The organism is Streptomyces sp. NPDC036822 (genome assembly GCF_055609145.1).
In genome coordinates, this window is sequence record NZ_JBVJPY010000005.1 from 1 (window position 1) to 230686 (window position 230686).

Here is a 230686-nt window from a genome sequence, read left to right on the forward strand (position 1 = left end):
GCTCACATGCACAACCTCGCCATGGCCGCATGAACCGACCGGCCTCGAACCCGGCTCTGACCTGCCCGAATACGACCTTCTGCAACACGCTTTAGAGACGCGTCGAGACCAGGACGGTCGCGTACCGCTCCTCGCACGAGACCACCCGCGGCGTCAGGCCGTGCCCCGAGACCGCATCGACGGCCCGGGCGGCCTGGCGCTCGCTCGTCTCGACCAGCAGCGTCCCGCCCGGCGCCAGCCAGTCGGCGGCCTCCGCCGCCACCCGGCGCAGCACCTCCAGCCCGTCCGCGCCCCCGTCGAGCGCCACCAGCGGCTCGTGGTCACGCGCCTCGGGCGGCAGCAGGCCGACCTCCTCGGTCGGCACGTACGGCACGTTGGCGACCAGGACCTCGACCCGGCCCCGCAGCGCGCCCGGCAACGCGGCGAACAGATCGCCCTCGTGGACGCGGCCGCCGAGGTGTTCGAGATTGCGCCTCGCGCAGCGCACGGCCGCCGGATCGATGTCGGAGGCGTACACCTCCACGTCCTCCACGGCGGAGAGCAGCACCGCCCCCGCCGCGCCGGAACCGCAGCACAGATCGACGCACACGGAACCGGGCGCGGCCAAGCCCACGGCCTGCTCGACCAGGAACTCCGTACGCCGCCGGGGCACGAACACCCCCGGGTCGACGGCGATCCGGAGACCGGAGAACTCGGCCCAGCCCACGACGTGCTCCAAGGGCAGACCGGCGGCGCGCCGGCCGACCATCGCGTCGAGTTCGTCGGCGTCGCGGGCCGCGGAGAGGAGGAGTTCCGCCTCGTCCTCGGCGAACACGCAGCCCGCTGCGCGAAGACGGGAGACGGTGGTGGAACGAAGGGAGAAAGAGGGATCGAGCGACATGAAACCTTCCGGGAAGCCGTGGGGCGCTCCCGTGGTCACCCGTGTCGGGCCGACCGTCCGGTCATCGAGGGGGAGCACCCTGCCTGCGTGGCGTGAATGGGTCCCACCTCCTCGTTCGTCCGCTGCTGGGGCCGCTCACATTACATGATCGACGTCATCGGGACGGTCGGCCTTCTCCCTCCCCGGCTCAGACGGAGACGTGCGCCTCGATCGCCGCGAGGACCTCGGGCGCGTCCGGCTCGGTGCGCGGACGGAACCGGGTCACCTCGCCGTCGCGGCCGATCAGGAACTTCTCGAAGTTCCACTGGACGTCCCCGGCCTGGCCCTCGGCGTCCGCGACCCGCGTCAGCTCGGTGTAAAGGGGGTGGCGGCCCTCGCCGTTCACGTCCGTCTTCTCCAGCAGCGGGAACGTCACGCCGTACGTCGCCGAGCAGAAGGTCTGGATCTCGTCCGCGCTCCCCGGCTCCTGGCCCGCGAACTGGTTGCACGGCACGCCGAGCACCGTGAAGCCGCGCTCCCCGTACTCCTTCTGCAGGCGCTCCAGACCGGCGTACTGCGGCGTCAGACCGCACTTGGAGGCCACGTTCACCACGAGAACCGCCTGGTCGCGGTAGTCCGCCAGCGAGATCGGCTCGCCGGTCAGGGTGCGCAGCGGAATGTCGTACAGGCTCATCAAGGTCTCCTCATCGAAACGGCAAGGCTTCCACCGTACCCAGCCCCCCCCGACATGCCCCAGGGAGCGTCCCCTAGAGCTTCCGGAACAGGCCCTCCTGCACCACCGAGACGAGAAGCCGGCCCTCACGGTCGTAGATCCGGCCACGCGCCAGGCCGCGGCCGCCCGTGGCGATCGGGGACTCCTGGTCGTAGAGGAACCACTCGTCCGCCCGGAAGGGACGGTGGAACCACATCGCGTGGTCCAGCGACGCCATGTCGAAGCCGCGCGGACCCCACAACGGCTCCACCGGGATGCGCACCGCGTCCAGGAGCGTCATGTCCGAGGCGTAGGTCAGCGCGCACGTGTGGACCAGAGGGTCGTCGCCCAGCGGGCCCACCGCCCGCATCCACACCGCGCTGCGCGGGTCCGCGCCCTCGACCTCGTCCTTCGTCCAGCGCAACCGGTCCACGTAGCGGATGTCGAACGGCTGGCGCCGGGCCATCCGCTCGAGCGCCTCCGGCAGCGCGCCCAGGTGGTCGCGGATCTCGTCCGCCAGCTTCGGCAGGGTGTCCGGGTCCGTCATGTGCCGCGGCGGCAGCTGGTGCTCGAACCCGGCCTCCTCCGGCAGGTGGAAGGAGGCCGTCAGGTTGAAGATCGTGCGGCCCTGCTGGATCGCCGTCACCCGGCGGGTGGTGAACGACCGGCCGTCCCGCACCCGCTCCACCTGGTAGACGATCGGGACCCCGGGGCGCCCCGGGCGCAGGAAGTACGCGTGCAGCGAATGGACCGGACGGTCGCCCTCCGTGGTGCGGCCCGCCGCGACCAGGGCCTGACCGGCGACCTGGCCGCCGAAGACCCGCTGCAACGACTCCTGCGGGCTGCGGCCACGGAAGATGTCGACCTCGATCCGCTCCAGGTCGAGCAGATCGACGAGGCTCTCGGCGGGATTGGTCACGACTGCGCTCCTCTACAGCTGTCCGACGGACGTCACGCGGACGATCGCCCGGCCCTCCTCGTCGGAGGCCGCGAGATCCACCTCCGCGCTGATGCCCCAGTCATGGTCGCCGTTCGGGTCGGCGAAGGTCTGACGGACGCGCCACAGACCGTGCGCCGCGTCCTCCTCGATCGACAGCAGCTTCGGACCGCGGGCGTCCGGACCCGTGCCCAGATCGTCGTACTCGTCCCAGTACGCGTCCATGGCCTCGCCCCACGCGTCCGCGTCCCAGCCGGCGTCCCCGTCCATCTCACCCAGCGCGGAGACGTTGTCGAGCGCCGCGAGCTCCACCCGGCGGAACATCGCGTTGCGCACCAGGACCCGGAAGGCGCGGGCGTTCGCCGTGACCGGCTTGACCTGGTCGGCCTTCTCCTGGGCCTCCTCGGCGGTCTCCACCTCCGGATTGGCCAGCTGCTCCCACTCGTCCAGCAGCGAGGAGTCGACCTGGCGCACCATCTCGCCCAGCCACTCGATCAGATCGGTGAGGTCCTCGGTCTTCAGGTCGTCAGGGATGGTGTGGTCCAGCGCCTTGTACGCGCTCGCGAGATAGCGCAGCACGATGCCCTCGGTCCGCGCCAGCTCGTACCAGGAGGTGAACTCCGTGAACGTCAGCGCCCGCTCGTACATGTCCCGGATGACGGACTTCGGCGAGACCGGGTGGTCGCCGACCCACGGGTGGGACTTGCGGTAGACGTCGTACGCGTGCCAGAGCAGCTCGCCCAGCGGCTTCGGGTACGAGATGTCCTGGAGCCGCTCCATCCGCTCCTCGTACTCGACGCCGTCCGCCTTCATCTGCCCGACCGCCTCGCCGCGCGCCTTGTTCTGCATGGCGGCGAGGATCTGGCGCGGGTCGTCGAGCGTCGACTCGACCACCGAGACCATGTCCAGGGCGTAGGACGGCGACTCGCGGTCGAGCAGGTCGAACGCGGCGAGCGCGAACGTCGACAGCGGCTGGTTGAGCGCGAAGTCCTGCTGCAGGTCGACCGTGAGCCGGATCGTGCGTCCCTCGGCGTCCGGCGTGTCCAGCCGCTCCACCACGCCGCCGTCGAGCAGGGATCGGTAGATGGCGATGGCCCGGCGGATGTGCCGCAGCTGCGCCTTGCGCGGCTCGTGGTTGTCCTCCAGGAGCTTGCGCATCGCCTGGAAGGCGTCGCCCGGACGGGCGATCACCGAGAGCAGCATGATGTTGGTGACCTTGAAGCGGGAGGTCAGCGGCTCCGGCTCGGCGGCGATGAGCTTCTCGAAGGTGGTGTCGCTCCATGCGACGAAGCCCTCCGGGGCCTTCTTGCGGACCACCTTGCGGCGCTTCTTCGGGTCGTCGCCCGCCTTGGCGAGCGCCTTCTCGTTCTCGATCACGTGCTCGGGCGCCTGAGCCACCACGAAGCCGGCGGTGTCGAAGCCCGCGCGGCCGGCCCGCCCCGCGATCTGGTGGAACTCCCGGGCCCGCAGCGTCCGCACCCGGTTGCCGTCGTACTTCGTCAGCGCCGTGAACAGCACCGTGCGAATGGGCACGTTGACCCCGACCCCGAGCGTGTCCGTACCGCAGATGACCTTCAGCAGACCCGCCTGGGCCAGCTTCTCGACGAGGCGGCGGTACTTGGGCAGCATGCCCGCGTGGTGGACGCCGATGCCGTGGCGGACGTACCGCGAGAGGTTCTGGCCGAACTTGGTGGTGAAGCGGAAGTTGCCGATCAGCTCGGCGATCCTGTCCTTCTCCTCGCGCGTGCACATGTTGATGCTCATCAGCGACTGCGCCCGTTCCACGGCCTGCGCCTGGGTGAAGTGCACGATGTAGACCGGCGCCTGCTTCGTCTCGAGCAGCTCCGTCAGGGTGTCCGTGATGGGCGTGAGCCGGTACTCGTACGAGAGCGGCACCGGGCGGGTCGCCGAGCGGACCACGGAGGTCGGGCGGCCCGTGCGCCGGGTCAGGTCCTTCTCGAACATCGACATGTCACCGAGCGTGGCCGACATGAGGACGAACTGTGCCTGGGGGAGTTCCAGGAGCGGGATCTGCCAGGCCCATCCCCGGTCCGGCTCGGCGTAGAAGTGGAACTCGTCCATGACGACCTGGCCGATGTCGGCGTACTTGCCGTCCCTCAGCGCGATGGACGCCAGCACCTCGGCCGTACAGCAGATGACGGGCGCGTCGGCGTTCACCGACGCGTCGCCGGTCAGCATGCCCACGTTCTCGGTGCCGAAGAGCTTGCACAGGTCGAAGAACTTCTCCGACACCAGCGCCTTGATCGGCGCGGTGTAGAACGTCACCTGGTCATTGGCCAGCGCCGTGAAGTGCGCACCCGCCGCGACCAGCGACTTTCCGGAACCGGTGGGCGTGGACAGGATCACGTTGGCGCCGGAGACCACCTCGATCAGCGCCTCCTCCTGGGCCGGGTAGAGCGTGATGCCCCGGTCCTCCGCCCATGAGGAGAAAGCCTCGAAGAGGGCGTCGGGGTCGGCGTTCGGCGGCAGCTGATCGATAAGGGTCACGCCCCCATCTTGCCTGGGATCGGTCCGGATGAGGGAACCGGCCGCCGGGGACAAGATCACGGACGATACGCTGGCCCGTCGACCGGCCGTCAACTCGGCGCCGGCGCCGGAGGAACGGGGCGGGAACAAGCATGATGGGACCGGCGCACTCGCTGTCCGGAGCGGCGGCCTGGCTGGGCGTCGGAGCCGCGGCGGCCGCCGCGGACCACCCGATGCCGTGGCCCGTCCTCGTCGTCGGAGCGCTCATCTGCGCCGGCGCGGCCCTCGCGCCGGACCTCGACCACAAGTCCGCGACCATCTCGCGGGCCTTCGGGCCGATCTCCCGGGGCGTGTGCGAGATCGTCGACAAGCTCTCGTACGCCGTCTACAAGGCCACCCGCTCCTCCGCGGACCCTCGCAGGTCAGGCGGGCACCGCACCCTCACCCACACCTGGCTCTGGGCGGTCCTCATCGGCGTGGGCGCCTCGGCCCTGGCGATCACCGGCGGGCGCTGGGCCGTCCTCGCCCTCCTCTTCGTCCACCTCGTCCTCGCCGTCGAGGGACTGCTGTGGCGTGCCGCCCGCATGTCCAGCGACGTCCTGGTCTGGCTGCTGGGCGCCACCAGCGCCTGGATCCTGGCGGGCGTCCTGGACCAGCCGGGCAACGGCTCCCACTGGCTGTTCACCGGCCCCGGCCAGGAGTACATGTGGCTGGGCCTGCCGATCGTCCTCGGCGCCCTCGTCCACGACATCGGCGACGCGCTGACGGTCTCCGGCTGCCCGATCCTGTGGCCCGTCCCGGTCGGGCGCAAGCGGTGGTACCCGGTGGGCCCGCCGAAGTTCCTGCGCTTCCGCGCCGGCAGCTGGGTGGAGCTGAAGGTCCTCATGCCCGCGTTCATGCTCCTCGGCGGCGTCGGCGGGGCGGCGGCGCTCGGCTTCATCTGAGGACCGCTCGGCGCTCCCCTGGGTTTCGTGTGTCCCGGGGGTGCCGTGGGGGTCCGCGCCTCTCTCCGCCGTGCCGTGCGCCGTCTGGCGTACCGCGCCGGGGCCGTCCATGATGTGGTGCGCCGACGGGCCGTCAGGTGTTCGTCGGCACCGCGCTGTTGGACTGGGGGGTCCGCATGGAGAGACAGCACGTAGGACGCGTACGCGGGGCACGACGGGGGACGACGGCGGCGGTGACGGCCCTGGCCGGCCTCGCCCTGGCCCTCGCCGTACCGGGGCACCCATCCGCGCAGGCCGCCGGTCCCCGGCCCTGCGTACCGAAGATCACGGTGCTCACCACCGTGTCCCCCGGAGGCGGGGGAACGGTCACCGACCTCGGCAGGGGGAGGACGGCCGTCGGCAGGTCCGACGGCAAACCGGTGTACTGGCGCGGGACCGGCGTCCACGCCGTGCCGCTGCCGGCCGGCTACACCGGGGGCACCGCGGAGGCGGTCAACCGTCACGGCCTCATGGTCGGCACCCTGACGGGCCCCGGCCGCGGGCCCACCCCCTTCAGCTACCGCCTGGGGGCGCGCGCCGTCACCGTCCTGCCGGGCGGCGGATACGCCAAGGACGTCGACGACCGCGGCCGGATCGTCGGCTACCGTCACCGCGCCGACGGCTGGGCCACGGGCGTCGAGTGGTCCGGCCGTACCGTCCGCCGCGAGCTGGCCGTGCCCGCGCACGTCCGGGTCATGGAGGTCACCGGGATCAACAACGCGGGCCGGATCGTCGGCAGCGGTTACGGCGAGGGCGAGGAGTACGCCGGCTACCACGTCGCCCTGCTGTGGTCAGGCGCCGCCTCCGCGCCGGCGCGGGAACTGCCGCCGGTCCACCCCGGCGACACCTACTCCTCCTACGAGCCGCGTGACATCGACGACCGGGGCCGGATGGCGGGCACGTTCAGCTACAGCAGGGCCATGGAGTCGGCCGGCCTGCGCTGGTCGCCGCCCTACACCGAGGAGCCGGTGGGGATCGCCCCGGCCGGAGGCCGGACCTCCGCGACCCTGGAGGACATCAGCGCGACCAGCGGCGTCTCCGTCGGTGTCGTCGGCGACTCGCCGATCACCGGTCCCTGGCCGCCGGACACCGCCCCGCCGGAGCAGGCCCAGTACCACCCCGGTCACGGCCCCGCGCTCGTCCTGCCGCGCCTGGCCGCAGGCGGCGCCTCCGCCGCCTACGCGGTCACCGACGACGACCGCGTCGGAGGCCAGGCGGTGGACGCCTCCGGCCGCCTCCGACCGGTGATCTGGACCTGCGCCTCGAAGCAGGCGTACCTGCCGTAGCCGGCGACCGGCCGGGCACGGGCGACACGGCGGCCCGGATCGGACGACCCGGCCCGGCTCGGGCGACCGGGCACGCAGCGGTGCCGTGGCGGCCGAGGACGCCGCACCGGCCCCGTCGGGGAAGCGACGGGGCCGGTGTGGTGAGGCGGTTCGCCGGGGCTGGTGCGGCCTGCTCGGGCCGCCCGGGCCTGCTCGGGCTGGTGGGGCCGCCCGGGCCGGAGGGCTCACCCGGCCCGCCGGGCCGGTGGCGCCGGTGGCGCGACGGGGAGGAACGACCGGCCGCCTCCGCCCGCTCCGGGCGGCGGCGTCAGCCGTGCCAGGACCTCCACAGCGCCGCGTACGCCCCGTCCGCCGCCACCAGTTCCGCATGGCTGCCCAGTTCGCTGATGCGGCCCTCCTCGACCACCGCGATGACGTCCGCGTCGTGCGCGGTGTGCAGCCGGTGGGCGATCGCGACGACCGTGCGCCCCTCGAGGACCCGGGCCAGCGAGCGCTCCAGATGGCGGGCCGCCCGCGGGTCCAGGAGCGAGGTCGCCTCGTCAAGGACCAGCGTGTGCGGGTCCGCCAGCACCAGCCGGGCCAGGGCGATCTGCTGGGCCTGGGCCGGGGTGAGCGCGAGCCCACCCGAGCCGACCTCGGTATCCAGCCCCTCGTCGAGCCCCCGCGCCCAGCCGTCCGCGTCGACGGCCCCGAGCGCCGCCCACAGCTCGGCGTCCGCGGCGCCCGCCCTGGCCAGCCGCAGGTTGTCGCGCAACGAGCCCACGAAGACGTGGTGCTCCTGGTTGACCAGGGCCACGTGCCGGCGGACCCGCTCGGCGGGCATCCTCGCCAGCTCCGCCGAGCCGAGCGTGACCGTGCCGGAACGCGGGGCGTAGATGCCCGCGAGCAGCCGGCCGAGCGTCGACTTGCCAGCGCCGGACGGCCCGACGAGCGCCAGCCGCGTGCCCGGCGGGACGTCCATCGACACCTGGTGCAGGACGTCCACGCCCTCGCGGTAGCCGAAGCGCACCTCGTCCGCCCGGACCGTACGCCCCTCGGGCCGCACCGCGTCGTCCCCGGCGGCGGGCTCGATGTCGCGGACGCCGACGAGTCGCGCCAAGGACACCTGGGCCACCTGCAGTTCGTCGTACCAGCGCAGGATGATGCCGATGGGCTCCACCAGCATCTGGGCGAGCAGCGCGCCCGTCGTCAGCTGACCGACGTCGATCCAGCCCCGCAGCACGAACATCCCGCCGAGCAGCAGCACGGAGGCCAGCACGATCGTGTGCGTGAGGTTGATGACCGGGAACAGGACCGAGCGCAGGAAGAGGGTGTACCGCTCCCACGCCGTCCATTCGGCGATCCGCCGGTCGGAGAGGGCGATCCGGCGGGCGCCGAGACGGTGGGCCTCGACCGTGCGGCCGGCGTCGACGGTCTCGGCGAGCGCGCCCGCCACGGCGGCGTACCCCGCGGCCTCCGACCGGTAGGCCGACGGTGCCCGCCGGAAGTACCAGCGGCAGCCCACGATCAGCAGCGGCGCGGCGATCAGGACCGCGAGCGCCAGCGGCGGGGCGGTCACGGCGAGACCGCCGATCAGCAGCCCCGCCCAGACCACCCCGACGGCGAGCTGCGGCACGGCCTCGCGCATGGCGTTGGCCAGCCGGTCGATGTCGGTGGTGATACGGGAGAGCAGGTCGCCGGTCCCGGCCCGCTCCAGGACGCCCGGCGGCAGGCCCACGGACCGCACGAGGAAGTCCTCGCGCAGATCGGCGAGCATCTCCTCACCGAGCGTCGCCCCCCGCAGGCGCACCAGCCGTACGAAGAGGGTCTGGACGACCAGCGCGGCCGCGAACAGGGCGACCGTCGGCCCGAGACGCAGCTCGCGCGCGCCGTCGGCGAGCCGCTCGACCACCGAGCCGAGGAGGTAGGGGCCGACCATCGAGGCGATCACGGCGATCGCGTTCACGCCGATGAGCAGCGCGAACGCCCGGCGGTGGCGGCTCAGCAGCTCGCGGACGTAAGCGCGGACGGTCGCGGCGGTGCCCACGGGCAGCGTCGTGGCCGACTGCGGGGCGGCCGGGTCGTACTCCGGGGGCGCGAGGCCGATCATGCCGACTCTCCTTCCAGCTCGTCGAGCTGGTCCAGCTCGCGGAGTTCTTCCAGACCTCCGAGGGACCCGGTCTCCCGCTCGCCCCGGGGCCGGGGCCCGGCGGCGACCTCCTCGTCCGTCTCGCGTGTGACGACGGCCCGGTACAGCGGCTCGTCGCGCAGCAGAGCGCGGTGGCTTCCCACGGACACCACCTGGTCCTCGTGGAGGAGGACGACCCGGTCGGCCAGGTCGAGCAGCAGCGGCGACGAGGCCAGGACCACGGTCGTGGCGCCGTCCCGCAGGCGCTTGACGCCTGCCGCCACACGGGACTCGGTGTGCGAGTCGACCGCCGAGGTCGGCTCGTCGAGGACCAGCACCTCCGGGTCGGTGACCAGCGAGCGGGCCAGGGCCAGACGCTGGCGCTGGCCTCCGGAGAGCGACCGGCCGCGCTCGGTGATCCGGGTTCTCATCGGGTCGCCGTCGCTGTCCGCCGATGCCTGCGCGAGTGCGTCGAGGACGTCCCCGCACTGCGCCGCGGACAGGGCGTCGGCCGGCCGGACCGCGCCCGACGAGGGCACGTCGAGCAGCTCGTGCAGGGTGCCGGAGAGCAGGACCGGATCCTTGTCCTGGACGAGGACGGCGGACCGGGCGGCGTCGAGCGTCAGCTCGTCGAGCGGGACGCCGCCGAGGAGGACGGAGGTGTGGCCCTCGCCCGGGTCGGTGGGGTGCCCCCCGAGCCGGTCCGCGAGGCGTCCGGCCGCGTCCGGGTCGCCACAGACGACCGCGGTGAAGAGGCCGGCGGGCGCGAGCAGCCCCGTGACCGGGTCGTACAGCTCACCGGACGCCCCGGCCCCGTCGTGACCCGCCTTCCGGGCCCGGCCCTCGTCCGTCGTCGTGGACGTACGCGACAGCGACAGCACGCGCGCGGCCCGCTTGGCGGAAGGCCGGGAGAAGGAGAAGGCCATCGCGATCTCCTCGAAGTTGCGCAGCGGATGCTGCGTCAGCATCACGGCGCCGTAGACCGTGACCAGCTCGCCGACGGCGATCCGCCCGTCGAGCGCGAGCCGTGCCCCGTACACCACCACGGCGATGAGCAGGAGCCCCGGCAGCAGGACCTGGATCGCCGCGATGAGCGCCCACATGCGGGCGCTGCGCACGGCGGCCCGGCGCACCTCCTGGGAGGCCGCGCGATAGCGGCCGAGGAAAAGCTCCTCGCCGCCGATGCCGCGCAGCACGCGCAGGCCGGCCACGGTGTCGGAGGCGAGTTCGGTGGCCTTGCCGGCCTTCTCGCGCTGTTCGTCGGCCCGGCGGGTGGCGCGGGGCAGCAGTGGCAGGGCGGCCACGGCGAGGACCGGCACGCCGACCGCGACGAGGACGCCGAGGGCGGGCTGGTAGATGACCAGCCCCACGCAGACGGCCATCAGGGTGACGGCCGCCGCCGCGAAGCGCGAGAGCGCCTCGACGAACCAGCCGATCTTCTCGACGTCGCCGGTGGAGACGGCGACCACCTCGCCCGCGGCGACGCGGCGGGTCAGGATCGATCCCAGCTCGGCGGTCTTGCGGGAGAGGAGCTGCTGCACGCGCGCGGCAGCGGTGATCCAGTTGGTGACGGCGGTGCGGTGCAGCATCGTGTCGCCGACCGCGATCGCCGCGCCCAGCCCGGCGAGCACACCGCCGGCGAGCGCGAGCCGGCCGCCGTCGCGGTCCACGACCGCCTGGACGGCGAGTCCGACCGCGAGCGGCAGACCTGCGATGCCGAAGTGGAGCAGCATCCCCCACAGCAGGCATCTGACCTGTCCGCCGAGCTGGTTGCGGCCGAGCCAGAGGAGGAACCGGGTGCCCGAACGGACATCGGGGACTCCTGGATCGGCATAGGGTAGTTCGCGAATCTGCATGGCGTTCCAGGGTCTTCCGGTGGTTCCCGCAGGCTGGTGGGCCCGATGACTCGTTCTGCTCGTGAGCCGCTTCCGGGCGGCGCGTGAGCGGCTCGGCGGCTGGTGGCCGGTGTTTCGAGCCGTGCAAGGTTCGCGCCCGGGGCACCCGGGCGGCAATCGATTTTCTCGTGCACGCGCACGGAACCCGCCATGATCGGCCGAGGGCCCGCTGGACGCCCCGCCCTTCACTCGGGTGCCAGGAGAACGCGGCGGATCATGAGCATGATCGGCGGGCCTGGTGCCGGCGGCCGGGGACGCCCCCGTGCGGGACACCTCGGACGAGGCCCTCCGCGCGGCGGATCGGGCGCGTGACGGGCGCGGGCAGCGGGGCCCGGCCGCATCCGGCCGGGCCCCGCGCACCACCGGGTCCGCTACTCCGGCTTGGCCGAGTCCATGCCGGACCTCGCCTTGCGCCACTCGCCCCGGGTGAAGTCCGGGATCGCCTGGGGCGCGCCCTTCGCCCTGATGGACGCGTCACTGAGCGGCACCGGAGCCGTCCAGGTCGCCGCGTCGTACACGTCGAAGTCCGGCACGAGCCCCAGCCGCATGCACTGCATCAGCCGGAAGACCATGAGGTAGTCCATCCCGCCGTGACCCCCCGGCGGGTTGGCGTGCTCCTTCCACAGCCAGTGGTCGAACTCCGCCGCGTACGCCGCGAAGTCGCCCCACTGGTGGCCCTTGTGGTCCGGCTCCAGATAGATCCGCGCCGGATAGTCCTCGAAGACACCGCGCGTACCGCCGAGGCTGTTGATACGGCTGTACGGGTGCGGGGTAGACACGTCGTGCTCCAGCCGGATCACCCGGCCCTTCGCCGTCTGCACCACGCTGATCGTCCGGTCGCTCCCGACGTACGTCTCCTTCCAGCTCGGGTCGCCCGGCGGCATCTTCTCGGCCCGGTACTCGGCGAGACCGAGCGCGGGAGTGCCGAAGCTGCTGATGCTGACCACCCGGTCGCCCCGGTTGACGTCCAGGTAGCCGGCGACCGGGCCGAAGCCGTGGTTGGGATAGAGGTCGCCGCGCAGACGGGTGTGCCACAGCCGGCGCCACGGGCCCTCGTAGTACGTCGGCGAGAACATCAGCTCCCGCAGATCGTGGTTGTACGCGCCCGCCGCGTGCAGCAGGTCGCCGAACCTGCCGGCGTGCGCCATGCGGAGCACCCGCATCTCGTTGCGGCCGTAACAGCAGTTCTCCAGCTGCATGCAGTGGCGGCGGGTCCGCTCCGACAGGTCGACCAGCTGCCACAGCTCGTCGAGGCGCATCGCCACCGGACACTCGACTCCCACGTGCTTGCCGTGCAGCATCGCCGCCCGCGCCATGGGGAAGTGGAGGTCCCAGGGAGTGGCCACGTAGACGAAGTCGAGGTCGGAGCGGGCGCAGAGGTTCTCGTAGTCGTCCTCCCCGTGGGTGTACACGGCCGGGGAGGGCTGACCGGCGGCGACGACCTTGGCGGCGGCCTGCTCCGTCTTCGCCTTCACCGGGTCGCAGAGGGCGACCACGCGGACCCCGGGCAGGGCGAGGAACAGGTCGATCATGCTCCCGCCCCGGTTGCCGAGGCCGATGATGCCGACCCGGACGGTGGAGCGGCGCTCGAAGGGAACGCCGGCCATGGTGGCGCCCTTGCGGGGTGGCGTCACCGCCTCCCCCGGGAGGGGCGGGGCGGAGGCGTCGGCTGGGGTGGTGGCGTGGGCGGCCGGCCCGCCGAGGGCGCCCAGGCCGATTCCGGCTCCCGCCGCGCCGGCCGTGGTCCGGAGTACGGAACGGCGGCTCGGGGGCTGCGGTGCGTTGTCGTTCATCGAACCTCCGGGTGCTGTGTGCATGGCTGGTTCATGAATCCCGCACAGGACCCTGTCCGCTGAGGCCGAAGGTGCGCAAGGGCACGGTTTGGACTCTCGCGACGGGTGGTTGGACTCTTCGCTTCCGCTTGGCCGCGGGCGGGGACGGCGAAGGTCCCCCACCGCGTCGGTGGGGGACCTCGTCATGGCGCCCGTCGGCTTCCGGGCCGGTTCGTGGAGCGTTCAGGGGCGGGTGGCGTGTTCCAGGGCGAGCAACGCCGACCTGTAACTCCGTCCGGTCGCCCGCTCCATGCCGATCTCGCACATCCGGTTCGCCGACAGATGCGCGTCGAAGGGGCGGCTCGTCACCTCCGCCGCCTCGCGCGCGGTGGCGGCGGCCGTCAGCTCCGGGTGCAGCATGCCGCGATCACCCGCGAAGGCACAGCAGCCCGCGTCGTCCGGGACGACGACGTCGTCCGCGCAGGCCCTGGCGACGGCCGTCAGCCGGTCCTCGTGGCCCAGATGCCGCATGGAGCACGTCGGATGGACCACCGCCGAGCCGATGCGGCGCCGTACCTCCAGGCGGGGGAGCAGCTCGTCCGCCGCCCACTCCAGGGAGTCGAGCACGGTCAGCTCCGCGTGCAACTCCCGCTTCTCCGGCGTGAGGTGGGGTACCACGTCGTGGGCGAGCCCGAGCGTGCAGGAGGACGCGTCGACGATCAGCGGCAGCCGCCCGCCGGCCGTCCAGCCCCAGGCCGCCTCCACGATCCGGTCGGCCATGAGCGCGCTGCCCCGTGCGTACCCCTTGGAGTGCCAGATCGTGGCACAGCACGTACCGGCCACGTCGTCCGGGATCCACACCGGCATCCCGGCGCGGGCCGAGAGCGCCACCACCGCCTCGGGGAGCGACGGTCCGCCCCGGGTCCCGTCCTCGGGGCCGCCGAAGATCCGGTTCACACAGGCCGGGTAGTAGACGGCGACCGCCGTGAGCCGGTCCGTGCGGGGCAGACGCCGGGCCGCCGCTCCGGGGATCTCGGGCAGCCACTCCGGTACGAGCTCGGGCCGCACCGCCCTGCGCAGCAGACCGGTGAGCGAGCCCAGGAAGCGGTCGTCGATCCGCTCGGCCGCGCCGACCGCGAGACGTGCCGAGGCCTCCACGGCCGCGAAGCCCCGCGCGGCGAGCGCGGCGATCCGCTCCTCCCGGGGGGAGTGCCGGGCGTGCCGGAAGTCCCGCATCAGCGCCCCGGTGTCGATCCCCACCGGGCAGGCCAGCTTGCACGTCGAATCACCCGCGCACGTGTCCACGGCGTCGTAGCCGTACGTGTCGAGGAGCCCGGTCTCGACCGGGGAGCCGTCGCTCTGCCGCATCATCTCCCGGCGCAGCGCGATGCGTTGGCGGGGAGTGGTCGTCAGGTCGTTGCTGGGACACGTCGGTTCGCAGAAGCCGCACTCGATACAGGCGTCCACGATCGCCTCGACCCTCGGGAGGGTCTTCAGATTGCGCAGGTGGGCCTGGGGGTCGCGGTCGAGGACGACCCGGGGGGCGAGCAGTCCGTCCGGGTCGAGGAGCTCCTTGGTCCGCCACATCAGCTCGGTGGCCTTCGGCCCCCACTCCAGCTCCAGGAACGGGGCCAGGTTGCGCCCGGTGGCGTGCTCGGCCTTGAGGGATCCGTCGAACCGCTCCACGGTCAGCTTGCAGAACGCGTCCATGAACGCCGCGTACCGCTCGACGTCGGTGGGGTCGGCCGCGTCGAAGGCGAGCAGGAAGTGCAGGTTGCCGTGGAGGGCGTGCCCTGCCACGGCGGCGTCGAAGCCGTGCCGCGCCTGGAGGTCGAGCAGCTCGGCGCAGGCCTCCGCGAGCCGGTCCGGCGGCACCGCGAAGTCCTCGGTGACGAGCGTCGTACCGGAGGGGCGTGATCCGCCCACGGCGGTCACGAAGGCCTTCCGGGCCTTCCAGTACCCGGCGATCGTCTTCGGGTCGCGGGTGAAGGCGTCGCCGGCGACGGAGGCGACCGGAGCGATCAGCTCCAGCTCCCCCAGGAGCCGGGCCGCCGCTCTCTCGTACGCCTCCAGCGAGGCCGGGTCCGGTGCGCGGAACTCAACCAGCAGCGCCGCCGTCTCCCGGGGCAGCTCCGCCCAGTCGGCCGGGACCCCCGCGACGCTCACCGAGGCGCGCAGGGTGTTGCCGTCCATCAGCTCGACGGCGACGGCACCGGCGTCCCCGAAGCGGGGCGCGGCGGCGGCCGCCGCCGTCAGCGAGGGGAAGAAGAGCAGGGCGGTGGAGACCGCGCGGTCCAGCGGCAGGGTGTCGAAGACGACCTCGGCGATGAAGCCGAGCGTGCCCTGCGATCCGACCATCAGGCCGCGCAGGATCTCCACGGGGGTCGCGCCGTCGAGGAAGGCGTCCAGGCGGTAGCCGTGGGTGTTCTTCAGGGCGTGCTTGGCGCGGATGCGGGCGGTCAGTTCCAGGTCGGCCTCGATCTCGGCCTTGACGGCCAGGAGGCCTGCGCACAGGTGCGGTTCGGCGCGGGCGAGTTCCTCGTCGGCGGCCGGGTCGGCGGTGTCCACGACGGTGCCGCTCGGCAGGACGCAGGTGAGCGAGGAGACGGTCCGGTAGGAGTTGCGGGTCGTCCCGGCCGTCATGCCCGAGGCGTTGTTGGCGACGACCCCGCCGATGGTGCAGGCGACGGCGCTGGCCGGGTCGGGGCCGAGGACCCGGCCGTACCGCGCGAGGGCGGCGTTGGCCCGCACCACGGTGGTGCCGGGCCTGATCCGGGCGCGGGCGCCGTCGTCCAGGACCTCCACGCCCGCCCAGTGCCTGCGCACGTCGACCAGGATGTCCTCGCCCTGCGCCTGGCCGTTGAGGCTGGTCCCGGCCGCGCGGAAGACCACCTCACGGCCCCGGCCGTGGGCGTACGACAGGATCGCGGAGATGTCGTCGACGTCCTCGGCGACCAGCACCACCTGGGGCACGAAGCGGTAGGGGCTGGCGTCGGAGGCGTACCGCACCAGGTCGGCGACGGTCGAGAGCACCTTCTCGGGGCCGATGAGCGCGGCGAGCTCCTCCCGCAGCCGCCGAGGCGTGCCGCGGGCCTGGAGATCGGGCACCCGGTCGGGGGCCGGAGTGCGCTTCCGGCCGGGACGCAGGGCCTGCGGCTTCGGCTCCAGCAGTGGCATGGCGCGGCTCCCCTCGGCGGGACGCCCGGTGCTGCCCCCGCCCCGGGCCGCGGCCGGTCGCGGTCAGCAGCGGCGCTCCGGCACGTGGTCGACCAGGGCGGACAGCAGACCTCCGAGCACCTCGCGCTGATCGACGGTCAATGGGGCCAGGATGTCCTCTGCGGCGGCCCGACGCGCGCTGCGCAACGCCCGTAGCGTCGCGCGTCCCGCGTCCGTGAGTTCGATACGGACCACCCGGCGGTTGGTCGGATCGGCGACGCGGCGGACCCGGCCGTTCGCCTCCAGGCCGTCGACCAGACTGGTCACGGCGCGGGGCACGACCTCCAGGCGCTCGGCGAGATCGGCCATCCGCGGCGGGTGGTCGTCATGCGCGACGCTCCGCAGCAGGCGAGACTGCGCGGGAGTGATACCGACCGGCTCCAGGTGCAGCTTCTGGACGCGGTGCAGACGGCGGGTGAGGCGCAGCAGCTGCTCGGCGAGGAGCCCGTCGGCGTCCGGCGTGCGCACGCCCGGCGTGCTCGTGGCGTCGGGTGTGTTCATGGCGGGAACAATATCAGGACCTTGTTCATTGTGAGTATAGGTAACAATGAGCTACGCTCTGAAGGCCAGTGCCGTCACCCCCTCGTAGGAGCCCATGCACCCCGACGAACCGTCCTCCTGGACACCTCCCGCGCGCGATCCCGCGAAGCCGAAGGAGCCCGCTCAGGTGCGGCGCATCCTGCGGCTCTTCCGGCCCTACCGCGGCCGTCTGGCCGTCGTCGGCCTCCTCGTCTGCGCCTCTTCGCTGGTGTCGGTGGCCTCGCCGTTCATGCTCCGGGAGATCCTCGACACCGCCATCCCGCAGGGCCGCACGGGACTGCTCAGCCTGCTCGCCCTCGGCATGATCGTCACCGCCGTGATGAACAGCGTCTTCGGCGTGCTCCAGACCCTGATCTCCACCACCGTCGGCCAGCGCGTCATGCACGACCTGCGCACGGCTGTGTTCGGCCGGCTGCAGCGGATGCCGCTCGCCTTCTTCACGCGCACCCGCACCGGCGAGATCCAGTCCCGCATCGCCAACGACATCGGCGGCATGCAGGCGACGGTCACCTCGACCGCCACCTCCCTGGTCTCCAACCTCACCGCGGTCATCGCCACCATCGTCGCCATGCTCGCCCTCGACTGGCGGCTGACCGTCGTCTCGCTGCTCCTGCTGCCGGTCTTCGTCTGGATCAGCCGCCGCGTCGGGCGGGAGCGCAAGAAGATCACCACCCAGCGCCAGAAGCAGATGGCCTCCATGGCGGCGACCGTCACCGAGTCGCTCTCCGTCAGCGGGATCCTGCTCGGCCGGACCATGGGCCGCGCCGACTCGCTCACCGCGTCCTTCGCCCGGGAGTCCGAGCGCCTCGTCGGCCTCGAAGTGCGCTCCTCCATGGCCGGACGCTGGCGCATGTCCACCATCGGCATCGTGATGGCCGCCATGCCGGCGCTGATCTACTGGTCCGCCGGCCTGGCCCTCCAGTCGGGTGGCCCCGCCATCTCGCTGGGCACGCTGGTCGCCTTCGTCTCGCTCCAGCAGGGCCTCTTCCGGCCGACCGTGAGCCTGCTCTCCACCGGCGTGCAGATGCAGACCTCCCTCGCCCTCTTCCAGCGGATCTTCGAGTATCTCGACCTGCCCGTCGACATCACCGAGTCCCCGGACCCCGTCCGGCTGGAGAAGGTCGCCGGCGAGGTGACCTTCGAGAAGGTCGAGTTCCGGTACGAGCGTGACGCGCCGGGCCGCCCCACCCTCGCCGCCGTCGACGTGACCGTCCCGGCCGGCGGCAGCCTCGCTGTGGTCGGGCCCACCGGCTCCGGCAAGTCCACGCTCAGCTATCTCGTCCCCCGGCTGTACGACGTGACCGGCGGCCGGGTCCTGATCGACGGCGTCGACGTGCGCGACCTGTCCTTCGACACCCTCGCCCGGGCCGTCGGCGTCGTCTCCCAGGAGACCTACCTCTTCCACGCCTCCGTCGCCGACAACCTGCGCTTCGCCAAGCCGGACGCCACTGACGAGGAGATCGAGGCGGCCGCCCGGGCCGCGCAGATCCACGACCACATCGCCGCCCTGCCGGACGGCTACGACACCCTCGTCGGCGAGCGCGGATACCGCTTCTCCGGCGGTGAGAAGCAGCGCCTGGCGATCGCCCGCACCATCCTGCGCGACCCGCCCGTGCTCATCCTCGACGAGGCGACGAGCGCGCTGGACACCCGGACCGAACACGCCGTCCAGCAGGCCATCGACGCGCTCTCCGCCGGACGCACCACCCTCACCATCGCCCACCGGCTCTCCACCGTCCGCGACGCGGACCAGATCGTCGTCCTCGACGACGGCCGGATCGCCGAGCGCGGCACCCACGACGAACTGGTGGCGATGGACGGCCGGTACGCCGCCCTGGTGCGCAGGGACGCCGACGCGAAACCCGCCGTCTCCGCCCCGGACTCCGCCGCCCCGGGGCCGGACGGCGAACACGCGAACGCGGGATCGGGTGTTCCCCAGAACGTGTGATCGTCCCGGCTTTCGTTGCCGCGTACCCCTGTGACGCGTGAGGATGACGGTGCGCGGTCAACGGGCTGCAGACCGTGACCGCGCAGTCCCACACCTGTACACGCACGAGGAGAAGCACCCCGATGAACGTGATCACCAACCTGCTCGCCGGTGTCGTCCACTTCCTGGGCTGGCTCGTCTGACGATCGCAGTGACACGGCGCCGCCGGTACCCCGTCCCAGGGACCGGCGGCGCCGCCGCGTGTACGCTCCCCGGTTTCGCGGGGGAGCCGGGTTAGCGTGCGGCCATGACGCACCGGCACTGGCAGCCCGACCGCCGCCGCCGCGCCCGGCTGACCCGGCGCGGCCGCATCGTCCTGCTCCTCGGCGCCGCCCTCGTCGTCGCCACGGCGGTCACCGTCCCCCTGCTCCTCTCGCGGGACGAGCTGCCCCCGGCTCCGGTCGAGAAGGAGCGGACCCTGCTGATCCCCGAGGGCTGGCGGGCGACGCAGGTCTACCGCGCCGTCGACACCTCCCTCGGCCTCGCCGCGGGCACCACCGGCCGGATCGCCGACGCCCCCGCCACCGGCCTGAGACTGCCCGCCGCCGCCGGGGGCAACCCGGAGGGCTATCTGTTCCCCGCGACGTACCCCGTGACGTCCTCGACGACCCCGCAGGGACTGCTGCGCTACATGGTCGCCACGGCGGGCACGAGGTTCGGCACCGAGGACATCACCGCCGGGGCGCAGCGCAACGGCGTCAGCGTGCACCAGACCGTGATCATCGCGAGCATCGTGCAGGCGGAGGCCGACACCCCTGATGACATGGGGAAGGTCGCCCGCGTCGTCTACAACCGCCTCGCGCGCGGCATGTCGCTCCAGATGGACTCGACCCTCAACTACGCCCTCGGACGCTCCACCGTGGACACCACACACGCCGACACCAAGATCGACAGCCCGTACAACACCTACGAGCGCCAGGGCCTGCCGCCCACACCTATCGGCAACCCGGGCGAGCAGGCGATGAGCGCGGCGATCGCGCCGGCCGAGGGGGAGTGGCTCTACTTCGTGACGGTGAGGCCCGGGGACACGCGGTTCACGAGCGACTACGCCGCACACGAGGCGAACGTGGCGGAGTTCAACGCGAACCGGCGGACGGCAACGACGGGCTGAGACGACGCGTTGGGGGCTGCGCGCGGCGACGGCGGGCTGTCGGTCGAGGCGACGTGGTGCTTCGGCGGGCGGCGGCAGCGGGTTCAGGCGCCGGATGCGGCGCCGGGCGCACGCCCCGGGGCGGGACGGCGGATCAGGGCCCGGCCAGGGCCACCCGCTCCCGGTCCAGCAGCCGGCGGATCTCCGCCACGGCGGCGCGGCCGGCCCGGTTGGCACCGATGGTCGAGGCCGAGGGCCCGTACCCCACCAGATGCACGCGCTCGTCCCGCACCGCACGCGTCCCCTCCACCTGGATGCCGCCACCCGGCTCGCGCAGCCGCAGGGGCGCGAGGTGGTCGATCGCGGCGCGGAACCCGGTCGCCCAGAGGATGACGTCCGCGTCGACGGTCCGGCCGTCGTCCCAGGCCACCCCGGTCGGCGTGACGCGGTCGAACATGGGCACGCGGTCCAGGACGCCCCGCTCCCGCGCGCTCCTGATCGCGTCGTTCAACGGGAGCCCGGTGACCGAGACGACGCTCTGCGGCGGAAGGCCCCCGCGGACCCGCTCCTCCACCAGCGCCACGGCCGCGCGCCCCTCCATCTCGCCGAAGGGGCCCTCGCGGAAGACCGGCTCGCGCCGGGTCACCCAGGTGGTCTCCGCCGCGACCTCGGCGATCTCCATCAGATGCTGCGTCCCCGAGGCGCCGCCCCCGACCACGACGACCCGTTGTCCCGCGAACGCCTCGGGGCCCGGGTAGCCGGCGGTGTGCAGCTGACGGCCGCGGAAGGTCTCCTGGCCCGGATAGCGGGGCCAGAAGGGCCGGTCCCAGGTGCCGGTGGCGTTGATCAGGGCGCGGGCGGCGTACGCCCCCTCCGAGGTCTCGACGAGCAGGCGGCCCCCTTCACCGTCCCGGACGGCGTGGACCTCGACGGGCCGGTGGACCCGCAGGGCGAAGCGCTCCTCGTACGAGGCGAAGTACGCGCCGATCACCTCGGAGGACGGCCGCCGGCCGTCGGCGCCGGTCAGCTCCATCCCGGGAAGCGCGTGCATGCCGTGGACCTTGCCGTAGGTGAGCGAGGGCCAGCGGAACTGCCAGGCGCCGCCGGGCTTCGGAGCGTGGTCGAGCACGACGAAGTCCCGGTCCGGCTCCATGCCGGCCCGCCGCAGGTGGTACGCGGCCGAAAGCCCGGCCTGCCCGGCGCCGACGACCACCACGTCCATGTCTCGCACACCGAAGTCGTTCACGATTCCACCAACCACGGGGCGCCCCGGGATCTTCCCTCCGGACGAAGCGGAGCCTCCGGACCACCGGACCACCGAACCACCGGACCTCCGGACCTCCGGAGCCTCCGCGCCGGCGTGCCGAGCGGGACGTCGGGCCCGGTCGGCCGGGGTGCCCGTCGCGTGGGCGGGGAGTGGTCGCCCTGGGGCCGTGCGCGTGGGGAGTTTGAGAGGACTGCTCCGTCCGCCACCATGGAGTCATGAGTCACGGATTCGAGACCCGCACCCTGGACGTCACCACCGGGGCGTCAGAGACCGTCTACGACCTGACCCGGGACTGCGCCTCCTTCCTGGCAGAGGTCGCGCAGGGCCGGGACGGACTGCTGAACGTCTTCACGCCCCACGCGACCACGGGCGTGGCACTGATCGAGACCGGAGCGGGCAGTGACGACGACCTGCTGACGGCCCTGCACCACCTGCTCCCGGCCGATGAGCGGTGGCAGCACCGCCACGGGAGCCGGGGGCACGGCCGCGACCACGTGATGCCGGCCATCGTCCCCCCGCATGCGACGCTTCCCGTGATCGGCGGCGAACTGGCGCTCGGCACCTGGCAGTCGGTCTGTCTGGTGGACACGAACAAGGACAATCCGGAACGGCAGGTGCGGCTGAGTTTCCTGGGCTGACCGGGCCGGTCAGGGTCGCCCGGACGTAAGGTGGCCGTGGAAAAGTGCCTGCTCGGAGTCTGCCGACCGCATCGCCGAGGCACCGCTCCGAAGGTCCGTGCAGGACGTCCAGGATCGGCCGGCGCAGGCCCAAGGCCCGCGCCGGTTCCGAGTGGGAACGGTCTGCGCGGGCGTCAGACGGGCAGCGCGTGCAGTTTCTTGCCGTGCAGGGCGAACACGCGCTTCCCGTCCGTGGCCACCAGCCACGCGTGATAGTCACCGGTCTTGTCGTTGAACGTCCATCGCACGGCACCGGTCTTCGCGTCGATGGCTATCACGCCACCCCGCTCGTCCAGGTCCGTGGCCGCGTACAGGACATCGCCCGCCTTCACGTATTGCCGCGGCACCGTGAGATTCGCGTCGGCGAGCGCCGTCGACTGCCAGATCTCCCTGCCCGTACGGGGGTCGAGGGCACGCATCGTGCGGTCGCTGTCGGCGATGTAGAGCACGTCGTCCAGGACGGCCGGCTCCTTGAAGGCGACGTAGCTCTCGGCGGTCTCCATCGACCACTTCGCCGAGCCGTCGGCCAGGCCGAATGCCAGAAGCTTCGGACCCTGCGGAACGATCACCAGATCCTTGTACACGGCGAAGAAGCCGTAGTTGGTCTTGGCGGTCTTCTGCGTCCACACCTGCTTGCCGGTGGCGGTGTCGCGCACCGTCAGGTTCTTCTTGAAGTCCGTGTACACGAGGTGGCGACCCTCGGCATGGGCGTGGATACCGTTCTGCTCGGTGCCGAAGTCGCGTTGTTCCTTCCACGCCACTCTGCCCGTACTGCTGTTCAGCGCTGCGATCACGTTGGTCTTGGACGAGCCGTCGGCCTCCTGGATCTCGGCGATGACGTACACCTGGTCGTCGTCCACCGCGATCGGTCTCGGCTGCCGGTACTCCTTGCCCAGGTGGCTGCGCCAGGTCTGCTTGCCCGAGGCCGGGTCGTAGCCGGCGACGGTGCCGTCGTATCCAGCGCTGGCCAGGTACAGCGTGCCGCTGCCGAGCAGCATCGGTGCCCCGGGGGTCGCGCCGTCCTCCAGCGACCACTGCTCCTTGCCCGACGCCGCGTCCAGTGCGAGCAGGGGAGCGCCGCTGGCGATCACCACACCGCCCGCGGCCACGAGCTCGTCGTTGTCGCCGTAGGTCTGGGCCGATGTCGTCTTCGTCCACAGCGGCTCAGGAGCCTGGCCGTCCTTACCGGCGCCACCCCCGGCCGGCTTGTCTCCGCCGACCGGCTCGGACCCCCCGGATCCGCCGGCATCGGAGCCGTCCTCGCGACAACCGGCCACACCCGCGGTCAGCACGGCCAGTGTGAGACCACCGCCGGCCAGCCGTAGAGCACGCCGCCGGGAGAACCTGTCACCCGGCATGCCGTCTCGTCGCATGGTCATGTCGCCGTACCCCCGTGGAGTCGTCAGAGCGGAAAGGTGCATGGTCGCGCCACACGGACGTGCGACCTCGACGTCAGGAACGCTATCCGTCACTGCACGACACAGGGGACGGCCAAGTCCCCACCGCGACAGCTTCGTGAACCAATCGGGACACCACACGGGAACTGCGGCCTCAGTCGTCGTCAGCGGGATCGGCCCGCGCATGGCAGAGGTCGAAGTACGGTGGGGGTTGTCCTTGCGGAGGTCGGCGGACACCAACGTCGACAAGGGGGGAGCGGCGCGTGCGGTTGAGTTTCCCTGGATAGACCGCCGACATGTCTGACAGAGACGGGCGGCAGACAACGTGCGCAGCCGTGGCTGCCGTCCGTCACCGGATGCTTTGCAGGAGCGCCCCCGTGGCCGTGACGGTCCAGAACGACCACCCGTTGCGGTTCGGGTTGACGTGCGGGTTGAGAGACCGCACCACGGCTACCGCCGCCCCGCTGGGGGACTCGTACACGCCGCGTCCGGGGCCGGAGGGGATCGTCACGGTGCGGGACGGCGGATCGTAGTAGGCGGTGGTGCGCCGACCTTCGTAGACGGCGTGCAACTCGACGCCCTGCTCCGTGCGCAACGCCTGCACGTCTGCCGTGACCAGTGCGGGGGCGGAGGGATCTTCCGCGATCACGGTCTCATCGGCGGGCATCTCGTCGGAGTCCTGACGGATGGTCCCCCCGGCGTAGGCGGGCAGACCCAAGAGTTCGTTGAGGACGTTGGCCAGCAGGCTCCTGCGCGCAGCCAGGAAGTCGGGAAACCGGTCCAGGGACCGCAGCTCCGGGGCGCTGGGAATCCACTGTTCGGCCAGGCGCTCCGGCGCGACGCCCGCCATGTAGTCGGCGGGCAGCCTGGAGGAGATCATCTTGTTGGTCTGACCGGTGACGAAGGCCAGGTTGGCAAGGCTGTTCCACTCCTCTTTCGCGTAGATCCCCTGGACCCGGGCGCGAGGGAATACGTGGTGGAACTCGATCCTGGAACCGCTGTTCATCGGCTGATCGTTGATGGCGATGTTGGTCGCCCAGTCACGCGCCCTGTCCCGCAGCGCCGCAATGTAGAGCAGTTTGAAGAAGGCGTGCGTGGAGTACTTCTGCTCCAGGTCCCTCGGGTGAAGGGCGCTGTCCAGGGAGCGAGGGCCGGAGGCCCGACGGATGAGCTCGGCGAACAGGTCCTCCCCGGCCCGGGACCTGATCAGCCGGGCTTCCGCGTCGAGCTTGCCCTCGACCTGGAGTGAGTAATGGCTGAAGGCCATAGCCGTGTAAACCCAGCGACGCAGCAGCTGCGCCTCACCCGGACGCAGCTTGCCGCTCCGATGGTGGAGTAGCAGCGCAGGCACGATCGCGACATTCGGCGAGGAGAGGATCTCGGACCGGGGGATCGAGCACTCGCCTTTCAGGAAGTCGATGGCGAAGCGAAGGGCCCTCTCGGTGGCGTGCCACGCCTCCTTCAGCGCAGTCTCGTCCACCTCCGCTCCGATGAGCTTGATGTGATGGGCGCCGGTGCCCGCGAGGAGGCTCATGAGGCGCAGGACGGCTTCCCTGTTCAGGTCGAAGTCGCTGTCCCGCAGTTCCTGGTGAAAGGCATCCATGGTGTCCAGGCCGGCGGACCAGCGGGCCGCGATGGCGCTGTACACGAGATCACCTTTGGACAGCCGTCGGCCGCCCTTGTTCAGCCGGGCGAAGAGCTCGGCGACCTCCTCGTAGTCGTCGGACTCATAGGTGATGACGGCGATCTGGTGATACCGGATGTTGTTCACCTTCTGCAGCCGCTGCATCCAGCTGCCGAAGTCGGGGTCGTCGGCTGACACCCCGGCCTTGGTGAGGACCGGATAGAACTGCACGTTCTCCTGCAGGAGCGTCGACACCGGGATCAGGAGCGGATCCTTGCGTTGCACGGCGCTCGGGGTCACGAATTCCTCGGTACGCACGTCGAAGCGCAGGTCTATGTGCCGACCGTCGGCCTTCGACTGCGGGCGGTAGACCCAGGCGAGGGAGGTCAGCCGCTGCTGTCCGTCCAGCAGATAGAGGGGATGGGCCGCCGTTTTGTCGGTCTGGACGACAGCGGCCGTTTTAAACGGGACGTTCAGGCTGGTCTTCCACAACAGCAGGGCACCCACCGGATAGCCACGGTAGAGGGAATCGAAGAGATCACGTACGTCAGGCCGCATCCAGACGAAGTCGCGCTGGATGGAGGGAATGACGACCGTGCCCCGCAGCAGGTTCTCGACCTGGGAAATGATCTTTTCGTTCGCCAGTCCCATGCCGCCCCCAGCACTCAGGTGATCCGTCACACCCACGGTAGCCGCCATCCGGGTATGTCCGGCCGGTTTCGGATCTTTGCGCCACTCCAAGCAACGCATGGCCGACCGGTCTCGATGTCCCGCAGGCGCTGGGGGAAGGCCGTTCTGTCATGTCGTCGTTGGATGGCAGCAAGTCGAACCCCTACGACGTGCCTGTCCGGTCTGAAGCGGGGCTGCGCGGCGGGCGTGGCCGTCCTCGTCCCGCTGCCGCACAGCACCCTCCCGGTCACTGCTCCTCGGACGAGGTGGACCGCTGTGGGGAGCGGAGCACGAGCAGGGTGATCTCGCTGGGGGCGAAGACGCGGAAGGGCGGGCCCCAGAAGCCGGTGCCGCGACTGGTGTAGAGGAGGGTGCGGGTGCCGTGGCGGCTGAGGCCGGCGAGGGCCGGCTGGTCGAGGCGGACCAAGTAGTGGAAGGGCCAGATCTGGCCGCCGTGGGTGTGGCCCGACAGCTGGAGATCGATGCCGTGGGCGGCCGCACGGTCGACGAACGTGGGCTGGTGGGCGAGGAGGAGGACGGGGAGGTCGGGGTCGGCGCCGTTCAGGGCTCCGGCGAGGTGGGCGCGGTGGCCCGCCAGCCCGGAGGACTCGGCGGTGACGTCGTCGACACCGGCGACCACGAGGGTGTCACCGCCGCGTTCGAGCAGGAGGTGGCGGTTGCGCAGCGGTTCCCAGCCCAGCTCGTCCATCAGGTCGACCCAGCCCTGGGCCTCGCTGTAGTACTCGTGGTTGCCGGTGACGTAGACGCGGGCCCGGGTCGCCCGCACGGTGCCCAGGGGGGCCGCCTGGGCGCGACGGCGTTCGGCCGTGCCGTCCGCGATGTCGCCGGTGTGGCAGACCAGGTCCGCCTCCAGGGTGTTCACCTTCTCGCAGACCCGGGACGACCAGCGGGCGCGGTCGAGCGGGCCGTAGTGGGTGTCGGTGATCAGGACGACGCGGGTGCCGTCGAGGCCGGCTCCCAGACGCGGGAGTTCCACGTCGAGCCGGCGCACGCGTGGCACGCGTCGGGCCTCGGCGTACCCCCAGGCGAGCAGCGCGGCGGCCACGCCGAGGGCGGCCCAGGTGACGAGGCGCGCCCGGTCCTGTCCATCACTGACGCCGGCGGCGACCAGGGCGAGCCGCAGCAGGACGCCGAGCAGCACGGACCAGGTGAACACGACCCAGATGCCGCCCAGCAGTGCGTCACCGATGATCGCCGCCCGGTCCTGCTGACGCCGGCCGTGCCCGCGCGCCATCGCGAGCGGCATAGCGATCAGGCCGACGGCGAACAGCGTGGTGCCGGCCAGGGTGACGGGGAGCGGCCAGTGCTGGCCGGTGTGCAGGAGCACCCAGCACGGCACGGCCCACAGCAGGACGGGGGCGATCAGGGGGAGGTAGCGCATCACGCGCCGCAGTCGGCTCCGTGGCGCCTCTTGTGCCCCTTGCGTTTCGTCGGCGGCGGATCGGGTGCTGCTGGTCTCTGTCACGCTTGCCCTCCTGTGGCTCTGTCCGGCGGATCGTGCGCGGAGCGCGGAGCCGGCGGGTGGCGAAGCCGGAGCGTCGTCGTAGCAGCCATCCGTCGGCGGCCCCGACATGATCCGCCGCCATGCCGTGGTTCCGCTCCGGCCACGACGCCCGGAGCTCGCCTGCGGAGCCCATTGTCCGCCGTCGCGGAAGGGATCGTCCTCCGGGCTCCGGCGAGCGTTCCGGGAGGACCACCGGATCGCCCCGGAGCGGACAACCGGAGATGGGCACCCGTACCGACCGGATCCGCCGCACCCGCCGGGCGACCCGTGTGGCGGTACCGCTCCGCCGCCCTGGTTGATCGTTCCGGCGCGGGGTAGCGACAGGGCATGGCCTCCGACAACGCATCCCCTGCCACCAGCGGCTACGTCCGGCCCGAGATCGACGTCCGCGCGCTGACCGCGCTGCTCGACGGCGAGTACGCCGAGGTCCGCGACCTTGTCCGCGCCAACCTGACGGCGCACGCCTCCGTGCTCGAGGATGCCGACGAGCTCGGTGTCGACGCGTTCCGGGAGCGGGTGCGCGAGATCGTGGTCGAGATGGCCGCGACGGGACAGACCGGCATGGGGTTCCCGCGCGCGTACGGCGGGGGCGGTGACATCGGAGCCTCGATCGCCGCGTTCGAGACGCTGGCCTTCGGCGACCTGTCGGTGCTGGTGAAGGTCGGCGTCCAGTTCGGACTCTTCGGCGGCGCGATCCTGCACCTGGGCACCGAGCGCCACCACGACGCCTATCTGCCGGACCTGGTCACCGGGCGGCTGATGGGATGCTTCGCGATGACCGAGACCGGCCACGGCTCGAACGTGCAGGCGCTCGGCACCGTCGCGAGGTACGACGCCGCGAGCCAGGAGTTCGTCATCACCACCCAGGGCGACCAGGCGCGCAAGGACTACATCGGAAACGCGGCCCGCCACGCCGAACTGGCCGTCGTCTTCGCCCAGCTCGACGTGGGCGGCACCTCCGAGGGGGTGCACGCCTTCGTCGTGCCCATCCGGGCCGGAGGCGAGCCGGCGCCCGGCGTCCGGATCGAGGACGACGGCCGCAAGATGGGCCTCAACGGCGTCGACAACGGCCGTCTGTGGTTCGACGGAGTGCGCGTGCCGCGCGAGGCGCTGCTCAACCGGTTCGCCGACGTCACTCCCGAAGGCGTCTACACGAGCCCGATCGAGAACCCCAACCGGCGCTTCTTCACCATGCTCGGCACGCTGGTGCAGGGCCGGGTCAGCGTCGGAGGCGCCGGGGTCAACGTCGCCAAGGTCGCCCTGACGATCGCCACCAAGTACGCCGTACGGCGCCGCCAGTTCGAAGCGACCGCCGACGGGGAGGAGCAACTGCTCCTCGACTACGGCCTGCACCAGCGCCGGCTGCTGCCGCTCATCGCGCGCACCTACGCCCTGCACTTCGCGCAGGACGTCGTGCGCACACAGCTGCACGACGTCTTCTCCGGCGCCGAGGACGATCCGCACGCGCGGCGCCGGCTGGAGTCACGGGCCGCCGGCACGAAGGCGCTCGGTACCTGGCACGCCACCCGCGTCGTCCAGGAGTGCCGCGAGGCGTGCGGCGGCGCCGGCTATCTCGCCGTCAACCGGTTCGCCGCCCTCAAGAGCGACAGCGACGTCTTCACCACGTTCGAGGGTGACAACCACGTCCTCCTGCAGCTCGTGGCCAAGGGCCTGCTCACCGACCACGCCAGCGAGTTCGAGGACCTGGACCAGCTCGGCATGGTCCGCTACGTCACCGGCCTCGCCCTCGAGACGATCATCGAGAAGACCTCCGCCCACAAGCTGCTGGAGCGGGTACGCGACCTGCTGCCCGGCGGCGACGCGTGGGACCGCGAAGCCGGCCTGCTCGACTCGGAGTACCAGCTCGCCATGGTCCGCTACCGCGAGGAGCACATGCTCGCCGGCGTGGCCCGACGCCTCAAGCGCGGCATCGACCAGAAGCGCGACCCGGGAGCCGTCTTCTCCCAGGTGCAGGACCACGTCATCGCGCTCGCCCACGCGCACGTCGAGCGGCTGGTGCTGGAGGCGTTCGTCGACAAGGTGCGCGCGCAGCCCGAGGGGGACGACAAGGTCGCGCTGGGGCTGCTGTGCGACCTGTTCGCCCTCTCGACGATCGAGGCGGACCGGGCCTGGTTCATGGAGCACGGCCGGCTGACCGTCCAGCGTTCCAAGGCGATCAGCCGCGAGGTGAACGACCTCTGCCGCAAGATCCGGCCTCTCGCGGTCGACCTCGTCGACGCGTGGGGCATCCCGCCCGAGATGCTGCGTGCCCCGGATCTGGTGGGCTGATCCGGGGCACGGCAGGGCGGGAGCGGCGGGCGGCCTGACTACAGGCTGAGCGCGTCCTCCACGTTGTCCACCCAAGGCGTCACGGAGCTCTTGTCGGATACGTACAGGCCGGGGGTCGAGGCCGTGAGCGGCGTCTGCTCCAGGTCGGACTCGGTGTTCATCGTCATCCCGATCGTGTGGACGGTCTTGCCCGTCCCGTCCTTGGCGCCGCCCATCAGCCCGGCGTACGCCGACGCGCCCGGCTCAAGCCTCAGGGCCTCCTCGATCCCGGGGGCCTCGCCCCGTGCCGTGGCCTGCCCGTCCAGGTCGCCGAAGGTGATGACCGGATGCCCCAGGGCCCGGCACGCCTTGGTCCCCTTGTTGGTGATCTTCAGCAGGTAGCTGCCGGTCGTGGGCTCCGCCAGGGTGGCGGTGAACGTCACGTCGTGTGTGCTGCACGGGAAGACGTCGTAGTCGGCCGAGGAGCCGCCACCGCCTCCGGACGCGCCACCACCCGGGGTCGCCGACGGCTTGGACGGCTTCGGCGGCGTCGACGGTGTCCCCGGCTTCGACGGGACGGCGGACGTCGACGGGCTCGCGGCCGGCCCCCCGGCCCCGCCCGACGCGCCGTCCTCGGTGGGCCCGCAGGCGGCCAGGGCCAGGGCGGTTCCGGCGGCGGCGAGGACGACGGCGACTCTGCGTACGGTGCTCATGGTGTGGTCCCCCCGAATGAGAAGCGCGAAGTGCGCTGTGTTGAGCACCAGCGTCCCGCCGAAGGTTCACGAATTCGTGACGGTGTCTCGCCGAAACCACCACGGTCTTCGGCCGGAGCCGCGCCCCGCGGTCGGCGCGCCCGGCTCCGGTGGGACGGTCGGGGCGCGCCCCGCTCGGGTGGAACCGTCGGGGCGCGCCCGGCCTCGGCGGGCGAGGCCTCGGCTCAGTGGCCCGCGCTCGGCTCCGGCGGGTGAGGCCCCGGGTCAGTGTCCCGCGCCGCTCCGGCGGGCGAGGCCCCGGTCAGTGGCCGCCCCGGCTCCGGCGGCTGAGGCCCCGGGTCAGAGGCCGGAGACCTTGGAGCTCGCCGACAGTTCGTAGACCAGGGTCACCGTGCGGCGGCCGCCCGGCGGGAGGGCGACGTCCCAGCGGACGATGCCCTCGGCGTCGACCGCGTCGGGCGCGGGGGAGCAGGCCTCCTTGCGCAGCCGTACCTCGACCGTGGCGACCTCGGAGACCGGGATCCGCTCGCGGAGGGCGACCACCCGCTCGCCGCGCTCGCCGGGGGCGGAGAAGCGGGACAGATGCAGCCGGACCGTGCGCGTGACCACGGTCCGCTGGGTGAGACCGGTCGTGTCACGGGTCTCTTCGGCCCGCCGGACGACGCTGTGGTCGTCACGGCTGCCGAAGGCGAGCTCGACGGGTGCGCCGGGGGCGGTGAAGTCCAGCGTGCCGCGGCCGCCGAACCCGCTGTCGCGGATCAGGTCCACGGGGCCGGCGAGCAGCGCGTGACCGGACCGGTTGTCGAACCGCACCACTTCGGTGACCAGGGCGGAAAGCTCCGGTGAGCAGGCGTACTCGCTGGTCACGGCCGTCTCGAACGAGGAGAGCGGCACGCGGTGGGCGCGGCCGTCGCAGGGTACGGAGACGCGCGCGGGGGCGTGCAGCACCCGCGCCTCGCCGCCGTCGTCGACCCCGGGCAGGCCGAGTACGGGAGCCGGACCGAGGGTCCCGATCTCCTCCTCGCGCAGTTCGACGTCGACCGTGCGGCGCTCCGCGGCGGTGCGGTCCGTGAGCGTCAGCCGGTCCTCGCCGAGCCGTGGCGGATCGGTGGCCAGCGCCGACCGGGCCGTCGACAGCGTCAGCCGTACGTCCGACCAGTCCTCGCCCGTGCGCTGCCAGACCATCGCGTCGGTCTCCAGCGTCAGCGAGCCGCCGTTCAGCACGGCCCGATAGGCGGGCCGCCACAACGCACACGGCGTGAGGTGGCTCAGGCGCAGTTCGGCGGGCCCCGCGGCCTCGGCCTCCACGGTCAGCTCGATGTGGCCGACCAGCTCGGCGGGCTCGTCCTCGAAGAGTGCCATGGCCCGTTCGGCTTCACCGAGTTCGGCGACGACGGCGGCCAGCTCGGCCTCCACCGTACGCAGTCGCTCGGCGTACGTGTCGCGCTCGCCGTCCACCCGGTCCAGCTCGCGGCCCCACCGGTCCCGTTCGGTCTCGCCGTGGCCGGCTCCCTCGCCGATCTCCCGCAGCACGTCGGCCGCGAGGCGGCCGAGCAGATCCAGGCGGCCGCGCATCCGGTCGCGTCGCTGCTCCAGGGTCAGCCGCTCCTCTTCGAGGGCGTGGACGCGCAGGCGCAGGGCGGAGTCGTCGTCGGGGGAGGGCCGCTGTCCGCGCGGGGTCCAGCTGCGGACGATCCGTACGTGGTGCACCGTCGCGGGACGGTCGGCGGTCAGCTCGGCGTGAAGGGTCCGGTCGACGGTCAGCGCGCTGACCGGGCCGAGACGCAGCCGCTGGGTCCCGGCCTTCAGGTCGAGCACGACGGTACGTTCGACGTGGGCGCGGTCCTCGAGGCACGTGACGGCGGTGACGGGGAGGGCGATCGGCTGCGGGTGCGCGGTCATGGCGGGTCAGCTCCTGCGGTTGCCGCCGACCAGGGCCTTGCCGGTCGGGATGCGGATCTCGTAGCCGCCGTCGAGGGCGGTCGTGGCGCCCGCGGGCAGCTCGAGCCGCCAGACGCGGGTACCGGGGGAGTGGTGATCGGGTCCGGTGCCGTCCTCCGGCGTGGTCCAGTCGGCCCGTTCCTCGATCCGTACGTCCGGTTCGGAGGTCACGGGCACCCGTTCGCGGACCTCGACGGTGACAGGCCGGGCGAGCCGGTTCGCCAGCTCCACGTGGACGCGGTGGTCGAGCACGGTGGTGTTGTTGCGCAGGCCCGAGGTCGACTCGTTCAGGTGGGTGCGGCGGGTGACCTTGACGGCCTCGGCGGGCCCGAGGCCGACCCGGCGGACGCCGCCGGGCGAGAGGGTGGGCAGGGCGGCGGTCAGCAGGAACTCGTCGTCGACGGTGACCTCCACCGGGCCGGCCAGCAGGGCCTGGTCGGTGGCGTTGGAGAGGACGAGCGTCGCGTACACGGTCTGCTCCACGGACGGCACGCACAGGTACTCGGTGCGCAGGCCGACCGGGATCTCGCCGACGGTGACGGTGTGCCAGGTGCCGTCCGACGGGACGTCGGCGCGTGCGGCGGCGTCGAAGCGGTGGTCGAAGGAGCCCGCCGACGCGCGGGGCCGCACGGCGTGCCCGGGCAGCGGCAGCCCGGCCACGGCCTCGGCGCGGCGGCGGTACTCGGTCGCCACCGGGTCGAAGGGAGAGCCGGGGAACAGGCGGCCGCGCCGGTCGCCCGGCTCGTCGGGGCCGCTCAGGACCATGGCGGCGTAGTCGAGTTCGGCGCCGTTCGGCCGCGGCGGACCGGCGACCGGCGGCGGCACGGGCGCCGGCGGGGGCGGGGCGAAGGCCCGGCCCGGGGCCGCGGGCGCCATGGCGGGCGGCGCGGCGAAGGGACCACCGCCCCCGGCCGGCCTGCCGACGGGGAGCCCCGTGGCGGGTGGCGCGAGGTCGGGCATCGCGGTGAAGACCCCCGTGGAGGCGCTGTCCGCGCCACCGGGCGCCGGGGGCATCGCGCCGTAGCCCTGAGGCGCCGGCGGCGGGGGAGGCGGCGGCGCGGCACCGAACGCGGCGCCGCCCGCGGCGACCGGGAGCGCGACAGACGCGGCCGGGCGGGGGCGGGGGCCGGCCGCTTCGTAGCCCGAGAACAGGTCGGTGAGGCCCGCCGGGGGCTCGCGCCAGCCGGACGGGGCGGGGGCGGGCTGACGGCGTCCGATCCTGGTCGAGCGGAGTTTCGGCAGGTCGGTGCGGCGCCGGAGGTCGGCGGTGGCCAGGCCGACGCGGACGCCGGTCCAGTCCTCGCCGGTCCGCTGGGCGACCGAGGCGCGGAGCACCAGCCGGCCGCCGCCGTCGCCCTGACGGTGGGTGAGACGGTACGTCGGCACCCAGACGGCGCCCGGCACCCCGTACTCCAGCTCCACTTCCACCTCCGCCGCCGAAACGTCGGAGGAGCCGGAGGAGCCGGAGGCGTCGAGGGTGAGAACCGCGCAGACCGTGGTCTCCACGCGCGCGGAGGGGGCGTCGGTGGAGGCGCGGGCGAGCCGGTCGGAGGCGACGGTGAACTCCCGCTCGGCCTCGCGCAGTGCCTCCTCCAGCTCGACGAGCCGGGCGTGCATGACCGTCAGCCGCTCGTCGACGAAGTCGGTGAGCTCCAGCCAGGCGTCGACCGGCGTGCGGCGGTGCGGATCGTCCCGCTTGCGGGCGGGCGGGACCGGGTGCAGCGCCCGGACCTCCTCGATCCGGCTCCGCTGCCGGTCCCTGCGGGCCCGAGCCTCCGCGTGCGCGTCGCTCAGCCGCTCGACCTCGCGCCGCGAGACGGCGGGCGTGGCCGTGGCCGCCGGGGCGAGCGGTGCGGCCTCGACCTCCACGCGGGCCTCGATGACGCGTACCCCGGCGGCGTCGATGACACGGGCCCGCAGGGAGTCGGGGTCCAGCGAGCGGGGCAGACCGGTGACCCGCACCCGGCCGTCCGGCGGCACGCTGCCCCGGGCCAGGCGACGGCAGACCGCGCCCTGTGCGTACACCACGACCGAATCGAGGCTCGATGCCCACCTGTGTGCCGATGCCGCCGTCATGCGCTCCCCCCGCTGTTCCGTGCTGAGCGAAGACTACGCCCGGGCGGCCCCTCGTCCAGGGGGAAGAGGTCTCCTTCTGCTGCGCCCGGGCGGTCGGCCTTCCCGCCGTGGTCCGCCTCGGGGCGCATGGAGGAGCCGGGGTGACCCCCGAACTCGCCCTCCCCGGACCGGCCGTGTCGGGTCCCGCAGGCCGGAGCAGGTCCGTGCCGCAGTCCGGATCGGGTCCGTCCCGCAGTTCGGAACGGGTTCGTCCCGTAGTCCGGATCGGGTCCGTGCCGCAGTCCGGATCAGAGGCGGAAGTGACGGCTGACGAAGTCGTTGCGGAACACGCCCGCGGGGTCTTTCGCCCTCATCAGCTCGGCGAAACGGCCGTAGTGGGGGTAGAGGCCGCGCAGGGTGTCCGGCTCCGTGAGGAAGAGCTTGCCCCAGTGCGGGCGGGCGGCGAAGGGTGCCATTGCCTCTTCGATCGCCCGGAGGCTCCGGGTGACCGCCGCGGGGTCGGGCAGCCAGGTGAAGTGAAAGGCCACCGTGTCGCGCCGGTGGGCAGGGCTGAGCCAGAGGTCGTCCGCGGCCAGGCTCCGGATCTCCCCGATCCGCAGGTGGGGCGCGAAGACGTCGCGTACGGCGTGCAGGGCATCGAACGCCTGGACGGCGTCCCGGCGGGCGACGAAGTACTCCGACTGCAGTTCGTCGCCGCTGCTGGGAGTGTGCTCAAGCCGGAAGTGCGGCAGCCTGAGATGAGAGGGGCCCGGCAGACCCGCCTGCGGGGTGCAGGAGTCGGCCGTCATGCCGGGAACCGGGTGCCTCGGCCCGTCGGCCGGCACCGCACCGAGCCATCGCCGCCCTGCGGGCACCGGCCCCTGCTCGTCCACGCGCCGCTTGAGCCAGACCTGGTCGATCGAGTCGCCTTGCCAGCGGGTGAACAGGCTGACGCTGTAGGCAGCGGACATCACCTCGTCGAAGTGGTCCCTGAGGGTGTCGAGGTGAAGCCCTTCGTAGACCCACTGCCGGACGTCGAAGGCGGGTACCACATCCAGGGTCAGGGCGGTGACGACGCCGAGCGCACCGAGGGCGACGACGGACCCCGCGAAGTGCTCGTCGCCTCGTTCGGTCCTCACCAGTTCGCCGTTGGCGGCCACGTACTCGACGGCCCGCACGGCCGAGGCGATGGTGGCGTTGCCGTCCCCTGATCCGTGCGTGCCGGTGGCGCAGGCGCCGGCGATCGATATGTGGGGCAGGGAACCCAGGTTGTGCAGTGCGTACCCGGCTTCGTGGAGGGTGCCGGTGATCTCGCCGAAGCGGGTTCCGCCGCTCACCGTCAGGGTGTGGGTCCGCCGGTCGATGTCGAGAACGCGCGGGAGGCGTGCCGTGGACACCAGGTCCCCGGCTGTGTCGGCTATCGCGTTGAACGAGTGACCGGTGCCCAAGGCGCGTACGGCCTGGGACCCGGCTACCAGTTCCTGAAGTTCCGCGATCGAGGCGGGAGTCCGGAGGTCCTGCGTGCCGAAGGTGATGTTTCCGGCCCAGTTGGTGAGGGGAAGGCGCATCTCTGTCCTGTCGTCGGGAAGGTGTGAGCAGCTGCGTGAGCGCTCACACCCTAGGTGGCCGAGCGAGCCGCTGCGGGTGGGACCGATGCTCCCGTGAACTGCGAGCAGCCATGCCGTTGTACGCACATCAAGAATGTGTCACGGGAGCGCCACCTCTTGAAGAGTCGCCAAGTGAGCGTTCACAATCGATCGCGTGTACCGGCCTGAAGGAACGTCCCTGCCCCCCTCCCCGCCCCTCTTCGCCGGAGGTCCGCCCGTCTGCCGCTCCGACCCGGATTCCGGGCAACGATGGACCTTCGGCTTTCCCGGCGTGCTCGTGGCGGAGGTGCACACCCGGGGTGCCCGCCTGCACGGCCTGTGGGTGCCCGACCGGCACGGCGCCCTGGCCGATGTCGTCCTCGCTCCTCGCGACCCGGCCCGGACGGCCGACGCCGCCCGGTACTTCGGTGCCACGGTCGGGCGCTACGCCAACCGCATCGCACGCGGTCGGTTCACGCTCGACGGCAGGCCGCACCGGCTCACCACCCAGGACGACGGCCACTGCCTGCACGGCGGGGCCGACGGGTTCGACAACCGGATCTGGGAAGCCGAGAGCGTGCACACCCCCGAGCGCACGGGTGTGCTCCTCCACCTGCACAGTCCCGACGGCGACCAGGGGTTCCCGGGAAACCTGAGCGTGACCGTCAGCTGCCTGGTCGGCGCGAACGGCGAGCTGGCGCTGTCCTACGCGGCGGTCACCGACGCCGCCACCCCGGTCAACCTGACCAACCACGCCTACTTCAACCTGGCGGGCGAGGGGAGCGGTGACGTCCTCGGCCACGAGCTGACCGTCGACGCCACCCACTACACGCCGGTCGACGAGGACCTCATTCCCCGCGGAGACCACCGGCCCGTCTCCGGCACGGCATTCGACCTCCGCCGACCGCGCACGATCGCCGAGGCGCTGACCGGCCCCGATCGCCGGCTCCTCGCGGCGGGCGGTGGATACGACCACAACTTCGTACTCGGCCCCCACCCGAGCGACACGCCGAGGCGCGCCGCCGTCCTGCACGCGCCTGCCACGGGCCGGTGCATGGAGGTGCTGACCACGGAGCCGGGTCTCCAGGTCTACACCGCCGGACAGTTCGACGGCACCGTCGTCGGCAAGAGCGGCACGCCCTACGGGGCGGGCGCCGGCATCGCGCTGGAGACCCAGCACTTCCCCGACTCCCCGAACCGTCCCGGCTACCCGTCCACCGTGCTGCGGCCCGGAGACGAGTACCGGTCGACGACGGTCCTGCGGTTCGGCACCCGCGACTGACCCGTGTCGGCGTACGCCGACACGGCCCGTGCCCGCCGGCAGGGAACAGGTCACCTCGCGGAGGATCGAGGGCAGGGCGCCGACGTGCGGTCGATCGTGTCCTCGTGCGGTCGGTCTTGTCCTCCGGCTCCCGATTCTCCCACCGTCCCTCGAGCACGCTGCTTGTTAGCGCTCGCATCCTCCGGACGTACTCCGCGGCAGATCGCTCCCTCCGTGACGGCCGACGCGCCCGGAAGGCAGCAGCCTGCTGGCGGTGGCGCCGCATGCCGCGTGCGTGGGGCGCACGTCGTGCGGGAGCGCCGGATGCCGGTGTCCGTGGGGCCGTTCCCTCGCGTTGCGTCACAGTGGCCCGGCTGGGAGCCCCGACCGGGATCCCACCGCCGGAGTCCGTTGCCGTCCTATGGCCACGCGGAGGTCCTCGTGCTGAGTGCCGCCCCTGCCACGTGAACGGCCGCTCGCCTCCCCGCGTGAGCGGCGAAAGTGCACGCAGGCCTTGCCGAATCCGATTGTGAGCGTTAACAATCAGCGGGGGGTGGGCCGCCACCCTCTCCACCATGACGAGAGAGACCGCATCGTGACCCCACACGCCTCTTCCGACCCCGCCGACCGTCACCATCCCGATGCCTGCACGGTCGGGGTGGACTTCGGCACCCTCTCCGGGCGTGCCGTCGTGGTCAGGGTCCGGGACGGCGCCGAACTCGGTTCGGCGGTCCACGAGTACAGCCATGCCGTCATCGAGGACCGCCTCCCCTCGACCGGGGCCCGGCTGCGCCCCGACTGGGCCCTGCAGCACCCCGAGGACTGGCGCGACGTCCTGCGCACCGCCGTCCCGGCGGCGCTCGCCGCCGCCGGGGTCCACCCCTCCCGCGTCATCGGTGTCGCCACCGACTTCACCGCCTGCACCGTCCTGCCCACCACGCCCGACGGCACCCCCCTCGCCCTGACGCCCGAGTGGGCCGACCACCCCCACGCCTGGCCCAAGTTGTGGAAGCACCACGCGGCCCAGGACCAGGCCGACCGCATCAACGCCCTCGCGCACGCCCGGGGCGAGAAGTGGATCGCACGGTACGGCGGCAAGATCTCCTCCGAGTGGCAGTACGCCAAGGCCCTGCAGGTCCTGGAGGAGGATCCCGGCGTCTACGCCGCCTGCGCGCGCTGGATCGAGGCGGCCGACTGGATCGTCTGGCAGCTGACCGGCACCGAGTCACGCAACACCTGCACTGCCGGTTACAAGGGCATTCACCAGGACGGCGCCTACCCCTCGCCCGACTTCCTCGCCCGGCTCCACCCGGACTTCGCCGACTTCCCCGCCACGCGCCTGGAACACCCGCTCTCGCCCCTGGGCTCCCCGGTCGGCACCCTGAGCGGCCGGGCCGCACACTGGACCGGCCTGCCGGAAGGCATCGTCGTCGCCGCGGGCAACGTCGACGCCCACGTGGCCGCGCCCGCGGCGGGGGCCGTGGAGAACGGCCGCATGCTCGCCATCATGGGGACCTCCACGTGCCACGTCCTCAACGGCGCCGTCCTCGCCGACGTCCCCGGCATCTGCGGAGTCGTCGACGGCGGAGTCGTCGAGGGCGCCTACGGCTACGAGGCCGGACAGAGCGCGGTCGGCGACATCTTCGCCTGGTGGCTCCGTCAGGGCGTCCCGGAGCACTACCGCGCCGAGGCCGCCGCAGCCGGTGAGGACCTGCATCAGTTGCTGTCCCGCAAGGCCGCCGACCAGCCGGTCGGCGCACACGGCCTGGTCGCCCTGGACTGGATGAACGGCAACCGTTCCACCCTCGTGGACCACCACCTCTCCGGAGTCGTCGCGGGACTCACCCTCGACACCCGGCCCGAAGACGTCTACCTGGCCCTGCTCGAGTCCACGGCCTACGGCACCCGGATGATCGTCGAGGCCTTCGAAGGCAGTGGGGTCCCCGTCGAGGAGTTCATCGTGACCGGGGGCCTGAAGAAGAACGCGCTGCTCATGCGGATCTACGCCGATGTCCTCCGCCGCCCCGTCTCCCTGGGCACCTCCGAACAAGGGCCGGCGCTCGGCTCGGCCATCCATGCCGCCGTCGCCGCGGGCGCCTACCCCGATGTCCGCTCCGCGGCCTCCGCCATGGGAAGCGTCCAGCGGCACGCCTACGTGCCCGATCCCGCGCGGGCGGACGCCTACGACGCGCTGTTCGAGGAGTACCGCGCCCTGCACGACCACTTCGGCACCGGCGCGGACCTCCTCCTGCACCGCCTGCGGCGGATCCGCAACGCCGCCCGCACCGCCGCCACCGACTGACCGGCCGCCTCACCACCCGGACCCGCACTCCCACCCGGATCCGCAGTCCCACCCGGATCCGCAGTCCCACGGGCCCGTCCGGCCCGACCTTTTCGTTCCGGCATCTCCGAGGAGCACACCCGACATGACTCCCGTCCCCGACCGCGAAATCTGGTTCCTCACCGGCAGCCAGGGCCTCTACGGCGAAGAGACCCTGGCCCAGGTCGCCGACCAGTCACGGGCCATCTTCCAGACCCTCGCCGACCAGCCGCAGATGACCGTCCGCCTCGTCTGGAAGCCGGTGCTCACCGACGCGGCCGCCATCCGCAGGGTGTGCCTGGAGGCCAACGCCGACGACCGCTGCATCGGCCTGATCGCGTGGATGCACACCTTCTCCCCGGCCAAGATGTGGATCGCCGGCCTCGACGCGCTGAGCAAGCCGCTGCTGCATCTGCACACCCAGGCCAACCGCCGGCTTCCCTGGTCCACCATCGACATGGACTTCATGAACCTGAACCAGGCCGCCCACGGCGACCGCGAGTTCGGCTTCATCCAGACCCGCATCGGCGTCCCCCGCAAGACCGTGGCCGGCCACGTCTCCACCCCCGAGGTCGTCGACCGCATCGCCGGATGGGCCCGCGCCGCCGTCGGCCGGTCGGAGCTGACCACCCTCAAGCTCGCCCGCTTCGGCGACAACATGCGCGACGTCGCCGTCACCGAAGGCGACAAGGTCGAGGCCCAGCTGCGGTTCGGGGTGTCGGTCAACACCTACGGCGTCAACGACCTCGTCGCCGCGGTCGACGCCGCCGCCGACGACGCCGTCACCGAGCTCGTCAAGGAGTACCAGGACCTCTACACCCTCGCCCCCGAGCTGCGGCCCGGCGGGGAACGGCACGACTCCCTGCGCTACGCCGCCCGCATCGAGGCGGGCCTGCGCACCTTCCTCACCGAAGGCGGCTTCCACGCCTTCACCACCAACTTCGAGGACCTCGGCGGTCTGCGCCAGCTGCCCGGTCTCGCCGTGCAGCGCCTGATGGCGGACGGGTACGGCTTCGGCGGCGAGGGGGACTGGAAGACCTCCGTCCTGCTGCGCGCGCTGAAGGCGATGGCCCACGGCCTGCCCGGCGGCACCTCCTTCATGGAGGACTACACCTACGACCTCACGCCGGGCCGGGAACTCATCCTCGGCGCCCACATGCTGGAGGTCTGTCCCTCTCTCACGACGGCGGCCCCCAGCTGCGAGATCCACCCGCTCGGCATCGGCGGCCGCGAGGACCCGGTCCGCCTCGTCTTCGACGCGGACCCCGGCCCGGCCGTCGTCGTCGGCCTCGCCGACATGGGCGACCGGTTCCGCCTCGTCGCCAACCACATCGACGTCGTCACCCCGCCCGAGCCGCTGCCCCGGCTCCCCGTCGCCCGGGCCGTCTGGCGCCCCAGCCCCGACCTGCGTACCTCCACCGAGGCGTGGCTCACGGCCGGGGCGCCGCACCACACCGTCCTGACCACCGCCCTCGGCGGCGAGGAGCTCGAAGACCTCGCCGAGATGCTGCGGATCGAACTCGCCCTGATCGACCAGGACACCACCATCCGGCGCTTCACGCGGGAACTGCGCTGGAACCAGGCCTACCACCGCCTCGCCCAGACGCTGTGACCGTGCCCACCCCCACCAGGACGGAGCCTTCCGTGAGCACGACCGTTTCCAAGGAGCTGCGCCGAGAGGTACTGGAGGCCAACCTCCGCATTCCTCGAGCCGGGCTCGCCACGCTCACCTGGGGGAACGTGAGCGGCGTGGACCGGCGGGCCGGCGTGTTCGTCATCAAGCCCTCGGGGGTCTCCTACGACGCGCTGCGCGAGGAGGACCTCGTCGTCGTCTCCCTGTCCGACGGCGAGGTCGTCGCGGGGCGCCTGCGCCCGTCCACCGACACGGAGACGCACCGCAGCCTCTACCTCGCCTTCCCCTCCATCGGCGGGGTGACCCACACGCACTCCACCCACGCCGTCGCCTTCGCGCAGGCCCGACGCCCCGTACCGGTACTCGGCACCACCCACGCCGACACCTTCAACGGGCCCATCCCCGTCACCGAGGCCCTCACCCCCCAGCAGTGCGCCACGGACTACGAATACAACACCGGCCAGGTCATCGTGGACCTCCTGGGCCGCGACGACGCCCGGGCGAGCGAGGTCCCCGGCGCCCTGGTCGCCCACCACGGCCCCTTCACCTGGGGCCCTGACGCCACCACGTCCCTGGAGAACGCCATCATCTGCGAGGCGGTGGCGGAGATGGCCCTCCAGACCATCGCCCTGGGTGCGGTCGAACCGCCGCAACACCTGCTGGACCGCCACTTCACACGCAAGCACGGCCCGGACGCGTACTACGGCAATCCCGGCGCCGCCTGATCACACCGGGCGCGTCGTACCGCGTACCCCCGAACCGGGGCTCACCCGCGCACAGCGCAGAGGCGGAAGCCCGAGCCCCATGCCCGAGCCCCGTCGGGCTCGGGCTCACGCCTCTCCGGGAGCCGCCGGTCAACTCGTGGTGCGGAAGGGTGCGTCGCTGCTCGCCGTGGCGGTCGGGACGGCGTCCCCGTCAGCCGCGCCGGGGCGCCTGAACGCTCTCCCGGCGCACGAGTTCGGGCGCGATGACCATCTGGGAACCGCTGGTCAGGCCCTCGTTCATCAGGCGGAGCAAGAGGTGGAGCGTCGTGCTGGCCACCGCGCCGAAGTCCTGGCGCACCGTCGTCAGCGGAGGGGAGTAGAAGGGGGCCTCGGGCACGTCGTCGAACCCGACGATGCTGACCTCCTCCGGAACGGAACGGCCCCGCTCGCTCATGGCCCGGAGAGCGCCGAGGGCCTGGTGGTCGTTGGCCGCGAACACCGCGGTGACCTCGGGCATGCGTGCCAGCATCTGGCCGGCGCGGTATCCGGAAGCCGCGGTCCAGTCGCCCGTACTGATCGGAGGGACTTCCGCACCGGCCTCCCGCAGCGCCCTGCGCCACCCACGGATACGGCCCGCGGCGTCGAACCAGTCCGGCGGTCCTGAGATGTGCCACACCGTCTCATGGCCGGCCTCCAGCAGATGCCGGGTCGCCTGGTACGCGCCCTCCTCCTGGTCGACGGACACCATCGGTGCGCTCCGCTCGGGATCACCGTCGATGGTCACCAGAGGAACCTCGGCGGGAACCTCGGCCAGTGCCTCGTTCGCCGAGGCCGTGGGGGCGATGGCCACGATCCCGGCGACGCGCTCGTCGCGGTGCCGCTCGACGGCGGCGGTGATCGAGGACTGTCCCAACTCGTGCACCCGGTGCACGCTGACCGCGAATCCCTGCACGGCGGCGGCGATCTCGAAGGCGGCCAGGAGCGAGGACGGGCCGTACAAGGTGGAGTTCTGGGCGATCACACCGATCAGCTGCGACCGTCCGGTCACCAGCGCGCGAGCCGCGCGGTTGGGCCGGTAGCCCAGTTCCTTCACCGCCGCCAGCACCCGCAACCGGGTCTGCTCCCGTACGTTGGGATGGCTGTTGAGCACGCGGGACACCGTCTGATGGGACACGCCGGCAAGCCGGGCGACGTCGGTCATCGCCGGCTCTCGCACCACTGCGTTCGAAACGGTGGTGTCCTCCACGCCATCTCCTCCTGACCGTGACCGCCCCGCCCCGACCGTCCGCCGGGGCCGCGGGAGATACGCATGCACCTTCAACCTACGCCCTTGCCAAGGTAAGACCTCAGGCCGAAGGAGCCGTGGCCGGGTGCCCGCCGTCGCCGCGCGGTGTCGCGCCTCGTGACGCGTCGGTCCGCCCCGGCGCGGCCCTCCCCAGCGTAGGGATACTAACCCGGCCCGCCTTCGAAGTGAGCGCTAACAAGCGCGATGTTCCTCGGTAGGCGCCGATGCCGAATTGTGGTTTCCCGAGGGGTTGACGGCGTAAATGTTAGCGCTCACTCTTGTCGCTCATGACCCCGCTCACGTCAGGTCGGCTGGGCATCACCGCACGGTTCGCACTGGAGGACGCTGTGTTCAAGAAGATCGCCACGACGGGTTGTGCCCTTGCGCTGGCCACGCTGACGGCCTGCGGGGCTGGTGACGGCGGCTCCAAGGCGTCGGCGGACGGCAAGCTCGTCATGGGGTTCGCCCAGGTGGGCGCCGAGAGCGGATGGCGCACCGCCAACACCAAGTCGGTGGTCGAGGCCGCCAAGACCGCCGACGTCGAGCTGAAGTTCTCCGACGCACAGCAGAAGCAGGAGAACCAGATCAAGGCCATCCGCTCCTACATCCAGCAGAAGGTCGACGTGATCGCCTTCAGCCCGGTCGTGGAGACGGGCTGGGACGCGGTGCTGCTGGAGGCCAAGCGCGCCAAGATCCCGGTGATCCTCACGGACCGTGCCATCGACTCCACGGACACCTCCCTGTACAAGACCTTCCTCGGATCCGACTTCACCGAAGAGGGGCGCAAGGCGGGCAAGTGGCTGGCCGAGACGGCGAACGGCCCGGTCAACGTGGCGGAGATCCAGGGCACCACCGGGGCCGCGCCGGCCATCGACCGGCAGAAGGGCTTCAAGGAGGCCGTCGCCCAGAAGCCCGACATCAAGATCGTGGCCACGCAGAGCGGCGACTTCACGCGAGCGGGCGGCAAGCAGGTCATGGAAGCCCTCCTGCGGTCCCACCCCGACATCGACGTGGTGTACGCCCACAACGACGACATGGGCCTGGGCGCCATCGAGGCGATCAAGGCGGCCGGCAAGAAGCCCGGCACCGACATCAAGATCATCACGGTGGACGCCGTCAAGGCCGGCATGGTGGCGCTCGCGAACGGCGAGATCAACTACATCGTGGAGTGCAACCCCCTGCTCGGCGACCAGCTGATGGATCTCGCGAAGAAGGTCGTGAAGGGCGAGAGCGTCCCCGAGCGCGTGGTGACGGAGGAGACCACCTTCACCACGGAGCAGGCGAAGACGGTTCTCAAGGACCGGAAGTACTGACACGAACCCGCAGTCCGGCCACCGCGGGCCGATCACGCCGCGGTGGCGGGCCGCTCTTCTCCTGACGAAAGCACTGGTCATGACCGATTCCTCAGCGACCGGCGACAGCCCGGTCGTCGACATGCGCGGTATCACCGTGGAGTTCTCCGGCATCAAGGCGCTCGCGGACGTCGACTTCCGCCTGTTTCCCGGCGAAGTGCACGCGCTCATGGGCGAGAACGGCGCCGGCAAGTCCACCCTGATCAAGGCCCTCACAGGGGTTCACCGGCCGACGGCCGGGACCATCGTCCTGATGGACGAGCCGGTCGAGTTCACCACCCCCGGCCAGGCACAGGACGCGGGGATCAGCACCGTCTACCAGGAGGTCAACCTCTGCCCCAACCTGTCGGTGGCCGAGAACATCCTGCTCGGGCGCGAGCCGCGCAGACTGGGCGCCATCGACGGAAGGGCCATGCGGGCCCGCGCCAGGGAGCTCATGGCGCGCATCGGGCTGTCCATCGATCCTGCCTCCGTGCTGAGCAGCCACTCCATCGCCGTGCAGCAGCTGGTGGCGATCACCCGGGCACTGGTCGTGGACGCCCGCGTGCTGGTGCTGGACGAACCGACCTCCAGCCTCGACAGCGACGAGGTCGAGGAACTGTTCCGCATCGTACGAGTACTGCGAGACGACGGCGTGGCGATCCTCTTCGTCTCCCACTTCCTCGACCAGGTCTACGCGATAGCCGACCGGATGACGGTGCTGCGCAACGGCACCCTCGTGGGGGAGCACCTTCCCGCGGATCTCGACCGCATGGCTCTCGTGTCCGCCATGCTGGGCCGCGAGGTCGGCGTCCTCGACGAGGTCGAGCGCCGCTCGGAGGAACGCGCCCCGGGAAGCGCACCCGTCCTGGTCGCCCGGGGACTCGGACGGGCCGGAGCGATCGAGCCTTTCGACCTGGAGATACACGAGGGAGAGGTCGTCGGCCTCGCCGGTCTGCTGGGCTCCGGACGGACGGAACTCGCCAGGCTGCTGTCCGGCGCCGACCGCGCGGACACGGGCACCCTCGTCGTCGACGGCGAAACGATCCGCTCCCGCGGGCCGCGTTCCCTCATCGCCAAGGGCGTCGCCTTCTGCTCGGAGGACCGCAAGGCCGAAGGCGTCGTGGAGGAGCTGAGCGTCCGCGACAACCTGATCCTCGCCACCCAGGCGGCACGGGGCTGGGCGCGACCGGTGGCCCGCCGCACGGCCGAGGCGATGGTGGCCGAGTACATCGAGAGGCTGGACATTCGTCCGGCCGACCCGGACGCCGTGATGGGCAACCTGTCGGGCGGCAACCAGCAGAAGGTCCTGCTGGCCCGGTGGCTCGTGACACGGCCCAGGCTCCTCATCCTCGACGAGCCCACCCGCGGCATCGACGTCGGCGCCAAGGCGCAGATCCAGAAGGTGGTCGCCGAACTGGCGGCCGAGGGCATGGCGGTGCTGTTCATCTCCGCCGAACTGGAGGAGGTGGTACGCGTGTCCGACCGGGTCGTCGTTCTGCGTGACCGGCACAAGGTGGCCGAACTGTCCGGCGCGGACATCTCGGTGGACTCCGTGATGTCGGCCATCGCCGCGGACGCCCACAGCGGCATGGCGGTGGCCTCGTGATACGCGGACGCCTGCTCTGGCCCTTGATCGCGCTGGCCGGGCTCATCGTGCTCAACGTCGTCTTCACCCCGTCGTTCCTGGAACTGCGCATACAGGACGGCCACCTGTACGGCAGCCTCGTCGACATCCTCCGCAACGGCGCACCGACGCTGCTCATCGCGGTGGGCATGACCCTGGTCATCGCCACCCGGGGCATCGACCTGTCCGTCGGCGCGGTCGCCGCCATCGCCGGCGCGATCGGCTGTACCTGGATCGCCGGCGGCGGGGACGCCCCGACAGCAGTCCTGGTGGCCCTCGGCGTCTGCATCCTGCTCGGACTGTGGAACGGCTTCCTGGTCTCCGTGCTCGGCATCCAGCCGATCATCGCGACGCTGGTCCTGATGACGGCCGGACGCGGAGGCGCGATGCTGCTCACCGAAGGGCAGATCGTCACCATCAGCAATCCGACGTACCGGCAGATCGGCGCCGGGTTCCTCGTCCTGCCCATCGCGATCCTCATCAGCCTCGCGGTCCTCCTCGCGGTCGCCCTGCTGACCCGCCGTACCGCCCTCGGCATGCTGATCGAGGCCGTGGGTGTCAACCCCGAGGCCAGCAAACTCGCCGGGGTCCGCTCACGCACGATCACCTGGACCGTCTACGTTTTCGCCGCGCTGTGCGCGGGCGTGGCCGGACTGATGATCAGCTCCAACGTCAGCGCCGCCGACGCGAACAACGCGGGTCTGTGGATCGAGATGGACGCCATCCTGGCGGTGGTGATCGGCGGCACCTCCCTCGCCGGCGGCCGCTACTCCCTCACCGGCACGCTCGTCGGCGCGCTCGTGATCCAGACCCTGACCACCACCGTCTACACCATCGGTGTGCCGACCAACATCACCCTGCTGTTCAAGGCGGTCGTGGTGATCACCGTATGCCTGCTCCAGTCGCCGCGCGTGGCGCGGGCCGTCAGCGCTCGGCGCACGCCCCCCGCCCCCGCCCCTCGATCCCAGAAGGTGGCCGCCGGATGAGTACGTCGACCCTGGCCTCCCCACGCCTCCGTCTTCCCCAGCGCTTCCTGCCCGTCGTGGCGACCCTCGTGGTGTTCGTGGCGACCTTCACCATCGGATCGGTCCGCTACCAGGACTTCGCCTCCGGTCAGGTGGTGGCCAACCTCTTCATCGACAACGCCTTCCTCATCGTGCTCGCCGTGGGGATGACCTTCGTCATCCTCACCGGAGGCATCGACCTGTCCGTGGGCGCCGTCGCGGCCCTGTCGACCATGATCGCCGCGGCCACGCTCAAAGCGGGCTGGCCGCCGCTGCTCTCCATCCTCGCCGTCCTCGTCGTCGGCACCGGCCTCGGCCTGCTCATGGGCCTGGTCATCCACTACTTCGACGTGCAGCCGTTCATCGTCACCCTGGCGGGGATGTTCCTCGCCCGGGGCCTGTGCTTCCTCATCAGCGTGGAGTCGGTGTCCATCTCCGACCCGTCGTTCCGCAGCTTCGCCACGGGCACCCTCGAGCTGCCCGGCGGCGTCACCCTGACCTACAGCGTGCTCGTCGCCCTGGCCGTCGTCGCTGCCGCCCTGTACGTACTTCACCTCACCCGCTTCGGCCGCACCGTCTACGCGGTGGGCGGCAGCGAGTCCTCGGCGCGCCTGATGGGACTGGCCACCGCGAGGGCGAAGGTGGGTGTCTACGCGGTGAGCGGATTCTGCTCGGCCCTGGGCGGCCTGCTGTTCGCCCTGTACATGCTCTCCGGATACGGACTGCACGCCGTCGGCATGGAGTTGGACGTCATCGCCGCGGTCGTGATCGGCGGCACCCTGCTCGCCGGCGGCGTCGGCTACGTCACGGGCTCGATGGCCGGCGTCCTGGTCCTCGGCACCGTTCAGGCCCTCATCTCCTTCGAGGGCACCCTCAGCTCCTGGTGGACCAAGATCGTCATCGGCGTTCTTCTGCTGGCCTTCATCGTCCTGCAGCGCCTCATCGTGCGGCAGCGGCAGTGAGGGACGCGGGGCCGTGCCCGAGTCCGGTGTTCGCCCACCGGACCGCCCGCGCCGCGGGCGCACTGCGGGTACGCCCACACCAGGGGTGAGGAGACGGCGCTGTCCACGGAGCCGACCCGCTCCGTGACGCCGCGGACCGACGGCTCCCGCGCATCGCGGAGCCGTCGGGTCCGCGTTCTCACCGTGCGGCGACGGCCGGTGTGTTCACCACCGGTGGTGGACCCGGGCCCGGATCCTGCGGTCGTACAGCTCCCGGACGCCGGCCGACGTCGTCTCCGGCAGGGGGGCGAGGCCGGCCGCCCTCGCGTTGGCACGGGCCTGCTCGGGGCTGCGTGCTCCGGGAATGACCGTGGAGACCCCGGGCTGCTGAATGATCCAGCGCAGCGCGGTCTGCGCCGCGGTCGCTCCTTCCGGCGCCAGGGCCGCGAACTCCGCGGCCGCCTCGACGCCCGTCGCGTAGTCGACCCCGGAGAAGGTCTCACCCTGGTCGAAGGCCTCACCGTGCCGGTTGTACGCGCGGTGGTCGTCCTCCGGGAACTCCGTCTTCTCGGTGTACTTGCCGGACAGCAGGCCACTCGCCAGCGGGACGCGGGCGATGATGCCCACCCCCGCTTCGACGGCGGCGGGCAGCACCTCCTCCAGCGGCTTGAGCCGGAACGGGTTGAGGATGATCTGCACGCTCGCCGTGCCCGGCCGGGCGATGGCGGTCAGCGCCTCCGCGCAGGTTTCGACGCTCACACCGTAGGCCGCGATCCGGTCCTCTTCGACGAGCGTGCCGAGGGCGTCGAAGACGGCGGGGGAGGAGTACACGGGCGTGGGAGGGCAGTGCAGCTGGACCAGGTCCAGCCGGTCCACCCCGAGGTTGCGGCGCGAACGGTCCACCCAGGCGCGGAAGTTGTCCAGCGTGTAGAGAGCCGGTTCCAACGGCGCCCGGCGGCCCATCTTCGTCGCCACCAGTACTCCGGCGTCCGGACGCTCGCGCAGGAACCGGCCGATCAGCCGCTCGCTGCGCCCGTCCCCGTACACGTCCGCGGTGTCGAAGAACGACACCCCGGACTCCACGGCGGCTTCCAGTACGGAGAGGGCCTCTTCCTCCTTCACCTCACCCCAGTCGGCTCCGAGCTGCCAGGTGCCGGTTCCGATCACGGAGACCCTCTGGCCGCTCCTGCCGAAAGTGCGTTGCTCCATGCGTGGTGCCTCTTCCGTTCATCGGTCAATTGGTGGTGTGAGCGATCACATCCAGGAGGAATGTACCGGTGGCTGGAATCCAGAGGTGTGGGTTCTCCCTCGTGCGGTGCAGAAGGCGCGCAGGGGGACGGCGGTCGCCCCGATGTCATCGGGGCCGCTGTGCCCTCCCTCAGGCTCGAAGCTTGCCGGCATGAAGGGGTGCGCGCTCGCTTCGAGAGGTCGTTGGCCCTGCGCCGTGCCCCCCCCCCCCCCGCGCGGAGGCGATTTTTGACAGGATCCTTGACCGGCACAGTGTGAGCGCTAACAATCTCGGGCGTGTGCCAAACCCGGCGGCTCACCCGTCCCGCCCGCCGCCGCACGAGAGCGAGCCTCTCCGTCCCTGACAGGGCCCGCCCGAAGGACCGTCGGTCGCCCGGCCCACCCACGGCGGTCGCGCGAACCGCAACGCCCGTCAGCGGACGGTGCCCCGGGCTCCGGCCGACGTCACCACCATACGAGGAGAACCTAGTGAGACTGCGAAGGATCTGCGGTGCTCTCATGGCCGGGGCGGCCTTGGTGGCAGCGCTGCTGCTGCCCTCTCCCGCCCATGCCGCCGCACCCGACTCACCGGCCCTGTCGTTCTCCAACCCTCTCGTGAACCAGAGAGCCGATCCGCACATCTTCAAGCACACGGACGGCTTCTACTACTACACGGCGACCGTCCCCGAGTACGACCGCATCATCCTGCGCAGGGCCACCACCATCCAAGGTCTCTCCAGCGCCCCGGAGGCGGTGATCTGGACGAAGCACGCCACCGGGGACATGGGAGCCCACATCTGGGCGCCTGAGATCCACTTCATCGACGGGAAGTGGTACGTCTACTTCGCCGCCGGACGCGCCGACGACGTGTGGAAGATCCGGATGTACGTCCTGGAGAGCTCCGCCGCGAACCCGCTGACCGGTGGCTGGACCGAGAAGGGCCGCATCGCCACACCGATGGACAGCTTCGCGCTGGACGCGACCACGTTCGTCGTGAACGGCGCCCGCTACCTCGCCTGGGCGCAGCAGGACCCGAACATCGGCACCAACTCCAACCTCTACATCGCCAGGCTGGCCAACCCGTGGACCATCAGCGGCGCGCCCGCGCGGCTCAGCATGCCCACGTACGGCTGGGAGACCGTCGGCTACAAGGTGAACGAGGGGCCGGCCGTGATCCAGCGCGGCGGCAAGGTCTTCATGACGTACTCCGCGTCCGCGACGGACAGCAACTACTGCCTCGGCATGCTCACCGCCTCGGCCACCGGGAACCTGCTCGACCCCGCGGCCTGGTCGAAGAGCCCCACGCCCGTCTTCGCCAGTAACGCGGCGACCGGGCAGTACGGTCCGGGGCACAACTCCTTCACCACCTCGGAGGACAACAGGAGCGACGTCCTCGTCTACCACGACCGCAACTACAAGGACATCACCGGCGACCCGCTCAACGACCCCAACCGCAGGACACGCGTCCAGAAGATCTACTGGAACGCCGACGGCACACCCAATTTCGGGATTCCGGTCGCGGACGGCGTCGCTCCGCACCGTCTGTCGTCCTTCAACTACCCGGACCACTACATCCGGCACTGGGACTACAGGGCGAAACTGGAGCCGAACGTCGGCAATCTCGCCGACTCGCAGTTCCGCACGGTGAGCGGTCTCGCAGGCAACGGCACGGTCTCCCTGGAATCCGCCAACTTCCCCGGCCATTACCTGCATGCCAGGAACGGGGAGGTGTGGGTGGACAGGAACGACGGCAGCGCGGCCTTCGCCGACACCGCGAGCTTCTTCCGGCGCCCCGGTCTTGCCGATGCGGCAGGCGTCTCGTACGAGGCCTACCGCTTCCCGGGACAGTACCTCCGGCACTACGGCTTCCTGCTCCACGTGCAGCCCGTCGGCGGCGCGCTCGCCCGCCAGGACGCCACCTTCCACCAGCAGTGACTTCCCTCCCTCTCCGCCCGGCCCGCAGCAGCCCACGTCCCCCCAAGGAGCAGACGTGCACGTCATCCACGGCAGAGGCACGGTGAGGCGAGGCATTCTCCTCGTCCTCGCGTTCATCACCGCTGTCGGCATGAGCCTGACCGGCGCGGACAGCGCCGAGGCCGCGCCCGGCCCCAGCTTCACCAATCCCGTCGTCGACGTGCCCAACAGCGCCGACCCGACGCTGGTCCACCACGGCGGCTTCTACTACTACGTCGCGACGACGTGGTCGTCCGACATCGTCATGCGCCGGTCACCCACGATCGCCGGTCTGCGCAACGCACCGGAGCGACTGGTCTTCCGTACGGCCGGGACGGGAATGTGGGCGCCGCATCTGGAGAGGGTCGGCGACCGCTGGTACCTCTACTACTCGGTCGAGCAGTCCGGCGGGCCTCGTCGAACGCACGCCCTGGAGAGCTCCGGTACCGATCCGCTCGGGCCGTACACCTATCGCGGCGTCGTCGACCTCATGCCGAACAACGGCTGGGCGATCGATGCGAGCCTGCTGAGGCTCAACGGCTCCCTCTACATGACGTTCTCCGCCGTCTCCCCGGTGGACAACCTCCAGTCGCTGTACATCGCCCCCCTGGCGAACCCCTGGACCGCCCGCGCCCACGGGACGCGGATCTCGGCCCCGACCCTTGCCTGGGAGCGGCAGGGCGGAGCGGTCAACGAAGGATCCTTCGCGCTGCAGCGCAACGGCCGTACCTTCCTCACGTACTCGGCCAGCCACTGCAACGGACCCGACTACAAGCTGGGGATGCTGGAGTACACGGGGGGCGATCCCCTCGCCGCCGCGTCGTGGGCCAAGGCCGCCCGGCCGATCTTCCAGCGCAACGACGCCGCCGGGGTGTTCGGGCCCGGACACCACTCCTTCTTCACCTCGCCCGACGGAACCGAGACCTGGATCGCGTACCACGCGAACTCCTCGGCGTCCCAGGGGTGCGGGACCACACGCACGACGCGGGTGCAGAAGATCTCCTGGAACCCCGACGGCACGCCGAACCTGGGGACCCCGGTCTCGACCTCGACCGTGCTCCAGGGGCCGTCGGGGGAGTCCTCCGTGCCGGCGGCGCCGGTCGCCCTCCGCAACCGGCACAGCGGTCTGTGCCTGGACGACTACAACTGGGCGACCGCGCCGGGAGCGGAGGTACGACAGTGGACGTGCAGCGGCGCCGCGGTCCAGAACTGGACCCTGACTCCCGTGGCGGACGGGTACTACCAGATCCGCAACGGCCACAGCGGCCTGTGCCTGGACGACAAGGACTTCGCCACCGCGGCCGGATCGCCCGTCCAGCAGTGGACGTGCAACGGCGCGACCGTGCAGCAGTGGCGACCGGTGCCGACCGAGGGCGGTTACTCCACACTCGTCAACCGGCACAGCGGCCTGTGCCTCGACAACTACAACTGGGGTACGGCGCCGGGCTCCGAGGTCCGTCAGTGGACGTGTCACGGCAACAACGCCCAGCAGTGGAACCTCGTCTGATCCTCGAGCGTGCCCCAAGGAGAGTCGTGCCATGTTCCTTCGACGCTTGGTCAGCCTTGTGGCCGGTGCCGTCATCGCGCTGACCGCCGTGATCACCGTCACCGCGCCGGCCCATTCCGCGCCGGCCGATGCCGCGTACGTCATGGCGTACTTCAAGGAGTCCCTGAACGGCGATGACTCCGTCAACGCCGTTCACCTCGCGGTGAGCACCGACGCCCGCGAGTGGACGCCCCTGAACGACAATCAGGCCGTCCTCACCGCCACAGCCGGAGCGAAGGGCATCCGCGACCCCTTCATCTTCCGCCGGAACGACGGCACCTGGGTCGTCGCCGCCACCGACATCCCGAAAGGAGGAGACTTCTGGGCCCCGAACCCGAACATCCACATCTGGACCTCGCCCGACCTCGTGAACTGGTCCGCCGACCGCCTGCTCAACGTCAACCGGCCGAACACGGGCTCGTTCACGTGGGCGCCGTCCGTCTACTGGGACGGGGGGCGCCAAAAGTACGGCGTCACCTTCTCGACCACACCGACCGGGTACGACCACTCCGTCATCATGGTGTCCTACACCTCGGACTTCGTCACCGCCACCGCACCGGTCGTCCTCCACGACACCGGAGGAAACGCCATCGACTCTCATCTGGTCACCGGTGTCAACGGCGTCAACTACCTCTACTACGCCGACTACGTCACCGGCCGCCTGGCCGGCGCCCGCTCGAACTCGCTGGCACCCGGCAGCTTCGTCACGTACACCGACGGCGTGGGGAACGGCTCCATCGAGGCGCCGACGCTGGTCAAATCCCTCACGTCGAACACCTGGTGGCTGTGGGGCGATCACTTCAACCCCAACAACGTGTTCTACGCCTGGCAGGGCGACATCGCGACAGGCGTCTGGCAGCCGGTCCCCCAGCAGACCTACACGGCCCCGCTCAACTCCAAGCACAACGCCATCCACCCGATCACCGCAGACGATCGGACCAGGCTCCTGGGCCGATACGGCGGCACCCGGTGGAACCGGCTGAAGTCGTACAACCACCCCGACTCGTTCGTCCGGCACGCGAACCTCGGCGGACGCATCGACGCGATGCCGTTCGCGTCGTACCAGGACGCACAGTGGCGGGTCGTGTCCGGTCTCGCGGATCCGAGCGGGGTCTCCCTGGAGTCCGTCAACTACCCCGGGCACTACCTGCGCCACCAGAACTTCGAGATCCGCCTCGGCCGCGACGACGGATCCGCCGGCTTCCGCGCCGACGCCACCTTCCACCGTGTGCCCGGCCTCGCCCACAGCGGCTGGTCTTCCTTCCGGTCCTTCAACTACCCCACTCGATATATCCGGCACAGCAACCGGCAGCTCCTCCTCCAGGAGGTTCAGGACGCCCTCGGGCGTGACGACGCGACCTTCCGTATCGGGTACTGACGCTCCCGGCCCGGCGCCGACGAGGCTTCCCGGCAGTGCCCTCACGACACTGCCGGGAAGGGCCTCGCGACCGCCTTCCACGGCCGCGTCATGACGGCCGTCATCGGCCCTCCGGGAGGCGCCTTCTCCGGGGGGCGCCTTCTCCGGGCCTGAGCCGTGCGGACACCACCGCCACGGCCCCGGCCGCGCCGGTCACCGGCGGCGGCCGGAAGGCGTACGGCACCATGATCACGCCGGATCGGTTCGCCCGTCCTCACCCCGCCGGCGCCGGCCGTCGCACCCGCCCTGCCCCCACCTCGGAGCGGGGCCACCCGCGGCGGGACACCGGCCGGACGGCGGGCGGCGGGGTGCCGGGGACCGGCGGTTGCCCGATCCTGGTGGCATGGAGGCCAACGGTGCCGGCGGCCGTGTGGGCGCCCAGGGCGTCGGACGGTGGAGGGGTCTCTTCCGGCTGCCCCCCGCCTACCGGGCCCCGGCCCGGCGCTCGCTGCGCGTCACCCTGGCCGCGGGCACCTGCTTCTATCTGTTCCTGTACGGCTTCGGGGTGCCCGTCGCGGCCACGTACGCGCTGTTCGCCGCGGTCGCCCTGGCCGGCCTCTCGCGCATCCCGGGAACCGGGCGGCAACGAGCCTCCGTGCTCATCCGACTGCTCCCGGCCGCCTGGCTCCTGATCGCCGCGGGCTCCTTCCTGGCCGTACGGACCTGGAGCGCGGTGGCCGGGATGCTGGTCATCGGCTTCGCGCTGGCGTTCGTCGCCGTCGGCGGGCCACGCCCGGCGGGCGCCGCGCCGGGCCTCCAGCTGCTGTACATCCTGCCGTCGTTCCCGCCCTACGCGCCGGACACCGTGGGCGAGCGCCTGCTCGGGATCACCGCCGGGATCCTCGTGCTCGCCCTCGCCGAGGCGTTCCTCCTGCCCGAACCTCCGCCCGTCCCGTACCGCGAACTCGCCGCCCGCGCCGCCGCCACAGCCGAGCGCTGCGCCGCGGAGCTGGCCCGCCCGCCGTTCACGCTCTCACCCGCGACCGCGGAGGCCGCCAGGGCGGCGGCCGAGGCGTTGCGACCCTCGCGGGTGCCCGAGGCGGACCGCCCGGCCGGGCCGGGGGTCCGCTCCCGCGGCCTCGCCCATACCGGCCTCGCGGCGCGCACGCTGATCAACCGGTTGACCCGGCTGCCCGGGGTACCGCCCGGCCAGGACCCGCCGGACCGGGGCCTCGACCTGCTGCGCGCGCTCGCGCGGTCGGCTGAGGACACCGCCGGGCTGCTGCGCGGGGCCGAGGGAGGAGAGACGACGCACGCCCTGGCCGGTGAGCGCGCGCGGCTGGCCGCGGCGCCGCCCCGGCGGGCCGTCCCGACGTCCGCGCGCCGCCGGGCGGACCTGCTGGAGCTCGCCGACGCCACGCTCGCCCTGGCGGCGGCCGCGGGCCTGGCGGTCCGGGGACGGCGCGCCGGGGCCGCCCTGCCCCTCGGCCGGTTCTGGTACGCGCGGATGCGGGCGCCGAGGCTGTGGTGGCGGCGTCTGGTGGGAAACGCGGGGAGCAGGTCCGTCTTCTTCCAGAACGCGGTGCGGATCAGCCTGGCGCTGGCGGCCGCCCGCGCCGTCGCCGGCCTGGCCACGCTGCCGCACGGCTTCTGGGCGCTGCTCGCGACGCTGACCCTGACCCGGACGACCCTGGACGCCACCCGGACCGGCATCCGCCAGGCGCTCGCCGGGACGCTGATCGGGGCGCTGTGCACGGCGGGCGTGCTGGCGCTGGTCGGAACCGACACGCCCGTGTACGCGGCCGTGATGCTGCCGGTGCTGCTGATCACCTTCACGGTGGGCCCGGTGAAGGGCGTCGGCTGGGCGCAGGCGATGTTCGCGCTCGTGGTCTCCCTGGTGTTCGCCCAGCTCGCCCCGGCCACCTGGCGGCTGGCCGAGGTCCGGCTTCTGGACGTCGTCGTCGGCAGCGCGATCGGCGTCGTCTTCGGACTCCTCGCCTGGCCGCGCGGCGCGCACGCCGAGGTGCGTCGCTCGTGTGCCGCGCTCATGCGGGCGGCCGCCGAGGCCGTGGTCGCCACGGCCGCGACGGTGGCGGCCGGTGGGCTGCGCGACCCCGGAGCGCCACCGGGGAACGGCTCCCTGCGCCACTCGCTCGTGCTGGCCGAGTCCGCCTTCGCGCAGTACCTGAGCGAGCCGCGGGGCCCGGTCGTGGGGACGTCCGGATCCGGTCCGGCGCCCGGGGACGAGCCGGGGGCGGTCGACTGGCAGGCGGTGCTGCTGGCCGGGCACCACACCTTGTGGGGCGCGGAGCGCGTGCTGGTGCCGCCCGTGCCGGCGACGGGGCCGCCGGTACCCGTCGTCGCACCGCCGCTGGGGCCCGCGGAGTCGGCCGCGGTGATGCGGCTCGCGGACCATGTGGCGGGTCGGATGCTGCTGCTCTCGGCCGTCCTGGCCCCCGACGGCGCCTCTTCGCGGGTGCGCGTGCCCGGGCCGGTCCCGGACGCGTGGCCCGAGGGCCCCGGCGCGACCGGGGCCGTATCCGCCGCGACACCGAACAGCTACTATGCGGCGGACGCCTGGCTGGACGCGCTGCTGCCGGACCTGGACCGGATCACCGACGGCGCTTCCGGGCGGCCGTCGGGGCGGTGAGCCCGCTCCTCGCAGCGTGCTCCGCGCGAGCGACGAGCTTCCGGGCGAAGCGCGACAGAGTGCCTTCGGACACGGCCGAGTGCCTTCCGGCCGGGCCGAGTGCCGGCTCGACTCAGGACCGGTCCGAAAATATCTTCGGTGTTTTCTGTTATCGGAGAGACGCCCTGCGGTCTCCCGAGTGTTGGGCATCGACAACAGGCAGGACAGGCAGCGTGAAACAGGACATGGGCGTACAGAGCGGTACGGATCTGGTCAGGGCGGCCCAGAGCGGGGACCTGTGGGCGCAGGACCAGCTCGTCGCCGCCTACCTCCCCCTGGTCTACAACATCGTGGGCCGGGCGATGAACGGCCACCACGACGTCGACGACGTCGTGCAGGAGACGATGCTGCGCGCGCTCGACGGGCTCGCCGGCCTGCGCTCCCCGGACGGCTTCCGCTCCTGGCTGGTGGCCATCGCCGTGAACCGCGTCCGCAGCCACTGGCACGCACAGCAGACCGGCCTGCGTCCCGGCGTCCTGGACGAGGCCCGCGAGGTCGCCCACCCGGGCGCCGACTTCGTGGACCTGACACTGGTCCGCCTGAACCTGTCCGGTCAGCGGCGCGAGACCGCCGAGGCGACCCGCTGGCTGGAGCCGGACGACAGGGCCCTGCTCTCCCTCTGGTGGCTGGAGTGCGCGGGAGAGCTGACCCGGCACGAGGTGGCGGACGCTCTCGAACTGTCCACCCAGCACACCGCGGTCCGGGTCCAGCGCATGAAGACGCAGCTGGACGCGGCCCGAGTCGTGGTCAGGGCCCTGTCGGCGCGTCCGCTGTGCCCCACCCTGGGGTACGAGATCGGCGGCTGGGACGGCCACCCCTCCGCCCTGTGGCGCAAGCGAATAGCCCGCCATGCCCGCGGCTGCGCCCACTGCGCGGGCCTGTGGAGCGGTCTCGTCCCCGCCGAGGGGCTGCTCGCCGGACTCCTGCTCGTCCCCCCGGCGGCGCTGCTGCTCGCGCGGGTCCGCGAGAGCGCCGGCTTCGGCCTCGCCGGCGAGTCCGCGCAGATCCTCCCGGCCGCCGCGTCCGGTCCGTCCCGGGCGGCACGCCACCGAGCCGGGCGGGACGGCGGCGCCGCCGGGCAGGGCTCCCGCGGAGCCCGCCGCAGGCAGCAGCGGCGCGCCCGCCGCCGCGCCGTCGTCGCCGCGGGCCTCGCGGTGGTGGCCGTCACCGGCGGGTCCTTCTACCTCGGCACCGGCCCCGACGGGGACGGGAAGGCCGTCGACGCGACACGCGCGGCCGCCCCCGGGGCCGCCCTGCCGACCCCTCTCGACCCGGCCACCGCCTCGCCCTCCGCCACCCTCTCGCCGTCGGCGCCCCCCACCCCGAGCAAGAGCCCGTCGGCGAAGGCCGCCACGCCGACGAAGCCGGCGCCGAGCAAGGCGCCGGCCACCCGCACCGCCTCGCCCGAGGCCACGCCCGAGCCCACCCGCACACGGTCGCGCACCTCGGCCGCCGCCCGCCCCGACTCCACCGCCCAGCAGGTGGTCGACATCGTCAACTCCGAGCGCTCGAAGGCGGGGTGTGGCCCGCTGACGGGGAACGACCTCCTGGACCAGGCCGCTCAGGGGCACTCCGACGACATGGCGGCGCGCGACTACTTCGACCACACCAACCCCGACGGCGACGGCCCGGGCGAGCGCGTCACGGCCACCGGCTACCGGTGGACGACCTACGGCGAGAACATCGCCATGGGGCAGAGCAGCGCGGCGCAGGTCATGGAGTCCTGGATGAACAGCCCCGGGCACCGGGCGAACATCCTCAACTGCTCCTTCAAGGAGATCGGAATCGGGATCCACACGGCCGGAGGGCCCTACTGGACCCAGGTCTTCGGCGCCCGCTGACCGGGCCGGTCGCCCCCACCCGGACCGGTCCGCCGCTCCTTCGACCGGACCGGTCGCCTCCGCCCGGACCGGTTCGCCGCTCCTTGCCCGGCCCTGGCCGCCGCTCCTCGGCCCGTGCGAGCCCGCCGCTCCTCGGACCGAGCCGGGGTGCCGGCTCGGTCCGAGCCGGGGTGTCAGCCCGTCGCCGAGGACGGCGGCCGGTACTGCTCCGCCAGTCCGAGGCCGCTCACGATGTCGCGCATGAGCAGCTCGAGCGGAGCGTACCGGCGGCGCGGACCTCCGGACGGCGACCCCGGGCGTCGCACATCCGTCCCCCCCGCCGCCAGGCGACGGGCGGCGGTGTCAGGACACGACGCGCAGGTGCGTGGGCCAGCCGATCCGCCGGAGGCGGTCGAACAGGTCCTTGACGTCGGCCGGCTTGAGCTTCACACAGCCGTTGGACCGGTAGTCGCCCGGTCCGTCCCATCGGCGCCGCTCGGTGCGGCCCTGAGTGCCGTCGCTGTTCATCTCCGAGTGGACGAACATCTCGGTGCGCGTCGTGGTCCCCCGGGAACACCGCATGTCCTGGAGGTAGACGGCGTACCCCTTCACCAGATCGCCGTGGTACGTACGGGTCTTCTGCCTGATCCGCCACGTGCCGTTCGGCATCCAGCCCTCGTTGCGCACGCAGTCGTCCTTGACCCCGGTGCCCGACCCCGCGCGGTAGCTGCTCTGGAGCCTTCCGTTCCGGTAGAGCCGCAGCTGGGAACGGGTCGGGTCCGAGGGGTTCTTGTCGAAGACGAGGGTCGCACCGCGCTCGGCGGCCGCGCTCACGCCTCCGGCGGCCGGCCGGGCCGTCTTCTCCTGCCGCGCGTCGGCGGCCGGGGCCGTCATCGCCAGCGATGCGACGACGGCGGCCAGGGCCAAGGCCGTACGGGTCCCACGGTTGATCGGCTTCACGGGTCGGCGCCCTTCATTTGCTCGTACGGGGAGAAGTGAAGGGTCCTGAGAAACCGATGCCACTTCACAGTTCCGCGTCCGCTCGTCACCCGAGCGGCCGGAGCGCGCCCGACCGCGCTTCCGCCCGCACCACCCTCGTGCGCCGTCGGGCGCCCCGCGGGTCACGAGGCACCCGAGCGCCGGGGCGGCCGGTCGGCCCGTCGGGGGAAGGGGGAAGTCCGACGGGCCGACCGGAGTCGCTACGGCGTGACCGACGCGCCGCCGAAGGTCACGGCGAGGCGGCCGTCCGTGGCGAACGACCAGCCCAGACCGCCCGCGTAGGACGAGCACCGGGATCCGTTGGAGCCGGACCAGAACTGGTTCGTGCCGTCGGCGTTACCCACGATCTTGTCGCTGGTGCCGCTGCCGGCGCGGCACGAGACGTTGTCGCGGAACACCGAGGTGCCGGCCTCGAAGGTGTAGTTGCGCTGGGCGTTGTCGATGCTGATGTTGCCCGACACGGTCATCGTCCCGGGGTTCCTGTTGTACGTGAACCCGTGCTTGCCGTTGCGGTACGCGATGCTGCGCCGGACGACGTGGTCGACCGCGATGTCCTCGCCGCCGAGCTTGTAGCCGTTGCGGTCGCCGTTGGAGTTCACGGTGCCGTCGCTGAGCGTGCCGTTGGCGTACGCGAGGGAGTCCTCGATCGTCACGGCGCCGATGGGCCCGGTGTCCGTCTTGGTGTAGAGGTCCCAGCCGTCGTCGATGTTGTTGTGGGCCACGGCGTAACGGAACACGTTCCCCGGGCCGACCGTCAGTTTCGCGGCGAAGCCGTCGGCGTCCTCGCCGTCGGAGTCCGCGTTGTCGTGCGACTCCGCACTGAGGATCAGGTTGTCGGACGGCCACTGGTCGCGCGGGGTGGTCGAGGCCGCGCGCGACAGCTGGAGCCCGGTGTCCCGGTTGTAACGCGTCACCGTACGCTCGAAGATGTTGCCGCTGCCGCCGACGAAGATCCCGTTGTCGCCGGCCCGTTCGACCACGATGCCGTGGACGTGCCAGTACGACCCGTTCACCGCGAGCCCGCGGTTCGCCGGGTCCTCGGCCATCGCCGAGAAGTTCAGCACGGGGGTCTCGCCGGGATAGGCGGCCAGCTTCTTGCGGGCACCGGCGGTGCCGTTGTTGCCGGTCGCGATCGTGACCGTCTGCGCGTAACGGTAGGTGCCGCCGCGCACGTAGATCGTGCCGCCGGGGGCGACGCGGCCGATCGCGGAGGTGAGCGTGGTCGGGGCCGTCTCGGTGCCGGCGGCTCCGTCCGTGCCGTTCGGCGCCACGTACAGCGCGGAGCTCGTGGGCGGCGGGGCGTCACCCGTCTCCACGTCGAGGGAGTCGATGTTGGGCAGGCCCACGGCGGCGGTGGGGCTCAGGCGGATGGTGTTGGCACCCGCCTTCAGCGACACCGTCAGGGTCCTCGTCGTCCACGCGTCCCAGGTGCCGGTGCCCTCGAAGGACGACGTCGTGACCGCCGCGCCGTTCACCGTGACGCTCGCGGGCCGCGCGGTCGTGGTTCCGTTGGCGAAGCGGAGCTTCAGCGTGGCGGTGCCGGCCTGCGCCGCGTCCGCCGTGAACTGGACCGCCGCGCCCACGGCGTTGCGACCGTTGCAGAAACCGCTTCCTGAGAAACCGGACCAATCGGAGTCGATGGTTCCGTCACAGGTGGCGGGTGCGCGCTCGGCTTCGAGACGCACCGACGCGGCCGACGCCGATGAGGCGGGAAGGGCCACGACGGCGCCGACGGCCAGCGCCGAACAGGCGAGTAAAGCCAGGGGGGATCGGGGGTTCATGGGGGCCTCGTTCTTCTCCGTGGTCGCCTGCGCGCGGCAGGGCGACGGGTGGGACAAAGCGGCTCTCGACACGAGAGAGATAGAAAGCGCTTGCTACGCTAGGAGTGCGCCATGGGCACGTCAATAGTTCGGACGAAGCGCGATGGGGCGCGGAGCGCGCCGGGGGCGGGGCCCCGGGTGGGCGGGCGCAGCCGGCCCGGGGCCGGCTGCTTCCGGCCGGCTGAGGCGCGGCCGGAAGCGCCGGGCTTCCGTCAGCGCGTGGGCTTCGGCGACGCCGGGTTCGGCGTGACGGAGGCGCGCGAGAGAGGAGCTGAGGCAAGGGGGCCGCTTGTGGACCGTGGCGGGCGCGGCGACCCGGCGGGGGCGCGGTGGTGCCGGGTGCGGCGTGACGGGGCGCCGGAGAGTGGCTCAGTGGCCGGTGGCCGTGGGCCCTGTAGGCCGGGTGAAGAGCCGAGGCCGAGCGCTACGGGCGCTGGGGATGCTGCGGCGGGACGGTATCCCGTACGTGTGGGTGGACCTTTGCGCCGGGTGTGGCGTGACGGAGCTTCGAGACGACGGCTGGAGGCGGGTGGCCTGGGGTCTTGTGGGCCGGGGGAGAGCCGAGGTCGAGCGGCGCGGGCGCTGGGTCGTGTCCGTCACGTCTCGCCTGGGTCGCGGCGTCCTGCACGTGCTCCCCCGTAGCCCTTCGGGTACGGGGGTGCCCCGGCCGCGTTGTCGTCGGTCGTCATGGCTCCGCCATGTCTCCCTCCTCCGCCTTGCGATCGCACGCACCGGACGCCGCAGCCCCGCACTCCGGGCGGACGCCGACCTTTCCCGGACACTCCCTAGGGGGCTGCTGCGGGGCGGTGACCCGTACGCGCGTGTGGCCCCCCTTGGCGGCGCCGCGTGGGGCGTACCGGCGGCCGGTGGCCCGGGCCCCTGGCCGGTGAGTCGAGAGGGCCCCGGGCCCTGGGGCTGGGCCGGGGTCCCGCGACTCAGAGCCCCAACGCTCGGGTTGCGCAACCGTTCCGGGCCAGACCGCAGTTCGAGTGCCGGCCCGCCCAAGCCGCCGGTCCTCCCCGGGCGCCGGCCTCCGACCCTCCCCGCATCCTGGCCACCCGCTTTCCCCCAGGGGACCCCACGTCCTCTGGGAGGCTCAGGTGCGGAAGGTCACGACCCGTCGTTCAGGCCGCCGAGGCGCGTGCGGGTGAGGGTGATGGTGTCGAACGTGACGCGGCAGCCGTCGCCCACCGGGGACTGGACCTCGATGCCGACCCGCGGTGCCGACGGGGCGTTCAGGGTGAACTGCCGTACCAGGTGCCAGGTCGCACCGTCGGCCGAGGTGTGGAAGGCGAACCCGTCGTCGACCCGGCTGATCCGCAGCCACAGGGCGGGGGAGGTGACGGGACCGGCGACCGCGTCGTCCGAGCGGCCGCGCGTGACGACGGAGAAGACGCTCGGTGTGCCGTCCGGGGCCTGTTCGAAGTTCAGCTTGGCCCAGTGCTCGTCGTCGGACCAGACAATCAGCGCGCCGGCGTCCCAGTTCGCCCGGAAGTCCACCTGGACGCGGGCCGAGAACTGCCAGTCGCCGTCCGGGGGAGTGGCCAGGGCCAGGGCCGCGTCGTGCTTCGCCGCCCCGTTCAGCGGGTCCGTGAAGATGTCGGTACCGGACGCGGCCGTGACGGTCACCACGCCGTCGCTCGCCGACCAGGAAGCGGGCGCAACGGCCCAGGCGGCACCGGGAAAGGGTGCGGAGGAATCGATCATGTGGCCACCCTCGCAAGCGGGCGCCCCCAGGGCCAGGGAAAGTCCCCGAGAGTCCAAGGAGTCGTCCGAGAATCCAAACGTCCCGGTGGTGGGCGGTCCCTGTCTCGCCCGCGCCGCGCGCCCTCGTCCCGGCCGCCCGGCCCTCTCGCCCGCGCCGCGCGCCCTCGTCCCGGCCGCCCGCCCCCCTCACCCGCGCCGCGCGCCCCGCCACCGTCACCCGCGCCCCTCGCTACCCCCGCGTCCTCGCGGCCGCTTCGAGCCGCAGGCGGCGGAACTCGATCGACTCGTACGGGTCGGCGGTCCCCGTCTCGTAGAGGATCCCGACCGTCCGCGCGTCGAGTTGCACCAGGTCCGAGTAGGCGGCGGCCCGCGCGGACAAGGTCAGCGTTCTCGTGAACGAGCGGCCGTCGTCCGTGCTGCTCCACAGCGCCATCCCCGCGCGCTCGGTCGGCGTCGAGGGAGCCGAGAACAGCAAGGGCCCGCCCCGCCCCGCCACCTGGAGCACGCTCCCCTGGACGACCGGGGCGTCGTCGAGCGACGGCTGGGGCGCGTAGGGGCGTTTCGAGAGTGGCGCCGCCGTCGGTGGAGAAGGCGTCGGCCCGATGGCCCCGACGCGTCCCGAGTTGGTCGCGGGCGTTGAAGTACAGCGAGCCGTCCGGAAGTTCCGCGGCTGTGGACTCGTTGGCGTTGGTTCCGCCGTCACGCGTGTCGTCCGTGAAGCCGAGGCGCCACGTCCGGCCCCCGTCATCGCTGAGCAGCGCGTGCGCCCCGTAGTACCGCGGCTCCCGACCGGTGTCCGGGGAGCCGGGCGGCGGGGCCGCGGAATGGTTGGCCGGCACCACGAGGCGTCCCGCGTGGGCGCCGCGCGTCAAGGCGATGGCGTGGCCCGGGCCGGTGGCGTACCAGCGCCAGCCGGGTCTCGTCACCGCCGAGGTGATCTCCCGGGGAGCGGAGAACGACCGACCGTCGTCCCGGCTCCGCTGGACGAACACCCGCCGGACCTGATCCGCCGTGACCTCTCCGCGCAGGATCCGCCCCTCCGTCACCCCGCCCGCGTTGTACGACGTGACGAGGACGACGTCGCCCGTCCGTGGATCGACGACGGGCGACGGATTGCCCCGCGTGTCCCCTCGCCCCGCCGCCACGACCCGCGTGGGCTCCCACCCGCACCCGCCGTCACGCGAGCGCCTGACCACGACGTCGATGGCGCCGCTGTCACCGGTCCCGCCGACCCGCGCCTCGGCGAAGGCGAGCAGAGTTCCGTCGTGGGTCCGTACGACGGCCGGAATGCGGTAGGCCGCGTAGCCGCCGGTACCGGAGACGTACGGAACGGACGAGGTGCAGCGCGGCTCCGCCCCCGCTCCGGTGCCGCCCTGCGAACCCGGGGTGTCGCCGTGCAGCCCCACGGCCACGCCGAGGACCCCCACCGCGAGGGCCGGCCCGAGAACGAGCGCGCCCGCCCCGGGCCGGCGCCTCGCGGGGAACGCCCGCCTCATGGTGCTCTCCTCCCGGACCCGGAAACCCGCCGGGCACCAGAAGTGCCGCGCCGACATGGCCGGGGCCTGAAGGAACGGGCGACCCCCAGGGCCCGCGGGACGAAGAGCCGATGAACCGCCGGCCGTACCCGGCGCATCACACGCCGTACCGCCCCCGGCGCGCCGCTGCCGCTTCCCGCGGGCGCGGAGAGCGACGGGCTCGTACGCTGGCTGTGACCGACCATCACCGGCTCGGCCCGGAGGGCAGCGTGGACTTACTCCCCGTGGCGGACGTCGACCGGCTGCTCGCCGTCGTCGCCGACTGCCACTCCGCCCGTACGCTGCCGGAACTGGGCGCCCTGCTCGCCGAATCGCTCGCCGGACGGCTGGAGTTCCGCAATGCCGCCGTGCTCAGCGGGGACACGCGCCCCAGGCTCTTCCGGGACGCGACGGCGCAGGCGTCCGGGCTCGCGGTGCCGACGATGGATCCGTACCGGGAACGCTTCCACCGGCTCGACCCGATCGCCCTGGCCGCCACGCGCCGGCCCGGCGGGGCGTCCGGCCGGCCGCTGAGGCTGCTCGACGTGGAGCACCTGGTCGAGGGGGAACGGCGCGCCTACGTCGACGACTTCCTGCGGCCGGCCGGTATCGGCGCGGTGATGGCCAAGTCGTGGTCGTGCCCCGACGCGGGGCTGCTCTTCGGCGTCGCCCTGTTCGACGAGGAGGAACGGGCCTTCGGAGCACGGGAGGTCACCCTCCTCGGCTCGCTCGGGCCGGCGGTCCTCCGTATCGCGGCGGGACTGCTCGACGCCAGGCCGCCGTGGGCGCGGCTGCTCACACCGCGTGAGACGGAGGCCGTGGCCCTCCTGAGCGAGGGGCTGCGGGACGAGGAGATCGCCCGGCGCATGGTCGTGGACGTGGGGACGGCGAAGAAGCACCTGGCCGCTGCGCGGCGCAAGTCGGGCGCTCCCAACCGCGTCGCCCTGGCGCGAGCCTGGGCGGGCTGACGAGGGCGGGCTGACGAAGGCCGGCTGATGAAGGCCGGATCTTGGCGGTCGGCTCACGAAGGCCGGCTCACGATGGCCGATTGACGAAGGGCGGCTGACGAGGCCCGTGCGGCCGGGGCCGCTGACCGAAGCGCCGCGTCCCACCTGTCGTGCCGGTCCGGCCCCCCGTGCCGGACCGGCACAAGAGGAAGGTGGCGTTCCTCTCGTGCGGCCCCCAGGATCGCCGATCACGCGCGAGCGGGACCATGGGCCGAAAGGCGAAGATCGCGGCGCGGGGGAGGGGCGTCGTGGCCCGATGGTCAGGAGAGCGTGCCGATCACCTGCCGTACCTGGGTCGCGACCGAGTCGGGCAGCGGTGCGTAGTGGATCGCGGGCAGTTGACGCTGCCCCTCCTCCCCGGCGGTGTAGGCGAGGAAGGACTTCAGCGCCGGGAGCGTCTCCGGCCGGTTTCCGGTGTCGCAGACGATCTCGTACGTCACCAGGACGATCGGGTACGCGCCCTCCGCCGAGGTCGTGTACTCCAGGGAGAGCGCCAGGTCCTTGCCGTCGTCGGCGATCCTCGCCTCGGCGATGCCCAGCGAGGCGCTCTCGGTGCTCGGCGCGACGGGCCGGGAGGCGCCGGTGGCGATCCGCACCGTGGTGATCTTCCGTTTGGCCGCGAAGGACAGCTCGAAGTAGCCGATGGCGCCCTCGGTCTGGCTCACGGCGGCGGAGACGCCGTCCGAGCCGGTGCCCGACTGGCCGCCCTCGGCCTGCCACTGCTTGCCCGCCGGGTACGGCCAGGACGACCGTGCCGCGCTCCTGAGATAGGCGGTGAGATTCTGGGTGGTGCCGGAGTCGTCGGCGCGGTGGACCGGGATCACCGGGAGGTCCGGCAGGGTCGCTCCCGGGTTGAGCCGCTGGATCGACGGATCGTTCCAGCGGGTGATCCGGGCGTCGAAGAGGCGGGCGAGGGTCGGCGCGTCGAGCACCAGGTCCGTCACCCCCGGCAGGTGGTATCCGATCGCGATCGGACCGCCCGCCATGGGCAGGTCGATGGCACGCCCGCCTCGGCACACCTGCTCGCTGTCCTTCACGTCCCGCGCGCTCAGGGCCTGGTCCGTGCCGCCGAACGCGGTGGCCCCGCGCTGGAACTGGGCGACCCCCGCTCCCGATCCGAGCGGGTTGTAGGCGACCTCCACGCCCGGGCACGCCAGGCGGTACTGCTGGATCCAGCGCTTCATCGCGTTCTGCTGGGCCGAGGAGCCGGAGCCGCGCACCTTGCCCGCGTCGGCGCACGCGATGTCCGGTACGGGCTCGGCGGCGGACACCCCTTGTGCTTCGGCGCCGCCGTCCGCACCGCAGGCCGTGAGAAGCAGCGTCGCCGCCATGGCGGTGGCGGCTCCCACCCGGCGGTTCGCCCGTCCCGTTCCTCGGAGCTGCACCGTGATCCTCCCTGGACCTGCGCGGATGAACGGCCGCGGTGCGTCCCGCGGGCCCGGTGCGAACGATGATCACCGACATCGCGGAGCGTGAGGTGGAGTGAAGGTGAACGGGAGGGGGCATCCGGGCGTCCGTCGGGGAGCGTTCGAGGCGACCCTTCACACCGGACGAGCGTTCGAGACTGTTCCTCAGTGTGCCGGGCGGCGCATACTGGGTACACGATGACGAACCGATCCGCGCCCCGGCGCCACCTGCCCACCAGCCCCTTTGCGGCCCCTTCCGACCCTGTGATCAAGGATTTCTCCGTCGGCGACCGCGTTTCCCATGACCGCCACGGTCTCGGGACGGTTATCGGCCAGGAAGCGACGGGCGCTCTTCTCGTCGACTTCGGGGCCAGCCGGCTCCGCATCCTGAGCCCCTACAAGGGCATGCACAAACTCTGATGCCCTGAGAAGCCCCGCCCCCGATGCCGTGCGCCGGGGGCGGGGCTTCTGTGTGCGGGCGGGAGGGCCGACGGCCGCGCCTACGATGGGCGCATGCCAGAACGCGAGACACCCCCGGCGGCGCACGGGGTGGCCGGGGCGGCCGGTGTGGCCGGGGCGCCGGGTGCGCACCAGCGCACTCCCGGCGCCCCCGAGCTGGCCGCCGCCGCCGGGGTGTTCGCACTGCTCGCTGATCCGACCCGGCTGCACCTGATGTGGCTGCTGACGCGCGGAGAGGCCGATGTGACGGCTCTCGCCCAGGCGTGCGGTGCCGCGCGGCCGGCCGTGAGTCAGCATCTCGCCAAGCTGCGGCTCGGCGGCCTGGTCCGGCACCGCAAGGCCGGTCGGCGCGTGGTCTACACGCTGCCGGACGGGCACATGCGGCGGCTGGTGGTCGAGGCGATCAGCCACGCCGACCACCAGGTGACCGGCGAACCCTGGCACGACTGACGCCCGCCACCCGGACGTCTTGCCGGTGTCGGGCCCACCACGCCGACCACCAGGTGACCGGCGAACCCTGGCACGACTGACGCCCGTCGCCCCGGGCGACCTACCGGCGTCGCGCCCGCAGCGATGCCGCGTCGTGAGCTTCCGTCGCACGGGAGGGAGGCCGTCCAGGAATCAACATGTGCGCACGCGTGCACATGTCGGCTACGGTGGTGTCCTCTCGTGTCCTGCCGTTGTCCGAGTGGGGGGCGGCCCATGCTCTCGATCCTTCGCCACCGCACCTACCGGCATCTCCTCATCGCCCAGCTCGTCGCGCTGGCCGGCACCGGCCTCGCGACCGTCGCGCTCAGCCTGCTCGCCTACGACCTGGCGGGCTCCGACGCCTCCGCCGTCCTCGGCACCGCGCTGGCCCTCAAGATGACCGCGTACATCGGCATCGCCCCCGTGGTCGGCGCCCTCGCCGACCGCATACCCCGGCGGGCGCTGCTCGTCTCCGCGGACCTGATACGCGCGACGGCCGCCCTCGCCCTGCCGTTCGTGACCCAGGTGTGGCAGGTCTACGCACTGATCCTGCTGCTCCAGGCCGCGTCCGCCGCCTTCACCCCCACCTTCCAGGCGACGATCCCGGACGTCCTGCCCGACGAGCGCGACTACACCCGCGCCCTCTCGCTCTCGCGCCTCGCCTATGACCTGGAGAACCTTTTCAGTCCGCTCCTCGCCGCGGCGCTGCTGACCCTCGTCTCCCACAGCTGGCTCTTCGTCGGTACGGCCCTCGGCTTCCTCGCCTCGGGCGCGCTGGTCCTCTCCGTCCTGCTCCCGCGCCCCGCACCCGTCGAGCGCGTCGGCGGCATGTACGCGAAAGCCTCCTTCGGTACCCGCCTCGTCCTCGCCACTCCCCGCCTGCGCGCGCTCGTCGCGCTCGACCTGGCCGTCGCCGCGGGCGGCGCGATGGTCCTCGTCAACACCGTGGTCCTGGTCCGGGACACCCTCGGCCGTAGCGCCGGCGACGTCTCCCTCGCCCTCGGCGCGTACGGAGCCGGCTCCATGGTGGTGGCCCTGGCGCTGCCCCGGGCGCTGGACCGGCTCCGTGAGCGGACCCTGATGCTGCCCGCCGCCTTCGCCCTGACCGCCGTCCTGGCGCTCCTGGCCCTCGTGCCGGCCCTGGCGCGGCTGACACCTGCCTCGCCCGAGCCGCTCTCCGGCGCGGGACCGGACCCGAGCGCGCCTGCCTGGTCCTGGCCCGCCCTGCTGGCCGCCTGGCTGATCCTCGGGGCCGCCGGCTCCGCCGTCTCGACACCCGGCGGACGGCTCCTGCGCCGCTCGGCGCGCGCCGCCGACCTGCCCGCCGTGTTCGCCGCCCGGTTCTCCCTCACCCACGGCTGCTGGCTGCTCACCTACCCCCTCGCCGGCTGGACGGCCGCCCGGGCGGGCCTGACCGCGTCGGCGGCCGTCCTTGCCGTGGTCGCCCTCGTCGCGGCCGTCACCGCCGTGCGCCTGTGGCCCCGGACGGATCCGGACGCCCTGGAACACGTCCATCCGGAACTGGCGCCGGACCACCCGCACCTGGCCGGCGCGGACCGGTGCCACGCCCACGACTTCCGGATCGACTCCCTGCACCCGCGGGGCGTCACCGTGCGGTCCCGGAGCGGACGAAGCGCGGCGTGAGGCGCGAGGAGCCCGGCGGGATGCCGGGGAACCGGTGGAGCGTCGCCGTCCTCCGGATCCGGTGCAACTCCTCGTACGGACAGGGCAATCCCGCCCGTACGGCGGCGGTGGCGGCGAACCGCCGTCCCGCGAATCGTCGAGACGGGGTCCGGTTCGTCCTCCAGCAGGGCGGTCACGCTCGCCGCCTTCCGCACCCCTCTCGCGTCCCGCACGCGAGCGCTTCCTCTCAGCCCTTGACGTCTGCCGAAAAGGGAGGAAAATCACCAATACACCAGAAAACCAGAGCGAGCCGCACTCGACGGCGAAGACGTTCACCGTCCCGCGTGACCCACTCGCTGGCTCTGGCCAGGCCCCCGGCAGCTCCTCCCGCGCTCCCGGCCCTCGGCGACGGTCGAGGACCCGCGACGCGGTGACGGACCGCCGGGGACTGCATGTCCGGACCGCGATCCCCCTGCGTGCACCGCGCCCCGCGCCCGCACATCCGGACCCCGCCTTCGCGTCAATGTGCCGTGCCAGGCGGTGCTACCGCCTCCGCCTCGCCCCGAAGAGGTCGCGGAGCAGCGCGATCTCCGCGCCGTGGTGCAGGATCTCCTGGTTGACCCACCAGACGACGTCCAGGAACACGTCCTCCGCGTCGCTGCCGTGCGGATACGTGCTGTGTCCCACCCTGTCGAGCGCCGCGTCGTCCGCCGCGAGCAGCGCCTCACGCCAGGCGCCCGCGGCGGACGTGAAGGCGGCGATCGCCGTGGCCGCGTCGCCGCTGATCTCGTAGTCGTCGCGGGTCAGCCGGTGGCTGCCGTGGGTGTGGTCGGCGCGCAGCGTCAGCATCTCGGAGAGATGGCTCAGCCGCCAGGCGAGGGTGGTGAAAGGCGGGGGAGCGGGGTGCGGGTGGGGCGCCGAGTCGCGCCCCCACTCCCCGGCGCCGCTCAGGACCGTCGCGCGTTCCCCCGGCCCCTGGGAACGGCGCCGTACGGACCAGCACCCCTCCACCGGCTCCCAGAGGTACTCCTCGTCGCTCAGCGGCACCACCCCGACCTCCGTGCCGTTGCCACTATCCACGAACGGCCCCGCCAGGCGACCCGTCAGCCGCTCCCGCGCGAAGTCGAACTGCTCGAGCAAGGGGATCAAGCGGGGAGGGGGTGTCATGGAACGCTCCAGGTCGCGGTGGGCGGGACGGTCCGTACCCTGACACACGCGCCGTCCTCGCCGCGGCCGGTTTTCCGGCCCGGCCCCCAGCCCGGGACACTCTTCCCTTCGGCCCTCACACCCCACCGCCCCACCCTGTGTGACGCGCGTTACGGATCATGATCCGCCCGGTTGACACGGATGTAACGGCCCTTCCGTACCGTCGGGATCCGAACGGTTGAACAGAGAGGCGCCCCGGTGACGACGCAGGACAGGCGGGCCCCGCGGCAAGGCGCCGAGCAGGTACGGACCGTCTGCTCCTACTGCGGTGTCGGCTGCGGCATGCTCCTCGACATCGGCCGGGGCCCGGACGGCCGTCGTACGGTCCTCAAGGCGACGGGCGACAAGGACCACCCCGCCAACGCCGGACGACTCTGCACCAAGGGCGCCACCACCGCCGACATGCTGGCCGCCCCCGGACGGCTGACCACCGCACTCGTCCGGGAGGACCGCGAGAGCCCGCCCGTCCCCGTCGGCACCGACGAAGCCCTGGCCGACGCCGCCCGCCGGCTGCGGGAGATCGTCGAGGAACACGGCCCCGACGCCGTCGCGCTCTACGTCTCCGGCCAGATGAGCCTGGAGGCCCAGTACCTCGCCAACAAGCTCGCCAAGGGCTTCCTCGGCACCCCCCACATCGAGTCCAACTCGCGGCTCTGCATGGCGAGCGCCGGCACCGGCTACAAGCTGTCCCTCGGCGCCGACGGGCCGCCCGGCTCCTACGACGACTTCGAGAGAGCCGACGTCTTCCTCGTCATCGGCTCCAACATGGCCGACTGCCACCCCATCCTCTTCCTGCGCATGATGGAACGCGTCAAGGCAGGCGCCAGGCTGATCGTCGTCGACCCCCGGCGCACGGCCACCGCCGACAAGGCGGACCTCTTCCTGCGCATCCGGCCCGGCACGGACCTCGCCCTGCTCAACGGACTGCTCCACCTGCTGCACGAGAACGGGCACACCGACCCCGGCTTCATCGCCGCCCACACCGAAGGCTGGGACGCGATGCCCGCCTTCCTCGCCGACTACCCGCCCGCCGTCGTCGCCGGGATCACCGGCATACCCGAGGAGGACATCCGTACCGCCGCCGCGTGGATCGGCGCGGCCGCCGAGTGGACCAGCTGCTGGACCATGGGCCTCAACCAGTCCACCCACGGCACCTGGAACACCAACGCCCTCGTCAACCTCCACCTCGCCACCGGCGCGATCTGCCGCCCCGGCTCGGGCCCCTTCTCGCTGACCGGCCAGCCCAACGCCATGGGAGGGCGCGAGATGGGCTACATGGGCCCCGGCCTGCCCGGCCAGCGATCGGCCCTGGTGGCCGAGGACCGGGCCTTCACCGAGGAGCTGTGGGACCTCGCTCCGGGAACGCTGCGCGAGGACGGCTTCGGCCGCGGCACGGTCGACCTGTTCCGGCGGATGGCCGACGGCGAGATCAAGGCGTGCTGGATCATCTGCACCAACCCCGTCGCCTCCGTCGCCAACCGCCGCACCGTCGTCGAGGGGCTGCGCGCCGCCGAACTGGTCATCACCCAGGACGCGTTCGCCGACACCGAGACCAACGCGTACGCCGACGTCGTCCTGCCCGCCGCCCTGTGGACCGAGACCGAGGGCGTACTGATCAACAGCGAACGCAACCTCACCCTCGCCCAGGCGGCCGCCGACCCGCCCGGCGAGGCCCTGGCCGACTGGCGGATCATCGCCCGCGTCGCCCAGGCCATGGGACACGAGAAGGCGTTCGCCTACGACAGCGCCGAGGAGGTCTTCGAGGAGATCAAGCGCGCCGGGAACCCGCAGACCGGTTACGACCTCGGCGGGGTGACCTACGAACGCCTGCGCGCCGGTTCCGTCCAGTGGCCCGCCGCGGCGGACGGCCCCGCGCGCAACCCCATCCGGTACGTCGACGCCTCCGGCTCCGGTCCGGTCTTCCCCACGGCGAGCGGCCGGGCCGTCTTCCACCCGCGTCCGCACATCGACGCGGCCGAGATGCCCGACGACGACCATCCCTTCGTGCTCAACACCGGTCGTCTCCAGCACCAGTGGCACACTCTGACGAAGACCGGCCGGGTCGCCAAGCTCAACAAGCTCAACCCCTCGCCCTTCGTCGAAATACACCCCGACGACGCCGAACGGCTCGGCATCGCGGAAGGCGACCGGGTCGGGATCACCTCCCGCCGTGGCAGGGCCGTCCTGCCCGCGGTCGTCACGGACCGGGTGGCGCCGGGCTGTTGCTTCGCCCCGTTCCACTGGAACGACCTGTTCGGCCCCGACCTGAGCGTCAACGCCGTCACCAACGACGCGGTCGATCCGCTGTCCTTCCAGCCCGAACTGAAGGTCTGCGCCGTGGCCCTCGCCAAGGTCGCCGCGTCCGAGACGGACCGGCCGCTCACGGCGACCGCGACGGACCGGCCGCTCACGGCCACCGGGAGCCTCACGGGTACCCCCGGCGAAGGCCGTGCGGAGAGCCGCCCCGGGACGGACGGCGGCGCCCCCGACGGACCGCGGACCGTGATCCCGAGCGCCGCCCCCACCGCTCCCGCCCCCCTGCTCCCCAGCGCCGTCCTTCCGGCCGGCCCCGCCGCCGCCTTCGGCCTCGATCCCACCCCGCCGCCCGTCCTGTCCGAACGGGAACGGCAGTACCTCGTCGGCTTCCTCGCCGGCCTGGAATCGGGCGCGCCGGGCGTCCCCGTCCTTCCCCCCGGGGCGCCGTTCGGCGAGGAGCACGCCCGCTGGGTGAACGGCGTCCTCGCCGGCCTGTACTCCCGGACCCCGGCAGGGGAGGCGAGCGGCGCGGACGCGGCGCCGCGGGCGGCGGTCCGCGAGGTCGTCGTGCTGTGGGCCTCGCAGACGGGCAACGCCGAGGAGTTCGCCGCGGCCACCGCCGAGCGCCTCACGGCGGCCGGACACCGGGCGGCTCTCGCCGGCATGGACGAGACCGACCCCCGGACCCTGCCGCCCGCTGCCGACCTCCTGCTGATCACCAGCACCTTCGGGGACGGGGACGCGCCTGACAACGGCTCGGGGTTCTGGGACGCGCTCACCGCTCCCGATGTCCCGCGCCTCGACGGCCGGCGGTACGCGGTCCTCGCCTTCGGGGACTCCTCCTACGCCGACTTCTGCGGGCACGGGCGACGCCTGGACCGGCGCCTGGACGAGCTGGGGGCCGTGCGCCTGGCCCCCCGTACCGACTGCGAACCGGATTTCGAGCCCTCCGCCCACGCCTGGCTGGACCAGGTCCTCACCGGCCTGACCGGTCCCACCGGCGGGCCACAGGCGCCCGCCGGGACCGGAGCCGCGCCCGCCGGGACCGGAGCCGCGCCCGCCGGGACCGGAGCGGCGCCCGACGCCGCCCCCGCCCCGCCACGGGCGACGCGCCCCAAGCCCGCCCCCGTCCCGGCCCGGCTCCGGGGCAACCGGCTGCTGAGCCTGCCGGGAGCGGGCAAGGAGGTCCGGCGGTTCACCTTCGACACGAGTCTGAGCGAGACCCCGCTCCTCTACGAGACCGGCGACGCCCTCGGCGTACAGCCCGTGAACTGTCCCGAGCTCGTGGCCGAATGGTTGGCCGTCACCGGCCTGGACGCCGGCGCGCCCGTCGAACTGCCCGGCCTGGACGCCGTCCCCCTCGGGGAGGCCCTGCACCGCCACCTCGACATCACCCGGCTCACCCCCGCGCTCCTCGGGTTCGTCACCGAACGGAGCGGGGACCGGGACCTGAAGCGCCTGCTCCGCCCCGACAACAAGGACGGACTCGCCCAGTGGTCCTGGGGCCGCCAGGCCGTCGACGTGATCGCCGAGCACCCCGTCCGGGCCGGCGGGCAGGAGTGGGCCGGGGTGCTGGGGCGCCTCCAGCCCCGCCTGTACTCGATCTCCTCCAGCCCGCTGACCGACCCGCACCGCGTCTCGCTCACCGTCTCCGTCGTCCGCTACGACAACCGCCGCGGCCACCCCCGCAAGGGCGTCTGCTCGCCGTTCCTCGCCGACGCGGAACCCGACGCCACGGTCCCGGTCTTCGTCCGTGCCGCCCCGCACTTCCGGCCCCCGGCGGACCCCGCGACCCCGATGGTGATGGTCGGCCCCGGCACGGGCGTGGCCCCCTTCATCGGCTTCCTCGAAGAGCGCCGGGCCCTCGGCCACCGGGCACCGAACTGGCTGTTCTTCGGCGAACAGCACCGCGCCACCGACTTCTACTACGAGGAGGAGCTCACCGCCCTGCTCGCCGACGGCACCCTGGACCGCCTGGACACCGCCTTCTCGCGCGACCAGCGCGCCAAGGTCTACGTCCAGGACCGGATGCGGGAGCACGGCCCGCAGCTCTGGTCGTGGCTGCGCTCCGGGGCCCACTTCTACGTCTGCGGTGACGCCGACCGGATGGCCAAGGACGTCGACCGGGCACTGCGCGACATCGCCGTCGCGCACGGCGGCCTCGACGAGGAGGGCGCGGCCGTGTACGTCAAGCAGCTCGCCGCCGAGAAGCGGTACGTCCGCGACGTCTACTGAGCCCCGCTCATCCTCCGCTGACCCCTCGGCTCCTCGGTCCCTTTCGTCGGGGCGGGCTCAGGCGGTGCCGGCGTCCGCCGCGCCCCGGTCGCCGCGGGCCGTCGCCCGGCCCACCGACTCCACCAGGGGCAGCAGCCGGTACGGGACGCGCTCGCGCAGCGCCATCTCCGTACGGGTGCGGACCACTCCCGGCAGCCGGATCAGCCGCTGGATGACGTCCTCCAGGTGACCGTTGTCCCGGGCCACCACCCGCGTCAGCAGATCCCCGCCACCGGTGATCGAGAACGCCTCCACGATCTCCGGAACGGCCGCGAGCGCGTCGCCCACCTCGTCGAGATGCCCCTGGGTCACCTCGATGTGGACGAAGGCCAGGACGGGATGGCCGAGCGCCGCGGGGGAGAGGAACGGGCCGGTCGCCATGATCACGCCGTCCCGCTCCAGCCGGTCGATCCGCGCCTGTACGGTGCCCCGCGCCACCCCGAGGATCCGCGCGTACTCGCGCACACTCGTGCGCGGCCTCTCCATCAGCAGACACAGGATGCGTGTGTCGAGCTCGTCCACCGCCATGGTCCGTTGGCCCCCTTATGGCCTCGATCTACCCGCGAGGACTGTACCAATGGCCCAGGACTCCGGCGCCGAGTTGAGCCAGTGGGTGATCAGGTGTTTTCCTCGGGTGAGAACGTAGAGACGGCGCCGCGCACGCGCCGGTCCGGCGACGCGGCCGGTACCGGACCCGCGGCGCCTTTCCCATGTCCGGCGGCCGCCACGAGCAGGCCGGGGCACGAGATCACGCGAAGAGGGTGTGTTGGACCACAGCGGGGGCGGAATCACCGTCGTGAAGAAGGGCCGGGCGGTCGTCCGCCGGCTCGCCCGGCAGATGTTCGTGGCCCCGGACCCGGGCCGCGTGCGGCTGCGCGTCTCCACGCGCGCCGTGCTCGGCGTCGCGCTCTCCGTCGCCGCGGCCGAGCTGGCCGGCCTCTCCCTCACGGCCTCCCTCACCGGCGGCCTCGCCGCGCTGCTCGCGCTCTTCACCGTCGGCGATCCCACCGTCCGGCGCCAGGCCGTCACCACCGCCCTGCTGCCCGCCGTCGGCTTCCCCGTCCTCGCGCTGGCCACCGCCCTGCACGGGACGCCGCTCCTGCGCGACACCGCCTGGCTCCTGGTCGTCTTCGCCGGGGTGTACGCGCGCCGCTGGGGCCCGCGCGGCCACGCGCTCGGGATCTTCGCGTTCATGATGTTCTTCGTCACCCAGTTCCTGCACGCGCTGCCCGCGCAGCTGCCGGAGCTGTACGCGGCCGTCGGCCTCGCCCTCGTGGTCTGCGGCGCGCTCCGTCACGGGGCCTGGTGCATCGAGCGGCGCGTCCCGCCGCCCGCCGCCCCCGCCCCGCTCCCGGGCACCGGACTGGCCCGGCCCACCACGCGACAGGCCTTCCAGGCCACCGTCGCCTGCGCCGTCGCGCTGGCCGCCGGGCAGTTCATCTCGCACGAACGGTGGTACTGGGCCGTCGGCACCGCCTGGTGGATCTTCGTCAACACCGCCTCGCGCGGCGAGACCCTGGTCCGAGGCTTCCGCCGGGTCGTCGGCACGGTCACCGGCATCGCCGCCGGACTCCTCGTCGCGATCCCGCTGGCCGGCGCGCCCGCCCCGACCGCCGCCCTCGTCGCCGTCTGCGTCTTCGGCATCTTCTACACCGCCCCGCTCTCGTACAGCTGGATGATGTTCTTCGTCACCGTCATGGCGGGCCTGCTGTACGGCCTGCTCGGCGTGCTGCACCCCGGCCTCCTGCTGCTCCGCTTCGAGGAGACCGCCGTGGGGGCGCTCGGCGCGGCCGTCGGCGTCGCCCTGCTGCCCGTCACCACCCACGCGGCCACCAACGCGTGGATCGAGCGGGCCGTCACCTGCGTGCACGCCTGCACGACCGCCGCCGCGCGGCGCCTCGCGGGCGACCCGGACGCCGACCCGGCGCCCCACGCCGCCGAACTGGAACTGCTGCTCGGCCGGGTACGCCTCTCGCTCGCCCCGCTGGTCCATCCGCTCAGCCCGCTGCGCGCCCGCAAGGCCCGGGCCCGCCGGGTGCTCGCCCTGCTGGACGTCTGCGCCCGCGAGATCAAGGGGCTCGCGGCGGTCGCCGCCGACCCCGACGCCTCGCACGACGCCCGTCTGGCCGCCGCCTCCTGGCGAGTCGAGGCGGCCGTCCACGCCCTCGTCCCACCGGCCCGTCCGACGGACCGGGACAGCACCGCCGCCACCGCCGCACTGCCGCCCCACCACCCCGGCGCCGAGGCCGCCCTCGGCCACCTCCACAGCCTGGAACGCGCCCTCGTCGACCTCGCGACCCCCCTCCGCACCGCCCCGGGCGCACCGCTGATTCCGGCGGCCTGACCGAGAGGGGCCGGCCCGGCCTGCCGTCCCCCCGTACGGTCCGGCAGGCCCCCGCACGGCACGACCGCCGGCCCCGCGCGGCCTGAAGCCTTCGCCCGGTGATCCGCTTGGTCTAGACCGCTGCTACCGTCGGCCGGGACTACGGTCGGCCAACCGTGACCGGCCGGCGGACAGGGGAGGCGCCGTGCGCGACGTGGACGCGGGACAGGGCAGCACCGAGGCGGGTCAGGACGGTGACGGGACACCGGAGCGGGCGTACGGGCGCGTGCGGGCCTTCGTCGGGTCGTTCACCTCGGCGGGGGGCCGCGGTGTCCTCGCGGCCGACGTGGACGCCGGGACGGGGGCCCTGAGCATCACCGGCGCGAGTGACGCGGTCATCGATCCGTCGTACCTCACCCTCGCCGGAGGCATCCTCTACGCCGTCTCGGAGACCGACGAGGGCGCCGCGGCCGCCTTCGACGTCACCGGAGCCGCGCCCCGCCCCCTCGGCGCCCCCGTGCCCGTCGGCGGCGCGGGGCCGACGCACCTCTGTGTCGCCTCCGGGCACCTTCTCACGGCCAACTACTCCTCCGGCAGCGTCAGCGTCCTGGCCCTGTCCGAGGACGGGCCGCCCCACGCCGCCGTCGGCCTCGCCCGCCATGAGGGCCTCGGTCCCGTCACCGACCGCCAGAGCGCCCCGCACGCCCACCAAGTGCTGCCGGACCCCAGCGGTCGGTGGGTGACCGCCGTGGACCTCGGCACCGACTCCGTCCGCGTCTACGCCGTCGACGCCACGACGGGCGCCCTGCGGCTGCACGGTGAGACCGCCCTGCGCCCCGGCACCGGCCCCCGCCACCTGGCGTTCCACCCGGCCGGCACGCACGCGTACGTCCTGAACGAACTCGAACCGACCCTCACCGTGTGCCGCTGGGACGCCGCGGCCGGAGTGCTCCTGCCGCTCGGCGAGACGCCCGTCCTGCCCGAGGACGCCACCGGGCCGAGCCACCCCTCCGCGGTCGTCGTGGCACCCGACGGCCGCTTCGTCTGGGCCGCCGTGCGCGGCGACGACTCCCTCGCCGTCCTCGCGCTCGACGAGAGCGGCGAGAAGGCCGCCCTCGTCACCACCGTCCCCTGCGGGGGCCACTGGCCCCGCGACCTCGCCCTCGACCCCGCGGGCCGGCGTCTGTACGCGGCCAACGAGCGCTCCGGCGACGTCACCTGGTTCGACATCGACCAGGAGACCGGCGTACCCCACCGGGCCGGCTCCGTCGAAGCCCCCGCGGCCACCTGCGTGACCTTCGGCTGAACCGCGCCGCCCGGCGGACGAGCGGGGCCTGTCCGCCTGTCGCGCCGGGCCGTCGTACGACGCACGGGAGGGCCCGCACCGGCACACAGGTACCGGTGCGGGCCCTCCCGTACGCTTCTGGGCCCGTGCCCGCGTCGCCGCGCGGGGTCAGAGGGCAGGGGCGCCCTGCGGCTGCTGCGGGGCGATGCCCAGCACGGCGGTGTACTGCGAGAGCACCAGCTTGCCGATGGCCGGGTACGCGCCGAGCGGCTCGGCGGCGGCGCAGCCCGCCTCCTTCGCGGCGGCGTCGAGCAGGCCGTCGGCCAGCTCCGGGCCGATCAGGTACGGCGCCAGGGCCAGCTGCTCGGAGCCGGAGCCGCGGAGCTGCTCGGCGACCGCGGTGATCGAGCCCTCCTGGTCCAGCGCGGCGGCGATGACGGGGACGGCCAGGCGGGCCGCGAGCAGCATGCCCGTGATGCCGGCGGCCTGGACCGCCTCCTCGCCGCCGACCGTGGCGAGGACGATGCCGTCGGCGGCCGTGGCGACCGTGAACAGGCGGGCGCGGTCGGCGCGGGCCAGACCGGCCTCCGACAGGCGCACGTGCAGGGCCTCGGCGAGCAGCGGGTGCGGGCCGAGGACGTCCGTCAGCTCGGCCAGGTTGCCGCTGTCCATGACGGCCTGGCGGATCTGGCGCATCAGGGCGCTGTCGGGGCCGGCGAGGAGCGGGACCACGATGGCGGCCGGGCCCTCCGGGGCGCTGGCCTCGCGGCCGGCGGCCAGGGCCAGCTGGTACCGCTCCGTGCGCAGCGTGGCGGCGCGGGACAGGACGGTGGCCAGGGTGGGGTACTCGTCGTCGTCACCGTCCAGGTAGCCGATCGCGGCCTCCAGGCCGGGCAGCTCGGAACGGGCGATGCTCACGACCTCGTCGGCCAGCGAGCGTATGGCGGCCGACGGGGTGCCGGGGACGGCGAGGACGAGTGCGGGAGCGCCCTCGGGCGCCGCCGCGGGTTCGGGGCGACGGTGCCGTCCGGTCTGGCGGGGTCGCGGCATTCGTACAGGCAGGCCGGAAGCAGGCCCAGTGGGGGAGCTCATGCGCCCGCATGCTACTGGTTTTGCCCGCCGCGCAGTTCGGTGAGGTGCGGTCGAGCGTCATCTGCCCCTGTATGTCCGAACCGCTCCTTACGTCGTGTCCGGCCGCAATCCGCCGGACGCCCCGGAAGGCCGAACCCCCAGCAACCGGGGGTCGTGCGGCAGCCGCAGCGAACCGGAGGCGAGGGCCGAGGCGATCGTGACGGCGCCGGTGAGCGGATCGCCGGCGGCGGACACGGCACGCGCGTGCGGCAGTTGGTCCGCGAGCGCCCTGGCCAGTGGTCCGAGCAGGGGGTCGCCCAGCCTGAACAGCCCGCCCGTCAGCGCGACATCACACCCCTCGCCGTCGGGGCAGACGGCGGCCGCCGCCTCGGCGATGTGCGCGGCGGCGCGGGCGAGGACGTCCGCCGCCACCGGGTCGCCCTCGGCGGCGCACCGCGCCACGGCGGGCGCGAAGGAGGCCAGCACGGCGGGCCGGTCGGTCCGCGGATAGAGCGCGCCGGGAAGCCCGTCGGCCGGACCGAACCGCTCCTCCGCGCCGGCCAGCAGCGCGCCGGAGCCCCCGCGCCGGCCGTCGTGGGCGCGCATCGCCGCTTCCAGACCGGCCCGGCCGATCCACGCGCCGCTGCCGCAGTCGCCCAGCAGGTGGCCCCAGCCGTCGGCCCTGCGCCACGTGGTCAGGTCGGTGCCGAGCGCGATCAATCCCGTGCCGCCCGCGACGACAGCCCCGGGCCGCTGCCCGAGCGCGCCCGCGTAGGCGGTGACGGCGTCGGCCGCCAGCGCCAGCCGCCGCACCCCGAGTGCCTGCTCCAGGGCGCCGGGCAGCACCGCGCGCACGTCGTCCCCGAGCGTCGCCATCCCGGCAGCCCCGATCGCCACGGCGGCCGGGGATCCGTCGGCTCCGGCCCGCCGACGCATCGCCTCGGCGGCGGGCAGCAGCTGCCGGAGGAAGGCGGCGGCCTCGATCCCGCCCGGTCCGGTCGGCACCGGCTCGCGTGAGGAGACCGTCTCCACCACGCGGCCGTCCCCGGCGCGGGCCAGGGCGATCCTCAGCCCCGAGCCTCCCGAGTCGACCCCCAGGACCCAGTCCTCGGACGTCACCCGGGCCGCCGGACGGTCACGGGAGCCGCCAGTCGACCTCCTGCGCCCCTTGGCGCAGGAGCAGTTCGTTGGTGCGGCTGAACGGCCGGGAGCCGAAGAAGCCGCGGTCCGCCGACATCGGGGAAGGGTGCGAGGACTCGATGGCCGGAAGATCGCCGAGGAGTGGACGCAGATTGCGCGCGTCACGTCCCCACAGCACGGACACCAGCGGCTTGCCCCGGGCGGCCAGCGCCCTGATGGCCTGCTCGGTCACCGCCTCCCAGCCCTTGTCCCGGTGCGCGCCCGGCTTGCGCGGAGCCGTGGTGAGCGCGCGGTTGAGCAGCAGCACCCCCTGCCGGGTCCAGGGCGTCAGATCGCCGTTCGACGGGCGGTCGATCCCCAGGTCGGTGTTCAGCTCGCGGAAGATGTTCTCCAGGCTGGGCGGCAGCGGCCGCACGTCCGGGGCCACCGAGAAGCTCAGCCCCACGGCGTGCCCCGGGGTGGGATAGGGGTCCTGACCGACGATGAGGACCCTCACCTCGTCGAACGGCTGCTGGAACGCCCGGAGGACGTTGGCCCCGGAGGGGAGGTAGGTGCGCCCGGCGGCGATCTCCTGTCGCAGGAAGTCGCCCATAGCGGCGACGCGTTCGGCCACGGGCGCGAGCGCGTGCGCCCACCCCGGTTCGACGATCTCATTCAACGGTCGTGCTGCCACGGCCGTCACTCTACTGGCGCAGCGCCCCGGGCCTGTACGGGATCGTCCCGCCCCCCCCGGGTCAGGTCCCGGTAGGTCACCGCCCCGTCGGTCACCTCCATGCCGGTCACGTCCGAGGGCTCGGTGGCTCGGTGCCTGGGCCGCCGTCCGTCGTCTCCGGCGGTCCGCCGCTCTCAGTCGATCACCGCCGCCCGTACGCACAGCACGTCCGGCAGGTGCTCCGCCAGCAGCTCCCAGCTGTCCCCGTCGTCCGCGCTGCCGTACACCTCGCCGTTGCGGTTCCCGAAGTAGACGCCCGTGGGGTCGCCGCCGTCCGTGCACATCGCGTCCCGCAGCACGGTGCCGTAATGGTCGCCCTGCGGAAGTCCGTTCGTCAGGGGTTCCCAGCTGTCCCCGGCGTCGCTGGTGCGGTAGACCCGGCAGCGGCGCTCCGCGGGCACGCGGTCGCTGTCGGCGTTGATGGGGAACACATAGGCCACATCGGGCCGATGGGGGTGGGCGGCGACGGTGAAGCCGAAGTCGGACGGGAGTCCGCCTCCGATGTCCGTCCACTTCCCGCCCGCGTCGTCGCTGCGGTAGACGCCCCAGTGGTTCTGCAGGTACAGCCGGTCCAGGTCGCCGGCGTCCTGCGCGATCTTGTGCACGCACTGACCGAACTCCGGATTCGGATCGGGCAGGAAGACCGCCGAGACGCCGTGGTTGGAGGGTGCCCAGCTCGCGCCGCCGTCCCGGGTGCGGAAGACTCCGGCGGCCGACACCGCGACCGTCACGGAGTCGGGGTCCCGCCGGTCGGTGACGATGGTGTGCACGGCCTCGCCGCCGCCGCCCGGCTCCCAGCGGGAGCGCGTCGGGTGCTCCCACAAGGGGCGCACCAGCTCGAAGGACGCACCGCCGTCGACGGACTTGAACAGCGCGGCGGGCTCCGTCCCGGCGTAGACCACGTCCGGCGAGTGGGCCGGGGCGGGGTGCAACTGCCAGACCCGCTCCAGCGAAGCGCCCGTGTCCTGGGGAAACTTCACCGCCGGCTCGGGCGGTTCGGTCCAGGACGCCCCGAAGTCGTCGGAGTGGAACACCGACGGGCCCCAGTGCTCGCTGACACCGCCCACGAGCAGCCGCGGCGCGCCACGGCGGGTGTCGATGCCGATCGAATAGACCGCCTGCGCGTTGAAGTGGGGGTCGTCGAACTCCCACCGGCCCGCGCGCCTGCGGCCGATGAACAGGCCCTTGCGGGTGCCTACGGTGAGTACTGCCTCGGGCATGGCCGATACCTCCAGGACGCCGTTGTCGCGGATACGGGCCAGTCTGCACCCGACCACTGACAGTGGCCCTTCGGAGCGGCGTCCTCCCAGGTCGGAGGCGTGTTCCGCGTTCCGCCCGCAGGGACGGGTCGGCGGCAGCGCGGGGCATGCCCACCGCGGCCGCCGACCTCAGATCGCCCAGGCGTACGGGCTCGGCGCGTGCGTCTCGGCGCCCAGCTCGCGTGCCGCCCGGCGGGCCCAGGACGCGTCCCGCAGCAGCTCGCGGCCGAGCAGCACGGCGTCCGCCTCCCCGTTGGCGACGATCTTCTCGGCCTGCTCGCTGTCCGTGATCAGGCCCACGGCGGCGACCGGAAGCCCGGTCTCGGCCTTCACGCGGGCGGCGAAGGGCACCTGGTAGCCGGGGCCGACCGGGATGTCGGCGGGGCCGCCGTTGCCGCCGCTGGACACGTCGAGGAGGTCGACGCCGTGCTCGCGCAGCAGGGCGGCGAAGCGGACGGTCTCGTCCACCGTCCAGCCCTGGTCCCCGAGCCAGTCCGTGGCCGAGATCCGGAAGAAGACCGGCAGCTCCTCGGGCCACACGGCCCGTACGGCGTCGACCACTTCCAGGGCCAGGCGGGTGCGGTTCTCGAAGGAGCCGCCGTAGGCGTCCGTGCGGTGGTTGCTGTGCGGGGAGAGGAACTCGCCGATGAGGTAGCCGTGGGCGCCGTGCACCTCGATGACCTCGAACCCGGCGGCGAGGGCGCGGCGGGCCGCGTCGGCGAACTGCCCGACGATCTCCTCGATCCTCTCGGTGGTGAGCTCGGTCGGCACGGGGTGACCGTCGGCGAAGGCGACGGGGCTCGGCCCTTCCGGCTGCCAGCCGTGGCCGTCCTCGCCGACCGGGCCGCGGCCCACCCAGGGCGGGTTGGTGGAGGCCTTCCGCCCGGCGTGACCGATCTGGATGCCGGGGACGGTGCCGTGCTCCTTGAGGAAGCGGGCGATCCTGCCCAGGGCCGCGGCCTGGGTGTCGTTCCAGATGCCGAGGTCGGCCGGGCTGATCCGGCCCTCGGGGGTGACGGCGGTCGCCTCCACCAGGATGAGACCGGTGCCGCCGGTGGCGCGGGAGGCGTAGTGCGCGAAGTGCCAGTCGTTCGCGACGCCCGCGTTCGGGCCGAACACGTCCGCCGAGTACTGGCACATCGGCGCCATCCACACACGGTTGGGGACGGTCAGCGACCGGAGGGTGTAGGGCTCGAACAGGGCGGCGCTCATGGCGACTCCGTTTCAGGGGGCCTGACGGTACGCTCGTACGATACTCATCGTAGTACGGCATCTGTCAAACTACGAGGCCCCTCGTACAATGAGCGCGTACCCCGACGAAGAGGAGCCGCCGTGACGACCGCGACCAACCCCCGGGTCCTCGACCACCCCGCGCGGGACGAGATCCGCCTGGAGGGTGTGCTGCACGCGCTGTCGGACGCGGTCAGGCTGCGGATCGTGCGCGACATGGCACGTGAGGGGGTGGAGCTGAGCTGTTCCCGCTTCGACCTTCCGGTGACCAAGTCCACGACGACGCACCACTTCCGGGTGCTGCGCGAGAGCGGCGTCATCCAGCAGATCTACCGCGGCACCGCCAAGCTCAACGCCCTGCGCAAGGACGACCTGGACGCGCTCTTCCCCGGGCTCCTCGACAGCGTCCTGACGGCGGCGGAGGGCGAGGAACTCCGCCTGAGCGGCTCGCCCACGGCGTAGGACGCGCCGGGCTCGCGGCGTGCTCGGCACGGCGCCCGCCGGGCCGTTCACCCCTGGACGGGAGTCTTCCGCCGCGGCTCAGGCTGCGTCCGGCCGGGCCGCCGCGCGCAGGCCCGCCCAGTCCGCGATCTTCACCCGCCCGCGCCCCAGCGAGCGGCCCAGGGCAGCCTCGGCGCTCTCGATGGCGAGCCAGCCCGGCCAGGCGACCGGGTCGTGGCCGAGCTCGCGCAGCGCCGACAGAGGGTCGGGCGCCACCGTCCGCCCGGCGAGCGCGTCCGCGTCGGCCAGCAGCGACGTCACCGTCTCCTTCGCGCAGGGACGGTTGGTTCCGATGACCCCCGAGGGGCCGCGCTTGATCCAGCCCGCCACGTACTCGCCCGGGGACGGCACGCCGTCCCGCAGCACCCGGCCCGCGGCGTGCGGGACCGTCCCCCTGGCCTCGTCGAACGGAAGCCCGGACAGCGGCACTCCCTGGTAGCCGACCGCCCGCAGCACCAGCTGGGCGTCGATCTCCTCGAACCGTCCCGTGCCCCGCACGCCTCCCGTGCCGTCCGGCTCGGTGCGCTCGAAGCGGACCGCGACCACCCGGCCGTCCTCGCCGAGCAGCTCGACCGGGCGCAGGAAGAACCGCAGCGTCACGGTGCGCACCGCCGTCGGCACGGCCGGCGCAGCCGCCCAGCCGCGGACGACCTCCAGGTTCCGCCGGTTCGCGGGGGGCAGACCGGCCGGATCGGCGAACGAGGGATCGAGCGCCAGGTCCGCCGGATCCACCCGCACCCGGGCTCCCGGGAGCGTGCCCAGTTCCCGCAGCTCCTTCGTCGTGAACTTGGCCTGCCCAGGGCCTCGCCGGCCGACCACGTGCACCTCGCGCACCCGACTGGCCTCCAGCGCCGCGAGGGCGTCCCGCGGCACGTCCGTCGCCCGGAGCTCCTCCGGGCCGCGCGCCAGGATCCGGGCGACGTCCACCGCCACGTTCCCGACCCCGATCACGACCGCCGAGCGCCCGCCGAGCCCGAAGCCGTTGCCGGCGGCGTCGGGGTGTGCGCTGTACCAGGAGACGAAGTCCGTCGCCGAGAAGCTGCCGGCCAGGTCCTCGCCGGGCACCCCGAGCCTCCGGTCCCGCGCCGCGCCGACGCAGTACACGACAGCGTGGTACAGCTCCAGCAGCCGGGCCGGGGACAAGCCGCGCGCGCCGACCTCGATGTTGCCGAGGAAGCCGATCCGCTCGTCCTCCAGCACGGTCCGCAGGTTCTGCTGGAGCGATTTGATCTTCTCGTGGTCCGGCGCGACGCCGTAGCGCACCAGCCCGTACGGACAGGGCAGCCGGTCCAGGACGTCCACCCGGACATCGGGTACCGCCGACTGCTGGACCAGCGCCTGGGCGGTGTAGACCCCGCTGGGCCCGGAACCGACGACAGCGACTCGAAGCACGGCCGTACTCCTTCCCGCCGCGGGGATTCCCGCCGAGAGGCTTCCAGCATCGCACCGCGGGCCCGCGCGTGGGAGGCCCGTGCGGCAGCCGGGCGCACGCCCGGTCCGCCCTCGACCGCGTCGGGCCCGCCCTCGACCGGCCCGGCCCCCCTGGCCCGTGCCCGCCCTGGCCCGTGCCCGCCCTGGCCCGTGCCCGGCCTGCCCCGGGCCGTGCCCGCCCCGCCCTGGACCGCGTCCGGCCCTACATCGACCGCATCCGGTTGATCTCCGCCGTCTGCTGGGCGATCACGTCACTCGCCATCTCCTCCACCAGGACGTTGTTCCCCTCGCCCAGCACCTCGGCCGCCATCGCCACCGCCCCGTCGTGGTGGGTGATCATCAGCCTGAGGAACAGCTCGTCGAACGCCTTGCCCCGGGCCTTCCTCAGCTCGGCGAGCTGGGCCTCGGTCGCCATCCCCGGCATCGTGTGGTGGTCGTGCCCCTTCTGCGGACGCGGCCCACCGTTGTTTTTCAGCCAACCTTCCATCGCGCCGATCTCCGGCTGCTGCGCAGCCGCGATCCGTTCCGCCAGCTTCTTCACCTGAGCCGACTCCGCCTGCCGCGGCGCGAGCGCGGTCATCGTCAGCGCCTGCCGGTGGTGCACGATCATCATCTGCGCGTAGGTGAAGTCCGCGGCGTTGGGCTTGTCGTCGGGCAGCAGCCGGGCCGCCTCCTCCGGGGATATGCGCCGCGCCTCCTCGCCCGGCTTGCCCGGAGCCACCACCGCCGGACCGGTGGAGCCCTGAGCGCCGGCAGCGTCCCGGTCCGACCCCGCATCGCAGCCGGCCAGTGCCCAGACGGTCACGGCGCTCAACGCGACGGCGACGGCTCCGCGGATGCGGTGGTTCGACAAGGCGACCTCCAGGGGGACTTCACGGGGTTTCCGGAAAGAGGGCGGACGAAGGAGCGAGGTGACCGTTCCCCGTGCCCGTTCCCAGCACGCCTGTTCCGGTCGCCGAGCGAAATCCTTCATGACGTCTGTGTTGCCATCTGTTGAGATGTGCACGGCAAGGACGATACTGCCGACGTCCAATGACCGTTCAACCGTGAACGGACACAAGGGAGGACGGAGTGACTTCGTTGCGTACCACGCGAACTCCGCGCGCACGGACCAGAGGTCTGGGTGTGGCCACCGCCGCCGCCGGACTGCTGGTCAGCCTGCTCGCAGCCGGCCCCGCGGCCGCCACACCCGATCCGGGTGACGCCACCGTGCGGGGCACCGTCTCCGCGGAGCAGGCCGCCGAGGCCCGGTCCGCCATCCAGAACGGCGAGATACCCGGAGTGGACGAGATCGTCCACACGGACAACATCACGCACCTCGCCAACATCCCCAAGGACGCGCTCAAGGGCACCAACTCCGACCTGGCCTTCCAGGGCAGGTACGCCTTCGCCGGCAACTACGACGGCTTCCGGATCTTCGACATCAGCAAGCCGTCCGATCCGAAGACCGTCGCCCAGGTGCTGTGCCCCGGATCGCAGAACGACGTCTCCGTCTCCGGCGACCTCCTCTTCCTCTCCACCGACTCCTCCCGCAGCGACAACTCCTGTGCCAGCACCAGCCAGCCGGCCACGGAGAAGTCCTCCTGGGAGGGCATGAAGATCTTCGACATCAGCGACATCCGCAACCCGAAGTACGTCGCCGCCGTCGAGACCGCCTGCGGCTCGCACACCCACACGCTGGTGCCCGAGCGCAAGAACGTCTACGTCTACGTCTCCTCGTACTCGCCCAACGCCGCGTTCCCGGACTGCCAGCCCCCGCACGACGGCATCACGGTCATCAAGGTGCCCCGCAAGTCGCCGGAGAAGGCGGCCATCGTCGGCTTCCCCGTCCTCTTCCCGGGCGAGGGCCCGGACGGCGGCGGCAACCCCGGCGGCCCGACCAACCCGGGCGTCTCCAAGACCACCGGTTGCCACGACATCACGGTGCTGCCCTCCAAGGACCTCGCGGCCGGCGCCTGCATGGGTGACGGCATCCTCTTCGACATCAAGGACCCCGAGCGCCCGAGGGTCATCGACCAGGTCCAGGACAACGTCAACTTCGCGTTCTGGCACTCGGCGACCTTCAACCTGAAGGCGAACAAGGTCGTCTTCACCGACGAACTGGGCGGCGGCGGCGCGGCCACCTGCAACGCGGCCGTGGGTCCGAACCGCGGCGCCGACGGCATCTACGACATCGTCGGCAAGGGGGACCGGCGCGAGCTCGTCTTCCGCAGCTACTACAAGATCCCGCGCCATCAGGCCGACACCGAGAACTGCGTCGCGCACAACGGCTCGCTGATCCCGGTCAAGGGCAAGGACCTGATGGTCCAGTCCTGGTACCAGGGCGGCGTCTCCGTCTGGGACTTCACCGACTCCCGCAAGCCGAAGGAGATCGCGTACTTCGAGCGCGGCCCCCTCTCGGCCACCTCGCTGGTCGGCGGCGGTACCTGGTCGGCGTACTACTACAACGGCCACATCTACTCGAACGACATGGCCAAGGGCTTCGACGTCCTGCGGCTCGACGACCGGCGCACCGACGCCGCCAAGCGGGTCCGCATGCACGAGCTCAACGTCCAGACCCAGCCGGACTACTTCGACGACTTCGACGACTGACGGGGCACCCGGTCCGGTGAACCGGACCGGTCGTGCGGCATGCCGTCGGGCGGACCTCCGTCCGGCGGCATCCCCATGTCCCAGTCGAGCCCGTACCGCTGGAACAGCTCGGCCCTCAGCCGCGTCGCCGGCATCGGCGCGCCGGGCAGCAGCACCGCCACCACCGCGCCCATCAGCAGGGCCCGCAGCAGCGGATACTCCGTGTCCACGTCCGGGGCGCCGTACCGCGTGACCGTGTCCCGCAGCAGGAAGGCGAGCCGCTGCTGCTCGTCGCACTGCACGAACCCCTGGGCCTGCAGGATGCCCGCCATGTGCGTCCGCATCAGCACCGGCCGGCTCACGGCCAGCCCCAGGATCGCGTCGATCGCGCGGGCCATCCGCTCCCGGCCGTCCTCGGTGCGCGGCTCGCGCTCCAGGGCCTCCTCCAGCGTCAGATGCATCAGCCGGTGCACCGCCGACTGCAGCAGGTGCCGCTTGCCGGGGAAGTAGTACGAGATCAGCCCACGCGCCGAACCGGCCCGCTCGGCGATGTCGCCGAGGGTCGTGGCCTCGAAGCCGCGCTCGGAGACCAGCTCGACGGTGGCTTGCAGAAGCCGTTCGCGAGAACGCCTCCGAAGCTCTTCATTGACCGATGCGCTACGCGGGGACATGCTGGACTCCTGCGTTGACTGGCTCGCAGCCAATATACTCAGCGCATCCTGCTGTCGCGCCTTCGTGCCTGGTCAGCGGGTTTGCCGTCTGTTCTGGGCGACGCGGGGGATCGTCCAGGACAGACGGCTTCAGTGCGTTTCCCCCATTCTCCTCCCCTTGCTCACGGGAACGCCCCGTGCGTCCCGTTCCGCCCCGTTCCGGCGGTACGTGATGATCGCCACAGCCGTACAGCTCCAGCCCAGCAGCCACCCGGCCACCACGTCCGTAGGCCAGTGCACCCCGAGGTAGACCCGGGTCCACCCCACGCCCAGCACGGACACCACGGCGGCGACGGTGAGGACGCTCCAGCCCCGCCAGGTCTCGCGCCAGTGGAGCGCGAGAACCCACAGCAGCAGGCCGCAGCTCACCATCGCGGTCATCGCGTGGCCCGAGGGAAGGGCCGCGAAGTGGGCCGTGTCGACCGGATCGGGCCAGCTCGGCCGCTCCCGGCCGATCGCCGCCTTCACCCCCTGCTGCACCCCCGCCGCCACCAGGCTCGTCCCCACGAGCCAGAGGGCCAGCCACCGTTCGCGCCGCCGCCACAGCAGCACCACGGCGGCGGCGATCAGCGCCCGCATCGTCCACGGGTCCCACACCCAATCGCTCAGAATCCGGTGGAGACGGGCGAGGCCGGGCTCCGCGACGGCGCTGTCGTGGAGCGACTCCGTCACCGATCGGTCCAGGGAGAGCAGCGGAGGCCAGCCGGCCGCCACCAGGGCGAGCAGCAACACGGCCAGGGCACCGGAAACAACGGCGGAGGAGCGCATGCCACGATCTTCCCCGAGCCGCGCGAAGTACTCCGGCGGGCGCGACCGTGCCCCGCCCTCCGACTCGCGCAGGACCCGCCCGATGCAAAAGCCCTAACCCAGTGCCTTCAACGCCGGGACGAACGCGACCAGGACCGGCACCACCGGGACGAAGGCCGCGGCGGCGGTCAGGCGCAGGCGGCGTCCGGCCGTGAAGCGCGGCGCGGCCGCCAGGAGCCGGTTCACCCGGTGCGGAAGGTCGGCGTCCGGCGCCTGGCCGGGCCCGAACACCCCCCGGTCCTCGTTCAGTTCGACCAGGGCGAGCGCGATCGTCAGCCGCCCGAAGCGGCGCGAGGCCACGTCGTCGGCGGCCAGCTCCACCAGCCGGTGCATCTGGTCCCGGAAGGCCGCGAAGACCGGGATTCCGGGAAAGCCGCCCGCCAGCGCCGCCGAGCAGTGCAGCAGCCAGTCGTGCCGCGCCCGGGCGTGGCCCTGTTCGTGCGCGAGCACGGCGTCCAGCTGGCGGCCCTTCAGCCTCCGCAGGGCGGCCGTCGTGATGACCAGCTGGGGCGCGGCGCCCGGCAGCCACCAGGCGTCCGCGCGCTCGCCCTCCAGCACCACCAGCCGCTCGCCCTCGGGCTCCTCGCCGGGCAGCAGGGGCGAGCGGACGAGGAGTTCGCGACGGCGCTGCCGGCGGCGGGCCCGCGCCCGGCTGATCTCCCGGCCGAGCATCGCGCCGGTCCACAGACCGCCGCAGGCCAGCACGACGGCGAGCACCGCCGACCACGGCTGGTGCGTGCCCAGTTCGTACGCTTCGAGCACTCCGCGCGGCGCGGGCGCGAAGACATGTCCCCGCACCACCTGCCAGGCGGCCGCCGCGCTGAACGTCATGGAGAGCCCGAAGCTCAGCAGGACCGCCGCGACCACACACTGCCAGACCCAGAGCGCCACGACGGGCTCGCGCTCCGCCCAGTCGGACCGCGACAGCAGTCGCGGGGCCACGACAGCGGTCAGGACGCCGAGCCCGAGCAGCGCGAGGGAGACCAACATGCCGTCAGCCTATGAGGGTGGTGCTACCCGGGGGTATGACCTCGCACGGCAAGTGACGTACGCCACGGTTTCACAGCGTCAGGAGCATCGCCAGCATCGCCAGTGCCATCGAGAGGCGGCACACCCGGGTGAACTCCGGTGCGGAGTCCGCGGCCGGCGGCGGGAACTCCGCCGGGCCTCCCGTCGGCAGGGGCACCGGCGCCAGCCGGGCCCCGGACCGCAGGACGTACACCGTGTAGTACCCGAGGAGCAGACCCGTCAGGAGCGGTATGCCCCCCGTGCCGTGCCCCCCGTGCCCCCCGTGTGCTCCGGAGGCGGGGAAGGCCATCGCCACCGCCATGTAGACCATGGCGGAGGAGCCCACCAGATGGTGTCCGTGATGTCCGCCGCGGCGGATCGCGAACAGCGCGCGCAGCGCCGCCGTGCCGAAGACCCCCGCGTACAGCGCCCAGCTCCACGTCGGTGGCGTGAGCACCGCCGCGGGGAGCGCCATCGCCGCCATTCCGAAGCCCATCACGGCCTCGCTCCCGGCCGTCCTGCGCTCCTCACCGGCGCGGCCGCGCGTCCGCAGCAGGCAGTACACGCCGCTCGCCCCGCACAACACCACCGACAACCACGCCGGCCAGGCCGACAACGCCGGTCCGTGCACGGCACACCTCCCCCTTCGACGGCGCCGTTCGGTCCCAGGCTGCATGCCCGGCCTCACGGGGTCGCACGCGAGCGCAGGGGTGCGCGGGGGTGTACGAGGGGGAGCGCGTCGGCTCGCGTTAGGCTCGGGGCCCGATCGCCTCCACCGATCGATCAGCGCGCCGAGGGGAGACCGAACACCATGGACACCGCCGTGCCCCAGGAGACCGGACGGATCAGCTACCGCGACGCGGTCGAGGACGACGTCCCGGTGCTCGTGCCGCTGGTCGAGTCGGCCTACCGGGGCGACTCCAGCCGGGGCGGCTGGACCACGGAGGCGGACATCCTGCAGGGTCAGCGCACCGACGAGGAGGGCGTGCGCGCGGTCATCACCACCCCGGGCAGCCGGCTGATGGTCGTCGAGCAGGACGGCGGGATCGTCGCCTGCTGCCAGCTCGAACACCGCGGCGATGCCGCCTACTTCGGCATGTTCGCCGTCCGCCCCGAGCTCCAGGGCGCCGGTCTCGGCCGTCTGATCATCGCCGAGGCGGAGCGCCGGGTCCGCGAGATCTGGGGCGTGCGGGAGATGCACATGACGGTGATCTCCGTCCGCGAGGAGCTCATCGCCTGGTACGAGCGGCGCGGCTACCGCCGTACGGGACGGATGACCCCGTTTCCGTACGGCGACGAGCGCTTCGGCGTGCCGCAGCGCGACGACCTCGAGTTCGAGCTCCTGGTCAAGCCGCTGGTCTGAATCCGGCCCCCGGTCCGAGCCCGCCCCGGTCGGAGCCTTTCTCCAGGCCGAGCCGGCCGACGGAGGCGTCCCGGGTCAAACCCTAGGCGGTGAACCGGCCGGTGCGGCGGATCTCCGGATAGTCGGTCGTCGCCCCGTCGAGCTCCAGCGCCCGGACCAGGCGCAGGTGCTCCTGGGTGTTCACCACCCAGCCGATGACCCGCAGCCCCTCCTCGTGGGCCCGTTCCACGGTCTCCAGGGTGAGGTGCCGGATGTTGAGCACGAGGGCGGCGGCTCCGACCGTCTTCGCGCGGTCCACTACGTCCGCCTCCCAGCGGTCCGCCACGAGAGCCGTACGCACGCCGGGGACCAGCCGGGAGATCGCGGCGAGGGCCTCGTCGTGGAAGGAGAGGACCTCCACCCGGTCCGCGAGTCCGCGGCGCAGCATCACCTCGGCGAGCGCCCTGGCCGCCGCCGTGTCCTTGATCTCGGCCTGGATCGGGGCGCTCACCGCGTCCAGGACCTCTTCGAAGACGGGGACGCGCTCCCCCTCGCCGGCGTCCAGCTCGCGCAGCTCCGCCAGCGTCAGTTCGGCGATCGGGCCGCTGCCGTCGGTGGTCCGTCCGACGTCCGCGTCGTGCATGACGACGAGGGCACCGTCCTTGCTCAGGTGCAGGTCCAGTTCGATGGCGTCCATCCCGGCCCGCTCGGCGCGGACGAAGGAACGCAGGGTGTTCTCGGGGGCGACGCCCATGACTCCGCGATGACCGATGGTGAGGAAACTCAAGATCTTCTCGCTTCCGCCGATGTCCGGGACCGGGTCCCTCCGGTCTCCCGGTGGGGGCGCAGCCTAATGGCTGGAGCCCAAGAGGGAAGCGCACGCGCGCCGGGCATCGGGGCGAGCCGTCCCGGGACTCGCGGCGCCTCTGCCCCGGCGCCCCGTATGGCCACCGATGCGCTCGCTCAAACCCCGTACGGCAGGAAAATTCACGGTGACCATGGGGGGCGCGCAGGATAATCTCTCTTGCTCCTCTTGTAAGGAGAAGCCACTCATGGATACGGTGTCCTGACGCGAGGTTCTCCTGTGGAGGAAGAGGAATGACGGAAATTCTTGTGCAGGACGTGACCGCTGGGGGGATATCCATCTCCGCCCCGGTGATCGACCACCCTGCCTGGCCCGAGCTCAAGAAGGCCGTGGAGGAGATCCGTCCCTGGCAGCGCAAGGACGGCTCCATCGACTTCGACGCCGACGACGCGCCGTCCCGCGCCCTTGTGGAACTCACCGTCGACCGGATCGTCGCCGCCGTCGAGCAGCTCTCCCCGCTGCTCCCGCACGACGCCGCGTACCACCACGCGCTCGTCGCCGACCTGCGCAAGTGGGCCGAGGGCGGCTTCGAGGTCCCCGACTTCCTCGACTCCCTGCTGGCCTTCCAGCCGGCCGCCGACCGCGTGGACGGGCTCCAGCACCTGGCGCTCTTCCCGATGTACACGCAGAACGGCAACCCGGACCGCAACCTCGAAGCGGTCGTGCTGCGCATGGTCTGGCCGGAGTGGCTCTCCGAGCTGGAGCGCACCCGCTACGACAACCCGCTCTTCTGCGGCATCACCTTCGAGGACTTCACCGCCGGGTACGACACCAACTCGGCCGTGCTCTTCCCGGAGACCATCGCCGTGCGCGAGGCCCCCGAGCGCTTCAGCTGGGGCGGCATCTTCTGCGACCGCGAGGCTGCCCGCTTCCGCAAGGTCACCCAGGCCTCCGTCGACATCCTGGGCATCGAGCTGCCCGAGGACATCGCCGCCATGGTCGAGGACCAGAAGCGCTGCGAGGCCGCCTTCGTGCTGTGGGACATGGTCCACGACCGCACCCACAGCCACGGTGACCTGCCCTTCGACCCCTTCATGATCAAGCAGCGCCAGCCGTTCTGGATGTACGGCCTGGAGGAGCTGCGCTGCGACCTCACCGCCTTCAAGGAGGCCGTGAAGCTGGAGGCCGAGGGCAACGCGCACGGCCGTGACGTGCAGTACGCCGTGCTCTTCGACCGGATGTTCCGCTTCCCGGTCACCGGCGACCGCAACCGCAACTACGACGGCCTCGGCGGTCAGCTGCTCTTCGCGTACCTCCACAAGCACGACGTGGTGCGCTGGACGGACAACACGCTCAAGATCGACTGGCAGCGGGCCCCCGAGGTCACCAACCAGCTCTGCGCGGAGATCGAGAAGCTGTACCGCGACGGCATCGACCGCCCCAAGCTGGTCCACTGGTTCAAGGCGTACGAGCTCGTCTCCACCTACCTCGCCCCGCACCCCGGCTCGCGCTGGGCCAAGGGTCCCGACGCCCTGGATCTGACGCAGCCGCCGCGCAAGCTCGTCGACGACGTGCTTCCGGACGAGTTTCCGCTCAGCATGTTCTATGAGGCCCTGGCCAAGAAGCTCAAGGGTGTGATCGCCTCCACCAAGGGCATCACCGCCGTGAACGCTTCGCGGGCCGAGCAGGCTGCCGCGTGAACCCTGTCACGGAGGAGGCGACGACCATGAACGGCAACGGGAACGGCGGACCGCTGGAAGGTGCCGTCATCGCGGTCGCGGGAGCGGCCGGCCCCGCCGGCCGGGCCGCGCTGATGCGGCTCGCGGAAGCCGGTGCGATCGTCGTCGCCTCGGACGCGGATCCGGCCCGGCTGGCCGAGGCGGTCGACGCCGCCCGGTACGCCCACGGCGGCGCCACGGTCGTCGGGGACACGGTCGACCTCACGGACCTCGGCGCGGCACGCGACTGGGCCGACAAGACCGAGAAGGAGTTCGGCCGGATCGACGGCCTGGTCCACCTTGTCGGCGGCTGGCGCGGCAGTTCCACCTTCGCCGAGACCGAGCTCGCCGACTGGAGCTTCCTGGAGCGGCTGCTGATCAAGACCGTCCAGTCCACCTCGCTCGCCTTCCACGAGCCGCTGACGCGCAGCGACCGTGGGCGGTACGTCCTCGTCAGCGCCGCGGGCGCCTCCAAGCCCACCGCGGGGAATGCGGCCTACGCCGCCGCCAAGGCCGCGGCCGAGGCCTGGACCCTCGCCATGGGCGACGACTTCCGCAAGCTGGGGGGCGACGCCGGGCCAAAGGCCGCGGCTGCCATCCTGGTGATCAAGGCACTGGTGCACGACGCCATGCGCGCCGAGCGACCGAACGCGAAGTTCGCGGGCTTCACGGACGTCAAGGATCTGGCCGACGAGATCGCCGGAGTCTGGGACCGGCCCGCCCAGGAAGTGAATGGACAGCGTCTGTGGCTGACCCCCAAGCCGTGACCCCGGCAACGCCCTCCAGGACCGACGCGCGTCGTCACCACGACCCGTCGGTCCGGGGCTTCGCCAGCGACAACTACGCCGGCGCCCACCCTGAGGTGCTCGCGGCGATCGCCCTCGCCAACGGCGGTCATCAGATCGCCTACGGCGAGGACGACTACACCGATCACCTCCAGCGGATCATGCACAGCCACTTCGGGCCGACCGCCGAGGCGTTCCCGGTCTTCAACGGCACCGGTGCGAACGTCACCGCCCTCCAGGCGCTGACCGACCGCTGGGGTGCCGTGATCTGCGCCGAGTCCGCGCACATCAACGTGGACGAGGGCGGCGCTCCCGAGCGGATGGGCGGCCTGAAGCTGCTCACCGTGCCGACGCCGGACGGCAAGCTCACTCCCGAGCTCATCGACCGGCAGGCCTGGGGCTGGGAGGACGAGCACCGGGCCATGCCGCAGGTCGTCTCGATCACCCAGAACACCGAGCTGGGCACGGTCTACACCGTGGACGAGATCCGGGCCGTCGTGGAGCACGCCCACTCCAAGGGCATGAAGGTCCACCTCGACGGCGCCCGGATAGCCAACGCCGCCGCCTCCCTGGACGTCCCCATGCGGGCGTTCACCAACGCGGTCGGCGTGGACGTCATCTCGTACGGCGGCACCAAGAACGGCATGCTGTTCGGTGAGGCCGTCGTCGTCCTGAACCCGGACGCGGTCAGCCACATGAAGCACCTGCGCAAGCTGTCCATGCAGCTCGCGTCCAAGATGCGGTTCGTGTCCGTCCAGCTGGAGGCGCTGCTCGCCAAGGACCTGTGGCTGCGCAACGCCCGGCACTCCAACGCGATGGCCCAGCGCCTCGCGGCCGGGGTGCGGGAGGTCGACGGTGTGGAGATCCTCCACCCCGTCCAGGCCAACGCCGTCTTCGCCCGGCTCCCGCACGAGGTCAGCGTCCGGCTGCAGAAGCGCTTCCGCTTCTACTTCTGGGACGAGGCCGCCGGCGACGTGCGGTGGATGTGCTCCTTCGACACCACGGAGGACGACGTCGACGCCTTCCTCCAGGCGCTCAAGGAGGAGATGGCGGCCGGCTAGACCCCCGGATCGCTATGCATAGGCATGCGGCTGACTGGAAACTCATTGATTCCGGTCGGTCGCTTTCCTATGCTCCTGACGCATGGAACTGATCCAGAAAGAGCCGGAACTCTCCGCCTACCTTGCGGCGGACGACGTCATCGACCACGAGCACCCCGTCGTCCGGGAAGCCGCCTCCCGGCTCCGCGTGGGGCGCCCAGGTGCATACGCATACGCCGAAGCAGCCTTCGCGTTCGTCCGCGACACCATTCCGCACTCGTTCGACACGGGGGACATGCGCGTCACCTGGCGGGCCTCCGACGTCCTCGCCCTGCGTACCGGCATCTGCTACGCCAAGGCGCACGCCCTGGCCGCGCTGCTCAGGGCCGAGGGCATCCCGACGGCCCTCTGCTACCAGAAGTTCGAGGCCCTTCACGGTCTCGTCGCCGTCCGGCTGCCCGGCACGTCCACCTGGCACCGGCAGGACCCCCGCGGCGGCGAGTCGGGGCGCTTCGCCGTGTTCTCCGTGCGGGAGGAGCGGTTGCCGTTCCATCCGGACCCAAAGTCCAATGAACTGGACTCGCCGGTGCTGTACGCTGAACCGCATCCGGCCGTCCTGAGCGCGCTGACCTCCGCTCCCGACCGGCCGTACCTCTCGCGGACCCTTCCGACGGAACTCTGACGCAAGGACGACGATGCCCCTCACCCTCACCGTGTCCGACGAGGTGCGTGCCCTCGTGCCCGGCTTCACCCACCTCGCCGTCGAGGCCCACGGTCTCGTCAACGGGCCGAGCGACGAGGCCAGTTCGGCGCTGCTCGACGACGCCGCGCGGCGCCTCGCGGAACGCCTCGACGGCGCCGCACCGGACAAGGACCCGCACATCGCGGCCTGGCGCGCGGCCTACACGGCGTTCGGCGCCAAGCCGTCGCGTACCCGCAACTCCGCCGAGGCGCTCGCCAAGCGGGCGCTCGCGGACGGCGGCCTGCCCAGGATCAGCCGTCTCGTCGACGCCTACAACGCGATCAGCGTCGCCCACCTCATCCCGGTCGGCGGCGAGGACCTGGACCGCATCCAGGGCGAGATGAGGCTCGTGCGGGCCGTGGGCGACGAGCCGTTCGTGACCACGGCCGGCGGGGAGGAGACCGTGGAGCACCCCGAGCCGGGCGAGATCGTCTGGCGCGACGACGCCGGCGTCACCTGCCGCCGCTGGAACTGGCGCCAGGGGCCGCGCACCCGCATCGAGGACACCACGGTCAACGCGATCTTCCTGCTGGAGTCGCTGGTCCCCATGACGCACGCCGAGCTCGTCGCGGCCGGCGCGGAGCTGGCCGAATCGCTGGAGAAGCTGAGCCCCGGGGCGCGTGTCACGGTCGGCACCCCGGAGTGACGCTCCCAATCCGGGAGGGTCCGGTCAGCCGGCTTCCTTGACCTGGGCCGGGGTCGGAGCCGTGCCCCCGAGGTGCGCCGGCACCCACCAGGTGTCGCTCGCGTCCTTGGGGCGCACGGGATAGGCGCGCTGCGCGGCCTCCAGAAGCTCCTGGACCCGGTCGCGCAGCCGCCGCGTGATGGCGCCCGCGTACTGGTCCGTGGGCGCCTCCATCGGCTCGCCCACCCGGATCGTCACCGGGATGTGGCTGCGCCTGAAGTTCCGCGGACGGCCCTTGGTCCAGACGCGCTGCGTCCCCCAGAGCGCCATCGGGATCAGCGGGACCCCGGCCTCCTGGGCGAGCCGCGCCGCACCCGACTTGAAGCTCTTGAGCGTGAACGACTGCGAGATGGTCGCCTCGGGGAAGACACCGATGATCTCGCCGGCCTTCAGCGACTCCAGCGCGTGCTGGTAGGCGTGCTCGCCCTGCGCGCGGTCCACCGGGATGTGCTTCATGCCGCGCATCAGCGGGCCCGAGACCTTGTGCCGGAAGACCGACTCCTTGGCCATGAAGCGCACCAGGCGCTTCTGCGGAAGCGCGGCCAGGCCCGTGAAGATGAAGTCCAGATAGCTGATGTGGTTGCTGACCAGCACCGCGCCGCCGGTGCGCGGGATGTGCTCCGAACCCTGCGTGTCGATCTTGAGGTCGAGCGCCTTGAACATCGTGAGTGCGGCGCCGATGACCGGCCGATAGACGAGTTCTGCCATCTGAGAGGAACCCCTTCTTCTCTGCCTGGGGAGGGTTCTCCCGGCGGAAGTTACGCGGCCGTAGGTTTTCGGCTTTGGGCAGATCGTGCCCCATGTGGGCGTCGGGTACCAGTCCTGACGGCTTCGCACAGGGAGATTCTCGTCACGCCCGGTGGCCGTGGCGGGAATCGAACGGTGCCGTGGGACGCTGCACGGAGCGACGGGAGAGCGGACGGCACGAGGGGAGCAGGGGTATGGACGGGCGGCCGGAGGAGCCGGATGTCCGGGTGCGGGATGTCGAGGCGTCGGGCGCCCGGGCGCCGGGCGTCCCCGCGCTGGACGGCGAGGCCCTGGGCGCGCCGCTCGGCGAGCGGGCCACGCTCGTGCAGTTCTCCACGGCGTTCTGCCAGCCCTGCCGCGCCACCCGGCGGACCCTCGCCGAGGTCGCGGAGATGGTCCACGGGGTGGGTCACGTGGAGATCGACGCCGAGGAACGGCTCGACCTCGTGCGCGCGCTGGGGATCGTCCGCACCCCCACGGTGCTGGTCCTCGACCGCGCCGGACGGGTCGTCGTCAGGGCCGCCGGACAGCCCCGCCGGGCGGACGTCATCGCGGCTCTCGGGCGGGCGGTCTGACGCGGTGACACATCTCCCACATGCCGGTACGCACTTGACTGCGCCCGCGGACGATCGTCAGGCTGACACGGTGCTGCCACCGGAAATCCTTCTCCACGGGCGGGTCCACGTGGACCTCGTCCGCCACGCGAGCGCGCGCTGTCCGGGTGTCTGAGAACCCCCGGACCCCTCGCACCACGCCCTCGCCGAAGGACAGTTCCATGACGGTTTCGCCCGAGCTCCGCCCCGTGCCCGCCCCGCGCCCGGCCTCACCCGATCTCCTCCGCTCCGTCTTCCGGCGGCACGCCGCGGGTGTCGCGGTCATCACCGCCCGGGGGGACCGCCCCGTCGGCTTCACCGCCACCTCGCTGAACTCCGTCGCCGCCGAACCTCCCCTGATCTCCTTCGGCGTGGGCACCACGTCGTCGAGCTGGCCCGTGGTGGCCGAGGCCGAGCACATCGGCGTGCACATACTCGGCGAGCACCAGCGGGAGCTCGCCGAGACGTTCGCGCGCAGCGGGGCCGACCGGTTCGGCGGGGGCACGCGGTGGAGCCCGGGCCCCGAGGGGGTTCCCGTCCTCGAGGGCGTCCTCGCCTGGCTGGTGTGCCGGGTGGTGGCGAAGGTCCCCGCCGGGGACCACCGGATCGTGATCGCCGAGGCGGTCGCCGGCGACCCCGCCGGAGCGGGCCGGCCGCTGCTGTACCACCAGGGCCGTTTCCACGCCCTGCGCGACTGAGGCGGGCCGTCGGCGGCCTCGCCCGCTTGCGCACCGCCGCCGGGCGTTGCGAAACTCACATGCCTGAGCGCTTGCTTACTGGTAACGAACTGGCTGTACTGGCGAGTAATATTTTGGCCGGGGCGCAAGCCGCCCCGACCGGAAACCCGCCCTTCAGGCGCCTATGCTGCGAGCAACAAGGCAGCCCAGTTATGACGATGCAGTAGGAGAGCCGGCGTGAGCTTGAGGATCGTTGTCTGTGTGAAGTACGTGCCCGACGCCACCGGCGACCGGCACTTCGCCGATGACCTGACCGTCGACCGCGACGACGTCGACGGCCTGCTGTCGGAGCTCGACGAGTACGCGGTCGAGCAGGCGCTGCAGATCGCCGAAGAGGCGGACGACGCCGAGGTCACCGTCCTCACGGTCGGCCCCGAGGACGCCAAGGACGCCCTGCGCAAGGCGCTGTCCATGGGCGCCGACAAGGCCGTCCACGTCGAGGACGACGACCTGCACGGCACCGACGTCATGGGCACCTCGCTGGTGCTCGCCAAGGCGATCGAGAAGACCGGCTACGACGTCGTCATCGCCGGTATGGCCTCCACCGACGGCACCATGGGTGTCCTCCCGGCGATCCTCGCCGAGCGTCTGGGCGTCCCGCAGGTCACGCTGCTCTCCGAGGTCACGATCGAGGACGGCGTCGTGAAGGGCCGCCGCGACGGCGACACCGCCTCCGAGCAGCTGGAGGCCACGCTTCCGGCCGTCGTGTCCGTGACCGACCAGTCGGGCGAGGCGCGCTACCCGTCCTTCAAGGGCATCATGGCCGCCAAGAAGAAGCCGGTGGAGTCCCTGGACCTCTCGGACCTCGAGATCGAGGCCGACGAGGTGGGCCTCGAAGGTGCATGGACCGCGGTCGACTCCGCCGCCGAGCGCCCCGCGCGCACCGCGGGCACGATCGTCAAGGACGAGGGCGAGGGCGGCAAGCAGCTGGCCGAGTTCCTCGCGAGCCAGAAGTTCATCTAAGGGCTCGCGCGAGCCGTTGAAGTCCGCCCCTCTTTCGTTCGCAGGAGACTGAAGTCCCATGGCTGAGATTCTCGTCTACGTCGACCACGTCGACGGAGCCGTCCGCAAGCCCACCCTGGAGCTGCTGACGCTGGCCCGCCGCATCGGCGAGCCCGTCGCCGTCGCGCTGGGCAACGGCGCCGAGGCCACCGCCCCGGCCCTCGCCGAGCACGGTGCGGTGAAGGTCCTCACCGCCGACGCCCCCGAGTTCGCCGACTACCTCGTCGTGCCGAAGGTCGACGCGCTGCAGGCCGCGTACGAGGCGGTCTCCCCGGCCGCCGTGCTCGTCCCGTCCTCCGCCGAGGGCAAGGAGATCGCGGCCCGCCTCGCGGTCCGCATCGGCTCCGGCATCATCACCGACGCCGTCGACCTCGAGGCCGGCGACGAAGGCCCGGTCGCGACGCAGTCCGCGTTCGCCGCCTCCTTCACCACCAAGTCCCGTGTCTCCAAGGGCACCCCGGTCATCACGGTCAAGCCGAACTCGGCCGCCGTCGAGGCCGCGCCGGCCGCCGGCACCGTCGAGGCCCTCTCGGTCTCCTTCGGCGCCCTGGCCACCGGCACCAAGGTGACCGCGCGCACCCCGCGCGAGTCGACCGGCCGCCCGGAGCTGACCGAGGCCGCGATCGTGGTCTCCGGCGGCCGTGGCGTCAACGGTGCCGAGAACTTCCACATCATCGAGGACCTCGCGGACTCCCTCGGTGCCGCCGTCGGCGCCTCGCGTGCCGCGGTCGACGCCGGCTGGTACCCGCACTCGAACCAGGTCGGCCAGACCGGCAAGTCGGTCTCGCCGCAGCTGTACATCGCCTCCGGCATCTCCGGTGCGATCCAGCACCGCGCGGGTATGCAGACCTCGAAGACCATCGTGGCCGTCAACAAGGACGCCGAGGCCCCGATCTTCGACCTGGTCGACTACGGCGTGGTCGGCGACCTCTTCGAGGTCGTCCCGCAGCTGACCGCGGAGGTCAAGTCCCGCAAGGGCTGACCTGACGCGCGTGACCTGCGCTTCTTCGGGCCCGGGGGCCGCACGGTGATCTCTCACCGTGCGGCCCCCGGCCGTTTCGGACACCCATTGACGCAGGTCCCGAGGGGCTACTAACTTCGCTATACGGATTGTTGATTCCGTGAAGCGGAAAAGAGAAGGGTGTGGGAATGGGTCAGCAGGAGAAGGTGGCAACGAGCCTCGCGGGCGCGGTCAGCGAGGGCATCAGCGCCTCCCTCGCAGCCGTGGACGCCGAGCTGGACCGCCGCTACCCGGGAGACCCCGGCACCCGCCAGCCCGTCCACACCGTCTACGTCCCCGGCAACCTCTTCGACGCCGGAACCATCCGCTCCTGGGGCGACCAGGCCCTCGCGGCCCTCGACGAGCACGCCCTCGACGCGGAGTCCTTCGCCGCCGTCCTCGGCCTGCCCGACGCCCTCGCCGCCGACGTCTACGGACGCGTACGGGCCAAGCTGGAGCGCGAGCCCGTCGAGGACCTCCGCGTCGACTTCGAGGACGGCTACGCGGGCACCGACGAGGACCACGACGCCGCCCGCGCCGCCCGGCTGATCGCGGAGGCCTACCGCGACGGCACCGCCGCCCCGTACATGGGCATCCGCATGAAGTGCATGGAGGCCGCCGTACGCGACCGCGGCATCCGCACCACCGACATCTTCCTCACCGGCCTCATGGAGAACGGCGGCCTCCCTGACGGCCTGGTCCTCACCCTCCCCAAGGTGACCTACCCCGAGCAGGTCTCCGCCTTCGTGCGCCTCCTGGAGGCCTTCGAGAAGGCCCACGGCCTCGACGCCGGCCGCCTCGGCTTCGAGATCCAGATCGAGACCAGCCAGTCGATCCTCGCCTCCGACGGCACCGCCGCCGTCGCCCGCATGATCGACGCCGCCGAGGGCCGCGCCACCGGACTGCACTACGGCACCTTCGACTACAGCGCCTGCCTCGGCGTGTCCGCCGCCTACCAGGCGAGCGACCACCCGGCCGCCGACCACGCCAAGGCGATCATGCAGGTCGCCGCCGCCGGCACCGGCGTACGGGTCTCCGACGGCTCCACCAACGTCCTCCCGGTCGGCTCCACCGAGCACGTCCACGAGGCCTGGCGCCTGCACTACGGCCTCACCCGCCGGGCCCTCGCCCGCGCCTACTACCAGGGCTGGGACATGCACCCGGGCCACATCCCCACCCGCTACGCCGCCGTCTTCGCCTTCTACCGCGAGGGCTTCGAGGCCGCCGCCCGGCGCATCTCCGCCTACGCCAACCACGCGGGCGGCGACGTGATGGACGAGCCCGCCACCGCCAAGGCCCTCAGCTCCTACCTCCTTCGCGGCATCGACTGCGGTGCCCTCGACACCACCGAGGTCGAGGCCCTCACCGGCCTGACCCGGGCCGACCTGGACCGCTTCGCCGCCCCGCGACGAGGCGATCTGACCACCACCGCCCCCTGACCTGGCGGAGCCACCCCCCCCCGAGGCCACCACCGGGCCCCGTACCCTGTACGCGTTCCACGCAGCCGACAGAGAACGGGGCATCGGTGTCTTCGGGGGAGAACGAGCGGCTGGCCGGCCGCTATCGCGTCGTGCGCCGACTGGGCCGAGGCGGCATGGGAGTCGTCTGGCGGGCCGTCGACGAGGTCCTCGGCCGCGAGGTGGCCGTCAAGGAGCTGCGGACGTACAACGACTCGTCAGGACCGGAACTGGCCGATCTGCGCCTGCGGATGCGGCGCGAGGCACGGGCGGCGGCCCGCGTACGGCACCCGGGAGTCATCGCCGTCCACGACGTGACCGACCACGAGGGCCGCCCCGTCATCGTCATGGAGCTCGTCGACGGGCCCTCGCTCGACGACGTGCTGAACGAGCGCGGGGTCGTGGAACCGGCCGAGGCCGCCCGGATCGGCGCCGCCGTCCTGGAGGCGCTGGCCGCCGCGCACGAGGCCGGTGTGCTCCACCGGGACGTGAAGCCCGGCAACGTCCTCCTCGACAGGAGCGGGCGGGTCGTCCTCACCGACTTCGGCATCGCCGCCATGGACGACCCGGGCGACGGCTCGGCGACCCGCCTCACCCGCAGCGGCGAGATCGTCGGCTCACTGGACTACCTGGCGCCCGAGCGCGCCCAGGGGCAGCAGCCCGGGCCCGCCTCCGACGTCTGGGCGCTGGGCGCCACGCTCTACGCGGCCGTGGAGGGGGCCTCGCCCTTCCGCCGCACGTCGACCTGGTCGACGCTCAACGCCATCGTCGTGGAGCCCCTGCCGGAGCCACCCCGGGCGGGTCCCCTCGAACCCGTACTCCGGCAGTTGCTGGACAAGGACCCGGCGCGGCGCCCCGACGCCCGATCGGCGGCCCGGCTCCTCGACGCCCTGGCCCGAGCCCAGGGCGGGGGCCCCACCCCGGCCGGCCCCGTCGCCTCTCCGGCCCCGCTCGCCGCACCCGTACCGACCGAACCGAACGCCGTCCCGCACCCCTCTCCGGGCTTCGGCCCGCCGGCGGCGCAGCCCGGGAGCTCCGGGACGGCGCTGCCCCCGACAGCGGGCGTGCCCGCGGCGGAGGCGGGACGCGCGGAGGGTTTCGGCCCGCCGGGGGCGCAGGGGGGCGGGTTCGCCACGGAGGCGGGGCGTGCGGCCGGGTTCGCCACCGTGCCGGGACGCGCGGGCGGGTTCGGTGAGGAGGAGAGGAACCCGGAGGGGTTCGCCACCGTGCCGGGGCGCCCCGACGGGTTCGGTCCCGTCGCGCCGCCGGCCGCTGCTCCCGCCGCCGGGCAGGGCGGCGCGTTCCCGTCCGCCGGACACGCCCCGGCCGGTCGGCCGACCGCCCCCGCGGCGGTCCCACGCGAGCGCGGCCGCAACCGCTCCGCCGCGCTGATCGCCGCCGCGGCCGCCGCCGTGCTCCTGGCGGGCGGCGGGGTGACCTACGCCCTGGTCGGCCAGGGCGCGGGCACGAAGCAGGAGCGATCGGCCGGAGAGCAGCCGTCGCCCCGCAGCCCCGGGGCGAGCCCCGGCCGTGTCCTCGACCTGGGCGGCGCGCCGTCGGCGAACCCCTCCGCGAACCCCTCTCCGGCGGGCGCCACGAAGTCGGCCCCGCCCGCCACGCCCGGGGCGTCCAAGGCCCCCTTGCCGGGCTCCGGCGGGACGGACGGCGGCACCAGCGCCGGCGGCACCACCACCGGCGGTGCGTCAGGCGGGGGCGGTACGAGCGGGGGCGCGGCCACGACGGGCGGCGGTGGGCAGGCCACCCAGCCCGCGCCGGCATGCCACTCCCGTGGCGGCGGGACCTACGACTGCCAGGTGTGGCGCACCTCGACGTCCTACAGCCGCGAGGGCGCGGAGACGGGCGTCCTGAACGCGGGTACCAACTACTTCTACTGCCAGGCCGACCTGGGACGGCGGGAGACGCACGGTCAGTGGACGAACGTCTGGTGGGCCCGGACGGACGACGACAGCGGCAACACAGGCGTGTACGTCAACGTCGTGAACATCAAGGGCGGCGACAACGACGGGCCGGTGCCCGGCCTCCCGGTCTGCTGACCCGAACGGCAGGCCGCGCGGGCACTCCGGAGACTCCCTAGGTGTATTGGTCACGAGCGTTGTTGACACCGGTCTGGTCTAGGCCGGCGGCGCGAGCTCGCCCGAACCCCGGGGGATCAGCGTCGTCCCCAGGACCACCCGCGCCGGGGCTTCGTCGACGCCCTCCAGGCGGCGGAAGAGGCGCTCCGCCGCCGTGCGGCCCAGCGCCGCCGCGTCCTGGGCGATGACGGTGATGCCGAGCAGGTCGGCCAGTTCGATGTCGTCGAAGCCCACTAGGGCCACCGGGTGCTCGCGCCCGGCCAGCGCGCGGACGGCCGTGACCGTGACCCGGTTGTTGCCCGCGAAGAGCGCCGTGACCGGCTCCGGCCCCGACACCATCGCCGTGACCGCCTCCTGTACCCGCTCCGGGTCCGTGGGCCCCAGCGCGACCCAGGACGCGTCGATCTCCAGGCCCGCCTCCTCCATCGCCGCGCGGTAGCCGCGCAGCCGCTCGGTCGCGGTGTGGATGCGCGGCCGGTCACCGATGAAACCGATCCGGCGGTGGCCGTGGGCGATCAGATGCGCCACCCCGGCCCGCGACCCGCCGAAGCTGTCGGAGAGCACCGCGTCGGCGTCGATCCCTCCCGCCGGGCGGTCGACGAAGACGGTGGCGACACCGGCCTTCATCTCCGGCTCCAGATAGCGGTGGTCCGAGCCGGCCGGGATGATGATCAGCCCGTCGACCCGGCGGGCGCACAGCGCGAGGGCCAACTCCTGCTCGCGGTCCGGGTCCTCCGCGCTGGAACCGTTGATGAGCAGCGCCCCGTGGGCACGGGCGACCTCCTCCACCGCGCGGCTGAGCGGACCGTAGAAGGGGTCGGCCAGATCCTCCAGGACCAGACCGACGGAGGCGGTGCGCCCTTTGCGCAGCACGCGCGCGCTGTCGTTGCGGCGGAAGCCGAGGGAGTCGATGGCCTCCTGGACCCGCCGCTCGGTGTCCGGCGTCACCCCCGGTTCGCCGTTGACCACCCGGGAGACCGTCTTGAGCCCCACACCGGCTCGGGCCGCGACGTCCTTCATCGTGGGCCGGTTGCCGTAACGGTGCTCGGGATGGCGGGCGTTGTCGGCCACGGTGCGCAGATCCTCTGTCTCGTCGGACGGCTCGGCGGATGCCGTCGTGATGTTGTCGAGCATAGGCCCTGGACAACGTTGTCATAGGGAGGGAGACTGGAGGTCACACCGATCATCGTCCCGGCTGCCCTCCTGGAGACATCGCGCCATGTACACCGACCTCGTCGCCGGCCTCGTCGTCGCGCTGGACATCGGCGGCACCAAGATCGCCGGTGCGCTGGTGGACGGCGACGGCAGGATCCTCGTCCGCGCGCAGCGGCCCACGCCCGCACGGGAGGACGGTGAGACGGTGATGCGCGCGGTCGAGGAGGTGCTGGAGGAGCTGGCCGGTTCCCCTCTGTGGGCCTCGGCGCACGCGGTGGGCATCGGCAGCGCGGGCCCGGTGGACGCCTCCACCGGCACGGTCAGCCCCGTCAACGTCCCCGGCTGGCGTGGTTTCCCACTGGTCGAGCGGGTGGGGCGGGCGGCAGGAGGCCGGCCGGTCACGCTGGTGGGCGACGGCGTCGCCATGACGGCGGCCGAGCACTGGCGCGGCGCGGCTCGCGGCCACGACAATGCTCTGTGCCTGGTCGTCTCCACGGGCGTGGGCGGCGGCCTGGTGCTCGGCGGCCGGGTGCACCCGGGGCCCACCGGAAACGCCGGCCACATCGGTCACATCAGCGTCGATCTGGACGGCGACCCGTGCGCCTGTGGCGGGCGCGGCTGCGTCGAGCGGATCGCAAGCGGCCCGCACATCGCGCGCCGCGCGCTGCGGAACGGCTGGCGCCCGGGGCCCGACGGTGACACATCGGCCGCGGCGGTGGCCGCCGCGGCGAGGGCCGGGGAGCCGGTCGCCGTGGCCTCCTTCGAGCGTGCGGCGCAGGCGCTCGCCGCCGGAATCGCCGCCACCGCCACTCTCGTCGAGATCGACATCGCCGTCATCGGCGGGGGAGTGGCGGGTGCGGGCGAGGTCCTCTTCGCCCCGCTGCGCCGCAGCCTGCGGTCGTACGCCACCCTGTCGTTCGTACGCGACCTGGAGGTCGCCCCGGCGCTCACGGGCACGGACGCGGGCCTCCTCGGCGCGGCGGCGGCGGCCTCCCCGCACACCCGGAACGGCGCCCCGGCGGCGGGCTGACGGGGCAGCCCCGAGGGGCTGTCGGGAACGTCAGCGGCCCGCCGTGCGCGCCGCCGGCGGACGGGCGGCGCCCGAACGTGCCGTCCGCTGCTCGACGATGACCAAGAAGGCGTCCGACTCCAGGTCCATGATCACTTCGGCGGGGAGGCCCTCGTCCCGCCGCGCGCTGGCGAACTCCTCGGCCGGCCAGCTGCCCCGCGGACCTCCCGCGGGAAACTTCTCCAACACCGTACGGTTCATCTCCGCACCCCCTTGCCTTACCGGTCCAACGACGGCCTGCCCCGAAGTGTTACGCGCCGGCCCGCACGCGCGTTCGTTCTCCCGCGCGTCTCCTCTCCGCCTACCCCCGTCCGGCCCGTCCAGGCCCGCGCCGCGGCCGAATCCCCCGGTTGCCCGACGGGGTTTCCGTGGCAGGGTGTTGCGGGCAAGCCACTGGGGGCTACCGAAGAGGGGGAATCGTGATCGTCTGGATCAACGGTGCGTTCGGCGCGGGGAAGTCGAGTACCGCGCGCGAGCTGGTCGATCTGATCCCGAACAGCACGCTGTACGACCCCGAGCTCATCGGCGGCGCGATGAGCTGGCTGCTTCCGCAGAAACGACTCGCCGAGGTCAACGACTTCCAGGACCTGCCCATCTGGCGCCGGATGGTCGTGGACACCGCCGCCGCTCTGCTCGCCGAGGTCGGCGGTGTGCTCGTCGTCCCGATGACCCTGCTGCGGCAGGAGTACCGCGACGAGATATTCGGCGGCCTCGCCGCTCGCCGCATCGAGGTGAGGCATGTGCTGCTCGCTCCCGATGAAACGATCCTGCGGGAGCGCATCATCGCCCGGACGCCCGACGGATCCGACCCCGAGGCGCTCGAACGCGTCCGGCGGTGGTCCCTGGACCACATCGAGCCCTTCCGGGCCGCCCGGGCCGACTGGCTCGACGCCGACGCCCACACCGTCGACACCTCGGCGCTCTCCGCCGCCGAGGCGGCCGCCACCGTCGCCGAGGCCCTCGGCAGCGGCGCCGCCCTCTCGTGCGGCATCGTCCAGACGCCCGAGCCGACCGGCGAGACCCTGGCCGCCGGCGTGCTGCTCTTCGACGAGCAGGATCGTTTCCTGCTGGTCGACCCGACCTACAAGCCCGGCTGGGAGTTCCCCGGCGGCGTCGTCGAACAGGGAGAGCCGCCCGCCCGCGCCGGCATGCGGGAGGTGGCCGAGGAGATCGGCCTCGAACTGGAAGCGGTCCCCCGGCTGTTGCTCGTCGACTGGGAACGTCCCCAGCCTCCCGGCTACGGCGGCCTGCGGCTCCTCTTCGACGGCGGCCGGCTCCCCGCCGCCCGGGCCGACCGCCTCCTGCTGCCCGGGGCCGAACTGCGCGGCTGGCGCTTCGTCACCGAGGAGGAGGCGGCCGAGATGCTCCCGCCCGTCCGCTACCAGCGCCTGCGCTGGGCCCTGCGCGCCCGTGAACGGGGGACGGTTCTGAACCTCGAAGCAGGCGTGCCGGTCGGCTGAACGGCGGCCTGCGGGTCCCAGCCACCGCGGGGCGCCGCCCCTGGGGGATGTCCGTCGGTACCGGCGTCCGCCCGCAGACGCAAGCGGGCGTCGTCCGCAGGCCCCCGGGCCTCGGGAGTTCGTACGGCCCAGCGGGATGTCGCCCCACCGCCCGGCCGGGTCGTCGTCCGAGGGCTCGCCGCAGGGCAGCGGGACGTCGCCCCACCGCCCGGACAGGTCGTCGTCCGTCGGCCCCGGGCCGCCTGGGCGTCCCGGACACGACCCGCAACAGGCGGCGGTCTCCTCCCTCTACATCGTCCGGCCGAGGGCCGCCGACAGCCGTTCCGCCGCGTCCTCGGTCACCGGGTCGCCGTGGCCGCAGCAGATGACGGTGGGCTCGAGCTCCGCGAGGCGGCGCATCGACGCCATCGCCCGCTCGCGGTCCACATGGAAGACGCCGAAGGTCACGCCCTGGACGGAGGCCACCGTGTCCCCGGTGAACAGCACGCCGTGGCACGGCAGATGGACGGCGAGCGAGCCGTCGGTATGGCCCGGCGTGTGCACCACCACGGCCCCGTCCCCGAAGTCGAGCACGTCCCCGTCCTCCAGCTCCCGGTCCACCCGGGTGGGCGGCGCCTCGGGGACGGTGAGGCCGTGCTCGTACAGCGGGACCTCCCAGTCGAGCAGGTCGGGCTCGGGGACCGGGGCCTCGCCCCGGATCACGGGGGCGTCCAGCCGGTGCGCACAGATCTCCGCCCCGTACCGCTCCGCCAGTTCGCCGGCCGAGCCCACGTGGTCCCGGTGGCAGTGGGTGAGCACGATCCGGCGCAGCCGCGCGGGGTCGGAGCCCGCGTCCCGCAGCGCCGCCTCCATCTCGTCGGCCGACCCCACCCACCCGGCGTCGATCAGAGTCGACTCCTCGCCGTCCCGCCACAGATACGCCTGGCCGATGGAGAAACGCAGCATGTGCAGCCGCGGAGTGATCTCGATGAGGTCCATACGGCGAACGTACGCGTCCGCGCCCGTCCGCCGTACGCCTCTACGCTCTCGGCGAGCTTCGCCGAACGCGCAACCCCCTACCGCCACGCCGGCCGGGGGCCCGTACCTGTCAAACCTGCTTCGAGCGCGCGTAGTTGACGAGGAAGTGCGCCTCCGCCACCGAGAGCCGCTCCAGCTCCTGCGGGGACACCGACTCGTTCACGGCGTGGATCTGCGCCTCCGGCTCGCTCAGACCGATCAGCAGGATCTCCGCCTTCGGGTAGAGCGCGGCGAGGGTGCTGCACAGCGGGATCGAGCCGCCCATGCCCGAGGACTGCATCTCCTCGCCGGGGTAGGCGATCCGCATCGCCTCGGCCATCGAGGTGTACGCCGGGCTGGTCACGTCCGCGCTGAACGGCTGGCCCTGGCCGATCTGCTCGAAGCTCACCCGGGCGTTCCACGGCACCCGCTTCTTGATGTGCGCGAAGAGCAGCTGGGTCGCCTCCGCGGCGTCCTGCCCCGGCGGCACCCGCAGGCTGATCTGCGCGCGCGCGGTCGACGGGATCGACGGCGTCGCGCCCGCCACCGGGTGGCAGTCGATGCCGATGACGGTGACGGCCGGACGCGCCCAGATCCGGTCGGCGACCGTGCCGTGGCCCGGCAGGCCCACACCGTCCAGGACCCTGGCGTCCTTGCGGAAGTCCTCCTCCGGGTACTGCAGGCCCTCCCACTCCGCGTCGGCCGGCAGACCGTCGATGACGGTGGAGCCGTCCTCCGCGCGCAGGGTGTCCAGGACGCGGATCAGCGCGGCCAGCGCGTCGGGCGCCGCCCCGCCGAACTGACCGGAGTGCAGGTTCCCTTCGAGGGTGTCGATCCGGACCCGGATCATCGTCATACCGCGCAGGGTCGCGGTCACCGTCGGCAGTCCGACCCGGAAGTTGCCGGTGTCGCCGATCACGATCGCGTCGGCGGACAGCAGGTCGGGGTGCGCCTCGGCGTAACGCTCCAGACCGCCCGTGCCCTGCTCCTCCGACCCCTCCACGATCATCTTGACGGTGACGGGGACCCCGCCGTTCGCCTTCAGCGCGCGCAGCGCCAGCAGATGCATGATGAAGCCGCCCTTGCAGTCGGCCGCGCCACGCCCGTACCAGCGGCCGTTCCGCTCCGTCAGCTCGAACGGCGGGGTCAGCCACGCCGACTCGTCCAGCTTCGGCTGCACGTCGTAGTGCGCGTAGAGGAGGACGGTCGGGGCGCCGGCCGGGCCGGGCAGCACGCCGTACACCGACTGCGAACCGTCGGGCGTGTCGAGCAGCGCCACCTCGCGGAAGTCCTCGGCGCGCAGCGCGTCGGCCACCCATGCGGCGGCGGCCTCGCACTCGCTGCGGGGCGCCACGGCCTCGTCCGCCACCGACTCGAAGGCCACCAGCTCCGCGAGCTCCGTCTTGGCACGGGGCATGAGGCCGGCGACGGTCTCGGCGATCGGATTCGCGGTCATGGGCACGCTCCTGGTGGGTGCGACGTTATGAGTGGCGTTGCCGTATGTCGGTGGTACGGCGAACGTACGGTCGATCCTACGGCGCGGGCCGTCGAGGACCGCGCCGTAGGATGCCGTACAGGGCAGGGACCACCGGTCGGATCAGGAGCAGAAGCACATCGTGAGCAGCGAGAACGCAGACGCCGAAGCGGCGGAGTCGGAAGCGGCCTTCGCCGCCCGGGAGACGGGGACCGGGTCCGAGGCCCCCGAGGCGTCGGCCGGGTCCGAGACCCCGGGGACGCCGGCCGGGTCCGACGTGCCGGAGACGCGGGCCGGGGCCCGTCCCGAGGCTCGATCCCAGGACCGTCCCCACGCTGACGGGGCGACCGAGGCGACCGGCCCGGAGGCCGCGGACGGTGGTGAGTCCGTACCCGGGACCGGTGGTGAGTCGGTACGTGCGAGCGGTGGTGCGTCCGTGCCCGAGACCGGCCTTGAGTCCGAGGCCGGGGACGGCGTGGAGTCCGCGGCCGGGGCGGAGACGGTGTTCCCCGAGGGCGCGCCGAGGGTCTGGGACGTGGTCGTCGTCGGGGCGGGTCCCGCCGGCGCTTCCGCCGCCTACGCCGCGGCGGTCGCCGGACGCCGGGTGCTGCTCCTGGAGAAGGCGGAACTGCCCCGCTACAAGACCTGTGGCGGCGGGATCATCGGCCCGTCGCGCGACGCGCTCCCGCCGGGCTTCGAACTGCCGCTCCAGGACCGGGTGCACGCCGTCACCTTCTCCCACAACGGCCGCTTCGCCCGCACCCGGCGCTCACGTCGGATGCTCTTCGGGCTCATCAACCGCCCCGAGTTCGACGCCGGTCTCGTCGAGCAGGCGCAGAAGGCGGGCGCCGAGCTGCGGACCGGGGTCACCGTCTCGCGCGTCGAGCAGCACGGGCCCGCCGTCCCGGACCGGCGGACCGTCGCCGTGGTCCTCGCCGACGGGGAGACGGTCCTCGCGCGGGCGGTCGTCGGCGCGGACGGCAGCGCCGGCCGGATAGGAGCCCACGTCGGGGTCAAGCTGGACCAGGTGGACCTCGGCCTGGAGGCGGAGATCCCCGTGCCGCCGCCGGTGGCCGAGGACTGGAAGGGGCGGGTCCTCATCGACTGGGGGCCGATGCCCGGCAGTTACGGCTGGGTGTTCCCCAAGGGCGACACGCTCACCGTCGGCGTCATCTCGGCCCGCGGCGAGGGCGCCGCGACCAAGCGGTATCTGGAGGATTTCGTCGCCCGCCTCGGACTCGCGGGCTTCGAGCCGGCGATCTCGTCCGGTCATCTCACGCGCTGCCGCAGCGACGACTCGCCGCTCTCGCGCGGCCGCGTCCTGGTGTGCGGTGACGCGGCGGGCCTGTTGGAGCCCTGGACCCGCGAGGGCATCTCGTTCGCGTTGCGCTCGGGCCGGCTCGCGGGGGAGTGGGCGGTCCGGATCGCGGAGGCGCACGACGCCGTCGACGCGCGCCGCCAGGCCCTGAACTACGCCTTCGCCATCAAGGCCGGTCTCGGGGTGGAGATGGCGGTCGGGCGGCGGATGCTCGCGCTGTTCGAGCGCAGGCCCGGTCTGCTGCACGCGGCGATCACCGGCCTGCGGCCGGCCTGGAACGCCTTCACGGACATCACGCGCGGCTCGACCACGCTCGCCGGGCTCGTCCGCTCGAACGGGCTGGCCCGCCGGGGGCTGGACCTCCTGGACCGCCGGATGGCGGCGACGGGTGGTACGGCCGCGAGCCGGGGCGCCGCACCGCGCTCCGCCGACGGCCCGGACACGGAGTCCGTCGACGACCCGGTACGCGAGGAGGGCGCGGCAGCTCCGGCCGCCCCCGAGACGCCCTGAGCGAACGATTCGGCAGAGGCAGAGGCAGAGGCAGAGGCAGAGGCAGGAGCGCAGGCAGGGGAGGGCAGCGGTAGGGAGGGTGGCGGGAACGGCGGGGACGGATACCGCTGCCGCCGTCCGGCCCCCCTCCGTACGTTCCGCTGCTCCCGTACGTCCCCTTCGACGTGTCGACCTCGTCCGTCGTACGCCCCCCAGCCCCGACGCGCCCCTGCCGGCGGTCGGGGCTGTCGGGTCTCCGGGCCGTCGGCTCACTCGGCCGTCGTGACGCGGAAGACGGGGTGGTCGGGGGCGGCCGCGAGGATCTCCGCGTCGGAGGACGCGGCCGTCACCCCCTGGAAGTACTGGTTGACCTCCCAGCCCCAGCGCTCCAGGTAGGTGCGCAGGATCGGCAGCTTCTCGTGGTCGGCGATCTCGGTCGCCGTGAAGGCGCGGATCCTGCGCCCGACGCGCAACTCCCCGCCGCCCGCCGCGCGCATGTTGCGGACCCACTGGGAGTGGCCGCGCGCCGAGACCAGGTACCGCTCACCCTCGAAGGTGTGCGGGTTGACGGGAATGCGCTGCATGCGGCCGCTCTTGCGGCCCCGCACGGAGAGTTCGGCGGAGCCGAGGAGGCTGATGCCGTGGCGGGCCAGCCAGCCGACGATGCCGTTGAAACGGATGGCGAGCGGGCTGCCCTGGCGGTAGTACGGCGTCGACGGCATCGTGAGGCTCCTTCGGCACGGCGGGGACCTTCGGGGAAGCGGTGCTCCATTTCGTGAGCACTGCTCTCGATCTGAGGACAGTGTGCACGGAGCGGTGCACCAAAGCAAGAGCATCGCTCTCTTTTCAGTGCGTCGCTCTCGGGAAAGTGGCAGACTGCTGCCATGACCAGTGTTCAGGGGGCCCGTGCCCGCGCCCGCATCGAGATCACCGCCGCCATCAAGGACGAGGCGCGCACCCAGCTCGCCGCCGAAGGGGCCGCCAAACTCTCCCTCCGTGCCGTGGCCCGCGAGCTCGGCATGGTCTCCTCGGCGCTCTACCGCTACTTCCCCAGTCGAGACGACCTCCTCACGGCGCTGATCGTCGACGCGTACGACGCGGTCGGCGCCGCGGCCGAGCGCGCCCACGGGGCCGCGGACCCGGACGACCCGCTCGGCCGCTGGACCGCCGTCTGCCGGGCCGTCCGCGACTGGGCCGTCGCCCACCCGCACGAGTACGCCCTCATCTACGGCTCCCCGGTCCCGGGCTACACCGCCCCCCAGGACACGGTCGGCCCCGCCTCCCGGGTCGGGCTCGTCCTGATCGCCATCGCCCGCGACGCCCTCGCCAAGGACGGCATCGCCCTCCCGCCGCTCACTCCCGAGCTGCGCCCCGAGGCCGAACGCCTCGCCGCCGACGTCGCCCCGGACCTGCCGCCCGCGCTCGCCGTCACCCTGGTCGCGGCATGGTCCCAGCTGTTCGGTCTGGTGTCCTTCGAGGTGTTCGGCCAGTTCCACAGGATCGTCGAGGACCGCGACACCTTCTTCACGTCGGCCGCGACCCGCCTCGGCCATGAGGTCGGCCTGCTGCCCCGGACGAAGCGCCCGACCCGGACCTAGCCCCGGACCCGGACCTAGCCCCGGACGCGGACCTAGCCCCGGGCTTGGACCCCGACCGGACGTGCCAGACGACCCCGCCCCCCTCGCCGCAGCCGCCCGGCAGCGCACACGGCAACCGCGCACGCCGGGTGCGAACGGCGTACTCCCGCGGGAGTACGCGTGATCACCACGCCCGGCGGACGCCCGGGCGGCCCGGGCGCGTCTAGCGTGGCGCCATGGACGCACACGGGACACCCGGTCACGGCGATTCGCCCCGGGGACGAGACGCCCGGGGCGTTCCGGCCAGGGCGCGCGAGGCGTGGGGTGGTCCGGCCGCCCCGCGCCGGGCGGGCGGCGAGCCCGGGAGCGGATTGCCCTGGCGGTCCACGCTGCTCCTCGCCGTCTTCGTGACGGTGGGTTCCGGTTTCGCGTCGCGAGGCCAGCCGGACCGGGAGTCGCTGGACGTCCTCGGGCGCGCGCTGCTGCTGGCGGGATCCGCCCTGCTCCTGCTGCGCCACCGCCACCCCGCCCCGGTCGTCTTCGGCGTGGCGGCGGCCACCCTCGCCTACTTCGCCGCCGGCTACGCCTACGGCCCCGTCTTCCTCACCGTCGCCGTCGGCTGCTACGCCGCCATCGTGCACGGGCACCGGTACGCGGCCTGGGGTGCGCTGGCGGCGCTGTGGCTCGGGAACCTGCTGATCGGCCACTGGCTGTACCCCTACCTTCCGCCGGACGGCGACACGGCGGCTGCCTGGGGGCGGGAGATCCCCGTCGCCGCCTTCGTCGTCGCGATCCTCGCCGCCTCGGAACTGGTCAGGGTCCGGCGCGAGCAGTGGGCACAGCAGCGCGCCGAGCGCGCCGCGGCCGAGAAGCGCCGGGCCGACGAGGAACGCCTGCGGATCGCCCGTGAACTGCACGACGTCCTCGCCCACTCGATCTCCGTGATCAACGTGCAGGCGGGGGTCGGCCTCGCCCTCCTCGACAGCGATCCCGAGCAGGCCCGCACGGCGCTCACCACCATCAAGGCGGCGAGCAAGGAGGCGCTGGGTGAGGTACGCCAGGTGCTCGCCACCCTGAGAGCGCCGGGGGAGGCGCCGCGCGCTCCGGCGCCGGGGCTCGACCGCCTTCCGGAGCTCGTCGAGCAAGCCCGGTCCGCCGGTCTCACGGTGGAGACCCGGTCCGAGGGAGAGCCCGTGCCGCTCCCGCCGGGCACCGACCTCGCGGCCTTCCGGATCGTGCAGGAGGCGTTGACCAACGTGGTCAGGCACTCCGGTTCGCGTACCGCCCGCGTCGTGCTCGCCTACTCCCCCGGCCGCCTGGAGCTCCGGATCGACGACGAGGGGCCCGCCACCGGCGCCACCGCCGGCGCAGGCGGCAGCGGCCACGGACTCGCCGGCATGCGGGAGCGGGCCGCGGCGCTCGGTGGGACCATCGAGGCGGGTGCCCGGCCGGACGGCGGCTTCCGGGTGCGCGCGGTCCTTCCGTTCCGTCCGAAGGAGACCCCGTGATCCGCGTCCTGCTCGCCGACGACCAGTCCCTGGTACGGGCCGGCTTCCGTGCGCTCCTGGACGCCCAGCCGGACATCGAGGTCGTCGGCGAGGCGGCGGACGGCGAGGAGGCCGTGGCGCGGGTCGGCGAACTGCGCCCGGACGTCGTCCTCATGGACATCCGGATGCCGCGCAGGGACGGCCTGGCCGCCACCCGCGCGATCACCGAGGACCCGGTGCTCGACGCCGTCCGGGTGGTCATGCTGACCACGTTCGAGCTGGACGAGTACGTGTTCGAGGCCATCCGCTCCGGCGCCTCGGGCTTCCTCGTCAAGGACACCGAACCGGAGGAGCTGCTGCGGGCCGTGCGCGCGGTCGTGGACGGGGACGCGCTGCTCTCCCCGGGCGTGACGCGCCGCCTGATCGAGGAGTTCGCCGCTCGCTCCAAGGCCCCGGCGGACGCGCGCGGGCTGGGTGAACTCACCGAACGCGAACGGGAGGTGATGGCCCTGGTCGGCATCGGCCTCTCGAACGACGAGATCGCCGCCCGGCTGGTCGTCAGCCCGCTGACCGCCAAGACCCATGTGAGCCGGGCGATGGTGAAGCTGGGGGCGCGGGACCGGGCCCAACTCGTCGTGCTCGCCTACGAGTCGGGCCTGGTGCGCCCGGGCTGGCTGGGCTGACCTCGTACGAGTACGAGTACGAGCACTCGCACGGCTACGAGCACGGGCCGAGGTCCGGGCGCCAGGCCGCGCCGGTCGGGGCCGGTTCGTCTCCAGGCCCGTACCCGTGGCCGTACCCCACTCGTGCTCGTGTCCGCACCCGTACGCGTGTCCCGCCGGTCAGTCCCGGGTCGCGACCGGCTCCGCGAGCGGCTCCTCGACCGGCTCGTCGACCGGCTTTCCGGTCGGGGCGGACTTCTCCGTGGCGGACGTCGCCACCACGAGGGTCGCCCGCTCCCGACGGGTCCGCAGGCCCGGCAGGGTGATCAGCAGACCCGCCAGGGCTATCACGGTGACCACGGCCAGGCCCGGGCGGAAGCCGTCCAGGACGGCCTGGGGGGACGCGCCCTCCCCGTCCGCGCCGCCGTTCGCCGTGATGACAGCGGTGACGACCGCCAGGAAGAGGGCGCCTCCGACCTGGATCGAGGTGTTGAGGAGTCCGGAGACCATCCCCTGCTCGCGGTCGTCCACGCCGTTGGTCGCCTGGATGTTGAGCGAGGGGAAGACCAGGGCGCAGGCCGCGCCGAGCAGCAGCATCGACGGGAGGATCACAGCCGCGTACTGCGGAGTGAGCGAGATCCGCAGGAAGAGGGCGTAGGCGACCACGAGGAGCGTGAAACCGGTCGCGATGACCCGTGGGGTGCCGAACCGGTCCACGACCGCGCCGATCTTCGTGGACGACAGGGCCACCAGCACACCGGCCGGCAGGAAGGCCAGCGCCGTCTGGAGCGCCGACCAGCCGAGGAGCGACTGCATGTACTGGGTGACGATGAACTGGAAGGCCACGTACGAACCGAAGAACGCGGCCGCGCCGAGCTGGGCCCGGACCTGCGATCCCGAGCGCAGCACCCCGAGCCGTACGAGAGGGGCGGCGCTGCGCTTCTCGATGGCGACGAAGGCGGCCAGGAGGGCGGCGGCGACGAGGAACGACAGCAGCGTGCGGGCGGAGGTCCAGCCGGATTCCGGCGCCTGGACGACGGTGAAGACGAGGAGCAGCATCGCGGCCGTGCCGGTGACGGCGCCCGGCAGGTCGTAGCCGCCCCGGTCGGTGTCGCGGGGGCTGTGCGGGATCAGGCGGAGCGCGAAGACGAGCGCGATCAGGGCGACCGGAGCGGGCAGCAGCATGGTCCAGCGCCAGCTCAGCTCGGTGAGCAGACCCGAGAGGACCAGGCCCATGGAGAAGCCCGTCGCGGCGCAGGTGGTGTAGATGGACAGGGCCCGGTTGCGCTGCGGGCCCTCCTTGAACGTCGTGGTGATGATCGAGAGCCCGGCGGGTGCGGTGAACGCGGCGCTGAGGCCCTTGATGAAGCGGCTGGCGATCAGCAGCGGGCCGGAGTCGACGAGCCCGCCGAGCAGGGAGGCGAGCGCGAAGACGGCGAGGGCGATCAGGAAGACGCGGCGGCGGCCGAGGAGATCGGCCGCGCGGCCGCCGAGGAGCAGCAGGCCGCCGTAGCCGAGGATGTAGCCGCTCACGATCCACTGGAGCGTGGCGGTGGAGAGACCGAGGTCGGTGGCGATCGAGGGCAGGGCGACGCCGACCATGGAGACGTCGAGCGCGTCGAGGAACATGGCGGCGCAGAGCACGAGGAGGGTTCCCCAGAGCCGGGGGCTCCAGCGTTCCTGCGAGCGGGGAGCGGAGGCGAGCGGAGTGGTCATGCGCAGCACGGTACATGCACATGCATTGAGTGCAAGCGCATTTAATTCATGTGCAACAAAGGGAGGTCCCTCTGGTAGCGTGCGGTCATGGCAGCGTCTGCGAAGAACTCCGAACGCGCGCTCGTACAGGAGTGGCGGGACGTCCTCGCGCTGCACGCCCGTACGACGTGCGAGCTCGACCGGGCCCTGCATCCGCACGGGCTCGGCGCGAGCGACTTCGAGGTCCTCGACGTCCTGGCCGAGGGGACTCCCGCCGACGGCGGCAAGGCCTACCGCGTCCAGGAACTGGCCGGCCGGGTCCATCTCAGCCAGAGCGCGCTGTCCCGGCTGATCGCCCGCCTGGAGCGGGACGGCCTGGTCGCCCGGGGGATGTGCGCGGAGGACCGGCGGGGCGTACGGGTGGAGCTGACCCCGGCGGGCCGTGCGCGGCACGCGGAGGTCCTGCCGCTCCAGCGCGCGGTGCTGACGCGGATGCTGACCGAGGCGGACCCGGGCGCGCCTACGACCAGGTGATGGCGGAGTTCTCCCGCCATAGCCGGGCGAGCGACGCGTCGCCGGTCACGGACACGGCCGTGTGCGGGAGCCGGTTCCAGAGCGTCAGATAGAGCCGGTCGGCGGGCCCGCTCAGCTCGCAGTCCGCCGTCCCTCCCACTTCTTCCCCGGCGCCCGCCGTGGACGCGCCGGCGTGCTCGGTCCGCGGGGGTTCCGGCGACAGGTGCACCGTCCATGCGTCTCCGGTGTCCGTCGCCCGTACGCGGAGGGTGCGCGGCTCCTCGGTACGGACCCGGCTGCGGTCACGCGCGTGGAAGCCGCGCAGCAGCTCGTCGATCCCGTCCAGGGCGACCGCCGTCTCCACCGGTCCCGGCCGACCGCCGGGCAGGGCGGACTCCGCGTCCGCGCGGTGGACCGTCGTCTCGTGTGTCTGCCGCCGGGCCCAGAAGGCGCGAGGCGAGGGGGCGGGCAGGAAGCTCCAGCACTCCAGGGAGTCCGGGGCCTCGTGCAGGGCGGCGACGAGCCGGGCGTGCCCCTGGCGGTAGTGGGCGAGCAGCGCGTCGCCGTCGAGATCGGGCTCGCCGCCGTCGGGGTGGTAGGAGGTGTGTCCCTCCATCAGGAAGGCGGTCGCCCAGCGGTGCACCATCGTCGTGTGCCGCAGGAGGTCGCGCACCCGCCAGCCCGGACAGGTCGCGACCTCGGCGTCCATGCCCGCGGCGGAGGCGGTCTCGGCCAGGGAGCGGCCGGCCGCGTCCAGGGCGTCGATGTGCTCGGCGGCCTTCATGCTCTCCATGTGTCGGAATACTGCCAGCCGCCGTGCCGGGCGGGCGAGTTGTTTCCCGCCCTTGATCGAGGTCTCTGATCGGGGCGCCTGATCAGGGCGCCCCATCGAGGTACCTGATCGGTGGCCCGGGTCGATGCCCGGCCGGACGCCGAGGCCGCTCGTCGTGCGTCCGGCGAGGGCCTCAACCCGTCTCGGGCCCGCGTGCGTTGCGTGCCAGGTAACCGATCAGCGCGGCGCCGGCCGCGAGGGCGGCGACGGTGGTCAGGGCGACCGGGAGCGAGAACCAGTCGGCGAGGAAGCCGATGGACGGCGGGCCGAGGAGCATGCCGCCGTAGCCGAGGGTGGAGGCGGTGGCCACACCGCTCGCTCCGGCCAGCGCTCCCGCGCGGGCCACGGCGACCGGGAAGATGTTGGCCAGGCCGAGACCGGTCACCGCGAAGCCCAGCAGGGCGGCCCAGGCGGTGGGTGCCAGGGCGCCCAGCAGCATGCCGGCGGCGGCCGTCGTGCCGCCCGCGACGAGGGTCCGGGTCTGCCCGAGGCGTTCGAGGAGCGCGGTGCCCGAGAGCCGGCCGACCGTCATGGTGAGGGCGAAGAGGGAGTAGCCGGCGGCGGCGACGCCGGGGTGGGCGTGCAGGTCCTGCTCCAGGTGCAGCGCGCCCCAGTCGGCCAGGGCGCCCTCGCCGTAAGCGGTGCAGAGGGCGATCACGCCGAAGACGATGACCATTCCGCGCGAACCGGCCTTGCCGCGCCCGTCGGCCCCGGCGCCCCCGCGCTCCGCGGCGGACGTCGCTTCCGGCAGCGCCGGGGAGGGCAGGCGGAGCAGGACGGGACCGGCGAGGGCCGTCAGGCACAGACCGACGACCGTCAGGCCGAACAGGTGCGTCGCGGGGGAGAGGCTGCCGGTGACGAGTCCGCCGAGACCCGCGCCGAGCATGCCACCGAGGCTGAACGTGGCGTGGAAGCTGGGCATCACGGGACGGCGCAGTGCGGCGACGAGATCGACGGCCGCGCTGTTCATCGCGACGTTGATCCCGCCGTACGCCGCACCGAAGAGCAGCAGGACGAGCCCCAGGGCGAGCGGCGAGCCGGTCAGCGCGGGCAGCGCGATGGAGAGGGAGAGCAGCACGGCCGTCACGACCGTGACGGCGTGGCTGCCGTAGCGGCGGCACAGCCGTCCCGTCAGCGTCATGGTCACCACGGCGCCGGCGGAGACGCCGAGCAGCGCGAGTCCGAGGTCGCTGGCGGTGGAGCCGGTCTGCTGCTTGATGGCCGGGATCCGGACCACCCAGCCGGCGAAGAGGAATCCGTCGAGGGCGAAGAAGAGGGTCAGGGCGGAGCGGAGGCGGGACAGGGAGTGCGTGGCGGTGTCTCCGCCGAGGCCCCCTGGAACGGCCGTCCGTACTTTGTTTAGTAGCGGCACAAACTCAGGATAGGGGTCCGGCCGGGTACTTTTCAACCGAGCGGGAGGGCGGAATCGGAAGGACGTTTCCAATGCTTCTCGGCCTGCCGCACACCCGGTTGCCCCCGGGTGTCCTGGGAGGCCGCAGGGGCATCACGGGCCTCGGACGCGTCACGGGCCTGAAGGGCTTCACGGGCCTCACGAGCTTGAGGGGCCTGGGGGGCTTCACCCGTCTCCGGGGCCGCTTGCGCCTCAGGGTGCCCTCAGGCCTCCCGCCCGGTGCCCGGAGCCGCGTTCTCCGCATGCTGGGCGGGGCGGTCCAGGGAGGCACGGACCAGAGCCGCCGCCAGGGCCGGGAGGTCCTTGCGCGGGACCAGCTCCGCCAGTGCGGCGCGATCGGCGGGAAGGCCCGCGCGCCGCGCGCCCTCGAGCGCGCGGTCGTCGAGGTAAGGGCTCACCTCCGGCCAGACCGCCTGCGCCTCGCGCAGGAAGATGTCCGCGCCGGCCGGGCCGATCCCCGGCATCTCGCACAGCGCCGCGCGCAGCGCGTCCACGTCCCCGTCGGCCTCGGCCCGCATGCGGCGCAGATCACCGCCGTACTTCTCGAGGAGCAGCTCGGCCTCTTCGCCCAGCTGTGTCGCGGTCCGCTCGTCGTACCGCCGGTAGCCGCCCTCGCCGAGCGCGTCCACCCGCTCCTGCCAGGTCGCGTCCCGCATGGTGCGGGGGCTGCGCATGCCCGCCGAGAACAAGGCTCTCGCCGCGGCCACCGCCGTCGCCGCCCGGATGCGGGCGCTCAGCAGATGGGCCAGCACGAGCAGTTGGTACATCGGCTGAGGCGTGTCCTTCACCCGGATCCCGGCCTCTTCGGCGTACGTCCTGCCGGTCTCGTCCTCCAGCAGGGCCCTCGCCCGCTTCGCCGCTTCGGAGCGTGTCATGACACCTCCCGCACCGCATGATGTCGCCGCGCCGCTACCCCCTCAGCCCTCGCCGAAACCGGACCCCTGCCCGATCATGGGAGACTCGCCCCCATGAACGGCAAGGCGACGACGACCAAGACACGTCTGGACAGGGGGCGCGGCGCGCTCGGACCCGCGCTGGAACTGGTGCACACCGGCCGCGCGCCCACGCGCGCCGTCCTCACCGCCGAGCTGGGGGTCACCCGCGCCACCGCCGGAGCCGTCGCCGCCGAGCTGGAGGCGCTCGGGCTCATCCGGGTCGACTCCAACCCCGGCGCGGCCGCCGGCTCCCAGGGCCGTCCCTCGCACCGCCTCGCCGTCGCCGACGAGGGACCCGTCGCCCTCGCCGCCCAGGTCCACGCCGACGGCTTCCGGGCCGCGCTCGTGTCCCTCGGCGGAACCATCGTCGCCACCGCCCCCGGCTGCGTCACCGTCTCCGCCGATCCCGCGCAGGTGCTCGGTGCCGTCGTGGAGGCCGGCGCCGCCCTGCTCCGCGAGAGCGGGCGCCGCTGCGTGGGGGCCGGGCTCGCCGCGCCCTCGGCCGTCGCCGAACCCGAGGGGACGGCGCTGAACCCGCTCCACCTCGCCTGGCCGGCCGGAGCGCCGGTACGGGAGATCTTCGCCGAGCGCGTCCGCGCGGCCGGCATCGAGGGCCCCGCCTTCACCGGCAACGACGTCAACCTCGCCGCCCTCGCCGAGCACCGGCACGGCGCCGGCCGGGGCGCCAAGGACCTGCTCTGCGTGGCCACCGGCCACCGGGGCGTCGGCGGGGCCCTCGTCCTGGACGGCCGCCTGCACACCGGCAGCGCGGGTCTCGCACTCGAAGTGGGACACCTCACCGTCCACCCCGAGGGCCGTCCCTGTCACTGCGGCAGCCGGGGCTGCCTGGACGTCGAGACCGATCCGCTCGCCTTCCTCACGGTCGCGGGGCGCGCGCCCGGTCCCGAGGTGTCGCTGCTCCAGCAGGCGCGCGACCTGCTGCGCACCCGACCGGACGATCCAGGGGTACGGGCAGCGACCGAGGAGCTGATCGACCGGCTCGGCCTCGGGCTGGCCGGCCTGGTGAACATCCTCAACCCCGACCGCATCATCCTCGGCGGCCTGCACCGCGAGCTGCTCGACGCCGACCCCAACCGGCTCCGTGCGGTCGTCGCCGACCGCAGCCTGTGGGGCCGCAGCGGCGGCGTACCCATTCTTCCCTGCACCCTCGACCACAACAGCCTGGTCGGGGCGGCCGAGTTGGCCTGGCAGCCGGTCCTCGACGACCCGCTGGCGGCGCTCGGCAGACCGGAGTCCTAGGCGCCGGACCGGGGCAGGGCGCCCGGACCGGAGGCCCGGCCCTTCGGCGCCCCGAGCCCGGCGCGGCGCTTCGGCGAAACGGGTGGTCAGGCGACCGACGCGCGAACTAACGTCCGGGCATGACTGAAACCGATCTTCCGCCCCGACTCGGCGCCCTCACCTTCCACGGTCCGCTCTCCGAGGCCCGCGCCGACCGCCTGATCGAGCGGCTCGCCGCCGCCGCGCCCTCCACCGTGCTCGACATCGGTTCCGGCTGGGGTGAGCTCCTGCTGCGTGTCCTGGAGGCCGCGCCGGGCGCGACCGGCGTCGGCATCGACATCAACGCGGAGGACCTGGCCAGGGGCCGCGTCCTCGCCAAGGAGCGGGGGCTCGCCGATCGGGTGGAGTTCGTCGAGGAGTCGGCCCTCGGCACCACGCGTGGGCCCGTCGACGCGATCCTCTGCCTCGGCTCGAGCCAGGCCCTCTGCGACCCGGATCAGCCGCACGACCCCGCGGCCGCCCTGCGCGAACTGCGGCGCCTGGTCACGCCCGGTGGACGGGTGGTGCTCGGCGAGGGGTTCTGGGAGCGCGCGCCGACGGACGAGCAACTCGCCGGCATGTGGCCGGGCGCGCGGCCCGAGGACCATCTTCCGCTCGGCGGCCTGGTGGACCTGGCGATCGACGCGGGCTTCCGGCCCGCCTGGATCGAGACGGCGAGCCGGGAGGAGTGGGAGGAGTTCGAGTCGGGCTACCGCCACGAGACCGAGGTATGGCTGGCCGCCCACCCGGACCACCCGCTCGCCGCCGAGACCCGCGCGCGCGTGGACCGGCAGCGCTCCGCCTGGCTGAACGGATATCGCGAGGTGCTCGGCATCGCGTACCTGACCCTGGTTCCGGTCGTCTGACCACCACCGGCGCGGGCGTCCCCGCCCGCGCCGACGGCCCGGCCCAGGCCCCGGCTTCCCGCGCCCGCTCCGGCTTCCCGCGCCCCCTTGGCCCGGCATCCCGTGCCGGCCCTCGCCCCGGCGTCCCGCTCCCGGCCCGGCATCCCGCTCACGCTCCCCGACCCGCCCACGCCCCGGCGTCCGGCGCCCGCGCGCGGATCACCCCCGGTGCGGCGCGCCCAGCCCGGACCGTTCCGGTGCCGAGAGGTGCAGGACCTGGAAGCGGTCGGCGTCCGGGTCGTTCGGGGCGTCCGGGGCGGCGTCCGCCCGGAGGGTGAAGTGCAGCAGCTCCCAGTGGCGCGGGTCCACGGCCAGGGCGCTCGCCACGACGCCCGCGGCCGCCGCTTCCCGCGCGTGGAGGGCGAGCGCTTCCGTCACGGCCTGCGCGGGCGCGATCCCGGCCGGCACGGCGACCTTGCGGCGCGTGGCGGTCCGCGGCGCCGCCGTGGACGCCGGCCCCTCCGCGTAGGCGAGGCCCGTCCAGTGCTGCACCACCGGTCGGCCGAAGTCGTTCACGATGCCCTGGAAACCCGGCCCCCACAGGAAGGCGTTCATGCCCTCGGGAGTGTTCCAGAGGTAGAACGGCGCGTACTGGTTCACCGGCGAACCGTCCTCCCGCTCCCGCATCAGATACGCCTTGACGCCGAGGCCGGGGAAGTCGTCCAGCAGAGGCCCCTTCGTGGCGACCCGCTCGCGGATGACGCCCATGTCGTAGTCGGCGGGCAGGGTGATCTCGTACTGCATGGCGTGCATGGGGCGGTCTCCGGTTCCTTCTCAGGCGGTACGGGGCGCGAGCAGCGTGAGCAGACCGCGGACGGCCGTGTCGAAGGCGGCCGGGGAGCCCGACGCGCGGGCGAGGACGTAGCCGCCCTGCAGGGTCGCCACGATCGTGGCCGCCAGCTCGTCCGGATCCGCCGGCCCGGCGAACTCTCCGTCGTCCAGGCCCTGCCGCACGATCTCGGCCAGCCGGCCGCGCAGCCAGGCGAGCGTCTCGTCCACCGGGGCGCGCAGCTCGTCGTCGGACATGACGTCCGGATCCATGGTCAGCCGTCCGACCGGGCAGCCCCGCAGCACCTCCCGCTCCCTGAGGAGGTACGCCTCGATCCGCGCGTACGCCGGTCCTTCGCCGCTCAGGACCGCCTCCGCCCGCCCCCGCAGCTCCTCCGCGGTGCGTCGGATCGCCGCCAGCGCCAGATCGGGCTTTCCCGTGAAGTGGTGGTACATGCTGCCCTGGCCGGCTCCCGCGGCCTGCTGGATCGCCTTGGGGCTCGTGCCGACGTATCCCCGCTCCCAGAGCAGCTCGCGGGTCGCTTCGATCAGTCGCTCGGACGTGCTCATGACCGCAGTGTACATACCAGTAGGTACAGAGCGGGGGGCGTGACGGAGGCGGGGCGAGCTACGGCCCAGGGCGTCGTACGGACGAAGCCGCCGCCCGTACGACGCCTTGGGCCACCCGCCGGCGTGAACCTCGACGGAGGAACCTCGGGGCACCGGCGAGAGACGACCGGGTGCCGACCCCACAACCGACTCGCGACACCACTCGCTACATGACGAGTACTGGCGCCGGCTGACCGTCCTGGGGGAGCAGTTCGGCCGCACCGCCGCCACGGGGCGGACGGTCTGACCCCCGCTCCCGCCCCGCGACCGGTCCCGGCCGGGCTGATCCCCGCCGCCCCGCGCCCGGCCGGCCCCCGAAGGGCGCGGGGCGTGCGCGGGCAGGCGTCGGGGCGGGGTCCGGGATCAGCCCGCGAGGGCCGAGCGGGCGGCGGCCGGCGCCCGGACCGGCTCCGTCGGCGTGCCGAAGGGGACACCGTCCAGGCTCGTGCCGTGAGCGCCGCCGAAGCGGCTGTGGCCGGCGAAGGGGCCGTCGGTGGTGGCGCCGTAGACGGCGTGCAGCCGGGAGGGGAGGGCGATGGTCGGGGCGGGGGCGGGAAGGGTGAACCACACGACCTTCCCCTTCTCGCCGTGCGGGCGGATGCCCCAGCTCTCGCTCACCGCCTCGATGATGGCCAGACCGCGGCCCGAGGTGGCGTACTGGTCGACGGCCTCGGCGTTCCGCGACCCCGCCGTACCACCGAAGTCCGGTATCCGCGGGTCGCTGTCGTGGACCGAGACGGTGAGGCGGTCGAGCATCAGCTCGATCTCCACGGTGCACATCTTGTCCGGCTGTGCGTGCCGGTGGACATTGGTCAGCAGCTCGGTGACTCCGAGCGCCGCATGGTCGATCAAGGCATCGAGATGCCAGTAGCGCAAATGCGCCGAAACGATTCTGCGGACCTGACCGATCCGCGACGGCAGGGCCTGGAGCTCCACCGTGCAGTGCCTTCTTGGCTCGCTGATCACGGCTGCGACTCCCCGAAGTAGGTCCGGAAGAAGACGAAGGATCGGATCTTTCATGCGCTGCGCACGGCGGCGGCGGGCTGGATCACAGCGTCACCGCCGGTAAACCCTCAGTGAGGTGGTTCCAGCGTGAACCAGGTGTGACGGCTCCGCAACTCGCGGCGACCTCATCCGGCCGCCCACCCTCGGCGCTCTGCGCGCGGGGCAGCGCTCGTCGGTCCTTCAGCGCCCCTTCGAGGCCTTTCGCAACGCTTCGAGGAAGCGGCCGGGGCCGGACACGTGGTCCCGCGGGCCGTCCATGGTCAGGCGGTAGCGCGTCCCGTTCACCTTCGCGACCGTCTCGTCCGGCTTCGCGAACCACGGCCGGCCGGCCCGGACCGCGCTCACCGGGGCGCTGTCGATCTCGCTGCCGTAGCTGGTCAGCAGCGACAGTCTGCCGTCCTCGATGCGGACCTCGCCCGCCCGGGTCAGCGACCGGGGCCACCGCTCGATGCGCACACCCGTGGCCGTGAACTCGGGCTCCTTCGACTCGCTCACTCCGCCCCCTCCGCTCGTGATGTCCCCCCAGTGTGCCGGGCGGGCGGCGGCCGCACCAGGGGCCCTCCCGCAAGGGAATCCTATGGAACCCCAAAGCGAAGGTTTGCGCAGGTGAGGGGGCTATCGTCGGCAGTGGGGGCAACGTGTGGGGCCGAAGAGAGGGACGAGGACGCATGAGCACCACGGAGAACGACGACACCGTGAGAGGCACCGCGCCACAGGCGGTGAACGCCGCGCCCCGCACCGGGGCGCACGCCGCGGACACCGCGCCGAAGGCCGCCGAGGCCCGGAGCACGGCAGGCGCCGCCGGCACCGTCGACGTCGACCGCAGCGACGCGGAGTACCGCGCCTGGCTCAAGGACGCCGTCCGCAAGGTCCAGGCCGATGCCAACCGTTCGGCCGACACCCACCTGCTGCGCTTCCCCCTTCCGGAGACGTGGGGCATCGACCTCTACCTCAAGGACGAGTCGACCCACCCGACCGGCAGTCTCAAGCACCGCCTCGCCCGCTCGCTCTTCCTCTACGGCCTGTGCAACGGCTGGATCCGTCCGGGCAAGCCGGTCATCGAGGCGTCCAGCGGCTCGACCGCGGTCTCGGAGGCGTACTTCGCCAAGCTGATCGGCGTGCCCTTCATCGCCGTGATGCCGCGCACCACCAGCCCCGAGAAGTGCCGGCTGATCGAGTTCCACGGCGGCCGGTGCCACTTCGTCGACGACTCGCGCAGGATGTACGAGGAGTCGGCCGCCCTCGCCGAACGCACCGGCGGGCACTACATGGACCAGTTCACCTACGCCGAGCGGGCCACCGACTGGCGGGGCAACAACAACATCGCCGAGTCGATGTACCAGCAGCTCCGCCTGGAGCGGTACCCCGAGCCCGCCTGGATCGTCGCCACCGCCGGGACGGGCGGTACCTCCGCCACGATCGCCCGCTACGTCCACTACATGCAGCACGACACCCGGATCTGCGTCGCCGACCCGGAGAACTCCTGCTTCTTCGACGGCTGGACCCGGGAGGACCCGCTGGCGACAGCCGACTGCGGCTCCCGTATCGAGGGCATCGGCCGGCCCCGTATGGAACCCAGCTTCGTGCCCGGCGCGATCGACCGGATGATGAAGGTCCCTGACGCCGCCAGCGTCGCCGCCGTCCGCGCCCTGGAGGCCGCGATCGGCCGCAAGGCGGGCGGTTCCACCGGCACCGGACTGTGGAGCGCGCTGAAGATCGTCGCGGAGATGGTCGCGCGGGGCGAGACCGGCAGCGTCGTCACCCTCCTCTGCGACCCGGGCGACCGCTACCTCGACAAGTACTACTCCGACGCGTGGCTGACCGAGCAGGGTCTCGACATCGCGCCCTACGCGGCGGCTATCGACCGGTTCCTGGCGACGGGTGCCTGGCCGGAGTGAGCCGCAGGTCGAGCCGGCGCATCGCGTCGCGGAAGGACCGGCCCACGCCCGGACGGGCCAGCCGCATCACGGTCAGGAGGGGCGCGGGGCCGTCGACGGCCATCGTCCAGCGGACCCGAGTGCCCGGCCCGGCGGGGGACAGCGACCAGTCCTCCACCATGGCGCGTACGGCCGGGGCGTTGGTCTCGTCGACCCGGTAGGCGTAGCGCCTCTCCGGATCGGCGGCCATGATCGTCTCCTGGAACCGCACCCCGCCGCGCAGCCGGACCGTGCGGCCCGTGCCCCCGCCCGTCGGGCTCGCGGAGAGGACCGCCGTGAACCACGAGGGCCAGCTGCCGACCTCCTCCGCCAGCGAGCGGTAGACGGCGTTCGGCGGGGCCGCCAACTCGGCCGTGAAGGCCAGACGCAGGGGTGCGGAGGCGGCGAAGTCGAGTTCCACGAGCCTGAGTCGGCGTGCCATGGGCCGTACCTCCCAGAGGCGGGGCAGAAGTCCGCACACCATAGCTGGCGGCCCGTCAGATGCCCAGGAGTCCGTCCAGCACGCGGCCGAACAGCGTCCGCCCCGCCCGCGCCACGACGGGATCCAGCGCGCGGGGAGCCCCGCGCACCCCCACCTCCTCCGTCCATACCGCCCGGGAGCCACCCGCGGGGGTGCCGAACACCTCGATCATCGCCCGGCCCAGCACCAGGCGGCCGTGCTTCTCCACGGCGCACACCCCCGGCCGCGCCCGCGACCCCTCTCCGGACGGCGGCTCCCAGCGCACGACCTCCATCGGATCGTCGAAGCCCAGCCGCCCGATCCCCGTACGCGCCACGAACCGGGTCCCCACACCGGTGGGGCCGGGGGTCAGCACCCGGATTCGGGTCAGCGGCACCCCGGCGGCGTGGGCCGGCCAGTCGGTCAGGCGCCGCCAGGCCTCCGGGGCGGGCAGGGCGGTGGTGCGTTCGATCCGGAAGACGCTCACCCGCTCATGGTGCCCCGCCCGCTCACGTTTCCTCACCCGCCACGACGAGGCCCGGCAGATGCTCGGACATCTCCGCCCGGGTCCGCTCCGACAGGCCCCGGTCCGTCACCAGCGTGTCCACCTCGCGCAGGCCGGCGAACGAACTGAGTCCGACCGTGCCCCACTTGGTGTGGTCGGCGATCACCACCACCCGGCGTGCCGAACGCATCAGCAGCCGGTTGGTCTCCGCCTCCGCCAGGTTCGGTGTCGACAGACCCGCCTCGACCGAGATCCCGTGCACTCCGAGGAACAGCACGTCGAAGTGGAGCGAGCGGATCGCCTGGTCGGCCACCGGGCCCACGAGCGCGTCCGACGGCGTACGCACCCCGCCGGTCAGCACCACCGTCGCCGTACCGGCACGAGCCTCGGCACCGGGCCGGTGCGCCGCGTGGAAGACGTCGGCGACCCGGACGGAATTGGTCACGACCGTCAGCTCCGGCACCTCCAGCAGCTGCCGCGCCAGGGCGAACGTGGTGGTGCCTCCCGAGAGGGCGATCGCCGCACCCGGCGTGACCATCCGGGCCGCGGCCAGGGCGATCTCGTCCTTCGCGCCCGCCTCGAGGGCGGACTTGGCCTCGAACCCCGGCTCGTGCGTACTCGCCTCGACCACCGGCACCGCGCCGCCGTGCACCTTCTCCACCACGCCCTGCCGGGCCAGGGCGTCCAGGTCCCGCCTGACCGTCATGTCCGAGACGTTGAGCCGCCGCGTCAGCTCGTTGACCCGGACACCGCCGCGCCGCCTGACCTCGTCCAGAATGAGGGCGCGCCGTTGCTCCGCGAGGAGATTCTGATGGTCGCTCACCACCGGGTGCCGATCCTTCCGAAGGGGACTGGGGGATTGCCGACGGATTACGTCAGAGGCCCTGCGCAGGCCCACGGCCTTCCGCGATCCTGTTGTCTGCCGTCGCATACTCCCATCCAGAGAGCGAGACACCGAAGTGTCCCCTGCCACACCTGCCCCGAAGAGCGGGGGTGCGGCCCTCGAACTCCTCGTCCACGGGGTCGGCGGAGCCACGCCGCAGGACATGCTGGACGACCCGCGCACCGTACGGGTCACCGGAGACACGACCGCCGCCATGTACCGCCGGGCCGACGATCTCGACGCCGAGGAGCACCCCGAGCGCTACGCCGAGCGCCCCGTCCCCGAGGCGTACTGCTGGTCCAACCTCACCTCCGGCAACGGCGCCCGCGCCCTGTGGCTGCTGCTCCTGCCGTTCATGGTCGTCAACCTCGCCCACTGGATGCGACCGCCCGCCCACGGCCGGCCCGGCCTCCTGCGGCTGTACGGCGTCCTGGTGCGGCTGGTCGCGCTCACGCTGACGGTGCTGCTCACCGCCGCCGCCTGCGAGGTCGCGCTCGACCTGACGGCGTGGCAGTGCGCCGGCGTCGCCGCCTGCGCGGAGGACCGCTCCTGGCTCGGGTTCCTCTCCGCAGAGCGGGGCGGCTGGTGGTCCCAGCCGGGCCGGCGCCTCGCTCTCGCCGCCGTCGTTCCCGCCGTGCTCGTCGGACTGCTCTGGTACCTCTCCAACCGCACCTGGAGCGCGTACGAGGCCCAGCGCCCGCCCACCGGGTACGACGACCCGGGCGCCGAGACCCCGCAAGCGGCCGCGGCCGCGACGCGGGTCGCGCCCGCCCCCGACGCCGACTCCTCCGACGCGGAGGCCGCCATCGTCGACCCCGCCGAGGCCGACGCGGCGGCCGACGCCCCGGGCGGTCAGCCGCCCTCCTGGCTCCGGCCCGCGCTCGGGCGCCCCGGCTTCTGGTACGGGCGCCGCATCGTCGCCCGCCTCCGCGCCGCCCATACGGCCGCCGGCTTCCTCACCGTGGCGGCGGCCGTCACCGGCGCCGCCGTCCGCCACGACCTGACGGCCGCCGATCCCTTCGGGGAGAGCCTCGGCCGCGGTCTCCAGGCCGGTCTCGTCGTCCTGGCGGCGGTCGTCCTCTGGGTGGTGTGCCGCCGCGGCCGCAGCGACAAGCGTCTCGACCTGCGGGTCGAACGCGCCCTGGTCTCCTGGCTGCCGGGCGCCTCCCTCGTCCTGCTGCTGTTCGCCCTGGTGTACGCGGGGTGGTCCCGCCCCGGCTGGCGCTCCACCGGCACCCTCCCCGGCGACGTCGCCTTCGGCGCCCTCACCCTCGCCCAGGGCGGCCTCGTCGTCGCCCTCGGCGTCGTGGCGCTCCTGCTGCACCGGCCCCACCGCCATCCCCGTACCGCCATGTACGGCCTCGGCGGGCCCGCCGTCGCCATGCTGGCCTGCGCCCTCGGCGGCGTGATGTCCGGCGGCGTCGCCCAGCGCGTCGCCGACTGGCTGGACGGGCCCGCCACCCCCGGCATGGGGGAGGGGCCGCTGATCGGACCGCCCGTCCTGCTGAGCTGGCAGGCCTCCGTCATCCCCGTGCTGCTGCTGATGCTCCTCGCGCCGTGCGCCTTCCTCGCCCTGCGGACCGCCCGGGCCGCCCGCCGCCTCGGGCCCGTCGTCGAGGCCGACTACGGCACGAAGGACCCCGACCCCGTCCGTACCGGACGCATCGCCGCCGGCCGGGCCCGCGCCGGCCTCACCGACACCGCGCCCGCCCTGGTCGGCATCGTCTCCGGGGCCACGCTGCTGCTCGGCGCCGCCTCGGTCGCCGGGGCCTGGGCCAGCGACAACGTCCCCGGCCGCGCCTTCGACGGCGCCCACCCCGCCGTCGCGTCCGCCGCCCACACCGCGCAGGCCCTCGGCTCCTGGATGATCGGCTTCGGCTTCATCCTCTTCGTCACCTGGGGCCGCCGCGCCTACAAGGACGCCTCGGCCCGCCGCACGATCGGCATCCTCTGGGACGTCGGCACCTTCTGGCCGCGCGCCGCCCACCCCTTCGCCCCGCCCTGCTACGCCGAACGGGCCGTCCCCGACCTGACCTGGCGCATGCGCTCCTGGACCCGGCACACCGGTGGCCGGCTCGTCATCTCGGGCCACTCCCAGGGCAGCGTGCTCGCGGCGGCCGCCGTCTGGCAGCTCCCGCCCGCGACGCGCAAGCGGGTCGCGCTGCTCACCTACGGCTCTCCGCTGGAGCGGCTCTACGGCCGCTGGTTCCCGGCCTACTTCGGCCCCGACGCCCTGCGCGGACTGCATCGCACGGTGCACTGCTGGAGCAACCTCTACCGGGCCACCGACCCCATAGGCGGCCCGGTCCGGGTGCCGGCCGAGGGTGACAAGCCCGCCGTCGACTGCCCCGTGCTGCTCGACCCGGTCGCCTACGGCCGTACCCACGCGCACCCGCTGCCCGAACCGATCCTGGGCCACTCCGACTACCAGGCGCACCCGTCGTTCGCCGCCGAACGCACCGGTCTCCTGGACCGGCTGCCGCCCACCCTGCCCCGGCAGCGGAGCGACGAGGACGGGCGCGGCACCGACGGCCCGGCGGCTCAGGGGAGTTCGGGCAGGTCCTCCGGATAGAGCAGGGTCAGGTCGTCCGTGTCCGCCTCGGCGAGCACGGCGACCCGGCCCGCGTGCCGTTCGACCATGGACTCGAACGTCTGCCGGGCCGTACGGCCGTTGCCGAACGCCGGGCCCTTCGGCAGTTCGCCGAAGTACTTCCGCAGGGCCTCGTCGGTGCCCGGCGCGAGCCGGTACTCGTGCTCGTCGGCCTGCTGCTCGACGATCCGCACCAGCTCGTCCGGTACGTAGTCGCTGAAGGTGATGGTCCGCGAGAAGCGGGACGCCACACCCGGGTTGACGGTCAGGAACCGCTCCATCTCCGCGGTGTAGCCGGCGACGATGACGACGACCGCGTCCCGGTGGTCCTCCATCAGCTTCACCAGCGTGTCGATCGCCTCGCGCCCGAAGTCCCGCCCCGAGTCCTCCGGGGAGAGGGCGTACGCCTCGTCGACGAAGAGCACTCCGCCGCGCGCCCGGTCGAACGCCTCCTGGGTCCGGATCGCGGTCGAACCGATGTGCTCGCCCACCAGGTCGACCCGCGACACCTCGACCAGGTGCCCGCGCTCCAGCACACCGAGCGACGCCAGGATCTCGCCGTAGAGCCGGGCCACCGTCGTCTTGCCCGTTCCGGGGTTGCCGGTGAACACCAGATGGCGGCGCACGGAGGCCGCCTTGAGCCCCGCCTCCTGCCGTCTGCGCCCCACCTCGATCATGTTGGTGAGCGTGCGGACCTCGAGCTTGACGCTCTCCAGGCCCACCAGCGCGTCGAGTTCCCCCAGCACGTCCTGCGAGGAGCGCGCCAGGGCGGGGGCGGGGGCCGGCTCGCCGGCCGGTGCCACGGCCGGCGCGGACGCGGCGGAGCGCGGACCGGGGACGGTGCCGAGCAGCCCGGCCGTCCGGGTCGCCGCCGCGTTCGCGGTGAGTACGGTGCCGGCGTCCGCCGGAGCCGTCCGCACCCCGCTCTCGTCGCTCGTGCAGTCCTCCACCACGGGCCCGTCCTCGGCGAACTCGTATCCGCCACGTGCGCACCGCTCCGTGCGACAGGCGCGCAAGGTGGTGCGGCAGCCGTCCATCACATGGAAGCCGTACCCGCCGCTCCCGGTCACCCGGCAGCCGAGGAACGAGCCCCGCCCCTCCGCCGAGACGTAGAAACCGGCCTCCGCGGGTGAGGTGACCGTGCACCGCTCGATCGTCGGATCGGCGCCCTTGGTGACGATCACTCCGGTCTGTACGGCGTCGATGGTGCAGTTGGCCAGCGTGCCGCCGCTGCCGTGGTCACGGAACCAGGCGCCCGTGGACGCCTCGCGGATCCGGCAGTCGTCCAGCTGCGCGGTCGCCCCGTCGCTCACGGAGACCGCCGTGTTCCGTACCTGCGACAGATCGCTGTCGACGACATCGGCGCGCGAGCCCCGGTCGAGGACGAACAGCGCGTCCGGCACGTCGTGCACCCGGCAGGCGTCGAGCACGACCGTCGCCCCGTCGCTGACCCAGACCGCCGGATAGTCCCCCGTACTGTCGTGGATCTCGCACTGGTTGGCGTCCACCCGGGTGCCCGGGTCCCACACCGACAGGCCGTTGCGTCCGAAGCGGCGCACGGTGGAGCGGGTGAGCGTGAGGACGGAACGCGAACGCAGGTCGACGGCGTTCTCGGGAATGTCGTGGATGTCGCAGTCGGAGAGCGTCAGGACCGCGTCCGTGTCCAGGGTGACGCCGTCGGCCGAGGTGCGGTGCACGGAGGAGTCGGTGAGGTGGGCGGTGGCACGCGCGGCGATCTGCAGCCCGGCGCCCTTGATCTCGTACACCTCGCAGCCGATGCCCTCCAGGCCGCTGCCCTCGCCGTGGACGGCGATCCCCGCGCCGGAGGCGTGGTGGACCCGGCAGCGCTCCAGCCGGGGATGCGCGCCGCCGCGCACGGAGACCCCGGACTGGCCGGCCGAGACGATCTCGCACTCCTCGAACACTCCGCCCGCGCCGTCCAGTACGGCGATCCCGACCCCGGCCGGGTTGTCGACGGTGCAGCGCCGGACGGTGGGACGGGCCGCGCCGCGGACCTCGACACCGGCCGCGGAGCGGGTCACGATCCGCAGGTCGAGCAGCTCGGGCGTGCCGTCCTCGACCAACAGCGCGGGCGCGGCGGTGTCCTGGCCCTCGATGTGCAGGTCCTGCAGGGTCGCCGAGGCCCGGACGGTGAGGGGTACGCCGTCGACGGGGGCGATCCGGACCGAGCCGAGCCCGCCCTCCGGTCCGCGCAGCGTGACGGACCGCTGGATGACGAGGTTCTCCCGGTACGTGCCGGGCGCGACGGTGAGGACGTCGCCGTCCCCGGCGGCCTCCAGAGCTGCGGCGAGGGAGGCGTACTCACCCGTGCGCCGCCGCCACCGCGATGTGCCGGTGTGCGTCACCTGGACCGTGCCCTGTGCCATGGGTGTGTTCTGCCCCCGCCTCATGCGTCGCCGCTGATCCGATGCCCCACCGTAGCGCGCGCGGGCGGGCGGGGTTGACGAGTCAGCTGCCCGCGCCCGTGCGGCCCCAATCGGGACCGGCCCTGGCCCACGCACGGTCGAGGCGTGCGTACCGACGGTGTACGAGACGTCGTACGACCACGCGCCTGGCGGCCTCCAGGAACACCGCCGTCAGGGCCGCCGTGAACAGCCCCACGATGACGGCGTGGGCCCGGGCGGTCTCCTTCTCCATCGGCGCGGCCACCGGGCGTCCGCCCGGATCGGTCCAGAGCCGGAAGGTGTCCCCCGGGTCGGAGAGCTCCCGCCGGGTGGACACCGTCTCCGTCCGTACGGTCCCGTCGGGAGCCGTCCAGCGCGCCACCACGGCCCTGCGGAGCCGCGCCTCCTCGGCCGCCTCGGGGTTCCGCGGGTCCTGCGCCGGGGCGTCGGTGATCCGGACCACCCGCGCCGTCGTCGGGTGCCGGTGCTCGTGCTGGGCGCGCACGGCGGTCTGGAGGGAGGCGTCGGTGCGCGTGGCGGAGATCCAGCCGGCGGCGGGCACGGCGCACAGGAGCAGCACGAGGGTGGTCAGCGCGACCCATGCCTCGATCAGGTCCGTGGCCCGGCACAGGGGATTACGGCGCCAGCACCAGACCCCGGTGGCTGCCCGCACGGCTCGCCCCCCCTCGTCGTCGTCGCTCTCCCAACGAGTCTGACCCCGAGGCGGGTTCCCCGCCCGTCGGGCGGGACACGTGACGCGTTACCCGGCTCCCGCCGGGGCTGCCCGCTCGGTTCGGCCGGGGTTCAGTCGAGGATCTTGACCTCGTCGCCCACCCGGATCGTGCCGGTGTGTTCGGGGACGAGGTTCTGTCCGAAGATCAGCCGGCTGCCGTCCTTGCGGTACCGGGAGAGGGTCCGCAGCGGCTCCTTGCCGCGCGCGGCGGTCTCCTGGTCGGTGGTGGTGACGACGCACCGGCCGCACGACTTGGCGACCCGGAAGGTGACCTCGCCGATGGCGAGCCGGGTCCAGTCGTCCTCGGCCCAGGGGGCGGTGCCCGAGAGGACCACGTTCGGCCGGAAGCGGTTCATCGGCAGGGGACCCTCGGCGGCGTGATCGCCCTGCGCGATCAGCGCGTTGAGGGCGTCGAGGGAGGAGGAGGTGGTGGCCAGCAGGGGGTATCCGTCCGCGAAGCTCACCGTCTCGCCCGGCAGCGCGTAGGCGGGGTCGATCGGACGACGGTGCGCCGGCTCGTCCATGTGCACCAGCCGGACGTCGGTCTCCAGGAACGCGCTGAACCAGGCGTCCGCGTCGGGGCCGGCCGGGACCGCCTCGACGGGGGTGTCGAAGACCTCCACCCGGATCGTGGACGACGGCCGCGGCACCTCGATCGTCAGGGGCGTGCGGCCGGGGGCGGACACCCTGACGGCACCCCCCGGCAGCGGCTCGGCCGACCCCAACGCCATCCGCGGGTGACGGCGTTGGGTCACGACCTTGCCCGACGCGTCCACGACGGTCCAGCGGCGGTCGTCGGCCAGTCCCCATGGCTCGACCTCCGCCTCGGCGCGCGCGACCCCGCGCAGCGCCTTGACCGGGTGGACATGGACGGAGCGCACGACAGGAATCGACATGCCGTCATCCTGCCAGCCGCTCCGTACCGGTGTCGGTCAGTATCCACCACCCTGGTACGGGCGGTTGTAGGGGTCGTCGTACGGGGCGGGCGCCGGGGCGGGCCGTGCGGCCGCCGGGCGCATCGCCTCGTACCCGGTGGCCACCGGACGCTGCGGCTGCTGGGGCTGGACGCCCGGGTAGCCGCGCGGACCGGCCGGCTGCTGCGGGATGTACGGCGCCGGAGCGTGCTGCAGCGGGACGGGGGCCATCTGCTGCATGGGCTGCGGATAGCCGTACGCACCGCCGTAGGACGGGGTGGGGTGGCTGGGTGCCGCCGGGAGGGCGGGCAGGGCCGACGGCAACGCCGGCAGGTAGCTGTTGCCGGTGTCGTAAGCGGAAGGCACTCGGATCGGAGCGATCTGAGGCGTGCCCCGCTCGGCGACCAGGGAGTCGTAGATCGGGGTGTCGGGGAACGACGGCGCGGTGTAGTAACCGCCTCCGTAGGTGGAGCGCGGGGAGGTCATGGCACATAAGTTAAGCCCACGATGTGCTGGTTGGGGAGCCCGATAAGAGGGTTGTTTGACGGGTTCCGAGCGACTGTCGATCCACAATGCGAGCGAACGTGACAAAAACGGTCGCCCAGAAGAGCGTCGATCTTGAAAAGCCGAGCTGGGGAGGGGTTACCCACGGGTCGGCCGGGTCGGTCCGGCATGCCCGGCATTAGGTTGACGTAAAGAAATCTTGATGTCCGAGCGGCCGTGATGGGGGCGAGCGTGTCCATGCTTAAAGGAGCGAATGTTCCGGTGCACGCGCGGAAGGTGCGCGTGGAATTGGGGTGGCGTTCAGGTGCGGGTGTGCCGGATGTCGACGCCTCGGCGCTACTCCTCGTGTCGGGGAAAGTGCGCTCCGACGCCGACTTCGTTTTCTACAACCAGCCCCAGCACTCCTCCGGAGCCGTCCGGCACGAGGGGAAGCGCCCGCCCGGAGACGGGGGCGGCCCGGTGACGGACACCGTGGCAGTGGATCTGGGGCGGGTCGAGCCGGCCGTCGAGCGGATCGTCCTGGCCGCCTCCGCCGACGGCGGGGCCTTCGGAAGCGTCCCCGGGCTGTACGTCCGCGTGGTCGACGCGGACGGCGGGGCGGAGATCGCCCGGTACGACAGCACCGACGCCACCGTGGAGACGGCCTTCCTCCTCGGGGAGCTCTACCGTCGCCAGGGCGCCTGGAAGTTCCGGGCGGTGGGACAGGGATACGGCTCGGGCCTCGCGGGCCTGGCAACGGACTTCGGCATCACGGTGGACGAACCGCAGCGGCCGGCGGCCGCGCCCCCGTCACCGCCGCCGGCCGTGCCGAGCGCCACGCCGGCGGTCACCCCGCCACGGCCGGCGGCCGCACCGGCCCCCACACCACCGCAGCCCGTCCGCCTCACGAAAGTCACCCTGACGAAGGAATCGCCGACCGTCTCCCTCGCCAAGCAGGGCGCCACCTCCGGCGCCCTGCGCGTGAACCTGAACTGGCAGACGCGCAAGCAGTTCACCGGATGGGGCGCCAAACTCGGCCGCGCCGTCGCCCAGCACGCCGACCTCGACCTCGACCTGTGCGCCCTCTACGAACTCACCGACGGCCGCAAAGGCGTGGTCCAGGCGCTCGGCAACGCCTTCGGCTCCCTCCACCAGCCCCCGTACATCCATCTCGACGGGGACGACCGCACCGGAGCCCTCGCCGCGGGCGAGAACCTCACCGTCAACCTCGACCACCGGGACCGGCTCCGCCGCGTCCTCGTCTTCGTCACCATCTACGAAGGCGCCCGCAGCTTCGCCGATCTGCACGCCACCGTCACCCTCCAGCCCCAGCACGGCGCCCCCGTCGACTTCTCCCTCGACGACTGCACCGTCCCCTCGACGGTCTGCGCCCTCGCCCTCCTCACCCGGGAGAACGGCGACCTGGTCGTACGGCGCGAGGCGCGCTACCTCGTCCCGCAGCGCGGGGTCAGCCCCCAGCGGACGGTCGACCAGGCGTACGGCTGGGGCATGAACTGGACGCCCGGCCGCAAATGACTACGGGTCGGGGGCGGTGTGCGGACGGGCGTACGTCCGGCCCTTCCACGCCGCCCCCCGGCCGCGGTAGTGCTGGACGGCCGAGTCCACCGTCATCAGGAGGTACAGCAGGGCGGTGAAGGGAAGGGTGAGAGCCGTCCAGAGCGGCTGACGGTAGTAACGGAGCATCGGAACGTACGTCCCCGCCATCACCGTCCAGGCCGCCGCCCCCGCCACACCCGCCACCGCGTCACCGCCGACCACTCCCACCAGCAGCGCCACCGGCGGCGCCAGATAGACGACGGCCAGGCCGGCCACCGTGCCGGCAAGGACCAGGGGGTTGTGGCGCAGCTGGGCGTACGCGCTGCGCGACACCATCCGCCACAGGTCCGCGAGGCGCGGATAGGGGCGGATGCTGTCGACCCGCTCCGCCAGACCCAGCCAGATCCGCCCGCCCGCCCGACGCACCGCCCGGGCCAGGGACACGTCGTCGATCACCGCCTGCCGGATCGCCTCCGGCACGCGCGCCCGCTCCGCGGTCTCCGTCCGCAGCAGGACGCACCCGCCCGCCGCCGCCGTGGCGCGGGGACGGCGGCCGTTGATCCAGCGGAAGGGGTAGAGCTGGGCGAAGAAGTAGACGAAGGCGGGGACGACCAGGCGCTCCCAGCCGCTCGCCACCCGCAGCCGGGCCATCTGGGAGACCAGGTCCAGGTCGTTCGCCGCCGCGGCGCCCACCAGGAGCCGAAGACTGTCCGGCTCGTGCGCGATGTCCGCGTCGGTCAGCAGGAGGTACTCCGGCTTCCGCGCGCGGGCCAGCGCCATTCCGTGGCGCAGCGCCCACAGCTTCCCGGTCCACCCGGCCGCCGGTTCGCCCGGGGTCACGACGGTCAGCGGCAGCCCGCCGTACCGCTCGGCCAGCCGGCGCGCGAGTCGTCCCGTGCCGTCCGTGCTGTTGTCGTCGACGAGCACCACCTCCGCCTCGCCCGGATAGTCCTGGGTGAGCAGCGACGGCAGGCTCAGCGACAGCACCTCCGCCTCGTCCCGCGCCGGTACGACGACGGCCACGCGCGGCCAGTCGCGCGGCTCCCCGCGCGCGGGGCCGACGTTCTCGGGCAGGCGCTGGTCCGTACGCCAGAAGAACCCCTGACCCAGCAGCAGCCACCCCCAGGCGGCCAGCGAACCCACGGCGATCCAGGCAATGGCGCTCATTCGCCGCAGTCTGCCCCAGATCGCCGGGGATGCAAGGGTGGTCGGCTAGGGTGACCGGGTGAAGATCGCGCTCATGGACTCCGGAATCGGCCTGCTCCCGGCAGCGGCCGCGGTTCGCCGCCTGCGGCCCGACGCCGATCTCGTCCTCTCCTCGGACCCCGACGGCCTGCCCTGGGGCCCGCGCACCACCGAGGACCTCACGGTCCGCGCGCTGGCCGTCGCCCGCGCCGCCGCGGCGCACGAGCCGGACGCCCTGATCGTCGCCTGCAACACCGCCTCCGTCCACGCCCTGCCCGCCATCCGTGCCGCGCTGGAACCGGGGATCCCGGTGATCGGCACGGTCCCGGCGATCAAGCCGGCCGCCTCGGACGGCGGGAGGATCGCCATCTGGGCGACACCCGGCACCACGGGCAGCCCGTACCAGCGCGGGCTCATCCGCGAGTTCGCCGACGGGGCCGAGGTCACCGAGGTGCCCTGCCCCGGCCTCGCCGACGCCGTCGAGAAGGCCGACCCGGCGGCGGTCGAGCGGACCGTCGCCGCCGCCGCGGCCCTCACCCCGCGGGACGTCCGCGCCCTCGTCCTCGGCTGCACCCACTACGAGCTGGTCGCCGAGCGCATCCGTGCGGCGGTCCAGCACACCGACCTCCCGCCGGTGGTTTTCCACGGTTCGGCCGGGGCAGTCGCCGCACAGGCGCTGCGCCGTATCGGCGCCGAGCCCGCCCCCACCGCGGCCCCCGTCGGCGACCTGACCGTGATCCACAGCGGACGGCCCTCCCGGCTGCCGGCCGCCGCCCTGAGCTACGCCGAGGGCCGTCTGCTCGGAGTGGCGACCCCGGCTCGCTGACGTACACCCGGGTGCGGCGGGCGCCGAGCCGCGTGAGCGGAGTGTGAGTAGGCTGCGAGCCATGAGGGACCATCGCCGTCACCCCCACCATCCCCGGCCCCTGAACTCCGACGTTCCGGTTCCCGAGGTGTGGACCGGCCGCGCGACCAACCGCATCCAGTGGGTCCTCGCGATCGCGGGCGCCGCCTTCGTCGCGCTCGGCATCGAGCTGGCCGTGGACTCCCCGTGGACGTCCGGTATCGCCCCGCTGCTCATGTCGGTGATCGGGTGCGTGGCGGCGGGACTCCTCATGATGTTCGGCACGCTCGCGTTCGTCCATGTGGCGGTCAAGGTCGACGACACCGCGATGGAGGTCCGCTGCGGCCACGTCGGCCTTCCGCGCCGCCGGATCCCGCTGTCGCAGGTGGTCGGCGTCGAGGTCGCGCCGGTCACACCGCGTCACTGGGGCGGCTGGGGCTACCGCTGGCGCCCCGAGAAGGGCACGGGGGTCATCGTCCGCCGGGGCGAGGCGCTCGTGCTGGAACTCGACGGCGGGCGCGTGTTCACCGTCACGGTCGACGACGCGGAGGAGGCGGTCCGCGTCATCCGCGACCGCCTGGGCCGTGGCGCCACCGCCGCCCCGGCCGTGCCCGGGGAGCCGATCGCCCCCACCGGCCCCACGATCCCCCCGGCACCTCCGACCCCGACGGGGCCGACGAGCGCGTGAGACGGGCGGAGCCGTCGGCCTCGCGCTGAGCCGTGGGCCGGGGCCTCACGTGTCGTCCCGTACGCCTAGGCCCGGGCCCGTTCCGCACGCGCCCAGAACGACGGCCGGTCCGGGGCTCGTCCGGTACGTCAGGCCCCCGCCCGTTCCGTACGCCGTCGTTCTCGGCGCGTGTTCCGTTGCCCGCTTCCGCGCCGGTCTCGTGGCTCTGCCGGCGTCCGGGCGCTCATTCCTGACGTCCGCCCCCCGCGCCGGAGCCTCGCCGCGCCGTCGGCGTCCCCCGGCGCTCGCGGGCCTACGCCTCGCCCCGTACGCCGGCCCGCCATCCGCCGCCCGGGTCCGGGGCGGGGGAGCGGGCCGTCGCGAGGCCCGCGAGGAGGCCGATGCCCGCGGTCACGGGTGTGAAGCTCAGGGCGTTGCCCACCGTCGCCAGGGCGGCGAGCGCCGTCAGGGTGGCCCCGGCCGTCAGGACCACCGCCGTCGAGCGCGGCGAGACTCCCAGGCCCCACACCAGCCAGCCGTACGCCGCACCGAGGAGCACCACTCCCGGCACGCCCTGCTCCGCCGCCTGCTGGAGCGGCGCGGAATGCGGTTTGCCGTCCGCCGCGAGCGTCTCCCGGGACGTCGGGCTCAGCGCCCCGAACCGGTCGGGACCGGCGCCCAGGAGCGGGTTCTCCTCCGCCAGCGCCACGGCGTCCCGCCACAGCAGGACCCTGTGGCCGGTCAGCTGGCCCTCCAGCGACACCGTGAGGCCCTCGGGCAGGGCGTCCTCCGCCACCGCCCAGGACGCCCCCACGACCAGGCCCGTCGCCAGCACCAGCCCCGCGAGACCGAGGGCCCGGCGACGCATGCGTACCGCCGCGAGCGAGCAGAGCAGGACCCCCAGCGCCGCCAGCGCGCCCACCACCGAGCCCAGCGCCATCGCCACACCCGCCACCGCGAGCGCCAGCCCCCGCAGCACCAGCCGCGCGGGCCCCGAGCCGGCCGCCACGGCCGCGCAGCAGGCCGCGCCGGCCGCGAGGACGAGCAGCGCGGCGGTCGCTCCCGTGTGCCCCGGCGGCACGGAAGCCGCCGGAGTGGCACCGGGCACGCCGGGTCCCGAGGCGAGCGCCGGCCCGAGCGCGGCGAGCGACGCGGCCGCCGCCGCGGCGACGGGCAGGAGGGTGCCGCAGATCCGGCCGCAGGCGTATCCGGCGGAGAGGGCGAGGACGGCGAGGAGGATCCCCTCCGGGCGGGCCTCGCGTCCGGCGGCGCTGACCAGCGACCACGCCGCGCAGGCGCCCAGGATCACCACCCCGGCGACGTCCGGCGCCCGGCCGCGCTCGCGCGCGGCCACCCGCTCAGCCGCAGGTGGTGCAGTCATCCCCGTCGACCCCCGATCAGCCTGGCGGACACCGTAACGGGGGCGCCGGGGGTTTGTGGAGGGAAAGCGCAGAAACGTTGCAGCGGAGGGGGGTGGCGACGCCCCGCCACACGAGGAAGAGGTCTGGACCGGACTCCTGCCCTCGGCGGGCCGCGCCGTAGACTCCGCGTGTGAGCACCACCTTCACCCCCGTCGACGCCTCCGGCCCCGCCGCGGAACCCGAACCGGCCGCCGGCCGTCGGCTGCGGCGTCTCGGACGGCGTCTCGTGCGGCCGGGCGCCGCCGCGCTGTCCGGGCTCCTGCTCTTCCTGAGCTTCCCGCCGCGCCCGCTGTGGTGGCTCGCGCTGCCCGGCTTCGCGCTGCTCGGCTGGGCCCTGCGGGGCCGTCGCCCGCGCGCCGGGTTCGGCCTCGGCTATCTCGCGGGCCTCGGCTTCCTGCTGCCCCTGCTCGTCTGGACGGGCGAGGAGGTCGGCCCGGTGCCGTGGGTCGCCCTCGCGGCGGTGGAGGCGCTGTTCGTCGCCGCCGCGGGTCTGGGGATCGCGGTCGTCTCGCGGCTGCCCGCGTGGCCGGTGTTCGCGGCCGCGGTGTGGATCCTCGCCGAGGCGGCCCGCGCGCGTGTCCCGTTCGGCGGATTCCCCTGGGGCAAGATCGCCTTCGGGCAGGCCGACGGAGCCTTCCTGCCGCTGGCCGCCGTGGGCGGCACACCGGTGCTCGGGTTCGCCGTCGCGCTCTGCGGGTTCGGCCTCCACGAGACCGTCCGGCAGCTCCGTGCCCGCAGCGCGACCGGCGCCCTCGCGCGCCGCCCCCTCGCCGCGGCCGTCCTCGCCGTCCTGGTCCCGGTCACCGGCGCCGTGGCCGCGCTGCCCCTGGTCGACGACTCGGCGGAGGACGGCACCGCCACCGTCGCCGCGGTGCAGGGCAACGTGCCCCGCCTGGGCCTCGACTTCAACTCCCAGCGGCGTGCCGTCCTCGACAACCACGCCGACCGGACCAAGGAGCTCGCCGCGGACGTCAAGGCCGGCCGGGAGCCCCAGCCGGACTTCGTGCTGTGGCCGGAGAACTCCTCCGACATCGATCCCCTGGCCAACCCCGACGCGCGGGACGTCATCGACGAGGCGGTCGGGGCGATCGGCGTCCCGACCGTGATCGGCGCGGTCATCGCCCCCGACACCGGGAAGCTGCGCAACACCCTCATCGAGTGGGACCCGGATAAAGGCCCCGTCGCCACCTACGACAAGCGGCACGTCCAGCCCTTCGGCGAGTACATTCCGATGCGGTCCTTCGTGCGGCTCTTCAACAGCGACGTGGACCGGGTGAGCCGTGACTTCGGGCCCGGCGACGCGATCGGCGTCTTCGATCTCGCCGGGACGCGCGTCGGCCTGGCCACCTGCTACGAAGCCGCCTTCGACTGGGCCGTGCGGGACACCGTCACCCACGGCGCCCAGCTGATCACCGTACCGAGCAACAACGCCACCTTCGGCCGCAGCGAGATGACCTACCAGCAGCTGGCGATGTCCCGGGTCCGGGCCGTCGAGCACAGCCGGTCCGTGGTCGTCCCCGTCACCAGCGGCGTCAGCGCGATCATCATGCCGGACGGGAAGATCGTGCGGGAGTCGCGGATGTTCACCCCCGACGTGCTGGTCGACGAGGTGCCGCTGCGCTCCTCTCTCACCCCGGCCACCCGCATGGGCACCCTGCCCGAGGCGCTCCTGGCCGGCCTCGCCGCCGCCGGTCTCGGCTGGTCGGCGCTCCGCCTCCTGCGCGCCCGCCGCGAGGCCCGCCCCTCCGGTGCCTGATCAGCCAACCTCTAGGGTCGACGCATGGGTACACCTGACTTCATCCGCGAGCTGCGGGCCAGCGCCGGCCACCAGTTGCTGTTCCTGCCCGGCGTGAGCGCCGTCGTCTTCGACGACCGTGGCCGCGTCCTGCTCGGACGGCGGTCCGACAACGGCCTGTGGTCGATCATCGGCGGCATCGTCGAGCCCGGCGAGCAGCCCGCCGACTGCGCGGTGCGCGAGGTGTACGAGGAGACCGCGGTGCGCTGCGAGGTCGAGCGGGTCGTGCTCGTCCAGACGCTGCGCAAGCCCGTCGTCTATCCCAACGGCGACCAGTGCCAGTTCATGGACATCTCGTTCCGGTGCCGGGCCGTCGGCGGCGAGGCCCGCGTGAACGACGAGGAGTCCACGGACGTCGGCTGGTTCGAGGTGGACCGGCTCCCCGAGATGAAGCGGTTCTCGCACTTCCGGATCGAGCAGGCGCTTGCCGACGAACCCACATGGTTCGACACCACGCCACCAGGCGGAAGTATGGGCCCGGCACACATCGGTTGACGGTGGGGCGCTTCATAAGGTGCGGAGCATGAGCGCCCCCACCACCTCCGACCCCGCAGCGGCCCCGGCACCGGTCCCGCCGTCCCGCCCGGCGCGGATCCCGGCCGAGCCGCCGGCGCCCGCGCCGGGGACCACCCCCGCACACCTCACGCTCGACCTCACCGGCCGCAGCGCGCTCGTCACCGGCGCGGCCGGGGGCATCGGACGCGCCTGCGCGCTCCGGCTCGCCGCCGCCGGGGCCCGGGTCAGAGCCGTCGACCGCGCCGCCGAGGGGCTCGCCGCCCTCGCCGACCAGGCCACCGGCCTGGCGGGCACGGTCGAGCCGCAGATCCTGGACCTCACCGACCTGGACGCCGCGGAGGCCGCCGCCGCGGGCGCCGACATCCTCGTCAACAACGCCGGTCTGCAGCTGGTCCGCCCCATCGAGGAGTTCCCGCCGGACGTCTTCCACACCGTGCTCACCGTGATGCTGGAAGCCCCCTTCCGGCTGATCAGGGGCGCCCTGCCGCACATGTACGCCCAGGGCTGGGGCCGTATCGTCAACCTCTCCTCCGTCCACGGTCTGCGCGCCTCCGCCTACAAGTCCGCCTATGTGGCCGCCAAACACGGTCTCGAAGGACTCTCCAAGACCGCCGCGCTGGAAGGCGCCGCTCACGGGGTCACCTCCAACTGCGTCAACCCCGGCTATGTGCGTACGCCCCTGGTCGAACGGCAGATCGCCGACCAGGCGGCCGCCCACTACATCCCGCCGGAGCGCGTCCTGACCGAGGTCCTCCTGAAGGACTCGGCGCTCAAGCGGCTCATCGAGCCGGACGAGGTCGCCGAAGCGGTGCTCTACCTCTGCACCCCCCAGGCCTCCTTCATCACCGGCACCTCCCTGACCCTCGACGGCGGCTGGACCGCGCACTGAGGGTTGTCCACAGGGCTGGTGCGATCACCCGTACGGCAGGTATCCCTGTGTCCATGTCCCACGAACAGGTCTCCTACCTGGAGCTCCTCGCCCGAGGAGCCGCGACGGAGGCGTACGACCGGCCCGTGCTGCTCGCCCGTGCGAGCGGCGCGGGCCCCGAGGCGCTGGCCGAACTCGAACAGGCCAAGCAGCTCGCCCTGCGCGTACGGGCCGAGCTGGAAGGGCGACGGCGCCGCGAGGCCGAGCTCTCCGCCCTCTTCGAGACCGCCCACGACCTCGCGGGACTGCGCGACCTCGACGCGGTGCTCCGCGCCATCGTCCAGCGCGCCCGCTCCCTCCTCGGCACCGAGGTCGCCTACCTCAGCCTCAACGACCCCGTCGCGGGCGACACCTACATGCGCGTGACCGAGGGCTCGGTGTCGGCGCGCTTCCAGCAGCTCCGGCTCGGCATGGGCGAAGGGCTCGGCGGCCTGGTCGCCCAGACCGCCCGCCCCTACGTCACCGACGACTACTTCGACGACCCGCGCTTCCAGCACACCCGCACCATCGACACCGCCGTCGGGGACGAAGGGCTCGTCGCCATCCTCGGTGTCCCGCTGACCCTCGGCAGCCAGGTCATCGGCGTGCTCTTCGCCGCCGACCGGCGCGCACGCGTCTTCGAAAGGGAGCAGGTCGCCCTGCTCGGCTCCTTCGCCGCGCACGCCGCCGTCGCCATCGACACGGCCAACCTCCTCGCCGAGACCCGTTCGGCCCTCGCCGAACTGGAGCGGGCCAACGACATCATCCGCGAGCACAGCGGGGTCATCGAACGGGCCTCGGAGGTCCACGACCGGCTCACCGAGCTCGTGCTGCGCGGCGGCGGCGTCCTCGACGTCGCGAGCGCCGTCTCCGAAGTCCTCGGCGGCGCGGTCGAGTTCGTCGAGGGCGCGCGGAGCTCCGCCCCGCTCGCCGACGGCCGCGCGATCCGGGACGGCGACCAGTGGGTGGCCGCCGTGTCGGCCGGCGGCGAGACCTTCGGCGCCCTCGTCCTGAGCGGCCAGCCGGAGCTCGACCCCGTCGACCAGCGCACGCTGGAGCGGGCCGCCCTCGTCACCTCCCTGCTCCTGCTGGCCCGCCGCTCGGCGGGCGAGGCGGAACAGCGCGTGCGCGGCGAACTGCTCGACGACCTCCTCGACGCGCCCGACCGCGACCGCCGCCTGCTGCGCGAGCGGGCCGCCCGCCTGCGTACCGACGTCGACGCGCCCCACGTGGTCCTCGCCGCCCGGATCGACCGGGGCGGCGCCGGCGGCGACGGCGAGAGCGGCGTGCGGGAGAGCGCGGACCGGCAGCGGCTCTGGTCGGCCGCCTCGCACCTGGCCGCCACCCGGCACGGCCTCGCCTCCGCGCGCGACGGCGGCACCGTGCTGCTGCTTCCCCTCGGCCCCGGGGAGAGCGCCGCCGACCTGGCCCGGCAGACCGCCAGACACCTCGGCGGCGCCGTGCGCGAGCCGGTCACGGTCGGGGCCTCCGCTCCCTTGGAGGCCCCCCTCGCCCGGCCGGGCCGGGTCGCCACCGCGTACGACGAGGCCCGCCGCTGCCTGGACGCGCTGCGTCTGCTGCAGCGCTCCGGAGAGGGCGCGGCCGCCGAGGACCTGGGGTTCCTCGGTCTTCTCCTCGCCGACGGCCGGGACATCCAGGGCTTCGTCGAGCGCACCATCGGCGAGGTCGTCGCGTACGACGCGCGCCGTGGCACGGACCTGGTGCGGACGATGGACGCGTACTTCGCGAGCGGCATGAGCCCCGCCCGGACGAAGGACGACCTCCACGTCCATGTGAACACCGTCGCCCAGCGCATCGAACGGATCGGACGGCTCCTCGGCCCCGACTGGCAGTCCCCGGCCCGGGCCCTCGAGATCCAGCTGGCCCTGCGGCTGCACGCCATGGCGCCGGCCGTCACCCGCTGAGGCCACGCTCACGAAGGGCGCCGGCCCCTCGCGGGAACCGGCGCCCTTCGCGTCGACGCGGTACGGATCAGGCGTCCGCGCGGACCGGGGCCGCGGCCGGCGCGGCGTCCTCGGCCACCTCGGAGAGGTCGAGGTTGCGGGTCTCGCGGGCGCAGGCGAGGGCGACGACCGTCAGGAGCGCGGCGGCGATCACGTAGAGGGCGATCGGCGTCGAGGAGCCGTAGTCCGCGAGCAGCGCCGTGGCGATCAGCGGCGCCGGAGCGCCGGCGGCGACCGAGGAGAACTGCGCGCCGATGGAGGCCCCGGAGTAGCGCATCCGGGTCGCGAACATCTCGGAGAAGAACGCGGCCTGCGGGGCGTACATCGCACCGTGCAGGACCAGACCGACGGTGACGGCGAGCAGCAGGCTGCCGAAACTCCCGGTGTCGATGAGGGCGAAGAACGGGAACATCCAGGCGCCGACACCGACCGCGCCGATGAGATAGACGGGCTTGCGGCCGATCCGGTCCGAGAGCGCGCCCCAGAGGGGGATGACGGCGAAGTGGACGGCGGAGGCGATCAGGACGGCGTTCAGCGCGGTCTGCTTGGTCAGGCCCACCGAGGTCGTGGCGTAGACGAGGATGAACGCGGTGATCACGTAGTAGCTGATGTTCTCCGCCATGCGCGCGCCCATCGCGACGAGCACATCGCGCCAGTGGTGCTTCAGGACGGCGACCAGCGGCATCTTCTCCACCTGTCCCGCCGCCGCCTTGCGTTCCTCGGCCGCGGCGAGCGCCGCCTTGAACACGGGCGACTCGTCCACCGAGAGGCGGATCCACAGGCCGACGATGACCAGCACACCGGAGAGCAGGAAGGGTATGCGCCAGCCCCACGAGAGGAAGGCGGAGTCGGAGAGCAGCGCGGTCAGCGCGGACAGCACACCGGTCGCGAGCAACTGACCGGCCGGCGCACCGGTCTGCGGCCACGAGGCCCAGAAGCCGCGCCGCTTGGCGTCCCCGTGCTCCGACACCAGCAGGACCGCGCCGCCCCACTCCCCGCCGAGCGCGAAGCCCTGCACCAGACGCAGCGCGGTGAGCAGCAGGGGCGCGGCGGACCCGACGGTGGCGTGCGTCGGCAGCAGCCCGATGGCGAAGGTGGCGCCTCCCATCAGCAACAGGCTGAGCACCAGCAGCTTCTTGCGCCCGAGCCGGTCCCCGTAGTGCCCGAAGACGAGCGCGCCCAGCGGCCGGGCGGCGAACCCGACCGCGTACGTCAGGAACGACAGCAGCGTGCCCACCAGCGGATCGGAGTCCGGGAAGAACAGCTTGTTGAAGACCAGCGCGGCGGCTGAGCCGTAGAGGAAGAAGTCGTACCACTCGATGGTGGTGCCGATGAGGGAGGCGGCGACGATGCGCTTGAGCGAGTTCGGTGGCGTCGGGGAGGGTGTTGCGGCGGCCATGTGCACCACTTCCAGGCAGGTACGGGACGTTTCGGTGTCGCCACACCGTAGGAAGTGGCAGGTCAGGGGCGTATGTGGTGGGACACCATAGTTCGGGTGGTCCGTGTGCGCCAGGCCCCCATGGTGGCCGCTCAGTCGGCTTTCGCGTAGCGGCTGGTGGGGCGTGCCAGGCCCAGGTGGCCGCGCAGCGTGGCGGAGGCGTACTCCGTACGGAACACCCCGCGCCGTTGCAGCTCCGGGACCAAACCCCGGGTGATCGCTTCGAGGTCGTGGGGAAGGGCGGCCGGCCGCAGGCGGAAGCCGTCCAGGCCGGTGGAGCGCCAGTCGAGCAGCAGGTCGGCCAGTTCGGCGGGGGTGCCGGCGAAGATCCGGGCGTCGGAGGCGAGTCCGGCTCCGGCCGCCTCGTCCAGGCGGGTCTTGCGCCGGGCGGCCGCGCCCGGTTCGTCGTCCAGGAGGACGACGAGGTCCGCGAAGATCCGGAGAGGGCGTTCCTCCACGTCCCGGCCGGTGCGCTCCACCGCCTCGGCGACCCGGGCGAGGATCGCCGCCGCGCCGGCCCGGTCGTGCGGCGTGACGGCGACGACGTCCGAGCCGAGCGCCGCGAACTCGTACGGCGTGGTGGCGTGCGCGAGGCTCACCACCAGGGGCTGGCCCTGCGGGGTGCGCGGGGTGATCGACGGGCCCTTCACGCCGAAGGTGCTGCCCTGGAAGTCGATGGGGTGGACCTTGTCGCGGTCGAGGAAGCGGCCCGTCGCCGCGTCCCGCATCTCCGCGTCGTCCTCCCAGCTGTCCCAGAGCCGCCGCGCCGCCTCCACCACCTCGGAGCCCTCAGTGAAGAGGGCGTGCAGGCGCCGGGAGATCAGCTCCGGGTCGGTCACGTCCTGCTCGGTGAGTCGGGGCGTGGTGCGGCGGCCGAAGTGGGCGGCGTCAGCCGCGCGGGACGACACCTGCGGGCGCCAGCCGGCCCGTCCCCGGCTCGCGTGGTCGAGGGTCGCGATGCCGATGGCCAGGTGGAACGGTTCCGTGTGGGTGACGTTGGTGGTGGGGACCAGGCCGATGTGGGTGGTCAGCGGGGCGAGGTGGGCGGCGAGCAGCACCGCGTCGATGCTGCCCCTGACCTGGTCGGTGCGGTCGTCGGGGAGGTGGAAGGCGGCGGACTGGAGGCCGAGGGCGTCCTCGAAGGTGACGAAGTCGAGCAGGCCGCGCTCGGCCTCGGCGACCAGGCCGGCCCAGTAGGGGGCGTCGAGCAGCTCACCGGGCCGCGCGTCCTTCTCGCGCCAGGCCGCCGGGTGCCAGCCCGCACCGTCGAGCGCGACGGCCAGGTGCAGAGGGGCGCTTGGGGCGCTTGGGGAATCGGCGGTAGCCGGGGTGCCCGTCGGGCCGGTGGCGCCGGACACGCCGACGGTGCCGGTCGTGGTGCCGGACACGCCGACGGTGCCGGTCGTGGTGCCGGACACGCCGACGGTGCCGGTCGTGGTGCCGGACACGCCGACGGTGCTGGACGTGCCCGACGTCGCGCCGGTCGTGGTGCCGGTCGCGCCGGTCGTCGCGCCGCTCGTGCCGGTCATGCGGAGGTCTCCTTGTCGTCGGGCCTGTCGCCCCGGGCTTTTCCGGGGCCGCCCCAGCCGGCGGGGCGGGGCGCGGCGGACAGACCCAGGTGGTCGCGGAGCGTGGTGCCGGTGTAGTCGTCGCGGTGGACGCCCTTCTCCTGGAGGATCGGCACGACCCGGTCCACGAAGTCGTCCAGGCCGCCCGGGGTGAGGTGGGGGACGAGGACGAAACCGTCGGCGCCCCCGGTCTGCACGTAGTCGTCGATGGCGTCGGCGACCGTCCGGGGGCTGCCGACGAACGTCCGGCGTCCGCCGACCTCGATGACCAGCTCCCGGATGGAGAGGTTCCGCTCCTCCGCGAGCCTGCGCCACCGCCGCGCCGTCTCCGCCCGGCCCTTGCGGAAGACGGAGTGCCCCTTCAGGAAGTGAGCTTCGTCCTCGGGCTCGATGTCGGGCAGCGGCCCGTCCGGGTCGTAGGCGGACAGGTCGCGGCCCCAGACCGCCTCCAGGTGGGCGATCGCGGTCTGCGGGCTCACCAGCTCCCGGCTGATCTCCTCGGCGTACGCGGCGGCCTCCTCGTCGGTGTCCGCGACGACCGCGTCGGCGGTGGGGAGGATCAGCAGATCGTCGGGGCTCCGGCCGTACGCGGCCAAGCGCCGCTTCACGTCCCGGTAGAAGTCCCGGGCCGCGTCGATCCGGTTGTGCTTGCTGAAGACGACCTCGGCGTCGGAGGCGGCGAACTCCCGGCCGGCGTCGGACTCGCCGGACTGGATGATCACCGGGTGGCCCTGCGGTCCGGGCGGGGTGGTGAACCGGCCGGAGATGTCGAAGTGCTGCCCCCGGTGGGCGAAGCGGCCGGCCCCCGGCGCGACGAACTCTCCGGCGGCCGCGTCGGCCTTCACATCGCCGTCCGCCCAGCTGTCCCACAACTTCCGTGCGACGGTGAGGAATTCGGCGGCCCGGGTGTAGCGGTCGGCCTCGGGGAGGAAGCCGCCCCGGCGGAAGTTCTCGCCGGTGAACGCGTCGTGACTGGTGACCACGTTCCAGGCGGCCCGGCCGCCGCTGAGCCGGTCCAGGGTGGCGAACCGGCGCGCCACCTCGTACGGCTCGTTGAAGGTGGCGTTGACCGTGGCGGCGAGGCCCAGACGGGTGGTGACGGCGGCCAGGGCGCTCAGCATGGTCAGGTTCTCCGGGCGTCCCGCGATGTCCAGGTCGTAGACCCGCCCCTTGTGCTCGCGCAGCCGCAGCCCTTCGGCGAGGAAGAAGAAGTCGAACCTGCCGCGCTCGACGGTCTGCGCGAGCCGGATGAAGGAGTCGGGAGATATCTGGCTCCCGGAGCGCGGGTCCGACCAGACGGTCACGTTGTGGATGCCGGGCAGCTGCGCTGCGAGATGCACCTGTTTCCTGGTGGTGGCGGGCACGTGCGGTCTCCTCCTGAGGTCCGGCGCGGGACGGTGGGGGCAGTGGGAGCAGGGGGCAGTGTGGGCGGGGCGGTGGTTTTCGGCGCGTGCCTGCGCGAGGCGGCGTCCGCACAGGCCGACCGGGACTGCTTCACGAGGTGTTCGTGCCGCGAGGTGTTCGTGCCGCGCCGACAGGCGCCCGGAGCTTCCATGTCACGCCGCCGGCGCCGGGGACTCCTCCGCCGGCACCACCGGGCGCCGGGCGGGGAAGCCCGCCTGACGGGCGTGGAGCACGACCGCGATCACCGGCAGCAGGAGCAGCAGAACCGCCCAGGGGAAGGCCTCGCTGCCGATCACGTCGAGCAGGATGCCGCCGACGATGCCGCCGCCCGCCATCGCCACGTTCCACAGCGTGACGAGCATCGCCTGGGCCGCGTCGGCCGATTCGCCGCCCGCGTCACCAACGGCGGTCTGCAGCAAGGTGGGCACGCCACCCCAGCCGAGACCCCACAGCACCGTGGCGGCGTAGACGAGCGCGGTGATGTCGGAGAGGACGGCCAGGAGCAGCGCGGCGACGGCGACGAGAAGGGCGCCGCCGACGGTGAGGCCGCGCAGCCGGCGGTTGATCCGCGCGCCGACGATCCAGATGCTCGCCAGCGAGGCGGCGCCGAAGACCAGCAGGATCAGACCGGTCGAGCCGCCCAGGCCCAGGTCGTCGAGGTACGTGGCGATGTACGCGTACAGGATGGTGTGCGCGAGGACGAAGACCAGCGTGACGAAGAGAACCGGGGCGACCCCGGGGAGGCGCAGGGTCCGCAACAGCCTCGGCCGCTCGCCGCGCCCCTGGCCGGGATGGTCCGGTACGGCCGCGACGATCCACACCAGAAGCACGACGGTGAGGACCGTCATCGCGAGGAAGGCCACTCGCCAGCCCAGCCAGTCGCCGAGGAACGTACCGGCGGGCACGCCGAGGGAGAGGGCGACGGGGATACCGGCCATGGCGACGGCCATCGCCTTGCCCTGGAGATGGACGGGGGCCATGCGGCGGGCGTACCCGGCGAGCAGGGCCCAGGCGAGACCGGCCGCGACACCGGCGACGAACCGGGCCGCCATCGTCACTTCGAAGACCGACGACACGGCCGTCACGGTGTTGCCGAGGGCGAACCCGCCCATGGCCGTCAGCAGCAGCCTCTTGCGCCGCCAGCCGGCGGTGGCCGCGGTGAGCGGGATCGCGGTCAGGGCGGTGCCGATCGCGTAGACGGTGACCGTCTGGCCGGCCGCGGACTCGCTCACCCGAAGGTCGCGGCTCATCGCGGGCAGCAGGCCGGCGGGGAGGGTCTCGGTGAGGCTGGTGACGAAGACGGCGGTGGCGAGGGCCAGCAGTGCGAAGAGCGGAAGCCTCTGCTGTTCGACGCCCCCGTGCTTCGGCTCCCGTGCCACAGCGGCGGCGGGCGCCGCGTCGGGTGCGGTGCTCATGGGGGTGTGCTCCAGATTTCCGTGGTTCCGTACGGGAGGTGGGGGGCGCGGGGACGGACGGCGGCGGGCGGTGCGGCGTGGCCACCGGCGGAAACGACTCTGCGCCCGGGTCCTTCGGGAAACCTTCGGAAAACCTTCGGGGCGGCCGACGGCCGGGCGCCGCTCCACCGGACATGTACGGTGGCGGCTATGCGGTTTGGGGTGCTCGGGCCACTCGTGGTGTGGGACGACGCGGGGCAGGAGGTCAGGGTCCCCGAGGCCAAGGTCCGGGCCCTGCTGGCGGACCTGCTCGCGCACGACGGGGAACCGGTCTCCACCGACCGCCTCATCCACGACCTGTGGGGCGATGCGCCTCCGGGCAGGCCCACGGGCGCCCTCCAGGCCAAGATCTCCCAGCTGCGCCGGGTCATCGGCCGCGAGCGGGTGGTCCGCCGGCCCCCCGGCTACCGCCTGCGGCTCGACGACGGCGACGACGTGGACGCCGTACGCTTCCACGCCCTGGTGACCGAGGCCCGCCCCGTCCGGGACCCGCGCGAGCGGGCCGCGCTGCTCACCGAGGCCCTGGAGCTGTGGCGGGGACCGGCGTACGCCGACTTCGCGGACGGCCCGTTCGTACGGGAGGCCGCCCAGCGCCTCACCGAGCAGCGGCTCTCCGTGCTTGAGGAACAGGCGGAGGCACTCCTGGAGGCGGGGGACCACGCGCTCCTCGCCGGGGAGCTCGCGGGCCTCGTGGTGCGACACCCGCTGCGGGAGCGCCTGCGCGCTGTGCAGATGAGGGCCCTGTACGCGGCGGGGCGCCAGAGCGAGGCGCTCACGTCGTACGAGGACCTGCGCACCCGGCTGGCGGGGGAGCTGGGGGTCGACCCGAGCCCCGAACTGGCGGCGCTGCACGGGGCCGTGCTGCGGCAGGAGCCGTGGCTGAGCGCGAAGGGGCACGCGTACGGGGCATCGGCGGGCGGCTCCGCGGGGTGGGCGGATCCGGCCCCGGCACAAGGTGCCATGCCCACCCCGCACGCGGGTGGCCGAGCTGCCGTGGCCACCCCGTATGAGCGTGCCCGATCGAGCGTGGCCGCTCGGCGGGGTGCGGGTACGCCGTCCCTCGTGGTCACCCCGCCCCCCGCGAGTACCCCGTCCACCGGCGGCCCCCCGCACACCGTCGGCGGCCCCCCGCACACCGCCGGCGTCCTGTCCACCGAGCCCACCCCGTACCCGGCGGATGCCCGATCGGGCGCGCCCCCCGCCCGGTACTCCCGCCACTCCGACGGCAACCTCCCCGTCCCCCTCACCCCCCTCGTCGGCCGGGGCAGGGCGCTCGCGGAGATATCCCGACTGCTGGCCGGCGCACGGCTGGTGACGCTCACCGGGCCCGGCGGCGTCGGCAAGACCCGGCTGGCCGTGGCGGCGGCCACCGCCGAGCGGGACGGTGACCGGACCGGTGAACCGGCGGACGGGCCCTGGTTCGTGGAGTTCTCCGGCATCCGCGCCGGCACCCCCGCCGACCTGGCCCAGGTCGTCGCCGCCACCCTCGGCATCCGCGACGACGCCCCGCACGCGGTGCCGGGCACCGGCACCGGAACCCCCTCCCTGCCGCACCGCCTCGCCGCCGCCCTGCGCGACCGCCGCACCCTCCTCGTCCTGGACAACTGCGAGCACGTCGTCGAGGCCGCCGCGGAACTGACCCAGCTGCTCCTGCGCACCGCCCCCGGCCTGCGGGTCCTCGCCACCGGCCAGGAGACGCTGGGCGTGGCGGGCGAGGCGATGTTCCTGGTCGAGCCGCTGCCGCCCGCCGACGCGGTCCGGATGTTCATGGAGCGCGCGGCCGCCGCCACCCCCGGCTTCCCGCGCGACCCGGACGCGCCGGACGCGCCCGAGCGCCGGGCCGTCGCCGAGATCTGCCGCCGGCTCGACGGCATCCCGCTGGCGCTGGAGCTGGCGGCCACCCGCGTACGCGCTCTCGGGGTGGAGGAGTTGGCGGCACGGCTCGACGACCGCTTCCGGCTGCTGACCTTCGGGCAGCGCGGCGCCCCGGCCCGCCAGCAGACGCTGCGGGCGGTGATCGACTGGAGCTGGGAGCTGCTGAGCCCGCCGGAACGCATCGTCCTGCGCCGCCTCGCCGTTCCCGGCGACGGTTGCGACCTGGCAGCGGCCGAAGCGGTCTGCGCGGGGGACGGCGTCGCCCGGGACGAGGTGCTGGACCTCGTCACCCGGCTGGTCGCCCGGTCCCTCGTGATCGTGGTGCACGGCCCCACCGGCCCCCGCTACCGGCTCCTGGAGTCCGTCGCCGCGTATGCGACCGAGCGGCTCCACGAGCGAGAGGACGTCACCGCCGTACGGGGCCGGCATCTCCGCCACTACCGGGCCCTGGCCGAGCACGCCGAGCCACGGCTGCGCGGCGCCGAGCAGCGAACCTGGCTGGCCCGGCTGGACGCCGAGGCCGGCAACCTGCGCTCGGCGCTCGACGAGGCGGTGCGCCGGGCGGACGCGGGCGAGCCGGAGGAGGCGGTCCGGCTGGGCACCGCCCTGGCCTGGTGGTGGCTGCTGTGCGGCCGCCTCACCGAGGCCCGCCGCGGCCTGGGCGTGATCCTCGCCGCCACGGGCGACGCCTCGGACAGCGCCGATCCCGCCTCCTCCAGGTCCGCTGACCGCCGCCCTCCCGCGGCCGCCGAACTGACCCTCCTGCACGCCGCCTTCGCCCTGCTCACCGGAGATCACACGGCAGCGGCCGCGACGGCGGACGCCCACGGCCTCACCGCCACCCCCACCGCCGACGCCATCTCGGACCCCGTACGCCAGGCCCGTGCGCTCTGGCTCTGCGCGTACGGACTGTTCAGCGCGGGGGACACGGTCGGCGGCGGCGAGCTGAACACCCGTGCCCTCGCCCTGTTCACCCGCGCGGACGACCGGTGGGGCACCGCCGCCACGCTCGGTCTGCGCGCCACGCTCGCGCTGGTCCGTGGCGACCTCGCGGGGCTCGGCCGCGACGGGCTGCGCAGTGCTCAGCTCTTCGGCGAACTGGGCGACCAGTGGGGTGAGTTGCAGACCGTTTCGCCACTCGCCGCGCTCGCCGAGATCAAGGGCGAGTACGCGGAAGCGGAGCGTCGGCAGCACGAAGGGCTGCGCATGGCCCGGGAGTTGGGCCTGGAGGCGGAGGTCTCCGCCCGGCTCTCCGGCCTCGGGCGGCTCGCGCTGCTCGCCCGCGACTGGGACCGCGCCCGCGACCTGCACGAGCGGGCGCGTCGGATCGCCGTCGAACAGGGCCACAAGTACGGCGAGATCCACTCCGAGATGGGCCTCGCCCTCGGCGCCCGCCGCTCGGGTGACCTCGACGGGGCCGAGGCGTACCTGCTGCGCATCCGTGACGGCTACGCCGACGTCTCCTCCCAGGCCGGCGACCACCTGCTCCTGGCCGAGCTCGGCTTCGTCGCCGAGCTGCGCGGCGACGCGCGCGGGGCGGCCTCCCACCACCTCGCCGGCCTGGAGATCGCCCGCGCCCTCGCCGAGCCCCGCGCCCTGGCCCTCTCCCTGGAGGGCCTCGCCGGCGCGGCCGCCCTGACCGGCGACGGCCCCGCCGCCACATGCGCGGCCGTCCTCCTGGGCGCCGCGGCGGCCGCCCGGCGCCGGGCCGGTGCCCCGCTGCCGCCCGCCGAACGCGCCGACGTCGACCGGGTCACCGCCACGGCACGGGCCGCGCTGGGAGCGGACGCCTTCGCGGTGGCGTACGACAGGGGCGTCCGCCTGGACCCGGAGGAGGCGGTACGGGAGGCCCGCGCGGCTCTCCTCCCGCAGGGCTGACCGGTAGGCGGCTCACGTCGCGGTCATGGCCCTGCCAGGGATCGGAGTCCCCGCCGTCGAGGCGTAGGTGGCCGCGGGCATGCGGACCAGGCTTCGCCGACGGGCGGCTCGGGCACCCGCCGGGCGCCACAGCCCGGGCACCGGGCGCGTCGGCGCTCCCGCCCGCAGGAGCAACCCGCCTACGGAGCCGAGTCGTCGTTCCGGGCGTGCCCCACCTTCAGGCTGCCCAGCGGAGGGAAGTCGTCGGTGCTGTCGCCGGGCGAGAGGGTGTAGACGCCGATCACCCGGCCCCGGTCGTCCACCACCGGGAGGCTCGCCGGCGGTTCCACACCGCCGGCGGCCCGCAGGAGGAGCGCCCGGTCCTGCTCCAGGACGGTCAGCGTGACGACTTCGCCGGTGTTCCGCTCGGACATGCGCTCACCCTTGTCGATGATCGGATCGGTTGTCGGACCAAGGGGCCACGGTAGGGCGGTGGGGACCGGCAGCCGTACAGCGACACCCGGGAGCGACGGTCGAGGGCGCCGACGCTCGGGACGTCCGCCCGCACGGACCCGCCCGGCCCGCGGCCTCCCCCCGACGGCGTACACCTGGTCGTCGGGACGGGACCTAGGGGTGAGAGTGGCAGTCACGGCCGTGCGCGCTGTCGCGGGGTGGCCTCCGCACGCCACCCGCGAGGGAGATGCCGATGGCCCGGAACACGGAGACCCCACCCGCCCTCGCCGCCCCCTGACCGGCGAAGGACCCGCCGCGCATGACGAACCCGGGCACCCTCGTCCTGATCATGGCCGCCGCCGTGCTGGCACCGCTGCTGGTGTACGTGACGGGGCGCCGGATCCGCGTCCCGCTGGTCACGGCCGCTGCCGCCCGGCGCCGCACCCGCGCCCGCACGCGCGGGCGGGCAGGTCGCCGGCACCCTCCAGGCGAGCACGTTGGCGGGCGCCACATCGCCGACGTGGACGAAGTCCTGTCGCTGCATCCCGTCCACGGGAGCCGCTCCGGTGACCGACCCACGCGGGCCCGTAAGACTTCCGTCATGGCGCGTACGCCACTCCACCCCGACCCCGTACGCCCGGGACGTACGCCACTCCACCCCGACCTCGGACGGCCAGGGACCTATTCCGCCCACACCGACCCCGGACGGCCACAGGCCGCCCCCGCCCCTCAGACGCGGACCAGCTCCGCCGCTCCGAAGGAGACGTCGAAGCGATCGCACCAGATGCTGACGCTGGTGTAGGCGCTCCAGTCGACATCGGCGGGCAGCGGGTAGTTCTGGTCTCCCTTGTTGCCCTTCAACGCGCCCAGGCTGACGTACTTCCCGTCGTCGAACACGCGCCAGCCGGCCGTCCCAGGCCTGACCGGCGCGTCCGTCAGCCAGACGCGGAGGTCGGGACCGCTGCTCGTGTCCAGGCCCTCAAGGCGGAGGGTGTGCCGTCCGTCCGCCAGTCGGATGATCTGCGCGGTGCCCGTGGTGGCGTGTTCGTGGCTGATCAGCGATCCCCGGGCGAGGGTCCGCGGGCCGGCACCCGGCGCGGGAGCCGTCGGCCGGCCGGCGTGGGGGGACGCCGTGGGGGATGCCGTCACGGGCATCGCGGCGGAGGGCAGTTCCTCCCGTACGGTCTCGTCGACCCAGAGCCGCCAGGGCTGGAACCACACGAGCCCGACGGTCACGACCACGGCACCGACGGCCGTGACCACGGCTGTCAGTCTCTTCCTCGTCACGCTGTCCATGGCGCGCCCCTTTCAGGCCGGAGTCTTCTCTCCGCCCATTCAACGGGACCGCGCGGCGCCGATCGCTCCGTCGAGGCTACGAAATCCTTACGGTGGCGCTCACGGTGGGCCCGTCCGGCATCCCGTCCGGCGCCGTCACCTCCGCCGGCCCGACCTCACCCCCTGCAGCGGCTGGGGGACCAGCCTGCGGGGTAGTCTGCGGGCTCAGTCAGTGGCGACGCGAAGGGTTTCGAATGCCGAGGTGGGGGCGTGGCGGTCATGTCACGGGATGGGTGACGGCGGCTCTGCTGACGGTGGGTCTCCTGCCGCAGCCCGCGGCGGCGGCGACGGTCCCGAACGGGGAGGTCGTCGCCGCGGCCATCACGACCAGGGCTGTCGAGCCGACATGGAAGATGGCCCTGACCGAATCCGAGAACGGCGTTCGGCCGGAGCGCCGGACACGGTTCGCTCTGGACATCGCCGCCGTCGAGAACGGCGGAAGCGGAGTCCCCCGGGTGGCGATGAGTCAGGTCGTCGCGGACCTGAACCGTGCCGCGCGCCCGCTGTGCCATCCGACCAACGCGGCGGGGGCCAAGGGCTTCTGCTGGGAGGCCGGCGAGGACAGCAGCACGTTGGTCTACGTGCCGCAGGGCCTGACGGGTTCCGGCGAGGCTCCGGAGAACGCCCAGCTCGTGGGCGGCCGGCGCATCGTGGTCTCCAGCTGGTACAAGTCCGGAGGCGGCCCGATCCGCGTCACCCTCACCGACGTGACCGATCCGGCGGCCGTGCGCTACCGCCACGTCCTGCTGGTCACCCCGACGCCCACGGGCTTCACCGGGCTGAGCGGTCACGCGGACTCCGTGACCTGGTACAAGAACCGCCTCTACGTGTCCACCGCCTCCGGCATGGCCCTGTTCGACCTCACCCGGTTCTGGCGCACGGACCCGAGCGGCACCGGCGTCGGCGTCTCGGGCGGCAAGTACTACGCGGCGGGTCACGCCTACGCCCTGCCACAGGTCGACCAGTTGCAGTACCTCCAGGAGAACCCGGGCAGCTGCGGAACCTTCCACGCGGGGGTGGACGGCGGCCCCAAGCCGCCGCCTTGCTTCGCGGGGGCGTCGCTCGACCTCAGCGGGGGCGAGCCCGCGCTCGTCACGACCGAGGTCAGCGGGGTCCGCACCGGCGCGCAGCAGCAGTTCCTGGACGCCGGGGTGATCGTGCGCTGGCCGCTGGACCCCGCCACGGGCCTGCCCCGGACCACGGCGGAGCCGGTCAAGGACAGCAGCGGGAACGTTATCGGCACCGAGGTCGTGACCCGGCCGGTCGCCGCCTTCACCTCCACCGTCAGCGGGGCGCAGGGCGTCGCCATGAACCGCGGCAGGTTCGTCGTCTCCGCCCCCTGCCCCGAGTTCGTGGAAGGAGGCGCGAACATCCCCAGCTGCCTCTACCACGCATGGCCCGGTGAGCCGGTGCGTCTGTGGACCCGTACGGGCATCAACAACGAGAACGTCTCCTACTGGCCGGCGACGGACGAGCTCTGGACGCTCAACGAGTCCACGACGGACCGCACCGTCTTCACCATTCCGTGGCCCAGGCCCGAACTCCCCCTGCGTGCGCTCACCGGCCTGGGCGGCGACCTGACGGGCGACGGGACGCCGGACGTGATCGCGGTGCGGCCCAAGGCCTCGACGCCCACCGGCGGAAGCGGCAACCTCGTCCTCTATCCGGGGGCGGAGGACGGCGTGGCGACACGCACGTCCATCGGGACCGGCTGGGACAGCATCCGTCTGGTGGCGGGCGTGGGAAAGGTGACCGGCGACGCCTTCCCGGACGTGCTCGCCGTGGACAACGGCGGAACCTTGTGGCTGTATCCGGGCATCCGCAACGGCCTCGGCGACCGCCGCCAGGTCTCGACCGGCTGGGGCATCGTGCAGCGGATGACCGGCGTCGGCGACCTCACCGGCGACGGCGTCCCGGACCTCATGGCCGTCTGGAACGACGGCACGGCCCACCTCTACGCGGGCCGGTCCGACGGCCTCGGCGCCGAGAAGCAGATCGGGACCAGCTGGGACACCATGCGCCTGTCGACGGGCGCGGGCGACCTGACCGGCGACGCCCTCCCGGACGTGCTCGCCGTGGACAACGGCGGAACCCTGTGGCTGTATCCGGGCATCCGGAACGGCCTCGGCGACCGCCGCCAGGTCTCCACCGGCTGGGGCGTCGTACGGAGCATGGCCGGTGCCGGCGACCTGACGGGCGACGGCCTTCCGGACACCCTCGCGATCTGGGCCGACGGCACGGCCCGCCTCTACGCGGGCCGGTCCGGCGGCCTGGGCACCAACACCCCGGTGGACCTGGGATGGGGCGCCCGCTAGGGGCGTGTGTCGCGGCGGCCTGATCGACACGGCCGAGGGCCTGCCGCGCATCACGCGGTCAGAGAGCGGCGAACAGGTCGGCGAGCGGGGCGGGTACGCGGTCCTGGTCGAGGGCTTCGACCAGGACGTGGCCGTACCGGATCTTGCGCCCCTTCTTCGTGCCGAAGAAGCGCCGCAGCCGCTGATGATCGGTGCGGCCGCTCTGCGCGGGCTGGCGCAGGAAGGTCCGCAGGGCACGCCAGTCGCCCTCCGCCCGGACGAGCTCCTCCACCCGCGACACGCCCAGCGCCCGGATGAGCTCGTCCTCCAGGTCCGCCGCGCAGACGAAGAACTCCTGCCGCGCCTCGCCGGCCCGCTCCCACCCGCGGGCGTAGTACGGCCGCTCCGCCTCGTCGCAGAGTCCAGTGAGACTCAGGCCCAGGCCGGACGGCCCGAGCAGGGGAGTGAAGCGCCCGACGCTCATCGCACCGCCCATCGGCAGGACGCAGATCCCTTCGGCGGCCAGGTCCCGGCCACGGCTCAAGGCCAGCGCGTCGACCGCCGCGGCGTCGCTGGGGCCTTCGAGCAGGACGACCGTACGGACGGACAGCCGCGCGGCCAGGTCGCGCGCGGGGTCGCCGGGACCACCGGCGGCCCAGGCGACGACCGCCTCCCGGAACGCTTCCATGTCAGCCATGGGACGAGTCTCCGCTCCCTCCGGCCGCCCGCCGCTTCCGCCGCTCCGGGCCGTGAGGCCGGCGAGGCGCGCCGCGGGCATGACGCGTCCGGCGTCGTCCGGCGCCCCGTCGACCACCGCCCGGGACGCCGCCTCGCCCTCGTCGGCGGAGCTGTCGGACGTCGCCCGGACGGCTGCCAGGCGCTGGTCCCGGGCCGCGGTGGTCTCCTGATGCATGCGACGTACCTTGCCGCATCGCCGTCCACGCCTGTCAAACACTTTGCGGGGCGGGCGGTTCCGCCGGGGGAGCGGTGCGAGGCGGCACCGGGGGACACGACATCGGAGCCGTCGTCCGGAGCCAGCGCTCGGCTACCTCCTGTGCCGGTCCGGGTCGTAGCCGGCCGTGAGGAACGGCTTGATGCCCAAGGCGTGGAAGCCGTACTCGAGCTGCTGGTACCAGCCGCGGTTGTCCTCCAGCTCCTTGGCCACCTGGACGGGCACGCCGCTCCGGGCGTCCGCGGTGGACACCATGACCACGTGCGAGGTGCCCAGGTCGCTCGGATCGGAGGGATTGTCGATCACGGTGAAGTCCCAGAGCGCGGCACCGGGCACGTCCGACGCGGCCGCGAGGCGCTGCAGCACGAACGTCGGCTGCCGCAGCAGCACCCCGGACTGCGCCCGGATGCCGAACGCCCCCGGCTGCACGACGCGCCACGGAGGCTCGGGGCGGGTGTGATGGACGTCGGAGAACAGCTCGCGGCGCAAGGCGGAGTAGTCGGCGGCGGTACTCGCCAGGCGGCGCGTGTCCTCGGCCAGCTCGCGGTGCGTGTCGCAGCTCGACAGCAGGGATTCCAGCGAGGCGATCCGGCCCCGGATCCATGGTCTCAGCAACCGGTCCAGTGCGCCCAGGCGGTACGCGTCCTCGGCGGACTCGGCCACGAGCAGGGCGCCCGTGCACAGGGCCTCGTACTTGTCCATGATGCCGTCCACCCGTTCCTCCCCCTGGCGGCCTCCTGCCACCGTAGCCCTCTCGCCTTCGCGGGGGCGGCTCTTGGCCCGATCCGGTGGGCGGGGACGCGTCTCGGCGCCGGCCGCGCCGGAGGAGGCTCGCCGCCGCAGGGACCGGCCGACGGCCGGGCGGACCCGGAAGTCTGGTGCGCCTGGGGCGCGTTCTGCGATCATGGGGCCGAGGGGGCCCTCCGGTTCCCGCCGCATCCGGTCGGCGGAGCCGGCCGGCACCGACCGAACAGGATTCGTTCCCCGTGACTGTGACGCACCGTTGGCTGCGCCTCGCCGCCGCTCCGGCACTCGCCGCCGCTCTGCTGGGCACCGCCCTCGCCCCCGCGGCGCCCGCCGCCCCCGCCGCCCCTCCCGGCCCGGCTCTCTACGGCGAACTGGTGGTGAACGGCGGCTTCTCCACCGGCCTGGCACCGTGGTGGGCCACGGCGAACGCGTCCGCGACCACCACCGGCGGCGCGCTGCGCGCCACCGTCGAGGCCGGGCTCGGCGACCCCTGGGCCACCATGGCCGCGCAGGGAGGAATCACCCTCCGCAAAGGCGCGACGTACACCCTCTCCTTCGACGCCAGGGCTTCGCGGGCGACGCAGATCGCGACGACCGTCCAGCTGGCCGACGCCCCCTACACGGCGACCCTGACGCGCACCCTCGGCGTCGACGCCACGACCAGGCGCTTCAGCTGGACGTTCACCTCGGGTCTGGACACGGCCGCCGGCCAGATCACCTTCCAGCTCGGCAACCAGAGCGCGCGGACCGACATCGTCCTCGACAACGTCTCCCTGACCACTTCCACCGCCCGCGAGGGCTTCTACGTCGATCCCCGCAACAACGCCACCGCCTGGGCGGACGCCCACCCCGGCGACCCGCGCGCCGCCGGGATCCGGGCCGCCGTCGGGGACCGTTCCACCGTCAAGTGGTTCGGCGGCTGGGACGCGGACGGGAACCCCGCGACCGGTGTACGGGACGAGGTGAGCACCTACGTCGGCGCGGCCGCCGCCCAGGGGAAGGTGCCCGTCCTCGTCGCGTACAACATCCCCGGCCGTGACTGCGGAGGCCCGTCCTCCGGGGGCGCGGGCAGCCCGGCCGCGTACAAGACGTGGATCTCCGACTTCGCCCTCGGCCTCGCCGGCCGTCCGGCGATCGTCGTCCTGGAGCCGGACGCGGTGCCCCAGGCGTCGGACGAGGCGTGCATGAACGGCGGTCTCGAACCGCGCCTGGACGCCCTGTGGTTCGCGAACCAGCGGCTGCGGGAGCAGGGCGACTTCGTCCGGACGTATCTCGACGCCGGCAACCTCACCTGGACGCTCGGCGCGGACGGTACCGGCGCGCAGGGGATCGGCCTGGGGAAGATGGCCGAGCTGCTCAACCGTGCCGGGGTCTCCATGGCCCGCGGCTTCTCCGTCAACGTCTCCAACTTCGACGGCACCACCGAGTCGAACGACTACGGCCGGCGCCTCGCCGCGCGGCTCCAGACCGACTTCGGCGTGACCAGCGGCTGGGTGGTGGACACCTCACGCAACGGCAACGGCGGCTACGTCACCCCGGGCGACCCGGCGAGCGGACACGTCGGCTTCTGCAATCCGGCCGGGCGCCGGCTGGGCGTCCCGTCCCAGGCGGGCACGGGCGGCGCCGACCACCTGCTGTGGATCAAGAACCCGGGGGACTCGGACGGCGACTCGGCGCAGTGCCCGGCCGGTTCCCCGCCGGCCGGCGTCTTCTCGCCGGACCTGGCCCAGGCGCTGATCGACGGCAGCTGACCCCCCGACGCCCCGCGTCCCGCGCGAAGGCGCGCGGGACCGGACGCCACGGGGAGCCCTCGCGGCGAGGCCTTTCGGACACGATCTAGGGGGTGTCGTGCAGGGCGGCGGCGCGTTCCCGCCAGGCGCTCGCCAGGCCGTCGAGCCAGCCGGGAGGCAGTTCGGCGGCCTCCCACTCGGTCTCCAGCGCTTCGCCGGCGGTGGAGAGCCGTTCGAGCACGGCGATGCTGGTGGGGGAGTGGGCGAGCGAGTGACGGCCGTGGACGGCGATGCCGCTGCCGGGGCCGTAGTCCGCGTACAGGCGGGCCAGTTGTCCGGCGTGGGACTCGGCGAACTTCTCCAGCACGCCCGGATAGCCCACCCGCTCCTGCGCGCTCATCGTGCCGAGGACCGCCATGAGGACCTCGTCCGCCATCTCCGGCTCCAGCTCGGACTTCTGTGTGAAGGTGAGATAGAGCGCCGTCACCGCGACGTGCGCGCGTTCCACGTCCATCCGGCCGACCGGGGGGTGCGCGGCGGGGTCCTCCGTCTGCGGCCCCTGAGCGGCTGCCGTGGGCGTGGTCGCGCCGCGCAGGGTGCGCTCGGCGATACGGAAGAGCTCGTCGCCGACGGCCCGGGCGCCGTCGTACCAGCCGGTGCCGTAGGGCTCTCCCCGCTCCCGTGACGCCTCGCCCTCGATGGCGCCGACCTCGTCGCGCGCGCTCGCGACGGCGCCGGCCTCGACGAGCGAGATCAGGACATCGGCCTCGGTGCGCAGGACGCCGGCGCGGCCGAGGAGCTCGTGGAGGGTCTTCTTGGCGTTCATGACGCTGGTGGAGTCCAGGCCGTGCGCCGGGTTGGACAGGTTCATGGTCTCCAGCTTGCCCCGTTTTCCCCGCGCTGTGCGGTGAAGCCGCCACCCTCGGGCGGGCTGTTTCTCGCGCGTACGGCGGCGGGCCCCGCGGAACGCGGACGGCGGGCCCCCGCGGAACACGATCCGCAGGGGCCCGCCGCTCGGGACGCGTACGACGACCGGCTCCGATACGTACGACGACCGGTGACCGGTCTCAGTCCGTGCCGGACTCCATCGCGGCGCGGTCCAGCATCGTCTCCTCGTCCGAGACCTCGCCGCGCGAGGCGATCGCCTCGGCGCCGCCGCCCTCCATGGCGCCGATCAGGCCGGTCGAGGCCGCCTGGGCCGCGCCGATCAGCTGCGGGTGGGCGGTGCCGACCATGCCCAGGCCCGCGTACTGCTCCAGCCGCGCGCGGGAGTCGGCGATGTCCAGGTTCCGCATGGTGAGCTGGCCGATCCGGTCCACCGGGCCGAACGCCGAGTCCTCGGTCCGCTCCATGGAGAGCTTGTCCGGGTGGTAGCTGAACGCCGGGCCCGTGGTGTCGAGGATCGAGTAGTCCTCGCCGCGCCGCAGCCGCAGCGTCACCTCGCCGGTGACCGCCGCGCCGACCCAGCGCTGCAGCGACTCGCGGATCATCAGCGCCTGCGGGTCCAGCCAGCGGCCCTCGTACATCAGGCGGCCGAGGCGCCTGCCCTCGTTGTGGTACGCGGCCAGGGTGTCCTCGTTGTGGATCGCGTTCACCAGGCGCTCGTAGACGATGTGCAGCAGGGCCATGCCCGGCGCCTCGTAGATGCCGCGGCTCTTGGCCTCGATGATCCGGTTCTCGATCTGGTCGGACATGCCCAGGCCGTGCCGGCCGCCGATCGCGTTGGCCTCCATGACCAGATCGACGGGGGAGGCGAACTCCTTGCCGTTGATCGAGACCGGGCGGCCCTGGTCGAAGCCGACCGTCACGTCCTCCGTGGCGATCTCCACCGACGGGTCCCAGAACCGCACGCCCATGATCGGGTCGACCGTCTCGACTCCGGTGTCGAGGTGCTCCAGGGTCTTGGCCTCGTGGGTGGCGCCCCAGATGTTGGCGTCCGTGGAGTACGCCTTCTCCGTGGAGTCCCGGTACGGCAGCTCGTGGGCGAGCAGCCACTCCGACATCTCCTTGCGGCCGCCGAGCTCCGTGACGAAGTCCGCGTCGAGCCAGGGCTTGTAGATGCGCAGGTGCGGGTTGGCGAGCAGGCCGTAGCGGTAGAACCGCTCGATGTCGTTGCCCTTGAACGTGGAGCCGTCGCCCCAGATCTGCACCCCGTCCTCGAGCATGGCCCGCACCAGCAGCGTGCCGGTCACGGCACGCCCCAGCGGCGTGGTGTTGAAGTACGGGCGCCCGCCCGACTTGATGTGGAACGCGCCGCACGCGAGCGCCGCCAGGCCTTCCTCGACCAGCGCGGCACGGCAGTCGACGAGCCGGGTGATCTCGGCGCCGTACGCGGAGGCGCGGCCCGGCACGGACGCGATGTCCGGCTCGTCGTACTGACCGATGTCGGCGGTGTACGTGCACGGGACGGCGCCCTTGTCGCGCATCCAGGCAACGGCGACGGACGTGTCGAGTCCGCCGGAGAAGGCGATGCCGACGCGCTCGCCGGTCGGGAGGGAGGTGAGAACCTTGGACATGGGAAGAGTATGCAACGTAATGCATGATCATGCAACCTCGTGGTGGAGGGGCGTCTCAGGGGCCCGCGAGACCCGCCGCGAAGGCGTGCGCCAGGGTCCGGCCGTGGGTGAGGGTGATCAGCCAGGACCGCACCCCCGCGTCCCCGGCCAGGGCCTCCGCCCGGCCCGTCAACCTGAGGGACGGGCTGCCGGACGGCGCACGGAGCACCTCGATGCCGGTCAGGGGCGAGCCGCTGAGGCCCGCCCCCAGCGCCTTGAGCACCGCCTCCTTGGCCCGGCCTGCCGACCAGACCCGCACCCGCCCTGGCGACCGCCGAGAGGACGTCGTCGGTCTCCGCGGCGGCCCGTACGCCCTCCGTCCGCCCGTGCTCCGCGTCAAGATCCAACTTCTTGCTCCGTCAACAGATGGGCGGATAGGGTGCCGAACCGTCACTCCATGATGGAGCACGTACGCTTCCAGAGCGCCGACCGAGAGGGTCCCGCGATGAGTCTGCGGTTCACGCTTCAGCCCAACCCCGCTCCGCTGAGCCCCGACCGGCGCGCCGAGATCCTCGCGGACCCCCGGTTCGGCCAGTACTTCACGGACCACATGGCCCGAGCGGTATGGACGGCGGAAGGCGGCTGGAGTGACGCCGCGGTGGTGCCGTTCGCTCCCATCCCGATGCATCCCGCCGCGGCGGTCCTGCACTACGCGCAGGAGATCTTCGAGGGCATGAAGGCCTACCGTCACCCGGACGGCTCCGTCTGGACGTTCCGCCCAGAGGTCAACGGTGAGCGGTTCATCCGCTCCGCGCGGCGCCTGGCCCTCCCCGAGCTGCCCCTCTCCGCGTTCCTCGACTCGGTGCGCGAACTCGTCCGCGCCGACCAGGCGTGGGTGCCGGGCGAAGGCGAACAGAGCCTGTACCTGCGGCCGTTCATGTTCGCGTCCGAGCCGTTCCTCGGCGTGCGGCCCGCCGCCGAGGTGACCTACATGGTCATCGCCTCGCCGGTCGGCTCGTACTTCTCCGGCGGAGTGAAGCCGGTGTCGATCTGGCTGTCGACGGACTACACCCGCGCGGGGCGCGGCGGGACCGGCGCCGCCAAGTGCGGCGGCAACTACGCGGCGAGCCTGGCGCCGATGCGGGAGGCCGCCGAGCACGGCTGCGACCAGGTCTGCTTCCTCGACGCGACCGAGGGCCGCTACGTCGAGGAGCTCGGCGGCATGAACCTGTACTTCGTCACGAACGACGGCCGCCTGGTCACCCCGGAGCTCGGCACCATCCTGGAGGGTGTCACGCGCGCCTCCATCCTCTCCCTCGCCAAGGAGATCGGGCTCGAGGTGGAGGAACGGCCGATCGAGATCACCGAATGGCAGGAGGGTGTGCGGACCGGGGCCATCCGGGAGGTGTTCGCCTGCGGCACCGGAGCCGTGGTGACGCCCGTCGGGCGGCTGGTCTGGAACGACGGTGAGGCGCTCGCGCCGGACACGGGCGCCGAGGACTCCGTGACCATGCGCCTGCGCAACCGGCTCGTGGACATCCAGTTCGGCCGGGCCGCCGACCCGCACGGCTGGATGCGCCGCCTGGTCTGAGGCCTCACGCCCCGGGCGGCTGCCTCACGCCCCGGACGCCCGCCTCACGCGCCGAGCGGGCGCCCGGCGGCGCCCCGGCCGAGACCGGCCGGGGCGTCACACCAGGCTTCACGTCGGGCGTCGCGCCATGGCTCAGGCCCGGCCGCAGAGGAGTGGGGGACGGTGGCGGCGGATCACGACCCGGCGCCGGGGGGCGGCCGGTCGGGCCGCGGCCGAAGACGGCCGGTCGATGTCTTCGCGAGGGACCTCGCGAGGCTTCCAGAGCAGCAGGAGAACCGCCCCCGCCATCGGCGCGCAGGTCAGCAGCGCGAAGGTCATGACATCCCCGCGGTGCTCGGCGCGACCGCCCACCTCCGGCGCGGGGGCGTCGCCACGGGGGCCGGCCCATCCCGCCGTGGTGCCCCGGAGCGACCTCGTCCGCTCCGGGGCGGACGACCGGCGCGCAACAGGGCCACGGCGCACAGAAGACGCCGGACTGCGGGGGACGGCGGCTCCATTCGGAGCCGCAGGCCGCGGCGCATCCACCGGTCCAGCACGTCGAGGAATCCCGAATCGCAGAACGTGACGCGGGAGGTGTCCAGGACAAGCGAGCGGTAGCCGTCCGCGGCGGCCGAGGCGAGCATCGCCCGCAGGGGCCCGGCGCTGAAGCGGTCGATTTCGCCCGCCAGGTGGACGACCAGGGTGGTGTGGCCGCGAGTGGTGCAGGAGTGGACGATTATGTCGTCCGGTGCGGTGTCCGCACCCGCCGGAGCCGTCGCTCCGGTCGCCGTCGAGGGATCCGGCTCGGGCTGGGTCGTTCCGGGCAGTATCGGGCTCGTTCCGTTTGTGGTACTCACGCCCCCATCAACACTCCGCCTCCCTTGCGAGGACACGAGGCACGCGGGCCGTTCACCCCTGCGAGCAGGGCGGATCCCTGTCTTGGAGGAACCCCTCCGTCGTCCGGTCGAGCGGACGACGCTCAGGATCCGCCGGCCTACCGCTTCCGCCTTCGTCCACCGGTACGCGGGTTCATCCAGGGGCGGGCATGGGCGGGGCGGGTGAGGCGGGGTCGGGCCGGACGGGGGGAGACCGGGCGGGTCATGGAGCCTCGTTGCTGTGCCCGCACACCCACGCCAGGGCGTCGTGCACGCCCCGGTGGTAGTCCCGCGGCCCCGCCGCGCTGGTGGGGTCCTCCATCTGCACCACGGCCGCGTCCACCTCCGCGGTGAGGGCCGGAAGCCCGGGGCCGCCTTCGGCACTGCCGCTCCCGGTGACCGGCGAGCGCTCCGCGCCGCCGAGGGCCCATCGGTACGCCGCTGCCGCGCCGCTGGTGAACTGGGGCGACGGGGAGTCCACCGTCTCGGCCCGGGCGCCCAGCCGGTTCCGGGCCACGACCACGGCGGCGTACTCCCTGGTGCCCACCAGTGCTTCCCGGCCCTGTCGACTGCTCGCGTGACGAGTCATACGTCACGCCTACCCGGCACGGGCCCCCTGATGTCCGGTGCGCGCCCGCGGCGTACGCGGTGGGGACGAACGGGATCGATGGAGGACACATGAGATTCCGCCAGAGTGGTAGACGAAGGGGATGAGGAGCACGCCGGAGGCACCACCATCGATCGTGCACGACGTCTCGGTCGCCGCTGCCGTCGGGAGACGCGCCCTGCCGAACCGGCTCTGTGCCGCGTTCACCCGGTCGCTGGGAGCCCAGCGGGCGACCCTGTCCCTGCTGCCGCGCGTGGAGCACTGGCAGCTCCTGCACGCCACCGACGAGTCGGCCCTGCGGGCCGAGGCGGCGCAGTTCACCCGAGCGGACGGCCCGTCGGTAAGTGCCGCCCTCGAGATGCGGCCGGTCTTCGTCCCCGACGTCCCCGAGGCGCCGGACCACCCGTGCCCCACCGGCCACGACCCGGCCGACGGGCTCGTGGACGCCCGGCACGCGCTGGCCCTTCCGCTGCACGTCCGGGACACGCCGATCGGGGTGATCTGCCTCTACTACACCGAGCACGCGCCGCTCACCGCGACCGGCATCAGCCACGCGCAGCGCGCCGCCGACGTCGCCCTGGAGGCCCTGCTGCGCTGGCGGGCCGTGCACGCCAGCTCCGACCGGGGCAGGCCGGTGTGGACGACCGACACCCGCGCCGCGCGCTGGGAGCGCATCCACCAGGCCGCCGACTACGTGGCCGCCCGCGAGGACTGCGCGGCGGCCGAGGGCCTCGCCTGGCTCCAGGAGGTGAGCGTGCGCGACGGCCTGTCGCTGCTCGACGTCGCGGACACCGTGCTGCAGCCCTCGCACGCCCACCGGCTCCAGGCCGGAGCGATCGGCCCGGCGTCGGGCCCCGCCGCTCCGCCGCCCGCTCCCCGGCAGGGGGAGCGCCCCTCGACGGCGTGAGTGCTCCCCGCTGACCGGCGCAGGAGGAGGCACACCGGACGCGACTGCACCCCGCCCGAACAGCGGGTGCTGTCCGGGCGGGGTTGTGCGGGCGGGGGAGCGCGGGGCGCGCCCCCGTCGGCGCGTCAGGCGCTGTCCGGCGCGCTCGTCGCCTTCGTATGGCGCACGACGGCCGAGCCGGCCAGTGCGACCACGGCCGCCGCGCTGAGCACCGCCACGGCCTTGGCCCAGGCGAAGGTGGAGCCGAGACTGCTGGTCAGCAGATCGACGGTGCGGGCACTCGCGAGCGCGTGAAGCGCGATGACGCCGACGGCGAGTCCCGCCGAGGCGGCCCAGACGCCCAGCGTGTCGCGGACCGCGATCCAGACGGCGAACACCAGGCACAGGACGGCGACCGTCACCGACAGCGTGCCCGCGTAGCCGGACGCGCCGAGAGCGGCGAGATCCGTCGGCAGATGGATGAGACCGCAGGCGAACAGCGCGATCGCCGCGGGCCAGCGGAGCCCCGAACGCAGGCCCGGTGTGGAGGTGTGGCTGCCGGGACCCGCGGCCAGCGCGCCGTCCAGTGCCTTCGGCCACAGCGCCGATCCGTCCCGCGGCTGCTTCGGCTGCTTCGTTTGCCTGGACCGCTTCGGCTGCTTCGGCTGCTTCTGGGCGGGGGCGATGACCGGGACCGGGTCCCTGCCGGGCGCCGGGTGGTCCTCCTGCGGGACCGGCGCCGCCACCGCCGGGGCCGGGCGCTCCCTGGCCTCCGAGCCGCTGGGAGAGCGCCAGTCACTGCTGTCCGTGCCCAGGATGCTCACGAGCTGCACCACGTCCTCGATCGGCCGGCCCACGGCCGCCGCGCGCAGGGTCGTCTCCGCCTGATGGAGGTCGTACCCCGACGCGTTGAGCAGCGCGACCAGCTGCCGGACCTCCTCCAGGGGGCGGGAGACCGCGGCCGCGCGGAGCGCGACGTCGCCGGGGCTGGACAGTTCGCCCGTCTCCTTCAGCCGGGCGACCAGCGAGGCGACCTCCGCCACCGGACGCTCGGTCGCCGCCGTCCACAGGAGGGTGTGTATCGCCTCGTCGTCGGCGTCGGTGTGCTTCGGCGCCGACGAGACGGCCACCGGGTCCGTCACCGGGACCGCCGAGGGCGCGGGCCCCTCCTTCACCTCGGGCTCGGGCTTCGGAGCCTCGGACTCCGGCGTGGCCGCCACGGGCTCCGGCGTCCTCACCTCGGGCTCCGGCTTGACCGCCGCAGGCTCGGACTCGGCCGCCGCGGGCTCGGGTTCGGGCGCCTTCGCCGCGGGCTCGGGCTTCGGGGCCTCGGGCTCCGGCGCCCGGGCCTCGGGCTCCCGGGTCTCCGAGGTCTGCTCCCGCCTCAGGACCACCGACGGTTCCGGGGCCTTGGGCGCCGGCGCCGGTTCCAGCGTCTTGACGGCCGGCACCTGGGGCGCCGTCGTCGGCCGGGGCGGCTCGGTCGTCCGCCATGGGGCTTCGTAGGGAGGCGCCGGGCCGACCGGAGCGGCGGCCACGACCGGGACGCTCGGCGGCCGGGTCGGCATGGCCGGCGGCCGGGTCGGCATGGCGGGGGTGAGCTGCGCGCTGGGAGCCGGGTGCGGAGGGACGGCGAACACGGGGTCCGGCGCGGGGGCGGGACCGGCGGTCCGTTCTGCGTCGTCTTCCGCCGGATTGCTGTTGAAGGGTACGGGGGTCATGTCGCGGGCTCCGTTCGTGGAACATCCGGTAGGTGTCCACCGTGGCTGTCTCGTGACGCACCAGAAGGCGCACACTTGAGTACAACTAGTGCGCAATTCGCGACACTGCGCCATCCGGGAACGGCCCTGCTAAGCCGACGGGGCGACAAGGACGCTCCGGCCGGTCCTCAGGGGTCGCCCCGCCCCTCGGAACGGATCCGCCGCGCCGCTCAGCCGGACGCCCACGCGACGAGGCCGGCCAGCGCCCCCGCCAGCGCGTCGACCCCGGGCCCGGCGGCGCCCCCCGGCCCGTCCATGGAGAGGTCGCGCCGGATCTCGACCATCAGCGCGCTGACCTCCGGCGCCTTCCCGTAGTACCGCAGAGGCACGTACGTGCCCGCGAACGGGCTGTCCGCCTCCGTGCCGCCGAAGCCGGCGAACGCCCGGCGGGCGGCGTCGAGCAGCGGGCCGGGGGTGTGGAAGGGGTCGGTGCCCAGGCAGACCGGCGGGCGGGGCCCGTCGCCGTGGAGTTCGTACGGCAGGGCTTCGGCCGGGTACGAGTGCACGTCCAGGATCACCGCCCGCCCGACCGCCTCCAGCCGCTCCGCGACGGCGTCGGTCACGGCCCGCGCGTAGGGGTGGAAGTAGCGCTCGATCAGCGGCTGCCCGTCGAAGCCGTCCGGGCGCAGCTCCTCGCGGTGGGTGGTCCGGGTGTAGACGGCGCCCATGCCGACCGCCAGCATCTCCTCGCGCTCGTCGGGGAACCGCTCCGGGTCGACGACCAGACGGGAGAGCCCGTTGACGAACCGCCAGGGAGTGAGGGGCGCGGCCTCGGCCGCCCCGGCGGCGATCTCCGCGGTGTACGCGTCGGTGATGTGGTCCAACTCCCGCGTCAGGGCCGCGTCGTCGAGCGTGATCCCGGCGCGGACGTCCGCCGGGACGACCCGGGAGGAGTGCGGCACGTGGAGGATCACGGGGGAGTCGGGCGCGCCCGGCAGGAGCCGGAAGGCAGGGGAGACGGAGGAGGAAGAGGAAGGAGAGGCAGGAGAGGAGGAAGAGGTGTCGGTCATCTGATTCCTCGCGGTGTTTCGCGTACGGGTGAGGTGTCCCGGACATCGTCGCGGCATCCCCGGGTAGGCGGACGGTACACGGCCCAGAGGAGGAACCCATGTCCGGACTGATCACTCGTATCAAGCAGTTCACCCGCAGCCCGCAGGGTCAGCGCACGATCGCGTCGGCCCGGCGGGCCGCGGCCGACCCGCGCAAGCGCGAGCAGGCGCGCAGGCTGCTCGGGCGGCTGCGCGGGCGCCGGTGAAGGCGAGGCCGGAGGGCAGGCACGCGGCGGGCGAAGGGCTCTCCCGATGGGAACGAGCCCTGGAACGCTGGCAGGACGGCCTGCTCTCCAAGGTCCGCCACCGCGAGCACGTCGAGTTGGTCGAGGCCCTGCACCACGAGTGCGACGACCACGCCGTGGTGTGCAGCGAGACCAGAGTGGTCGTGCCGAACGCCTACGAGGTCGAACTGGACGCCCGGGTGCACGAGGAGTTGATGCGCCGCGGCCGACGTGACGTGGGGGAGGCCCTGACGGACGACCTGGCCCGTCACGGAGAGCGGAAGGGGTACGAGTGGGCGGGGCCCCTGACCGTCCGCGTCACCCCGGCGGAGCGGCCGCCCGACGAGCCGTACCGGGTGAGCAGCAGCCCCATGCCCCATGTGCGGGCCGACGCCTTCCCGGCCGAGCACTGAACGGACCTGGCGCCCAGTCGCTCGCCGCCCTCTCGTCCACCGGCGGGGCCGGGCGGCGGAATGCCTGCCCGGCGAAGGGAGTTGGAGCGGTCATGACTCAAGGACCAGCTCCCCGCCCCCTGACGGACGAAGCCCTCTCCGCCCTGCTGAGCGCCGGCCGCTTCGGCACGCTCGCCACGGTCAAACGGGAGGGCCACCCGCACCTGACCACCATGCTCTACGCCTGGGATCCACAGGAGCGCGTCCTGCGCTTCTCCACCACGGCGGACCGGGTCAAGGTGGGTCATGTGCGCCGGGCCCCGCAGGCGAGCCTGCACGTGCAGGGCCCCGACGTGTGGTCCTTCGCCGTCGCCGAAGGGGAGGCGGAGGCCACCGCACCCACCACGGCCCCGGGCGACGCCGTCGGCCGGGAGCTGCTGTCGATGATCCCCCCGGACGCCCGGCCGGTCGACGAGCTGTCCTTCCTGGAGCAGCAGGTCGCCGAGCGCCGGGTCGTCATCCGCCTCAAGGTCCGCCGGCTCTACGGCACCGCGCTGGACGTGACGTCCTGACGCGGTGCCCGAGGCGGTGTCCGGGCGACGACGAGCCGAGAGCTCGTCAGCGCGGCGGGACCGGGCGGTCGTAGACGTTCTCCGGGGTCGCGATCTCGGTGATGGCCCGGGCGAGGAGCGTGGAGGGTTCCTGGCCCCGGGAGAAGACGTCGGTGTTGAGCATGAGCACCAGGGTCGCCTTCCGGGACGGGAGGTAGACCGTCACGCTCTCGTACCCGGGGATCGAGCCGTTGTGCCCGATCCACCCGCCGGTCTCCAGGATGCCGAGGCCGTAACTGGTGCCGGGGAAGCCGGTCGGCAGCGTCGTGAGCCGTTCCCGCTGGGTCGCCGGGCTCAGCAGCGTGCCCGTGGCGACGACCCTGGCCCACCGGTGGAGGTCCCGCAGGTCCGAGATCATCGCCCCGGCGGCCCAGGCCCAGCCCGGGTCCCAGTTCGTGGCGTCCGCGATCGCGCCGCTCGGGGTCTGATCCGTGTAACCGCGTGGGTGCGGCTCGGGGAACTCGGCACCCTTCGGGAACAGCGTGTGGCGCAGACCGGCCGGGCGGAGCACCCGGTCGTGGACGAAGTGGGCGAGCTTCGCGCCGGTGACCTTCTCGATCACCAGGCCCAGCAGGACGAGGTTGGTGTTGGAGTACTGGAACTGCGCGCCGGGAGCGAAGGTGTTGGCGTGCCGGAAGGCGTACGACAGCACCTCGTAGGGAGTGAACGGGCGGGTCGGGTCGCCCTCCAGGTCCTTGGTGAAGTCCGCGTCGGCGGTGTACGAGAACAGGCCGCTGCGCATCCCGGCGAGGTGGCGCAGCGTGATGGCGTCCCCGTTCGGCACGCCCCGGATGTAGGTGGAGATCGGGTCGTCCAGCCGGACCAGGCCGTCGTCGATGAGTTCGAGCAGCGCGGTGACCGTGAAGGTCTTGGTCTCGCTGCCGATCCGGATGTGCGTGTCGGTGGTCATCGGCTTGCCGGTGGCGGTGTCGGCGACGCCGCTCGCGCGGACGTAGCTTCCCTTGCCCGGCATCCACAGGCCGACGACGACGCCGGGGATGCCGGCCTGTCGCCGGACGTCCTCGATGGCCTTGTCCAGCCGCGCGGTGAGCTCCGGGCCGAGTCCGTCCGGCCGGCCGTCGTCCCGGCCGGGCCCGTCGACGTCCACGGCGTGGACGGCGGTGGCGGGCGCCACCGCCACCGGGGCCAGTACGGACGCCACGAGCAGGGCCGCGGCGAAGAGACGGCGGTGGGGTGTACGTCGCATGGCGGGGCGCCTCTTCCGGGGTCGGGGCCAGAACGGCCAGGTCACCACCCGGAACCCCCGGGGGTGGCCCGGTCCGCGAAGCGTCGCGGCGAGTCCACCCCTTCGGAGCCATGCGGGCCACCGCCCGGCCCGAGGCGCGGGGAGTCCGCCCCTCTCGCTGTTACCCGCGGAAATGGATGCGGCGGAAAGTGAAGAGGAGAGGTGAAGAAAATGCGGAGTTCGGATGGGTGTTCGGGCTTTCCGTCGACCGTCGACGTGAGGAAACAAAGCAGGCGACTCGTGTCATCCGTCGAACCCGTTGGTAACTTCCCTTTCAGGAGGGGTTCCCAGGTGCGTGAAGCACGGACAACCGGGCCAACGCGGCGTTTCCGGAAGCCCGCGGAGCGCAGTCATGGATTTCGGCGGGCGGGGTAGGGTCGAGCCCGCGAAGAGCGACCGAAAGACGTTCGAGGCGAGGCACACCGATGGACGGCAGCAGTGGGGGCGGGGGCTGGTTCAGTCCAAGTCCGAACAGGAATACGACCGCGGCGGGGCAGGGGAATCGGAGGGAAGAAGGCCCCACGGCCGGCGGTCCGGGCACGCCCGGCGTTCCCGGCGCCGACGGGCCGGCGAGCCGAGGCCCGGGCGGTCTCACCGGCTCCGGCGGTCCCAGCGGCTCCGGCGGTCCCAGCAGTGACGTTTCGCCCGAAGCCGTCCTCATCCGCCGCACGATGGCCGAGATCGAGCCGATCGCGGACAAGGTCACGTCGTATTTCTACGCGCTGCTCTTCCTGCGCCATCCCGAGCTGCGGAACCTCTTTCCCGCCGCGATGGACGCCCAGCGCGACCGCCTCTTCCAGGCGTTGCTCACCGCGGCGAGACACGTCGACGACACCCCCACCCTCACGACGTACCTGTCCCATCTCGGCCGCGGACACCGCAAGTACGGCACCCGGCCCGAGCACTACCCGGCGGTCGGCGAGGCCCTCCTCGGCGCCCTCGCGCACCACGCCCCGCTGAGCTGGAGTCCCGAGACCGAGGCGGCCTGGGTGGGCGCCTACACCGCCATCTCGCAGATCATGATCGACGCGGCCGCCGAGGACGAACTGCGCGCCCCCGCCTGGTGGGACGCCGAGGTCGTCGCGCACGAGATGCGCACCTCCGACATAGCGGTGGTGACCGTACGGCCCGGGCAGCCCTATCCCTTCCGCGCCGGGCAGTACGCGGCCCTGGAGACGCCGTGGTGGCCGCGCGTGTGGCGGCACTACTCCTTCGCCTCCGCCCCCCGCTCGGACGGACTGCTCTCCTTCCACGTCAAGGCGGTCCCGGCCGGGTGGGTCTCCAACGCCCTCGTCCACCGGGCCCGTCCGGGCGACGTCATCCGCCTCGGTTCCCCCGCCGGCTCCATGACCGTGGACCACAGCACCGACAACGGGCTGCTGTGCCTGGGCGGCGGCACCGGCATCGCGCCCATCAAGGCGCTCATCGAGGACGTGGTCGAGCACGGCCGCCGCCGGCCCGTCCAGGTCTTCTACGGGGCCCGCCGCGACCACGACCTGTACGACATCGACACGATGCTCCGCATGCAGCAGTCGCACCCCTGGCTCTCGGTCCGCCCCGTCGTCGACGACGGCCCGGGCGGCGACCTGTGCGGCCAACTCCCCGACGCCGTCAGTCAGTACGGCCCCTGGCACACCTACGACGCCTATCTCTCGGGCCCCCCGGCCATGATCCGCCGCAGCGTCGACACCCTCGTCGGCATCGGCATCCCGTCCCACCGCATACGGCACGACTCCATCGAGGAACTGGTCGGAGCAAGGAATTGAGCACATTCGAACAGGCCGGCCCGCAGGCGGCCGCGGCCGTACGGACGACGCGCCCCGGCAGCGAGGGCGAGCACCACGTCCAGCAGCGCATGGGGACGACCGAACGCGCCGACAAGTTCTACGCCGAGCAGGTCCTCGACCGGCTCAACGACAGGATGCGGGAGTTCGTGGCGCGCCAGGAGATGTTCTTCCTGGCCACCTCCGACCGGCACGGCGAGTGCGACAACACCTTCCGGGCCGGCCCGCCCGGCTTCCTCCGGGTCCTGGACGACCTCACCCTCGCGTACCCCGAGTACCGCGGCAACGGCGTCCTCGCCAGTCTCGGCAACATCGAGGAGAACCCGCACGTCGGGATCCTGATGATCGACTTCCTCCGGGACCGCGTCGGGCTGCACGTGAACGGCGCGGCGCGGATCGTCCCCGACGACGAGATGCGCGCGGCCCACCCCGGCCTGACCGTGGACCCGGTACCGGGGCGCCGCGCCCAGGTGTGGGTCCAGGTCACGGTCGAGGAGGCGTACATCCACTGCGCCAAGCACATACCGCACCTCCAGAAGATGCCCGTCCAGGGCCGCAGCCGCGCGTGGGGCACCGACGACTTCAAGCGCAAGGGCGGCGACTTCTTCGGCGCCGCGGCCGACGCGGACGAGCGCGGGCCGTTCCTGCCCCCCCCGCGCGCGGACGCGGCGGCGTGGCGCGCGGAGGCGTCGAAGGTGCTGGCGAGGGCCGAGCAGCGCGCGGCCGAAGCGCGTGACGGGGCGTTCAGCGGCTGGTTCCGCCGGGACGTCTCGGTCTGATCCGAGCCCGCCGGCCGTCCCCTCGCCGTCCGGCGAGGGGACGGCCGGCCGTCGTCCGGACGGCGGCCGGCGTACCGACACCAGATATTCCGGCGCGGTTCAGAAACACGGAAGACCTTCCCGTGCTACAGTCGATAGCAGTTGCAGTTGTGGTTCCCATAAGACTTCAAGTGCCCAGGACGGTTTCCCCGTCGGGCACTTTTGTATTTTCGGTGCTTTTTTCCGGACGGGGTAATCATCGCGGCGACGCCGGGATCCGCACAGTGCGGACCCGGGTAGTGCCCCGAAGGAGATATGACATGGCTACTGGCACCGTGAAGTGGTTCAACTCGGAAAAGGGCTTCGGCTTCATCGAGCAGGAGGGTGGCGGCCCCGACGTCTTCGCCCACTACTCGAACATCGCCACCCAGGGCTTCCGTGAGCTTCAGGAAGGCCAGAAGGTGAACTTCGACGTCACGCAGGGCCAGAAGGGCCCGCAGGCGGAGAACATCGTTCCCGCCTGACGTTGAGGCGTACTGACGCAGCTGGGGCCCCCACCGCGAGGTGAGGGCCCCGGCTCGTTGGTGTTTCCGGGGCCTTTCCGCCCCATTCCGTCGCACCGGTGACTTCCTTGCATTGTGCACGGGTGCCGTTTATCCCCCTGCATTTCGACCCGTGGCCGGATCGACCCCCCGTCGCTGTCCGCCACGTCGAGGAAGGAATCCATGACCCCTCCGCCCACGAACCGTTCCGCCGAGAATCGCCCGGCGGGACCGAACGAGTTCGCCCTTCCGGAGACCCTGACCCCGGCCCTCCCCGCGGCGGCCCGTTTCGCCGACATGGAGCTGCCCGCCCCGCTCCTGAAGACGCTCGCCGACCTCGGTGTCGACACGCCCTTCCCGATCCAGGCCGCCACCCTCCCGAACGCGCTCGCCGGGCGTGACGTCCTCGGCCGCGGACGCACCGGCTCGGGCAAGACCCTCGCCTTCGGTCTCGCGCTGCTCACGCGCACGGCGGGACAGCGCGCGGACGCCAAGAAGCCGCTCGCGCTGATCCTCGTCCCCACCCGCGAACTGGCCCAGCAGGTCACCGACGCCCTCACCCCCTACGCCCGGGCGCTGAGCCTGCGGATGGCCACGGTGGTCGGCGGCCTGTCCATCGGGCGCCAGGCGGGCGAGCTCAAGACGGGGGCCGAGGTCCTCGTCGCCACCCCGGGCCGCCTCATGGACCTCGTCGAGCGCAAGGACGTCCGCCTGGACCGGGTGGGCGTCACCGTCCTGGACGAGGCCGACCAGATGGCCGACATGGGCTTCATGCCGCAGGTCACCGCGCTGCTCGACCTCGTACGCCCCGACGGCCAGCGGATGCTGTTCTCGGCCACCCTGGACCGCAACGTCGACCTCCTGGTCCGCCGCTACCTCACGGACCCCGTCGTCCACTCGGTCGACCCGTCCGCCGGCGCCGTCACGACCATGGACCACCACGTCCTCCAGGTGCACGGCCCCGACAAGTGGGCCACGGCGACGGAGATCGCCGCCCGTGACGGGCGGGTGCTCATGTTCCTGGACACCAAGCACGCCGTCGACCAGTTCACCCGGCACCTCCTGGGCAGCGGCGTACGGGCCGCCGCCCTGCACGGCGGCAAGTCGCAGCCGCAGCGCTCCCGCACGCTTGAGCGGTTCAAGAGCGGCGAGCTCACGGTGCTGGTCGCGACGAACGTCGCGGCCCGGGGCATCCACATCGACCGGCTCGACCTCGTCGTCAACGTCGACCCGCCCGCCGACCACAAGGACTACCTGCACCGCGGCGGCCGGACGGCACGCGCCGGCGAGTCCGGCAGCGTCGTCACCCTCGTCACGCAGAGCCAGCGCAAGGACGTGGCGCGTCTCCTGTCGGAGGCGGGTATCCGGGCCCGGATCACCCCGGTCCGCTCCGGCGAGGCCGAACTGAGCCGGATCACCGGCGCCCAGGCCCCCTCCGGCGTCCCCGTCGGCGGCAACGCGGCGGTCAAGGACGCCTCCAAGCGGGGCGCCGCCTTCCGTGGCATGGGGACCGTTCCCGGGCGCCCCGGCCGCACCAAGAACGAGTCCCGCCGAGCCGCCGAGGCTCGCCAGACCGCCGAGGCCCGCAAGGCCGCCCGCGTCCGCCGGGGCGCGTGACCGCAGGAGGCCCGCGGCCCTGAACGCCGGGGCCTCGACTTCGGACGCCTGAGGGGGCGCGTGAGACCCTGACGCGCGCGGCGTGACGCCGGAGCCCTCCCCCCCCGTCGCGCCTGACGACAGGGTCCCCGCCCCGGAGACGTACGACGCCGGGGCCCTCGGCCGCAGGCGCCGCGTCACGCCCGGCCTCGCGCGCCGCACCCGACGCCGGAGTCCGCGCTTCGGACCGCGCCCCGCCGGAGGGTCCCCAGCGGCTTGGGCCGTGCCTTCTCCGGGCCCCGTGGCGCCCGGCGCCAGGGCAACCGCGGCCCGCCCCGCGCCGTCGGCAGGCCCGGACCCCTCCCCGGCGGAGACGACACCCGGGCCCCTCTCCGTCCATGGCCATCTCGACGGCCCCAGAAGGCCCCCTAGCCGGCCGGCGGCGGGCATGGACTTCTCGTACGACTCCATGGACTCTTCGCGGACCCCCGGTACGACCGGCCCTCTCGCCCCTACGGTGAATCCCGCCGTGCGCAGCCCACGTGGTCCCGCGTTCACGACCTGTACCGCGCCCCCACGCGTCGACGACACGCTCCCGTCCCCTCACCCGCTGATCTTGGGCTCGCTCGGACCACCGCCCCCCATCCCGCAGAGGTGCTCGGACCCATGACTGATCTCGATCGGCGCCGCTTCCTCCAGATGGCCGGCGCCACCGCCGGTGCCACGGTCGGTTCCACCGCGGGCCTGGCCGCGCTCGGCGGCAGCATCGCCCGGGCGGCCGCCATCCCCGCCGCCCGGACCTCCGGCACGCTCGCCGACGTCGAGCACATCGTCGTGCTGATGCAGGAGAACCGTTCCTTCGACCACTACTTCGGTGCGCTGAAGGGCGTACGCGGATTCGGTGACCCCCGGCCGATCACCCTCCCCAGCGGCAAGCCGGTCTGGTACCAGCCGGACGGCGCCAAGGACGTCCTGCCCTACCACCCGGCTGCCGACGACCTCGGCATGCAGTTCATCGCCGGCCTCAACCACGACTGGGCCGGCGGCCACAAGGCCTTCAACAACGGCAGGTACGACCAGTGGATCCCCGCCAAGTCCGCGGGCACCATGGCGTACCTGACCCGCGAGGACATCCCCTTCCACTACGCCCTCGCCGACGCGTTCACCGTCTGCGACGCGTACCACTGCTCCTTCATCGGCGCCACGGACCCCAACCGCTACTACATGTGGACGGGATACACCGGGAACGACCGCACCGGCGGAGGGCCCGTGCTCGGCAACGACGAGCTGGGCTACGGCTGGACGACGTACCCCGAACGCCTGGAGCAGGCAGGCGTCTCCTGGAAGATCTACCAGGACGTCGGCGACGGTCTGAACGCCGCCGGACACTGGGGCTGGATCGACGACGCCTACCGCGGCAACTACGGCGACAACTCCCTGCTGTACTTCAACAGCTTCCGCAACGCCCAGCCCGGCAACCCGCTCTACGACAAGGCCCGAACCGGCACCGACGTCAAGGCGGGCGACGGGCTCTTCGACGTCCTGCGGGCGGACGTGGCGGCCGGCCGGCTGCCGCAGATCTCCTGGATCACCGCCCCCGAGGCGTTCAGCGAACACCCCAACTGGCCCGCGAACTACGGCGCCTGGTACATCGCGCAGGTCCTCGACGCGCTGACCTCCAACCCCGACGTGTGGAGCCGGACCGCGCTGTTCATCACCTACGACGAGAACGACGGCTACTTCGACCACGTCGTGCCCCCCTACCCGCCGGCCTCGGCCGCGCAGGGACTCTCCACCGCCGACACGGCGGCCGACCACTTCCCCGGCGACTCCCGCTACGCCGCCGGTGCCTACGGCCTCGGCCAGCGCGTCCCGATGCTGGTCGTCTCCCCCTGGAGCAAGGGCGGATACGTCTGCTCCGAGGTCTTCGACCACACCTCGATCATCCGCTTCATGGAGCGGCGCTTCGGGGTCACCGAGCCGCACATCTCGCCCTGGCGCAGGGCGATCTGCGGCGATCTGACCTCGGCCTTCGACTTCGGTCTCGAGGACACCGCGCCGACGGCGCTGCCGGACACCACCGGCTACCGGCCGCCGGACGGCGACCGGCACCCCAGCTACGTCCCGAAGCCGCCCGCCAAGCCGGCCCTGCCCGCGCAGGAGCCGGGCGCACGCCCCACCCGCGCGCTGCCGTACGAGCTGGTCGTCGACGGATCGGCCACGCCGTCCACCGGCCGCTTCACCCTCGCCTTCGGCGCCGGGGCGAAGGCGGGCGCCTTCTTCTACGTCACCGCCCGGGGCCGGACCGACGGACCGTGGACGTACACCGCCGGGCCCGGCAGGAGCATCTCCGACACCTGGAACACCGCCTACTCACAAGGGGTCTACGACCTGACGGTGACCGGTCCGAACGGCTTCCTGCGCGGCTTCAAGGGGCCGGGCAGGACCGCGGGGCCCGAGGTGACGGCCCGGCACGACGCGGCCACCGGCAGCCTGGTGCTGACCATGACCAACCCGGGCGCCGCCGACGTCAACCTGACCGTCAGGCGCGCCGCCGCGTACGGCGGGGGGGCGCAGACGTTCAAGGTGGCCAAGGGCGCCACGGTGAGGCACAGCGTGGACCTGCGGGCCGGCCGGCGCTGGTACGACGTCTCGGTCGTCTCCGACGGCGACGCCGCCTTCCTGCGGCGCTTCGCCGGACACGTCGAGACCGGCGCCACCGGCCTCAGCGACCCCGGGATCACCACCGGGTGAGTCCGGTCGCGCCGCCCGGTCCGGTTCACTCGCAGGTGACGCGGTCGCGCGGGGTGTAGTGCGTGCGGAACGTCTCCCGCCCGACCTCCGCCCCGCCGTCGCGGAAGACCCGGTCGACGGTGATGTCGAAGCCCTCCAGCGGCGTCTGCGGCTCGCACTTCGGGCCGGTGCCCGTCCGCTCGGCCGGCTCCGTGAGGTTCGTCCGGGGTCCCTCCACCGCCTCCACCGCGTCGTACTTCCTGGTGCCGTAGAACGTGACGGTCACCGAGGAGTCGGTGGAACTCGCCTCGATGTAGATGCCGTGTCCGGAGTCGTTGCGGAACTTCAGGTCCAGCGTGCCCCAGGCGACCGTCGCCTCCCGGCCGGCCGGATACCGCTCGATGTAGAAGGAGTGCGCGCCGTACTCGACCGGCTTGACGCCCGCGAAGAAGATCGCGTTGAAGACGGTGGTGGCCACCGCGGAGACACCGCCGCCGGGGGCCGAGTGGTACTGCCCGTCCAGGATCATCGTGCCGTCGACGAAACCGTTGGCCTTGGTGCGCTCGCCGACGGTCCGGTTGAAACTCCACACCTCGCCGGGCCGCACGAGCGAGCCGTTGATCAGCTCGACCGCCCGGCCGATGTTCGTCGTCCGGTAGGGGGCGGTCGGGAAGTCGACCGTGAACGTCGACATCCGCTCCGTGATCCCGAGCTTCGCCACCGCCGCGGCGGTGAGCTCCGGCTGGATCAGGCGGGTGGCGACCGGTCCCGTGCGGGCCGCCGCGCCCGTTTTGGGCAGCAGCGGCAGGACGGCGTCCTTCAGCGCCTTGGCGGACACCTCGTGTCCCGGCCGTCCGTCCGACTCCACCACCACCCGGCCGTCCCGGACCCCCAGCTCCGCCTCGACCGGACCGTCCGCGATCGCGTCGAGCGGACGGGCGACGTCCGGGTCGCGGATCAGCGCCTCGGCGTCGAGCGTCGCGGCCAGCTTCCCCTTGTCCGCCTTCACCTTCAGATGGTCGCCGAGCGTCGCCGGAGCGATCCGCAGGGGCTTGCCCGCGGCGGTGACGGTGACCGGGCCCGACATGGCCGGCGTCGCGAACTCCTTCATGAAGCGGTTGACCTCGGCCTCGCCGACCGCGGGCCGCGAGACCGCCGCGGGCAGCACCACGGGGGCCGCCGGGGCCTGGCCGGGGGGCGGATAGGCCGCGCGCAGGGCGTCGGCCGCCGCGGCGGTGTCCAGCTTCACCCCGTCGCGGGGCCGGGTCGCGACCGCCCTGCCCTCCTCGAACGAGACGGCGCCCTCGACCGTCGTACGGTCGAGGGCCTTCGCCAGCCGCTCCGTCTCGGCCCGTGCCTCGGCCTCGTCGAAGGCGACGACCGGCTCGATGTCGCGGTCCCCGGAGGAGAAGAGGCGGCCGATCACCGTCACCGGGTCGCGCGCGGGATCGGCGGCACGCTCGGCGGTCTTCGCGGCGTCGACGGTGAGACCGGCGGACGCCGGATCGACACTGCCGGTCGCGTCCCCCACCCGTACGGGAATCGGAGCCGTCCAGGACGCCGGAGCCGCGGCCTTCAGCGTCGCCCGCGCGTCCTCCCGGCTCATCCCCCCGATGTCCACGCCGGCGACGCGCGTCCCCTCGGATATGTCGTCCCCGGTGGCGACGAGCCCCGCGACGTACAGCCCGCCCGCGGCGACGACGGCCGCTCCGGCCACCGTCGCCGCGATGCGTGTCTTCCTGCCCGGGTTCCTGCCCTCACGCTTGCGGCGGGGTGAGGGGGCCGCGGCCTCACCGGTCGTGGAGCGACGCACACACCCTCCCGTGCAGTCGGGGTCCCGATACACCCGCGACGGTACGCCGACGGATCGCCCGACGCACCTCGGACCTCGTTGACCTGCGCCGATGCCCTCGCCGCCGGGCGCACCACGCCTCGCACGGACCCGCGCCCCGGCCCTTCGCCGGGCCACCCGAACGGCCTGTCCTGATCGGCCCGGATCAGCCGTCCGGACCAGTCACCCCGGGCCGGTTCGCGGCCGCCGGCCGTCCTCGCGCCCGACCCCCGGCCGTCCGCGCGCCGGTCATCCGCCGGTCAGTCGCCCGCCGGATCGACCAGCTCGCCGGACCGCGCCACGCTCGCGTACCAACGGGCGCTCGACTTGGGCGTACGGATCTGCGTCGCGTAGTCGACGTGGACCGCCCCGAAGCGCTTGGCGTAGCCGTACGCCCACTCGAAGTTGTCCAGGAGCGACCACAGGAAGTAGCCGCGGACGTCCGCCCCGTCGGCGATCGCCCGGTGCACCGCCGCCAGGTGGGCGTGCACATAGGAGATCCGGTCCGGGTCGTGGACGGTGCCGTCCGCGCCGACCTCGTCCTCGTAGGCCGCCCCGTTCTCCGTGATCAGCAGCGGCAGGCCGGGATAGCGGGCCGAGATGCGGGTCAGCAGGTCGTACATGCCGCTCGCGTCCACCGCCCAGCCCATCGCCGTGCGCTCGCCAGGGGCCTGGTGGAACGCGACGTCGTCCGCGGCGGGCCAGGGGGAGTGCTCGCTCGACCCGTGCCCGTCGTCCTGCGGCTTCTCCATCCCGTCGGCGACCGCCGACACCAATGTCGGCGTGTAGTAGTTGATGCCGAGGGAGTCCAGCGGCTGCCGGATGGTCGCCGTGTCGCCGTCCCGCACGAAGGACCAGTCCGTCACGGAGGCCGTGTCGGCGAGCAGCTCCCGCGGGTAAGCGCCGTCCAGCAGCGGTCCGAGGAAGACCTCGTTGCCGACCGCGTCGATCCGGCGGGCCGCCTCGCGGTCGGCCGCCGACGAGGTGAGCGGCCGGACCTCGTGGAGGTTCAGGCTGATCGACACCCGCGCCCGGCCCGGCAGCGCGGCGTGCAGCGCCTGGGCGGCGAGGCCGTGGCCGAGGTTGAGGTGGTGGGCGGCGCGCAGGGCGGCCGCCGGGTCCGTACGGCCCGGGGCGTGGACACCGGAGCCGTAGCCGAGGAAGGCGCTGCACCAGGGCTCGTTGAGCGTGGTGAAGCGGGTGACGCGGTCGCCGAGCGCGCCGCCGACCAGCGACGCGTACTCGCCGAACCGCTCGGCGGTCGCCCGCTCGGGCCAGCCACCCGCGGCCTCCAGGTCCTGCGGCAGGTCCCAGTGGTAGAGGGTGGCGACGGGCTCGATGCCGGCACCGAGCAGCTCGTCGACGAGCCGGCGGTAGAAGTCCAGGCCCTTCTGGACGGCGGGGCCGCGGCCGGTGGGCTGGACACGCGGCCAGGAGATGGAGAACCGGTAGGCGCTCAGGCCCAGGTCGGCCATCATCTTCACGTCGTCGCGGAACCGGTGGTAGTGGTCGACCGCCACGTCGCCGGTGTGGCCCTCGAACACCTTTCCCGGCGTGTGGGAGAAGGTGTCCCAGATGGAGGGGGTGCGGCCGTCCTCGGCCGCGGCGCCCTCGATCTGATAGGCGGCGGTGGCGGTGCCCCACAGGAATCCGGCGGGGAACCGGCGGACCGAGGTGAGCGGGCGGGGGTCTGTCGCGGTCATGCGGAGATGCTCCCGAGTGAGAGAGGTGGGGTGTGACGCGGGGCGTGTGCGAGGGGTGCGCGGGGGCCCGTACGGACGCCCGCACGGCCCGGAACGCGGTCAGTTCTTGACCGCACCCGACGTGATGCCGCCGACGATGTGCTTGCCGAGCACGGCGAAGACGAGCAGCAGCGGCACGGTCGATATCAGCGCGCCCGTCAGCACCACGGCCTGGTCGACCGTGTGGTTGCCGGAGCCGAGACCGGCCAGGGCGACCTGCAGTGTGGGGTTGCCGTCCGGGGTCAGCGCGATGAACGGCCAGAAGAAGTCGTTCCACGCCTGCACGAAGACGAGCATCCCGAGGACCGCCATCGCGGGCCGCGCCACCGGGAAGACCACGTGCCAGATGATCCGCAGACTGTGCGCCCCGTCCATCCGGGCCGCCTCGACGAGCTCCACCGGCAGCGCCTCGATGAGGTACTGCCGCATGAAGAACACCCCGAAGGCCGCGACCAGCGAGGGAAGGACGACCGACTGGAGCTGGTCGACCCAGCCCAGGTCGGTGATGATCCGGTAGAGCGGGATCACGCTGAGCTGCGGCGGGATCGTCATGGTGGCGACCACGAGGGCCAGCATGGCCCCCCGCCCCTTGAAGGGCAGCTTGGCGAAGGCGAAGCCGGCCAGGGTGGAGAACATGACGGTGGACAGGGCCACGAGACCGGCGACGACGGTGGTGTTGATCAGCGCCTCGCCCATGTCGACCTGGTTCCAGGCGAAGGTGAGGTTGTCGAAGAGGCGGGGGCCCGGCAGCAGCGGCGCGGGGGCCTCGACCACCCGCTCGCCCGTGTGGGAGGCGGCGACCAGGTTCCAGTACAGCGGGAAGAGGGAGACCAGGGCGGCCAGGCCGAGCAGGACGTAGGTCAGCGGGCCTGCGTGGTGCTGGCGGCCGGCTCCCGAACGTCCGAAGCGCCTCGCAGGGGTCTTCTCACGGGTCTTCTCGAGGGTGTGCGTCATGAGGTCATGCCCCCAGCTTCTTGCGGTTCGCCCGGGACACGAGCGTCTGGACGGCTCCGATCAGCAGCAGGAGCAGCAGCATCACCCAGGCGATGGCGGACGCCTGTCCCAGCGCGCCGGTCACCCAGCCCTTCTCGTACATCAGCAGGCTGAGCGTCTGGAACTGGTTGCCGCTGCCGCCGCTGATGCCGAGGCTGCCGCCGAAGATCATCGGCTCGCCGAAGAGCTGGGTGGCGCCGATGGTGGAGACGATGATCGTGAAGAGGATCGTCGGCCGGATGGAGGGGATGGTGACGCTGAGGAACTGGCGCCAGCGCGAGGCGCCGTCGAGCGCCGCGGCCTCGTAGAGGTCCTGCGGGACGGCCTGCATCGCGGCCAGGTAGATGAGGGCGTTGTAGCCGGTCCAGCGCCAGGTCACGATCGTCGAGATGGCGATCTGCGACGGCCACTTGGACGACTCCCAGTCCACCGGATCGAAACCGACCCAGCCGAGCACGGTGTTGATGAGTCCGTAGTCGGTGTTGAACAGCTGGGCGAAGACGAGCGTCGCCGCCGCGATCGAGGTGGCGTACGGGGCGAGGACCGCGACCCGGAAGAAGCCGCGGGCACGCAGCTTGTAGTTCAGCAGGTGCGCCAGGCCCAGGGCCATCAGCAGCTGGGGGACGGTCGAGACGACGCCGATGGTGAAGGTGTTGGCGAGCGCGTTCCAGAAGAACTCGCTGTCGGTGAGGGCGGTGTAGTTGTCGAGGCCCTTCCACTGCGCGTCGCCGCCGAGCTCCACGCGGTGGAGCGAGAGCCAGCCGGTGTAGAGCAGCGGGAAGAGCCCGAAGGCCGCGAAGGTGAGGAAGAAGGGGGCGACGAAGGCGTACGGGCTCAGCCGCAGGTCCCACCGGTACATCCTGCTGCGCCAACGGCCGGGCGGCTCGGGGCTCTTCGGTCGGGTGGCGGGTGAGGGGCGGGGGGCGGGCGGCGGGGAGCCGTCGGCCGCCGCCCGGACGGAGGTGGCCACGAGGGGCGTCCCTTCGGGTGTCGGTACGTCGGTGCGGATCTGCGTGCGGGTGTACTGCGGGCGCGGGTGCCGCGCCTGTGTCGGCGGCGCGGCTGGGAAAGGGCGCGATGCGGGACGGCGCGAGGAGGAGGCGGCCTGGGCCGGGGCGACCGGACGGCCGCCCGACGGGGGAGCGCCGGGCGGCTCGTGGGGCTGCCGGACCGGCGCCGACGGGGCGACGAGCGCCCCGTCGGCGGCCGTCCGGCCGGTCCGCGCCTACTGCGCGATCTTGTCCGCGACCAGCTTCTTGACGTTCTCCCAGGCCTTCGCCGGGTCGGTGCCGCGCTGCTCGATGTCGAGGATGCCGTTGTCGGTGATGAAGGTCTTCACCTGGCCGTCATAGCGGCTGATCGGGGCCGGGGTGATGCCGGCCGCCGCCTCCGAGTAGATCTTCCCGACCGGGGTGTCACCGAAGTACGGGAGCTTGGCGTCCTGCACGGTCGGGGAGGAGAGGGTGTCTTTGGTGGAGGGGATGTTGCCGTTCACGCCGAAGACCTTGGCGTGCTGGGCCGGGGCGGTCAGCCAGGCGGCCAGCTTCGCCGCCTCCACGGCGTTCTTGCCCGACTTGGGGACGGCGAGGAAGGAACCGCCCCAGTTGCCGGCGACCGGCGGCGAGGCGATGTCCCACTTGCCCTGGTTGCCCGCGCCGGCCTGGTCCTTGATGATGCCGGTCATCCAGCTCGGGCAGGCGACGGTGGCGAACTTGCTGTTCTTGAACGCGGCGTTCCAGCTGCCCTTCTCGTCGAACTGGCGCAGCTTGGCGGTGATGCCGCTCGTGGCCGCCTCGACGGCGGTCTCCCAGGCCTTCTTCACGCCGGGGCTGTTCTCGTAGTCCAGTTCGCCCTTGGTGTTGGCGTACTGGAGCGGCTGGCTGGAGACGACGGCGTTGAAGAGACCGCTCGCGGAGTCGTGGAAGGCGGTTCCGGCCGGAGCGTTCTTCTGGTAGGTCTTGCCTGTCGCGAGGAACTTCGACCAGTCCCCGGCCCAGAGCTCGGCGACCTTGGCACGGTCGGTGGGCAGCTTGGCCTTGGCGAAGAGGTCCTTGTTGTAGCAGATGGCCATGGGACCGATGTCGGTGCCGAGGCCGATGACCTTGCCGTCGGGGGTGGTGGCCTGCTTGACCTTCCAGTCGAGGAACGAGGCGAGGTCGGCGCCTCCGACGGTTCCGAGGTCCGCCCACTTGCCCGCCATCGCCGGGCCGGTGGCCTCCGCGATGTACCCGACCTCCAGGGCCTGGATGTCGGCGAGGCCGCTGTTGCGCGAGAGGCGCAGCTTGAGCGTGTCCCAGTACTTCTGGCCGTCGGCGACGTTCGACTCGACGATCTTGATGTTCGGGTGCATCTTCTCGTACTCGGCGTACAGCTTGGCGCCGGTCTTGTCGTCGTACCCGAAGGAACCGAACGTCCCGATGCGCAGGGTGATCTTTCCGTCGCCGGAGGCCTCGTCGGAACCTCCGTCACCACAACCGGTGAGCAGGACCGTGCAGGCCGCGAGTCCGGCGACCATCGCGGTTCTCGTTCTGGAAATGCGCATGCGACTCTCCTCGTCCAAGGCAGGGGGTGGGAGCGCTCCCACTCCCATCTGGCCGGAAGGTTGCGGCCCGACGGGGGTGGGTGTCAAGAGGTATGCGCGGATCCGGTTCCGATGTCGTGGGAGCGCTCCCACTCTTGATAGGGTCGCGGGAGCACAGGGCTGCGAGGGGAGACGGCAGATGGTGGTGAGCGGGCGCCAGACCGGCAGGCCCACCCTGGAGGAGGTCGCGGCCCGGGCGGGTGTCGGCCGTGGCACGGTCTCCCGGGTGATCAACGGCTCCCCCCGGGTGAGCGAGCAGGCCAAGGCCGCCGTCGGCCGGGCCATCGCCGAACTGGGGTACGTCCCCAACCGGGCGGCCCGGGCGCTGGCCGGCAGCCGTACCGACGCGGTCGCCCTGGTGATCCCCGAGACTGAGGCCAGGCTGTTCGCCGAGCCGTACTTCCTCGACATCATCCGTGGGGTCAGCGTCGAACTCGCCGACGCGGACAAGCAGTTGCTGCTCACGCTGATCCGCAGCGACAAGGAGCGCCAGCGCTTCGAGCAGTACCTCGCCGCCCAGCGGGTCGACGGTGTGCTGCTCGTGTCGGTGCACGGCGACGACCCGCTGCCCGACCAGGTGCGGGAGCTGGGGCTGCCGGCCGTGCTGAACGGCCGTCGCACGGAGGGTGAGACCGTGGCCTACGTCGACTCCGACAACGTCGGGGCCGGCCGCTCGGCGGTCGCCCATCTCGCCGGCCGGGGCCGCCGCCGCATCGCGACGATCACGGGCCCCCTCGACATGTACGTCGCCCGGTGCCGGCTCGACGGTTACCACGAGGGCCTCACCGAGGCCGGGCTCTCCGCGGACCGGCAGCTGGTCGCCACCGGCGACTTCACGGAGGAGGGCGGGCAGCGGGCGATGCGCGAGCTGCTCGCGCGCCGTCCCGACCTGGACGCGGTCTTCGCCGCGTCGGACGTGATGGCGGCCGGCGCGCGCGGCGTGCTGCGCGAGGCGGGACGGCGGGTCCCGGACGACGTCGCCCTGGTCGGCGTCGACGACTCGGCGGTGGCGCGGCACATGGACCCGCCCCTGACGAGCGTGCGCCAGCCGATCGAGGAGATGGGACGGACCATGGCGCGGCTGCTGCTCCAGGAGATCGGGGAGGCGTCGGCGGAGCAGCCCCGCCGGGTGCTGCCGACGGAGCTGGTGGTCCGCGCGTCGTCCTGAGGCGCTCCGCGCGGTGCGGCGGAGCGCCGTGAGGTGTCGCGCCCGGGCGGCTTCGGGTCCGCAGGCCGCCGCCCGAGGCGCGAGGGGTCAGCGCACGGCCAGGAGGTGTTCCAGGGCCAGCTGGTCCAGGCGCTCGAACGCCATCGAGCGCTCGGCCGCGGCCGTCGCGTCGAAGTCCTCGTAGGCCGAACGGTCCGCGAGCAGCCCCGCCAGGCCGTCGGCGGCGGTGGGGGCGGCGAGTTCGGGCAGCCGGGAGGCGGCCAGCGCCTCCCGCACCTCCGGGTCGGCCCGGAAGGCGGCGGCGCGCTCCTTGAGGATCAGGTAGTTGCGCATGCAGTTGCGGGCGGACTCCCACACGCCGTCGGAGCCGTCGGTGCGCACGGGCTTGAAGTCGAAGTGCCGGGGGCCTTCGTATCCCGCCGTCTCCAGCAGGTCCACCAGCCAGAAGGCCTGGCGCAGATCGCCCGCGCCGAAACGGAAGTCCTGGTCGTACTTGATCCCGGACTGGCCGTTGAGATCGATGTGGAAGAGCTTGCCCGCCCACAGCGCCTGGGCGATGCCGTGCGGGAAGTTGAGGCCGGCCATCTGCTCGTGGCCCGTCTCCGGGTTCACGCCGACCAGTTCGGGCCGCTCCAGGCGCTCGATGAACGCGAGCGCGTGTCCGATGGTCGGCAGCAGGATGTCCCCGCGCGGCTCGTTCGGCTTGGGCTCGATCGCGAAGCGGAGGTCGTAGCCCTGCTCGGTGACGTACTGGCCGAGGAGGTCGAACGCCTCCTTCATCCGGTCGAGGGCCACCCGGACGTCCTTCGCGGCGCCGGATTCCGCGCCCTCCCGGCCGCCCCACGCGACGTACACGCCCGCGCCGAGTTCGACGGCGAGGTCGATGTTGCGGATCGTCTTGCGCAGCGCGAAACGGCGCACGTCGCGGTCGTTGGCGGTGAAGCCGCCGTCCTTGAAGACGGGGTGCGTGAAGAGGTTCGTCGTGGCCATCGGGACCTTGAGGCCGGTGCGGTCCAGGGCGGCCCGGAAGCGCTTGACGGCGGTCTCGCGCGCGGCCTCGGAGGAGCCGAAGGGGATGAGGTCGTCGTCGTGGAACGTGACGCCGTGCGCGCCGAGCGCGGCGAGCCGCTCGACCGACTCGACCGGGTCGAGTTCCGGCCGGGTGGCGTCGCCGAACGGGTCGCGGCCCTGCCATCCGACGGTCCACAGGCCGAAGGTGAACCGGTCCTCGGGGGTGGGGGAGAAGCGTGCCGACATGGTCCGGCCCTTTCGGTGGGAGGTCTGGGCGACCTATTTGTTTTGTGAGATAACTATTACGCCACCGGGGCTCCCTCGCGCCAGAGTGGACGCCGGATCCGCTCCGGTACGGCAGGCCCGTGAGTGACGACGAGACCCGTGAGCAACGACGACGAGAGGCGACGCCCATGCCCGCACAGCACCCCGTGGTGATCGGAGTGGACAGCTCCACGCAGTCCACCAAGGCCGCCGTGGTGGACGCCACGACCGGCGCCCTGCTCGCTGTCGGGCGCGCCCCGCACACCGTGACCGGCACCGGCGGCGCGCGGGAGAGCGACCCCGAGGAGTGGTGGACGGCCCTCGGCGAGGCGGTCGGACGCGCCCTCGCGGAGGCGGCGGTGCCCGCCTCCGCCGTGACCGGCATCGCGGTCGCCGGACAGCAGCACGGCCTCGTCGTCCTCGACGCGTCCGGCCGGCCGCTGCGCCCCGCGCTGCTCTGGAACGACACCCGCTCCGCGCCGCAGGCGGCCGCCCTCACCGGCGCGCCCGACGGCGGCGCGGAGGGCTGGCTGAAGCGGACCGGATCGCTGCCGGTCGCCTCCATGACGGCAGCGAAGTGGCGTTGGCTGCGTGCGACCGAACCCGCCGTAGCCGACGCCACGGCCGCGGTCCGGCTGCCGCACGACTTCCTCACCGAGCGCCTCTCCGGCGTCGCCGCGACGGACCCCGGCGACGCCTCCGGCACCTGCTGGTACTCCACCGCCGACCAGGCCTACGATCCCGCCCTCCTGGATCTTCTCGGCCTCGACCCGGCCCTGCTGCCCGCCGTCGCGCCCACCGGCGCCACCCGGGTCGGCACGCTCACCCCGGCCGCCGCCGCGGCGCTCGGCCTCCCCGGCACCGTCGCCGTCGCCGCCGGCACGGGGGACAACATGGCCGCGGCCGTCGGACTCGGCCTCGGCGCCGCCGGGCGCCTCGACCACCCCGTCGTCAGCCTCGGCACGTCGGGCACCGTCTTCGCCGCGACCCGCACCCGCCCCGCCGCCCCCGGACTCGCAGGGTTCGCCGCGGCCGACGGGACGTACCTCCCCCTCGGCTGCACCCTCAACTGCACGCTCGCCGTGGACCGCTTCGCCGGCCTCCTCGGCCTCGACCGCGAGGACACGGCACCCGGTGACGGGGTCGTCGTCCTGCCGTACCTCGACGGCGAACGCACCCCCGACCTTCCGCACGCCACCGGCCTCCTCACCGGCCTGCGCCATACCACCGACCCGCGCGCGATCCTCGGCGCGGCCTACGAAGGCGCCGCCTTCACCGTGCTGCGCGCCCTCGACGACCTGCTCACCGCCTGCGGCGCGGACCCCTCCGATCCGGCGGTTCGGGGCCGCCCGCTGCGCCTGGTCGGCGGCGGGGCGCGCGGCCGCGCCTGGACGAGCACCGTCCGCAGGCTCTCCGGCCGGCCCCTGGTCGTCCCGGCCTCGACCGAACTCGTCGCCCTCGGCGCCGCCGCCCTCGCCGCGGGCGCCGCCACCGGGACCGACCCCGTCGCGCAGGCCGCCGCCTGGGGGACCGGCGACGGCGAGCTCCTGCCGCCGCTGCCCCGGGACGAGGAGACGTGGGAGCGCATCGCCACGGTCCTCGACGGCGCGGCGCCGCCCGTCCACCCCGCCGGGCCCACCACCGCGCACACCGCCCGGCGTTGGGCCCTCTAGGTCGTCTTGTCGGTCAGGCCGCCGCGATTCGGCAAGGTCGGCGAGACACCCCCGGGGCAGGTCGCGGACGGAGCGTCGTCCCCCGGACCCGTGCGCCGGCGTGTCGGCGATTCGTTCGGGTGCGTCCAGCGCGCGCATGAGGGCCGGGCGGGTTCGAATCGGGACATGGCTCCTATAGACAGGATCGGTACGGACGGCCGCGCCGTACCGCCGCTGGAGGCCGGCACCTGGTGGTACGCCGCGGTGGCCGCCGAAGCTCCGGGCTCGTTCAACGGACGCGTGCGCAAGCGGCTGCGCAACGCGGCGCTCGGCGCCGTCCTGACGCTGGCCGTCGTCTACGCCGGCCTCGTCCTGACCGCGACCGGCCAACGCTGGGAGGGCGCGGCGACCGCCGGCCGGCTCACGGACGGGCCGCTCTCCGCCGCCCGCGTCGTCGGCACCGTCCCGCACCACTTCGCCCTCTACTCCCTCAGCCTCGCCCTGCTGCTGATCGCGGTCGTGGGAGTGCTGCGCCGCCGGTACGCGCCGACCGTGGCCGCCCTCGGCTCGGTGATCGGCTCCGTGGTCCTCGCCGAACTGCTCCAGCGGTTCGTGCTGCACCGCCCGGACCTCACCGGGGCGCCCGGCCACCTCCTGCACGGCGGCTTCCCCAGCGGGCACACCACGCTCGCCCTGAGCGTGACCTTCGCCCTCGCCCTGGTCGTCCCGTACCGCCTGCGGGTCCTCGTCGTGGCCGTCGGCGCCCTGTGGGCCACCTTCCTCGGGGTGTACACCCTGGCCATCGGATGGCACCGGCCCGGTGACCTGATCGGGGCCGAGCTGCTCGCCCTGGCACTCGTCTGCGGGACCGTCGCCCTGCTCGCCCGCAAGGGCAGGGCCCGCCGCGCCCCCCGGGGCCGGGCCCCCCTCCGCAACCTCGTCCTGGCCGTCCCCCTCGTCCTCGGCGCGCTCGCCGGGCTCGGCGCGGGCCTCCTCCTGCTCTCCCGCTCGATGGGGGTCCGGCTCCCGGCGGACCCGGCGACCGCGAGGCTCGCCTACGAATCGGGACAGCTGCTCGCCGCGGGAGCCGGGCTGGCCGCGGCACTGCTCTTCCTCGCCCTCCTGCGCCATGTCGACCTCGACGAGTCCGCCGCGCCGCCCCGGCGCATCCCCGCCGGTCCCGAGCCCGACGCCGAGATCACGGGCCCCTTTACCGCGGAGCGGGATCACGAGATATCTTGATGTCGAGCAATCTCGCAGACGCAGACGTGGAGCGGAGCACCCGGTGACTGACTCGACCATCATCTACACGCACACTGACGAGGCGCCCGCCCTGGCGACGTACTCGTTCCTGCCCGTGATCCAGGCGTACGCCTCGACCGCGGGAATCAATGTCGAGACCCGTGACATCTCCCTGGCCGGCCGCATCATCGCCAGCTTCCCCGAGCGTCTCGAAGAGGGTCAGCGCATCGACGACGCCCTCGCCGAGCTCGGCGAGCTGGCCAAGACGCCCGGCGCCAACATCATCAAGCTGCCGAACATCTCGGCGTCCATCCCGCAGCTGAAGGCCGCGATCGCCGAGCTCCAGGCGCAGGGCTACGCCCTCCCGGACTACCCGGACGACCCGCGGACGGACGAGGACAAGGACGTCCGCGCCCGCTACGACAAGGTCAAGGGCAGCGCCGTCAACCCGGTCCTGCGCGAGGGCAACTCCGACCGCCGCGCCCCCGCCTCGGTGAAGAACTACGCCAAGGCCCACCCGCACCGCATGGGCGCCTGGACCGCCGACTCGAAGACGAACGTCGCCACCATGGGCGAGAACGACTTCCGGTCCACCGAGAAGTCCACCGTCATCGCCGAGGCCGGCACCCTGCGCATCGAGCACGTGGCCGCCGACGGCACCACGACCGTCCTGCGCGAGTCGGTCCCCGTCCTCGCCGGTGAGGTCGTCGACGCCTCCGTCATGCGCGTCGCCGCCCTGCGCACGTTCCTGAGCGAGCAGATCGCCCGCGCCAAGGCCGAGGACGTGCTGTTCTCCGTCCACCTCAAGGCCACCATGATGAAGGTGTCCGACCCGATCGTCTTCGGTCATGTCGTCCGCGCCTTCTTCCCGAAGACCTTCGCGAAGTACGGCGAGGCGCTCGTCGCCGCCGGCCTGTCCCCCAACGACGGCCTCGGCACCATCCTCAAGGGCCTCGACTCGGTGCCGCACCTCGGCGCGGAGATCAAGGCGTCCTTCGAGGCCGAGATCGCCGAGGGCCCCGCCCTCGCCATGGTCGACTCCGACAAGGGCATCACCAACCTGCACGTCCCGTCCGACGTCATCGTCGACGCCTCCATGCCGGCCATGATCCGCACCTCCGGCCACATGTGGGGCCCGGACGGCCAGGAGGCCGACACGCTCGCCGTCCTCCCGGACAGCAGCTACTCCGGCGTCTACCAGGCCGTCGTCGACGACTGCCGCGCCCACGGTGCCTTCGACCCGTCGACCATGGGTTCCGTACCCAACGTCGGTCTCATGGCGCAGAAGGCCGAGGAGTACGGCAGCCACGACAAGACCTTCGAGATCGCCGCCGCCGGCACCGTCCGCCTCGTCGACGCCGCCGGCGCCGTCGTCCTGGAGCAGGAGGTCGCCGAGGGCGACATCTTCCGCGCCTGCCAGACCAAGGACCTCCCGATCCAGGACTGGGTCAAGCTCGCCGTCACCCGCGCCCGCGCCACCGGCGACCCGGCCGTCTTCTGGCTGGACGCGACCCGCGCCCACGACGCGCAGCTCATCGCCAAGGTCGAGCAGTACCTGCCGGAGCACGACACCGAGGGCCTCCACATCGAGATCCTCTCCCCGGTCGAGGCCACGAAGTTCTCCCTCGAGCGCATCCGCCGCGGCGAGAACACCATCTCGGTCACCGGCAACGTCCTCCGCGACTACCTGACCGACCTCTTCCCGATCCTGGAGCTGGGCACCAGCGCCAAGATGCTGTCGGTCGTCCCGCTGATGAACGGCGGCGGCCTGTTCGAGACGGGTGCCGGCGGCTCCGCCCCGAAGCACGTCCAGCAGCTCGTCAAGGAGAACTACCTCCGCTGGGACTCCCTCGGCGAGTTCCTCGCGCTCGCGGTCTCCTTCGAGCACCTGGCCACCACCACGGGCAACGCCCGCGCCCAGGTCCTCGCCGACACCCTCGACCGCGCCACCGGCACCTTCCTCAACGAGGACAAGTCGCCGAGCCGCCGCCTCGGCGGCATCGACAACCGCGGCAGCCACTTCTACCTGGCGCTCTACTGGGCCCAGGAGCTGGCCCAGCAGACCGAGGACGCGCAGCTCGCGGAGGCCTTCGCGGCTCTGGCCAAGACCCTGGCCGAGCAGGAGGAGACCATCGTCGCCGAGCTCATCGCCGTCCAGGGCTCCCCGGCGGAGATCGGCGGCTACTACCAGCCGGACGCGGCCAAGGCCTCGGCCGTGATGCGTCCGTCCGCCACGTTCAACGAGGCCATTGCCACCCTCGGCTGATCCCGGCGCATTAGCGGTTCCGCCCCGGCCCGGACTTCGGTCCGGGCCGGGGCGTCCCTGTCGGTGGCGCCTAGGCCGTTCGGGTGTGAACCTGGATGGATGAGCTGGGCATCATGGACGACCGCCGGGGTCTATACCGGGCGAGGTGGGGTGCTGACCGACGAGGCCGGCGCACTCACCGGCGATGTGACCGTGCACACCACCTACGCGGACGGTGAGGCACGCGTGGCCGTGCAGTACAGCGGCGCGTCCGACTGGTTCACCATGTCGGGCAGCCCGGTGCCGTGCTCCTCGGAGCCGGAGAGCCGGGACATCCACGAGGCGGTGGTCGAGGCGGTACGGGAGGGGAACGCGGCCGTCGTGCCGTACCGGCCCCCCTCACCCGCCTGAGGCCGTCACCCGCACCGTCACCACTTCATCACCGCCGCGATCACCGTCGTCGCGCGGATAACCGTTATCGCGCCCCCTCCCACGGGTCTCCTCACCACAGGGACGGACGGACCACGGGACGAGGGAGCACGTTCATGCACAGCGACGAGTGGGCCACGGCCGAGCTGGTGGAGGCGGCCGCGGCCGGAGACGCCGACGCCCGGGAAGGGCTGATACGCGCCTACCTCCCCCTCGTCCGCGACATCGTGGCCCGCGCGCTCGACGGCCACGCCGACGTCGACGACGTCGTGCAGGACACCCTGCTGCGGGCCCTGGACGGGCTAACCGCCCTCCGCGACCCCCTCCGCTTCCGTTCCTGGCTGGTCGCCATCGCGATGAACCAGATCCGCCGGCGGTGGCGCGAGCGGCGGAACGGCCCGGTGCCGGGCCTCGACCGCGCCGCCGACATCGCCGATCCCGGCGCGGACTTCGTGGACCTCACCATCCTGCGCCTCGGCCTCTCCGGACAGCGCCGCGAGGTGGCCGAGGCGACCCGCTGGCTCGACGAGGGCGACCGCGACCTGCTCTCCCTGTGGTGGCTGGAGGCCACCGGCGAACTGACCCGCGCCGAGCTCGCGGAGGCGCTCGCCGTCTCCCCGCAGCACGCGGCGGTCCGGGTCCAGCGCATGAAGGAGCAGCTGGAGACCGGCCGTACCGTCGTCCGTGCCCTCGCCGCCACGCCGCCGTGCCCGGGACTGGCGGCGATCGTCGCCGGATGGGACGGCCGCCCGGCTCCGGTATGGCGCAAGAGGTTCGCCCGCCATCTGCGGAGCTGCGACGCCTGCGCTCCCGCCCGGTCGGGACTCGCGCCGGCCGAAGGGCTGCTGGTCGGCCTCGGCCTCGTGCCGCTCCTCGCCGGGGATCCGGGCGCCCACGTGCCCTCGGTGGCGGCCGAGACGGCCGCCTGGGCCTCCACCCCGGCCCCGGAGGCCACCTGGCCGGGGGAGCGGTGGGCGGACACGGGTCCCGCGCCGGACGCCACCGGGAGCGGGGAGGCGGGCCTCGGCTCGCCGCCGTGGTCCTCCCCGGATCCGCTCGCGGTCCCCGGCGCCGCCGGCCAGGCGGGGGGAGCCGCCCGCGGTGCGGTCCAGGAGCGCTCCGCCGCGGGCCGCGGCGGGGGCCGGGGTTCCGTGGTGCGGCGGGCCTGCGCCGCCGGCGCGGTGGCGCTGGGCGTCCTCGGGGGCGTCATCCTCCTCGTACCGTCGAAGCCACCGGCGCAGCGGCCCGTCCCCGTCCCGCCCCTCGCCGCGCCGGCCCAGGTCGCCACGACCGCCCCGCCGGTGCCCGCGAGCGCGGCGCCCACCCCGCGCCGGACGCCCGTCCCTTCCCCGTCGAGGACGCGGCAGGCCGGCGCCGAGGAACGGCTGACCGGACTGGTCAACCGGCGTCGCGCGCAGGAGGGCTGCGCTCCGCTGCGGACCGACGGACGGCTGACGGAGGCCGCGCGCGCGTACGCGAACGACATGGTCCGGCGCGGCTACTACGCGCACAGCAGCCCGGAGGGCGACCAGGCGGACGCGCGGATCTCGGCGGCCGGCTACCGGTGGAGCCGGTGGGCCGAGAACCTGGCGCGCGGGACGGCCGACCCGGCCGACGTCTTCGCGGGGTGGATGGACGGCGGGGGCCACCAGGCGAACATGCTGGACTGCCGCTACCGCGACACGGGCGTCGCCGCGGTCCGGGGACCCGACGGCACGGTGTGGGTGCAGAAGCTGGCCGCCGCCAGATCCTGAACCGCCACCGTGCCGTCGGGGGCCGGGAACCGGGGCGGTCAGCGCCGGGCGGCGAAGTTCTGCACCCACCACGGGCCGTCGGAGGTGAGGGACAGACCGACGCCGATGTCCTTGAACGAGCAGTTGAGGATGTTGCGGCGTGTCCGTCGCTGTTCATCCACTCGCGCATCGCCTCCGCGGGAGTCTTGGGACCGCGGTGGATGTTCTCGGCCCACGTCGACCAGGCGTACCCGGCCGCCGTGATCCGGTCGCCCGCGTTCCGGCCCTCCGGGCTGTCGTGACCGTAGTAGTCCCGGGCGGCCATGTCGTTGGCGTGCGCCTGCGCCGCGGACCGCAGACGGCCGTTGGGGCGGAGCGGGCCGCATCCGGCCTGGTCACGCTCCACGTTGACGAGGGAGATCACCCGGTCGACGTACGGCGCGACCTTGCCGGGGGACGGGGCCACCCTCGACTTCGGCGCGGCGGTCGCGCTCGCGGTGGCGCTCGCGCTGGGCGCAGGCGGGGCGGTGACCGGGGCGGTCCCGGCCGTGGCCGGCGGGTCGCCCACCGGGCTCGGGGCGGGGGCGGGCGGCAAGGCCGGCGCGGTCGACGGGCCGGCGGAAGCGGACGGGGAGGATACGGCCGAAGGGGTGACGAGGAGCCCGGAGGGCGCGGCGCCTCCCGAGGCCGGCGTCGGGGGAGCGGACGCCCCGGACGGCGGCGTCACCGTCGTACGGACCTGGGCCGCCGTGTCCAGCCGCCCTCCGGCCACGGCCGACGCCCCGAGGGACGCCACGTACGCGCCCGCCGTCACGGTGAGGGCGACCGTCGCCGTACCGGCCATGGTCACGGCGGTACGGAAGGAGGGCACCCGGCGGGCGCGCCGCCTCACTCCGCCCCCTCTGCGATGCCGGCCTCCGCCCCGGGCCGGACGGTCGTACGGGACACGGTCCTCGTGGTGGTGCATGGGCTCCGCTCTCTTTCCGAGGCCGCCGGACGGTCCGGCGGAATGGAGAGCCGCCGAGGCGACGGCCCTCACACTTTCCGGCCTCGCCGCCTTCGACACACCTCGTCAACCCACCGGGTCAACCCGCTTTGACGCCGAAACGGGTCCCCGGCCGGAGGGCAGCGGTCAGCGGGCGCCCGCCCCTCACGCGGGCGTCGGTCAGCGGGCGCCGTCCCGTCACGCGGGCGTCGGTCAGCGGGTGTCCGTCGCCATGCGGCCGTCAGTCGTCGTGCGGCACGATCGCCACCGGGCACGGTGCCAGGTGCAGCGCGCCGTGCGCCACCGATCCGATCCGCGGACCGAGGGCCCCGCGTCGCGCCCGCCGGCCCACCACCAGGAGTCCGGCGCCTCCGGACGAGGAGAGCAGCACCTGGGCCGCGCTCCCTATCTCCACGTGCTCGGTCACCGGCACTCCGGGGAAGCGCTCCCGCCACGGCGCCAGCGCCTCGTGCAGCGCCTTCTCCTCGTACGGGACCAGGCCACCGGCCTCGTCGGCGAGCGCCATCGAGCCGGGGCTGTAGGCGTAGAAGGGCGGCAGGCTCCACGCCCGTACCGCTCGGACGGCCGCTCCCCGGGCCGCCGCCGTCTCGAAGGCGAAGCGCAGGGTGGGGGCGCTGTCCTCCGCGCCGCCCTGCTGGCCCACGACGATCTCGCCGCGCCGGTGGCCCGCTCCGTCGCCGCCCTCGGAGGCGTCGTCGTCACCGTGCGCCCGTACGGCGACGACCGGCCGGGTGGCGCCCGCGATGATCTGCTGCCCGTACGAGCCGAGCAGGAAGCCGACGACCGCTCCGTGTCCCCGGGAGCCGATGACGAGCATCTCCGCCTGCTCCTGCGTGTCGAGGAGCGCGGCCACCGGGCTGTCCGCCACGATCTCCCCGGTCACGGCCAGGCCCGGATACCGCTGGGCGACGGTCGACTCCGCGCCGCGCAGCACCTCCTGGGCCGACCGTTCAAGGCTCTCCGGATCCTGGACGAGCGGGATGTCGAGCGGTTCCCAGCGCCAGGCGTGCACCATGCGCAGCGGGAGTCCGCGGCCCAGCGCCTCGCGGGCTGCCCAGTCGGCCGCGGCGAGGCTCTCCGCCGAACCGTCCACTCCCACGACGATCTCGCGACTCATCAGGATGCCTCCCTACGCTCCGTGCCTCGACGCGGAGCACGGCCCTTCGGCCCTGCCCCCGTCCTCCCTCCTCTCCTGTCCCGTCCGGGCCCGTCGACTCGTCGGCGTACGGGCCGGACCTCCCGCCACGACCGTACGTCGGTCGCGCTGCCGCCGCCTCGGAGCGGCCCGGACGGCACACGCGGCCCGGGTGGCAGCCCGGACGGCTGCTCAGGGCAGGGTGGTGAGCTGGGGGCGGGGCCCGTGGAGGTAGTGGTCGCCGATGTCGCGGAGCCGGTGGGCGGCGGAGGCGTGAGCCGTGAGGACACGGGCGTTGCGCCAGAAGCGGTCGAGGCCGGGCCCTCCGCCCGGCTCGTCCGCGGCCTGGGCCGCGTCGACGAGTTCGAGGATCCGGGTGGTGATCAGGATCGCGGCCCTGGCGGTCACGGCTTCGGCGGCGGCGACCAGCACGGCGATGTCGCCGCGCTCCTCGACCCCGAGGGAGCGCTCCGCGAGCAGGCCGTGGGCCAGCGCCTCCGTGGCCCTGTCCACGACCGCGGCCGCGGCATGGGCGGCCGTGGCCAACTCGCCGTACATCAGGAGGAGGTACGGATCCTGGTCCGTGCCGGCCGCGTACTCGGCGGCGGCCGCGACCGCCGGGTCGGCGGACAGGGGGGTGGCCCGGGTGGCCCGGCTGATGTCGCGGGCCTCGGCGAGGGCGCCCTCGGCGATGCCGAGGGCGACGTGGACCAGGGCGAGCCGCAGGGCGAGCGGGGCCAGCGTCGTGAAGGGCGCCACGGCGTGCTCGTCACGGGGGAGCCTGCCGAGCAGGTGCCCGCTCTCCACCGGGACGCGGTCGAAGCTCACGGTCCCGGCGCCCGCGAGGCGCTGGCCCACGCGGTCGCCGCCGGACTCGACGAACACGGCAGGGTGCGCGGGGTCGACCAGCACGACCAGCACGTCACCCGTCGCCGTGCACGGGGCACCCACGACCAGGCGGTCGGCCACCGTGACGCCGGAGTCGAACGCGCGCCGGCCGTCGAGGACCCAGCCGCCGCCTGACGGACGGAGGGTGAGGCCGTGGCCGCCGCTTCCCCAGGCCGGCTCGACGCCGCCGGCGAGCAGCCAGCGTTCCCGCGCCGCGCGCACTTCGAGCGCGCCGGGCGCGTCGAGCCGGCCGGTGGCGCCCGGGTCGTCGAGCGTGCCGGTGGTGCCGGGGACGTCGGCCGTCGGGGGAGCGTCGAGCGTGTCGGTGGAGGCCGGGGCGGTGCCGAAGAAGCGGCCGCTCCAGGAGAGCACGTAGTGATGGGCGAGCAGTTCGCCGATCGAGCTGTCCGCGGCGGAGATCTCCCGCAGCACCCGGCACGCCGCCCGCCAGTCCGAGCCGCGCGGGGCGGGGCCCGGCGGGGTCAGCAGCGCGGGAAGTCCGGCCTCCTGGAGCCGGGCGACCTCGTCGTAGGGGGCCTTGCCCGACCGGTCCCGGACCAGTGCGTCGACCGCGAGGTCGTCGGCCAGCTCACGGGTGACACGGCGCCAGATCTCCTCGTGTCCCGGGCGTTTGATCTGCCGAGGGAAGGGGCGTGTCGCTGACTTCTTCGGCGTTCTCACGGCACCTCACTATGATCCCTGTTTCCCCACTGGAATAGTAGGGATAGTGGCAGAGAGGCCGTCCGTTCCCCAAGGGGCGTCCACATGGCGGATGTTCAGGTACCGGGGGCCGAGACGGGTGTGGAGTCCGGGCGTCAGGGGTTGGTCCAGGCCTCCGGGTCCTCGGCCAGCGCGGTGATGTCCGGAGGCAGCTTCGCGGCCGCCACGTCCGCGAGCGACACACCGTCGAGGACCTGGCGCACGCTGGCCCGCAGCGCGATCCACAGGGGCAGCAGGGACTCGGCGGGGCCGGTGTAGGCCAACTCGGGAGGGCGCACCCCCCGCACCGACACCAGCGGACCGTCGACGCAGCGGATCACGTCCGCGAGTGAGATCTCCGCCGCCGGGCGGGCCAGCCAGTACCCCCCGTTGCCGCCGCGCTGGCTCATGACCAGGCCACCCCGCCGCATGTCCCCGAGGATCCCTTCGAGGAACTTGTGGGAGATGTCCTGGCAGTCGGCGATCGCCTCGGCCTTCAGCGGCGCCGTGTCCTGTGCGGCGGCGAGCTGGAGTGCGGCACGCACCGCGTAGTCGGCCCTGGCTGAGATGCGCATGTGCGCATTATCCCGCACCGGGGTGACCGGAATCGTACGCCCGCGCCCATCGGCCTGCGTCGGGCCGTCCGCCTCGCAGGGAAGCGCGGTGCGAGCCCGCAGGCTCGCACCGCGCTCAGGGCCGCCGTCAGCCGGCCGGGATCACCAGCTCTTTCTGATCTCGAAGCGGTAGTCGCGCCGGTCGAGGACCCGGCCGTCGCCGTCGACGAGCGCGGCGTAGACCTCGTATGGGCCTCGCGCCCGGGGACCGCTCGGCACGCGCTCAGGGGGCAGCGCCAGCTCGTACGGCCCGCCGCGGCGGAAGTCCCCGAGCGTGACCTCCCGGGCTCCCAGCTCGGCTCCCGACCTGCTGCGCACGTCCCGCACCCGCAACCCCGTCACGGACGCTCCCTCCACCTGGAAGCGCACCACGGCGCGGCACTCCGTGCCCTCCTTCACCGTGAAGGGCGCGGCCCGGGTACCCGCCGCGGGCACCGGCACGGCGATCGCCTCACGCCCGGCGAACTGGAGGGACAGGCCCAGCAGCTCCACGACGCGCCCGTCCCGGACCGGCGTGGACGCGGCGGCGTCGGCGAGGGAAACCATGGGGGTACCCGCTAATCGTCCCCGTGCTTCTTCATCCGCCGCATGGCCTCGGCCGCCTTGCTCCTGGCCTGGCCGCTCGCCTCTTCCCGGCGCCCTTCGGCCTGCATCTCACGGTCGTCGACCGCGTCGCCGACGCCCTTCTTCAGCTTGCCCTTCATCTCCTGGGCCTTGCCCTTCGCCTCGCTCATGACGTCGCCCTTCGGGACAGGGCCCTCGTTCGGGGCCAGGTGGTGTCGCCACGCGGCTACCCCGATTCATCCGCACCACTCGTCACCCCCGCCGCGTGCGGCGCCGGGCCCGGCGCATGCCACGGCCCCGAACGGGCACCCGTGGATGACGGAACCGAGAAGGGTGGTGGGTCCATGTCCGGACCGAGGGAAGCGGCCGCCGAGGTCCCGCGGGTGACACCGGTCGCCGGCGGACCGCTGCTGGTGGAGGGGCCCGTCGAGGTCGTCATGCCCGACGGCACGGTACGGCTGTGCGAGCGGCCCATCGTCGCGCTGTGCACCTGTCGGCGGACGCTCCGCGCCCCGTTCTGCGACACCAGCCACCGCAGCCGCACACGGCGGGACCGCCGGCCCCCGGACGGCAAGGACCGCAAGGACGCCAAGGGTGCCGAGGACCCCGCGGGCGGCGAGGACACCGGCGAGGACGCACCACGGCGACGCGGCGAGGGGTGACGGCGAAGCCAGGGAGAGGGGCGGAGGAGACGGTACGAACCGTTTCCTCCGACCCTCTCGTCTCTCCTCATGGGCGCAGCAGCGTCTTCACCATGCCGTCGTCCTTCGTCTGGAACGTGGCGTAGGCCGCCGGCCCCTCCTCCAGCGGCAGCACATGGGTCGCGAAGCCCTCCACGCCGAGCGGATCGCCGTCGGTGAGGAGCGGAAGGATGTCGTCGACCCACCGCCGGACGTTGGCCTGGCCCATCCGGAGCTGGATCTGCTTGTCGAAGAGGGTGAGCATCGGCATGGGATCCGTCATCCCGCCGTACACGCCCACGACCGAGATCGTGCCGCCGCGCCGCACGACGTCGATGGCCGTGTGCAGGGCCTGCAGGCGGTCCACCCCGGCGAACTCCATCAGCCGCTGCGCGACCGCGTCCGGGAGCATGCCGGTGACCCGCTGCGCCGCCTTCGCCACGGGCGACCCGTGGGCCTCCATCCCGACGGCGTCGATCACGGCGTCCGTGCCCCGGCCGCCGGTCATGTCCCGGATCACGTCGGCCAGATCGGACCCGTGCTCGCGCAGATCCAGGACGGTCACCCCGCGCGCGGCGGCCCGTTCGAGCCGCTCCGGCACGAGATCCACGCCGATGACCAGCCGGGAGCTCTCGTGCAGCGCGATACGGGCGGCCATCTCGCCGATCGGGCCGAGCCCGAGCACGGTGAGCGAGCCGTCGGCGGGCACGTCCGCGTACCGCACCGCCTGCCAGGCGGTGGGCAGCACGTCCGACAGATAGACGAACCTCTCGTCGGGCGGCCCGTGCGGCACCTTCACGGGCAGCCAGTCCGCGAAGGGAACCCGCAGGAACTGCGCCTGACCGCCGGGCACCTGCCCGTACAGCTTGGTGTACCCGAAGAGCGACGCACCCTTGCCGTGGGAGCGAACCTGCGTCGTCTCGCACTGGGAGTGCAGACCGCGACCGCACATGAAGCACTGCCCGCAGGAGACGTTGAACGGGACGACGACACGGTCACCCGGCGCCAGGGTCGTGACCTGCGGGCCGGCTTCGACGACCACGCCCATGGGCTCGTGCCCGAGGATGTCCCCCGGGTCGAGGAACGGCCCCAGCGTCTCGTACAGATGGAGGTCGGAACCGCAGATACCGGTCGACGTGATGCCCACGATGACGTCCGTGGGTTCCTCGATCTTCGGGTCGGGCACGGTGTCCACGCGGACATCGCGCCTCCCGTGCCAAGTCAGCGCCCGCATGGGACACCTCCTCCTGGTAGACCTTCGCTGTCGCTGTCTTCTGTGGCCCCCGTGTGTGCCGTGGGCGAGTGCCCATGAGCGGCGCGGCGAAACGACCGGCCGGACCGCCCCGCCGGGCCGCTCCGCCCGGCGCGTGTCAGCCGATCCGGCGGCCGGTGAGCGGGGCCGTCGCGTCGCCGCCGCCGGCCCGTACCCCGCGCAGGAAGGCGTCCAGCGCCTCCACGGAACTCATCGTCGGCTCCCAGCCCAGCTCGTCGCGCGCCCGGTCCGTGGCCAGCACGGGCAGGTGCAGGACGGCGTCGAACAGGTCCGGCGACGCGGGGGCCACCCGGAGCCTCCAGGCCGCCGAGAGGGCACCGCGCACGGCCCCCCTGGGGACCTTCACGGTCCGTGCGTCCAGCAGCTCCGCCAGAATCCCGGCATCGATCACCGGGTCCGCCGCGAGGTTGAAGGCGCCCCGGACGTCGCGCAGCAGGGCCCGTCGGTAGGCGTCGGCCGCGTCGTCGGTGTGCAGGGTCTGGAACCGCAGCCCCTCGAACTCCGGGACGAGCGGCAGCAGCTCGGGACGCAGCAGCACCCCGGGGAAGAAGCGTCCGGCGAAGATCCGGCGCTGCTCGCTCGCCGACTCCTCCTTGAAGAGGAAGCCGGGACGCATCCGCACCACCCGGGTCAGGGGATGATCGCGCTCGAAGGTGTCGAGGACCCGTTCGAGGTACGCCTTCTCCCGGGTGTACGCGGCGCCGGGCCAGCCGTGCGTCGGCCAGGACTCCGAGACGCCCGCCCCCGTCTTGGGGCCGGGCGAGTACGCCCCCACGGACGACGCGTGCACCAGCACGGGCACCCGCCCCTCCGCGACCGCGCGGAAGACGCGCAGCGACCCGAGGACGTTGGACCGCCAGGTCTCGACCGGGTCGTGGGTCGGCTGGAAGCGCCAGGCGAGGTGGACGACGGCGTCGGCGTCCTCGAGGTACTGGGCGAGCCGCGGCTCGTCCCGTTCCAGGGAGAGGTCCACCTCCGCCCACTCCGTCTTGGGAAGCGTCAACCGGGGGGTGCGGCGGGCCAGTCCGAGGACGGAGGCGACCCGCGGCTCGCGGGCGAGCGCGCGGACCAGGCTCGTGCCGACGTTGCCGGTGGCGCCGGTGACGACCACTCTCAGGCCGTCGCTCGGGTTCGTGCTCTGGTTCATGGGATCGGCCTTCCGTTACACATCGTGTCCGAACGGGTCGCGCGGGTGACCGTCCGACCGGACTATGGAGCAATGGAGGGAAGGGGGGCGCGTCAGGAGGACACGATGTTGCTGCCCGACAAGAACACGATCGACCGGCTGCTCCGGAACTACCGGGACCAGGAGCGCGTGGTGCTGGCCAGGCCCGGAGACCTGTCGACGCGCAGGAGCTTCGAGGACACGGCGTACACGCTGTGCGTCCTGATGGGGGAGCGGACGGCGCGCGAGGCGGTGCACGCGGCCGAGCGCTACGTCGGCACCGTCGGCTCCGCGCCCCGGCAGGCCCTGGAGGGCCTCACCGGTTCCTGAGCCCGGCAGGCTCCGGAGGGCCGTACCCGCTCGCGGCCCCGGCCCTCCGTCCCTTCCGGGCGTTCCGCTCACGACGGCCGGCCTCCGGCCGACCCCCGGACCCCGGCGCTTGCCAGGTCCCCGGCCGAGGCGGCCCCGGCGCCGTCCGCCCGGTCGTCCGCCGGCTCCGAGCCGTCGAGCGGCAGGTGGTAGACGGCGTACGCCCGGCCGATCACCGGCTGGGCCACGTTCCGCACGCGGATCCCGCCCGCCGTCATGCCGTGCTCCACGCCCGCGTGGGCATGGCCGTGCACGGCCAGGTCCGCGCCGCCCTCGTCCATGGCCTCGGCCAGCAGGTAGCTGCCGAGGAACGGGAAAATCTCCGGCGGCTCCCCGGCCAACGTGTCCGGCACGGGCGCGAAGTGCGTCAGCGCGATCCTCACCCGGCAGCCGTCGTCCGCCAGTTCGCCCAGGGCGCGGCGCAGCCCGTCGGCGCTGCGCCGGGTGTAGCGCACGAACGACTTCATCTCGGGCTCCCCGAACTCGCCGGCGCTGCGTCCCGCGAAGCCGCCGCAGAAGCCCTTCGTGCCCGCGACACCGATCCTGTGTCCCCCGACGTCCAGCACCGCCGCCGATCCCTCGAGGACCGTGACCCCCGCGGACCGGAGGGTGTCGGCCACCCCCTCCTCCTGGTCGGAGTGGTAGTCGTGGTTGCCGAGGACGGCCACCACGGGCACCTCCAGGCCGTCGACCTCCCCGGCCACGACCTCGGCCTCCTCCACGGTCCCGTGGCAGGTCAGATCACCCGCGAGGAGCAACAGGTCGGCTCGCTCGTGAAGGGTCTCGAAGGCCGGCCGCAGCAGGCCGCGGCTGTCCGGACCGAGATGGATGTCCCCGACCGCCGCCACCCGGACGATGTCGCCGCGCCCGCCCGTTCCCGCGCTCATCGCAACTCCTCGGACCGCTCGGGCGCGTCCGCGCACACGACGACGAGGTCGGCGCGCACCGGCGCTCCGCCCAGCTCCTCGTCCGCGATCCGCAGGATCTCGTCCCGCCGGGCCGCCGTCGGCACCGTTCCCGACAGCAGCACCGCGCCCCCGCGCATCTCGATGCGTACGCCCAGCTCGGCGACCTCGTCGCCCGCGAGGCGGTCCCGCAGATGGGCGATGCGGTACTCGCCCTCGTCAGCGTCCTTCATCGGTCGTCTCCCTCCGGGGGATGACGTCCAGCCGTTCCAGCAGGTACAGGAAGGCGTCGGGCATCGGATCGTCCCCGTGCTCACGGCGTACCCGGTCCCAGTCCACGCGCTCGCGCAGGCCGCGGGCGACCGGGAGCAGCGCCCCGAAGTCGCAGTGGTGCTCGGAGAGCGCGGCCAGCCGGCTGCTGATCAGGTCGGTGGGCGCGAGGACGGGCATGTGGACGGAGTCGACCGGCAGGGGCTTGGCCCGCTCCAGCAGCTCCGCCGTCACCGGCCGGTCGGCGAGCGCGAAGATCAGGTCGATCTGCTCCCCGCCGGCCCTCGCCTTCACCAGCCAGTCCTCGGGCGGTTCGATGATCTGGACGCCGTTCTCCTCGAGCATGCGGACGACCGCCTCGGCGTCCTCGCGGCGCAGGGCGAAGTCCGTGTCGTGCTGGAGCCTGACCGGGATGCCGTGGGCGTACGCCGCTACGCTTCCGACCAGGGCGAACGGCAGGCCCGACGTCTTGAGCAGCGCCGCCACCTGCTTGGTGGTCTCCAGGATCGCCTGGGTGTGGTCCGGAGGGAGGCTTCCCCGCGCGTGGTGCGTCTCCCCGCGGCCACCGGCGCCGCCGGCGGGGGAGACGGCCGGCCGGTCCGCGTGCGAGGCGGGGGCGTCCGGCGCCGGGGCGCCCGGCGGGGCGGTCCCCGGCGACGCGCTCTCCGTCGGTGCGGGGCTCGACGCCGTGCCGTCCGGCGCGCTGCCGTTCGAGCCGGTCCGGTTGGCGTTGTGCCGGGCCGGGCCTTCCATCAGGTTCATGGCCGGTTACTCCGTCCTGCTGAGGTCCAGGGGGGCGGGGCCTTACGGGTACCCAGTCGATCGAAAATGATCCGTGCCCGCATCCGGGGCGATTCGAGGCAATCGTCGAGTTTCCGGGCGTGAGGTGGGTAGAAGCAGCGGGCGTGGCGCGAAAGAGCGCGAACGGAAGGCGGTGACCTCATGGACGCAGAGCGGTTCGCCGTCGAGATCCTCCCCGGGCAGGAGCCCGGGGCCGTGGTGCTGGCGGTGCGGGGAGAGCTCGACCACGACACCGCGGACACGCTCCGGGCGGCACTGGACGAGCAGGCCGGGGCGGGCGGCGACGGGGCCGCGGGCGGCACGGGCGCGAGCCGGATCGTGGTCGACTGCTCGGCCCTGACGTTCTGCGACTCGTCCGGGCTGAACGTGCTTCTGAGATCCCGCCTCCAGGCGTTGGAGGAGGGACGGAGCGTGGAGCTGGCGGGTCTGAGGCCGCCGGTCTCCCGCATGTTCGAGATCACCGGGGCGCGCAGCGTGTTCCGGGTGTACGAGAACGTCTCCGAGGCACTGACGGACCGCAGGACGGGATAGGGCACGGGCCCGGGGCAGCACGCCGGGCGTACGAGGGCGGAGGTACCCATGGACCAGGAAGCCGCGGACAGCGGACCCGTCGGCGGGGTACACGAGAGCCGGATGTCCGGCGGTCGGGCCCGGCAGGGCCAGGTCCGGCGGCTTCTGCTCTTCGGCACCCGGGGAGTGGTCACGCGGTGCCGGGACTTCACCGCCGAGGCCCTGGCCGACTGGGGCTGGACACCGGCGAGGACGGAGGAGGCGCAGGAGCGCGTGGACGACGTGCTGCTGCTGGTCTCCGAGGTGGTCACCAACGCCTGCCTGCACGCCGACGGCCCCGAGGAACTGGTGCTGCACCACGACGGCGAACGGCTGCGGGTCGAGGTCGCCGACGGCAATCCGGAGCGTCCGACCCGGCGCCGGCCGCGGGCCGCGTCGCTTCCCGGCGGACACGGGCTGATGGTCCTGGACCGCCTGGCGGGGGACTGGGGCTCGGAGCCGCGCGAAGGCGGCAAGGTGGTGTGGCTGGAGGTCCGCCGCCCGCCCGGGGCGCCCTCGTAGGAGCCGCCCATCGTGCGCCGCGCCCTCCGGCCCAGGCGGGCGCTCAGTCGTCCGTCGCGTCCTCCAGCAGGCCGGTCCTCAGTTCGTCGAGGATCCGGGCCAGGAGCCGGGATATGTGCATCTGGGAGAGGCCGAGGCGCTCGCCGATCTCCGACTGGGTGAGTTCGTCGCCGAAGCGCAGGGAGAGGATCCGCCGGTCGCGTTCGTCCAGCCGGGCGATCAGCGGCTTCAGCGATTCCAGGCAGTCGATCAGCTCGAACGACCGCTCCTCCTCGCCCAGGCGCCGCGCTCCGGCGGTGAGCGTCGTCTCCTCGTCGCCGACCGGTGTGTCCAGGGAGCGGGCGACGTAACCGTTCGCCGCCTGCTCGCCCTCGGCCACGCACTCCTCGTCGACGTGCAGGTGTGCGGCGAGCTCCGCACGGCTCGGGCGCCTTCCCAGATCCTGTTCCAGCGTGTCGATGGCCTTGGCCAGCTCGATGCGCAGCTCCTGCAGACGGCGCGGCACCTGGACGGCCCAGCTGGTGTCCCGGAAGAAGCGCTTCATCTCGCCCACGATGGTGGGCAGCGCGAAGGCCGAGAACTCCACGGCGCGGCTGGTCTCGAACCGGTCGATCGCCTTGATCAGCCCGATCGTGCCGACCTGGATGATGTCCTCGGTGGGCTCCGCGCGGTTCTTGAAGCGCCGCGCGGCGAATTTCACCAGGCTGAGGTTCAGCTCGACGAGCGTGTTGCGCACGTACGCGTGCTCGGCCGTGCCCTCCTCCAGCGACTCCAGTCGGGTGAACAGCGACAGGGAGAGGTTCTGCGCGTCGGCCGTGCTCACCTCGGTGGGCCGGTCGATCTCGGGCAGGCCGTCCAGCGCCCGTCGCCGTACGTCGGCCGGCTCCGTGCTCTCCACGTGCGGCGCGTCGGCCTCGGTCTGCTCCGCGAGGACGGACGACGCGGAGACGGGACGGTGGCTGATGTGCGAAGTGGACATGATGCTCCCTCGACGGGTGGCGCGGCTCCTCGCCTTCCGGGCGGACGGCCAGGAGCGATCCTTCGAGCGTCCTTCCCGAAAGATTCCCGTTTGAGGGGAATCAACACCATTTGTTCGGGAAACCGGGACGTATGTCCACCTGGCAGCAGGGCGACACGGCCCGCGCCCGGCGCTTCCCGCTCACCGGCGAGCCGGGCGTCGTGGCCCACTGCCGGGACGTCACGCGCCAGGCGCTGCGGGAGTGGTTCGGAGCGGCCGGGGCCTCGGGACTCACCGCCGTGGAGGACGCTCTGCTGCTCGTCTCCGAGGTCGTCACCAACGCCTGCACCCACGGCGGCAGGCCGTACGAGCTGAGCCTGGACCACACGTACGGCCGACTCCGGGTCCAGGTCAGCGACACCAGCCCGGTACGTCCCCACCATGACGGTCCGCACCGGTCGACGCGGTCCTCCGGGCACGGCCTGTACCTGCTGGACCGGCTCTCGGCTGCCTGGGGCTGTCTGCCGCGATCCGGTGGCAAAGCGGTCTGGTTCGAGGTCGACGTCCGGCGCGGTCCCGCCCCTGACGGCTCGGGCCGCGCCGGACCGGGCCGTCCCCCGCCTTCCCGTGACCGGTCGTGACTCCCCCCGGCCGGCCCGGGTGCGCTCGCCCGGCCCGATCCCCGGGCCCGCCCTAGAGTGGAGAAGCGAGCCGGGCCGCCGCGGTGCACCCCGTACCGCTCCCGTATCGCCGCGAGGCCGAGATGGACGAATCCCCCCGCACCACCCCCACCCCCTCCGGCGGCGCCGCCGAACGGTCGGCCGGGCCGGGCGAGGACGGGCTCCGAGAGCTGCTGGCAGGACTCACCGCGGTCCGCGACGGCGACCTGTCCGTGCGGCTGCCCGAAGCCGCCGGCGGCATCCAGGGCCAGATCGCCGCCGTCTACAACGACATGGTCGGCCAGCTCTCGCTGGTCACCTCCGAGGTCACCCGCGTCGCCCGCGAGGTCGGCGGGCAGGGCCTGCTCGGCGGACGCGCCCGGGAGCTGCGGGTGCACGGCGTCTGGCAGGAGCTGACCTCCGGCGTCAACACCATGGCGGACAACCTGACCTCGCAGGTCCGGTCCATCGCCCAGGTCGCCACGGCGGTCGCGGGCGGCGACCTGACCCGGAAGATCCGCGTCGACGCGCGCGGGGAGATCCTGGAGCTCAAGGAGACCATCAACACGATGGTCGACCGGCTCTCGTCCTTCGCGGAGGAGGTCACCCGGGTGGCCCGCGAGGTGGGCACCGAGGGGAAGCTCGGCGGCCAGGCCACCGTCCTCGGTGTCTCCGGCACCTGGAAGGACCTCACCGACAACGTCAACTCCATGGCCGACAACCTCACCAACCAGGTGCGGAACATCGCCCAGGTCACCACGGCCGTCGCCCAGGGCGACCTCACCAGCCGGATCGACGTCTCCGCGCGGGGCGAGATCCTGGAGCTGAAGACCACGATCAACACCATGGTCGACCAGCTGTCGTCGTTCGCCGCCGAGGTCACGCGCGTGGCCAGGGAGGTCGGTACGGAGGGCAAGCTCGGAGGGCAGGCCGAGGTCGAGGGAGTCTCCGGCACCTGGAAGCGGCTCACCGAGAACGTCAACGAACTCGCCGGGAACCTCACCCGTCAGGTCCGCGCCATCGCCGAGGTGACCAGCGCCGTGGCCGAGGGCGACCTCACCCGCTCCATCGCCGTCGAGGCGCCCGGCGAGGTCGGCGACCTCCGCGACAACATCAACGCCATGGTCGAGTCGCTGCGGGCCACCACCCGGGCCAACGAGGAACAGGACTGGCTCAAGACCCACATCACCCGGATCGCGAGCCGCATGCAGGGCACCCGCGCGCTGCCCGACATCGCGGAGCTGATCATGACCGAGGTGCCGCCCCTCGTCGACGCGCAGTACGGGGCCTTCTTCCTGGCGCAGCACGACGAGCGGGGCACCGCACTGGTCATGACCGCGGCGTACGGCCTGCCGGAGGACCCCGGCACCGCGCCCCGCCGCTTCCGCCTGGGCCAGTCCCTGGTCGGCCAGGCCGCCCGCGACCGGCGCACCCTCGTGGTCGACCGGGTGCCGCCCGGCTACGCCACCATCGCCTCCGGCGCGGGCCAGGGCGAACCCGGCATGCTGATCATCCTGCCGATCGTCCTCGAGGACCAGGTCCTGGGAGCCGTGGAACTCGCCTCGCTCCACCCGTTCACCGCCATCCACCGCGACTTCCTCGAACAGTTCGTGGACACCGCGGGGGCGGTCGTCAGCTCCCTCGTCGCCAACCTCCGGACGGACGAACTGCTCGGCCAGTCGCAGCGCCTCACGGACGAACTGCGCTCCAGTTCGGCGGAGCTGCGGGAGCGGCAGCAGGAACTGCAGCGCTCCAACGCCGAGCTGAAGGAGAAGGCGGCCCTCCTCGCCGAGCGCAACAAGGACATCGAGTCCAAGAACCTCGTCATCGAACAGGCACGCCAAGAGCTCGAGGCGCGCGCCCAGCAGCTCTCCCGTACCTCCATGTACAAGTCCGAGTTCCTCGCCAACATGAGCCACGAGCTGCGCACACCGCTCAACAGCCTGCTGATCCTGGCGCGGCTGCTCGCCCAGAACCCCGAGGGGAACCTGACGGACAAGCAGGTCGACTACGCCGAGGTCATCCACTCCGCGGGCTCGGACCTGCTCCAGCTGATCAACGACATCCTCGACCTGTCGAAGGTCGAGGCGGGCAAGATGGAGATCCGTCCCGAGCCGTTCGCGCTGCACCAGCTGCTCGAGTACCTGGAGGCGACCTTCGGGCCGGTGGCCGGCGAGCGGGAGCTGGAGTTCGCGGTCACCGTGGACGCCGACGTGCCGGACGAGCTGACCACGGACGAGTCGCGGCTGCGCCAGATCCTGCGCAATCTGCTCTCCAACGCGATGAAGTTCACCGACAAGGGGCGGGTCGAGCTGGCCATCGGCCGTGCCGAGGGCGACGACCTTCCGCCCCGGCTGCGCGGAACCGGGTCCGCCCTCGCCTTCCGGGTCAGCGACACGGGCACCGGGATTCCCTCCGAACGTCTGAAGAGCATCTTCGGCGCCTTCCAGCAGGGCGACGGCACCACCGCCCGCAGCTACGGCGGCACCGGCCTCGGGCTCTCCATCAGCAGGGAGGTGGCCGGGCTGCTGGGCGGCGCCCTCGACGTGCGGAGCACCCCCGGTCACGGCAGCGTGTTCACCTTCTTCCTCCCCGAGCCCCGGCTCGGGGGTCCGCCGGGACCGGCCGGTGTGCCGGGAGCCGGGGAGGGCACCTTCACGGCCGTCGGGAGGCCGGTCGCGGGCCCCGAGGACGTACCCGACCCCCGCACGGCCGGCCGGACCGTCCTGGTGGTCGACGACGACGTACGGAACGTCTTCGCCCTCACCGAAGTGCTGGAGGGCCACGGGATCCACGTCCTGCGCGCCGACGGCGGCCGCACGGGGCTGGACCTGCTGAGCAGCCACCCCGAGATCGAACTCGTCCTGATGGACGTCATGATGGCCGGCATGGACGGCTACGCCGCCACGGAGGCGATCCGGTCGCTCCCTGGCCGTGCGGACCTGCCCGTCATCGCGGTGACGGCCAAGGCCATGCCAGGCGACCGCGCCAGGGCCCTGGCGGCCGGCGCCAGCGACTACGTCGCCAAACCCGTCGACGCGGACGAGCTCATGAGGAAGATCCGGCAGTGGCTCACCACCTGACCAGGGCCTGACGGCGATCCTCCGACGTCTCACCGCCCGGCGGTGACCTGGGCCTGGGCTCCGGGGCCCGCCGGTGGTGACCTGGGCCTGAGCTCCGGGGCCCGCCGGTGGTGTGACCTGGGCCCGCCGATGCTCGACCCGGTCCCGCCGAAGTCGACCCGGCCCCGCTCACGTCCATCGGGGCACGGGCGGCCGTGCGGCCTTCCTCCGGTGCCCGTCAGAGCACCTGCACCGCCACGATGCTCGTGTCGTCGTCCGTGTCGCCGCCGGCCGCGCTCAGCAGGCGGTCCAGCAGCTCGTCCAGCGGATAGCGGCTCTGCCGCGCGGCCTCCGCGACCAGGTGCGCGAGGCCCCGGTCCAGGCCGTCGTGGCGGCGCTCGATCAGTCCGTCCGTGTACAGCAGCAGCGTGTCGCCCGCGCGCAGCCGGGTGCGCCGCTCGCTGTACGTGTATCCCGGCACCGCGCCGAGCAGCACGTCACGCGGTGCGTCGAGCAGCCGGGCCTTCCCCTCCCTGATCAGCAGGGGAGGGAGATGGCCGGCGCTCGACCAGACGAAGACACGGTCCTCGGGCTCGTACAGCGCGCAGACGGCCGTGGCGGTGGGATGGTCCGTGGTGCGCAGTGTCAGCTCGTTCAGCCAGCGCATCAGGCAGCGGGGGGAGTTGCCGGTGAAGGCGAGCCCACGCTGGGCGTTGCGGAGGGCCACCATGCCGTTGACGGACGTGATGCCGTGGCCCGCGATGTCCCCGACCGCGACGAGGACCTTGCCGCTCGGCAGCGGCAGGACGTCGTACCAGTCGCCGCCGACCCGGTACTCCTCGGCGGCCGGCCGGTAGCGGGCCGCCACCTTCAGACCCGGCAGTTCCTGGAGGTCCGGGACCTCGGGCACGATCGCCTGCTGGAGTTGCAGGGCCAGCCGATGACGGATCTCGGCACGTCCCTGCACGGCCGTCAGATGGTCGAAGGTCGCGTTGAGCGCCGCCTCGGTGCGGCGGCTGGCGGACACGTCCTGGTAGACGCCGGCGACGCCGCTGACGGCCCGCCCGTCGAGCAGCGGTTCGGCCGCCACCCGGACGTGGCGCACGGTCCCGTCGCCGAGGAGGACGCGCAGGACCGTCTGCGCGCCCGTCCGGCGTTCGGTCAGCGTGGTGAGCAGTGCGGTCAGGGCCGAGCCGTCCTCCGGGTGCACCCGATCCCGCAGCCCGAGCAGGGGGACGGGCTTCTCGTCGCGGGCCATGCCGAAGATCGCGAACGCCTGCTCCGACCAGATGGTCTCGCCGCCGGTGAGGCTGTCCTGGAAGGTGGCCACGCTCTGCAGACGGGCCACCGCCCGCCCCGCCGCCAGGCCGGGGTCGCTCGCGGTGTGCCAGAGCACGACCGTCCGCTCGGCGCCCGCCGGCAGCACCCGGACGTCGAACAGCCGGGGCGAGCCCGTCGCCGGGGCGTCGGCGCCGGGCAGCAGGGGCGCCCGCTGCACGCGGGCGCTGCGGTGGGCGCGGCGCGCGAGGTGGGCCAGGTCGGCGTGGACCCCCGGCAGGGCCAGGGCCAGCGAGCGGTCCTCGGGCGACGGCGCGGCGCCGATCGCCTCCACCGCTTCGTCGTTGAGGTGCTCGATCGTCGGCGCCGTCGACGTCGACGGGGTGTGCAGGAGCATCGCCGGATGGATCAGCGCGTCCAGGACGTCGGCGAGGACGGGAGTGGCCGCGGGGGCCGTCTCCGCGGCGTTGAGGACGGTGCCTGCCACCTCCATGAGCCCCATCAGGGCGCGCCGCAGCGGGGTCTCCAGGGTCAGCGGCCCGGGCCAGCAGACGAGGGCGAGCCCGGCCGTCGCGCCGCGCACCCGCAAGGGGAGCAGCGCCCGGGCGGAGCGCGGTGACGGGCCGGGGAGGACGTCGGCGTGTCCGGCGTCCAGCCAGGCGGGCGAGCCGTCGGCGAGGACCTCCCCGAACAGCCTCGGACCGGCGGGGGGAATCCACTGCCACAGCGCCGCCTCGGCCGCGCCGACGCCGGCGTGTCCCGCGAGCCGCAGACATCCCGAGTCGGCGCGTCGCCAGAGCCAGAGGCTCTCCGCCCCGAACGGGGCGAGGCCGCTCTCCAGCAGGGTGCGGGCCGCTTCACCGACGGTGTCGGCGGTCTCGGCCGCCGATACGGCGCGGCGGGCCCGGCGCGTCTCGGCGATCCGGCGCGCGGCGGCCCCGGCGGCGTGCTCCTCCTTGGCCTGCGGCAGGGAGCCGGGCCCCGATCCGTGCTCGGGGCCGAGGGGCCCGCCGTCCCCGCCCTCCGCCCCCGGACCGAGGGCCGGGCGGAGAGAGGACCCGGCGAGGCTGTTGACGATGTCCGCGGCGAGGTCCTCCGCCTCCAGGCCGGTGGCATGGGCCAGTGCGTCGAGGTGGGCGGCCGCGTCGGCGGGGGAGGCGCTCAACTGGGCCGCGAGGACGCCGGTGGCCAGGTCGAGGAGGTGCCGACGCCTGCGCTCCGCGCGCAGCCGGCGGATCTCCGCCGTGAGCAGGCCGAGGCCGTCCGGGCCGGACACGGCCTCTCCGGCACCGGGAGGCTTCGCCGCGGGCGTCGCAGTCACGGCTTCTTCGTCCCTCCACGCACGGTCGGCGGGGTCGTCGCACTCGCTCGGAATTCTACCCGTGTGGGGTTTTTCCATGAGTTCGTAATGATCTGTACGGGATCGTCCCTCTTCCGGAGTGAAGCGGCGCACCGTGGCCGTGCGTACCGCAGGCGCGCGCTGTGGCGTGCCGACCGGGTGTCTGAAAGGCGCTTCTCCGGGTACTCGCGGCGGCAGAGCCCGAGAACCGGTGCCTCCGGCCGTGGCGGCCGGGGCCGCCGGCCTCGGACCGCATGCGTGAATCAGGACGGACGGACGGCCCGGATCTCACCGGACCGGCCCGCTGGGAGGTGTCGGCGATGGAGGAAGTACGGCTCTCGCCACGCGAGCGGCGCATCCTGGCCGAGATCGAGAGGGAACTGGAGCAGGACCGGGGCCGGGATGACCGACGCCTCGACGGCGACCTCCGCGAGGATGTCCGCGGCGACCTCCACGACGACGTCCGCGACGGCGCCCGCCGGGACGAGGCGGGTCCGGACGAGTCCCGCCCGGCGCGGGGCCGGTGGCCGAGGCGGCGCGGCGCGACCGGGAGGTCCGCGGGACCCGGGTCCGCAGGTTCCGAATCCGCCGGTTCCGGTGCCTCCGCCGCCGACGGACGTCGACGCGGGGCGAGCGGCCGGCGGGCCGCCTGGGGAACCGCCCTGCTGGGCCTCCTCGCCGTCGCCCTTCTCGTCGCCTCCGTCGTGACCGCGGCACCCGTCCTGGTCTGGGTGTTCGCGGTGGTCTGGGTCCTCGCCCTGGCCTGCCTTCTGCGCATGGTGATCCGCTGGTCGAGAAAGATGAGGACGGGAACATGAGCAGTGTCACCGATACGGCCACCGAGGCCGCGGGTCCGACCACGGCCGCCCCCCGGCTGCCGTCCGCCCGCGGCGAGGTCTCCGAGGCCGTGCGCGCCCATCTGCGCGGCGACGCCTCGGTGCTGCCCGACGCCGCCGTGACCGGGCGGCTCGACCCGTACGGCGAAGATCTCCACCTCGCCCTGCACCTCTGTTACGAACTCCACTACCGGGGCTTCGACGGGGTGGCGGACGAGCGGGAGTGGGATCCGGCCCTGCTGGAGCTGCGGTCCCGGCTGGAGACGGGCTTCCTCACCGCCCTGCGCGACGAGTGCGGGGCGACCGACGACGTCGCCGAGGCGCTGGGAGCCATCCTCGTCGAACCGGTCGACGGAACCGGCCCCTCCCACTTCCTCGTGGACCACGGAGAACTGTGGCAGCTCCGGGAGTACGCGGCGCTGCGGTCGGTCTACCACCTCAAGGAGGCCGACCCGCACGCCTGGGTGATCCCGCGGCTGCGCGGGCGGGCCAAGGCGTCGATGGTGGCGGTGGAGTACGACGAGTTCGGCTGCGGCCGCGCCGAGCGCATGCACGCGCGGCTGTACGCGGAGCTGATGACGGACCTCGGACTCGACACGACGTACGGCCGCTACGTCGAGGCGGCCGGGGCGCCGACCCTCGCGACCGTCAACCTCATGTCGCTGTTCGGGCTGCACCGCGCCCTGCGGGGAGCGCTCGTCGGCCACTTCGCGTCCGTCGAGATCACCTCCTCGCCCGGCTCCTCCCGGCTCGCGCTCGCCCTCGAACGGGCCGGTGCCGGACCCGCCGCCGTCCGTTTCTACGAGGAGCACGTGGAGGCGGACGCCGTCCACGAGCAGCTGGTCCGCCGCGAGGTCGTCGACGGCCTCCTGGAGGAGGAACCCCACCTCGCCGCGGACGTCGCCTTCGGGATCCAGGCCACCGGGCTCCTTGAGGACCGGCTCGGCGACACCCTGGTGGCGGCCTGGTCCCGGGGTGGGACGGCGCTCCGCCGCCCGCTCGACGAGTGCGAGTGACCAGGGCGTCACGTGGCGGAAGGGGCGCCCGTGGCGTTGGCGGCGCCGCCCCCGCCACGGGCGCCGAGACCTGACCACCCTCCCCGAGTGCGGGACGCGGCTCGTCCATCGGGGCCGGGCAGCGGAAAGTGCGGTCAGCTCCCGCCGTCGCCGGTGCCGGCCGAGCGGCGCCGCCACAGCCAGAGCGAGAGAGCCGCGCCCAGGGCCGAACCCACCAGGGCCAGCGGGAGCCCCGCCCACGGACCGGAGGGCACCGGACCGTGTGGACCGGTCTTCTCCGGCCCGGCGTTCCCCGCTCCGGCCTCCTCGGCTCCGGTCTTCTCCGGTCCGGCGTTCCCGCGCTCGGCGGGCAGCGGCTCCGTCAGGGCCGCCACCCGTTCCGACACCGGCGCCGGCCGCGCCGCCGGTCCCGCCGTGGCCGACGGCCGCGGGCTCCCCGGCGCCTTGCCCGCCTCCTTGCCCGGGCCCTTCTGCGCGCCGTCCGCCGGCCGTCCCGCCGCGGCGGCCTCAGCCGTCTCGGGCGCCGGACTCTGCCGGGCCCGCAAGGGCTCCGGGACGAGGGAGCCCACCGGCCGGACCCGGTCCGCCGCGTCGAACCCCCAGTCGAGCAGTGACCTGGCCTCCTCGTACACCGCGCGCCCGCCCGAGCGCGGGTTCATCACCGACACGACCAGCGTGCGCGAGCCTCTGCGCGCGGCGGCGATCAGGGTGTTGCCCGCGCCGCTGGTGTAGCCGTTCTTGATTCCGATGAGCCCCGGGTAGCGCGCCACGCCGTCCGCCCCCGTCAGCAGCCGGTTCGTGTTGCGGATGCCGTACGACCACGAGCCCGAGGGAAAGTCGGTGTAGGGCGTCGAGCAGTACCGGACGAACGCCGGGTCCTGGAGCCCCGCCCGGCCGAAGAGGGCCAGGTCGTACGCGGACGAGACCTGCCCCGGCGCGTCGTACCCGTCCGGCGACACCGCCCGCGTGTCCCGTGCTCCCAGGGCCCGGGCCTTGTCCTGCATCTGGCGGGTCATCGACTCCCAGCCGCCGCTCATCGCCGCCAGCACGTGGACGGCGTCGTTCCCCGAACTGAGGAAGACGCCGTTCCAGAGGTCCGACACCTTGTAGGTGTACCCGGGCCGGACACCGACCAGGCTGCTGCCCTGCCCGATCCCCTCCAGCTCCCACTCGTCGACCTTGTGCAGCCGGTCGGCTTCGAGCTGGGGCAGCGCGGTGAGGGCGAAGAGGGCCTTGAGGGTGCTGGCCGGGGGCAGCCGACGGTGGGCGTTGCGCGCCGCCAGGACCTCGCCGGTGGCGACGTCGGCCACCAGCCAGGACCGCGCGGAGGAGTCGGGGAGGTCGGGCGCGCCCGGCAGCGGCTGGACCTGGGTCCCGGTGCGGTGCAGCCGGCTCGCGTCGATGAAGCGAGCGGTGGGAGGCGTGGGTTCGGTGACGGACGAGGCCGTGGCCGCGGGGGCGGGCAGCACGAGCAGCAGCGCCGCGGCACCGGCGGCGGCATGACGGACAGCTGACGTGACGATCATTCAGCCACCGTAGGAAGCGGGGGCTCCCCCCGCAGATCGGAGTGCGCCGACCGGCGTACGACGGGCGCCACGGCGGAGCGCGCCGAACGGGACGCCGAAGAGAGCGCCTGCGGCGCCCGCGGCCGCTGCGGTGCCTGTACCCATGCGGTGGCGGTGGCGGTGGCGGTGGCGGGCCGGTGCCGGTGCGTCGGTGGTGGCTGCGGCGCCGGTGGCCCGTGCGGTGGCAGTGGCGCCGGTGGTGGCTAGGGGGCCTGTGGCCCGTCCGGCGCGCGGGCCGTCCGCGATGCCGCGGTATGCGGGGCCGCTGCGGGGTCCGCGGCCGCTGTGGCGCCTGAGGTGCCTGCGCTCTCTGCGGCCCCCTGGCACCCGGCTGCCCGTGGTACCCGAGGTGTCAGAGGAGCAAGGCATCCTGGTGACGTGTCCTCACACCCCGCTCCCCGCAGCCCCGTTCCCCCGGAGACCGCAGCGCCACGGGCCCCAGGCGCCCCCGGTGTTCCCGTCGCCGCCGGTCCGGCCGGAGCGCCGTTCGGCGCGCCCGCGCCCCGGGCGGCGGACGGGCACCCCCGGTCCGCTCCGGTCGGTCACATGATCGTCTGTGGCGACGACGTGCTCGCCCACCGGCTCGCGGGGGAGCTCCACGACGTCTACGGCGAGCGGATCACCCTCCTCGTCCCCGCGCCCCGCGAGCCCGAGAGGCCGTCGGCCGGCCGGCCGGGGCTCGCCCAGGCGCTCTTCGGCAGGGTGACCGCGGCCGTCATCCGGGGCACCGTGGGGGAGCAGCGGGGGGCCGCGCCGGCCCGCTCCGTCCGGGTCGTGGAGACCGCCGAGGTGGACGACGCCGTCCTCGTGGACGCGGGTGTCGAGCAGGCGGCCGCGCTCGCGCTCGTGTACGACGACGACGAGACCAACCTCCGTGCCGCGCTCGCCGCGCGCCGCCTCAACCCCCGGCTGCGGCTGGTGATCCGGCTCTACAACCGCAAGCTGGGCCAGCATCTGGAGACCCTCCTCGACCAGGCCGCGGCCGTCGCGGAGCCCTGCCTGGACCCCAAGCTCCTCGACGCGTCGACGACCGTGCTCTCCGACGCCGACACGGCCGCCCCGGCGCTCGCGGCCACCGCGATCGCCGGCACCAGCAAGGTGATCCAGGCCGGGGGCCTCCTGCTCCACGCCGTGGAACGGACCCCGCCCGCCCGAGGTGAGGTCCCCGACCCGGGCCTGTGCACCCTCGCCCTGCTGTCGGCGACCACGAACGACCCGGCCGGCTGCGAGGGCTCGGAGCGCAGCGGCGACGAGGGACCCCAGCTCCTGCCCGACGACCGGGCCGTCGCGGCGGCTCCGGGCCGGGCCACGGTCGCCCTCGAAGCGGTCGCCTACGCCGGCCCGACGCTCTCCTCGAACCGGTTCGGCGCCTCCGCCCTGCCCGTCGCCTCGCTCTTCTCCCGCCGGCTGCGCTGGTCGCTCGCCGGCGTGACCGCCGCCGTCGCCGCGATCGCGCTCGCCACCTGGCTCACCACCGGCGACCACCCCCTGCACGCCGCCTATCTGACGCTGCTCGACCTCTTCGCCATCGGTGAGCCCGCCGTCGGCGAGACGACCAGCCGCCAGGTGCTGCAGCTCCTCGCCGGGCTGCTCGGGCTGCTCCTGCTGCCCGTCCTGATCGCCGGGCTCCTCGAAGCCCTCGGCACGTTCCGTACGGCGACCTCGCTGCGCCGCCCGCCGCGGACACTGTCGGGCCATGTGGTGCTCCTGGGTCTCGGCAAGGTCGGTACGCGCGTCCTCGCGCGATTGAGGCGGCTCGACATCCCCGTGGTCTGCGTCGAGTCCGACCCCGAGGCGCGCGGTGTGGCACTGGCCCGCCGGCTGCGCGTGCCGACGGTCATCGGCGACGTGACGGAGGAGGGCGTCCTGGAGGCGGCCCGCATCCACCGCGCCCATGCCCTGCTCGCCCTGACCAGCATCGACATCACCAACCTGGAGGCCGCGCTCTCGGCCCGCGCGGTAAAGGCCGACCTGCGCGTCGCCCTGCGCCTGTACGACGACGACTTCGCCACCGCCGTCTACCGCACCCTGCGCACCGCCCACCCGGACGCCCTCACCCGCAGCCGCAGCGTCTCGCACCTGGCGGCACCGGCCTTCGCCGGCGCCATGATGGGCCGCCAGATCCTGGGCGCCATCCCGGTGGAGCGCCGGGTGCTGCTCTTCGCGGCCGTGGACGTGGCGGGCAACCCGCTCCTCGACGGCCGTACGGTGGCGGAGGCGTTCCGGCCGGGCGCCTGGCGGGTCATCGCCCTCGCCACCGGCTCCGCGCCGCTCGGACGCCCGGGCGCGGGGCTCGTCTGGCAGCTCCATCCCGGCCGACTGCTCGCGCCCGGCGACCGGGTGGTGATCGCCGCGACCCGCCGCGGCCTGGCCGAGCTCCTGGGCCGGCGCCCCCGTCAGCCCGCCCCTGACGAGGTGGGCTGACGTGCGGCCCGGGGAGGCCACGCAACGCAGGGGACGGCCGGGGCCCGGCCCCTCTCACCGCAAGGCCCCTGCCGTCTCCCACAAGCCCACCCCTACCCCTGCCCGCGTGGTCCTTCCCGACAGCGCGACCTGGACCGCGTCCCGGCAGCACTCACCCGCACCCGACCGAGCAGACGGCCCGTGCCCCCGGCCCCTACCGGTTCGGGCCGCGGAACAGGGAGAACGTCTTGGTGAGCGCCTTCAGGGGTGAGGCGCCCTGCTCGGCCGCAGCCGGCGAAGGCATCCGGGGCGCGTCGGTGCCGCTGGTCGCCTCGGCGAGCGCGGCGTGCGCCGACTCGGCCGCTTCCCGGTACAGATCGCAGGACGCCGTCATGGCCTCGAGCGCCTTGGCGTACCGGGTGACCATGGCCCGTGCGTGGACAAGCTCCTCGTCCGGGGTGAGCAGGTGCCAGCCTTGGCGCAGCCGTGTCAGGACCGGTTCGGCGTCGGCCGGCATCGGCTGCGGCAGCGAGGCGAACTCCTGGATTTTCCGCAGGAGTTCGGTCGGCTCCGTACCGTCAAGGAACACATCCCGTACGGTGAACCGCTCCGCCTCGTAGCCCACCACCTGCGGCGTCGGGGACAGGACGACGGCCCCGCCGCGCGGGAGCCCCACGCCCAGCTCACGCTTCGTCGCGAAGTCGGCGATCAGCGCCTGCTCCGGCGTGGCCCGGTGCTCGACCACCCGGTGGCGCAGGCTCGGCGGCAGGAACGCCGTGATCGGCCGCTGCCCCCGCGCGTCCGGCGTCATCGCCTCGTGCACCACGACATGGATGAACCAGCTCTTGCGGGAGCAGTCCCGCAGCAGGCGCCGCAACTCGCCGTCGTCCTTCGGCAGGTGGTTCACCCGGCGCAGGCGCACGCCCGGCATCCTCTCGTGGTCCCACGCGACCTGGTCGCTGTCGGGCCAGAACACGGTGGCGGGCGAGGGCCAGCCCGCTTGCCACGCCCGCTCCGCCTCGGCGGCGAGCACCCAACCGACGCCCTCGCTCTCGACGCGGCGGGCCTCCGGGTCGTACGTGGTCAGTTGCGCGCGCACGGTGACACCGTCGGCCACGCGCCAGCGGGCCTCGAAGATCCGGCGGGCACAGGGACCGGCGTCGGCGGACTCGTCCCGGGGAAACAGATCGGTCGAGCGGGCCGCCTCGACCGGGTCGAGGTCCAGGAACCCGTCGATCACGCCGGCCGCCTGGAGGGCGAGCAGGTTGCGCCGGACGTCCCGCTCCGGCTCGGGCCCGAGGTGACGTCCGCGCCCGAGCCATACGGTGTCGGGGACAGTGGTGGGTGAAGAGCTGCTCTTGGCCATGGAACCGTCCAGTGGGTGATCAGGGCCCGACCAGTATGGTCCCCGGCCCGACCGGCCACGTCCATCAGGTCCGCCACCGGCACACGCGGGCACGCTTCCCCGGGCGGGGACTGCCCGCGTGCAGCCGGGTCTGCTCTGCTCCCCGCGACGTGGGCCGGCTTTACGCCGCTCACCCCGCGAACACCTCTTGGCCGCGGCAGGCACACGGCTTGATGCCGTCGGCAGCCGGGCACGTACCGGGGAATCCGTTGCTAGACCCGTTCCAGTGGGCGGTGGGGGAGGGGCGGGAGTTCGACCCGGATGGAATCGTCGGGGCGGACGACCCCTCCCCGGCGGACCACGGCCATGACACCGCACTTGAAGGTGAACTGGCCGGACACGGGGTCCAGCGCGAAGACCTCACCGAGCAGCCCCTTGCGGAAGTCGTTGATCTTCGAGCACGGGTTGCGGAGTCCCGTCACCTCGAGCACCGCCTGCTCGCCGAGATGGAGCAGAGCGCCGGTGGGCAGGGCCAACAGGCCCACCCCGCGCGTGGTGATGTTCTCGCCGAGCTGACCGGCACGCACCGTGAAGCCCTTGAGCGCGAGCTCCTCGAAGAGTTCCTCGTGCATCAGGTGGACCTGGCGCAGGTTGGGCAGGTCCGGTTCATAGGTCATGCGGAACTGGTGGCGGATCGTCTCACCCGCGTGCACGTCGTCTTCCACTCCGAGCCCCGTGAGCAGCGTGATGGCATCGCGCTGGGGCTTGCTGAACGCATACACCTCGTTACGGCTCACTGCGGCGACCTGACCGGTCATGACCCCTCCCGCCTGTTGTCGTGCTGTGGCCGGTCGATCCTAGAGGCGGCGGGGCCGGTCGCATGGTCCGCCATCCGAGGAAGCTCTCCCCGTGGCTCCCACGGCCAAGCGTCTTGAGACGGCAGCAGCCCTGTAGGGCGGGGTTCGGCCAAGTGGGCGCCTGGCCTGGCGGGTACCCGCGAGCTTCCCGAGTCTGGGTGCAGTGGCCCGCGGCAGCAGGGGTGCCTCTTCCTGTACGCCGACCGTGGGCCGCCCCCAACCGCCATCCCCCCAGGAGAGACTCCATGCCCAGAGCTACGACGACCAAGGTGACGCAGCCCGTCACCGACGACAGCATCAAGGTGCGCCAGCTCAGCCACTACCAGTTCAGCTGGGTTGCCGGTGAGCCCGCCGCGCGAGGCACCCTCACCCTGCAGCTCGTTCTGGACGAAGGCGCCTGGGAAGAGGTGCTCACCGTCGACGCCGACGACGCCGACGTGCTCCAGGACCTCCTGCGCAGCACACCGACCGTGCATTACGACGTCAGCCGTCGAACCCTGATGTTCGGCGTCACCGCCGTCGGCACCTGAACAGACCCTGCCTCACGACCCAGCGAAGCCGCAGGTCGCCGCCGGCGACGGGTGCCCGCTCCGGCAGCCTCCGCTTCTGCCGCACCAGTGCCCCGTGAGCGCCCTGTACGGCGCACGCCTGGTTCTGCGAGGAGGGCGGCCGTCCCGGCTTCGCCAGGTGGCCGCCCTCGTCTCGATCAGGCGCCCCGGGACGGCCATACCGCGACGGGCGGTGAGCCGGCACAGCTCCACGACCGCCCCGACGCCCCACGGCATGCGCTCAGCCGGCCTCCGCTGTGGTACGAGGACCCGGCTCGGCCTGTGCGACCCGCAGCCGGTGCGCCAGCCGGCGGGAGGCATGCACACTCCGACGAGCCAGGCAGAGCTCGCCCGCCGGGACATGGCAGGTCGGGCACGGCTCCGCGAAAGCCCCATGCCGGAAACGGCGGTGCGTCTCATAGGCGGCGTCCAGCATCGCATCGAGCGCCGAATGCGGGAGAACGACGGAGACACGGTCGGCTGCGCGCACCGACCGGCAAGGCAGGGACGGGGTCGGGGTCGGGGTGGGGCTCATGGAGGGCATCTCCTCGGGTGGCAGGGGCAGGGGGCCGTAAGCCCTCACACTCCATCCATCGAAAGGGCGGCGGTTCTCGACGCGCATACCCGCGTTACCGCAGCTCAGACGCAACTCGTTCGTGCTCTGTGGTCCCTCACCACGCCGGCCTCCTCCGCGCGCCCCCTGCGAACGCCGGCCGTTCCGTTGGCATCTATGGAATGTCCGCGTTCGGGAGGAGCTCCACGAGCGATCTGGCGGCGTCGCGGGACTTCTGGATGCGTGGGCTCGGGTTCATCGAACCGCTCAGCGTCCCCGACACGGTCCATACAGACCTGGCCCCCGCACGAGCCGTCAGTCCTCCGGGTCGAGACGGTCGCGGTCCAGGTGCCGTTCTCGCAGGCGGACCCGGACACCCCTCCTTGGGCGACCACCTCGGACCCGGTCGGTGCAAGTCAACCCTGGTGCCCACCTGTTCAGCCCTCCGCCAGGCGCCACAAGGGAGCCACACGGCGCGCCGGTGCCCCCTCCCG

184 protein-coding genes and 4 pseudogenes are annotated in these 230686 nt (G+C 73.2%); 88 read left to right on the top strand and 100 right to left on the bottom strand.

Annotated features, from left to right (window positions below):
• Positions 1-91: 91 nt before the first annotated feature.
• The 4 genes from ACZ68P_RS13345 to ACZ68P_RS13360 all read right to left on the bottom strand — a co-directional run bounded on the left by ACZ68P_RS13345 (position 92) and on the right by ACZ68P_RS13360 (position 5076).
• Positions 92-880, bottom strand: coding sequence for a putative protein N(5)-glutamine methyltransferase (locus tag ACZ68P_RS13345; RefSeq protein ID WP_471005635.1), 789 nt, complete (start codon positions 878-880; stop codon positions 92-94).
• A gap of 187 nt (positions 881-1067) precedes the next feature.
• Positions 1068-1553, bottom strand: a complete 486-nt coding sequence (locus ACZ68P_RS13350; RefSeq protein ID WP_471005636.1) for a glutathione peroxidase — start codon at positions 1551-1553, stop codon at positions 1068-1070.
• A gap of 73 nt (positions 1554-1626) precedes the next feature.
• Complete coding sequence (locus ACZ68P_RS13355; protein ID WP_471005637.1) at positions 1627-2490, bottom strand: acyl-CoA thioesterase; 864 nt, start codon at positions 2488-2490, stop codon at positions 1627-1629.
• Between the two features lie 12 nt (positions 2491-2502).
• The gene (locus ACZ68P_RS13360) at positions 2503-5076 is read right to left on the bottom strand and encodes a DEAD/DEAH box helicase (RefSeq protein ID WP_471005639.1); all 2574 of its coding nucleotides are present in this window, start codon (positions 5074-5076) and stop codon (positions 2503-2505) included.
• 71 nt (positions 5077-5147) lie between these two features.
• On the opposite strand from ACZ68P_RS13360, the gene ACZ68P_RS13365 reads away from it, so the two are divergent.
• Both ACZ68P_RS13365 and ACZ68P_RS13370 read left to right on the top strand, forming a co-directional pair.
• Positions 5148-5939 (top strand): metal-dependent hydrolase, encoded by a 792-nt coding sequence (locus tag ACZ68P_RS13365; RefSeq protein WP_471005640.1) that lies wholly within the window; start codon positions 5148-5150, stop codon positions 5937-5939.
• Between the two features lie 176 nt (positions 5940-6115).
• Complete coding sequence (locus ACZ68P_RS13370) at positions 6116-7264, top strand: hypothetical protein (RefSeq protein ID WP_471005642.1); 1149 nt, start codon at positions 6116-6118, stop codon at positions 7262-7264.
• Positions 7265-7571: 307 nt separating this feature from the next.
• On the opposite strand, the gene ACZ68P_RS13375 is transcribed toward ACZ68P_RS13370, so the two are convergent.
• From ACZ68P_RS13375 to ACZ68P_RS13395, 5 genes are all read right to left on the bottom strand, one after another.
• Entirely contained in the window at positions 7572-9353 is a 1782-nt protein-coding gene (locus ACZ68P_RS13375) for an ABC transporter ATP-binding protein (RefSeq protein ID WP_471005643.1), read from the bottom strand.
• Entirely contained in the window at positions 9350-11227 is a 1878-nt protein-coding gene (locus ACZ68P_RS13380; RefSeq protein ID WP_471005644.1) for an ABC transporter transmembrane domain-containing protein, read from the bottom strand. Before ACZ68P_RS13380 ends, ACZ68P_RS13375 begins: the two co-directional genes overlap by 4 nt.
• 410 nt (positions 11228-11637) lie before the next feature.
• A complete protein-coding gene (locus tag ACZ68P_RS13385) occupies positions 11638-13059 on the bottom strand; it encodes a Gfo/Idh/MocA family protein (protein ID WP_471005645.1) in 1422 nt (473 codons plus the stop codon).
• A 222-nt stretch (positions 13060-13281) separates the two neighbouring features.
• Positions 13282-16215 carry an FAD-binding and (Fe-S)-binding domain-containing protein gene (locus tag ACZ68P_RS13390; protein ID WP_471005646.1) on the bottom strand — a complete coding sequence of 978 codons (2934 nt, stop codon included), beginning with the start codon at positions 16213-16215 and terminating at the stop codon, positions 13282-13284.
• A 63-nt stretch (positions 16216-16278) separates the two neighbouring features.
• A complete protein-coding gene (locus ACZ68P_RS13395; protein ID WP_471005647.1) occupies positions 16279-16755 on the bottom strand; it encodes a MarR family winged helix-turn-helix transcriptional regulator in 477 nt (158 codons plus the stop codon).
• Positions 16756-16849: 94 nt separating this feature from the next.
• Here ACZ68P_RS13395 and ACZ68P_RS13400 point away from each other — a divergent pair, with 94 nt between their 5' ends.
• Both ACZ68P_RS13400 and mltG read left to right on the top strand, forming a co-directional pair.
• Positions 16850-18742 carry an ABC transporter ATP-binding protein gene (locus ACZ68P_RS13400; protein ID WP_471005649.1) on the top strand — a complete coding sequence of 631 codons (1893 nt, stop codon included), beginning with the start codon at positions 16850-16852 and terminating at the stop codon, positions 18740-18742.
• Positions 18743-19028: 286 nt separating this feature from the next.
• Entirely contained in the window at positions 19029-19892 is an 864-nt protein-coding gene (mltG, locus tag ACZ68P_RS13405) for an endolytic transglycosylase MltG (RefSeq protein WP_471005650.1), read from the top strand.
• A gap of 133 nt (positions 19893-20025) precedes the next feature.
• On the opposite strand, the gene ACZ68P_RS13410 is transcribed toward mltG, so the two are convergent.
• Positions 20026-21093, bottom strand: coding sequence for an NAD(P)-binding domain-containing protein (locus ACZ68P_RS13410; protein ID WP_471006349.1), 1068 nt, complete (start codon positions 21091-21093; stop codon positions 20026-20028).
• 260 nt (positions 21094-21353) lie between these two features.
• Here ACZ68P_RS13410 and ACZ68P_RS13415 point away from each other — a divergent pair, with 260 nt between their 5' ends.
• Positions 21354-21776, top strand: a complete 423-nt coding sequence (locus tag ACZ68P_RS13415; RefSeq protein WP_471005651.1) for a YjbQ family protein — start codon at positions 21354-21356, stop codon at positions 21774-21776.
• Positions 21777-21949: 173 nt separating this feature from the next.
• Here the strand turns inward: ACZ68P_RS13415 and ACZ68P_RS13420 are convergent, their stop codons facing one another.
• The 3 genes from ACZ68P_RS13420 to ACZ68P_RS13430 all read right to left on the bottom strand — a co-directional run bounded on the left by ACZ68P_RS13420 (position 21950) and on the right by ACZ68P_RS13430 (position 26991).
• Positions 21950-23194, bottom strand: a complete 1245-nt coding sequence (locus tag ACZ68P_RS13420; RefSeq protein WP_471005652.1) for an outer membrane protein assembly factor BamB family protein — start codon at positions 23192-23194, stop codon at positions 21950-21952.
• Positions 23195-23561: 367 nt separating this feature from the next.
• Complete coding sequence (locus ACZ68P_RS13425) at positions 23562-25577, bottom strand: GmrSD restriction endonuclease domain-containing protein (protein ID WP_471005653.1); 2016 nt, start codon at positions 25575-25577, stop codon at positions 23562-23564.
• 175 nt (positions 25578-25752) lie between these two features.
• A complete protein-coding gene (locus ACZ68P_RS13430) occupies positions 25753-26991 on the bottom strand; it encodes a metallophosphoesterase (protein ID WP_471006351.1) in 1239 nt (412 codons plus the stop codon).
• 366 nt (positions 26992-27357) lie between these two features.
• Here ACZ68P_RS13430 and ACZ68P_RS13435 point away from each other — a divergent pair.
• Positions 27358-27723 (top strand): annotated as a pseudogene (locus ACZ68P_RS13435) (acyl-CoA dehydrogenase family protein); the annotation flags it as partial.
• Between the two features lie 132 nt (positions 27724-27855).
• A pseudogene (locus ACZ68P_RS13440) lies at positions 27856-29319 on the top strand (acyl-CoA dehydrogenase family protein); the annotation flags it as partial.
• Between the two features lie 38 nt (positions 29320-29357).
• Here the strand turns inward: ACZ68P_RS13440 and ACZ68P_RS13445 are convergent.
• From ACZ68P_RS13445 to ACZ68P_RS13460, 4 genes are all read right to left on the bottom strand, one after another.
• Positions 29358-30011 (bottom strand): DUF4232 domain-containing protein, encoded by a 654-nt coding sequence (locus tag ACZ68P_RS13445; protein WP_471005655.1) that lies wholly within the window; start codon positions 30009-30011, stop codon positions 29358-29360.
• Between the two features lie 339 nt (positions 30012-30350).
• Positions 30351-31913, bottom strand: coding sequence for a mucoidy inhibitor MuiA family protein (locus tag ACZ68P_RS13450; RefSeq protein ID WP_471005656.1), 1563 nt, complete (start codon positions 31911-31913; stop codon positions 30351-30353).
• Between the two features lie 6 nt (positions 31914-31919).
• Entirely contained in the window at positions 31920-34028 is a 2109-nt protein-coding gene (locus tag ACZ68P_RS13455) for a DUF4139 domain-containing protein (protein WP_471005658.1), read from the bottom strand.
• Between the two features lie 287 nt (positions 34029-34315).
• A complete protein-coding gene (locus ACZ68P_RS13460) occupies positions 34316-35575 on the bottom strand; it encodes an FAD-binding protein (RefSeq protein WP_471005659.1) in 1260 nt (419 codons plus the stop codon).
• A 193-nt stretch (positions 35576-35768) separates the two neighbouring features.
• Here ACZ68P_RS13460 and ACZ68P_RS13465 point away from each other — a divergent pair, with 193 nt between their 5' ends.
• From ACZ68P_RS13465 to araD, 4 genes are all read left to right on the top strand, one after another.
• Positions 35769-36875 (top strand): aldose epimerase family protein, encoded by a 1107-nt coding sequence (locus ACZ68P_RS13465; RefSeq protein WP_471005660.1) that lies wholly within the window; start codon positions 35769-35771, stop codon positions 36873-36875.
• Positions 36876-37449: 574 nt separating this feature from the next.
• On the top strand, positions 37450-39156 hold the full coding sequence (araB, locus tag ACZ68P_RS13470; RefSeq protein WP_471005661.1) for a ribulokinase: 1707 nt from the start codon (positions 37450-37452) through the stop codon (positions 39154-39156).
• A 124-nt stretch (positions 39157-39280) separates the two neighbouring features.
• The gene (araA, locus tag ACZ68P_RS13475) at positions 39281-40786 is read left to right on the top strand and encodes an L-arabinose isomerase (protein WP_471005663.1); all 1506 of its coding nucleotides are present in this window, start codon (positions 39281-39283) and stop codon (positions 40784-40786) included.
• A 32-nt stretch (positions 40787-40818) separates the two neighbouring features.
• The gene (araD, locus tag ACZ68P_RS13480; protein ID WP_471005664.1) at positions 40819-41532 is read left to right on the top strand and encodes an L-ribulose-5-phosphate 4-epimerase AraD; all 714 of its coding nucleotides are present in this window, start codon (positions 40819-40821) and stop codon (positions 41530-41532) included.
• 190 nt (positions 41533-41722) lie between these two features.
• Here the strand turns inward: araD and ACZ68P_RS13485 are convergent, their stop codons facing one another.
• Positions 41723-42712 carry a LacI family DNA-binding transcriptional regulator gene (locus ACZ68P_RS13485; protein ID WP_471006353.1) on the bottom strand — a complete coding sequence of 330 codons (990 nt, stop codon included), beginning with the start codon at positions 42710-42712 and terminating at the stop codon, positions 41723-41725.
• Positions 42713-43083: 371 nt separating this feature from the next.
• Here ACZ68P_RS13485 and ACZ68P_RS13490 point away from each other — a divergent pair, with 371 nt between their 5' ends.
• The 4 genes from ACZ68P_RS13490 (at position 43084) to yjfF (ending at position 47720) form a co-directional block, all read left to right on the top strand.
• Positions 43084-44109 (top strand): ABC transporter substrate-binding protein, encoded by a 1026-nt coding sequence (locus ACZ68P_RS13490; RefSeq protein WP_471005665.1) that lies wholly within the window; start codon positions 43084-43086, stop codon positions 44107-44109.
• Between the two features lie 79 nt (positions 44110-44188).
• Positions 44189-45736 (top strand): sugar ABC transporter ATP-binding protein, encoded by a 1548-nt coding sequence (locus ACZ68P_RS13495; protein ID WP_471005667.1) that lies wholly within the window; start codon positions 44189-44191, stop codon positions 45734-45736.
• Positions 45733-46740: an ABC transporter permease gene (locus ACZ68P_RS13500; protein ID WP_471005669.1), complete on the top strand. Its 1008-nt coding sequence runs from the start codon at positions 45733-45735 to the stop codon at positions 46738-46740. Before ACZ68P_RS13495 ends, ACZ68P_RS13500 begins: the two co-directional genes overlap by 4 nt.
• Positions 46737-47720, top strand: coding sequence for a galactofuranose ABC transporter, permease protein YjfF (yjfF, locus tag ACZ68P_RS13505; protein WP_471005670.1), 984 nt, complete (start codon positions 46737-46739; stop codon positions 47718-47720). The genes ACZ68P_RS13500 and yjfF overlap by 4 nt, the downstream gene beginning before the upstream one ends.
• A 204-nt stretch (positions 47721-47924) precedes the next feature.
• On the opposite strand, the gene ACZ68P_RS13510 is transcribed toward yjfF, so the two are convergent.
• Positions 47925-48908: an aldo/keto reductase gene (locus tag ACZ68P_RS13510; protein WP_471005671.1), complete on the bottom strand. Its 984-nt coding sequence runs from the start codon at positions 48906-48908 to the stop codon at positions 47925-47927.
• A 537-nt stretch (positions 48909-49445) separates the two neighbouring features.
• On the opposite strand from ACZ68P_RS13510, the gene ACZ68P_RS13515 reads away from it, so the two are divergent.
• From ACZ68P_RS13515 to ACZ68P_RS13535, 5 genes are all read left to right on the top strand, one after another.
• The gene (locus ACZ68P_RS13515) at positions 49446-50861 is read left to right on the top strand and encodes a family 43 glycosylhydrolase (RefSeq protein WP_471006354.1); all 1416 of its coding nucleotides are present in this window, start codon (positions 49446-49448) and stop codon (positions 50859-50861) included.
• 55 nt (positions 50862-50916) lie between these two features.
• On the top strand, positions 50917-52386 hold the full coding sequence (locus tag ACZ68P_RS13520; RefSeq protein ID WP_471005673.1) for a family 43 glycosylhydrolase: 1470 nt from the start codon (positions 50917-50919) through the stop codon (positions 52384-52386).
• Positions 52387-52417: 31 nt separating this feature from the next.
• Positions 52418-53803, top strand: a complete 1386-nt coding sequence (locus ACZ68P_RS13525) for a glycoside hydrolase family 43 protein (protein ID WP_471005675.1) — start codon at positions 52418-52420, stop codon at positions 53801-53803.
• Positions 53804-54185: 382 nt separating this feature from the next.
• Entirely contained in the window at positions 54186-56432 is a 2247-nt protein-coding gene (locus tag ACZ68P_RS13530; protein ID WP_471005676.1) for an FUSC family protein, read from the top strand.
• A gap of 224 nt (positions 56433-56656) precedes the next feature.
• Positions 56657-58312: a sigma-70 family RNA polymerase sigma factor gene (locus tag ACZ68P_RS13535; RefSeq protein ID WP_471006356.1), complete on the top strand. Its 1656-nt coding sequence runs from the start codon at positions 56657-56659 to the stop codon at positions 58310-58312.
• Between the two features lie 342 nt (positions 58313-58654).
• Here ACZ68P_RS13535 and ACZ68P_RS13540 read toward each other — a convergent pair whose 3' ends face one another.
• The 4 genes and pseudogenes from ACZ68P_RS13540 to ACZ68P_RS13555 all read right to left on the bottom strand — a co-directional run bounded on the left by ACZ68P_RS13540 (position 58655) and on the right by ACZ68P_RS13555 (position 64313).
• Complete coding sequence (locus tag ACZ68P_RS13540) at positions 58655-59251, bottom strand: L,D-transpeptidase family protein (RefSeq protein WP_471005677.1); 597 nt, start codon at positions 59249-59251, stop codon at positions 58655-58657.
• Between the two features lie 239 nt (positions 59252-59490).
• Positions 59491-61071 carry a CBM35 domain-containing protein gene (locus ACZ68P_RS13545; RefSeq protein WP_471005679.1) on the bottom strand — a complete coding sequence of 527 codons (1581 nt, stop codon included), beginning with the start codon at positions 61069-61071 and terminating at the stop codon, positions 59491-59493.
• Positions 61072-62220: 1149 nt separating this feature from the next.
• Entirely contained in the window at positions 62221-62817 is a 597-nt protein-coding gene (locus tag ACZ68P_RS13550) for a DUF1349 domain-containing protein (protein ID WP_471005680.1), read from the bottom strand.
• Between the two features lie 229 nt (positions 62818-63046).
• Positions 63047-64313: pseudogene (locus ACZ68P_RS13555) on the bottom strand (sialidase family protein).
• A gap of 212 nt (positions 64314-64525) precedes the next feature.
• On the opposite strand from ACZ68P_RS13555, the gene ACZ68P_RS13560 reads away from it, so the two are divergent.
• Positions 64526-65299 (top strand): helix-turn-helix transcriptional regulator, encoded by a 774-nt coding sequence (locus tag ACZ68P_RS13560; protein WP_471005681.1) that lies wholly within the window; start codon positions 64526-64528, stop codon positions 65297-65299.
• Positions 65300-65598: 299 nt separating this feature from the next.
• Here ACZ68P_RS13560 and pstS read toward each other — a convergent pair whose 3' ends face one another.
• Positions 65599-66723 (bottom strand): phosphate ABC transporter substrate-binding protein PstS, encoded by a 1125-nt coding sequence (gene pstS, locus ACZ68P_RS13565; RefSeq protein ID WP_471005682.1) that lies wholly within the window; start codon positions 66721-66723, stop codon positions 65599-65601.
• Positions 66724-66942: 219 nt separating this feature from the next.
• Here pstS and ACZ68P_RS13570 point away from each other — a divergent pair, with 219 nt between their 5' ends.
• The 3 genes from ACZ68P_RS13570 to ACZ68P_RS13580 all read left to right on the top strand — a co-directional run bounded on the left by ACZ68P_RS13570 (position 66943) and on the right by ACZ68P_RS13580 (position 69315).
• A complete protein-coding gene (locus ACZ68P_RS13570) occupies positions 66943-67164 on the top strand; it encodes a hypothetical protein (RefSeq protein WP_365714933.1) in 222 nt (73 codons plus the stop codon).
• A 93-nt stretch (positions 67165-67257) separates the two neighbouring features.
• A complete protein-coding gene (locus ACZ68P_RS13575; protein ID WP_471005683.1) occupies positions 67258-67653 on the top strand; it encodes an ArsR/SmtB family transcription factor in 396 nt (131 codons plus the stop codon).
• Between the two features lie 252 nt (positions 67654-67905).
• Entirely contained in the window at positions 67906-69315 is a 1410-nt protein-coding gene (locus ACZ68P_RS13580) for an MFS transporter (protein WP_471005684.1), read from the top strand.
• 522 nt (positions 69316-69837) lie between these two features.
• Here the strand turns inward: ACZ68P_RS13580 and ACZ68P_RS13585 are convergent.
• A complete protein-coding gene (locus ACZ68P_RS13585; protein ID WP_471005685.1) occupies positions 69838-70461 on the bottom strand; it encodes a DinB family protein in 624 nt (207 codons plus the stop codon).
• A 321-nt stretch (positions 70462-70782) separates the two neighbouring features.
• On the opposite strand from ACZ68P_RS13585, the gene ACZ68P_RS13590 reads away from it, so the two are divergent.
• Positions 70783-74991 carry a molybdopterin-dependent oxidoreductase gene (locus ACZ68P_RS13590; protein ID WP_471006359.1) on the top strand — a complete coding sequence of 1403 codons (4209 nt, stop codon included), beginning with the start codon at positions 70783-70785 and terminating at the stop codon, positions 74989-74991.
• A 57-nt stretch (positions 74992-75048) separates the two neighbouring features.
• Here the strand turns inward: ACZ68P_RS13590 and ACZ68P_RS13595 are convergent, their stop codons facing one another.
• Entirely contained in the window at positions 75049-75558 is a 510-nt protein-coding gene (locus tag ACZ68P_RS13595) for an Lrp/AsnC family transcriptional regulator (protein ID WP_471005686.1), read from the bottom strand.
• Positions 75559-75868: 310 nt separating this feature from the next.
• Here ACZ68P_RS13595 and ACZ68P_RS13600 point away from each other — a divergent pair, with 310 nt between their 5' ends.
• Together ACZ68P_RS13600 and ACZ68P_RS13605 are read left to right on the top strand one after the other, a co-directional pair.
• Complete coding sequence (locus ACZ68P_RS13600; protein ID WP_471006360.1) at positions 75869-77374, top strand: FUSC family protein; 1506 nt, start codon at positions 75869-75871, stop codon at positions 77372-77374.
• Positions 77375-77639: 265 nt separating this feature from the next.
• Positions 77640-78659, top strand: a complete 1020-nt coding sequence (locus tag ACZ68P_RS13605; protein ID WP_471006361.1) for a lactonase family protein — start codon at positions 77640-77642, stop codon at positions 78657-78659.
• A gap of 147 nt (positions 78660-78806) precedes the next feature.
• On the opposite strand, the gene ACZ68P_RS13610 is transcribed toward ACZ68P_RS13605, so the two are convergent.
• From ACZ68P_RS13610 to ACZ68P_RS13630, 5 genes are all read right to left on the bottom strand, one after another.
• Complete coding sequence (locus tag ACZ68P_RS13610) at positions 78807-79730, bottom strand: sirohydrochlorin chelatase (RefSeq protein WP_471005687.1); 924 nt, start codon at positions 79728-79730, stop codon at positions 78807-78809.
• 87 nt (positions 79731-79817) lie between these two features.
• Positions 79818-80828, bottom strand: a complete 1011-nt coding sequence (locus ACZ68P_RS13615) for an N-acetylglucosamine kinase (protein WP_471005688.1) — start codon at positions 80826-80828, stop codon at positions 79818-79820.
• A gap of 16 nt (positions 80829-80844) precedes the next feature.
• Positions 80845-81522 carry a uracil-DNA glycosylase gene (locus tag ACZ68P_RS13620; RefSeq protein ID WP_365714925.1) on the bottom strand — a complete coding sequence of 226 codons (678 nt, stop codon included), beginning with the start codon at positions 81520-81522 and terminating at the stop codon, positions 80845-80847.
• Between the two features lie 173 nt (positions 81523-81695).
• Positions 81696-82781 (bottom strand): WD40/YVTN/BNR-like repeat-containing protein, encoded by a 1086-nt coding sequence (locus ACZ68P_RS13625; protein ID WP_471005689.1) that lies wholly within the window; start codon positions 82779-82781, stop codon positions 81696-81698.
• 168 nt (positions 82782-82949) lie between these two features.
• A complete protein-coding gene (locus tag ACZ68P_RS13630) occupies positions 82950-84032 on the bottom strand; it encodes an NADH:flavin oxidoreductase/NADH oxidase (RefSeq protein ID WP_471005690.1) in 1083 nt (360 codons plus the stop codon).
• A gap of 120 nt (positions 84033-84152) precedes the next feature.
• Between ACZ68P_RS13630 and ACZ68P_RS13635 the strand changes: the two genes are divergently transcribed.
• The gene (locus tag ACZ68P_RS13635; protein WP_471005691.1) at positions 84153-84512 is read left to right on the top strand and encodes an ArsR/SmtB family transcription factor; all 360 of its coding nucleotides are present in this window, start codon (positions 84153-84155) and stop codon (positions 84510-84512) included.
• A gap of 78 nt (positions 84513-84590) precedes the next feature.
• On the opposite strand, the gene ACZ68P_RS13640 is transcribed toward ACZ68P_RS13635, so the two are convergent.
• Positions 84591-85943: an FAD-dependent oxidoreductase gene (locus ACZ68P_RS13640; protein ID WP_471005692.1), complete on the bottom strand. Its 1353-nt coding sequence runs from the start codon at positions 85941-85943 to the stop codon at positions 84591-84593.
• A 241-nt stretch (positions 85944-86184) separates the two neighbouring features.
• The gene (locus tag ACZ68P_RS13645; protein ID WP_471005693.1) at positions 86185-86835 is read right to left on the bottom strand and encodes a DUF305 domain-containing protein; all 651 of its coding nucleotides are present in this window, start codon (positions 86833-86835) and stop codon (positions 86185-86187) included.
• A gap of 218 nt (positions 86836-87053) precedes the next feature.
• Between ACZ68P_RS13645 and ACZ68P_RS13650 the strand changes: the two genes are divergently transcribed.
• The gene (locus ACZ68P_RS13650; RefSeq protein ID WP_471005694.1) at positions 87054-88574 is read left to right on the top strand and encodes an LVIVD repeat-containing protein; all 1521 of its coding nucleotides are present in this window, start codon (positions 87054-87056) and stop codon (positions 88572-88574) included.
• On the opposite strand, the gene ACZ68P_RS13655 is transcribed toward ACZ68P_RS13650, so the two are convergent.
• The 4 genes from ACZ68P_RS13655 to ACZ68P_RS13670 all read right to left on the bottom strand — a co-directional run bounded on the left by ACZ68P_RS13655 (position 88550) and on the right by ACZ68P_RS13670 (position 91709).
• Positions 88550-89224, bottom strand: coding sequence for a TetR/AcrR family transcriptional regulator (locus ACZ68P_RS13655; protein ID WP_471005695.1), 675 nt, complete (start codon positions 89222-89224; stop codon positions 88550-88552). The two genes, ACZ68P_RS13650 and ACZ68P_RS13655, sit on opposite strands and share 25 nt — an antisense overlap.
• Positions 89225-89353: 129 nt before the next feature.
• A complete protein-coding gene (locus ACZ68P_RS13660; RefSeq protein WP_471005696.1) occupies positions 89354-90031 on the bottom strand; it encodes a phosphatase PAP2 family protein in 678 nt (225 codons plus the stop codon).
• A 93-nt stretch (positions 90032-90124) separates the two neighbouring features.
• Positions 90125-91060, bottom strand: a complete 936-nt coding sequence (locus tag ACZ68P_RS13665; RefSeq protein WP_471005697.1) for a M56 family metallopeptidase — start codon at positions 91058-91060, stop codon at positions 90125-90127.
• Positions 91061-91130: 70 nt separating this feature from the next.
• The gene (locus ACZ68P_RS13670) at positions 91131-91709 is read right to left on the bottom strand and encodes a DUF5134 domain-containing protein (protein WP_471005698.1); all 579 of its coding nucleotides are present in this window, start codon (positions 91707-91709) and stop codon (positions 91131-91133) included.
• A 180-nt stretch (positions 91710-91889) separates the two neighbouring features.
• On the opposite strand from ACZ68P_RS13670, the gene ACZ68P_RS13675 reads away from it, so the two are divergent.
• Entirely contained in the window at positions 91890-92441 is a 552-nt protein-coding gene (locus ACZ68P_RS13675) for a GNAT family N-acetyltransferase (protein WP_471005700.1), read from the top strand.
• 82 nt (positions 92442-92523) lie between these two features.
• On the opposite strand, the gene ACZ68P_RS13680 is transcribed toward ACZ68P_RS13675, so the two are convergent.
• Positions 92524-93207 (bottom strand): glycerophosphodiester phosphodiesterase, encoded by a 684-nt coding sequence (locus ACZ68P_RS13680; RefSeq protein ID WP_471005702.1) that lies wholly within the window; start codon positions 93205-93207, stop codon positions 92524-92526.
• Positions 93208-93518: 311 nt separating this feature from the next.
• Here ACZ68P_RS13680 and ACZ68P_RS13685 point away from each other — a divergent pair, with 311 nt between their 5' ends.
• The 5 genes from ACZ68P_RS13685 to ACZ68P_RS13705 all read left to right on the top strand — a co-directional run bounded on the left by ACZ68P_RS13685 (position 93519) and on the right by ACZ68P_RS13705 (position 98156).
• Positions 93519-94925 (top strand): DUF6421 family protein, encoded by a 1407-nt coding sequence (locus ACZ68P_RS13685; RefSeq protein WP_471005704.1) that lies wholly within the window; start codon positions 93519-93521, stop codon positions 94923-94925.
• Between the two features lie 26 nt (positions 94926-94951).
• On the top strand, positions 94952-95710 hold the full coding sequence (locus tag ACZ68P_RS13690; protein ID WP_471005706.1) for an SDR family NAD(P)-dependent oxidoreductase: 759 nt from the start codon (positions 94952-94954) through the stop codon (positions 95708-95710).
• Entirely contained in the window at positions 95707-96789 is a 1083-nt protein-coding gene (locus ACZ68P_RS13695) for a threonine aldolase family protein (protein ID WP_471005707.1), read from the top strand. Before ACZ68P_RS13690 ends, ACZ68P_RS13695 begins: the two co-directional genes overlap by 4 nt.
• Before the next feature lie 82 nt (positions 96790-96871).
• Positions 96872-97450 (top strand): transglutaminase domain-containing protein, encoded by a 579-nt coding sequence (locus ACZ68P_RS13700; RefSeq protein ID WP_471005708.1) that lies wholly within the window; start codon positions 96872-96874, stop codon positions 97448-97450.
• Between the two features lie 13 nt (positions 97451-97463).
• A complete protein-coding gene (locus ACZ68P_RS13705) occupies positions 97464-98156 on the top strand; it encodes a B3/B4 domain-containing protein (RefSeq protein WP_471005709.1) in 693 nt (230 codons plus the stop codon).
• A gap of 24 nt (positions 98157-98180) precedes the next feature.
• Here the strand turns inward: ACZ68P_RS13705 and ACZ68P_RS13710 are convergent, their stop codons facing one another.
• Positions 98181-98903, bottom strand: a complete 723-nt coding sequence (locus ACZ68P_RS13710; RefSeq protein ID WP_471005711.1) for a lysophospholipid acyltransferase family protein — start codon at positions 98901-98903, stop codon at positions 98181-98183.
• A gap of 233 nt (positions 98904-99136) precedes the next feature.
• On the opposite strand from ACZ68P_RS13710, the gene ACZ68P_RS13715 reads away from it, so the two are divergent.
• The 6 genes from ACZ68P_RS13715 to ACZ68P_RS13740 all read left to right on the top strand — a co-directional run bounded on the left by ACZ68P_RS13715 (position 99137) and on the right by ACZ68P_RS13740 (position 105785).
• Entirely contained in the window at positions 99137-99517 is a 381-nt protein-coding gene (locus tag ACZ68P_RS13715) for a TlpA family protein disulfide reductase (RefSeq protein WP_471005712.1), read from the top strand.
• Positions 99518-99717: 200 nt separating this feature from the next.
• On the top strand, positions 99718-100233 hold the full coding sequence (locus ACZ68P_RS13720) for a flavin reductase family protein (protein WP_471005713.1): 516 nt from the start codon (positions 99718-99720) through the stop codon (positions 100231-100233).
• Between the two features lie 216 nt (positions 100234-100449).
• Positions 100450-101235, top strand: coding sequence for an electron transfer flavoprotein subunit beta/FixA family protein (locus ACZ68P_RS13725; RefSeq protein WP_471005715.1), 786 nt, complete (start codon positions 100450-100452; stop codon positions 101233-101235).
• A gap of 58 nt (positions 101236-101293) precedes the next feature.
• Entirely contained in the window at positions 101294-102256 is a 963-nt protein-coding gene (locus ACZ68P_RS13730) for an electron transfer flavoprotein subunit alpha/FixB family protein (protein ID WP_471005716.1), read from the top strand.
• Positions 102257-102423: 167 nt separating this feature from the next.
• Positions 102424-103713 carry a DUF6986 family protein gene (locus tag ACZ68P_RS13735; RefSeq protein WP_471005718.1) on the top strand — a complete coding sequence of 430 codons (1290 nt, stop codon included), beginning with the start codon at positions 102424-102426 and terminating at the stop codon, positions 103711-103713.
• An 86-nt stretch (positions 103714-103799) separates the two neighbouring features.
• Complete coding sequence (locus ACZ68P_RS13740; protein ID WP_471005719.1) at positions 103800-105785, top strand: serine/threonine-protein kinase; 1986 nt, start codon at positions 103800-103802, stop codon at positions 105783-105785.
• Between the two features lie 78 nt (positions 105786-105863).
• Here ACZ68P_RS13740 and ACZ68P_RS13745 read toward each other — a convergent pair whose 3' ends face one another.
• Complete coding sequence (locus tag ACZ68P_RS13745; protein WP_471006364.1) at positions 105864-106895, bottom strand: LacI family DNA-binding transcriptional regulator; 1032 nt, start codon at positions 106893-106895, stop codon at positions 105864-105866.
• Positions 106896-107043: 148 nt separating this feature from the next.
• Here ACZ68P_RS13745 and ACZ68P_RS13750 point away from each other — a divergent pair, with 148 nt between their 5' ends.
• Positions 107044-108009, top strand: coding sequence for an ROK family protein (locus tag ACZ68P_RS13750; RefSeq protein WP_471005721.1), 966 nt, complete (start codon positions 107044-107046; stop codon positions 108007-108009).
• A gap of 30 nt (positions 108010-108039) precedes the next feature.
• On the opposite strand, the gene ACZ68P_RS13755 is transcribed toward ACZ68P_RS13750, so the two are convergent.
• Positions 108040-108249 (bottom strand): hypothetical protein, encoded by a 210-nt coding sequence (locus ACZ68P_RS13755; RefSeq protein ID WP_471005722.1) that lies wholly within the window; start codon positions 108247-108249, stop codon positions 108040-108042.
• 215 nt (positions 108250-108464) lie between these two features.
• On the opposite strand from ACZ68P_RS13755, the gene ACZ68P_RS13760 reads away from it, so the two are divergent.
• Complete coding sequence (locus tag ACZ68P_RS13760; RefSeq protein WP_471006366.1) at positions 108465-109508, top strand: NUDIX hydrolase; 1044 nt, start codon at positions 108465-108467, stop codon at positions 109506-109508.
• 288 nt (positions 109509-109796) lie between these two features.
• On the opposite strand, the gene ACZ68P_RS13765 is transcribed toward ACZ68P_RS13760, so the two are convergent.
• Complete coding sequence (locus tag ACZ68P_RS13765) at positions 109797-110486, bottom strand: MBL fold metallo-hydrolase (RefSeq protein WP_471005723.1); 690 nt, start codon at positions 110484-110486, stop codon at positions 109797-109799.
• Between the two features lie 109 nt (positions 110487-110595).
• Positions 110596-111960 (bottom strand): M20/M25/M40 family metallo-hydrolase, encoded by a 1365-nt coding sequence (locus ACZ68P_RS13770; RefSeq protein ID WP_471005725.1) that lies wholly within the window; start codon positions 111958-111960, stop codon positions 110596-110598.
• A gap of 493 nt (positions 111961-112453) precedes the next feature.
• On the opposite strand from ACZ68P_RS13770, the gene ACZ68P_RS13775 reads away from it, so the two are divergent.
• On the top strand, positions 112454-113806 hold the full coding sequence (locus tag ACZ68P_RS13775) for a geranylgeranyl reductase family protein (protein WP_471006368.1): 1353 nt from the start codon (positions 112454-112456) through the stop codon (positions 113804-113806).
• Between the two features lie 248 nt (positions 113807-114054).
• Here ACZ68P_RS13775 and ACZ68P_RS13780 read toward each other — a convergent pair whose 3' ends face one another.
• A complete protein-coding gene (locus ACZ68P_RS13780; protein WP_471005727.1) occupies positions 114055-114507 on the bottom strand; it encodes a nitroreductase family deazaflavin-dependent oxidoreductase in 453 nt (150 codons plus the stop codon).
• Between the two features lie 162 nt (positions 114508-114669).
• Between ACZ68P_RS13780 and ACZ68P_RS13785 the strand changes: the two genes are divergently transcribed.
• The 3 genes from ACZ68P_RS13785 (at position 114670) to ACZ68P_RS13795 (ending at position 117532) form a co-directional block, all read left to right on the top strand.
• Positions 114670-115383, top strand: a complete 714-nt coding sequence (locus ACZ68P_RS13785; protein WP_471005729.1) for a TetR/AcrR family transcriptional regulator — start codon at positions 114670-114672, stop codon at positions 115381-115383.
• Between the two features lie 215 nt (positions 115384-115598).
• A complete protein-coding gene (locus ACZ68P_RS13790) occupies positions 115599-116870 on the top strand; it encodes a sensor histidine kinase (protein ID WP_471005730.1) in 1272 nt (423 codons plus the stop codon).
• Entirely contained in the window at positions 116867-117532 is a 666-nt protein-coding gene (locus ACZ68P_RS13795; RefSeq protein ID WP_471005732.1) for a response regulator transcription factor, read from the top strand. Before ACZ68P_RS13790 ends, ACZ68P_RS13795 begins: the two co-directional genes overlap by 4 nt.
• Before the next feature lie 159 nt (positions 117533-117691).
• Here the strand turns inward: ACZ68P_RS13795 and ACZ68P_RS13800 are convergent, their stop codons facing one another.
• Positions 117692-119227 (bottom strand): MFS transporter, encoded by a 1536-nt coding sequence (locus tag ACZ68P_RS13800; protein WP_471005734.1) that lies wholly within the window; start codon positions 119225-119227, stop codon positions 117692-117694.
• Between the two features lie 87 nt (positions 119228-119314).
• Between ACZ68P_RS13800 and ACZ68P_RS13805 the strand changes: the two genes are divergently transcribed.
• Positions 119315-119740: a MarR family winged helix-turn-helix transcriptional regulator gene (locus ACZ68P_RS13805; RefSeq protein ID WP_471005735.1), complete on the top strand. Its 426-nt coding sequence runs from the start codon at positions 119315-119317 to the stop codon at positions 119738-119740.
• Here ACZ68P_RS13805 and ACZ68P_RS13810 read toward each other — a convergent pair.
• The 3 genes from ACZ68P_RS13810 to ACZ68P_RS13820 form a co-directional block, all read right to left on the bottom strand.
• The gene (locus ACZ68P_RS13810; RefSeq protein WP_471006371.1) at positions 119727-120503 is read right to left on the bottom strand and encodes a maleylpyruvate isomerase family mycothiol-dependent enzyme; all 777 of its coding nucleotides are present in this window, start codon (positions 120501-120503) and stop codon (positions 119727-119729) included. The genes ACZ68P_RS13805 and ACZ68P_RS13810 overlap by 14 nt on opposite strands.
• Positions 120504-120684: 181 nt before the next feature.
• The gene (locus tag ACZ68P_RS13815) at positions 120685-121923 is read right to left on the bottom strand and encodes an MFS transporter (RefSeq protein ID WP_471005736.1); all 1239 of its coding nucleotides are present in this window, start codon (positions 121921-121923) and stop codon (positions 120685-120687) included.
• A gap of 242 nt (positions 121924-122165) precedes the next feature.
• Positions 122166-122837 carry an endonuclease gene (locus ACZ68P_RS13820; RefSeq protein WP_471005738.1) on the bottom strand — a complete coding sequence of 224 codons (672 nt, stop codon included), beginning with the start codon at positions 122835-122837 and terminating at the stop codon, positions 122166-122168.
• Positions 122838-122930: 93 nt separating this feature from the next.
• Between ACZ68P_RS13820 and ACZ68P_RS13825 the strand changes: the two genes are divergently transcribed.
• Positions 122931-124157 carry an ROK family protein gene (locus ACZ68P_RS13825; protein ID WP_365714890.1) on the top strand — a complete coding sequence of 409 codons (1227 nt, stop codon included), beginning with the start codon at positions 122931-122933 and terminating at the stop codon, positions 124155-124157.
• A 119-nt stretch (positions 124158-124276) separates the two neighbouring features.
• Positions 124277-125041 (top strand): SAM-dependent methyltransferase, encoded by a 765-nt coding sequence (locus ACZ68P_RS13830; RefSeq protein ID WP_471005740.1) that lies wholly within the window; start codon positions 124277-124279, stop codon positions 125039-125041.
• 198 nt (positions 125042-125239) lie between these two features.
• Here the strand turns inward: ACZ68P_RS13830 and ACZ68P_RS13835 are convergent, their stop codons facing one another.
• The 4 genes from ACZ68P_RS13835 to ACZ68P_RS13850 form a co-directional block, all read right to left on the bottom strand.
• Positions 125240-125833, bottom strand: coding sequence for a DUF4865 family protein (locus ACZ68P_RS13835; protein ID WP_471005742.1), 594 nt, complete (start codon positions 125831-125833; stop codon positions 125240-125242).
• Between the two features lie 21 nt (positions 125834-125854).
• Entirely contained in the window at positions 125855-126433 is a 579-nt protein-coding gene (locus ACZ68P_RS13840) for a TetR/AcrR family transcriptional regulator (RefSeq protein ID WP_471005743.1), read from the bottom strand.
• 387 nt (positions 126434-126820) lie between these two features.
• A complete protein-coding gene (locus tag ACZ68P_RS13845; RefSeq protein ID WP_471005745.1) occupies positions 126821-127423 on the bottom strand; it encodes an ATP-binding protein in 603 nt (200 codons plus the stop codon).
• A 219-nt stretch (positions 127424-127642) separates the two neighbouring features.
• Positions 127643-127957 carry a hypothetical protein gene (locus tag ACZ68P_RS13850; RefSeq protein ID WP_471005747.1) on the bottom strand — a complete coding sequence of 105 codons (315 nt, stop codon included), beginning with the start codon at positions 127955-127957 and terminating at the stop codon, positions 127643-127645.
• Between the two features lie 173 nt (positions 127958-128130).
• Here ACZ68P_RS13850 and cds1 point away from each other — a divergent pair, with 173 nt between their 5' ends.
• A complete protein-coding gene (gene cds1 / locus ACZ68P_RS13855; protein WP_471005748.1) occupies positions 128131-129360 on the top strand; it encodes an L-cysteine desulfhydrase Cds1 in 1230 nt (409 codons plus the stop codon).
• Here cds1 and ACZ68P_RS13860 read toward each other — a convergent pair.
• Genes ACZ68P_RS13860 through ACZ68P_RS13870 form a run of 3 tightly spaced genes read right to left on the bottom strand, consistent with a single transcriptional unit; the run spans position 129320 to position 131166 of the window.
• Positions 129320-129820 (bottom strand): SRPBCC family protein, encoded by a 501-nt coding sequence (locus ACZ68P_RS13860; RefSeq protein ID WP_471005749.1) that lies wholly within the window; start codon positions 129818-129820, stop codon positions 129320-129322. The genes cds1 and ACZ68P_RS13860 overlap by 41 nt on opposite strands.
• 55 nt (positions 129821-129875) lie before the next feature.
• The gene (locus ACZ68P_RS13865; RefSeq protein ID WP_471005750.1) at positions 129876-130325 is read right to left on the bottom strand and encodes an SRPBCC family protein; all 450 of its coding nucleotides are present in this window, start codon (positions 130323-130325) and stop codon (positions 129876-129878) included.
• Positions 130326-130347: 22 nt separating this feature from the next.
• Positions 130348-131166: a DeoR/GlpR family DNA-binding transcription regulator gene (locus tag ACZ68P_RS13870; RefSeq protein WP_471005751.1), complete on the bottom strand. Its 819-nt coding sequence runs from the start codon at positions 131164-131166 to the stop codon at positions 130348-130350.
• A 136-nt stretch (positions 131167-131302) separates the two neighbouring features.
• On the opposite strand from ACZ68P_RS13870, the gene ACZ68P_RS13875 reads away from it, so the two are divergent.
• A complete protein-coding gene (locus tag ACZ68P_RS13875; RefSeq protein WP_471005753.1) occupies positions 131303-133798 on the top strand; it encodes a hypothetical protein in 2496 nt (831 codons plus the stop codon).
• Here the strand turns inward: ACZ68P_RS13875 and ACZ68P_RS13880 are convergent.
• The 4 genes from ACZ68P_RS13880 to ACZ68P_RS13895 form a co-directional block, all read right to left on the bottom strand.
• Positions 133768-136203, bottom strand: coding sequence for a right-handed parallel beta-helix repeat-containing protein (locus ACZ68P_RS13880; RefSeq protein ID WP_471005754.1), 2436 nt, complete (start codon positions 136201-136203; stop codon positions 133768-133770). The two genes, ACZ68P_RS13875 and ACZ68P_RS13880, sit on opposite strands and share 31 nt — an antisense overlap.
• An 82-nt stretch (positions 136204-136285) precedes the next feature.
• Positions 136286-136894: an Rv1733c family protein gene (locus ACZ68P_RS13885; protein ID WP_471005756.1), complete on the bottom strand. Its 609-nt coding sequence runs from the start codon at positions 136892-136894 to the stop codon at positions 136286-136288.
• Positions 136895-137025: 131 nt separating this feature from the next.
• Positions 137026-137850 carry an MOSC domain-containing protein gene (locus tag ACZ68P_RS13890; RefSeq protein WP_471005758.1) on the bottom strand — a complete coding sequence of 275 codons (825 nt, stop codon included), beginning with the start codon at positions 137848-137850 and terminating at the stop codon, positions 137026-137028.
• A gap of 36 nt (positions 137851-137886) precedes the next feature.
• The gene (locus tag ACZ68P_RS13895; RefSeq protein WP_471005759.1) at positions 137887-138354 is read right to left on the bottom strand and encodes a DUF6643 family protein; all 468 of its coding nucleotides are present in this window, start codon (positions 138352-138354) and stop codon (positions 137887-137889) included.
• Positions 138355-138591: 237 nt separating this feature from the next.
• On the opposite strand from ACZ68P_RS13895, the gene ACZ68P_RS13900 reads away from it, so the two are divergent.
• Positions 138592-139887: a TerD family protein gene (locus tag ACZ68P_RS13900; protein WP_471005760.1), complete on the top strand. Its 1296-nt coding sequence runs from the start codon at positions 138592-138594 to the stop codon at positions 139885-139887.
• Here the strand turns inward: ACZ68P_RS13900 and ACZ68P_RS13905 are convergent, their stop codons facing one another.
• On the bottom strand, positions 139888-141075 hold the full coding sequence (locus ACZ68P_RS13905; RefSeq protein ID WP_471005761.1) for a glycosyltransferase: 1188 nt from the start codon (positions 141073-141075) through the stop codon (positions 139888-139890).
• Positions 141076-141133: 58 nt separating this feature from the next.
• On the opposite strand from ACZ68P_RS13905, the gene ACZ68P_RS13910 reads away from it, so the two are divergent.
• Positions 141134-141919 (top strand): glutamate racemase, encoded by a 786-nt coding sequence (locus ACZ68P_RS13910; protein ID WP_471005762.1) that lies wholly within the window; start codon positions 141134-141136, stop codon positions 141917-141919.
• A 61-nt stretch (positions 141920-141980) separates the two neighbouring features.
• A complete protein-coding gene (locus ACZ68P_RS13915; protein ID WP_471005764.1) occupies positions 141981-142625 on the top strand; it encodes a hypothetical protein in 645 nt (214 codons plus the stop codon).
• Positions 142626-142917: 292 nt separating this feature from the next.
• Here the strand turns inward: ACZ68P_RS13915 and ACZ68P_RS13920 are convergent, their stop codons facing one another.
• Positions 142918-143985: an O-antigen ligase family protein gene (locus ACZ68P_RS13920; RefSeq protein ID WP_471005765.1), complete on the bottom strand. Its 1068-nt coding sequence runs from the start codon at positions 143983-143985 to the stop codon at positions 142918-142920.
• A gap of 170 nt (positions 143986-144155) precedes the next feature.
• Between ACZ68P_RS13920 and lnt the strand changes: the two genes are divergently transcribed.
• The 4 genes from lnt to ACZ68P_RS13940 are packed head-to-tail and all read left to right on the top strand — an operon-like array spanning position 144156 to position 149168.
• Positions 144156-145781, top strand: a complete 1626-nt coding sequence (gene lnt, locus ACZ68P_RS13925) for an apolipoprotein N-acyltransferase (RefSeq protein WP_471005767.1) — start codon at positions 144156-144158, stop codon at positions 145779-145781.
• Between the two features lie 24 nt (positions 145782-145805).
• Entirely contained in the window at positions 145806-146315 is a 510-nt protein-coding gene (locus tag ACZ68P_RS13930; protein ID WP_471005768.1) for an NUDIX hydrolase, read from the top strand.
• 28 nt (positions 146316-146343) lie between these two features.
• Positions 146344-147225 (top strand): 3-hydroxybutyrate dehydrogenase, encoded by an 882-nt coding sequence (locus ACZ68P_RS13935; RefSeq protein ID WP_471005769.1) that lies wholly within the window; start codon positions 146344-146346, stop codon positions 147223-147225.
• A 53-nt stretch (positions 147226-147278) separates the two neighbouring features.
• Positions 147279-149168, top strand: coding sequence for a helix-turn-helix domain-containing protein (locus ACZ68P_RS13940; protein ID WP_471005770.1), 1890 nt, complete (start codon positions 147279-147281; stop codon positions 149166-149168).
• 67 nt (positions 149169-149235) lie between these two features.
• On the opposite strand, the gene ACZ68P_RS13945 is transcribed toward ACZ68P_RS13940, so the two are convergent.
• From ACZ68P_RS13945 to ACZ68P_RS13960, 4 genes are all read right to left on the bottom strand, one after another.
• On the bottom strand, positions 149236-150606 hold the full coding sequence (locus ACZ68P_RS13945) for an MFS transporter (RefSeq protein ID WP_471005771.1): 1371 nt from the start codon (positions 150604-150606) through the stop codon (positions 149236-149238).
• A gap of 131 nt (positions 150607-150737) precedes the next feature.
• Positions 150738-152174: an LLM class flavin-dependent oxidoreductase gene (locus ACZ68P_RS13950; RefSeq protein ID WP_471005772.1), complete on the bottom strand. Its 1437-nt coding sequence runs from the start codon at positions 152172-152174 to the stop codon at positions 150738-150740.
• A complete protein-coding gene (locus ACZ68P_RS13955) occupies positions 152171-153577 on the bottom strand; it encodes an NtaA/DmoA family FMN-dependent monooxygenase (RefSeq protein ID WP_471005773.1) in 1407 nt (468 codons plus the stop codon). Before ACZ68P_RS13955 ends, ACZ68P_RS13950 begins: the two co-directional genes overlap by 4 nt.
• Before the next feature lie 192 nt (positions 153578-153769).
• Positions 153770-155032, bottom strand: coding sequence for an MFS transporter (locus tag ACZ68P_RS13960; protein WP_471005775.1), 1263 nt, complete (start codon positions 155030-155032; stop codon positions 153770-153772).
• A gap of 189 nt (positions 155033-155221) precedes the next feature.
• Between ACZ68P_RS13960 and ACZ68P_RS13965 the strand changes: the two genes are divergently transcribed.
• A complete protein-coding gene (locus ACZ68P_RS13965) occupies positions 155222-158824 on the top strand; it encodes an AfsR/SARP family transcriptional regulator (protein WP_471005776.1) in 3603 nt (1200 codons plus the stop codon).
• Positions 158825-159003: 179 nt separating this feature from the next.
• Here the strand turns inward: ACZ68P_RS13965 and ACZ68P_RS13970 are convergent, their stop codons facing one another.
• Both ACZ68P_RS13970 and ACZ68P_RS13975 read right to left on the bottom strand, forming a co-directional pair.
• Positions 159004-159237, bottom strand: a complete 234-nt coding sequence (locus ACZ68P_RS13970; protein WP_471005777.1) for a hypothetical protein — start codon at positions 159235-159237, stop codon at positions 159004-159006.
• A gap of 748 nt (positions 159238-159985) precedes the next feature.
• Positions 159986-160552, bottom strand: a complete 567-nt coding sequence (locus ACZ68P_RS13975; RefSeq protein ID WP_471005779.1) for a DM13 domain-containing protein — start codon at positions 160550-160552, stop codon at positions 159986-159988.
• A gap of 272 nt (positions 160553-160824) precedes the next feature.
• Between ACZ68P_RS13975 and ACZ68P_RS13980 the strand changes: the two genes are divergently transcribed.
• On the top strand, positions 160825-162906 hold the full coding sequence (locus tag ACZ68P_RS13980) for an FG-GAP repeat domain-containing protein (RefSeq protein ID WP_471005781.1): 2082 nt from the start codon (positions 160825-160827) through the stop codon (positions 162904-162906).
• Positions 162907-162964: 58 nt separating this feature from the next.
• Here the strand turns inward: ACZ68P_RS13980 and ACZ68P_RS13985 are convergent, their stop codons facing one another.
• Entirely contained in the window at positions 162965-163582 is a 618-nt protein-coding gene (locus ACZ68P_RS13985; protein ID WP_471006373.1) for a TOPRIM nucleotidyl transferase/hydrolase domain-containing protein, read from the bottom strand.
• A gap of 348 nt (positions 163583-163930) precedes the next feature.
• On the bottom strand, positions 163931-164551 hold the full coding sequence (locus tag ACZ68P_RS13990) for a hypothetical protein (protein ID WP_471005782.1): 621 nt from the start codon (positions 164549-164551) through the stop codon (positions 163931-163933).
• A gap of 272 nt (positions 164552-164823) precedes the next feature.
• Between ACZ68P_RS13990 and ACZ68P_RS13995 the strand changes: the two genes are divergently transcribed.
• Complete coding sequence (locus ACZ68P_RS13995) at positions 164824-166335, top strand: glycoside hydrolase family 6 protein (protein ID WP_471005783.1); 1512 nt, start codon at positions 164824-164826, stop codon at positions 166333-166335.
• A gap of 85 nt (positions 166336-166420) precedes the next feature.
• Here the strand turns inward: ACZ68P_RS13995 and ACZ68P_RS14000 are convergent, their stop codons facing one another.
• The 3 genes from ACZ68P_RS14000 to ACZ68P_RS14010 form a co-directional block, all read right to left on the bottom strand.
• Positions 166421-167185 (bottom strand): hypothetical protein, encoded by a 765-nt coding sequence (locus tag ACZ68P_RS14000; protein WP_471005785.1) that lies wholly within the window; start codon positions 167183-167185, stop codon positions 166421-166423.
• Between the two features lie 196 nt (positions 167186-167381).
• Positions 167382-168830: an argininosuccinate synthase gene (gene argG / locus ACZ68P_RS14005; RefSeq protein WP_365714852.1), complete on the bottom strand. Its 1449-nt coding sequence runs from the start codon at positions 168828-168830 to the stop codon at positions 167382-167384.
• Positions 168831-168885: 55 nt separating this feature from the next.
• Positions 168886-169419, bottom strand: coding sequence for a holo-ACP synthase (locus ACZ68P_RS14010; RefSeq protein ID WP_471005787.1), 534 nt, complete (start codon positions 169417-169419; stop codon positions 168886-168888).
• Between ACZ68P_RS14010 and ACZ68P_RS14015 the strand changes: the two genes are divergently transcribed.
• Positions 169315-170400 carry a branched-chain amino acid aminotransferase gene (locus tag ACZ68P_RS14015; RefSeq protein WP_471005789.1) on the top strand — a complete coding sequence of 362 codons (1086 nt, stop codon included), beginning with the start codon at positions 169315-169317 and terminating at the stop codon, positions 170398-170400. The two genes, ACZ68P_RS14010 and ACZ68P_RS14015, sit on opposite strands and share 105 nt — an antisense overlap.
• A gap of 314 nt (positions 170401-170714) precedes the next feature.
• Here the strand turns inward: ACZ68P_RS14015 and ACZ68P_RS14020 are convergent, their stop codons facing one another.
• Together ACZ68P_RS14020 and ACZ68P_RS14025 are read right to left on the bottom strand one after the other, a co-directional pair.
• Positions 170715-171272 carry an STAS domain-containing protein gene (locus ACZ68P_RS14020; protein WP_471005790.1) on the bottom strand — a complete coding sequence of 186 codons (558 nt, stop codon included), beginning with the start codon at positions 171270-171272 and terminating at the stop codon, positions 170715-170717.
• 205 nt (positions 171273-171477) lie between these two features.
• Entirely contained in the window at positions 171478-171843 is a 366-nt protein-coding gene (locus ACZ68P_RS14025) for a hypothetical protein (protein ID WP_471005792.1), read from the bottom strand.
• Positions 171844-171964: 121 nt separating this feature from the next.
• On the opposite strand from ACZ68P_RS14025, the gene ACZ68P_RS14030 reads away from it, so the two are divergent.
• Positions 171965-172768, top strand: a complete 804-nt coding sequence (locus ACZ68P_RS14030; RefSeq protein ID WP_471005793.1) for a GAF domain-containing protein — start codon at positions 171965-171967, stop codon at positions 172766-172768.
• Between the two features lie 125 nt (positions 172769-172893).
• Here the strand turns inward: ACZ68P_RS14030 and ACZ68P_RS14035 are convergent, their stop codons facing one another.
• Both ACZ68P_RS14035 and ACZ68P_RS14040 read right to left on the bottom strand, forming a co-directional pair.
• Entirely contained in the window at positions 172894-174468 is a 1575-nt protein-coding gene (locus tag ACZ68P_RS14035) for a hypothetical protein (RefSeq protein ID WP_471005794.1), read from the bottom strand.
• 209 nt (positions 174469-174677) lie between these two features.
• Positions 174678-175517 carry an N-formylglutamate amidohydrolase gene (locus ACZ68P_RS14040; protein WP_471005795.1) on the bottom strand — a complete coding sequence of 280 codons (840 nt, stop codon included), beginning with the start codon at positions 175515-175517 and terminating at the stop codon, positions 174678-174680.
• Positions 175518-175615: 98 nt separating this feature from the next.
• Between ACZ68P_RS14040 and ACZ68P_RS14045 the strand changes: the two genes are divergently transcribed.
• The 3 genes from ACZ68P_RS14045 (at position 175616) to ACZ68P_RS14055 (ending at position 176744) form a co-directional block, all read left to right on the top strand.
• The gene (locus tag ACZ68P_RS14045) at positions 175616-175762 is read left to right on the top strand and encodes a hypothetical protein (protein WP_198942300.1); all 147 of its coding nucleotides are present in this window, start codon (positions 175616-175618) and stop codon (positions 175760-175762) included.
• Positions 175759-176193, top strand: a complete 435-nt coding sequence (locus tag ACZ68P_RS14050) for an FhaA domain-containing protein (RefSeq protein ID WP_471005796.1) — start codon at positions 175759-175761, stop codon at positions 176191-176193. Before ACZ68P_RS14045 ends, ACZ68P_RS14050 begins: the two co-directional genes overlap by 4 nt.
• 92 nt (positions 176194-176285) lie before the next feature.
• The gene (locus tag ACZ68P_RS14055; protein WP_471005797.1) at positions 176286-176744 is read left to right on the top strand and encodes a TIGR03618 family F420-dependent PPOX class oxidoreductase; all 459 of its coding nucleotides are present in this window, start codon (positions 176286-176288) and stop codon (positions 176742-176744) included.
• A 46-nt stretch (positions 176745-176790) separates the two neighbouring features.
• On the opposite strand, the gene ACZ68P_RS14060 is transcribed toward ACZ68P_RS14055, so the two are convergent.
• The gene (locus ACZ68P_RS14060) at positions 176791-177990 is read right to left on the bottom strand and encodes a serine hydrolase domain-containing protein (RefSeq protein ID WP_471005798.1); all 1200 of its coding nucleotides are present in this window, start codon (positions 177988-177990) and stop codon (positions 176791-176793) included.
• Positions 177991-178454: 464 nt separating this feature from the next.
• Between ACZ68P_RS14060 and ACZ68P_RS14065 the strand changes: the two genes are divergently transcribed.
• The 5 genes from ACZ68P_RS14065 (at position 178455) to ACZ68P_RS14085 (ending at position 185463) form a co-directional block, all read left to right on the top strand.
• Positions 178455-179795, top strand: coding sequence for a globin domain-containing protein (locus tag ACZ68P_RS14065; RefSeq protein WP_471005799.1), 1341 nt, complete (start codon positions 178455-178457; stop codon positions 179793-179795).
• Positions 179792-180592, top strand: coding sequence for a pyridoxamine 5'-phosphate oxidase family protein (locus ACZ68P_RS14070; RefSeq protein ID WP_471005801.1), 801 nt, complete (start codon positions 179792-179794; stop codon positions 180590-180592). Before ACZ68P_RS14065 ends, ACZ68P_RS14070 begins: the two co-directional genes overlap by 4 nt.
• A gap of 299 nt (positions 180593-180891) precedes the next feature.
• Positions 180892-181095, top strand: a complete 204-nt coding sequence (locus tag ACZ68P_RS14075) for a cold-shock protein (RefSeq protein ID WP_100598391.1) — start codon at positions 180892-180894, stop codon at positions 181093-181095.
• Between the two features lie 201 nt (positions 181096-181296).
• Positions 181297-182730, top strand: a complete 1434-nt coding sequence (locus ACZ68P_RS14080) for a DEAD/DEAH box helicase (RefSeq protein ID WP_471005802.1) — start codon at positions 181297-181299, stop codon at positions 182728-182730.
• Positions 182731-183375: 645 nt separating this feature from the next.
• Complete coding sequence (locus ACZ68P_RS14085; RefSeq protein ID WP_471005803.1) at positions 183376-185463, top strand: phosphocholine-specific phospholipase C; 2088 nt, start codon at positions 183376-183378, stop codon at positions 185461-185463.
• 25 nt (positions 185464-185488) lie between these two features.
• On the opposite strand, the gene ACZ68P_RS14090 is transcribed toward ACZ68P_RS14085, so the two are convergent.
• The 5 genes from ACZ68P_RS14090 to ACZ68P_RS14110 all read right to left on the bottom strand — a co-directional run bounded on the left by ACZ68P_RS14090 (position 185489) and on the right by ACZ68P_RS14110 (position 192550).
• Positions 185489-187255 (bottom strand): VanW family protein, encoded by a 1767-nt coding sequence (locus tag ACZ68P_RS14090; protein WP_471005804.1) that lies wholly within the window; start codon positions 187253-187255, stop codon positions 185489-185491.
• Positions 187256-187533: 278 nt separating this feature from the next.
• Entirely contained in the window at positions 187534-188976 is a 1443-nt protein-coding gene (locus ACZ68P_RS14095) for a GH1 family beta-glucosidase (protein WP_471005805.1), read from the bottom strand.
• Positions 188977-189075: 99 nt separating this feature from the next.
• On the bottom strand, positions 189076-189969 hold the full coding sequence (locus ACZ68P_RS14100; protein WP_471005806.1) for a carbohydrate ABC transporter permease: 894 nt from the start codon (positions 189967-189969) through the stop codon (positions 189076-189078).
• Positions 189970-189973: 4 nt separating this feature from the next.
• On the bottom strand, positions 189974-190978 hold the full coding sequence (locus ACZ68P_RS14105) for a carbohydrate ABC transporter permease (RefSeq protein ID WP_471005808.1): 1005 nt from the start codon (positions 190976-190978) through the stop codon (positions 189974-189976).
• A gap of 255 nt (positions 190979-191233) precedes the next feature.
• Positions 191234-192550: an ABC transporter substrate-binding protein gene (locus tag ACZ68P_RS14110; protein ID WP_471005810.1), complete on the bottom strand. Its 1317-nt coding sequence runs from the start codon at positions 192548-192550 to the stop codon at positions 191234-191236.
• Positions 192551-192728: 178 nt separating this feature from the next.
• On the opposite strand from ACZ68P_RS14110, the gene ACZ68P_RS14115 reads away from it, so the two are divergent.
• Positions 192729-193757 (top strand): LacI family DNA-binding transcriptional regulator, encoded by a 1029-nt coding sequence (locus tag ACZ68P_RS14115; protein ID WP_471005811.1) that lies wholly within the window; start codon positions 192729-192731, stop codon positions 193755-193757.
• A gap of 87 nt (positions 193758-193844) precedes the next feature.
• On the opposite strand, the gene xylA is transcribed toward ACZ68P_RS14115, so the two are convergent.
• Positions 193845-195014 carry a xylose isomerase gene (gene xylA / locus ACZ68P_RS14120; protein WP_471005812.1) on the bottom strand — a complete coding sequence of 390 codons (1170 nt, stop codon included), beginning with the start codon at positions 195012-195014 and terminating at the stop codon, positions 193845-193847.
• Between the two features lie 167 nt (positions 195015-195181).
• Here xylA and xylB point away from each other — a divergent pair, with 167 nt between their 5' ends.
• The 5 genes from xylB (at position 195182) to ACZ68P_RS14145 (ending at position 202354) form a co-directional block, all read left to right on the top strand.
• Entirely contained in the window at positions 195182-196705 is a 1524-nt protein-coding gene (xylB, locus tag ACZ68P_RS14125) for a xylulokinase (protein ID WP_471005813.1), read from the top strand.
• 165 nt (positions 196706-196870) lie between these two features.
• Complete coding sequence (locus ACZ68P_RS14130; RefSeq protein ID WP_471005814.1) at positions 196871-197926, top strand: phosphatase PAP2 family protein; 1056 nt, start codon at positions 196871-196873, stop codon at positions 197924-197926.
• Between the two features lie 43 nt (positions 197927-197969).
• Positions 197970-200192 carry an NADP-dependent isocitrate dehydrogenase gene (locus ACZ68P_RS14135; protein WP_471005815.1) on the top strand — a complete coding sequence of 741 codons (2223 nt, stop codon included), beginning with the start codon at positions 197970-197972 and terminating at the stop codon, positions 200190-200192.
• A 99-nt stretch (positions 200193-200291) separates the two neighbouring features.
• The gene (locus ACZ68P_RS14140) at positions 200292-200582 is read left to right on the top strand and encodes a hypothetical protein (protein ID WP_365714828.1); all 291 of its coding nucleotides are present in this window, start codon (positions 200292-200294) and stop codon (positions 200580-200582) included.
• A 134-nt stretch (positions 200583-200716) separates the two neighbouring features.
• Entirely contained in the window at positions 200717-202354 is a 1638-nt protein-coding gene (locus ACZ68P_RS14145; protein WP_471005817.1) for a sigma-70 family RNA polymerase sigma factor, read from the top strand.
• A gap of 38 nt (positions 202355-202392) precedes the next feature.
• Here the strand turns inward: ACZ68P_RS14145 and ACZ68P_RS14150 are convergent, their stop codons facing one another.
• The 7 genes and pseudogenes from ACZ68P_RS14150 to ACZ68P_RS14180 form a co-directional block, all read right to left on the bottom strand.
• Complete coding sequence (locus ACZ68P_RS14150; protein WP_471005819.1) at positions 202393-202515, bottom strand: CAP domain-containing protein; 123 nt, start codon at positions 202513-202515, stop codon at positions 202393-202395.
• A gap of 35 nt (positions 202516-202550) precedes the next feature.
• Positions 202551-203300: pseudogene (locus tag ACZ68P_RS14155) on the bottom strand (CAP domain-containing protein); the annotation flags it as partial.
• A 259-nt stretch (positions 203301-203559) separates the two neighbouring features.
• Positions 203560-204456, bottom strand: a complete 897-nt coding sequence (locus ACZ68P_RS14160; protein ID WP_471005820.1) for a universal stress protein — start codon at positions 204454-204456, stop codon at positions 203560-203562.
• Positions 204457-204666: 210 nt separating this feature from the next.
• Positions 204667-206043 carry an acyl-CoA dehydrogenase family protein gene (locus ACZ68P_RS14165; RefSeq protein WP_471005822.1) on the bottom strand — a complete coding sequence of 459 codons (1377 nt, stop codon included), beginning with the start codon at positions 206041-206043 and terminating at the stop codon, positions 204667-204669.
• A 134-nt stretch (positions 206044-206177) separates the two neighbouring features.
• Positions 206178-206636 carry an RrF2 family transcriptional regulator gene (locus tag ACZ68P_RS14170; RefSeq protein WP_365720261.1) on the bottom strand — a complete coding sequence of 153 codons (459 nt, stop codon included), beginning with the start codon at positions 206634-206636 and terminating at the stop codon, positions 206178-206180.
• 141 nt (positions 206637-206777) lie between these two features.
• Positions 206778-207221: a rho GDP-dissociation inhibitor gene (locus ACZ68P_RS14175; protein WP_471005824.1), complete on the bottom strand. Its 444-nt coding sequence runs from the start codon at positions 207219-207221 to the stop codon at positions 206778-206780.
• 11 nt (positions 207222-207232) lie between these two features.
• On the bottom strand, positions 207233-207409 hold the full coding sequence (locus tag ACZ68P_RS14180; RefSeq protein WP_471005826.1) for a CsbD family protein: 177 nt from the start codon (positions 207407-207409) through the stop codon (positions 207233-207235).
• 174 nt (positions 207410-207583) lie between these two features.
• On the opposite strand from ACZ68P_RS14180, the gene ACZ68P_RS14185 reads away from it, so the two are divergent.
• A complete protein-coding gene (locus ACZ68P_RS14185) occupies positions 207584-207901 on the top strand; it encodes a CDGSH iron-sulfur domain-containing protein (protein WP_471005827.1) in 318 nt (105 codons plus the stop codon).
• Between the two features lie 67 nt (positions 207902-207968).
• Here the strand turns inward: ACZ68P_RS14185 and ACZ68P_RS14190 are convergent, their stop codons facing one another.
• Both ACZ68P_RS14190 and ACZ68P_RS14195 read right to left on the bottom strand, forming a co-directional pair.
• Complete coding sequence (locus ACZ68P_RS14190) at positions 207969-209153, bottom strand: zinc-dependent alcohol dehydrogenase (protein ID WP_471005829.1); 1185 nt, start codon at positions 209151-209153, stop codon at positions 207969-207971.
• A 136-nt stretch (positions 209154-209289) separates the two neighbouring features.
• Complete coding sequence (locus tag ACZ68P_RS14195; protein ID WP_471005830.1) at positions 209290-210339, bottom strand: NAD-dependent epimerase/dehydratase family protein; 1050 nt, start codon at positions 210337-210339, stop codon at positions 209290-209292.
• Positions 210340-210444: 105 nt separating this feature from the next.
• Here ACZ68P_RS14195 and ACZ68P_RS14200 point away from each other — a divergent pair, with 105 nt between their 5' ends.
• Positions 210445-210687, top strand: coding sequence for a DUF5133 domain-containing protein (locus ACZ68P_RS14200; protein WP_471005831.1), 243 nt, complete (start codon positions 210445-210447; stop codon positions 210685-210687).
• A 68-nt stretch (positions 210688-210755) separates the two neighbouring features.
• On the opposite strand, the gene ACZ68P_RS14205 is transcribed toward ACZ68P_RS14200, so the two are convergent.
• Genes ACZ68P_RS14205 through ACZ68P_RS14215 form a run of 3 tightly spaced genes read right to left on the bottom strand, consistent with a single transcriptional unit; the run spans position 210756 to position 212663 of the window.
• Entirely contained in the window at positions 210756-211583 is an 828-nt protein-coding gene (locus ACZ68P_RS14205; RefSeq protein ID WP_471006374.1) for a metallophosphoesterase family protein, read from the bottom strand.
• 26 nt (positions 211584-211609) lie between these two features.
• The gene (locus ACZ68P_RS14210; protein WP_471005832.1) at positions 211610-211864 is read right to left on the bottom strand and encodes a BON domain-containing protein; all 255 of its coding nucleotides are present in this window, start codon (positions 211862-211864) and stop codon (positions 211610-211612) included.
• Positions 211851-212663, bottom strand: a complete 813-nt coding sequence (locus tag ACZ68P_RS14215) for a nucleotidyltransferase family protein (protein ID WP_471005833.1) — start codon at positions 212661-212663, stop codon at positions 211851-211853. Before ACZ68P_RS14215 ends, ACZ68P_RS14210 begins: the two co-directional genes overlap by 14 nt.
• Before the next feature lie 180 nt (positions 212664-212843).
• On the opposite strand from ACZ68P_RS14215, the gene ACZ68P_RS14220 reads away from it, so the two are divergent.
• Together ACZ68P_RS14220 and ACZ68P_RS14225 are read left to right on the top strand one after the other, a co-directional pair.
• Positions 212844-213233 (top strand): STAS domain-containing protein, encoded by a 390-nt coding sequence (locus ACZ68P_RS14220; RefSeq protein WP_471005834.1) that lies wholly within the window; start codon positions 212844-212846, stop codon positions 213231-213233.
• 48 nt (positions 213234-213281) lie between these two features.
• Positions 213282-213773, top strand: a complete 492-nt coding sequence (locus ACZ68P_RS14225) for an ATP-binding protein (protein ID WP_471005835.1) — start codon at positions 213282-213284, stop codon at positions 213771-213773.
• Between the two features lie 43 nt (positions 213774-213816).
• On the opposite strand, the gene ACZ68P_RS14230 is transcribed toward ACZ68P_RS14225, so the two are convergent.
• Positions 213817-214752, bottom strand: coding sequence for a SigB/SigF/SigG family RNA polymerase sigma factor (locus ACZ68P_RS14230; protein WP_471005836.1), 936 nt, complete (start codon positions 214750-214752; stop codon positions 213817-213819).
• 131 nt (positions 214753-214883) lie between these two features.
• On the opposite strand from ACZ68P_RS14230, the gene ACZ68P_RS14235 reads away from it, so the two are divergent.
• Together ACZ68P_RS14235 and ACZ68P_RS14240 are read left to right on the top strand one after the other, a co-directional pair.
• Positions 214884-215372: an ATP-binding protein gene (locus ACZ68P_RS14235; protein ID WP_471005837.1), complete on the top strand. Its 489-nt coding sequence runs from the start codon at positions 214884-214886 to the stop codon at positions 215370-215372.
• 122 nt (positions 215373-215494) lie between these two features.
• On the top strand, positions 215495-218473 hold the full coding sequence (locus ACZ68P_RS14240; protein WP_471005838.1) for a hybrid sensor histidine kinase/response regulator: 2979 nt from the start codon (positions 215495-215497) through the stop codon (positions 218471-218473).
• Between the two features lie 217 nt (positions 218474-218690).
• Here ACZ68P_RS14240 and ACZ68P_RS14245 read toward each other — a convergent pair whose 3' ends face one another.
• Positions 218691-221051 (bottom strand): PP2C family protein-serine/threonine phosphatase, encoded by a 2361-nt coding sequence (locus ACZ68P_RS14245; protein ID WP_471005839.1) that lies wholly within the window; start codon positions 221049-221051, stop codon positions 218691-218693.
• Positions 221052-221389: 338 nt separating this feature from the next.
• On the opposite strand from ACZ68P_RS14245, the gene ACZ68P_RS14250 reads away from it, so the two are divergent.
• Entirely contained in the window at positions 221390-221887 is a 498-nt protein-coding gene (locus tag ACZ68P_RS14250; protein WP_471005841.1) for a hypothetical protein, read from the top strand.
• Positions 221884-222921: an iron-containing redox enzyme family protein gene (locus ACZ68P_RS14255; RefSeq protein WP_471005843.1), complete on the top strand. Its 1038-nt coding sequence runs from the start codon at positions 221884-221886 to the stop codon at positions 222919-222921. The genes ACZ68P_RS14250 and ACZ68P_RS14255 overlap by 4 nt, the downstream gene beginning before the upstream one ends.
• Positions 222922-223055: 134 nt before the next feature.
• On the opposite strand, the gene ACZ68P_RS14260 is transcribed toward ACZ68P_RS14255, so the two are convergent.
• Positions 223056-224447: a D-alanyl-D-alanine carboxypeptidase family protein gene (locus tag ACZ68P_RS14260; RefSeq protein WP_471005844.1), complete on the bottom strand. Its 1392-nt coding sequence runs from the start codon at positions 224445-224447 to the stop codon at positions 223056-223058.
• Positions 224448-225032: 585 nt separating this feature from the next.
• Here ACZ68P_RS14260 and ACZ68P_RS14265 point away from each other — a divergent pair.
• Positions 225033-226910, top strand: coding sequence for an NAD-binding protein (locus ACZ68P_RS14265; RefSeq protein ID WP_471005845.1), 1878 nt, complete (start codon positions 225033-225035; stop codon positions 226908-226910).
• A gap of 193 nt (positions 226911-227103) precedes the next feature.
• Here ACZ68P_RS14265 and ACZ68P_RS14270 read toward each other — a convergent pair whose 3' ends face one another.
• Together ACZ68P_RS14270 and ACZ68P_RS14275 are read right to left on the bottom strand one after the other, a co-directional pair.
• Complete coding sequence (locus ACZ68P_RS14270) at positions 227104-228255, bottom strand: hypothetical protein (protein WP_471005846.1); 1152 nt, start codon at positions 228253-228255, stop codon at positions 227104-227106.
• Positions 228256-228506: 251 nt separating this feature from the next.
• Positions 228507-229052 (bottom strand): MOSC domain-containing protein, encoded by a 546-nt coding sequence (locus ACZ68P_RS14275; protein WP_471005847.1) that lies wholly within the window; start codon positions 229050-229052, stop codon positions 228507-228509.
• Positions 229053-229336: 284 nt separating this feature from the next.
• On the opposite strand from ACZ68P_RS14275, the gene ACZ68P_RS14280 reads away from it, so the two are divergent.
• Positions 229337-229621, top strand: coding sequence for a hypothetical protein (locus ACZ68P_RS14280; protein WP_471005849.1), 285 nt, complete (start codon positions 229337-229339; stop codon positions 229619-229621).
• Positions 229622-230686: the final 1065 nt, after the last annotated feature.

Excerpts from the sequence above, each read along its gene's own strand:
- ACZ68P_RS13345 (WP_471005635.1), bottom strand. The coding sequence starts at position 880 with ATGTCGCTCGATCCCTCTTTCTCCCTTCGTTCCACCACCGTCTCCCGT.
- ACZ68P_RS13350 (WP_471005636.1), bottom strand. The coding sequence starts at position 1,553 with ATGAGCCTGTACGACATTCCGCTGCGCACCCTGACCGGCGAGCCGATC.
- ACZ68P_RS13365 (WP_471005640.1), top strand. The coding sequence starts at position 5,148 with ATGATGGGACCGGCGCACTCGCTGTCCGGAGCGGCGGCCTGGCTGGGC.
- ACZ68P_RS13370 (WP_471005642.1), top strand. The coding sequence starts at position 6,116 with ATGGAGAGACAGCACGTAGGACGCGTACGCGGGGCACGACGGGGGACG.
- ACZ68P_RS13375 (WP_471005643.1), bottom strand. The coding sequence starts at position 9,353 with ATGATCGGCCTCGCGCCCCCGGAGTACGACCCGGCCGCCCCGCAGTCG.
- ACZ68P_RS13380 (WP_471005644.1), bottom strand. The coding sequence starts at position 11,227 with ATGCAGATTCGCGAACTACCCTATGCCGATCCAGGAGTCCCCGATGTC.
- ACZ68P_RS13385 (WP_471005645.1), bottom strand. The coding sequence starts at position 13,059 with ATGAACGACAACGCACCGCAGCCCCCGAGCCGCCGTTCCGTACTCCGG.
- ACZ68P_RS13390 (WP_471005646.1), bottom strand. The coding sequence starts at position 16,215 with ATGCCACTGCTGGAGCCGAAGCCGCAGGCCCTGCGTCCCGGCCGGAAG.
- ACZ68P_RS13395 (WP_471005647.1), bottom strand. The coding sequence starts at position 16,755 with ATGAACACACCCGACGCCACGAGCACGCCGGGCGTGCGCACGCCGGAC.
- ACZ68P_RS13400 (WP_471005649.1), top strand. The coding sequence starts at position 16,850 with ATGCACCCCGACGAACCGTCCTCCTGGACACCTCCCGCGCGCGATCCC.
- mltG (WP_471005650.1), top strand. The coding sequence starts at position 19,029 with ATGACGCACCGGCACTGGCAGCCCGACCGCCGCCGCCGCGCCCGGCTG.
- ACZ68P_RS13410 (WP_471006349.1), bottom strand. The coding sequence starts at position 21,093 with ATGGACGTGGTGGTCGTCGGCGCCGGGCAGGCCGGGCTTTCGGCCGCG.
- ACZ68P_RS13415 (WP_471005651.1), top strand. The coding sequence starts at position 21,354 with ATGAGTCACGGATTCGAGACCCGCACCCTGGACGTCACCACCGGGGCG.
- ACZ68P_RS13420 (WP_471005652.1), bottom strand. The coding sequence starts at position 23,194 with ATGACCATGCGACGAGACGGCATGCCGGGTGACAGGTTCTCCCGGCGG.
- ACZ68P_RS13445 (WP_471005655.1), bottom strand. The coding sequence starts at position 30,011 with ATGAGCACCGTACGCAGAGTCGCCGTCGTCCTCGCCGCCGCCGGAACC.
- ACZ68P_RS13450 (WP_471005656.1), bottom strand. The coding sequence starts at position 31,913 with ATGACCGCGCACCCGCAGCCGATCGCCCTCCCCGTCACCGCCGTCACG.
- ACZ68P_RS13455 (WP_471005658.1), bottom strand. The coding sequence starts at position 34,028 with ATGACGGCGGCATCGGCACACAGGTGGGCATCGAGCCTCGATTCGGTC.
- ACZ68P_RS13460 (WP_471005659.1), bottom strand. The coding sequence starts at position 35,575 with ATGCGCCTTCCCCTCACCAACTGGGCCGGAAACATCACCTTCGGCACG.
- araA (WP_471005663.1), top strand. The coding sequence starts at position 39,281 with ATGACTCCCGTCCCCGACCGCGAAATCTGGTTCCTCACCGGCAGCCAG.
- ACZ68P_RS13485 (WP_471006353.1), bottom strand. The coding sequence starts at position 42,712 with ATGACCGACGTCGCCCGGCTTGCCGGCGTGTCCCATCAGACGGTGTCC.
- ACZ68P_RS13490 (WP_471005665.1), top strand. The coding sequence starts at position 43,084 with ATGACCCCGCTCACGTCAGGTCGGCTGGGCATCACCGCACGGTTCGCA.
- ACZ68P_RS13495 (WP_471005667.1), top strand. The coding sequence starts at position 44,189 with ATGACCGATTCCTCAGCGACCGGCGACAGCCCGGTCGTCGACATGCGC.
- yjfF (WP_471005670.1), top strand. The coding sequence starts at position 46,737 with ATGAGTACGTCGACCCTGGCCTCCCCACGCCTCCGTCTTCCCCAGCGC.
- ACZ68P_RS13510 (WP_471005671.1), bottom strand. The coding sequence starts at position 48,908 with ATGGAGCAACGCACTTTCGGCAGGAGCGGCCAGAGGGTCTCCGTGATC.
- ACZ68P_RS13515 (WP_471006354.1), top strand. The coding sequence starts at position 49,446 with ATGGCCGGGGCGGCCTTGGTGGCAGCGCTGCTGCTGCCCTCTCCCGCC.
- ACZ68P_RS13525 (WP_471005675.1), top strand. The coding sequence starts at position 52,418 with ATGTTCCTTCGACGCTTGGTCAGCCTTGTGGCCGGTGCCGTCATCGCG.
- ACZ68P_RS13530 (WP_471005676.1), top strand. The coding sequence starts at position 54,186 with ATGGAGGCCAACGGTGCCGGCGGCCGTGTGGGCGCCCAGGGCGTCGGA.
- ACZ68P_RS13535 (WP_471006356.1), top strand. The coding sequence starts at position 56,657 with ATGGGCGTACAGAGCGGTACGGATCTGGTCAGGGCGGCCCAGAGCGGG.
- ACZ68P_RS13545 (WP_471005679.1), bottom strand. The coding sequence starts at position 61,071 with ATGAACCCCCGATCCCCCCTGGCTTTACTCGCCTGTTCGGCGCTGGCC.
- ACZ68P_RS13550 (WP_471005680.1), bottom strand. The coding sequence starts at position 62,817 with ATGATCGATTCCTCCGCACCCTTTCCCGGTGCCGCCTGGGCCGTTGCG.
- ACZ68P_RS13570 (WP_365714933.1), top strand. The coding sequence starts at position 66,943 with ATGACGAACCGATCCGCGCCCCGGCGCCACCTGCCCACCAGCCCCTTT.
- ACZ68P_RS13575 (WP_471005683.1), top strand. The coding sequence starts at position 67,258 with ATGCCAGAACGCGAGACACCCCCGGCGGCGCACGGGGTGGCCGGGGCG.
- ACZ68P_RS13580 (WP_471005684.1), top strand. The coding sequence starts at position 67,906 with ATGCTCTCGATCCTTCGCCACCGCACCTACCGGCATCTCCTCATCGCC.
- ACZ68P_RS13585 (WP_471005685.1), bottom strand. The coding sequence starts at position 70,461 with ATGACACCCCCTCCCCGCTTGATCCCCTTGCTCGAGCAGTTCGACTTC.
- ACZ68P_RS13590 (WP_471006359.1), top strand. The coding sequence starts at position 70,783 with ATGCTCCTCGACATCGGCCGGGGCCCGGACGGCCGTCGTACGGTCCTC.
- ACZ68P_RS13595 (WP_471005686.1), bottom strand. The coding sequence starts at position 75,558 with ATGGCGGTGGACGAGCTCGACACACGCATCCTGTGTCTGCTGATGGAG.
- ACZ68P_RS13600 (WP_471006360.1), top strand. The coding sequence starts at position 75,869 with ATGTTCGTGGCCCCGGACCCGGGCCGCGTGCGGCTGCGCGTCTCCACG.
- ACZ68P_RS13610 (WP_471005687.1), bottom strand. The coding sequence starts at position 79,730 with ATGAGCTCCCCCACTGGGCCTGCTTCCGGCCTGCCTGTACGAATGCCG.
- ACZ68P_RS13625 (WP_471005689.1), bottom strand. The coding sequence starts at position 82,781 with ATGCCCGAGGCAGTACTCACCGTAGGCACCCGCAAGGGCCTGTTCATC.
- ACZ68P_RS13630 (WP_471005690.1), bottom strand. The coding sequence starts at position 84,032 with ATGAGCGCCGCCCTGTTCGAGCCCTACACCCTCCGGTCGCTGACCGTC.
- ACZ68P_RS13655 (WP_471005695.1), bottom strand. The coding sequence starts at position 89,224 with ATGTCCCCGCGTAGCGCATCGGTCAATGAAGAGCTTCGGAGGCGTTCT.
- ACZ68P_RS13660 (WP_471005696.1), bottom strand. The coding sequence starts at position 90,031 with ATGCGCTCCTCCGCCGTTGTTTCCGGTGCCCTGGCCGTGTTGCTGCTC.
- ACZ68P_RS13665 (WP_471005697.1), bottom strand. The coding sequence starts at position 91,060 with ATGTTGGTCTCCCTCGCGCTGCTCGGGCTCGGCGTCCTGACCGCTGTC.
- ACZ68P_RS13675 (WP_471005700.1), top strand. The coding sequence starts at position 91,890 with ATGGACACCGCCGTGCCCCAGGAGACCGGACGGATCAGCTACCGCGAC.
- ACZ68P_RS13685 (WP_471005704.1), top strand. The coding sequence starts at position 93,519 with ATGACGGAAATTCTTGTGCAGGACGTGACCGCTGGGGGGATATCCATC.
- ACZ68P_RS13690 (WP_471005706.1), top strand. The coding sequence starts at position 94,952 with ATGAACGGCAACGGGAACGGCGGACCGCTGGAAGGTGCCGTCATCGCG.
- ACZ68P_RS13700 (WP_471005708.1), top strand. The coding sequence starts at position 96,872 with ATGGAACTGATCCAGAAAGAGCCGGAACTCTCCGCCTACCTTGCGGCG.
- ACZ68P_RS13705 (WP_471005709.1), top strand. The coding sequence starts at position 97,464 with ATGCCCCTCACCCTCACCGTGTCCGACGAGGTGCGTGCCCTCGTGCCC.
- ACZ68P_RS13710 (WP_471005711.1), bottom strand. The coding sequence starts at position 98,903 with ATGGCAGAACTCGTCTATCGGCCGGTCATCGGCGCCGCACTCACGATG.
- ACZ68P_RS13715 (WP_471005712.1), top strand. The coding sequence starts at position 99,137 with ATGGACGGGCGGCCGGAGGAGCCGGATGTCCGGGTGCGGGATGTCGAG.
- ACZ68P_RS13720 (WP_471005713.1), top strand. The coding sequence starts at position 99,718 with ATGACGGTTTCGCCCGAGCTCCGCCCCGTGCCCGCCCCGCGCCCGGCC.
- ACZ68P_RS13730 (WP_471005716.1), top strand. The coding sequence starts at position 101,294 with ATGGCTGAGATTCTCGTCTACGTCGACCACGTCGACGGAGCCGTCCGC.
- ACZ68P_RS13735 (WP_471005718.1), top strand. The coding sequence starts at position 102,424 with ATGGGTCAGCAGGAGAAGGTGGCAACGAGCCTCGCGGGCGCGGTCAGC.
- ACZ68P_RS13750 (WP_471005721.1), top strand. The coding sequence starts at position 107,044 with ATGTACACCGACCTCGTCGCCGGCCTCGTCGTCGCGCTGGACATCGGC.
- ACZ68P_RS13755 (WP_471005722.1), bottom strand. The coding sequence starts at position 108,249 with ATGAACCGTACGGTGTTGGAGAAGTTTCCCGCGGGAGGTCCGCGGGGC.
- ACZ68P_RS13765 (WP_471005723.1), bottom strand. The coding sequence starts at position 110,486 with ATGGACCTCATCGAGATCACTCCGCGGCTGCACATGCTGCGTTTCTCC.
- ACZ68P_RS13770 (WP_471005725.1), bottom strand. The coding sequence starts at position 111,960 with ATGACCGCGAATCCGATCGCCGAGACCGTCGCCGGCCTCATGCCCCGT.
- ACZ68P_RS13780 (WP_471005727.1), bottom strand. The coding sequence starts at position 114,507 with ATGCCGTCGACGCCGTACTACCGCCAGGGCAGCCCGCTCGCCATCCGT.
- ACZ68P_RS13785 (WP_471005729.1), top strand. The coding sequence starts at position 114,670 with ATGACCAGTGTTCAGGGGGCCCGTGCCCGCGCCCGCATCGAGATCACC.
- ACZ68P_RS13790 (WP_471005730.1), top strand. The coding sequence starts at position 115,599 with ATGGACGCACACGGGACACCCGGTCACGGCGATTCGCCCCGGGGACGA.
- ACZ68P_RS13800 (WP_471005734.1), bottom strand. The coding sequence starts at position 119,227 with ATGACCACTCCGCTCGCCTCCGCTCCCCGCTCGCAGGAACGCTGGAGC.
- ACZ68P_RS13805 (WP_471005735.1), top strand. The coding sequence starts at position 119,315 with ATGGCAGCGTCTGCGAAGAACTCCGAACGCGCGCTCGTACAGGAGTGG.
- ACZ68P_RS13810 (WP_471006371.1), bottom strand. The coding sequence starts at position 120,503 with ATGAAGGCCGCCGAGCACATCGACGCCCTGGACGCGGCCGGCCGCTCC.
- ACZ68P_RS13820 (WP_471005738.1), bottom strand. The coding sequence starts at position 122,837 with ATGACACGCTCCGAAGCGGCGAAGCGGGCGAGGGCCCTGCTGGAGGAC.
- ACZ68P_RS13825 (WP_365714890.1), top strand. The coding sequence starts at position 122,931 with ATGAACGGCAAGGCGACGACGACCAAGACACGTCTGGACAGGGGGCGC.
- ACZ68P_RS13830 (WP_471005740.1), top strand. The coding sequence starts at position 124,277 with ATGACTGAAACCGATCTTCCGCCCCGACTCGGCGCCCTCACCTTCCAC.
- ACZ68P_RS13835 (WP_471005742.1), bottom strand. The coding sequence starts at position 125,833 with ATGCACGCCATGCAGTACGAGATCACCCTGCCCGCCGACTACGACATG.
- ACZ68P_RS13840 (WP_471005743.1), bottom strand. The coding sequence starts at position 126,433 with ATGTACACTGCGGTCATGAGCACGTCCGAGCGACTGATCGAAGCGACC.
- cds1 (WP_471005748.1), top strand. The coding sequence starts at position 128,131 with ATGAGCACCACGGAGAACGACGACACCGTGAGAGGCACCGCGCCACAG.
- ACZ68P_RS13860 (WP_471005749.1), bottom strand. The coding sequence starts at position 129,820 with ATGGCACGCCGACTCAGGCTCGTGGAACTCGACTTCGCCGCCTCCGCA.
- ACZ68P_RS13880 (WP_471005754.1), bottom strand. The coding sequence starts at position 136,203 with ATGGCACAGGGCACGGTCCAGGTGACGCACACCGGCACATCGCGGTGG.
- ACZ68P_RS13890 (WP_471005758.1), bottom strand. The coding sequence starts at position 137,850 with ATGTCGATTCCTGTCGTGCGCTCCGTCCATGTCCACCCGGTCAAGGCG.
- ACZ68P_RS13895 (WP_471005759.1), bottom strand. The coding sequence starts at position 138,354 with ATGACCTCCCCGCGCTCCACCTACGGAGGCGGTTACTACACCGCGCCG.
- ACZ68P_RS13900 (WP_471005760.1), top strand. The coding sequence starts at position 138,592 with ATGGGGGCGAGCGTGTCCATGCTTAAAGGAGCGAATGTTCCGGTGCAC.
- ACZ68P_RS13905 (WP_471005761.1), bottom strand. The coding sequence starts at position 141,075 with ATGAGCGCCATTGCCTGGATCGCCGTGGGTTCGCTGGCCGCCTGGGGG.
- ACZ68P_RS13915 (WP_471005764.1), top strand. The coding sequence starts at position 141,981 with ATGAGGGACCATCGCCGTCACCCCCACCATCCCCGGCCCCTGAACTCC.
- ACZ68P_RS13920 (WP_471005765.1), bottom strand. The coding sequence starts at position 143,985 with ATGACTGCACCACCTGCGGCTGAGCGGGTGGCCGCGCGCGAGCGCGGC.
- ACZ68P_RS13930 (WP_471005768.1), top strand. The coding sequence starts at position 145,806 with ATGGGTACACCTGACTTCATCCGCGAGCTGCGGGCCAGCGCCGGCCAC.
- ACZ68P_RS13935 (WP_471005769.1), top strand. The coding sequence starts at position 146,344 with ATGAGCGCCCCCACCACCTCCGACCCCGCAGCGGCCCCGGCACCGGTC.
- ACZ68P_RS13940 (WP_471005770.1), top strand. The coding sequence starts at position 147,279 with ATGTCCCACGAACAGGTCTCCTACCTGGAGCTCCTCGCCCGAGGAGCC.
- ACZ68P_RS13945 (WP_471005771.1), bottom strand. The coding sequence starts at position 150,606 with ATGGCCGCCGCAACACCCTCCCCGACGCCACCGAACTCGCTCAAGCGC.
- ACZ68P_RS13950 (WP_471005772.1), bottom strand. The coding sequence starts at position 152,174 with ATGACCGGCACGAGCGGCGCGACGACCGGCGCGACCGGCACCACGACC.
- ACZ68P_RS13960 (WP_471005775.1), bottom strand. The coding sequence starts at position 155,032 with ATGAGCACCGCACCCGACGCGGCGCCCGCCGCCGCTGTGGCACGGGAG.
- ACZ68P_RS13965 (WP_471005776.1), top strand. The coding sequence starts at position 155,222 with ATGCGGTTTGGGGTGCTCGGGCCACTCGTGGTGTGGGACGACGCGGGG.
- ACZ68P_RS13970 (WP_471005777.1), bottom strand. The coding sequence starts at position 159,237 with ATGTCCGAGCGGAACACCGGCGAAGTCGTCACGCTGACCGTCCTGGAG.
- ACZ68P_RS13975 (WP_471005779.1), bottom strand. The coding sequence starts at position 160,552 with ATGGACAGCGTGACGAGGAAGAGACTGACAGCCGTGGTCACGGCCGTC.
- ACZ68P_RS13985 (WP_471006373.1), bottom strand. The coding sequence starts at position 163,582 with ATGGCTGACATGGAAGCGTTCCGGGAGGCGGTCGTCGCCTGGGCCGCC.
- ACZ68P_RS14000 (WP_471005785.1), bottom strand. The coding sequence starts at position 167,185 with ATGAACCTGTCCAACCCGGCGCACGGCCTGGACTCCACCAGCGTCATG.
- argG (WP_365714852.1), bottom strand. The coding sequence starts at position 168,830 with ATGTCCAAGGTTCTCACCTCCCTCCCGACCGGCGAGCGCGTCGGCATC.
- ACZ68P_RS14015 (WP_471005789.1), top strand. The coding sequence starts at position 169,315 with ATGAGTCTGCGGTTCACGCTTCAGCCCAACCCCGCTCCGCTGAGCCCC.
- ACZ68P_RS14025 (WP_471005792.1), bottom strand. The coding sequence starts at position 171,843 with ATGACTCGTCACGCGAGCAGTCGACAGGGCCGGGAAGCACTGGTGGGC.
- ACZ68P_RS14030 (WP_471005793.1), top strand. The coding sequence starts at position 171,965 with ATGAGGAGCACGCCGGAGGCACCACCATCGATCGTGCACGACGTCTCG.
- ACZ68P_RS14035 (WP_471005794.1), bottom strand. The coding sequence starts at position 174,468 with ATGACCCCCGTACCCTTCAACAGCAATCCGGCGGAAGACGACGCAGAA.
- ACZ68P_RS14040 (WP_471005795.1), bottom strand. The coding sequence starts at position 175,517 with ATGACCGACACCTCTTCCTCCTCTCCTGCCTCTCCTTCCTCTTCCTCC.
- ACZ68P_RS14045 (WP_198942300.1), top strand. The coding sequence starts at position 175,616 with ATGTCCGGACTGATCACTCGTATCAAGCAGTTCACCCGCAGCCCGCAG.
- ACZ68P_RS14055 (WP_471005797.1), top strand. The coding sequence starts at position 176,286 with ATGACTCAAGGACCAGCTCCCCGCCCCCTGACGGACGAAGCCCTCTCC.
- ACZ68P_RS14060 (WP_471005798.1), bottom strand. The coding sequence starts at position 177,990 with ATGCGACGTACACCCCACCGCCGTCTCTTCGCCGCGGCCCTGCTCGTG.
- ACZ68P_RS14065 (WP_471005799.1), top strand. The coding sequence starts at position 178,455 with ATGGACGGCAGCAGTGGGGGCGGGGGCTGGTTCAGTCCAAGTCCGAAC.
- ACZ68P_RS14075 (WP_100598391.1), top strand. The coding sequence starts at position 180,892 with ATGGCTACTGGCACCGTGAAGTGGTTCAACTCGGAAAAGGGCTTCGGC.
- ACZ68P_RS14080 (WP_471005802.1), top strand. The coding sequence starts at position 181,297 with ATGACCCCTCCGCCCACGAACCGTTCCGCCGAGAATCGCCCGGCGGGA.
- ACZ68P_RS14085 (WP_471005803.1), top strand. The coding sequence starts at position 183,376 with ATGACTGATCTCGATCGGCGCCGCTTCCTCCAGATGGCCGGCGCCACC.
- ACZ68P_RS14095 (WP_471005805.1), bottom strand. The coding sequence starts at position 188,976 with ATGACCGCGACAGACCCCCGCCCGCTCACCTCGGTCCGCCGGTTCCCC.
- ACZ68P_RS14100 (WP_471005806.1), bottom strand. The coding sequence starts at position 189,969 with ATGACGCACACCCTCGAGAAGACCCGTGAGAAGACCCCTGCGAGGCGC.
- ACZ68P_RS14110 (WP_471005810.1), bottom strand. The coding sequence starts at position 192,550 with ATGCGCATTTCCAGAACGAGAACCGCGATGGTCGCCGGACTCGCGGCC.
- ACZ68P_RS14115 (WP_471005811.1), top strand. The coding sequence starts at position 192,729 with ATGGTGGTGAGCGGGCGCCAGACCGGCAGGCCCACCCTGGAGGAGGTC.
- xylA (WP_471005812.1), bottom strand. The coding sequence starts at position 195,014 with ATGTCGGCACGCTTCTCCCCCACCCCCGAGGACCGGTTCACCTTCGGC.
- xylB (WP_471005813.1), top strand. The coding sequence starts at position 195,182 with ATGCCCGCACAGCACCCCGTGGTGATCGGAGTGGACAGCTCCACGCAG.
- ACZ68P_RS14130 (WP_471005814.1), top strand. The coding sequence starts at position 196,871 with ATGGCTCCTATAGACAGGATCGGTACGGACGGCCGCGCCGTACCGCCG.
- ACZ68P_RS14140 (WP_365714828.1), top strand. The coding sequence starts at position 200,292 with ATGAGCTGGGCATCATGGACGACCGCCGGGGTCTATACCGGGCGAGGT.
- ACZ68P_RS14145 (WP_471005817.1), top strand. The coding sequence starts at position 200,717 with ATGCACAGCGACGAGTGGGCCACGGCCGAGCTGGTGGAGGCGGCCGCG.
- ACZ68P_RS14160 (WP_471005820.1), bottom strand. The coding sequence starts at position 204,456 with ATGAGTCGCGAGATCGTCGTGGGAGTGGACGGTTCGGCGGAGAGCCTC.
- ACZ68P_RS14170 (WP_365720261.1), bottom strand. The coding sequence starts at position 206,636 with ATGCGCATCTCAGCCAGGGCCGACTACGCGGTGCGTGCCGCACTCCAG.
- ACZ68P_RS14175 (WP_471005824.1), bottom strand. The coding sequence starts at position 207,221 with ATGGTTTCCCTCGCCGACGCCGCCGCGTCCACGCCGGTCCGGGACGGG.
- ACZ68P_RS14180 (WP_471005826.1), bottom strand. The coding sequence starts at position 207,409 with ATGAGCGAGGCGAAGGGCAAGGCCCAGGAGATGAAGGGCAAGCTGAAG.
- ACZ68P_RS14185 (WP_471005827.1), top strand. The coding sequence starts at position 207,584 with ATGTCCGGACCGAGGGAAGCGGCCGCCGAGGTCCCGCGGGTGACACCG.
- ACZ68P_RS14190 (WP_471005829.1), bottom strand. The coding sequence starts at position 209,153 with ATGCGGGCGCTGACTTGGCACGGGAGGCGCGATGTCCGCGTGGACACC.
- ACZ68P_RS14195 (WP_471005830.1), bottom strand. The coding sequence starts at position 210,339 with ATGAACCAGAGCACGAACCCGAGCGACGGCCTGAGAGTGGTCGTCACC.
- ACZ68P_RS14200 (WP_471005831.1), top strand. The coding sequence starts at position 210,445 with ATGTTGCTGCCCGACAAGAACACGATCGACCGGCTGCTCCGGAACTAC.
- ACZ68P_RS14210 (WP_471005832.1), bottom strand. The coding sequence starts at position 211,864 with ATGAAGGACGCTGACGAGGGCGAGTACCGCATCGCCCATCTGCGGGAC.
- ACZ68P_RS14215 (WP_471005833.1), bottom strand. The coding sequence starts at position 212,663 with ATGAACCTGATGGAAGGCCCGGCCCGGCACAACGCCAACCGGACCGGC.
- ACZ68P_RS14220 (WP_471005834.1), top strand. The coding sequence starts at position 212,844 with ATGGACGCAGAGCGGTTCGCCGTCGAGATCCTCCCCGGGCAGGAGCCC.
- ACZ68P_RS14225 (WP_471005835.1), top strand. The coding sequence starts at position 213,282 with ATGGACCAGGAAGCCGCGGACAGCGGACCCGTCGGCGGGGTACACGAG.
- ACZ68P_RS14230 (WP_471005836.1), bottom strand. The coding sequence starts at position 214,752 with ATGTCCACTTCGCACATCAGCCACCGTCCCGTCTCCGCGTCGTCCGTC.
- ACZ68P_RS14235 (WP_471005837.1), top strand. The coding sequence starts at position 214,884 with ATGTCCACCTGGCAGCAGGGCGACACGGCCCGCGCCCGGCGCTTCCCG.
- ACZ68P_RS14240 (WP_471005838.1), top strand. The coding sequence starts at position 215,495 with ATGGACGAATCCCCCCGCACCACCCCCACCCCCTCCGGCGGCGCCGCC.
- ACZ68P_RS14250 (WP_471005841.1), top strand. The coding sequence starts at position 221,390 with ATGGAGGAAGTACGGCTCTCGCCACGCGAGCGGCGCATCCTGGCCGAG.
- ACZ68P_RS14255 (WP_471005843.1), top strand. The coding sequence starts at position 221,884 with ATGAGCAGTGTCACCGATACGGCCACCGAGGCCGCGGGTCCGACCACG.
- ACZ68P_RS14260 (WP_471005844.1), bottom strand. The coding sequence starts at position 224,447 with ATGATCGTCACGTCAGCTGTCCGTCATGCCGCCGCCGGTGCCGCGGCG.
- ACZ68P_RS14265 (WP_471005845.1), top strand. The coding sequence starts at position 225,033 with ATGATCGTCTGTGGCGACGACGTGCTCGCCCACCGGCTCGCGGGGGAG.
- ACZ68P_RS14270 (WP_471005846.1), bottom strand. The coding sequence starts at position 228,255 with ATGGCCAAGAGCAGCTCTTCACCCACCACTGTCCCCGACACCGTATGG.
- ACZ68P_RS14275 (WP_471005847.1), bottom strand. The coding sequence starts at position 229,052 with ATGACCGGTCAGGTCGCCGCAGTGAGCCGTAACGAGGTGTATGCGTTC.
- ACZ68P_RS14280 (WP_471005849.1), top strand. The coding sequence starts at position 229,337 with ATGCCCAGAGCTACGACGACCAAGGTGACGCAGCCCGTCACCGACGAC.